Origin of the sequence: Chitinophaga eiseniae, assembly GCF_012641265.1 — a bacterium.
Taxonomy (GTDB): Bacteria; Bacteroidota; Bacteroidia; order Chitinophagales; family Chitinophagaceae; genus Chitinophaga; species Chitinophaga eiseniae_A.
Map to the genome: position 1 here is coordinate 57,672 of NZ_JABAHZ010000003.1, position 230,686 is coordinate 288,357.

General features: G+C 47.4%; 185 protein-coding genes, 1 other RNA gene and 2 pseudogenes (2 of these 188 only partly in view). 93 read left to right on the forward strand and 95 right to left on the reverse strand.

All coding sequences use genetic code 11. The annotated features are described in order from the left end of the window. The 8 genes from HGH91_RS14065 to HGH91_RS14100 all read left to right on the forward strand — a co-directional run. Nucleotides 1-35 carry the 3' end of a 3'-5' exonuclease gene (locus tag HGH91_RS14065; protein ID WP_168739145.1) on the forward strand. The gene continues 739 nt to the left of window position 1, outside the view, so only the last 35 of its 774 coding nucleotides appear in the window; its start codon lies beyond the left edge, outside the window; it ends in the stop codon at nucleotides 33-35. Between the two features lie 72 nt (nucleotides 36-107). Then, nucleotides 108-848, forward strand: a complete 741-nt coding sequence (locus HGH91_RS14070; RefSeq protein WP_145671248.1) for a polyprenol monophosphomannose synthase — start codon at nucleotides 108-110, stop codon at nucleotides 846-848. Nucleotides 849-941: 93 nt separating this feature from the next. Beyond that, nucleotides 942-1,832 (forward strand): DMT family transporter, encoded by an 891-nt coding sequence (locus HGH91_RS14075; protein ID WP_168739147.1) that lies wholly within the window; start codon nucleotides 942-944, stop codon nucleotides 1,830-1,832. 53 nt (nucleotides 1,833-1,885) lie between these two features. Then, complete coding sequence (locus HGH91_RS14080) at nucleotides 1,886-4,723, forward strand: alpha/beta hydrolase family protein (RefSeq protein ID WP_168739148.1); 2,838 nt, start codon at nucleotides 1,886-1,888, stop codon at nucleotides 4,721-4,723. A 176-nt stretch (nucleotides 4,724-4,899) separates the two neighbouring features. Continuing rightward, complete coding sequence (locus tag HGH91_RS14085; RefSeq protein WP_168739150.1) at nucleotides 4,900-5,733, forward strand: DUF6597 domain-containing transcriptional factor; 834 nt, start codon at nucleotides 4,900-4,902, stop codon at nucleotides 5,731-5,733. Nucleotides 5,734-5,789: 56 nt separating this feature from the next. Beyond that, a complete protein-coding gene (locus HGH91_RS14090; RefSeq protein WP_168739152.1) occupies nucleotides 5,790-6,242 on the forward strand; it encodes a GNAT family N-acetyltransferase in 453 nt (150 codons plus the stop codon). Between the two features lie 38 nt (nucleotides 6,243-6,280). Then, complete coding sequence (locus tag HGH91_RS14095; protein WP_168739154.1) at nucleotides 6,281-6,784, forward strand: cupin domain-containing protein; 504 nt, start codon at nucleotides 6,281-6,283, stop codon at nucleotides 6,782-6,784. A 50-nt stretch (nucleotides 6,785-6,834) separates the two neighbouring features. Next, nucleotides 6,835-7,452: a DUF4230 domain-containing protein gene (locus tag HGH91_RS14100; RefSeq protein WP_168739156.1), complete on the forward strand. Its 618-nt coding sequence runs from the start codon at nucleotides 6,835-6,837 to the stop codon at nucleotides 7,450-7,452. Here the strand turns inward: HGH91_RS14100 and HGH91_RS14105 are convergent. Then, on the reverse strand, nucleotides 7,449-8,168 hold the full coding sequence (locus HGH91_RS14105; protein ID WP_168739158.1) for a hypothetical protein: 720 nt from the start codon (nucleotides 8,166-8,168) through the stop codon (nucleotides 7,449-7,451). The two genes, HGH91_RS14100 and HGH91_RS14105, sit on opposite strands and share 4 nt — an antisense overlap. A gap of 254 nt (nucleotides 8,169-8,422) precedes the next feature. Between HGH91_RS14105 and HGH91_RS14110 the strand changes: the two genes are divergently transcribed. Beyond that, nucleotides 8,423-8,740 (forward strand): RNA recognition motif domain-containing protein, encoded by a 318-nt coding sequence (locus HGH91_RS14110; RefSeq protein ID WP_168739159.1) that lies wholly within the window; start codon nucleotides 8,423-8,425, stop codon nucleotides 8,738-8,740. Nucleotides 8,741-8,939: 199 nt separating this feature from the next. Here the strand turns inward: HGH91_RS14110 and HGH91_RS14115 are convergent, their stop codons facing one another. The 4 genes from HGH91_RS14115 to HGH91_RS14130 form a co-directional block, all read right to left on the reverse strand. Beyond that, nucleotides 8,940-10,271, reverse strand: coding sequence for a dihydrolipoamide acetyltransferase family protein (locus tag HGH91_RS14115; protein ID WP_168739161.1), 1,332 nt, complete (start codon nucleotides 10,269-10,271; stop codon nucleotides 8,940-8,942). Between the two features lie 64 nt (nucleotides 10,272-10,335). Then, entirely contained in the window at nucleotides 10,336-11,592 is a 1,257-nt protein-coding gene (locus tag HGH91_RS14120; protein ID WP_168739163.1) for a CinA family nicotinamide mononucleotide deamidase-related protein, read from the reverse strand. A gap of 4 nt (nucleotides 11,593-11,596) precedes the next feature. Continuing rightward, nucleotides 11,597-12,019, reverse strand: coding sequence for an acyl-CoA thioesterase (locus tag HGH91_RS14125; protein WP_168739165.1), 423 nt, complete (start codon nucleotides 12,017-12,019; stop codon nucleotides 11,597-11,599). Nucleotides 12,020-12,060: 41 nt separating this feature from the next. Further along, the gene (locus tag HGH91_RS14130; RefSeq protein WP_145671302.1) at nucleotides 12,061-12,468 is read right to left on the reverse strand and encodes a DoxX family protein; all 408 of its coding nucleotides are present in this window, start codon (nucleotides 12,466-12,468) and stop codon (nucleotides 12,061-12,063) included. 307 nt (nucleotides 12,469-12,775) lie between these two features. Between HGH91_RS14130 and HGH91_RS14135 the strand changes: the two genes are divergently transcribed. The 3 genes from HGH91_RS14135 (at nucleotide 12,776) to HGH91_RS14145 (ending at nucleotide 18,628) form a co-directional block, all read left to right on the forward strand. Beyond that, nucleotides 12,776-15,853, forward strand: coding sequence for a tetratricopeptide repeat protein (locus HGH91_RS14135; protein ID WP_168739166.1), 3,078 nt, complete (start codon nucleotides 12,776-12,778; stop codon nucleotides 15,851-15,853). Between the two features lie 19 nt (nucleotides 15,854-15,872). Beyond that, nucleotides 15,873-17,522 carry a TonB-dependent receptor gene (locus HGH91_RS14140; protein ID WP_168739167.1) on the forward strand — a complete coding sequence of 550 codons (1,650 nt, stop codon included), beginning with the start codon at nucleotides 15,873-15,875 and terminating at the stop codon, nucleotides 17,520-17,522. A 161-nt stretch (nucleotides 17,523-17,683) separates the two neighbouring features. After that, nucleotides 17,684-18,628 (forward strand): hypothetical protein, encoded by a 945-nt coding sequence (locus tag HGH91_RS14145; protein ID WP_168739168.1) that lies wholly within the window; start codon nucleotides 17,684-17,686, stop codon nucleotides 18,626-18,628. Here HGH91_RS14145 and HGH91_RS14150 read toward each other — a convergent pair whose 3' ends face one another. Beyond that, entirely contained in the window at nucleotides 18,629-19,528 is a 900-nt protein-coding gene (locus tag HGH91_RS14150) for an SDR family oxidoreductase (protein WP_168739169.1), read from the reverse strand. Nucleotides 19,529-19,659: 131 nt separating this feature from the next. Beyond that, nucleotides 19,660-21,753, reverse strand: coding sequence for a prolyl oligopeptidase family serine peptidase (locus tag HGH91_RS14155; protein WP_247651746.1), 2,094 nt, complete (start codon nucleotides 21,751-21,753; stop codon nucleotides 19,660-19,662). Nucleotides 21,754-21,924: 171 nt separating this feature from the next. Here HGH91_RS14155 and pfkA point away from each other — a divergent pair, with 171 nt between their 5' ends. From pfkA to HGH91_RS14175, 4 genes are all read left to right on the forward strand, one after another. Further along, complete coding sequence (gene pfkA, locus HGH91_RS14160) at nucleotides 21,925-22,905, forward strand: 6-phosphofructokinase (RefSeq protein ID WP_168739170.1); 981 nt, start codon at nucleotides 21,925-21,927, stop codon at nucleotides 22,903-22,905. 12 nt (nucleotides 22,906-22,917) lie between these two features. Beyond that, entirely contained in the window at nucleotides 22,918-24,405 is a 1,488-nt protein-coding gene (pyk, locus tag HGH91_RS14165) for a pyruvate kinase (protein WP_168739171.1), read from the forward strand. A gap of 162 nt (nucleotides 24,406-24,567) precedes the next feature. Further along, nucleotides 24,568-25,134, forward strand: a complete 567-nt coding sequence (locus HGH91_RS14170) for a TetR/AcrR family transcriptional regulator (protein WP_168739172.1) — start codon at nucleotides 24,568-24,570, stop codon at nucleotides 25,132-25,134. Between the two features lie 35 nt (nucleotides 25,135-25,169). Next, the gene (locus HGH91_RS14175) at nucleotides 25,170-26,576 is read left to right on the forward strand and encodes an MFS transporter (RefSeq protein WP_168739174.1); all 1,407 of its coding nucleotides are present in this window, start codon (nucleotides 25,170-25,172) and stop codon (nucleotides 26,574-26,576) included. Here HGH91_RS14175 and HGH91_RS14180 read toward each other — a convergent pair. Next, nucleotides 26,566-27,741, reverse strand: a complete 1,176-nt coding sequence (locus HGH91_RS14180; RefSeq protein ID WP_168739175.1) for an MFS transporter — start codon at nucleotides 27,739-27,741, stop codon at nucleotides 26,566-26,568. The genes HGH91_RS14175 and HGH91_RS14180 overlap by 11 nt on opposite strands. 114 nt (nucleotides 27,742-27,855) lie before the next feature. Between HGH91_RS14180 and HGH91_RS14185 the strand changes: the two genes are divergently transcribed. The 4 genes from HGH91_RS14185 to HGH91_RS14200 all read left to right on the forward strand — a co-directional run bounded on the left by HGH91_RS14185 (nucleotide 27,856) and on the right by HGH91_RS14200 (nucleotide 31,323). Next, on the forward strand, nucleotides 27,856-29,211 hold the full coding sequence (locus HGH91_RS14185; protein ID WP_168739177.1) for an NAD-dependent succinate-semialdehyde dehydrogenase: 1,356 nt from the start codon (nucleotides 27,856-27,858) through the stop codon (nucleotides 29,209-29,211). A gap of 50 nt (nucleotides 29,212-29,261) precedes the next feature. Further along, nucleotides 29,262-30,218, forward strand: coding sequence for a type I pantothenate kinase (gene coaA / locus HGH91_RS14190; RefSeq protein ID WP_168739179.1), 957 nt, complete (start codon nucleotides 29,262-29,264; stop codon nucleotides 30,216-30,218). Between the two features lie 3 nt (nucleotides 30,219-30,221). Beyond that, nucleotides 30,222-30,806 (forward strand): Crp/Fnr family transcriptional regulator, encoded by a 585-nt coding sequence (locus HGH91_RS14195; RefSeq protein ID WP_168739181.1) that lies wholly within the window; start codon nucleotides 30,222-30,224, stop codon nucleotides 30,804-30,806. Nucleotides 30,807-30,876: 70 nt separating this feature from the next. Continuing rightward, on the forward strand, nucleotides 30,877-31,323 hold the full coding sequence (locus tag HGH91_RS14200) for a DoxX family protein (RefSeq protein WP_168739183.1): 447 nt from the start codon (nucleotides 30,877-30,879) through the stop codon (nucleotides 31,321-31,323). Between the two features lie 91 nt (nucleotides 31,324-31,414). Here HGH91_RS14200 and tssD read toward each other — a convergent pair whose 3' ends face one another. The 5 genes from tssD to HGH91_RS14225 all read right to left on the reverse strand — a co-directional run bounded on the left by tssD (nucleotide 31,415) and on the right by HGH91_RS14225 (nucleotide 35,653). Further along, entirely contained in the window at nucleotides 31,415-31,801 is a 387-nt protein-coding gene (tssD, locus tag HGH91_RS14205) for a type VI secretion system tube protein TssD (protein ID WP_168739185.1), read from the reverse strand. Between the two features lie 153 nt (nucleotides 31,802-31,954). Further along, nucleotides 31,955-32,479: a type VI secretion system TssO gene (tssO, locus tag HGH91_RS14210; RefSeq protein WP_168739187.1), complete on the reverse strand. Its 525-nt coding sequence runs from the start codon at nucleotides 32,477-32,479 to the stop codon at nucleotides 31,955-31,957. A 61-nt stretch (nucleotides 32,480-32,540) separates the two neighbouring features. Next, the gene (locus HGH91_RS14215; protein ID WP_168739189.1) at nucleotides 32,541-33,716 is read right to left on the reverse strand and encodes a hypothetical protein; all 1,176 of its coding nucleotides are present in this window, start codon (nucleotides 33,714-33,716) and stop codon (nucleotides 32,541-32,543) included. Between the two features lie 10 nt (nucleotides 33,717-33,726). After that, a complete protein-coding gene (locus tag HGH91_RS14220) occupies nucleotides 33,727-34,581 on the reverse strand; it encodes a TssN family type VI secretion system protein (RefSeq protein WP_168739191.1) in 855 nt (284 codons plus the stop codon). Between the two features lie 109 nt (nucleotides 34,582-34,690). Further along, nucleotides 34,691-35,653 carry a hypothetical protein gene (locus HGH91_RS14225; protein ID WP_168739193.1) on the reverse strand — a complete coding sequence of 321 codons (963 nt, stop codon included), beginning with the start codon at nucleotides 35,651-35,653 and terminating at the stop codon, nucleotides 34,691-34,693. Nucleotides 35,654-35,893: 240 nt separating this feature from the next. Between HGH91_RS14225 and HGH91_RS14230 the strand changes: the two genes are divergently transcribed. The 3 genes from HGH91_RS14230 to HGH91_RS14240 are packed head-to-tail and all read left to right on the forward strand — an operon-like array spanning nucleotide 35,894 to nucleotide 39,240. Next, entirely contained in the window at nucleotides 35,894-36,946 is a 1,053-nt protein-coding gene (locus HGH91_RS14230; RefSeq protein ID WP_168739195.1) for a PKD domain-containing protein, read from the forward strand. Between the two features lie 8 nt (nucleotides 36,947-36,954). Further along, nucleotides 36,955-37,386, forward strand: coding sequence for a GPW/gp25 family protein (locus tag HGH91_RS14235; RefSeq protein ID WP_168739196.1), 432 nt, complete (start codon nucleotides 36,955-36,957; stop codon nucleotides 37,384-37,386). A gap of 24 nt (nucleotides 37,387-37,410) precedes the next feature. Beyond that, nucleotides 37,411-39,240 (forward strand): type VI secretion system baseplate subunit TssF, encoded by a 1,830-nt coding sequence (locus HGH91_RS14240; RefSeq protein WP_168739198.1) that lies wholly within the window; start codon nucleotides 37,411-37,413, stop codon nucleotides 39,238-39,240. Between the two features lie 27 nt (nucleotides 39,241-39,267). Here the strand turns inward: HGH91_RS14240 and HGH91_RS14245 are convergent, their stop codons facing one another. The 8 genes from HGH91_RS14245 to HGH91_RS14280 form a co-directional block, all read right to left on the reverse strand. Next, nucleotides 39,268-40,365 (reverse strand): transglycosylase SLT domain-containing protein, encoded by a 1,098-nt coding sequence (locus HGH91_RS14245; RefSeq protein ID WP_168739200.1) that lies wholly within the window; start codon nucleotides 40,363-40,365, stop codon nucleotides 39,268-39,270. Further along, complete coding sequence (locus HGH91_RS14250) at nucleotides 40,362-41,261, reverse strand: hypothetical protein (protein ID WP_168739202.1); 900 nt, start codon at nucleotides 41,259-41,261, stop codon at nucleotides 40,362-40,364. Before HGH91_RS14250 ends, HGH91_RS14245 begins: the two co-directional genes overlap by 4 nt. Nucleotides 41,262-41,388: 127 nt before the next feature. Further along, nucleotides 41,389-42,759 (reverse strand): DUF5458 family protein, encoded by a 1,371-nt coding sequence (locus HGH91_RS14255; RefSeq protein WP_168739204.1) that lies wholly within the window; start codon nucleotides 42,757-42,759, stop codon nucleotides 41,389-41,391. Nucleotides 42,760-42,797: 38 nt separating this feature from the next. Further along, nucleotides 42,798-43,244, reverse strand: coding sequence for a hypothetical protein (locus tag HGH91_RS14260; protein WP_168739206.1), 447 nt, complete (start codon nucleotides 43,242-43,244; stop codon nucleotides 42,798-42,800). A 37-nt stretch (nucleotides 43,245-43,281) separates the two neighbouring features. After that, nucleotides 43,282-45,726 (reverse strand): ATP-dependent Clp protease ATP-binding subunit, encoded by a 2,445-nt coding sequence (locus tag HGH91_RS14265; protein ID WP_168739207.1) that lies wholly within the window; start codon nucleotides 45,724-45,726, stop codon nucleotides 43,282-43,284. Nucleotides 45,727-46,129: 403 nt separating this feature from the next. Then, on the reverse strand, nucleotides 46,130-47,185 hold the full coding sequence (locus HGH91_RS14270) for a DUF3137 domain-containing protein (protein ID WP_168739209.1): 1,056 nt from the start codon (nucleotides 47,183-47,185) through the stop codon (nucleotides 46,130-46,132). Between the two features lie 16 nt (nucleotides 47,186-47,201). Beyond that, nucleotides 47,202-47,726 (reverse strand): hypothetical protein, encoded by a 525-nt coding sequence (locus tag HGH91_RS14275; protein WP_168739211.1) that lies wholly within the window; start codon nucleotides 47,724-47,726, stop codon nucleotides 47,202-47,204. Between the two features lie 233 nt (nucleotides 47,727-47,959). Beyond that, nucleotides 47,960-49,174, reverse strand: coding sequence for a PmoA family protein (locus HGH91_RS14280; RefSeq protein WP_168739212.1), 1,215 nt, complete (start codon nucleotides 49,172-49,174; stop codon nucleotides 47,960-47,962). 143 nt (nucleotides 49,175-49,317) lie between these two features. On the opposite strand from HGH91_RS14280, the gene HGH91_RS14285 reads away from it, so the two are divergent. The 3 genes from HGH91_RS14285 (at nucleotide 49,318) to HGH91_RS14295 (ending at nucleotide 51,822) form a co-directional block, all read left to right on the forward strand. Then, entirely contained in the window at nucleotides 49,318-50,871 is a 1,554-nt protein-coding gene (locus HGH91_RS14285; protein WP_168739214.1) for a C25 family cysteine peptidase, read from the forward strand. After that, a complete protein-coding gene (locus HGH91_RS14290) occupies nucleotides 50,858-51,130 on the forward strand; it encodes a hypothetical protein (RefSeq protein ID WP_168739216.1) in 273 nt (90 codons plus the stop codon). Before HGH91_RS14285 ends, HGH91_RS14290 begins: the two co-directional genes overlap by 14 nt. Nucleotides 51,131-51,204: 74 nt before the next feature. Next, nucleotides 51,205-51,822 (forward strand): hypothetical protein, encoded by a 618-nt coding sequence (locus tag HGH91_RS14295; RefSeq protein WP_168739217.1) that lies wholly within the window; start codon nucleotides 51,205-51,207, stop codon nucleotides 51,820-51,822. Nucleotides 51,823-51,832: 10 nt separating this feature from the next. On the opposite strand, the gene HGH91_RS14300 is transcribed toward HGH91_RS14295, so the two are convergent. The 3 genes from HGH91_RS14300 to dnaK form a co-directional block, all read right to left on the reverse strand. Beyond that, on the reverse strand, nucleotides 51,833-52,846 hold the full coding sequence (locus HGH91_RS14300) for a dipeptide epimerase (protein ID WP_168739219.1): 1,014 nt from the start codon (nucleotides 52,844-52,846) through the stop codon (nucleotides 51,833-51,835). Nucleotides 52,847-52,913: 67 nt separating this feature from the next. After that, on the reverse strand, nucleotides 52,914-55,526 hold the full coding sequence (locus HGH91_RS14305) for a 4-alpha-glucanotransferase (RefSeq protein WP_168739221.1): 2,613 nt from the start codon (nucleotides 55,524-55,526) through the stop codon (nucleotides 52,914-52,916). A 115-nt stretch (nucleotides 55,527-55,641) separates the two neighbouring features. Continuing rightward, the gene (gene dnaK, locus HGH91_RS14310) at nucleotides 55,642-57,546 is read right to left on the reverse strand and encodes a molecular chaperone DnaK (RefSeq protein WP_168739223.1); all 1,905 of its coding nucleotides are present in this window, start codon (nucleotides 57,544-57,546) and stop codon (nucleotides 55,642-55,644) included. A gap of 329 nt (nucleotides 57,547-57,875) precedes the next feature. Between dnaK and HGH91_RS14315 the strand changes: the two genes are divergently transcribed. From HGH91_RS14315 to argS, 4 genes are all read left to right on the forward strand, one after another. Then, entirely contained in the window at nucleotides 57,876-59,180 is a 1,305-nt protein-coding gene (locus tag HGH91_RS14315; protein ID WP_247651747.1) for an OmpA family protein, read from the forward strand. A gap of 68 nt (nucleotides 59,181-59,248) precedes the next feature. Then, on the forward strand, nucleotides 59,249-59,734 hold the full coding sequence (locus HGH91_RS14320) for a GNAT family N-acetyltransferase (protein ID WP_168739227.1): 486 nt from the start codon (nucleotides 59,249-59,251) through the stop codon (nucleotides 59,732-59,734). Between the two features lie 80 nt (nucleotides 59,735-59,814). Next, nucleotides 59,815-60,396 (forward strand): porin family protein, encoded by a 582-nt coding sequence (locus tag HGH91_RS14325; protein ID WP_168739229.1) that lies wholly within the window; start codon nucleotides 59,815-59,817, stop codon nucleotides 60,394-60,396. 158 nt (nucleotides 60,397-60,554) lie between these two features. Then, nucleotides 60,555-62,483: an arginine--tRNA ligase gene (gene argS, locus HGH91_RS14330; RefSeq protein ID WP_168739231.1), complete on the forward strand. Its 1,929-nt coding sequence runs from the start codon at nucleotides 60,555-60,557 to the stop codon at nucleotides 62,481-62,483. A 222-nt stretch (nucleotides 62,484-62,705) separates the two neighbouring features. Here the strand turns inward: argS and HGH91_RS14335 are convergent, their stop codons facing one another. From HGH91_RS14335 to HGH91_RS14355, 5 genes are all read right to left on the reverse strand, one after another. Then, entirely contained in the window at nucleotides 62,706-63,101 is a 396-nt protein-coding gene (locus HGH91_RS14335; protein WP_168739233.1) for a tetratricopeptide repeat protein, read from the reverse strand. 89 nt (nucleotides 63,102-63,190) lie between these two features. Next, nucleotides 63,191-63,676, reverse strand: a complete 486-nt coding sequence (locus tag HGH91_RS14340) for a cytidine deaminase (protein WP_168739235.1) — start codon at nucleotides 63,674-63,676, stop codon at nucleotides 63,191-63,193. A 121-nt stretch (nucleotides 63,677-63,797) separates the two neighbouring features. Next, nucleotides 63,798-64,994, reverse strand: coding sequence for a signal peptidase I (lepB, locus tag HGH91_RS14345; RefSeq protein WP_168739237.1), 1,197 nt, complete (start codon nucleotides 64,992-64,994; stop codon nucleotides 63,798-63,800). Nucleotides 64,995-65,166: 172 nt separating this feature from the next. Then, nucleotides 65,167-65,814, reverse strand: coding sequence for an alpha/beta fold hydrolase (locus HGH91_RS14350; RefSeq protein WP_168739239.1), 648 nt, complete (start codon nucleotides 65,812-65,814; stop codon nucleotides 65,167-65,169). A gap of 7 nt (nucleotides 65,815-65,821) precedes the next feature. Continuing rightward, on the reverse strand, nucleotides 65,822-67,006 hold the full coding sequence (locus HGH91_RS14355) for a sigma-54-dependent transcriptional regulator (protein ID WP_168739241.1): 1,185 nt from the start codon (nucleotides 67,004-67,006) through the stop codon (nucleotides 65,822-65,824). Nucleotides 67,007-67,110: 104 nt separating this feature from the next. Between HGH91_RS14355 and HGH91_RS14360 the strand changes: the two genes are divergently transcribed. From HGH91_RS14360 to cysM, 3 genes are all read left to right on the forward strand, one after another. Then, entirely contained in the window at nucleotides 67,111-67,659 is a 549-nt protein-coding gene (locus HGH91_RS14360; RefSeq protein ID WP_168739243.1) for a GrpB family protein, read from the forward strand. Between the two features lie 111 nt (nucleotides 67,660-67,770). Next, nucleotides 67,771-68,583 (forward strand): serine O-acetyltransferase, encoded by an 813-nt coding sequence (locus HGH91_RS14365; RefSeq protein WP_168739245.1) that lies wholly within the window; start codon nucleotides 67,771-67,773, stop codon nucleotides 68,581-68,583. After that, the gene (cysM, locus tag HGH91_RS14370; protein WP_410493796.1) at nucleotides 68,555-69,469 is read left to right on the forward strand and encodes a cysteine synthase CysM; all 915 of its coding nucleotides are present in this window, start codon (nucleotides 68,555-68,557) and stop codon (nucleotides 69,467-69,469) included. The genes HGH91_RS14365 and cysM overlap by 29 nt, the downstream gene beginning before the upstream one ends. A gap of 114 nt (nucleotides 69,470-69,583) precedes the next feature. Here the strand turns inward: cysM and HGH91_RS14375 are convergent, their stop codons facing one another. Further along, nucleotides 69,584-70,579 carry a pyruvate dehydrogenase complex E1 component subunit beta gene (locus HGH91_RS14375; protein WP_410493797.1) on the reverse strand — a complete coding sequence of 332 codons (996 nt, stop codon included), beginning with the start codon at nucleotides 70,577-70,579 and terminating at the stop codon, nucleotides 69,584-69,586. 185 nt (nucleotides 70,580-70,764) lie between these two features. Between HGH91_RS14375 and HGH91_RS14380 the strand changes: the two genes are divergently transcribed. Continuing rightward, a complete protein-coding gene (locus HGH91_RS14380; protein ID WP_168739250.1) occupies nucleotides 70,765-71,388 on the forward strand; it encodes a hypothetical protein in 624 nt (207 codons plus the stop codon). A 12-nt stretch (nucleotides 71,389-71,400) separates the two neighbouring features. Here HGH91_RS14380 and lpdA read toward each other — a convergent pair whose 3' ends face one another. Further along, nucleotides 71,401-72,795 carry a dihydrolipoyl dehydrogenase gene (gene lpdA, locus HGH91_RS14385; RefSeq protein WP_168739252.1) on the reverse strand — a complete coding sequence of 465 codons (1,395 nt, stop codon included), beginning with the start codon at nucleotides 72,793-72,795 and terminating at the stop codon, nucleotides 71,401-71,403. A 117-nt stretch (nucleotides 72,796-72,912) separates the two neighbouring features. After that, nucleotides 72,913-74,085: an acetyl-CoA C-acyltransferase gene (locus HGH91_RS14390; RefSeq protein ID WP_168739253.1), complete on the reverse strand. Its 1,173-nt coding sequence runs from the start codon at nucleotides 74,083-74,085 to the stop codon at nucleotides 72,913-72,915. A 93-nt stretch (nucleotides 74,086-74,178) separates the two neighbouring features. Here HGH91_RS14390 and dnaG point away from each other — a divergent pair, with 93 nt between their 5' ends. Beyond that, nucleotides 74,179-76,149: a DNA primase gene (dnaG, locus tag HGH91_RS14395; RefSeq protein ID WP_168739255.1), complete on the forward strand. Its 1,971-nt coding sequence runs from the start codon at nucleotides 74,179-74,181 to the stop codon at nucleotides 76,147-76,149. Nucleotides 76,150-76,167: 18 nt separating this feature from the next. On the opposite strand, the gene HGH91_RS14400 is transcribed toward dnaG, so the two are convergent. Both HGH91_RS14400 and HGH91_RS14405 read right to left on the reverse strand, forming a co-directional pair. Then, complete coding sequence (locus HGH91_RS14400) at nucleotides 76,168-76,659, reverse strand: dihydrofolate reductase (RefSeq protein WP_168739257.1); 492 nt, start codon at nucleotides 76,657-76,659, stop codon at nucleotides 76,168-76,170. 11 nt (nucleotides 76,660-76,670) lie between these two features. Next, nucleotides 76,671-77,492 (reverse strand): thymidylate synthase, encoded by an 822-nt coding sequence (locus HGH91_RS14405; protein ID WP_168739259.1) that lies wholly within the window; start codon nucleotides 77,490-77,492, stop codon nucleotides 76,671-76,673. Between the two features lie 328 nt (nucleotides 77,493-77,820). On the opposite strand from HGH91_RS14405, the gene HGH91_RS14410 reads away from it, so the two are divergent. Together HGH91_RS14410 and HGH91_RS14415 are read left to right on the forward strand one after the other, a co-directional pair. Beyond that, nucleotides 77,821-80,817, forward strand: a complete 2,997-nt coding sequence (locus tag HGH91_RS14410) for a SusC/RagA family TonB-linked outer membrane protein (RefSeq protein ID WP_168739261.1) — start codon at nucleotides 77,821-77,823, stop codon at nucleotides 80,815-80,817. Between the two features lie 29 nt (nucleotides 80,818-80,846). Then, a complete protein-coding gene (locus HGH91_RS14415; protein ID WP_168739262.1) occupies nucleotides 80,847-82,163 on the forward strand; it encodes a RagB/SusD family nutrient uptake outer membrane protein in 1,317 nt (438 codons plus the stop codon). 96 nt (nucleotides 82,164-82,259) lie between these two features. On the opposite strand, the gene HGH91_RS14420 is transcribed toward HGH91_RS14415, so the two are convergent. After that, a complete protein-coding gene (locus tag HGH91_RS14420; RefSeq protein ID WP_168739264.1) occupies nucleotides 82,260-83,441 on the reverse strand; it encodes a proline dehydrogenase family protein in 1,182 nt (393 codons plus the stop codon). 182 nt (nucleotides 83,442-83,623) lie between these two features. Between HGH91_RS14420 and HGH91_RS14425 the strand changes: the two genes are divergently transcribed. Beyond that, nucleotides 83,624-84,421: a FecR family protein gene (locus tag HGH91_RS14425; protein WP_168739266.1), complete on the forward strand. Its 798-nt coding sequence runs from the start codon at nucleotides 83,624-83,626 to the stop codon at nucleotides 84,419-84,421. 36 nt (nucleotides 84,422-84,457) lie between these two features. On the opposite strand, the gene HGH91_RS14430 is transcribed toward HGH91_RS14425, so the two are convergent. The 12 genes and pseudogenes from HGH91_RS14430 to HGH91_RS14475 form a co-directional block, all read right to left on the reverse strand. Continuing rightward, entirely contained in the window at nucleotides 84,458-85,489 is a 1,032-nt protein-coding gene (locus tag HGH91_RS14430) for a sugar phosphate isomerase/epimerase family protein (protein WP_168739268.1), read from the reverse strand. A gap of 84 nt (nucleotides 85,490-85,573) precedes the next feature. Further along, a complete protein-coding gene (locus HGH91_RS14435) occupies nucleotides 85,574-86,464 on the reverse strand; it encodes an SPL family radical SAM protein (protein WP_168739269.1) in 891 nt (296 codons plus the stop codon). A gap of 87 nt (nucleotides 86,465-86,551) precedes the next feature. Then, on the reverse strand, nucleotides 86,552-87,886 hold the full coding sequence (locus HGH91_RS14440; RefSeq protein WP_168739271.1) for a RagB/SusD family nutrient uptake outer membrane protein: 1,335 nt from the start codon (nucleotides 87,884-87,886) through the stop codon (nucleotides 86,552-86,554). A gap of 14 nt (nucleotides 87,887-87,900) precedes the next feature. Continuing rightward, nucleotides 87,901-91,272 (reverse strand): SusC/RagA family TonB-linked outer membrane protein, encoded by a 3,372-nt coding sequence (locus tag HGH91_RS14445; protein WP_168739273.1) that lies wholly within the window; start codon nucleotides 91,270-91,272, stop codon nucleotides 87,901-87,903. 16 nt (nucleotides 91,273-91,288) lie between these two features. Next, nucleotides 91,289-92,749, reverse strand: a complete 1,461-nt coding sequence (locus tag HGH91_RS31625; RefSeq protein ID WP_410493798.1) for a zinc-dependent metalloprotease — start codon at nucleotides 92,747-92,749, stop codon at nucleotides 91,289-91,291. Between the two features lie 29 nt (nucleotides 92,750-92,778). Next, nucleotides 92,779-92,853: an OapA N-terminal domain-containing protein gene (locus tag HGH91_RS31630; RefSeq protein WP_410493799.1), complete on the reverse strand. Its 75-nt coding sequence runs from the start codon at nucleotides 92,851-92,853 to the stop codon at nucleotides 92,779-92,781. 169 nt (nucleotides 92,854-93,022) lie between these two features. Continuing rightward, nucleotides 93,023-93,913, reverse strand: a pseudogene (locus tag HGH91_RS31635) (DUF5117 domain-containing protein); the annotation flags it as partial. Nucleotides 93,914-94,362: 449 nt separating this feature from the next. Then, nucleotides 94,363-95,235: an alpha/beta hydrolase gene (locus tag HGH91_RS14455; protein WP_168739276.1), complete on the reverse strand. Its 873-nt coding sequence runs from the start codon at nucleotides 95,233-95,235 to the stop codon at nucleotides 94,363-94,365. 38 nt (nucleotides 95,236-95,273) lie between these two features. Then, entirely contained in the window at nucleotides 95,274-95,864 is a 591-nt protein-coding gene (locus tag HGH91_RS14460; RefSeq protein WP_168739278.1) for a TetR/AcrR family transcriptional regulator, read from the reverse strand. A 45-nt stretch (nucleotides 95,865-95,909) separates the two neighbouring features. After that, nucleotides 95,910-96,614, reverse strand: coding sequence for a LytR/AlgR family response regulator transcription factor (locus HGH91_RS14465; RefSeq protein ID WP_211092303.1), 705 nt, complete (start codon nucleotides 96,612-96,614; stop codon nucleotides 95,910-95,912). Between the two features lie 289 nt (nucleotides 96,615-96,903). Next, nucleotides 96,904-97,854: pseudogene (locus tag HGH91_RS14470) on the reverse strand (DUF4407 domain-containing protein); the annotation flags it as partial. Beyond that, nucleotides 97,841-99,349 carry a sensor histidine kinase gene (locus HGH91_RS14475; protein ID WP_247651748.1) on the reverse strand — a complete coding sequence of 503 codons (1,509 nt, stop codon included), beginning with the start codon at nucleotides 99,347-99,349 and terminating at the stop codon, nucleotides 97,841-97,843. The pseudogene HGH91_RS14470 and the gene HGH91_RS14475, both read right to left, overlap by 14 nt. 187 nt (nucleotides 99,350-99,536) lie before the next feature. Here HGH91_RS14475 and HGH91_RS14480 point away from each other — a divergent pair, with 187 nt between their 5' ends. Genes HGH91_RS14480 through HGH91_RS14490 form a run of 3 tightly spaced genes read left to right on the forward strand, consistent with a single transcriptional unit; the run spans nucleotide 99,537 to nucleotide 102,394 of the window. Continuing rightward, nucleotides 99,537-99,947 carry a Dabb family protein gene (locus HGH91_RS14480; RefSeq protein ID WP_168739282.1) on the forward strand — a complete coding sequence of 137 codons (411 nt, stop codon included), beginning with the start codon at nucleotides 99,537-99,539 and terminating at the stop codon, nucleotides 99,945-99,947. 9 nt (nucleotides 99,948-99,956) lie between these two features. After that, the gene (locus HGH91_RS14485) at nucleotides 99,957-100,445 is read left to right on the forward strand and encodes a DinB family protein (protein ID WP_168739284.1); all 489 of its coding nucleotides are present in this window, start codon (nucleotides 99,957-99,959) and stop codon (nucleotides 100,443-100,445) included. A 17-nt stretch (nucleotides 100,446-100,462) separates the two neighbouring features. Then, on the forward strand, nucleotides 100,463-102,394 hold the full coding sequence (locus HGH91_RS14490) for a gamma-glutamyltransferase family protein (protein ID WP_168739287.1): 1,932 nt from the start codon (nucleotides 100,463-100,465) through the stop codon (nucleotides 102,392-102,394). Between the two features lie 86 nt (nucleotides 102,395-102,480). On the opposite strand, the gene HGH91_RS14495 is transcribed toward HGH91_RS14490, so the two are convergent. The 4 genes from HGH91_RS14495 to HGH91_RS14510 all read right to left on the reverse strand — a co-directional run bounded on the left by HGH91_RS14495 (nucleotide 102,481) and on the right by HGH91_RS14510 (nucleotide 104,872). Beyond that, nucleotides 102,481-103,185 carry a membrane or secreted protein gene (locus tag HGH91_RS14495; RefSeq protein WP_168739288.1) on the reverse strand — a complete coding sequence of 235 codons (705 nt, stop codon included), beginning with the start codon at nucleotides 103,183-103,185 and terminating at the stop codon, nucleotides 102,481-102,483. Nucleotides 103,186-103,241: 56 nt separating this feature from the next. Next, nucleotides 103,242-103,607: a winged helix-turn-helix transcriptional regulator gene (locus tag HGH91_RS14500; protein ID WP_168739290.1), complete on the reverse strand. Its 366-nt coding sequence runs from the start codon at nucleotides 103,605-103,607 to the stop codon at nucleotides 103,242-103,244. Nucleotides 103,608-103,850: 243 nt separating this feature from the next. Continuing rightward, entirely contained in the window at nucleotides 103,851-104,363 is a 513-nt protein-coding gene (locus HGH91_RS14505) for a hypothetical protein (protein WP_168739292.1), read from the reverse strand. A gap of 20 nt (nucleotides 104,364-104,383) precedes the next feature. Next, complete coding sequence (locus HGH91_RS14510; RefSeq protein WP_168739294.1) at nucleotides 104,384-104,872, reverse strand: DUF4240 domain-containing protein; 489 nt, start codon at nucleotides 104,870-104,872, stop codon at nucleotides 104,384-104,386. 275 nt (nucleotides 104,873-105,147) lie between these two features. Here HGH91_RS14510 and HGH91_RS14515 point away from each other — a divergent pair, with 275 nt between their 5' ends. From HGH91_RS14515 to HGH91_RS14535, 5 genes are all read left to right on the forward strand, one after another. Continuing rightward, entirely contained in the window at nucleotides 105,148-105,747 is a 600-nt protein-coding gene (locus HGH91_RS14515; protein ID WP_168739296.1) for an RNA polymerase sigma factor, read from the forward strand. 93 nt (nucleotides 105,748-105,840) lie between these two features. After that, nucleotides 105,841-107,010, forward strand: coding sequence for a FecR family protein (locus tag HGH91_RS14520; protein ID WP_168739298.1), 1,170 nt, complete (start codon nucleotides 105,841-105,843; stop codon nucleotides 107,008-107,010). Nucleotides 107,011-107,232: 222 nt separating this feature from the next. Continuing rightward, nucleotides 107,233-110,544, forward strand: a complete 3,312-nt coding sequence (locus tag HGH91_RS14525) for a SusC/RagA family TonB-linked outer membrane protein (RefSeq protein WP_247651749.1) — start codon at nucleotides 107,233-107,235, stop codon at nucleotides 110,542-110,544. Nucleotides 110,545-110,587: 43 nt separating this feature from the next. Beyond that, nucleotides 110,588-112,207 carry a RagB/SusD family nutrient uptake outer membrane protein gene (locus HGH91_RS14530; protein WP_168739299.1) on the forward strand — a complete coding sequence of 540 codons (1,620 nt, stop codon included), beginning with the start codon at nucleotides 110,588-110,590 and terminating at the stop codon, nucleotides 112,205-112,207. Between the two features lie 170 nt (nucleotides 112,208-112,377). Further along, nucleotides 112,378-113,325, forward strand: a complete 948-nt coding sequence (locus HGH91_RS14535) for an endo-beta-N-acetylglucosaminidase H (protein WP_211092304.1) — start codon at nucleotides 112,378-112,380, stop codon at nucleotides 113,323-113,325. 55 nt (nucleotides 113,326-113,380) lie between these two features. Here HGH91_RS14535 and zwf read toward each other — a convergent pair whose 3' ends face one another. Beyond that, nucleotides 113,381-114,886 (reverse strand): glucose-6-phosphate dehydrogenase, encoded by a 1,506-nt coding sequence (zwf, locus tag HGH91_RS14540; RefSeq protein WP_168739302.1) that lies wholly within the window; start codon nucleotides 114,884-114,886, stop codon nucleotides 113,381-113,383. Between the two features lie 136 nt (nucleotides 114,887-115,022). After that, nucleotides 115,023-116,771 (reverse strand): glycoside hydrolase family 9 protein, encoded by a 1,749-nt coding sequence (locus tag HGH91_RS14545; protein WP_168739303.1) that lies wholly within the window; start codon nucleotides 116,769-116,771, stop codon nucleotides 115,023-115,025. A 255-nt stretch (nucleotides 116,772-117,026) separates the two neighbouring features. Here HGH91_RS14545 and HGH91_RS14550 point away from each other — a divergent pair, with 255 nt between their 5' ends. Genes HGH91_RS14550 through HGH91_RS14560 form a run of 3 tightly spaced genes read left to right on the forward strand, consistent with a single transcriptional unit; the run spans nucleotide 117,027 to nucleotide 120,602 of the window. Further along, entirely contained in the window at nucleotides 117,027-119,027 is a 2,001-nt protein-coding gene (locus tag HGH91_RS14550) for a TonB-dependent receptor plug domain-containing protein (protein ID WP_168739304.1), read from the forward strand. Nucleotides 119,028-119,031: 4 nt separating this feature from the next. Beyond that, complete coding sequence (locus HGH91_RS14555; RefSeq protein WP_168739305.1) at nucleotides 119,032-120,105, forward strand: cytochrome-c peroxidase; 1,074 nt, start codon at nucleotides 119,032-119,034, stop codon at nucleotides 120,103-120,105. 8 nt (nucleotides 120,106-120,113) lie between these two features. Continuing rightward, nucleotides 120,114-120,602, forward strand: a complete 489-nt coding sequence (locus tag HGH91_RS14560) for a molybdopterin-dependent oxidoreductase (protein ID WP_247651750.1) — start codon at nucleotides 120,114-120,116, stop codon at nucleotides 120,600-120,602. A 2-nt stretch (nucleotides 120,603-120,604) separates the two neighbouring features. Here HGH91_RS14560 and HGH91_RS14565 read toward each other — a convergent pair whose 3' ends face one another. From HGH91_RS14565 to HGH91_RS14595, 7 genes are all read right to left on the reverse strand, one after another. Further along, nucleotides 120,605-120,946 (reverse strand): winged helix-turn-helix domain-containing protein, encoded by a 342-nt coding sequence (locus tag HGH91_RS14565; RefSeq protein ID WP_168739307.1) that lies wholly within the window; start codon nucleotides 120,944-120,946, stop codon nucleotides 120,605-120,607. Nucleotides 120,947-121,010: 64 nt separating this feature from the next. Beyond that, nucleotides 121,011-122,450 (reverse strand): DUF4832 domain-containing protein, encoded by a 1,440-nt coding sequence (locus HGH91_RS14570; protein WP_168739308.1) that lies wholly within the window; start codon nucleotides 122,448-122,450, stop codon nucleotides 121,011-121,013. Nucleotides 122,451-122,453: 3 nt separating this feature from the next. Further along, a complete protein-coding gene (locus HGH91_RS14575) occupies nucleotides 122,454-124,067 on the reverse strand; it encodes a fibronectin type III domain-containing protein (RefSeq protein WP_168739309.1) in 1,614 nt (537 codons plus the stop codon). Nucleotides 124,068-124,196: 129 nt separating this feature from the next. Further along, nucleotides 124,197-125,690: a RagB/SusD family nutrient uptake outer membrane protein gene (locus tag HGH91_RS14580; RefSeq protein ID WP_168739311.1), complete on the reverse strand. Its 1,494-nt coding sequence runs from the start codon at nucleotides 125,688-125,690 to the stop codon at nucleotides 124,197-124,199. Between the two features lie 27 nt (nucleotides 125,691-125,717). Then, entirely contained in the window at nucleotides 125,718-129,200 is a 3,483-nt protein-coding gene (locus tag HGH91_RS14585; protein ID WP_168739313.1) for a TonB-dependent receptor, read from the reverse strand. A 192-nt stretch (nucleotides 129,201-129,392) separates the two neighbouring features. After that, complete coding sequence (locus HGH91_RS14590; protein WP_168739314.1) at nucleotides 129,393-130,523, reverse strand: FecR family protein; 1,131 nt, start codon at nucleotides 130,521-130,523, stop codon at nucleotides 129,393-129,395. An 81-nt stretch (nucleotides 130,524-130,604) separates the two neighbouring features. Then, nucleotides 130,605-131,174, reverse strand: coding sequence for a sigma-70 family RNA polymerase sigma factor (locus tag HGH91_RS14595; RefSeq protein WP_168739317.1), 570 nt, complete (start codon nucleotides 131,172-131,174; stop codon nucleotides 130,605-130,607). A 214-nt stretch (nucleotides 131,175-131,388) separates the two neighbouring features. Here HGH91_RS14595 and eat point away from each other — a divergent pair, with 214 nt between their 5' ends. The 6 genes from eat to HGH91_RS14625 are packed head-to-tail and all read left to right on the forward strand — an operon-like array spanning nucleotide 131,389 to nucleotide 138,641. Continuing rightward, on the forward strand, nucleotides 131,389-132,705 hold the full coding sequence (gene eat, locus HGH91_RS14600) for an ethanolamine permease (RefSeq protein ID WP_168739319.1): 1,317 nt from the start codon (nucleotides 131,389-131,391) through the stop codon (nucleotides 132,703-132,705). After that, nucleotides 132,702-134,060 carry a glutamine synthetase family protein gene (locus tag HGH91_RS14605; RefSeq protein ID WP_168739321.1) on the forward strand — a complete coding sequence of 453 codons (1,359 nt, stop codon included), beginning with the start codon at nucleotides 132,702-132,704 and terminating at the stop codon, nucleotides 134,058-134,060. Before eat ends, HGH91_RS14605 begins: the two co-directional genes overlap by 4 nt. Nucleotides 134,061-134,070: 10 nt before the next feature. After that, nucleotides 134,071-135,207, forward strand: a complete 1,137-nt coding sequence (locus tag HGH91_RS14610; RefSeq protein WP_168739324.1) for an iron-containing alcohol dehydrogenase — start codon at nucleotides 134,071-134,073, stop codon at nucleotides 135,205-135,207. A 2-nt stretch (nucleotides 135,208-135,209) separates the two neighbouring features. Continuing rightward, on the forward strand, nucleotides 135,210-135,926 hold the full coding sequence (locus tag HGH91_RS14615) for a gamma-glutamyl-gamma-aminobutyrate hydrolase family protein (protein WP_168739326.1): 717 nt from the start codon (nucleotides 135,210-135,212) through the stop codon (nucleotides 135,924-135,926). Continuing rightward, complete coding sequence (locus HGH91_RS14620) at nucleotides 135,923-137,290, forward strand: aldehyde dehydrogenase family protein (protein WP_168739327.1); 1,368 nt, start codon at nucleotides 135,923-135,925, stop codon at nucleotides 137,288-137,290. Before HGH91_RS14615 ends, HGH91_RS14620 begins: the two co-directional genes overlap by 4 nt. A 49-nt stretch (nucleotides 137,291-137,339) precedes the next feature. Continuing rightward, nucleotides 137,340-138,641 (forward strand): hypothetical protein, encoded by a 1,302-nt coding sequence (locus tag HGH91_RS14625; protein WP_168739329.1) that lies wholly within the window; start codon nucleotides 137,340-137,342, stop codon nucleotides 138,639-138,641. Nucleotides 138,642-138,646: 5 nt separating this feature from the next. Here HGH91_RS14625 and HGH91_RS14630 read toward each other — a convergent pair whose 3' ends face one another. Both HGH91_RS14630 and asnA read right to left on the reverse strand, forming a co-directional pair. After that, on the reverse strand, nucleotides 138,647-139,084 hold the full coding sequence (locus HGH91_RS14630) for a DoxX family protein (RefSeq protein ID WP_168739331.1): 438 nt from the start codon (nucleotides 139,082-139,084) through the stop codon (nucleotides 138,647-138,649). Between the two features lie 147 nt (nucleotides 139,085-139,231). Next, nucleotides 139,232-140,218 (reverse strand): aspartate--ammonia ligase, encoded by a 987-nt coding sequence (gene asnA, locus HGH91_RS14635; RefSeq protein ID WP_247651751.1) that lies wholly within the window; start codon nucleotides 140,216-140,218, stop codon nucleotides 139,232-139,234. A 435-nt stretch (nucleotides 140,219-140,653) separates the two neighbouring features. Here asnA and HGH91_RS14640 point away from each other — a divergent pair, with 435 nt between their 5' ends. Further along, nucleotides 140,654-141,244, forward strand: a complete 591-nt coding sequence (locus HGH91_RS14640) for a hypothetical protein (protein WP_168739333.1) — start codon at nucleotides 140,654-140,656, stop codon at nucleotides 141,242-141,244. A 75-nt stretch (nucleotides 141,245-141,319) separates the two neighbouring features. Beyond that, nucleotides 141,320-141,661: a HopJ type III effector protein gene (locus tag HGH91_RS14645; RefSeq protein WP_168739335.1), complete on the forward strand. Its 342-nt coding sequence runs from the start codon at nucleotides 141,320-141,322 to the stop codon at nucleotides 141,659-141,661. Nucleotides 141,662-141,710: 49 nt separating this feature from the next. Here the strand turns inward: HGH91_RS14645 and HGH91_RS14650 are convergent, their stop codons facing one another. The 5 genes from HGH91_RS14650 to HGH91_RS14670 form a co-directional block, all read right to left on the reverse strand. Next, nucleotides 141,711-143,237 carry a TlpA disulfide reductase family protein gene (locus HGH91_RS14650; protein ID WP_168739337.1) on the reverse strand — a complete coding sequence of 509 codons (1,527 nt, stop codon included), beginning with the start codon at nucleotides 143,235-143,237 and terminating at the stop codon, nucleotides 141,711-141,713. Between the two features lie 11 nt (nucleotides 143,238-143,248). After that, entirely contained in the window at nucleotides 143,249-144,778 is a 1,530-nt protein-coding gene (locus HGH91_RS14655) for a RagB/SusD family nutrient uptake outer membrane protein (protein WP_168739338.1), read from the reverse strand. A 10-nt stretch (nucleotides 144,779-144,788) separates the two neighbouring features. Beyond that, on the reverse strand, nucleotides 144,789-148,340 hold the full coding sequence (locus HGH91_RS14660) for a SusC/RagA family TonB-linked outer membrane protein (RefSeq protein WP_168739340.1): 3,552 nt from the start codon (nucleotides 148,338-148,340) through the stop codon (nucleotides 144,789-144,791). Nucleotides 148,341-148,520: 180 nt separating this feature from the next. Continuing rightward, entirely contained in the window at nucleotides 148,521-149,687 is a 1,167-nt protein-coding gene (locus HGH91_RS14665) for a FecR family protein (RefSeq protein ID WP_168739342.1), read from the reverse strand. Between the two features lie 70 nt (nucleotides 149,688-149,757). After that, a complete protein-coding gene (locus HGH91_RS14670) occupies nucleotides 149,758-150,324 on the reverse strand; it encodes an RNA polymerase sigma factor (protein ID WP_168739344.1) in 567 nt (188 codons plus the stop codon). Nucleotides 150,325-150,582: 258 nt separating this feature from the next. On the opposite strand from HGH91_RS14670, the gene HGH91_RS14675 reads away from it, so the two are divergent. From HGH91_RS14675 to HGH91_RS14705, 7 genes are all read left to right on the forward strand, one after another. Then, complete coding sequence (locus HGH91_RS14675) at nucleotides 150,583-151,161, forward strand: RNA polymerase sigma factor (RefSeq protein ID WP_168739346.1); 579 nt, start codon at nucleotides 150,583-150,585, stop codon at nucleotides 151,159-151,161. Nucleotides 151,162-151,257: 96 nt separating this feature from the next. Beyond that, nucleotides 151,258-152,217: a FecR family protein gene (locus HGH91_RS14680; protein ID WP_168739347.1), complete on the forward strand. Its 960-nt coding sequence runs from the start codon at nucleotides 151,258-151,260 to the stop codon at nucleotides 152,215-152,217. A gap of 167 nt (nucleotides 152,218-152,384) precedes the next feature. Beyond that, on the forward strand, nucleotides 152,385-155,825 hold the full coding sequence (locus HGH91_RS14685) for a TonB-dependent receptor (RefSeq protein ID WP_211092305.1): 3,441 nt from the start codon (nucleotides 152,385-152,387) through the stop codon (nucleotides 155,823-155,825). Between the two features lie 29 nt (nucleotides 155,826-155,854). Continuing rightward, the gene (locus HGH91_RS14690) at nucleotides 155,855-156,643 is read left to right on the forward strand and encodes a hypothetical protein (RefSeq protein ID WP_168739349.1); all 789 of its coding nucleotides are present in this window, start codon (nucleotides 155,855-155,857) and stop codon (nucleotides 156,641-156,643) included. 11 nt (nucleotides 156,644-156,654) lie between these two features. Continuing rightward, complete coding sequence (locus HGH91_RS14695; RefSeq protein ID WP_168739351.1) at nucleotides 156,655-157,446, forward strand: hypothetical protein; 792 nt, start codon at nucleotides 156,655-156,657, stop codon at nucleotides 157,444-157,446. 382 nt (nucleotides 157,447-157,828) lie between these two features. Further along, nucleotides 157,829-158,242 carry a DUF6088 family protein gene (locus HGH91_RS14700; protein ID WP_168739353.1) on the forward strand — a complete coding sequence of 138 codons (414 nt, stop codon included), beginning with the start codon at nucleotides 157,829-157,831 and terminating at the stop codon, nucleotides 158,240-158,242. Further along, nucleotides 158,232-159,158, forward strand: coding sequence for a nucleotidyl transferase AbiEii/AbiGii toxin family protein (locus HGH91_RS14705; protein WP_168739354.1), 927 nt, complete (start codon nucleotides 158,232-158,234; stop codon nucleotides 159,156-159,158). Before HGH91_RS14700 ends, HGH91_RS14705 begins: the two co-directional genes overlap by 11 nt. A gap of 113 nt (nucleotides 159,159-159,271) precedes the next feature. On the opposite strand, the gene ssrA is transcribed toward HGH91_RS14705, so the two are convergent. From ssrA to HGH91_RS14725, 4 genes are all read right to left on the reverse strand, one after another. Beyond that, nucleotides 159,272-159,645, reverse strand: a transfer-messenger RNA (tmRNA) gene (gene ssrA, locus HGH91_RS14710). 75 nt (nucleotides 159,646-159,720) lie between these two features. After that, a complete protein-coding gene (rseP, locus tag HGH91_RS14715) occupies nucleotides 159,721-161,055 on the reverse strand; it encodes an RIP metalloprotease RseP (protein WP_168739356.1) in 1,335 nt (444 codons plus the stop codon). Nucleotides 161,056-161,140: 85 nt separating this feature from the next. Then, nucleotides 161,141-162,307 (reverse strand): 1-deoxy-D-xylulose-5-phosphate reductoisomerase, encoded by a 1,167-nt coding sequence (locus HGH91_RS14720; protein WP_168739358.1) that lies wholly within the window; start codon nucleotides 162,305-162,307, stop codon nucleotides 161,141-161,143. A gap of 91 nt (nucleotides 162,308-162,398) precedes the next feature. Beyond that, complete coding sequence (locus tag HGH91_RS14725) at nucleotides 162,399-163,898, reverse strand: GH3 auxin-responsive promoter family protein (protein ID WP_168739360.1); 1,500 nt, start codon at nucleotides 163,896-163,898, stop codon at nucleotides 162,399-162,401. Nucleotides 163,899-164,283: 385 nt separating this feature from the next. Between HGH91_RS14725 and rplU the strand changes: the two genes are divergently transcribed. The 7 genes from rplU to HGH91_RS14760 all read left to right on the forward strand — a co-directional run bounded on the left by rplU (nucleotide 164,284) and on the right by HGH91_RS14760 (nucleotide 169,203). Next, the gene (rplU, locus tag HGH91_RS14730; protein ID WP_247651752.1) at nucleotides 164,284-164,640 is read left to right on the forward strand and encodes a 50S ribosomal protein L21; all 357 of its coding nucleotides are present in this window, start codon (nucleotides 164,284-164,286) and stop codon (nucleotides 164,638-164,640) included. Nucleotides 164,641-164,690: 50 nt separating this feature from the next. Beyond that, entirely contained in the window at nucleotides 164,691-164,969 is a 279-nt protein-coding gene (gene rpmA / locus HGH91_RS14735; RefSeq protein WP_168739361.1) for a 50S ribosomal protein L27, read from the forward strand. Nucleotides 164,970-165,033: 64 nt separating this feature from the next. Further along, nucleotides 165,034-165,465 carry a histone H1-like repetitive region-containing protein gene (locus HGH91_RS14740; protein WP_168739363.1) on the forward strand — a complete coding sequence of 144 codons (432 nt, stop codon included), beginning with the start codon at nucleotides 165,034-165,036 and terminating at the stop codon, nucleotides 165,463-165,465. A 94-nt stretch (nucleotides 165,466-165,559) separates the two neighbouring features. Further along, nucleotides 165,560-167,248 (forward strand): DNA polymerase/3'-5' exonuclease PolX, encoded by a 1,689-nt coding sequence (locus HGH91_RS14745; protein WP_168739364.1) that lies wholly within the window; start codon nucleotides 165,560-165,562, stop codon nucleotides 167,246-167,248. Continuing rightward, complete coding sequence (locus HGH91_RS14750; RefSeq protein ID WP_168739366.1) at nucleotides 167,245-167,946, forward strand: PrsW family intramembrane metalloprotease; 702 nt, start codon at nucleotides 167,245-167,247, stop codon at nucleotides 167,944-167,946. The genes HGH91_RS14745 and HGH91_RS14750 overlap by 4 nt, the downstream gene beginning before the upstream one ends. Before the next feature lie 112 nt (nucleotides 167,947-168,058). Continuing rightward, nucleotides 168,059-168,694 (forward strand): DsbA family protein, encoded by a 636-nt coding sequence (locus tag HGH91_RS14755; protein WP_168739368.1) that lies wholly within the window; start codon nucleotides 168,059-168,061, stop codon nucleotides 168,692-168,694. Between the two features lie 11 nt (nucleotides 168,695-168,705). After that, the gene (locus HGH91_RS14760) at nucleotides 168,706-169,203 is read left to right on the forward strand and encodes a GNAT family N-acetyltransferase (RefSeq protein WP_168739371.1); all 498 of its coding nucleotides are present in this window, start codon (nucleotides 168,706-168,708) and stop codon (nucleotides 169,201-169,203) included. A 187-nt stretch (nucleotides 169,204-169,390) separates the two neighbouring features. On the opposite strand, the gene HGH91_RS14765 is transcribed toward HGH91_RS14760, so the two are convergent. The 8 genes from HGH91_RS14765 to HGH91_RS14800 all read right to left on the reverse strand — a co-directional run bounded on the left by HGH91_RS14765 (nucleotide 169,391) and on the right by HGH91_RS14800 (nucleotide 189,938). Further along, nucleotides 169,391-170,770: a di-heme oxidoredictase family protein gene (locus tag HGH91_RS14765; RefSeq protein WP_168739372.1), complete on the reverse strand. Its 1,380-nt coding sequence runs from the start codon at nucleotides 170,768-170,770 to the stop codon at nucleotides 169,391-169,393. A 7-nt stretch (nucleotides 170,771-170,777) separates the two neighbouring features. Next, nucleotides 170,778-171,866 (reverse strand): imelysin family protein, encoded by a 1,089-nt coding sequence (locus HGH91_RS14770; protein ID WP_168739374.1) that lies wholly within the window; start codon nucleotides 171,864-171,866, stop codon nucleotides 170,778-170,780. 12 nt (nucleotides 171,867-171,878) lie between these two features. After that, complete coding sequence (locus HGH91_RS14775; RefSeq protein ID WP_168739377.1) at nucleotides 171,879-172,313, reverse strand: ubiquinol-cytochrome c reductase iron-sulfur subunit; 435 nt, start codon at nucleotides 172,311-172,313, stop codon at nucleotides 171,879-171,881. An 18-nt stretch (nucleotides 172,314-172,331) separates the two neighbouring features. Next, a complete protein-coding gene (locus HGH91_RS14780) occupies nucleotides 172,332-173,582 on the reverse strand; it encodes a hypothetical protein (RefSeq protein WP_168739379.1) in 1,251 nt (416 codons plus the stop codon). A 270-nt stretch (nucleotides 173,583-173,852) separates the two neighbouring features. Beyond that, nucleotides 173,853-176,336 (reverse strand): Calx-beta domain-containing protein, encoded by a 2,484-nt coding sequence (locus HGH91_RS14785; RefSeq protein WP_168739381.1) that lies wholly within the window; start codon nucleotides 176,334-176,336, stop codon nucleotides 173,853-173,855. Between the two features lie 43 nt (nucleotides 176,337-176,379). After that, nucleotides 176,380-178,521 (reverse strand): OmpA family protein, encoded by a 2,142-nt coding sequence (locus tag HGH91_RS14790; protein WP_168739383.1) that lies wholly within the window; start codon nucleotides 178,519-178,521, stop codon nucleotides 176,380-176,382. 21 nt (nucleotides 178,522-178,542) lie between these two features. Further along, nucleotides 178,543-179,457 carry a type IX secretion system membrane protein PorP/SprF gene (locus HGH91_RS14795; protein ID WP_168739385.1) on the reverse strand — a complete coding sequence of 305 codons (915 nt, stop codon included), beginning with the start codon at nucleotides 179,455-179,457 and terminating at the stop codon, nucleotides 178,543-178,545. 59 nt (nucleotides 179,458-179,516) lie between these two features. Continuing rightward, nucleotides 179,517-189,938 (reverse strand): Calx-beta domain-containing protein, encoded by a 10,422-nt coding sequence (locus tag HGH91_RS14800; RefSeq protein WP_168739387.1) that lies wholly within the window; start codon nucleotides 189,936-189,938, stop codon nucleotides 179,517-179,519. Between the two features lie 488 nt (nucleotides 189,939-190,426). Here HGH91_RS14800 and ahcY point away from each other — a divergent pair, with 488 nt between their 5' ends. Continuing rightward, entirely contained in the window at nucleotides 190,427-191,755 is a 1,329-nt protein-coding gene (ahcY, locus tag HGH91_RS14805; RefSeq protein WP_168739389.1) for an adenosylhomocysteinase, read from the forward strand. A 160-nt stretch (nucleotides 191,756-191,915) separates the two neighbouring features. Beyond that, nucleotides 191,916-192,647, forward strand: coding sequence for a pyridoxine 5'-phosphate synthase (locus HGH91_RS14810; RefSeq protein WP_145671420.1), 732 nt, complete (start codon nucleotides 191,916-191,918; stop codon nucleotides 192,645-192,647). Between the two features lie 155 nt (nucleotides 192,648-192,802). On the opposite strand, the gene lon is transcribed toward HGH91_RS14810, so the two are convergent. From lon to HGH91_RS14830, 4 genes are all read right to left on the reverse strand, one after another. Continuing rightward, on the reverse strand, nucleotides 192,803-195,205 hold the full coding sequence (gene lon, locus HGH91_RS14815; RefSeq protein ID WP_168739391.1) for an endopeptidase La: 2,403 nt from the start codon (nucleotides 195,203-195,205) through the stop codon (nucleotides 192,803-192,805). A gap of 212 nt (nucleotides 195,206-195,417) precedes the next feature. Further along, a complete protein-coding gene (locus HGH91_RS14820) occupies nucleotides 195,418-196,029 on the reverse strand; it encodes a porin family protein (protein ID WP_168739393.1) in 612 nt (203 codons plus the stop codon). Between the two features lie 112 nt (nucleotides 196,030-196,141). After that, on the reverse strand, nucleotides 196,142-197,050 hold the full coding sequence (locus tag HGH91_RS14825; protein WP_168739394.1) for a hypothetical protein: 909 nt from the start codon (nucleotides 197,048-197,050) through the stop codon (nucleotides 196,142-196,144). Between the two features lie 112 nt (nucleotides 197,051-197,162). Then, nucleotides 197,163-198,389, reverse strand: a complete 1,227-nt coding sequence (locus tag HGH91_RS14830) for a metallophosphoesterase (protein ID WP_247651753.1) — start codon at nucleotides 198,387-198,389, stop codon at nucleotides 197,163-197,165. Between the two features lie 494 nt (nucleotides 198,390-198,883). On the opposite strand from HGH91_RS14830, the gene HGH91_RS14835 reads away from it, so the two are divergent. The 9 genes from HGH91_RS14835 (at nucleotide 198,884) to HGH91_RS14875 (ending at nucleotide 206,585) form a co-directional block, all read left to right on the forward strand. Continuing rightward, nucleotides 198,884-199,564 carry a metal-dependent hydrolase gene (locus HGH91_RS14835; RefSeq protein WP_168739398.1) on the forward strand — a complete coding sequence of 227 codons (681 nt, stop codon included), beginning with the start codon at nucleotides 198,884-198,886 and terminating at the stop codon, nucleotides 199,562-199,564. 67 nt (nucleotides 199,565-199,631) lie between these two features. Next, nucleotides 199,632-200,453: a ParA family protein gene (locus tag HGH91_RS14840; protein ID WP_145671426.1), complete on the forward strand. Its 822-nt coding sequence runs from the start codon at nucleotides 199,632-199,634 to the stop codon at nucleotides 200,451-200,453. After that, a complete protein-coding gene (locus HGH91_RS14845; RefSeq protein WP_168739400.1) occupies nucleotides 200,437-201,354 on the forward strand; it encodes a ParB/RepB/Spo0J family partition protein in 918 nt (305 codons plus the stop codon). Before HGH91_RS14840 ends, HGH91_RS14845 begins: the two co-directional genes overlap by 17 nt. Beyond that, the gene (locus tag HGH91_RS14850; RefSeq protein WP_168739401.1) at nucleotides 201,347-202,060 is read left to right on the forward strand and encodes a DUF5683 domain-containing protein; all 714 of its coding nucleotides are present in this window, start codon (nucleotides 201,347-201,349) and stop codon (nucleotides 202,058-202,060) included. Before HGH91_RS14845 ends, HGH91_RS14850 begins: the two co-directional genes overlap by 8 nt. Before the next feature lie 45 nt (nucleotides 202,061-202,105). Beyond that, a complete protein-coding gene (gene dapB, locus HGH91_RS14855) occupies nucleotides 202,106-202,816 on the forward strand; it encodes a 4-hydroxy-tetrahydrodipicolinate reductase (RefSeq protein ID WP_168739403.1) in 711 nt (236 codons plus the stop codon). A 121-nt stretch (nucleotides 202,817-202,937) separates the two neighbouring features. Then, nucleotides 202,938-203,354 (forward strand): RrF2 family transcriptional regulator, encoded by a 417-nt coding sequence (locus HGH91_RS14860; RefSeq protein WP_168739404.1) that lies wholly within the window; start codon nucleotides 202,938-202,940, stop codon nucleotides 203,352-203,354. A 266-nt stretch (nucleotides 203,355-203,620) separates the two neighbouring features. Continuing rightward, the gene (locus HGH91_RS14865; protein WP_168739406.1) at nucleotides 203,621-204,304 is read left to right on the forward strand and encodes a phosphoadenylyl-sulfate reductase; all 684 of its coding nucleotides are present in this window, start codon (nucleotides 203,621-203,623) and stop codon (nucleotides 204,302-204,304) included. Between the two features lie 48 nt (nucleotides 204,305-204,352). Continuing rightward, nucleotides 204,353-205,261 (forward strand): sulfate adenylyltransferase subunit CysD, encoded by a 909-nt coding sequence (cysD, locus tag HGH91_RS14870; RefSeq protein ID WP_168739408.1) that lies wholly within the window; start codon nucleotides 204,353-204,355, stop codon nucleotides 205,259-205,261. A 76-nt stretch (nucleotides 205,262-205,337) separates the two neighbouring features. Further along, nucleotides 205,338-206,585 (forward strand): sulfate adenylyltransferase subunit 1, encoded by a 1,248-nt coding sequence (locus HGH91_RS14875; RefSeq protein ID WP_168739409.1) that lies wholly within the window; start codon nucleotides 205,338-205,340, stop codon nucleotides 206,583-206,585. 70 nt (nucleotides 206,586-206,655) lie between these two features. Here the strand turns inward: HGH91_RS14875 and HGH91_RS14880 are convergent, their stop codons facing one another. Continuing rightward, complete coding sequence (locus tag HGH91_RS14880) at nucleotides 206,656-207,594, reverse strand: NAD-dependent epimerase/dehydratase family protein (RefSeq protein WP_168739410.1); 939 nt, start codon at nucleotides 207,592-207,594, stop codon at nucleotides 206,656-206,658. Nucleotides 207,595-207,841: 247 nt separating this feature from the next. Between HGH91_RS14880 and kdsA the strand changes: the two genes are divergently transcribed. Continuing rightward, a complete protein-coding gene (gene kdsA, locus HGH91_RS14885; RefSeq protein WP_186452541.1) occupies nucleotides 207,842-208,657 on the forward strand; it encodes a 3-deoxy-8-phosphooctulonate synthase in 816 nt (271 codons plus the stop codon). A gap of 62 nt (nucleotides 208,658-208,719) precedes the next feature. Continuing rightward, entirely contained in the window at nucleotides 208,720-209,121 is a 402-nt protein-coding gene (locus HGH91_RS14890; RefSeq protein ID WP_168739412.1) for a hypothetical protein, read from the forward strand. A gap of 170 nt (nucleotides 209,122-209,291) precedes the next feature. Here HGH91_RS14890 and HGH91_RS14895 read toward each other — a convergent pair whose 3' ends face one another. Continuing rightward, nucleotides 209,292-209,513, reverse strand: a complete 222-nt coding sequence (locus HGH91_RS14895; RefSeq protein WP_168739413.1) for a PspC domain-containing protein — start codon at nucleotides 209,511-209,513, stop codon at nucleotides 209,292-209,294. 332 nt (nucleotides 209,514-209,845) lie between these two features. Between HGH91_RS14895 and HGH91_RS14900 the strand changes: the two genes are divergently transcribed. The 3 genes from HGH91_RS14900 (at nucleotide 209,846) to HGH91_RS14910 (ending at nucleotide 213,449) form a co-directional block, all read left to right on the forward strand. Then, nucleotides 209,846-212,116 (forward strand): aconitate hydratase, encoded by a 2,271-nt coding sequence (locus tag HGH91_RS14900; RefSeq protein ID WP_168739415.1) that lies wholly within the window; start codon nucleotides 209,846-209,848, stop codon nucleotides 212,114-212,116. A gap of 109 nt (nucleotides 212,117-212,225) precedes the next feature. Continuing rightward, entirely contained in the window at nucleotides 212,226-212,858 is a 633-nt protein-coding gene (locus HGH91_RS14905; protein ID WP_168739417.1) for a hypothetical protein, read from the forward strand. 9 nt (nucleotides 212,859-212,867) lie between these two features. Continuing rightward, complete coding sequence (locus tag HGH91_RS14910) at nucleotides 212,868-213,449, forward strand: TIGR00730 family Rossman fold protein (protein ID WP_168739420.1); 582 nt, start codon at nucleotides 212,868-212,870, stop codon at nucleotides 213,447-213,449. Here the strand turns inward: HGH91_RS14910 and HGH91_RS14915 are convergent. Together HGH91_RS14915 and HGH91_RS14920 are read right to left on the reverse strand one after the other, a co-directional pair. Next, nucleotides 213,446-214,489, reverse strand: coding sequence for a DUF4421 domain-containing protein (locus tag HGH91_RS14915; RefSeq protein WP_168739422.1), 1,044 nt, complete (start codon nucleotides 214,487-214,489; stop codon nucleotides 213,446-213,448). The two genes, HGH91_RS14910 and HGH91_RS14915, sit on opposite strands and share 4 nt — an antisense overlap. Nucleotides 214,490-214,515: 26 nt before the next feature. Then, nucleotides 214,516-215,004: a metallophosphoesterase family protein gene (locus tag HGH91_RS14920; RefSeq protein WP_168739424.1), complete on the reverse strand. Its 489-nt coding sequence runs from the start codon at nucleotides 215,002-215,004 to the stop codon at nucleotides 214,516-214,518. A gap of 36 nt (nucleotides 215,005-215,040) precedes the next feature. Here HGH91_RS14920 and purU point away from each other — a divergent pair, with 36 nt between their 5' ends. Then, on the forward strand, nucleotides 215,041-215,907 hold the full coding sequence (gene purU / locus HGH91_RS14925) for a formyltetrahydrofolate deformylase (RefSeq protein ID WP_168739426.1): 867 nt from the start codon (nucleotides 215,041-215,043) through the stop codon (nucleotides 215,905-215,907). 37 nt (nucleotides 215,908-215,944) lie between these two features. Here the strand turns inward: purU and HGH91_RS14930 are convergent, their stop codons facing one another. Beyond that, entirely contained in the window at nucleotides 215,945-216,532 is a 588-nt protein-coding gene (locus HGH91_RS14930) for a hypothetical protein (RefSeq protein ID WP_168739428.1), read from the reverse strand. Nucleotides 216,533-216,604: 72 nt separating this feature from the next. Here HGH91_RS14930 and HGH91_RS14935 point away from each other — a divergent pair, with 72 nt between their 5' ends. After that, nucleotides 216,605-217,435, forward strand: a complete 831-nt coding sequence (locus HGH91_RS14935; RefSeq protein WP_168739430.1) for a CHAD domain-containing protein — start codon at nucleotides 216,605-216,607, stop codon at nucleotides 217,433-217,435. A gap of 3 nt (nucleotides 217,436-217,438) precedes the next feature. Here HGH91_RS14935 and hutG read toward each other — a convergent pair whose 3' ends face one another. From hutG to HGH91_RS14965, 6 genes are all read right to left on the reverse strand, one after another. Beyond that, nucleotides 217,439-218,443, reverse strand: a complete 1,005-nt coding sequence (gene hutG, locus HGH91_RS14940; protein WP_168739432.1) for a formimidoylglutamase — start codon at nucleotides 218,441-218,443, stop codon at nucleotides 217,439-217,441. Next, complete coding sequence (gene hutI, locus HGH91_RS14945) at nucleotides 218,440-219,672, reverse strand: imidazolonepropionase (RefSeq protein WP_168739434.1); 1,233 nt, start codon at nucleotides 219,670-219,672, stop codon at nucleotides 218,440-218,442. The genes hutG and hutI overlap by 4 nt, the downstream gene beginning before the upstream one ends. A gap of 103 nt (nucleotides 219,673-219,775) precedes the next feature. Beyond that, nucleotides 219,776-221,443 carry a urocanate hydratase gene (hutU, locus tag HGH91_RS14950; RefSeq protein WP_168739436.1) on the reverse strand — a complete coding sequence of 556 codons (1,668 nt, stop codon included), beginning with the start codon at nucleotides 221,441-221,443 and terminating at the stop codon, nucleotides 219,776-219,778. Then, complete coding sequence (gene hutH / locus HGH91_RS14955) at nucleotides 221,421-222,989, reverse strand: histidine ammonia-lyase (protein ID WP_168739438.1); 1,569 nt, start codon at nucleotides 222,987-222,989, stop codon at nucleotides 221,421-221,423. The genes hutU and hutH overlap by 23 nt, the downstream gene beginning before the upstream one ends. 29 nt (nucleotides 222,990-223,018) lie before the next feature. Beyond that, a complete protein-coding gene (locus HGH91_RS14960) occupies nucleotides 223,019-223,498 on the reverse strand; it encodes a MarR family winged helix-turn-helix transcriptional regulator (protein WP_145671450.1) in 480 nt (159 codons plus the stop codon). Nucleotides 223,499-223,612: 114 nt separating this feature from the next. Then, entirely contained in the window at nucleotides 223,613-224,014 is a 402-nt protein-coding gene (locus HGH91_RS14965) for an SET domain-containing protein (protein ID WP_168739440.1), read from the reverse strand. Nucleotides 224,015-224,140: 126 nt separating this feature from the next. On the opposite strand from HGH91_RS14965, the gene HGH91_RS14970 reads away from it, so the two are divergent. Both HGH91_RS14970 and mgtE read left to right on the forward strand, forming a co-directional pair. Beyond that, a complete protein-coding gene (locus tag HGH91_RS14970) occupies nucleotides 224,141-225,019 on the forward strand; it encodes a bestrophin family protein (protein ID WP_168739442.1) in 879 nt (292 codons plus the stop codon). Between the two features lie 58 nt (nucleotides 225,020-225,077). After that, on the forward strand, nucleotides 225,078-226,454 hold the full coding sequence (mgtE, locus tag HGH91_RS14975; protein ID WP_168739444.1) for a magnesium transporter: 1,377 nt from the start codon (nucleotides 225,078-225,080) through the stop codon (nucleotides 226,452-226,454). 43 nt (nucleotides 226,455-226,497) lie between these two features. Here mgtE and HGH91_RS14980 read toward each other — a convergent pair whose 3' ends face one another. After that, a complete protein-coding gene (locus tag HGH91_RS14980) occupies nucleotides 226,498-227,031 on the reverse strand; it encodes a histidine phosphatase family protein (protein WP_168739446.1) in 534 nt (177 codons plus the stop codon). A gap of 102 nt (nucleotides 227,032-227,133) precedes the next feature. Between HGH91_RS14980 and HGH91_RS14985 the strand changes: the two genes are divergently transcribed. Both HGH91_RS14985 and glmS read left to right on the forward strand, forming a co-directional pair. Continuing rightward, a complete protein-coding gene (locus tag HGH91_RS14985) occupies nucleotides 227,134-229,500 on the forward strand; it encodes a S9 family peptidase (RefSeq protein ID WP_168739448.1) in 2,367 nt (788 codons plus the stop codon). A 258-nt stretch (nucleotides 229,501-229,758) separates the two neighbouring features. Continuing rightward, nucleotides 229,759-230,686, forward strand: the 5' portion of a protein-coding gene (gene glmS, locus HGH91_RS14990) for a glutamine--fructose-6-phosphate transaminase (isomerizing) (protein ID WP_168739450.1). 908 nt of this gene lie beyond the right edge of the window; only the first 928 of its 1,836 coding nucleotides appear in the window; it begins with the start codon at nucleotides 229,759-229,761; its stop codon lies beyond the right edge, outside the window.

Genomic DNA, 230,686 nt, shown 5'->3' on the forward strand with positions numbered 1-230,686 from the left:
AGATCTTCCATAATATGATGTTAAAAAAAATGTAATGTTAACGCTGAAGATCATATCTTGCGGCGGAATTGAATTATTTTCGCAGTCCAAAAATATTATCTCAGGAATTGGAAAAGCTCGTTATCATTCCTACGTACAATGAAAAGGATAACATCCGGAACATCATTGACGCAGTATTTTCCTTACAGGAGAACTTTCATGTACTCATTGTGGATGACGGATCACCCGACGGTACCGGCGCTATTGTAAAATCTTTACAACAGCAACATCCCAATGAATTATTCCTGGAAGAAAGATCCGGCAAACAAGGTCTTGGTACAGCTTATATCCATGGCTTCAAATGGGCCCTGGCTAAAGGTTACCAGTATATCTTTGAAATGGATGCCGATTTCTCGCACAATCCCAAAGACCTGGTACGCCTGTACGACGCCTGCGCCAAAGAAGGGGCAGACGTAGCAGTAGGTTCCCGCTATGTAAAAGGCGGTAAAACCGAAAACTGGCCCTGGGACCGTGCTGTATTGTCTTATGGCGCCTCCATCTATGTGGGTATGATCACCTGGATGCCGGTGAAAGATCCCACCGCCGGATTCGTATGCTACCGCAATACCGTACTGGAAGCCATCAACCTCGACCAGATACAGTTTGTAGGCTACGCCTTCCAGATCGAAATGAAATTTACCGCCTGGAAACTGGGCTTCAAAATCAAGGAAGTGTCCATCACCTTCAAAGACAGGAAAGAGGGATACTCAAAAATGAGCAAAGGCATTGTGAAAGAAGGTATCCTGGGGGTCCTGAAAATACAATGGCAAAGCCTCTTCCGCAACTATAAACGACGGGTGCAGAACTAACTTAATCTAATAATTGCATAGCGTTTAGGGATTTGCTCCTTTTTATATCCAGGTATGAAAAGGAACAAATCCCTAAATACATTAAATGGGGTCATGAAAAAAGCATTTCTCCAGCTACATTTCTCTGTATTTTTAGCTGGATTTACCGGTATTTTGGGAAAATTAATCACCTTAAACGAGGGATTACTAGTGTGGTACCGGCTCTTACTTACATCGGTTACTTTATACGTATTATTCCGCCTCCAGGGCACCTTTAAAAAACTCCCCTGGAAAGATATTCTCCCCATAGGCGCCACCGGCGTGGTGGTTGCCCTGCACTGGCTATTCTTCTATGGCAGTATCAAGTACTCCAACGTATCTATCGGGGTAGTCTGCTTTTCACTCACCAGCCTCTTTACCGCCATCTTCGATCCGCTGATCAACCGGCGCCGCTTCGATGTAGCAGAAATGCTCCTTAGCCTGCTTACGCTGGCAGGTATCCTGCTCATCTTTCATTTCGATACCCAATACCGCTTCGGGATCATCCTGGGCATTATCTCCGCTATGTTTGCCGCCTTGTTCACGGTGTTCAATAAACGGCTCATCAAACGGTTCGATACCTCCACCATCACGTTCTATGAACTGTCTACCGGCTTCGTAGTGCTGACCATGGCCCTGCCCCTGTACCTGCACTTCTCGCCCGTAAATACCCTCCTGCCCTCCGGTATGGATTTTCTCTATCTCCTGGTACTGGCCTGGTTCTGCACCGTGCTCATGTACCTGCTGAGCATGAATGCACTGAAAAAAATATCGCCGTTCACCGTCAATCTGTGCTTCAACCTGGAACCGGTATACAGCATCGTAATGGCTTTTGTATTGTTCCATGAAAACAAGTTCCTCAACAATGCTTTCTATGCCGGGCTAGGCTGTATCATCCTTTCCGTTGGACTCCAAATGTTGCGCGTAGCAAAGGGGAAAACAGCCGCTGATAACGTTTCTCACTAGATAATCAGGCGTATTTTTGTACATTGAGCGTTGGATTAATTACTTTAGCGCTTATGAGAAAAGCTTTTTTGGGGTTGTCCCTTCTGGGAGCAACCCTCGTTACCTATGCACAACAACCTGCCAAAAAGCCGCTGGACCACAGCGTTTACGACAGCTGGCAAAGTATTGGGGCTAAACTGATCAGCAACAACGGGCAATGGGTGGTATATACAGTAATACCACAGGAGGGAGATGGCAACCTGTTTATCTATGACCGTAAGACCGGCCAGTCAACCATCATTCCAAGAGGCAGCAGTCCCGTTATCACAGAGGATGCCCGCTACCTGGTTTGCAGCATCAAACCTCCGTTTAAAGATACCCGCGAGGCCAAAATCAAAAAGAAGAAAGCGGCCGAAATGCCCAAAGATTCTATGGCCATCATCGCACTCGGTCAACCCGGTATCCTGAAAATATCTTCCGTAAAATCTTTTAAAACACCGGAAAAAGGCAGCGGCATACTCGCCTTCCTGCAAGATACACCCGCGGATACCAGCAAGGCCAAAGGCAATAAAAAAACCGCTGCCAGCGACAACGACAGGGCCGACGACGACAAAACCGGCAACGCCAGTACAGAAAGTGGTACCCTCGTGATCCGTCAGCTGCTCACCGGCTTGCAGGACAGCGTAAAACACGTGAAAGAATACGCCTTCAGTAAACCTGGTAACCAACTGCTGGTAGAAACCGGCGCCGACAAAAAAGATTCTCTCTCCCGCAACGCTGTACTGCTCTGGCATACCGCCACCAGGAAAGCGGATACACTCAGTCAGGGCAACACCGACTATAAGCAGTTTGCCTTCGACGAGAAAGGAGAACAAGCCACCTGGGTGGCTACTGCCGATGCCGAAAAAGCCCTGCAGCCTTTCTTTAAACTATACTACTTCAAACCCGGACAAGACAGCGCTGCGGTGATTGCCGATAAAAGCAGTCACGGTATCCCGGCCAACTGGACCATCAGTCCCAATGCCACGCTGGGCTTCAGCAAAGACGGCCAACACCTGTTTTTCGGCACCGCGCCCATACTGCCCGTGAAAGACACCAACCTGGTGGATTTTGAAGTAGCCAAAGTAGATATCTGGAACTATAAAGACGACTACCTGCAACCTATGCAGCTGAAAAATGCGGACAAGGAACTGAAGAGAAGCTATGCAGCCGTATACCACCTGGCCACCAAACAACTGGTACAGCTGGGCGGTAAAGACCTGGAAACCGTACTCTTTCCGGCAGAAGAAAACAGTACTAACGCGCTCGGCTATACGGATAGTGGCGAACGGATTCCCCTGCAATGGGTAGGCCGCACCCTGAAAACCGCGTACCTCCTGGATATCAGCAAGGGCACCCGCAAAAAGATTATAGAAAAACTGGATGGCCAGCTGGCTATTTCTCCCAACGGAAAATATATTATCTGGTACGACCTGGCTAACAAAAACTGGTTTAGCTACAACAATACTACCGGCGCTATAGTGAACATCAGCCAGGGAATTCCCACCAAAGTATACGATGAGGAAGACGATCACCCGGATGCGCCTGAAGCTTACGGTATCGCCGGATGGCTCGCCAACGACGCCGGTCTGCTGATATACGACCGGTACGATGTATGGAAAGTAGACCCTTCCGGAAAAGAAGCGCCTTCCAATTTCACACAGGGGCTGGGCCGCAAGGAAAAGATCCGTCTTCGTTACCTCCGGCTCAATGCCGACCTGAAATATATCCCCGGCAGCACACCGCTGGTATATTCCGCCTTCCAGGAAAACACGAAGTACAATGGCTTCTACGTACAGGATTATCCTAAGAGCCAAAAACTTAAAGCGCCTCAGCAAGTGGTGCTCGGCCCTTATGCCTATGCTGATCTGCAGCGGGCTAAAACCGCACCTGTATTCACTTTCGTAAAAAGCCGCTATGAAATGTCGCCCGATGTATATGCCGGCGAAGAGATAGCAAAAGCTACGCAGCTGAGTCATACCAACCCACAGCAACAAAGCTACAACTGGGGTACCGCTTCCCTCTACAAGTGGAGCACCTTTAGTGGCAAACCTGCAGAAGGTATTCTCTACAAACCGGAAAACTTCGATAGTACTAAAAAATACCCGGTGATCTTTTACTTCTATGAGAAGTTAACCGACGGACTGTACAGTTACCAGGCCCCTGCCCCAACGCCTTCCCGTCTGAATATCTCTTTCTTTGTGAGTCGCGGTTACCTCGTGTTTGCACCGGATATCAGCTATGAAGACGGATATCCCGGTAAAAGCGCCTACGATTACATTGTGAGCGCCGCGGAAAACCTGGCCAAACAACCCTGGGCCGATGGCAAAAACATGGGTATACAGGGGCAGAGCTGGGGTGGCTACCAGGTAGCTTACCTGGTTACACAAACCAACCTGTTTAAAGCCGCCTGGGCGGGCGCTCCGGTCGCCAACATGACCAGCGCCTATGGCGGCATCCGTTGGGAAAGCGGGATGAACAGGCAGTTTCAATATGAACATTCCCAGAGCCGTATCGGTGCTACCTTATGGGATAAAACAGCACTGTACCTGGAAAATTCCCCGCTGTTCAGCCTCCCGCGCGTTACCACGCCAATCGCTATTATGGCCAACGATGCCGATGGGGCCGTACCCTGGTATCAGGGCATTGAGCTGTTTACCGGCTTACGCCGTTTGGGCAAACCCGTTTGGCTGCTCAACTATAACAACGAAGCACATAACCTGGTACAACGCCAGAACCGTAAAGATATACAGCGCCGGGAGCAGCAGTTTTTCGACCACTTCCTCCAGGGAGCACCTGCCCCACAATGGCTGGAAAGCGGCGTACCTGCTACCGAAAAAGGAATTAACTGGGGCTGGGATCTGCAACAGTAACCATCACTGGTAATACTAAAAAGGGGAGAAAGCCGGCGCTTTCTCCCCTTTTTAGTTAAAAACATTTTTCTTAATATAAAATATTTAACATATATTTACAACAACATCGCCACTTTAGCGTATGGTGTGACTTGCAGCGATAGCGATATCCTTAAACACACTTCATTATTGTACCTATGAACTTCCATATCTGTCATCCCGCGGATGCACTTCGTCCTTTTGTAAAGCAGTATTATTTCTGGGAAGATGATACCCGTGGTATTATCCAGCTGCCACAGAATTTATTTGCCCTGGGCGATCAGTACATGGTATTTATCCTGGAGGGTAAAGCTGAAATCAAACCTACCAACCACAAGGCATTTACACTGCCTGCCAATGCGGTACTCGGGCACCTCACCTGCGCTTGTCAGCTACAGGTACAGGGACCGGTAAAAGTGGCCGTAGTGCAGTTAAATGCATATGGGTGTTACCGTTTACTGGGACTGGAAGTAGCTGGTTTCACCAACTATTACCGCAACCTGGCCATAACCGGGCAACCCGGCTGGCAGGAACTATCGGCTGCCTTAAAACAGGTAACGGATCCCAGGGAGATAGAATCCCTGCTGGACGAAGCCTGTATCAAAGCGCTGGCTATACGCGACTGCACCCTCCGGGAAGTAGATGATATGGTAGATTATATGCTGATTATGCAGGGCAATGTGAGCGTAGAAGAGCTGTCGGCCCGCTACGATCTCTCCCGTCCCACGCTGGAACGCATTTTCAGTACTATCGTAGGTATTCCTCCGCAATTATATGCCCGTATGATCCGGTATAAAACGGCCCTCAGCGCGCTGCGGCAGCTGAATTTGCCCGAATGGCAATCACCGGTGGCTACTACCGCCTACTACAACCAGGCGATGTTTATACAGGACTACCTGCAGTTTAATCACCAGGCACCATCTTACTTTGGAGCTGCCACCATTGCACACCTGCCGGTGGCTGGCCGTCACCAGGTAGCAGTTGCCAGTTAAGCCGTAACCAATAAAAAATATTCCCGTATTTTAGTGCATACAACATCCACTGAAGTATGGAAACCATTGAAATACACGAAGGCGAATATACCGTGTCTACCGACCGGTCCAGGCTGGATATCAACGCTATACACGATTATTTGTCACGCGAATCCTATTGGTCGCAAAACATACCATTTGATATTGTAAAGCAATCGGTGGAAAATTCGATACCATTTGGCGTATATCATGGTCAACAACAAATAGGTTTTGCCAGGGTCATTACCGATAACGCGTTATTTGGCTACCTGGCAGATGTATATATACTAACGCCGCACCGCGGCAAAGGATTGTCAAAACTACTGATGCGCATCATCATGAACCACCCCGTTATAAAGGGCCTGCGACGGCTGTTGCTGATTACTTCCGATGCCCACGGCCTATACCGGCAGTTTGGGTTTACCGAAATTCCCAATCCGGAAAAATACATGCAGGTACATATCGCAGACCTCTATACGAAAAAAGAGTAGCGCCCCTGCTTTTCGTTAATCGACCATAACAGGTATCCATGCAATATTCTGCCGCCCATTGGCGTGAACAACTGAAATTACAATCACATGTGGAAGGCGGCGCCTTCCGCGAAACCTATCGTTCTGATTGGGTATTGGATATGACTACCCTGCCTGCGGGCATGAGTGGCAACCGGAATGCCTCTACCTGTATCTATTTTCTGCTGGAAGCGGGTGAATTTTCCGCTTTTCACCGCATTGCCGCCGATGAAATCTGGCATTTTTACGATGGCCATACCCTCACCATCTACGAAATAGCCCCGGGAGGCCGGCTCCTGGTACATAAACTGGGACGCGATATTGCCAACGGCGAAAATTTACAGGTCATTATCACCGCCGGCAACTGGTTTGCTTCCCGGGTAGAAGTTCCCGGAGGATATGCCCTCACCGGGTGTACCGTAGCCCCGGGCTTCGACTTCGCCGACTTTGAACTGGCAGAGAAAGCACCCTTACAGGCAGCCTACCCCGCACATGCATCCCTGATCGACAGTTTGACCAGGTAACGGTAACGCACACACGCCATTACCTGTCCGCTTTTTACTAAATTGCAGTCATGAAAAAAATTATTTACCTCGTTGCTTTGGTACTCATTGTTGTGCTGGTCTTCTGGCTGGGCAAACGCTTTGGCAGCACAGATATGAGCCAGCAGGTAATTTCCAACAGCACCATTGTAAAAGAGATCGCAGAACTGGCCAGCCTCGATGTACAGGGCTCCGCCAGCATCAAAACAAGTAATATTGAAGGGAGTGGCGACTGGACCGATAACCTGAAAAAGGCCTTTCTGGAAAATACGGTATGGGTCACTATTCCCTATGAGGCAAAATATGGTATCAACATCGATGATAAATCCTTCAAAGTACAGCTCACAGAAAAGAAAATTACCATTCACCTGCCGGCTCCCCGCTTATTGAGCTACGAACTGAAAATGGATCGCATGGAAACCGCCAACCGCAAAGGCTGGCTGCTCACCCAAAATGATGAAACCTATACCGATGTACAGAAAAAGCTGTATCAAACTTCCCGCGGGCAACTGGAAAACAATGCCCTGTATATCCAGCAGTCGAAAGAGAAAATAAAGAAGATACTGGAACAGTATTATACACCGTTCCTGAAAGATCATACCCTGGAAATTGTGTATGATGGCGATACCAAAGCCCCTGCCCTGAACTAGGCGGCCTGCCCGGCTATGTACTTTACCAGGCTTCGTTTTGCAATAGGTAGCAAGGTTTCGTCTATGGGTACCACCAGTGGCGTTTCTATACAGTAAACAGCCGGGTTGGGCAGCGCATTCCGTTCCCTGATCAACATGGTTTTAATATGCCCGATGGTATTTACCAGGTCTTTCCGGTATTCCTGTACATACTGGGTATGAATACCCCGGAATTTTTCATCGTGGCGTTCAAAAATCGTTAGCCGGTAGGCATACACCAGCGTGTTATTACATTTCCCGTCGCATAGCAGCAGGTAGCCTTCCCCTGTATCGAGCGGGATCAGTCCTACCGGGAAAATATTGAGGTTTTCTTCTACATACTCGTAAATTTCTGTCCCTTCTTTAATCGTGTTATTGAGCTGTGGCAGAGAGTATTGGATAATATTCTCCAGTTCGGCCATTAACTCATCATCCGCAATCAGTTGTTCATACAGCAACTCCAGTTTCTGCAGATTTACGGCAGTAAGGCGCTTGGGAAACTGCTGCTGCAGAAACTGTTTGTTGTCCCGGAAAGCCACCAGGTTATTGTAATGAAAGATAATGTCTGACAGCTGGGGGTACAGCTTACTCTGGGTGAAGTAGTGGTTGATATCCTGCAGGTAAGCGAGCAAGGTATATTTCTTCAGCTCAAAATCGATATACCCGTCTGCAAACCAGGTTTCGCTTAACGCTCCCATATGAATTAAATTTAATGGATCTTATACTGAATTTACGAAAAAAAACCGGTAAAAAGGAGGGTTTTGCAGGGATAAACGGACATTTTAAATAATATTTCTATGTCGGTCAAACTGTTTACCACAGAGGATCTTATATCATACTACAGAGGTAAAAGCATAGATAACGCCAAAAATATTTTAATGCTAACTTTTTTATTAGACTAATTTTCATAACTTCAGGTATATTATTTTTCATTTTTTTAATTTCAGTTATCATGAACATTTACGTAGCCAACCTGCACTACAGGTTGACCGATGAGGATCTCCATCAGATTTTCAGTGATTTTGGAGAGGTTACCTCCGCTAAGGTTATCAAAGACCACGAAACTGGCCGCTCACGTGGATTCGGTTTTGTGGAAATGCCTAATCAGGAAGAAGGGGCAAAGGCTATGGATAGTTTGAACGGAAGCGAAATCGAAGGAAAACAATTGATGGTAAACGAAGCAAGACCTAAACAACCGAATAATAATTTCAAAGGTGGCGGTGGCAACCGCGGCGGCGGAGGATATGGTTCCCGCGACCGTCGTTATTAATAAATAATCTCCCTTTATTCGGCACAAAGGAACTGAAAAGGCGCCCTTTCAATGGGGCGCTCTTTTTATGCCATTTGATAAAGCGAAAAGCATAAAGCACAAAGCTATTATAGCGAATGATCTAAGCGGATAAATAAGTACTCGCCCTGGTCATTCGCTATAATAGCTTTGTGCTTTATGCTTTCAGCTTTTCGCTCTTCTACAACGCTCTCTTAGGATCAAAATTTTCCAGTTCCTGGGCAACAGCCGTGAGGAAAGTAGCTCCCAGGGAGCCGTCTACAATACGGTGATCGTAAGACATGGACAGGTACATCATATGGCGGATACCAATGGTATCTCCATCTTCTGTTTCTATTACCACCGGGCGTTTCTTGATAGCACCCACCGCCAGGATAGCTACCTGGGGCTGGTTGATAATAGGCGTTCCCATCAGGCTACCAAAAGTACCTACGTTGGTCAGCGTGAAAGTGCCGCTCTGGGTATCTTCCGGCTTCAGCTTATTCTGACGGGCCGCATTAGCCAGGGAATTTACCTGCTTGGTCAGCCCCACCAGGTTCAGCATATCTGAATTCTTGATCACTGGTACGATCAGGTTCCCGGAAGGCAAAGCAGTGGCCATCCCTATGTTAATATCTTTCTTGATAATGATCTTGTCTCCATCCAGGGAGCAGTTGATCAGCGGGAAACGCTTGATACACTTTACAATAGCTTCTATAAACAGCGGTGTAAAAGTGAGCTTCTCCCCTTCACGTTTCTCGAAATCACTTTTCACGCGTTCGCGCCATTTCACCAGGTTAGTAACATCTGCTTCTGCGAAGCTGGTCACATGGGGGCTTGTTTGCTTGCTCATCACCATGTGGTTGGCAATCAGCTTGCGCATGCGGTCCATTTCAATGATTTCCACGTTGCCGTTATAGGTCGGCGACGCTACGGTGGTATTGGTTACTACGGCAGCACGGGCAGCCACAGGAGCCGGAGTAGACACCGGTTCTGGCGTTACATCGGGGATCACCCTGCCTTCCCGGCGGTCTGCCACATATTGTAAAATATCTTTTTTGGTAACACGGCCGTCATTGCCGGAGCCAGGAATCCTTTCCAGGTCGGCAAAACTAACTCCTTCCTGCTGTGCGATAGTCAGTACTAAGGGAGAGTAAAATTTGGCGCCACCACCGGCAACAGGTGCAGGGGTAGTAGTAGCTGCTGCCACCGCAGGTACAGGCGCTGAAGTAAATTTCGGTTCCGCTGCCGGAGCTGCAGGTGCAACCGGGGCTGCCGCAGCCACTGCATCCGCATGGGTGTTGATCCGCGCAATGATAGTACCTACCGGCACTACATCGTTTTCAGCGAAAAGCACCTCTGTGATAGTGCCTTCTACAATGGAAGGAACTTCGCTATCCACTTTATCGGTGGCAATTTCAAGTACGGTTTCATCTACATTTACGTGATCGCCGACCTTTTTATGCCAACGGAGGATGGTGGCTTCCATGATGCTTTCACCCATTTTTGGCATTACCAATTCTATAATGGCCATAAGATTGATTTTTGCTTTAGTGCGCAACAAAAATAAGGGAATTGTACCAATTCAAACCAGGGCATTATCCCTTTTGCAGAATGAGTTTGCGCAACTCATTCATCGCGTAAACAGCCGTCATTTGGGTGTTCCGCTCCCGGTCGTATCTCAGCTGATGCTTTACTGTTGCCACCCGCCCATCGGCCGCCGCAACGGCTATCCAAACGGTGCCCACTGGCTTCTCCGGCGTGCCGCCATCGGGGCCCATAATACCGGATACGGCGATGGCATAATCCGTTTCCAGCAATGTTAACGCACCGGTCACCATTTCCTGCACCGTGGCTTCACTCACCGCTCCCTGCGCCTGTAAGGTGGCAGGTTTTACTCCCAACAGCTTCACTTTCATTTCGTTGGCATATACCACTGCACTGCCCTTAAAGTAAGCAGAGCTGCCCGGTACCGCTGTTATCCAATGGGCGATCAGTCCGCCGGTACAACTTTCCGCGGTACCCACCGACTGCCCCCTTTCTTTCAACAACTGCCCCAATACCTCGCCTATCGTAATATCCTGGTCAGCCACGGTAATGTCTGCCAGCAATGCTTTTAATTCATGGAATAAGGTGCTCACTTCCGCCGCCACAGATACTTTATCCAGGCCGAAAGCAGTTAATCGCAACTTCAACAGGCTGTAGCTGGGCAGGTAAGCCAGCTTCACATGTGGCGGCAACTTCGCTTCAAAAGCCACCAGCCGCTCCGCGATGAAAGATTCGCCCATCCCGGAAGTGATCAGCGTTTGATGTACCACTGCCGGCGTCTTAAAATGATCTCCCAGCATCGGCAATACATCATGCTCCATGATTCCCTGCATTTCATGCGGCACACCGGGCATCGACACATAGATCTTTCCCTCCTTCTCAAACCACATCCCCGGTGCGGTACCCCGCCTGTTCTGGATCACCGTGCACGATGCCGGCACCATGCTCTGGTCTAAATTACGCTGCAGCAGAGGCAATCCCCGGCTTTCAAAAATATGCAGCACATTTTCCAGCGCGCCTTTATCCTGTACCAGGTGCGTGTTGAAATACTCGCACAAAGTAGGCTTGGTAATATCATCGGCGGTAGGCCCCAGCCCACCGGTAATTAACACAATATCCGATACCGCCGCCTCGCGGGCCATCGCGTCCAGTATATCCTCCCGGATATCCCCAATGGCTACACGCCGGTGTACCCATATCCCTATGGCATTCAACTGCTGCGCTATCCAGGCCGAATTGGTATCAATTGTTTGTCCTATCAGCAACTCATCGCCAATGGTAATGATACTCGTGGTGATCTTATCCATGATACTAGTGACTGGTTTCTTTAAAGAATGGTGCTAATCGCTTCTTCAACTCCTCCGGTAAACCGGCCTTCTGCTTGGTTGTCACATCGATAAATACCAGGGTGGTAACACCGACATTCAACAACTCATTCCGCTCATTATACAACTCGCTGTGAAACTGTATCTTAGAACTCTTGGGCATTTCCCGGAGTGTAGTCTTCACCGTTATAAGGTCGTCATAAAACGCCGGACGCAGGTATTTTACATTCAACTCCGCTACGGGCATGATCACTCCCTGCTCCTCCAGTTCTCGATAGGTGAATCCCAGCTCCCGGATGGCTTCCGCCCTTCCCACCTCATAATACAGGCCATAGTTACCGTAATAAAGATATCCCATCTGGTCTGTTTCCCCATAACGTACCCTGATCGTTGTAATACTGCTAAACATGGTTCCTTACTATTTTATACCCAAACATTTACTTGAAAATTTTATTTACCAATGGCCCCATCCAGCGAAAACTTGCCGGGACCGGTAAACAGCAATGTTACGAAGGCTCCCAGAAAAATAATAGGCAATTCTTTTTCAGAGACGGAATCTTTGGCATGAATCATAAAAATAATCACACTCATACAGATGATCAGCGGTATGGTGGCCAGTCTGGTCAACAATCCCATGATCAGCAGCACCGCACAAAACACCTCTGCAAACACCGTCATGGCCAGCGAATATTTATGCCCAACCCCCAATGGATCCGGAAATGAATTCATTTTGGCAGTAAAATTGATCAGCTTGGGCCATCCATGTAATAAAATCAGTCCCCCGGAAAGCACCCGGAGCACCAGCATGGAAAAACTAACGGCGCCATTTGTGTAGCCGGTCGAGAGCAGTTTTCTCATAGTAGGTAAGGTTTTTGTGCCTGTAATTTATTTTTCGCAAGATAAATGAATACACTTTGCCCCGCTTCCGGAGTTATCCACATTGTTGGAAACCCGATGGGAAAAGAAAGGATATAACTTTTATATTTGGCTCGCAAAGGAGGTTGCTCGCAAAGGAGCAAAGGAGCAGAGACACAAAGATTATCTTATATTATTCTTAATAATGTCCTTTGCTGCTTAGCTGCTTTGTTACTTTGCGAGAACCGAAGGGAAATATTTTACCAGAAGAATCGTTTTAAACGCATATTCAAGACATAACAGCTATAGCATGCAATTTATAAGAAAAGTTTTTATTCCCGGACATCTGTACTTATCTATCCTGGCTTTTGCCGGTGCGGGTTTGGCGGGGATGCCTGCTGCACAGGCACAGCAAACACGCGTATATACAGATCCGGAAAAAGTATTCAAGGACGCACAGCAATATTTCCAACAAGAGAAATATGCCGTGTCCATGCAGCTTTTCAAGCAAACGATCGATAACATCGACTACTTTCACGAAACCAACCGTGACCTGGTTAAAACAGATGCCTTCTACTATTATACCATCTGCACCCTGAAACTACAACAGGACAACGCAGAAAAACAGGCACTGGAATTCCTGAAATTAGCCAACAACAACGCCCGTGAAGAACTGGTCAGCTACCAGCTGGCTAAATACTACTTCCGCCAAAATAAACTCAAAGAGGCCATTCCCCTCTACGAAAAAGCCAATATCGAAAATCTTTCCAACGCAGAAATAGCAGAAGCCAAATTCGAACTGGCCTATTGCTATTTCAACCTGAAAGATTTCAACAAAGCCCAGCCCCTGTTTGCCTCCATCAAAGAGGTACCGGGCAAATACAGCATTCCTGCCAATTACTACTACGGTTTCATCAGCTACTATAAACACCAGTACAGCGAAGCCCTCAGCAGCTTCCAGAAAGTAGTGAGTGAACCAAAATACAGCAACGTAGTACCTTACTATATCGCTGAAATCTACTACTTCCAGGGTAAAACAGACCAGCTCATTGCCTATACGGAACCGCTGCTGCAAAAAGGCGGGCAATACTACGAGGCTGAAATGAAACAGTTGCTGGGTAAAGCCTACTTCGAAAAAAAGGAGTACAAAAAAGCGCTCCCCTACCTGCAGGACTTCCAGGATAACGCAGACGAAGTAAGAAATGAAGACATCTACCAATTGTCTTATGCTTACTATCAAACCAATAACCTGGCAAAAGCAATCAGCGGCTTTAAACAACTGAGCAGCTCCAAAGACTCACTGGGACAGAACTCTATGTACCTGCTGGGCGATTGCTACCTCCGCACCGGTCAGAAAGCAAATGCCCGCAATGCCTTCGCCTTCTGCGCCAACAATAGCTCCAATGCCGCTCAACAGGAAATTTCCCGCTTTAACTACGGTAAATTATCCTACGAACTGGGGTATCCCGATGCAGCCCTTAATGAACTCACGCAGTTCGTTAAAACATACCCCCAATCCGCTTACAACAAGGAAGCCAGGGAAATACTCGTGAACCTGTTCATGAACAGCAACAACTACAAAGATGGTTTAGCTACCATTGAGATGATTCCCGATAAAAATCCTACGGTGCTGAAAGCCTATCAGAAAGTAGCCTATGGCCGCGCCACCCAGCTGATCAACGATCAGCAGCTGGCAGAAGCCGATCGCCTGCTGGACATCGCGATCAGCCAACCTTATGATCCGCAAATCAAACAGCTGGCGCACTTCTGGAAAGCAGAAATTGCCCTCCGCCAAAATAAAACAGCACCGGCCATCACTAACCTGAACGCCTATCTGAGCAATACGGCGCCCGTATCAGGCGAAGCCAATGCACAAACAGCCAGCTACAACCTCGGTTACAGCCTCCTGAAACAGGATAAATACACGGAAGCACTGCCTTACTTTGAATCAGCCCAGAAAAGCAGCGGCCCGAATGCAGCACGTATTGCTACCGACGCAGCCCTCCGCAGCGCCGATTGCTATTACATGCTCCGCCAATTCCCCAAAGCACTGTCGCTGTACGACCGGATCATCAGCAATAATGAACCAGGCGCCGACTATGCTACTTACCAGAAAGCAGTAATCCTGGGCCTGCAGGGCAAACAAAGTGAGAAACTGGCACTGCTGAAACAACTGGGCAACAAGTTCCCCAGCTCCGGCTTTAATAACGAAACAGATATAGAAATAGCCAATACCTATCTCTCCCAGGAAAAATATACAGAAGCAATTCCTTTCCTGGAAAACGTATTACAGAAACAACCCAACGGTCCCAACGCCCCCAGGGCACTGCTGAAGCTGGGATTGAGCTATTATAACAAAGACAACGACAGCAAAGCAATGTCCTACTACCGCCAGGTGGTAGAAAAATTCCCGGGATCGCCGGAAGCAAATGAAGCACTGCAAAGCATCAAATCTATCTATGTAAGCCAGGGCAAAACAGACGACTATGTAGCCTTCCTGAAAGCCAATGGCAGAACAGTTACCGCCTCCGCGGAAGATTCCATCTCCTACGCAGCAGCAGAAGCCAGGTTTACAGCCAACGACTGCGCAGGCGCTACAACAGGTTTCAACAGCTATATCCAGAAGTATCCTAACGGACAGTTTATTTTACCGGCTTACTTTTATAAAGCAGAATGTGCCTATAACAATAAAGACTATACGGCTGCACTGCCCGCCTACGAATTTGTATTATCACGCAACAACAGCCTGTATGCAGAAAGATCTGCACTCCAGGCCGCCAATATCAACTTCTACCAGGTTAAAAATTATGATAAGGCGCGGAACTACTACCTGCAACTACAGGACCTGGCTACCAGCAAGGAAAACAGTCTCGCCGCCACCAGGGGATTACTCCGCAGCAACTACCAGCTGAAACGCTGGGACGAAGTATCCAACTACGCTGAAATGTTGTTGGCTGCCGCCAATATCAGTACAGACGACCAGATCATTGCCCACTTCTATCGCGGTAAAGCGGTACAACAGGCAAAAGACTATGCTGCCGCTATCACCGAATTCAAAACGGTAGCCAACATGACCAAGTCCGAAACTGGCGCGGAAGCCCGCTATAGTATCGCCGATTGCTACCTGCAACAAAATGAACTGGATGCCGCTGAGAAAGCCGGTTTTGATGTGATTAAAAATACGCCCTCCTACGAATACTGGGTAGCTAAATCATATATACTGCTGGGTGATGTATATGCCCGTCAGCAAGACTTTTTCAACGCTAAAGCCACTTACCAGAGTATTGTTACCAACAGTACCATTCCTGAACTGAAACAGGAAGCAAAAGATAAGCTGGCTAAAGTAGAAGCAGAAGAAAAAGCAGCGGGTAAGAAACCGAAGAAATAACATTTAAGCGCAACAAAGCATGAACATTCCAACAACATATAGTAAACGTACTTTTATCATCACCACGCTGGGATTAGCCGGACTGTTGTCATCGCAGCAGGTCTTCGCCCAGGAACCGCTGAAGCAGGAAACGATCGATATCATTTCCACGAATCAGCCTAAACTGCGCGATGCCTATAAACTCAATCTCACGGCTTCTTTGCCAGGCATTGATACCAGCAGGCCTTCGCTGAAATACCAGATACCGGCACTGAACCTGAATTTCATGTACCAGGCCATGCCCCTGAAACCACTGGCACTGGGAAAAGATTCGCTCTCCTATCTTCAGAATAATTTTGTGAAACTGGGCTATGGCAACTATAAAACGCCTTATGTGCAGGCAGGATTTGGAAGCGGCAGGCAAAATCTCTACAACTACGGACTGTATGTAAACTATACCGGCTCCAAAGGTAAAGAGATTCCCGACCAGGATTACAGCAACCTCAACGTGCTGGCGGCCGGTACTTACCTGGCGCCCAAACTCCGCTTCGACGGAAGCATCGGGTACGACCGCAATACTGTACACTATTACGGATACGGACACGATACGGCCAACTATAAAAAGAAAGATATAGAGCAAACGTTCAACCAGGTAACCGCTTCCGTAGGCATGCAAAACAGGCCACAGAATGATTGGGCCTTTACCTTTCAACCTACGGTAAAGTTTATCCTGTTTAACGACTCCTATAAGCGCACCGAAAATACTTTCATGCTGAAAGTGCCCGTGAAAAAACAGGTGTTTGAAGATATCTATGTTGGCGTAGAAGGCGTATTCGACCTGTCGACCTACAAGGAAGATAACAACCGCGCTATCAACAACAACATTGCCGCCATACACCCTGCGGTAGACATCATCAAGCCTGGCTTTGTACTCCATGCCGGCGTAAATCCAACCTGGTCTGACAGCAAGTTTTACCTGTTGCCCGACATCGTGAATGAGTCGCACCTGATCCGCAAAAAGCTGATCCTGAGCAGTGGATGGATCTCCTACTTTGAAAAGAACTCCTACCGTAACCTGGCCAACAAAAATCCGTTCCTGGCCGGATTACCGGGCGAAATGCTGAATACCCGCGTAGAAGAAAAATATACCGGTATCAAAGGTACACTGGGAAGTCATTTCAACTATAACACCAAATTCGCTTCCGTTACCTGGTACAACCTGCCGCTGTTTGTAAACGATAGCGCCGATACCAAAAAATTCACTACCCGCAACGAAACGATGCTGCGTGCTTTCCAACTGCACGGCGAAATCGGGTACATCGAAGAAGAGAAATTCCAGGCAAGGGTGAGCTTTGACTGGTATAACTATAACAAGCAGGAAACTGAAGTGCAACCCTGGCACCTGCCTGCATTCCAGGGCGACCTGTATGTACAATACACCCTCGCTAAAAAATTACACCTGAATGCAGACCTGTTTGCGCTGAGTGGCAGCTATTACCAGCTTCCGAACAAAGATTTCGGTAAAACCAAGGGAGCCTGGGACCTCAATGCAGGCGCCTCTTATGATATCGGTAAAAACTTTGGCCTGTGGGTGAATGCCAATAATATCTTCAACTCGCATTATCAACGTTACTACCTCTATCCAACTTATGGTTTCAATATTGTGGGTGGGGTGCTAATAAAGTTTTAACTTAGCTATCAGCCGTTGGCTTTTAGCTAAACAAAAATGCAGCGGACATATACTTCGCTGCATTTTTGTTTAAGCGAATGGCCTGATACACCAATGATTCTTAACAGCCAAAGGCTGCCGGGCACACCGGTAGCTACCGGCCAAAAGCGAAGCACCATATAATGATCCTTCAGCAATACATACACGAAGTGCTGTTTAAACAACGGGTTTGCGTAGTACCTCACCTGGGTACCTTTTCCGTACAACATTTCCCGGCACATTATAATACCAATACACAAACATTAACACCTCCACGTGAACAGGTAATGTTTACGCAACAATGGCAAGATGACGGCTCCTGCCTGGAATGGATTGCCCTGAAGGAAAACCTGGTACCTGCTGTAGCCCAGCGTAAACTTGAAAAATACCTGGAAGAGCTGAAAGCCAGCCTGCAGTCAGGTACTCCCCTGGTACTGCCGGGGATAGGCCAGCTCCAGGGCGACTTTGCCGGCAATATTCATTTCCATGCGGAAGAATTACCAGTATCCCGTGATACGCTGGATATTGCACCATTGTCACGCCCGGATAGTAAACCAACTCCACCGCCAACACCCGCCCCTGCACCACCCGTATCTGTTACAGAACCTATCATGACCCCGGAAGTGGAGGAAACACTGGAAGCATTAACGGAAGAAAGTGGATTTAAATGGTGGTGGGCCGCAATTCCTGCAGCCGCTATCATCATAGGCATAGCAGTATGGTGGTATGTTACCGGCATATCTCCCGCTGTATCGTCGTCTGCTCCTTCTACCAATGCAGATACCGTTACCCTCAGGCAACCGGTAGCTCCTGCGGTAGATTCAGCACAACAGGCCATAGCAGATTCTGTGGCCAATGCCAGCAAGGAAATTACCTATTATGCAGTGATAGATAAATACAAGGATAGCACGACTGCTGTATCTAACCAGAAACGGCAGCGCGCCTGGAGAAAGCTGGAGTTGGTGATCTATAAAAAGGACGGCATGTTCAAACTGGCGTTGCCATTGCATTCTGTCGCAGCCGATACTACACAGCAACTCAATAAAGTAAAAGAAACGTTTAACAGGGCCTACCTGGAGTTCCCATAATCAGGGTTTTATTTCTCCGGCCACTATTTCCAGCCCCTCTGCGAAAGTACGGGGCTGGTATCCCAGCTCTTTTTCCGCCTTGTCGATGAGTAATCCCGTTTTTGTTGGACGGGCAGCCGGCTGGGCCAGGGTTTTGGCGCTGATCTTTTCCACGAGGGAGGTGTCCAGCTTAAAGAATTCGGCCGTTTTTATGGCCATATCATAAGGAGTCAAAATTTCATTTCCGGAGATGTTGAAGATACCGGTGGCTTTCTTATCTGCAATCAGCAAACAACCTTTCGCCAGGTCATGACATAACGTAGGCGTACGCCACTGGTCATCTACGACCTTCACTTTCTTGCCCTGTTGCAAATTATTTTTCACCCAGGTAATCATGTTATTACGATGCGGATCGGCTACCACGCCATATACCAGCACCGTACGTACAATCGCCCATTGCAGCTTGCTGTTTACCACCAAACGCTCTGCCGCTACTTTACTGGTGCCATAATAGTTAATCGGATTTACCGCGGCATCTTCCCCATAGGGACCTTGTAAACCATCGAACACAAAATCGGTAGATAAAAACAGGAAGAAGGCATTACAGTTCTCTGCCGCATGCACCAGGTAACGGGTAGCACCTACATTAGTATCCCAGCAGGCATCTTTGTTTTTTTCGCAGTCGTCTACCTGCGACATAGCGCCGCCATGAATGATGATATCCGGCTGATGCTTTTCTACCAGCTGCTTTACGCTGCCTGCATCCCGGAGATTCACCGCCTCATAGGTGTATTTATCCCGCAAAGGAAAACGATTCGGGCCCCTGCCGGTTGCTATCACGTCATATTTTCCATCTTGCAGAAAAAGTGGGATCAAATGCTGTCCCAATAATCCGTTACTTCCAGTTATAAGTACCTTCATGTTCGTTTAGGGTATTTTTAAAGATAAGGAAAAAAGCGGAAAAGGTTACACGCAAAGAAGCAAAGAAGCGAAGGCGCAAAGAGAATATATACTTTGCGCCTTCGCTTCTTTGCTTCTTTGCGTGCAATCTGCTACTTTGGTTGCATACCCAAATTAAACATCGTGAAGGCCCATATATCCGTGGCTTCATCGATCAATTTGGAAGTGGGTTTACCTGCCCCGTGTCCTGCCTGTGTTTCAATACGGATGAGTGTTGGGTTGGGCCCTGCATTGGCAGCCTGCAGGGTAGCCGCAAACTTAAAAGAGTGTGCAGGCACCACCCGGTCGTCATGATCTGCCGTGGTAACCAATGTAGCAGGATACGATGTTCCCGGCTTCAGGTTATGCAGCGGTGAATATTTCAACAGGTAAGGGAACTGGTCAGCATGGTCGCTGCTACCATATTCTACCGCCCAGGCCCAGCCAATGGTAAATTTCTGGAAACGCAGCATATCCATTACGCCTACTGCCGGCAAAGCCACTTTAAACAAATCCGGGCGCTGGGTCATACAGGCGCCTATCAGCAAACCACCGTTAGAACCGCCACGGATAGCGATCTTCGAGCTATTGGTATATTTAGCCTGCACCAGGTATTCAGCCGCCCCGATAAAGTCGTTGAACACATTTTGCTTCTTGTCGAGCATGCCCGCTTTATGCCAGGCTTCTCCATATTCGCTGCCGCCTCTCAGCGCTACTACCGCATAAATACCTCCCTGCTCCATGAAATAGAGGTTGGATACGCCAAAGGCAGGCGTCATCGGGATGTTAAAACCGCCATAACCATAAATCAGCACCGGGTTGTTGCCGTTGAGCTGTATACCTTTCTTATAAGACAGGAACATAGGCACGCTGGTACCGTCCGCACTTTTGAAAAATACCTGTTTGGTTTCGTAGTCAGCAGGCGTAAATTTCACATCCGGTTTACTATATAAAGTGGAGGCGCCACTGGCGATGTCATATTTATATACTGCCGGCGGCGTTACAAAGGAAGTATAGGTATAAAACAATTCCCTATCTTCCTTTTTGCCACCAAATCCACTGGCAGTACCGATGCCAGGCAGTTTTACCTCATGCTCATATTTTCCTTTATAGTCATATTGATACACCCTGGTAGAAGCGTCCTTCAGGTAAGACAGGAACATTTTGCCGTTGGCGGTGCCTACACCTTCCAGCGCTTCCTTCTTTTCCGGCACGATCACTTTCCAGTTGGCCTGTTCGGGATGCAGGGGATCAATCAGCACCACCTTGTAGTTGGGTGCATCATGGTTGGTACGTACCAGTAATTTGCTGCCATCATTGTCGATAACGTCGGGTTCATAATCAAATCCTTTTATCAACAGGGCAAAATCAGTTTGCGCCGGGTTCTGCAGATCGCGGTACCAGAGCTCCCTGCCAGAGGTGCCTTCGGAGGTAGACAGGATCAGGAAGCGTTCATCTTCCGTAACAGATACGCCGGCATTGCGCAGCGGATGCGCTTTATCAACATATATTAATGCATCCTTTTCCTGCGGGTCGCCCAGCTGGTGATAATATACCTTATGGAATTCATTCTTGCCTGAAAGTTTGCTGGTTTCATTGGGTGCATCATAGCGACTGTAATAGAAGCCATTACCCCGCCAGTCGAGGGAACTAAATTTTACCCAGTCCAGTTTATCCGACAGTAACTGTTTGGTTTCCACGTCCATCACAAAACCTTCCTGCCAATCGGAACCGGCTTTTGACAACAGGTAGGCCGCATACTTGCCATCTTTTGAAAAAGACATAGCGCCCAGGGCGGTGGTACCGGCGGCAGACAGCTTATTGGGGTCGAGAAATACTTCCGGGGTGCCTCCGGGGGTGGCGGAACGATAGAGTACTGCCTGGTTCTGTAATCCATCATTTTTATAATAGTAATAATATTTACCGTGTTTAACGGGGGCGCCGGTCTTCGGATAGTTCCAAAGTGCTTCCAGGCGTTTTTTAATATTATCCCTAAAAGGGATGTTGGAGAGATAGTCTTGCGTAACTTTGTTCTCTGCTGCTACCCATGCTTTGGTTTCTTCGCTATGGTCATTTTCCAGCCAGCGGTACGGATCGGCTATTTTTGTACCGTGATAATCATCTACCGTATCTACTTTTTTTGTTTCGGGGTAAATGACGGCTGGTTGTTGTGCCATTGCCTGTCCGGCTATTAAACTCACGCTCATAAAGATCCACCTCCTATTATTTTTTTTTGACATGCATAATATTTTTTAAAATTTTTAGCTACTTTGTTTGACGGAAATTAAAAATTTAGGTTATTTCATCAGATAACAGTTAGAAAACAATTGCAAAATGTTATTTTTGTGCGCCTTTAAGATATTTTTTTAGCAATTTATATGAAAAAACTCAACAACATTGCAGTCCTTACATCCGGGGGAGATGCTCCTGGCATGAACGCAGCAGTTCGTGCCGTTGTAAGAACGGGCATTTATCATCAGCTGAATGTGTACGGCATAATGTACGGCTATAGGGGAATGTTGAAGAACGAGATTTTCCCGATGGAATCGAAATCTGTTGCTAACATCATTCAGCGCGGGGGCACGATATTGAAGACCGCCCGCTGCAGAGAGTTCTATGAATATGAAGGGCGAAAAATGGCTTACGAAAATCTGAAGAAACACAACATTGACGGGCTGGTAGTAATAGGTGGTGACGGCTCGTTTAATGGTGCGCAAAAGTTCAGCCAGGAATTTGACATTCCGTGTATAGGCTTGCCTGGTACTATTGACAAGGACATTGCAGGGACTGACTCGACTATTGGATTTGATACCGCTGTAAATACGGCAGTAGAAGCAATAGACAAAATCAGGGACACCGCAGATGCGCATGACCGTTTGTTTGTAATTGAAGTAATGGGCCGTGATGCCGGTTACATTGCATTACACAGCGGTATATCCACTGGTGCGGAACACATATTGATGCCGGAACGCAAAACGGAAGTAAACGACATTATTGAAGAACTGCAGGCGAACGAACGTCGCAGAAAACTGGTTAACCTGATTGTGGTAGCCGAAGGTGATGAAACCGGCGGCGCACAGGAAGTTGGGCGCATCATTAAAGAGAGATGTCCTCAACTCGATACCCGGGTGAGTATCCTCGGGCATATTCAACGCGGCGGCGCTCCCACCTGCACAGATCGCATTCTGGCGAGCCGCCTGGGCTATGCAGCTGTAGATGCCCTGCTGGAAGGCATTCACAATGTAATGATTGGCGTAGTAAACGACAGAATTCATTACACTCCTCTTGATAAAGCTGTTAAAGCCAAACAGGAAATCGACCCTGAATGGTTTAAGATTGTTAAAATTCTTGCGAGTTAAAAAATCAGACTTATGAGTACAAAGGATCTTTCGAAATACTATCACAAGCAGATGGATAATGCTGCGGGTAGAGAGCACTCTTCGCACAAAACAAAAATTGTGGCCACTGTTGGCCCTGCGTGTGATACCTATGATGGACTACTGACTTTAGTAAAAGCCGGTGTTAACGTTTTCCGTCTCAACTTTTCACATGGCTCGCATGAAGATAAACTGCGGATTATTGAATACATCCGCCAGATCAATAAAACAGAACCTTATACCGTAGCCATCCTGGCCGACTTACAAGGTCCTAAACTGCGCGTGGGTGAAATCGAAAACAATGCCCTCCCGCTGAAAAAAGGAGATATCCTCACCTTTGTGAATGAGAAACTGGTGGGTAATATGGAAAAAATCTACGTTTCCTACCCCGACCTTTACAAAGATCTCAAGCAAGGCCAGAAAATCCTGCTGGATGATGGTAAAATTGAAACCATTGTAAAAGAAATCACTGCCAACGGAGAAATCAAAGCCGAAGTTTCCTTACCTGGTGTACTGTCTTCTAAAAAAGGCTTCAACCTCCCGGATACCAAAATTTCCCTCCCTGCACTGACTGAAAAAGATATTATTGACCTGGAATTCATTATCGACCAGGACTGCGACTGGGTAGCGCTGTCCTTCGTAAGAAGCGTAAAAGATCTCGCCGATCTGCGCAAACGCCTGGAAGCACGTAATTCTAAAATCAAGATCATTTCTAAAATTGAGAAGCCTGAAGCCATTCAGAACTTAAAAGAAATCATCTGGGAAAGTGATGGCGTAATGATTGCCCGTGGCGACCTTGGTGTGGAACTGCCAGTAGAGCAGATCCCAATGATCCAGAAAGATATTATCCGCAAATGTATTCACCGTGCAAAACCCGTTATTGTGGCTACACAAATGATGGAAAGCATGATGGACCGCACCCGTCCTAACCGTAGCGAAATCACCGACGTAGCTAACGCAGTACTGGAAGGCGCCGACGCAGTGATGCTCAGCGGCGAAACAGCTACCGGTATGTTCCCTGAACTGGTGATCCAAACGATGAATAAAATCATCCAGGAAGTGGAAAAAGAAGCGATCATCTACAACCGTAACCTGATCCCTCACCGCCACTCTCCTACCTTCCTCAGCGATGCACTGTGTTACAACGCCTGTAAAATTGCGGAAGACCTGGATGCAGATGCCCTCATCGGTATGACCCAGAGCGGCTACACTGGCTTTATGCTGAGCAGCTACCGCCCACGCAGCCCACTCTATATCTTCACCAAAGAAAGATCGCTCGTAAACCAGTTGAGCCTCAGCTGGGGTGTACGCGCCTTCTACTACGAAGAGGAAGAAAGTCTCGATGATATCGTTTTCGATCAGATCAACATCCTGAAAGAAAGAGGCTTCATCAAAGCAGGCGACGTGTGCGTAAATACCGGTAGTACGCCTGTTAAAGAACACTTGCCTACTAATATGCTGAAGATTACGAAAGTTGACTAATAAGCCCCGGTTACACCGTAGCTTAGGAACTTTCCCTAAATGCATTTAGCAAATACGATTTAAAAAAAGAGACCAGGCGATGCCTGGTCTCTTTTTTATTTACCAGGAGGAAAAAACATATACAGACTTGTCTGTTTATATCAAATACCCTACCTTTGGGCTATGAAAGAAGGCGCAAAAGAAAGAATTCTCCATACGGCGGCGGAGCTGTTTTACCAGCAAGGCTACCAGGCTACCGGCATTAACCAGATCATCGAAGAAGCCGGTATTGCCAAAGCCAGCCTGTACCAGCACTTCTCCTCCAAAGAAACGCTGCTCACCGCCTACCTGCAAAACACCCGGGTGTCTAACCATGATCAACGGATGAAATACCTGGAACAACTGGCGCCAGGCAAAGAAAGACTAATAGGCCTGTTCAAATATCGCCTGCAACACATGCAGGAAAACCAATTCAGGGGCTGCGCCTTTATACGTATCGCCTATGAACTGCCTCACTTAAATGAAGATGCCCAGCTGCAAATCAATACCCACAATCAAACTATCAAAGCGCTGATCTCCAGCCAGCTGCAGTTGATCAAAGATCCCTTCCCGGAAGCCTCACTGGCCGAATGGACCGATATGCTGCACAACCTCTATGAAGGCGCCGGCTTACAGGGCTATCTCCTGAAATCACCTAAACCGGTGGAAGACACCATCAACATCGTACAGAAACTACTGGCCACCTTATAACATCATTTTATTTACCACTACAAAATTTTACTTTCATGAAAACAGACCGGTCTGTATATATTAATAACTATAGCACCAGCCCCTGGCTGTCGCTGGCCATCATCCTGTTAGCTCCCCTGATCACGGTAGTCGACATCTTTATCGTCAATATCAGCGCACCAGCCATCAAAACATATTTTAATAGCTCCGATGCTGCGCTGGAACTGGTGGTAGCCTCTTACCTGCTGGGGTACGCCGTATTCCTGATTACAGGCAGTCGCACCGGCGATTACCTGGGCAAAAAGAAAGTATTTATCGCCGGACTGGCTGCTTTTACAATCACTTCCGCCCTCTGTGGTTTTGCGATATCTATGCCCATGCTCATTGTTTCCCGCTTCCTGCAGGGCGTAGCCGCTGCGTTTACAGTACCGCAAACTATTACCCTGATACAACTGAACTTCCAGTCGCCCACCGACAGGGACAAAGCCTATGGCATGTACGGCATGGCATTGGGCACCGGCGCCACACTGGGTCAGTTCCTGGGAGGCTATTTTATTTCCTCTCATCTCATTACCGACAGCTGGCGGCTTATCTTCCTCGTAAACCTGCCCGTAGGCGTGATTGCCATGGTATTGGCGTTTTACTTTGTACCGGAATCACAGCAAAACAAATCCACCCGTTTCGATATTCCTGGCATCTTTATCCTCACTGCTGCCTTATCTCTCCTGGTATATCCTATTATCCAGGGTACAGAGCTGGGCTGGCCACTCTGGACCAAAGCCATGCTGGTAGCGGCATTGCTGCTATTGCTATTTTTTGTGGGATATCAGCGGAAGCTGGGCCAACAACAAAAAGATCCGTTGGTGCCGCTGTCGCTTTTTAAGATCAGGAGCTTCAACATCGCGGTTCTTTGTGTATTATTTTTCTTCGGCGTGAATACCGCTTACATATTTGCCGTATCTATCTTTTTTCAAAGTGGGTTCAACATTCCTCCTTTTACTGCCGGCAATTATTTTGTGTTTCAAACGGGTGCATTCCTGCTGGCATCACTATGGTCTATTAAAAATGCCGCCAGGTACCGTGTCCGCCTGTTACAGGTAGCAGCAGGGCTGATGATCCTCTCCTTTATTTGTCAACTGGTATTATTCCAGGAGAAATTTATCACGCCCTGGGATATTCTTCCCTGCCTGATCATCTACGGCATTGGCTCTGGGCTGATGATGCCCTCTTTATTAAAGGTAGCCATGTGGGATATGCCAGCCGACAAAGCAGGAGCCGCCAGTGGCGTGTATTCTACCATACAGCAGGTTTCCTCCGCCCTCGGCATCAGTATACTGGGCGGTGTTTTCCTGTACCTGGCACGCACTTCGGGGAATTTCTATTTTGCTTATAAAATCGCCTTGTTTTGTATGATGGGCTACCTGTTGATCGTAGTGGTGCTGCTAAACCGCATTAAACGCTAACCACCCGGCCTGATTTTTTATAGGTAGCCAGGTAAATAATCAACGCAATGGAAATGAGGCCCGTACCAGCTATACATACGCCATTCCATTGTGCCACCGACCATACCCACAGCCCGATACCGGAACCCAGCGAGGTGCCAATAAAACTGGTGGTCATAAACACCGTGTTTAAACGGTTTCTCGCTTCCGGTAAAAGGGTGTAAATCCGGGTTTGATTAGATACGTGAATACCTTGTAAACCGAGGTCTATTGCCACAATGCCGATGATGATGCCAATAAGGTTGGCCTGAAATGTATAAAAGAGAAAATAACCGAGGAACAGGAAAATAATGCCATAGCCGATCGCAATACGCGGATTCTTTTTGTCGGCAATTCTACCTACCAACGGCGCGCCCAGGGCGCCCGCAGCGGCGGCCAGTCCCATTAAACCAATTTGTTCACTCGTATACTTAAATGGTGGCGCCGACAATAAAAATACCACCGTTGTCCAGAACATACCAAACATCGCAAAGCAACAGGCATTGATCGCTGATGCTTCCCTCAACATCGGTTGTTCTTTGATCAGGGTAAGTAATGATTTCATCAATTGCCCGTAAGTACCGGTAAAATTGGGCTTACTCGACGGAAAAGTGGTAATCATGATCACTGCCAGCAAAGCACTAATGCCTGCAGCAATCCAGAACATCGCTCTCCAACCGAAGTGGTGTCCTACCATACCACTGAGCGTACGCGATAATAAAATACCCACCAGCAAGCCGCTCATGATGGTACCAATTACTTTACCGCGACTCGCAGGGTCTGAGAGGTTGGCCGCCAGCGGCAAAATTAATTGAGGTACTACCGAAGTAAATCCTATCATCAGTCCGGTTACTTTCAACATGGTGATGTTAACCGATTTGGCAGCAGCCACCAACGCCACCACGGCCGCCAGCGTCATCACCACAATCTGCCATTTACGTTCCAGCTTATCGCCCAGGGGTACGCAAAACAACAATCCGAGGGCATATCCCAACTGGGTAAAGAAAGTTACTTGTCCGGCATTACTTTCCGTTACGCCAAACTCCTCACTCATCAGTACCAGTAAGGGCTGGCTGTAATAAATATTGGCTACGATCAGGCCAGTACAAAGGGCCATTATTAAAATATTCCATCTGCTAAGCGTCATAAAATTGTGCTGGGTTTAAACGCTGCAAAGATAGCATTTAGCTTTTAGCAGTTGGCTTTTAGTGGAAAACGGTAAATTTGCAGGACTATTCAATAACGGCTAAAAGCTAAAGCCATGTTTACAAGCATCAACCCGTTTACACAGGAAACCATTGCAGTATATACCGCGCATACGCAGGCAGAGATAGAAAATAAATTAGCGTCGGGACACCGGGCTTACCGCGAATTATTACAGGTGCCACTGGAACAACGCCGGCAGTGGATGATGGAAGTAGCCGCCTCCCTGAAAAATGATGTGGATATGCATGCGGCCCTGATCACACAGGAGATGGGCAAAACGCTGAAAGAGGCCAGGGCCGAAGTATTGAAATGTGCTGCATCAGCGGAATATTATGCAGAAAATATTGCCGGCATGTTAGCGCCCAAACCAATTCACGCCGACGCATATAAAAGCTATGTATCTTATGAACCCAAAGGAATTGTGCTGGCCATTATGCCCTGGAATTTTCCTTACTGGCAGGTATTCCGCTTTGCCATTCCTAATATATTGGCAGGGAATACCGGTTTATTAAAACACGCCAGCAACGTAAGCGGTTGTGCGCTGGCCATTGAAAAATTATTCACCACCAGTAATTTTCCGCAAGGTACTTTCCAATCGCTACTGGTATCTTCTAAAGATATAGAACCCATTATTGCAGATCCCCGCGTACAGGGTGTAACGCTTACCGGTAGCACACCGGCGGGCAAAAGTGTAGCGGCACTGGCAGGAAAGTATATCAAAAAAACAGTGCTGGAACTGGGTGGCAGCGATCCATTTATTGTGCTGAAAGACGCCGACCTGGAAGCCGCCGCTAAAACCGCTGTACAAGGCCGTATGCAGAATGCTGGTCAGTCATGTATAGCTGCCAAGCGGTGGATTGTGGAAGAAGAAATTGTGCCCGCCTTCACTGCCGAAGTAAAGCGTATTCTCCAGGATCTCCGCCAGGGCGATCCTACCCTCGATACCACGCAAATGGGGCCTATGGCCCGCCCCGACCTGGCCGATGAGCTGAACAAACAGCTGCAGGAAAGCATCCGGCAGGGCGCTCAACTGGAGTTGGGCGGCACGCATGAAGGCTGTAACTTTGCGCCTACCTTGCTAACGGGGGTGACCAACAACATGACCGTTTTTAAAGAAGAAACATTTGGTCCTGTGGCAGTGATCATACCGGCTGCCAACGAAACCGAAGCCATTGCGCTGGCCAATGAAACAGACTTTGGACTGGGTGCTGCCCTGTGGACCAGCGACCTGGACAAAGCCGCCCGCCTGGCTACCCAGATAGAAAGCGGTAACGTATTTATCAATGCCATGGTCAGATCCGATGCCCGCCTGCCTTTCGGCGGCGTTAAGCAATCGGGCTATGGCCGGGAGCTCTCACTGGAAGGCACACACGAATTTTTGAACGTTAAAACCGTTTATATACAACAATAGGGGCCCGCTGCTGACATTTCAACAACGGGTCGCTAAAAGCTAAACTTGTAATGACCACTTCTCTGAAACGCGACCGCTATACTCCCTATATCAGCTTCTCCCGTAAGGAATGGGCAGAAAGAAGCGGCGATGCTATGCTGCAATTACAGGACTACGACCTGGAAGCACTCCATGGCATGAACGAACCACTCACCCAGGAAGAAATTACACAGGTATATCTTCCGCTGGCGCACCTCCTGAATTTATATGTTACCGGATCTCAACAGCTGCATACCGCTACCAGCAACTTTCTCAGCAGCCAGGTACATAAAGTGCCCTATATCATTGGCATTGCAGGTAGCGTGGCCGTAGGAAAAAGTACTACCGCCAGGGTACTGCAAAAACTGCTGCAAGCCTGGCCCAATCACCCCCGGGTGGACCTGGTAACCACTGATGGATTCCTGTATCCCAACAAAATACTGGACGCCAATAATATCATGAACCGTAAAGGCTTTCCCGAAAGCTATGATATCAAGCGGCTGATTCACTTCCTGGCAGATGTAAAGTCCGGCAAGGAAAGGGTAGCAGCGCCGCTTTACTCCCACCTGGAGTATGATATATTACCCGGGCAATTGCAGTGGATAGAACAACCCGATATTGTGATTGTAGAAGGCGTAAATGTGTTACAGGTACGTCCACGTCAACAACAAAAAGATCCGGCTGTTTTCGTATCCGACTTCTTCGACTTCAGCATCTATGTAGATGCCGCAGAAAAAGATATCCGTAAGTGGTATATCGCGCGCTTCGAATCGCTCCGCAGGACCGCCTTTCAGAACCCGGAATCGTTTTTCCACCGCTATGCCCACCTCTCTGATACTGCCACCGTGGAACTGGCCACCCAGATATGGGAAGATATCAATAAACCTAACCTGGAACAGAATATTGCGCCTACCCGCTACCGGGCCAGCCTGATCCTGGAAAAAGGTCACCATCACTTTGTACAGTCCATACAACTCAGGAAGACTTAACAGATGACAGATCCCCTACAAATAAAACAACAGCTGCAGGCATTGCTCCAGGAGCCGCTCCAGGATTGGGATGCCTTTGAAGCCATCCTGCAGCCGGTGAGTTATAAAACAGGGGAACTACTTTCTGAAGCCGGTAAAACCTCCCAGGCTATTTATTTCATTGCTACGGGTATTATGAGGGTATACACCTTACACAACGGGAAAGAAATCAGCCTGGATTTCTTGTTTCCCGGATCGTTCTGCGCCTCTTATGCCTCTTTTATTACCCGGCAACCCGCTGCGGTAAATATACAGGCCATTATGCCTGTAACGGGGTATGCTTTTCATTACGCCGATCTGCACCAATTATATCACGCATCTCATCAGTCAGAGCGAATAGGCCGGCTTATAGCCGAACAACAATATCTCCGCAAGTACAACCGGGAGTTGTCCTTCCTGCAATATTCTGCCCAGGAAAGATATGCACAACTACTCCAGGAGCATCCGGAGGTCATACAACATATTCCCATCAAACAAATCGCTTCCTACCTGGGTATTGAGCCCGAGAGTCTTAGCCGTATCCGGAAAAATATAAGTGCCACGGAATAGCGGATTAACTAACATTTGTTAGCGTAATAACCAAACCAGGTACGGACCTTTGTTCTATAAATTTATACGCATGGCATTTTTCTCTGGTTTATGCAGTATTATGTTGTTGTTATGGGCGACAGGTCACCTGCTGGGCATTTCATCGCTACAGGCACTATCGACGGATGCACGGATATCGGCGGCAGTAATGTTTGTGCTGATTGGGGTAGCACACCTCGTAAGTCCCCGAAAACTGGTATATATGATTGAGGGTATGTTGCCCTTTCCTCTCTCCCTGGTAATATTCACTGGTATCCTGGAAATATTGCTGGGAGCAGGCTTGCTGATGCCTGCTTTCCAATATTACGCAGGTTGGGGCCTGATAATATTACTAATCGCGATGTTCCCGGCCAATATCCGGGTGGCTGTAAAAAAATTACCTGCTCCTGGTGGATTACCTGCTAAGCCCTGGTATACGTGGAGTCGCTTACTATTTCAGCCGCTGTACATTTGGTGGATCTGGTGGGTCATTCATTAACTCTGCGAATATATCGCAGTAATAACGGCCATTTTAAAAAAAGACCGTCTCTACTGATAGAGACGGCCCTTTTGCATAATGTAAGGAGTTATTATACCCACTCATTAACATGTTTTGCATTACCCATGCTAATTTCACGGGCAGAAATGGTAAAGGAGATTACCATTGGGTTTTTGTTTTCATAGTCAAAAGACTCTTCAAACTTAACCAGGTAACCCTCTTTAAAGTCCAGGGTTTTTAATTTGGAATCAGTATCTCTTTTGTAGAAAGTGATGGAACCATCTTTTCTTTCGAAGTTGTTCACCATCCATTCGAAGAGATCTGTTTTTCCGGTAGATTCTACTGTCAGCTTAATGCGTCCGCCACGGGTGATGGCTGAAGGGCGACCGGTAGCATCTGTTTCCTGTGTGAGGTCGTAGGCGACATGCTGTACGTTGTACTCTTGTCCGCCTGTTTCAAATTTTGCTTTGAAGGACATGTTGGGTTAATTTTTAAGGTTACAATAAAGAAAAATACCTAAGATTTATTTATGAATTTATAAGTCTCAAATATAGGATGAAATTTTCAATAATTAAGAGTCCTAACGAATAATTTTTACGCTCATATCTAAAAGATAATATAGTCTTTTCGGTTAGTGTGCGCGGCTATTCAGCAACATCATTTGGCGGCAGTTATCCAGGTCCCTGCTCTTGGTTTCCAGTTGCCTGTTGAGATCCGCCACCTGTTCTTTTAACCCTGCAATATTTTGTTGTGCATTCTGTAGCTCCCGCAGCTGTTGCTTGGTTTGCTGCAGTGACAGGCAGTTTTGTACAATATTATCATACAGGCCAAAATGCGTCACCGCTTCTTTTGGGATAGAGTTGCGCATATCGGCCAGGGAAGCGGCAATGATCTGGTCCATATACGTGGCATTCTGATTGGGCAGGTTAATAGAGTCGAGATTATGCTTCACCTTATCCAGTTTTTGCAGGAAGGTGGCCTGAAATGCCTGTTCTTCCCGGAAAGCGGTCAATTCCTTACGTAACGCAGCATTTTCCCTGGCCGGCACCTGGTAATTAAAAAATACGGCTAATACAAACAAGCCTACGGTGATGATAAAAAACAAAAGGAACCAAATAAAGGAAACATTTCTTTCCTGCCTGTTCAATACTTGCATATTTCAGAATTATTCTTTTACTAAATGATCATATAACTAAATGCGCATAAGGTTTGCATACTTAGTCGGTAAAAAACCAACGCTTGGCTTTATGTTTACGCAGGTACTCGGAATCCTCCTGTGACTCTTCTTTCACAAAAATATTGCTGTCCTGCTTGCGTCCGATATAATCCAGTCTGCTCAAGCTTTCAAAGAGTTTGTTCACTGCCCTAACGAAAGGAATCATGGGTTGCAGGCATTCGCGTACATCCAGGTGTTTATAACGGATATTGGCGCAGTTGATCATGAGGGTTTCCAGTTCTCCCTGTCTGAGTTCGCACCATTCAGATAAATAATTGAGCAGTTCTTCTTTGCCGGCGCCGGCACGTTGGTCGATAGCATTTTTCATAGTACGTGCCAGTCCTGCAATGATTTCCAACATTTGTGCGGGCGGCTGGTTCATGGCCAGCCACCTGAACTGGGTAATACGCGTGCCGAGGAACTGTACCATCTTCTCCGTAGTATAAAGTACTACCAGTGCCAAATCATTATTCTGGTTCCTGCCATAAATTTTTTGCACGATATGCACGCCATACAATTCCATTTGTCCAAGGAACTGATCCAGCTCGTGATACAGGTCGATCAGCGATGGGTGGGCGCTCACAATGCTGCATGGCGGAATATAATCATCGTCCATCAGCGGGCGGCCATCTACTACGTTGATACGTGCCAGCACCATCTGGTAGCTGCCTAACTGGCCGGAAGGCAACTGGGAGGCGGGCGCTACATATAGGCTATATTCCGGCGTAGCATACGGCAATCTTGGCGGATCTTCTTCCAGCAACGGTTCTCCGCTGGGCTGACGGTTAAACGGGTTCACCTGCATGAGTACGTAGTAGGCACTTTCTGTATGCTGCGGGTCCCAGGTATAAGTTGCTTCGGGGAAAGTGGTGGCGTACTTGAGGGAATGTACCGTATGCTCAGGTACTTCAATCCTGCCTCCACCGGGCGTTACCGCCCTGCATTCTGTCAATTTGATGCGCCACTGCTGTTGGTTGTCGCTCACAAACCAGCAACGCAGCGATTCTTTATTTTCACCTTTGGGAGGTAATAAGCCATAGTTGAGTGCATGAATGCCGCAGGCCAGCGCATCCCTGATCTGGTCCAGCAGCGCATTTTCCGTATCAATAAAATGCTGCTTCTTTATCTTCATGCCATCTACCCAGTTAACGGGAAAATGCTTTAACGGTTCTGCCATAATACTGCTTTTAGGATAACATTATTCTATTACAAATGATCACACTGTTTTCCTTGATGCCATTCATAAATACCGCCTTGTGAGGGTCGAGCGTTTTAGCGCCGCCAAACCAGCGTGGCTTCAGGTGAAACACCCATCCGTAGGGCTGCCCGTTGTTATCTACAAAATCAATGGGGGTATTGGGATAACGATCATTATAGTCATTAATAAAGTGATAAAATAAATCGCCCAGGTCCATTTTAATCGGTGTTCTTGCACGGAAATAAGTACGGGTGCCATCCTTAAGCCCTTTCTCCATTTCCAGCCCGATTACAATCAGGTCACGCATCTCATCCTCATTTACTTCCGGCACTTCCTTATACATCGGGTATTGCCACCATTTATGCACTTTTACCGGGATAGCCATCATCCGCTCAAAAGTTTTATATACAAATGTGGGAAGCACAAAAGAAAACATGCTGGTAAGCATCGGATAATACAGGAAGGTGTCCTTATCGAGGAAGCGGTTGACCAGTACAAACCCGGCGCCGCCAAACAACCAGATAGCCAGAATAAAGGCCAGTTCAGATATCAGCGTGGTTTCATTCGCCCAGAAACGGGTATACATAAAGTGACAGTGAACAACTCCCAGTCCCAGGAACCATACTTCATAAAAGAGATACTGATTCATCAGGTTCTGATGGGTAAACAGGAAAGGGATGGAACTGATAACGGCAAATACCAGCGTCATACACACTAAATACAACAGTGCTTTCTTTTTATAAAGGCTGAAATTTTTAATGTATCTGCTGAGCAAAGCCACTATGAAAGATCCTACGGCCATAACGCCGGCCAGCATAATGTAAAACTTAGCAGTGTATCTCATAGCTCTGATGATATGTCAAGGTTTTTCGGGTTTGGGTACTAACATGTTTTCGGTTTTTCAGATGCCGGGTAACAGCAAATATAATTCCATAATATAATGAATCAATCGCTCACAGAAAAAAATTATAACCCATTAATCCCTGATCAGGTTGCTTATCGGCCATGACCACCGTTTTTTCGCCAGCGGGCGGTAGTAATAAAGTTTTTACTTCCGCATCGGCGGGAAACAGGTATCCGTAACATACCTCCAGCAGCTTTCCATAAGGTCGCCAGGGCAGGTAATCGTATAACCGTTGGCGTTTAACCGGCCCGATGCTCACCGTAATAACAGGCATATCGATATAACAGGAAGTGCCTACCATCGCATCTATGCCGAGGGCACATTCTCCCAGGGGGACGCCATTCCCCGTTTCCACCAGTTGCGGATTCCGGTCAATCCTGATATCCACAGTTTCTTCAAATATCTGCTCCAGGCATAGCTTTATCAGCGACCTGTTGCCAGCAATACGATGCACATAGGGCAACAGTTTTACCAGCCTGTTAGCGCCCACATCCGGTAATCCTGCCGGCAGGTTCCAAAAGGCATGAAATAACTGGTCGGCATCTTTACCAAATACATCAAATAACAAATGCTTCTCCCGCTGTTCCAGGTATACCCGCTGCAGGAAAAATTCATTCTCCAGCGGCTGAAAAAAACGACGGGCCTGCTGCTGCTGCTGCTGTTGCCGCTTATAACGCGCCACCATCTCTCCCACCCCCATCTGCCGGGAAGAAGGCTCCTGCTTGAATTCATGAAAAATTCCCTGGGGCAGGCGGTCGTAGATACCATCGCGGGAAAGGGTTAAATTAATAAACGGCTGATAAGGCTGACTATCATCCAGTTTTACCTGTGTAATATCTGTGGTAAACGAACGGGTAAATACATTCTGCATCTGTACCACCACTTCTTCTTCCCGCACACAGTTATCCAGCAATTCCCCTACCACTACTTCTGCCCTCACATCGTAGGGCAAAGCATTGACATAGTCAATCACTTCCTCCAGCACGGCGGCTTTCTGTGCATTGTTTACCATAAGGTGTTGATTTAGGTTCTTCTTATCCTGCTATTAGCTGACGACTGTTAGCATAACTATCGTTCGTTCGACTATGGCTCCGGGCTAACAACTAGCAGCAAAAATAGGGGATTGCTTTTATTATTCTCCATAATTCCGGCTTAAATTTTAATGCCCTGAAAAAATTTTTCACCGGGTTAAGTTTAGCAATTTATCCAAAAAAACACTAAAATTGCAATATTGTAAAAACCTGAAAAACCGATGGCCCCCCGTAAACCCGAAAATGAACGTAAGGTTAACTCATTCAGACCTTTTGGAAAAATTGCCAGTCATGTCGACCCCATGGTACTGTGGACTTTCTTTGCCCTTTTCCTGATCAGTGGCGTGCTGCTGGCCTTTCAACTCGATACCAAAGAAGATTGCAGCAATACCGATATTATACTGAGTCATGTTCAAAATACCAACAGTAAAGCCTACCTGGTAGGCGAAGTCATTACTTTCAACGCAGCCAATCACGATAAAAAAACTAACAACTACACCTGGGAATTTGGCGATTCCAGCAATAAGGCCACCGGCCAACAGGTGTACCATTCCTTCAATAAAGCTGGCAGCTACATGGTTACCCTCAGTTCCGGCAAATGCAGCTGGACAAAAGAAGTGCTCGTAACCATGCCCGTGGAAAATACCGGTGGCAAGCCCGATATTTTCCCGGTTATTGAAGGGCCGTCTGAAGCCTTCGCCGGCAGGCCTGTTACCTTTACCAACAAAACTTCTTCCGCTACCCAATGGAGTTGGCGGCTCCTGCAGGACAACGCAGCAGTTCATGCAGGCGCTACCGTTACCTACACGTTCTCTTCTCCAGGAGAAAGGACTTTGTCGCTCATCATCAATGGCGACAGCGCCCACATGGTACTCAAACACATTACCGTATTCCCCGCCCGCCCTGCCGCGCCGGAGCATACCCCCGATGTACCATTCAACCCCGAACCGGTACAGCCTAAAGCACCGGAACCACCACCAGTAGCGGAAAAGCCTAAACCCTCTATCTCCGATGACGAATTTAAATACCTGCTCACCCAGGTAACCACCAAACAGAAAACAGCGGCAGACTTTGCGCAGTATCTCTGTAATAACCTCGGTACCAAAGTGGTACTGAACGGTAACGACCAGGATAATTTTGAACACTTCTGCTCCCGTATTTATGGTAAGAAAAAATTCAAGATAGAAAGGGTGAACCTGACCAAAGATGCCAACGGCTGCGTAAATGGCATCCTGATCATGTATGACCGTAAAAAATTACTGGGTATATTTTAATGCCATCCATGAAAGGAAAATATTATAAACTCCCGATAGACTTTTCTCAGCTGCTGCAGAAAAAAGATATGCCTGCCATCACGCTGGAAGAGTCTATCGAACAACATATACACCTGCTGATCACTACCGTATTGGGAGAAAATAAAGATGATCCCCAATATGGCTGCCAGTGGTGGGACAGCGACTTTGATATCAAAGCCTCCAACAACGAAGTGAAGGAACAGATAGAAAACGCGGTGAAAGCATCCATTGTACGATACGAAAAAAGAATCACACAGATAAGGGTGGTGGCCGCTGTAAACCAGGAAGAGTTATTCCTGCCGGCTACCCGCAAAATGAAAAAGAAGATACGCGTGACCGTTACCGGGAGCATCAGCAAAAACAATAACCCGTTCCAGTACAGCAGTTTCTTCTACATCAGCCCCTTATCCTACGATTGATCATTTGTTTATTAACCACCACTCATGAAAGAAAAGAAAGAACGAATAAAGGATAGAATGTTAAAAACCGCTGCCCGCCTGTGGGGATATCCCGATGCGGAAGTGGAAACCTCTTTTGATCCCGTTGTGCAACTGCTCCTGGAAACCTGCGCCAGCGAACTGGAAAAAATTTCCGGGGAAGTAGACGTATCACATGCACGGCTGGTGGAAAGACTGGCGCAAATCATGATGCCGGAACCCATTACCAGCGCCCAGCCCGCCTATGGCATCCTGCATGCCATGGCCACTGAAGCGGTGGCCGATATTCACGCTGATCACCAATTTTACCACCATACCAAAAACGGCAGCCACACCCGCGATATCTTCTTCTCCCCGGTTACTAATCATCGCCTCTTCCGCGGACAGGTACAATACCTGGTCATCGGCAACAAATTATTTGAAACCCGCGATCATTGGTTTAAGGAACAGGTACTACAGGGACATTTATCTCCCAACACCCCTCCCAACCACCTGTGGATAGGTCTGACCATGGAAGATGTACCCCATTCCTGGGAGGGCATGTCGCTCTTCTTTGATCTTCGCAATATCCACCAGCAGGAAATGTTCTATCACTACCTGCCCCTGGCCAGGATATTCGCCAATAACCGCGAGCTGGCGATCAAAAGCGGTTACGCCCATAGCCGTAATATGGCAGAAGAGGAGGTAGACAACATGGTGCAGGTAGCGGTCAATAACAACGCCAGGTACAGCCAGCACATTCTCCAACGGTTTCGCCGCCACTTTGTAACCATCACAGATACACAGGCGCCCATAGCCACCAGCCTGCCGGAACAACTCAACAGCATATACGGAGCCGACAGCCAACGCATACAAAAAGATATTTACTGGCTACGCATAGAATTCCCCGAGGCACTGCATCATACCCTGATGGAAGACCTTTACTGCAGTATCAACTGTTTCCCGGTGATTAACAAAAAAAATAACGAGCAGTCCATGAAACTGAATCGTTATCTCAATATCATCCCCCTGCAAACACCGGATATCTTCTTCGATATCAAAAGAGTATACGACCTGGAAGGCACCGATTATTACATACGTAATTTTTCTACTGCCGGCCAGATGCAGGAAGGAGAGCTGGTCATCCGCAGCAGCGGCATTGGGCGCTTCGATACCCGCGAAGCCAAAGAAGTGATCGCCTACCTGGTAGAAGTGATCCGGGATGAAAGCTCCCTGTTTGAAGAAGTGAAGAACGACTATGTAACCAACCGCATGCGGGAACTACACCAGCTGATTGCTTCCCTGGAAGAACAGTTGCAGCCCGGCGCCAACAAAGGGAATATCCCCTATGTGATGGTAAAACCTAAAGACAACGCCGAATACATTTTCCTGGAATTTTACTCCACTAACGGTACCGCCGCCAATAACATCCGAATGGGTACCCGCTTGCTCGAGTATGGAAATATTCACACCCGTCCCAATAGCATTACCTTACTGACCAATACACAGGGGGGAAAAGACCGGTTAAATATCGATGAAAAAATAAATCTTTACCGCTCTCACCTGCTGTCGCACAACCGCATTGTAACGCCGGAAGATATGAAAGCGCTGTGCCACACTATTTATGGCGAAGAAATGAAAACGGCCACCATCACGAAAGGCGTAGCACTACAGCCCGGCAACGGCGCGGGTTACAACCGTACCCTGGATATCCGCATTTCCCTGGCACAACCAACAGACAGGTACCCTGCTGCCAATCTTCAGTATATGAAGGAAGAGTTGCTGCTACAACTGGAGGAGAAATCCACTAATACTTTCCCGTACCGGGTTTTCATCAACGAAGTATTGATGCCGTAAACTTTTGCACTGCGCATACAGGTGATATCATCGCACTGCCAAGACAGCCGTTGCATGGCCACTCACCAGGCTAAAATTCCTATTATCATTCGCACTACGCAACTGTACACTACCGCCGGTTTTCAGCAAATCGGCGGGAACGCCTTTCTTTCCGTCTGCCGCACAAAGCACTACGGTATTACCGAATCCAAGATCTACATAAACCCGGTTGCTCACCAGCCAACCCTTGCCGGAGAGACTGGAATTTTTCCGTATGTATACGCCGTTGGCCTGCAAATCATCGAGCAACTGGATGCTGACCAGCTGTCCATCTTCAAAGGTGGTATAATGCTGCAAGCGGGCGGCATATACGGTTACTCCCTGTTTGGGAACAGCTGCTGACCGGCCAATAGCAATACGAATATTATTAAAATCCTTATCGGCTGTTTTACTAACCGGCGCAGGGGTAGCAAACACTGATCCGTTGTTGGTGGATTTGGCAAATACATTATAGCCAAAGCCCGGCATGTATAGCTCCGGACTTTCAAACAGCTGCTTGATCGCAATGATCTTGTAGATATACTGCGCCGTTTCGTTGTTGAGCACCAACTGGTAATAGTCGCTGCTTCCCTGCCGTTTTATGTTTTTGGAGATGTTGCCCGGGCCGGCATTATACGCTGCTGCAGCCAATGTCCAGGAGTTAAGTTGCTGGTGTAGCTGGCGTAACAGGCGGCAGGCAGCATGGGTGGCCTTGATCAGGTGATTGCGCTCGTCGTACCCCGGGCTGACAGTGAGTCCCAGTTCTGCTGCAGTGCCTGGCATGATCTGCCATACGCCCTGGGCGCCCACCGGGGAGGTAGCATTGCTTAGCCCACTTTCAACAATGGGCAGGTATTTAAAGTCCAGCGGTACGTTGTATTGCTGGAGAATAGGTTCTATAACCGGGAAATATAATTCTGCCTTCATGCGTAATGCAGGAAGATAGCCCTGGTAGCGCAGGTTACGCTTAATGATATCCATCAGCCGGAAAGAAACAAAGTCCCTTTCCATAGGCACCACCTCCCCACAGAAATCAACCTGCTGGGCAATGCCCGGTGCTGCTATACCCAGCAGCAACAATACCATCAGAACAAACCGCTGTATCATTGTTTGGCCAACATATATTTCGGAAGCACGGTTACAGGAATGTATAACACCAATTGCTGTTTACCTTCTGTGGTTTGCAAAACCACAATCACTTCATCGTCCTTTCTAAACTGTTTGGATGGCACCACGTACACTTCACTGACCTCTTCTTTAGGGGCAATAACGGAAGGGCCTCTCCGGTAAAGAATGGGCATGGTATGCAACAGGGAAGTATCTTTCTTTTCCTTATGGAGCAAGCTGGCCTTCACTATCTCAAAAGGTTCCCTTCCTTTATTGCGGATACGGAAACTGAAATAGTTCAGTTTATTCAGTGTCATGGCCTGGGCATAGCCTACGCTTACACCATCCACTTTTACTTCATACTGGTGATTTACTTTATGATCATGCCCGAAGTCGTCTGCGATTTTACCTACCGTTACCGTATCCACGCTGATGAGGCTTACGCCGCTTTCTTCCGGCAGGTTAGCCAGATCATCCGATAATCTTTCTCCTTTACCGGCACGTGGTTCCTGTGGGGCAGCTTCCGGTGTGGTAATGGCTCCCGTAGTTCTGACCTTGCCGGACAGGGTGTATTTCAGCCGGGCCAGGTCTACTTTATCGCGGAAGGCGATGATCATGTAATGTATGTTTTCTCCTTCCCTGACAATCAGGTTAGTTGGCCGGGGTGTAGCGGTAACAGGCCGCAGGAATACCATATTGCCATCTACAATGCGGTAGTCATAATCTGTATTCTTTCCGTCTCCGATCTGGAAAGTACTGATGGGAGCACCGGAGGTAATAAGTGTAACAGCGCCTTTGGTGGTCAGGATACTATCTGTACCCGTTTGGGCCATGACAGTGAAACCAATCCCGGTAATTAACAAACAAAGCAGTAAACTGCACAGCACTCTTTTCATCGTTTCGTCAGCATTTTAGCCTTAAGATATTAACTGAATTATGTCTAGGGATTTTCAGCGGTCAGCTTCCGGCGGTCAACAGGCACTCCTAAAATGCCGTTAAAGGCCTAAAGCTGACCGGTGACGACTATTTGCCATCCTGTTCGTAGGTAGTATCCCAATCTGTAGCTTCATCGCCTTTTTGACCCTCCATTTTGATCAGGAAGTTCTTGGCAGGGAAATAAGGCTTCAGATGGATATCCAGGTGGATACGGTCTTTCTGTACCGGATCCTGTTCAAAACGGCGGATATTGAAGTCTTCTATGAGTTTATCGGGACCTGTGATACCATCCAGGAAGCGGATAATCTGTTTCATCAGGTCTTTACGTGTATTGGCATTGAAGTTTTCAAAAGCGCGGCGGTTGAGGAAGTCCATCAGCACTTTAGTAACGAAGTCGAATACCCGTACTACGGAATAGGTTTGCAAGCCCAGGTTATCGCCGTTAAACAGCGTTTTGGCGCTGAAGGCCATTACTTTGCCATATTCCTTTACCATGGGCACCAGTCCCATTTTTTCGAGGCTGGCGATTTCGCTTTTCTTCAGCTCAAATTTCACCCCATCTACTTCGTTCATACCACCGAATTTCTTACCGGCGGTTACCTGCGACATGAGGGTTTTATAAATTTTCCCTGCGAGCGCGCCGGATGGCGGTACATAGAGGTGATCCTGCTCTCCTACTTCGTCGAACTTGCCGCGGCCTACCAGCCAGTTACAGGCCATGATTACGTTGGAGCGGTGGATTTCGCCACCAGTGAGGTTAGCCAGTTCAAACATTTCCATCACATCATCCGGAGCATCCAGGTGTGCGAAATCTGTTACCAGCATGGCTTTATTTTCATGGGCTATTTTCGCCCATTTTTCTATTACTTTATTGGAACCGAGGTATCCTGGTATTACCAGCAGGCTATAGTTGCTGCGCAGATCCAGGCGATCGTAGTTGTTGACCAACTCCGTGCTCACCGCATCGATAAACCGGGTATTGTCCAGGTCTTTCAGCTGTTCCAGCTCCACGTTGATAAACGATACGTTCTTCACCTTGTCGGACTCCGTATTCTTGAAGAAGAGCGCCACGTTGCGGTAAGACTGTTCCAGTTCACGGGTAGTATCTACGGCTTCGCCGAGATTGGTGGACAATACTTTCTCTGCTTCTTCCGCATGGGAAGTACAAAAGTCTACCATTTCGGGCAGCTCATTCGTTTCTGACAATACCTTTTCCCAGAGTGACAGTACTTTTTTGAGTTTATCTCTTTCTGTTTTCTTTCCGGCTTCGGTCAGAAAAATATTACGACGCGCTTTACGATCGGGGTTAAGGTTCTGTGCGCCTTCAATTGCAGCTTCCAACAGGTCGAAACCGCCGTATTTTGCCAGTTCTTCAATATTCTCTACGAGGTTAACTTCCTGTTTTTGTGAAGACAGGCTTTCGTTTTGCGGCTCCTGGTTTTTCTGTAATTCTGCCATAATCAGTGAGGTTATGTTCCTGGATAGGGAACTGTTAATTATTTGGTATTAAGGTCTTTCATCATGCCACGAATGGCTCCCAGTATCGCTTTGCGGGCATCGGGATCTGCCAGGGCAGATTTGAGGATCTTGTTTGTTTTCAGTTGCTTCATAATTTTCAGGTACTGCTCTTTTTCAGTAGCCAGGTCATTTAAGAAAGCACTTTGAGCGGTAATACCTTTTACTCCAAAATCCCCCAGGTGATGAAACTGCAGTTTTTCAGGCACGGTGCGGCCTTCTGCATCATGGAAGCTTACGTTCACGGCTGGTTTGAAATGTTCAAAAACAGCTTCTACAGAAGTAAGCCCTTCCACTATTTCAGGTTTAACAGGCGCCTGCTGGGTTAACTTTTCAGCAAACAAGGTACGGTTATGCGAAATTTCCGCGATGGCTTCGTTGGCGTCCAGCTTCACTTCTGTGCCGCCAATTCCGTAGTTGTCATTCATTTGAGATAAAATTTAAATTTTTGGAATCTGACAATCATCAATTTATGGTCCAGTCTAACTGATCATTTTTTATATCGAGGGTTACCGACATATCTTTCCGGAGACTACCATTAATAATCATGCGCGACAATGGTTTGCGCAATTGTCCCCGTATCACTTCCCGCAATGGGCGCGCGCCATACTGAGGTGAATAACCCATCAGTGCCAGGTGGCGCCGGGCCGCTTCGGTAACGGTTAAACTAATTTCCTGTTGTTGCAACGATTGTAATAAATGCTGTAAATGGATGTCGAATATCTTTTCCACGTTCGATTGCCGGATAGGGCCAAAGGGAACAATTTCCGTAAGCCTGCCCAGGAACTCGGGCCTGAAGTGTTTAGCCATCAGCTCCATCAGCTGCGCCGATCCGGGAATGATATTTTGCTGGAAAGATTTTGCAATGACTTCACTGCCGATGTTGGAGGTAAACAATACCAGCGCATTGGAGAAATCGCCGGTCTTCCCCAGCCTGTCGTGCAACTTTCCCTCATCCATGATCTGCAGGAAGATATCAAACACAGAGGGATGCGCTTTTTCGATCTCATCAAACAACACTACTGCATAGGGTTGCTGTCTTATCTTATTCACCAGCAATCCTCCTTCTTCATATCCTACATATCCCGGAGGAGCGCCATACAGCAGGGCTGCTGCATGTTCTTCCTTGAATTCAGACATGTCAAAGCGGATCATGCTACGTTCATCCTGGAAAAGAAAATCAGCCAGTGATTTGGCCAGTTCTGTTTTACCGGTGCCGGTGGGTCCGAGGAAAAAGAAAGAACCTATGGGCTGCCCGGGTCTGCTCAGGCCGGACCTTGACTCCAGGATGGCATCTGCAACTGCTTTGAGCGTATGATCCTGGCCCACTACCCGTTTACGCAGGTGTTCTTCCATACTCACCAGGCGCGCTCTTTCTTCTGATTGCACTTTCCCTAAAGGAATGCCGGTAATGGAAGCTATCATGGTAGCCAGGTCCACCGGGGTTACTTCTTCCTGCTGTGCAGCGGCGATGGTAGCCAGTTGTTCCAGCAATTGTTGCAGGGCGGCCTGCAATTCCGGTGTGGTGGTTAATTTGTGTATATCGGCCGATGCAGATAAACGGGCAGACAGTAACGCACCCAGGCGTTCTGTCATTTGCCGGTAGAACCATTGCAGGTCGGCTATTTGTAAGGGATCATTACCAGTTAGCGTGGTAAACTCTGCCTGTAAAGTTTGTAACAGCGTTGAACCGGTATCGTGCATAGCGCGTATAGCAGCCATGGTGCGGTCCAACAGGTTAATGGCACTATCCGGCAGGCATCTTTCTTTCAGGTAGCGGCGCGACAAGCGGATAGATTCGTGTATACTTTCGGGTGATACCTTCAGTTGATAGAAGTTTTCATACACAGGTATAACAGCCTGTATCATGCGGGTAGCCAGGGTTTCATCCGGCTCTGACAGGGCAATGGTTTCAAAACGGTGCCGCAGGATGGCGTCCGGCTCTATCAGCTTACGGAATCCTTCCGGCGTGGTAGCGCCTATCAGGATAATTTCACCTTTTCCCAAAGCTGCCTTCATCACGTTGGCTATTCCGCCACCAGATTGCTTGTCCAGCAAGCTATGCAGGTTGTCGATAAAAAGTATATGCCTGCCCGTTTGCTTCAGTTGCTGGATTACCTGCAACAGGCGATCTTCCAGTTCATTTTTATAGGCTGCCCCCGCTATAAATGCACCATAATCCAGCGCATATACATCGGAAGACTGCAAAGACAAAGGGACCTGTTTTTGTACGATAGCCCGCGCAAGGCCTTCTACCAGTGAGGTTTTACCTACACCTCCTTCTCCTATGATCAATACGCTGGCCCGGTCTTTTCGTGTAAGCACTTCCGTGATACTCCTGATTTCGCCATCACGGCCAATGACCGGGTGGAAAGTTTTCAGTAGCTGGGGGTCTGTAATGCGGTATACATATTTCAGTGCGCCCGGCTTAATGCTTTTACCATTGGCGGAGATAGCCGGGGTTCCTTCCTTTCCCTTCTTCCCGGCTGCTTTTAGCTGGTCGCGGGTAAAGGGAAATGTTTTTAGTTGCTCATAAGAAAAACCCACTCCAGGCGTACAGAGTGCGATCAGCAGGCTCCAGGCATCTGCCTCGGCCTGGTCGTTTTCCTGTGCTATATTGATGGCTTCCTGTAATACGGCAGTTGCCGCCTCATCCGGTTCCGGTTCATCGGGGATGCGCGAGGCCCTGGGCATTTCGTCCAAACGTACTTCTGCCCACTCTTCCAGGTAGTATACATCGATATCCATTTCATGTAAAGCAGCCGTTAATCCTGTTTCCCGGTGCAAACAGGCACGTAACAGATGCGCAGGCGTGTACTGCGGATGATGATACTCTTTTGCAATGGCTGTTGCTATCCTAATGGCAGATTGCAATGCAGGGCCGAATATGGTCAATGTTGACAGGGTCATTTGGATGATACCAGGTTTTTCTATTAATTAAGTTAACAATTACAAATTCTATATTGGGTGCCATCTCTTACGTGGCGTGGTAAAGATACAGCGAAAACCTATACAGCGAAATCAAACTTTAAAAAAACTCGCCTAAGAAGAAATAATTAACCCTTACTCATATATTATTCGTATGCGTTGTCGCCTATAATGCACTATAGCAAAGGTTTACAGCGGATATAAAAAAATACCATAACATATTATTTAAATTTTAAAAATGACAACTGCAACGCGCCCTGCTACTTTCTTTGACAGGAAAATATGGGGAGGATATCTACCTATTAACGGGTTATCGATTTACTGTCTCTCAAAAAACAAATAATATTCCTGCAGTTTTATCGCAGGAATAATGGCTGTAGGGTGGCTAGGATCTGGAGAAGGTGTGGTTAGTCCAGATAGTGGCATTGTGCTGAAGATCCTCTGCGAGCTGTAACATGGATACAAAATCCAGGTAGAAGTTCTTCAACATCTGCCGGTCTTCCAGTGATTTATGCAAAGTGGTTTCAAAATAATCCATTCCATGGCTGATGCCCACGTACACCCGGTTATTATAAAACGAGATGAACAGTTTAGCACCGGAGCGTTCCTGCAGTCCGGTCAATTTTTCCATTAATATAGGCGTGAGCAACTGCTGCGCTTCATTTTCATCCTTCGCATACACCATAAACAGTTTATTGAAAGTGCTGTCGGCGGGTAATACTTTTTTACCCAGGTTCCAGGTTTCAATAAATCCATTGTCGGCGGCGCCGGAGTTGAACCAGCTTTCCAGCGTGGTGCTGCGCGACAGGATATATACCGGGGTACTGAAATAGCGGGGATAGTGGCCGATAAAATAGCTGCCACAAAAAACAACGTCGGGGCCTTGTCCCCGTAAGGTCACCAACGGCATATGCGTTACCGTGAGATCGCAAAACTGGAAATTCATATCACCCAGTTTACCATACACCTGGTCATTGCCGGTAATCGTGTAATTTTTCCTGGCAAACAGGCCACTTTCGGTAAATTCATCGTAACTGGCGTAATTGAGTGGCTGGTAGGCATACGATGGGTTTAGAAAACCAATCACCGGCCTTACGATCTTTTCCTTAAAATCCTGTCCATAATCAACCGCAGCCGTAGCTCCTTTTTGTTTCATCATAAAATAACGCACACCGTATCCTCCAAGTGTGAACAAGGTTACCAGCGCTACCATCAGGATAACCTGGTTACCGGAACCGGCCTGGCCGGTAACCGCAGTTTCCGCTGCCGTATGCAGGCTATATCTCACCAGGAAAAAAACAAAAACGGCAAACGGCACCAGGATAGCTGCCCACATCCAGCGCATCCAGTTACGGCCGGCAATACGGCGTTTTTCCTGGGCCAGCAGCTCCTGTTGAAGCCGCTGGTCCAGGAAGGTATTAAATTCTTCCAGTGTCTTCATATCCTGTATGTCATTATCAGTTAGATGACCAGTTGGCAGAGCTGCCTCCGATGCTACTCACATTGTGAAGGGCAGGCTGACTGATCAGGGCTTTAAAAGGTTGTACGTTTTCGGCCGATAGCGGCAGCTTAAAGAAAGAGCGGCTCTGCCCTATTCTCACGTGGGCATATTCCATGGGAAACAAGCGGATCCTGATAATGCGCAGGGGCAATGTCAGTTTATAGTCCGTATAGGTGTCCACGTTATTTACAGATTCTCCTTTCTCCAGTCGGTTTACAAACTCCAGGATTTTCTCCGGGCGTTTCTTTGCCTGCATGAGCATCACAATATACGGGATCAGTACCCCTACTGGCAGGAACAGTAAAATGTAGAGAATGGCTTTGGGGGTTTCCGTACTGCTGCCGGAAAAAATGCTATAGCCTATCAGGCCAAAAACGAGTACAGCAAATACTTCAGCAGTAATAAGGGCGGTAATGGTTTGCTTTTTATCCCTTTCATGGATTTCCAGCAATGTTGTTTTCAGTTCAGCGAGGTTGTTCATCAGTATATGTATTTAGAATAAAGTGGTAAATGACTATTGGGGTTTTAGCCCACCACACTTCCCCTGAAAAGGCACATCGTTCTCATCTGGTGCTGGTTTCTCTCTGTATTTAAGTTCTTCATGAAGATGGCGGTTAAGGGTTATAAAAGGCTTCTCCGAGGTTAACCGAGTGAAAGCCCTGATCATTCACGGCGATAAAATAAATGAAAAAGCGACTAATCTCCAAATGCAAATTAGCGATAGCTCACCTGTGGCGGATGTGCATAATCCTGCCAGGCGGCCTCTGCTTCTTCTGCGGTAATATCTCCGCTAAACACCATGATGCGGTATTTCAGCTGGTAGCGGGACCCCGCATAGAGCTGCCATGGTTTCATGCGGGTGGGCGTATAGTTAAACATGAGTTCACCGCCTTCCGCATCTTCCGGCCATACCCGCAGTGGTTCCGGTGAATCGAAATTATCAGGATCACTCATGATTAACAATCCTGCCTTTCCTTTGGGTGTGGTGCCACTGATTTTTACCCAGCGGGCCCGGGTACTGTCGGCATTCCTGCGGGTATTGCCTTCCGAGGTAAGCACCTGGCTGGTGTTTGCGGTAAAGTCGGCCGTGGTTCGTAAGCCAAAGCCGCCGCCATAACGATATTGCAACAGGGTAATACCATTCGGGGAGGCAGGGGTAAACGTACTGGTAAAATCCCATTGACGGCGGGATCCCTTATCCGTAGCGGGATATGCCTTCACCAACCAGGTTTCTGTGATAGCTGTTTTTTCCGTACCATCTTTCCCGAAAGCGATATGATCCTGTTGGGCGCTGAAACCACACCAGGCATTGCCGGAAAAAGTTTCCAGGTGTCCGGCAAAACGCACCTTCCCTTCTTTCTTCTGCACATTCCAGAAATCCGTTTCCCTTCCTTCAAAAAGCGTGTGCGTCCATGGATTCCAGATCCCCATGTGGTGGAGATGCCCTGCATTGGGAAAAATGTTTGTCAGGATGACACCATTAGGCGCCCATAGCGGGTGAATAAACCCGCTGCGGTTATACACCGTATCTTTACCGGCAGGAGCTGCCACCGTTTCGTAATTATACTGAAGAATGGGGGATTGCTTTTCTTCCAGCAGCAGGTGCCCCGATTGTGTCACTGCTTTCAGGAGAGGAGCTCCCGGCGCATGACCTTTCTTTAGGTCATACACCCGCTCTGCACCGGCTTGAGTAGTGCCCGTCATCATCCAGCAGAGCTGACCGTTGTGCACACTAACGTTAACGGGAATACGCTTTCCGTTACCCACCTCTTCCATGGTTACTTCCCCGGCGCCCTCCGGCAGGGTCGCGTATACGATGCTGTTATACCGGGTAATATCTCCGGCCTTTACCGCCAGCCGGATCGTTTGCGCCTGGATAGGTGTATACATGAAAAGTAACAACGTAATGGATAACCGGAATTTTTTCATATGCCCGTGGATAGATTTACAGAAAAATACGGTTTACTTTTTCACTATGCAAATACCTTGCGTACAGCGCCGGTAATATTGTAATAACGGTGTGTAGCTTATTATCTTTTAATTCCTATTTTTGACTGATTAATCAGGATAAAATGGCATCCCCCAATACAAATATGCTGACTACCAAACTCATAATAACCAATAAATCAGCGCTGCAGGCCAAATATGGTGATGCACATCAACAGATACTGGATGACATTAACGCATTACTGGCCTTTGACGTCAGTCGCCACCTGGATGCGCATGTTATTTTCCTGGATGATGCGGCACAGATGCAATCCTGCCAGGCCACGGCGGTAACAGATGTCACTGATGATGCACAGCATAAGAAAGCCATCGATGACCTGTACCGTTTTTTCTCGCCGGGATATCTACTGCTGTTGGGCGCACAGGATATTATTCCACTACAGCGCCTGAAAAACCTGCTGCCGGGGGAAAACGATCCGGATGCCGTCATTCCCAGCGATCTGCCATATGCCTGTGATACACCCTATGACACAGATCCGGGTAAATTTATTGCACCTACCCGGGTGGTAGGACGCTTACCGGATGTACCGGCACAAGGCGATCCCGCGTACTTACATACACTGATCAACAATATTATTACGGCTGTTCCCTCCACCCGGAGCGAATACCTGCCCTACTTTTCGCTCAGTACCTTTGACTGGCAGGATTCAACGCAAAACAGCCTGCAAAGCATTTTCGGGAATCACAACAGCTTACAGCTGTTTCCCGGGGATCCAAGTTTTACGGGTACTAACTGGACAGCGGAGCAATTACAGCCTAAAACACATTTCCTCAACTGTCACGGCGCCATCAACAATCCCGCTTACTACGGGCAGAAAATTGCTGATTTCCCGATGGCATTGCGGTCGGATATACTCACCAACAAAATTGCATTTGGCACCATCGTAGCGGCCGAATGCTGCTATGGCGGGCAACTGTTCGATCCGAAGAAAAACAGCGCCCGGCGGATGAGTATGGCCAATAGCTACCTGCTTAATCATGCACTGGCCTTTGTAGGCGCCACCAATATCGCATATGGTCCGCCTACCGGGCAGGGACTATCAGACCTGCTCACCCAGTATTTTGTGATCAATGTGCTGAATGGCGCCTCCACCGGCAGGGCTTTGCTGGAAGCAAGACAGCGGTTCCTTCATGAAATGGGTCCTACCCTGGATCCTTATGAGCTGAAAACAACCGCACAGTTTTACCTGTTGGGCGATCCTTCCCTGCAACCGGTTATCAACGACAAAGATCCCAGCGCCACGAGTGCACAGGCTCCCTTTGTTAATGCCCTGCAGAACCGCCGTGATAACCTGGAAGCCCGCGGCAAAATGCTGGACGATTTTATTGCCGTACCACAGCCGTCTGATGACGGGCATGCCACAGACCCCGCACTGCACACTGCCCTACATCAATTACTCGATGAAAAAAGCTTTGCTAAAACACGCACACAGAAAATATATGTCAACAAAAAAAATAAAGACATGGGCAAAGAAGAAGCACATAGCTCCATGCCATCTGTAAAATTTCATGTATTTTCGGAATCAACTGCCAATGGGGACACACCTTTAACCAAGGTCCTGGTGGTAAAAGAAAAAAACAATCAAATACTGGGATATCGTGAATATGTCAGCAGATAAAACGAACCGGGATGATAAAGACCATCCCTTTGTGACGCTTACGGGGCGCCTGGTGTTGCGCACATTTGGCAGACATAGCAAAAGCGAGCACCTGGCGGTATACCTGGTTTCCGACCAGGGCGACTACCTCATACGCCCGGCAGGCGCCAACCCTTTTATGCCCGATGCCCTGATGCCGCTGGTAGGTAAAACCATCATCGCTACCGGATATATAGAGGATTACGTATTCCTTGCCCAAACCTGGAAAGAGGAAGAATAGCTATTTTTTGCTATTTTGTCGTTTCAACGTTATCCGCTGCCCGCGCATCGTGGCAAACGGCCAAATGCTAACCTATGAACTTATCAGCGTTTATTAACCACCTTGTACGCGAAGGACAAATAGCTGTAGTAGATGATCTTCCCCCCCTCTTGCCGGCTGCATCTGCCGATGCACTGGAGGTACTGACAGATTATTATCACCACGACAAACTGGAAATGCCCGCTACCGCACCGGAATTTGATCCCGATGCCGCCCTGTGGGCAGCCACCTACATCTACCAGGCAGTGCGGCTGATCATGCTCCGCAGCATACAGCCCAACAAGGTGTTGCCGGGGTTATCTCTTTATACGGGGCGTATCAATGCCGACAGCATTTACAGCGCCGATCTTTGCCTGAGGTATTTGCCCGACCTGCTCAGCTTAACCAGGAAACTGGATGCACAGGATGCATTGGTTATGCATATCAGGGAAACCGCCATGCAATGGCCCTTTTCATCTACGGGTATGCAACTGACGGCAAAAGGATCATTGGCGGGCATCATTTCATCGCCCGCGCTGCTGCAGGCGTATGCAGACAGAATTATTGTTACCAGGGATTATCCCCGTTGCGGGGTACCCGCCGTACGGGATGCGGTAAATGCGTCCCTGGGCGACTATGCCAGCGTGCTATGGCCCGGTTATCCTGTGTTATAAACAAACAGGATCAACGTAATAACGTGGCGCCCGTTCCTGTTCTGTTGGCATATATAATACGGCCGTGTTCCATTGTAATGCCATCGGCCGTATCTTCCGCCAACAACAACGGCCCATCCATATCCACGTAATCCAGGAATGGAAGCAAGTGCGCCACTGCCGAAGTACCAACCGTGCTTTCATTCATACTACCTGTCATCACTTTCATACCTGCCTGCTTAGCGGCTGTAATCATACGCAGCGCCGGGGTGATACCACCGCATTTGGTGAGTTTGATGTTGATGCCATGAAAATAGCCGATACATTCGGCTACATCCTGTTCTACGATACAACTTTCATCTGCTATTACCGGCAGTACCACGTTTTCGTATACCCGCTTCATGCCTGCTTTGTCGGCGGCGGCCATGGGTTGTTCTATAAATTCAACGCCCAGCTCCTTTAACGCGATGGCATTGTGCAAAGTTTCTTCTACGCCCCAGGCACAGTTGGCATCTACACGAAAAACAGCATCGGTATGCTTTCTCAGCTCTTTGATGATGGCTATATCTTCTTTGGTGCCCAGTTTTATTTTATAGATAGGCCAGGGAAATTCCTGCAGCTTACGCACCATGTTCTCCACCGTATCTATCCCAATCGTATAATCTGTCAGGGGATTATGGCGGGTATCCAATCCCCATACTTCATACAATTTCTTTTGTTGTTGTTTAGCGTAGAGGTCCCATGCCGCAATATCGAGGGCGCAAAGGGCAAACATATTGTCTTGCAGCAGTGGGTACATATCCTGCCAGAATGCTGCCGGAGTGGTGAGCTGATAGTTTTCAATAAACAGGCGATGCTCTTCGATGGCCTGCATTAACAGGGGCACCGTCATGTTATAATAAGCATTATCGGCGGTTTCTCCCAGGCCGCTGATACCGTTCTGCTCCAGCTTTACGACCAGCAGGGGTTGCACATCCTTTGATTTACGGGAGATCGTAAAAGTATAACGAAACTTTAGTTCATAAGGGTAAAGCGCCAGGTTCATAATAGGATGCTATTCCGTTTGATGAAATAACAAATTACGGATTAAGCTGCATACATTCTTAAAGAGATCAGTAGTCGTTGATAGGCTTGGCTATACGATACCGCCAATAGTGCGATGCTACCGCAGGGATATTAATTCTTTCTGCATCCGGGTGTACCTGTGCATGATGCCCGGCAGCTGCCAGCAGGTCCTGTAATTGAAAGATGCGCCACATGGCAGGCGCTTGTATATGCCGGGTAATAATTTGTTGCAATAGCGCCGGGGTGGCTGCTGCAGGGGCGGTACCAGCCTGGTATAATTGTTCCCGGTAGTATTCCCGGGAGCGAACAGGATCTTCTTCCCACCATCCCCTGAGGGTGCTCATATCGTGTGTATCGGGGGTCAGTACCGACAGGTAGGGCGCCTTGTTTAAATCAGTGAAGCTGTCTGTTGCCGACTTAGGCATGCGCTCTACTTCCAGGCTTAATATTCCCAGCGCCTGCATTACGCCGGGTACACAATCGGGCACCATGCCCAGGTCTTCCCCGCAGATCAACATATTAGTAGCGCGTTTGATCAGGGGGAGTTTATGCATGGCTTCCTTGCGCCAGCAGCTCTCCTGCCGTACATAGAAATAGTCGTGGTACAGCGCCAACAGGCTGTTCTGTTCTTTTTTGCCAAGCGCGGCAAAAGAGCGGGTAGCGGCCAGGTCATAACGGGGATGGTACAACGTTCTGTTCCGGTCGGTAACCCGGATAAACAATACATCTGCGATCAAATGACAGAGTATATGCTTTACTGCTTCCGGCAGGGCAGCAGCGGCCACTTTACGTTGGGTATTAAATTCTGGCAACAACTGATAACGTCCGTCTCCGAGGGGAATCATCAGTTTATCTTTCATGATGCCGGCATAGTTGCCGAAAGCCTCTTCCAGTATAGCCTGTGTGATATAGGGCTGGCAGTACCGGTTTTCGTCGAAGTCGATGCCCCGTTGCCTTATTTCCTCGCGGCTAACGGGTATGGCTGGATGAAAATATCCCAGCAGTCCCTGAATGGCATCAGCGGGTATTTGCCAGATACGGAAGAAACCGAGGATATGGTCGATACGGAAGGCGTCGAAATAAACGGACATATGCCGCAGGCGTTGCTGCCACCATTCGAGGCCGTTGGCGGCCATCTGTTTCCAGTTCCAGGTGGGGAATCCCCAGTTTTGCCCGGTGGCGGTAAACCCATCTGGCGGGGCGCCGGCCTGCATATCGAGGTGATAATATGCCGGATGCATCCAGGTATCTACGCTGTGCCGGGCTACCCCGATGGGAATGTCTCCCTTGAGGGCAACCCCATGCTGGTGAATAGCGGTAGTAGCAGCCACCAGCTGGCGATGCAGGTGATACTGTACAAAGAAATGGTAATGCGCCGCACTGGCCGCCGCTTCGCTGCCAGCCATCAGCCGGCTGATGGCTGTATAGTCGTATACGTTATATTCCGGCCATTGGCTGAAATCACTGGTGTTATATTGTTCCCTTAAATAGCAGAAGGCTGCATAAGGCAGGAGCCAGTATTCATTGGCGGCAAACCACTGCCAGTAATCCGGCGTCTGGAGCTGCGCGCTCATTTGTTCATATAAAGCGTGCAGGTAGGCCAGTTTAAAGGACATGACCGTTTCATAGTCGACCGTTTCTTTTTCATTGAGCCATTGCCGTAACCGCCCGAATTGCCGCTGTAACGGGTGCTGATCCGGCAGCACGCCTACATCCTGGAGGCGTATGTATTGCGGATGCAGGGCAAAGGAAGAGATAGCCGCATAGGGATATGAATCTTTCCAGGTATTAGTTTGGATGGTATCATTTACCGGGAGTACCTGTATAAGTTGCAGGTGATGGCGCTGTGCCCAGGCTGCCAGCTGTGGCAGGTCGGCAAACTCGCCTGTACCAAATCCCTCGGCGCTGCGCAGGCTGAATACGGGTATCGCTACACCGGTTCCTTTCCAGGGTGTATGTTGGATACGCAGGATACCATCGTGCAATATTACCTGGCGACCGGCGATGGCTGCCGTTTGCAGCTGCCTGTCTTCACCGTCCTCATAGTAGAGGAACCGTTTGGCTTCCAGGTCGTAGATCCCGTATTTATACAAAAGTGGTACCGGCACACCAGGGAGTTGAAGCGCCCCGGAAAACCAACCCTGGGCATCATACTGCAGCAGCAAAGGCTGAGCCGTATTCCAGTTGCCGGTTTGATGATTACTTCCCAACAGGCATACCGTTTTACCGGCATCCAGGAGGGGCGCCTGTACACGGAATATGTGAGTAGCTGTGGTAAAGCCTGGCGCCGGTGCCACCGGCCTTTTATAAAAAACACGGGAAAAGGGAGCTGTGAGCCAGGCATTTTCCGGGTGGCCGGCATCATTCCAGGTATCCGTAAAAACAATCTCCTGGTGGGCGCCAGGGGTAATCGTACAGGCTCTTACTTGTCCTTCATAACGCACATCTTCCAGTTCCCGGACCAGGTATTGGTATTGCAGGGTAAACGTTTCACCGGGGGGCAGCTGAATGTCGGTATACCACCAGTCTTCATTCAGCCAGCGCATGGCATGTGCGTGTTTAGGCACATCGTTGCCTAATGCGGGTAAGTTACCAAGCAGGTAAAGATTCTGCCCGTAATAGGTACGGTAACGGAGATAAAAACGTAATCTGTAGTTCATCAGGTTCCTGCAAAGTAAGAAAAAGCAGGCAAAGGAGGAAGCTAATAAGCCGAAGGCCAGTGCATGAATGCACCGGCCTTCGGCTTATTAGTTTTATATGCTTTTCAGCTTTCGCTTACTTCACTTCTTCAAATTCTGCGTCAGTTACGCCATCATTGCCAGCATTAGGTTGGCCTTGTGGCTCGCCACCGTTTGGCTGACCGCCTTCCGGCTGACCCTGAGAAGCTTTGTACAGCTCTTCAGAAGCAGCAGTCCAGGCAGCTTCCAGTTCAGCAGTAGCTGTATCCAGCTGTGCACTGTCCTGTGATTTGTGTGCCTCTCTCAGTTTGTCCAGCGCAGTTTCGATGGTCGCTTTTTTATCAGCAGGCAGTTTATCACCGTATTCTTTCACCTGTTTTTCAGTTTGGAAGATCAGGCTGTCTGCTTTATTGAGCTTTTCGATTTTTTCGCGTTGTTCTTTATCGGCGGATTCGTTGGCTTTCGCTTCGGCTTTCATCTTTTCGATTTCATCCTTGTTCAAACCACTACCTGCTTCGATCTTGATGTTCTGTGTTTTACCGGTGCCTTTATCTTTTGCAGTTACATGCAGGATACCGTTGGCATCGATATCGAAGATTACTTCGATCTGTGGAACACCACGTGGAGCCGGAGGAATATCACCTAAGATAAAGCGGCCCAGTGTTCTGTTCTGGTTAGCCATTGGTCTTTCCCCTTGCAATACATGGATTTCCACGCTAGGCTGGCTATCTGCTGCTGTAGAGAAGGTTTCAGACTTCTTGGTAGGAATAGTGGTATTGGATTCGATCAGTTTGGTCATTACACCGCCCATGGTTTCGATACCGAGTGACAGTGGCGTAACGTCGAGTAACAGTACATCTTTTACTTCACCGGTCAATACACCACCCTGGATAGCAGCACCCACCGCTACTACTTCATCGGGGTTTACACCTCTGTTAGGTTTTTTACCGAAGAATTTTTCTACTACTTCCTGGATTTTAGGAATACGGGTAGAACCACCTACCAGGATTACTTCATCAATTTCGGAAGTGTTCATGCCGGCATCTTTCAGCGCTTTACGGCAAGGCTCCAGTGTTCTTTCCACCAGGCTGTCGCTCAGTTGCTCAAATTTAGCACGGGTTAATTTTTTCACTAAGTGTTTAGGAACGCCATCTACAGCAGTGATGTAAGGCAGGTTGATTTCTGTTTCCTGGGAAGAAGACAGTTCAATCTTTGCTTTTTCAGCAGCTTCCTTCAAACGTTGCCATGACATGGGGTCTTTGTGTAAATCTACTGCTTCATCCTTCTTGAATTCATCTGCCAGCCAGTCCATGATCACTTTATCGAAGTCGTCACCACCGAGGTGAGTATCACCATTGGTAGATTTTACTTCAAATACGCCATCACCCAGTTCCAGGATGGAGATATCGAAGGTACCACCACCAAGGTCAAATACGGCGATTTTGCTGTCATGATGTTTTTTATCCAGGCCATAAGCCAGGGCAGCGGCAGTAGGTTCGTTGATAATACGGCGAACAGTTAAGCCGGCGATTTCACCTGCTTCTTTGGTAGCCTGACGCTGTGCATCGTTAAAGTAAGCAGGAACCGTAATTACCGCTTCGGTTACTTCCTGTCCCAGGTAGTCTTCCGCAGTTTTCTTCATTTTCTGAAGTACCATAGCGGAAATTTCCTGTGGAGTATATAATCTGCCTTCTATATCTATACGGGTAGTATTATTATCACCCTTTACCACTTTATATGTAACGTGTGTCAGTTCGTTGGTTACTTCATCAAAATGACGGCCCATGAAACGTTTTACTGACATGATGGTGTTTACGGGGTTGGTAATAGCCTGACGCTTTGCAGGGTCACCTACTTTCCTTTCTCCGTTCTTCAAAAAAGCCACTACAGATGGGGTTGTTCTCCTTCCCTCATCATTGGCAATCACTACCGGTTCGTTACCTTCCATTACGGCAACGCATGAATTGGTAGTTCCTAAGTCAATGCCTATTATTTTTCCCATAGTATTAAAGATTATCCTTTAGTTGTAAGTTGTTTTCTGTTTGTCGTTCGTTTGTCAATGATTATGCCAAGCAAAAAAATATGAAATTATGTCAGTCAGGTCCCCTATATTTGATGTAATATTTAGTGGCTCAACCAATTGGATACTGCAAGAACGTCCAATAACTAAATAAATTAAGCGACAAATTGTTCATAACCTCGCCTTCCTCTGCCCTATTTTATTCCCAGACCTACCCATTTTTATTCGTGCAAATTGTGTAACCTAATGTTAATCTTATGAACAAATCCATTCTATGGAGGTCAGCATGCTTGCTGTTAGCACTCCCCCCAATGATGAGCCAGGCTCAGCACCAACCTGCCGGCGCCACTCCTTCCGTTCGACTGTTCCAGGGCCCCAGCGACTATAAAACGTGGTCAATTGGAGTAAATGGTGGCATGTTGGCACCTGTGGCGGCGACTGGTGGCAGTAACGACTTCACCAAGTGGAAAGGTTCCTTCGGCTATGGCGCCTATGTGAAATACCAGTTACTTCATTTCCTGGCCCTGCGTGCCGATTATGTAGGTGGTAAATTACAGGCAGATAACAGCAAAAACCTGGGCAATGGCGCTCCCCTGGTAAGCCCTTACAAATCTTATGAAACCAAACTCCCCTGGTCTGCCACGCTGAACGCAGTATTTAATATCACCACGGTGAATTGGCTATTCCGCGAAAACTTTGTACAGCTCTATGCATCCGTGGGAGGAGGTTTGGCCGGATATAAGCCTACCCTGGAGCTAAACAACGGAACTAAAGTGGATTACAAGACCGATAACAAGGCTATCAAAGAACTGATTATACCCGTAGGCGCCGGACTGAAGTTTAAATTATCAGAAGTGGTGAACCTCGATTTGGGCTACACCATGTACTACACCGATGGAGATAACCTGGATGGGTATTACCATGGCCCTAATAAGGATAAGTATTCCTATGGCTATGCAGGGCTGGAGTTTGCCCTGGGCAAGAAAGGCAAAAAGCAGTTGCAGTGGCATAACCCCGCCAAGGCTATGTACGATGAGCTGGAAGCACAAAAGACTACCCTGGCGGCTTCCCTCGACGCTGCCAATCAAAACAATGCCAGGTTGACTGCTGACGTGGATAAACTGACAAAAGACAGCGACGGCGATGGCGTTTCCGACTTCTTCGATAAATGCCCCGGTACACCGGCCAACACCAAAGTGGATGGCTCCGGCTGCCCGCTGCCTGTGCCGGTTATTGAGAAAAAAGAAGAAAAAATAGTGATTACGGAAGAAGATAACCGTATCGTAAAAGAAGCCATCCAGAACCTTGAATTCGATTTTGCCAAAGCCAGTATCAAGCCACATTCTTACCCGGCATTAGACCGCGTGGCAGACCTGCTGATACGCAAAAACCTGAACCTCAAACTGAGTGGCCATACAGACAACGTAGGCAGCAAAGCGAGAAACCTCGCCCTGTCAAGAGAAAGAGCCGAATCCGTCAAAGCTTACCTGGTAGGCAAAGGCGTGAACGCGTCTAAAATCGAAGCTGTTGGCTATGGCATGACACAGCCGATTGCCAGCAATAAAACCGCTGCCGGCCGCCAGAAGAACCGTAGGGTTGAGTTTACGATATTTTAGCAATAGTTGTTAATAATAAAAGCAAATAGGGATTTTCGGTTTAAGACCGAAATCCCTATTTTTATTTAATGGAATCCATCTCTATCAGAACCATCATACCTGCAGACAACCCGATCATTGCCAACATCGTAAAAACTACCCTGACAGAATTCGGCATGAACAAGCAGGGCACCGCCTTTTCAGATCCGACTACAGACCACCTGTCGGTGTTGTTCGACATCCCACGCGCCATTTATTACATCGCTGAAATGGATGGCAGGATCATTGGCGGGGCAGGTATTCACCCGCTGGATGGCGGTCCCGACACGGTATGCGAGCTGCAAAAAATGTATCTGCTGCCGGAGGCCCGCGGAAAAGGCCTGGCCGGCAAGCTGATCACGATGTGTCTCTCCTATGCTAAACAGCACGGCTATACGCATTGCTACCTGGAAACCAGTCCCGAACTGGCCCGCGCCCGGAAAGTATATGAACAATTCGGTTTCAGGTACCTGACAGGTCCTATGGGCAACACCGGCCATTTTGGCTGTGACAGCTGGATGCTCAAGGATTTATAGCTTTTCCGGGGGCTAGCCTTTTTGGGTAGTGCTCAAACCGGCATGCTTCTTGCCAAATGCGCCTACATAAATTACATATCATGAAAAAATTTATTCTGTCTGGTGTATTAGCTATAGGAACGATGCTGGCTGTACAGGCACAAAACGTAAAATTTGGCGTAAAAGGAGGATTGAATATTTCTAAACTCACGAATACAGACGGGTCTAAAACCCTGGCTGGCTTTAATGCCGGCGGCCTGGTCAACTTTGAACTGGATAAAAACTGGGCGATCCAACCGGAGGTATTGTACTCCACCCAAGGCACTAAGTTCGAGCATAGCGCCTTTTGGGGATTGATCAGCAATTCCGGTACTACTAAATTAAACTATGTGAATATCCCGGTAATGGTACAATACTCCATCGTTCCTGAATTTTACCTGGAAGCCGGTCCCCAATTGGGTATCCTCACTGCTGCCAAAGTAAAATCCGGTAGCGTTACACTGGATGTAAAAGACCAGATGAAGTCTGTAGATTTCGGCCTGGGCTTTGGCTTTGGTTATAAATTCGATATGGGCCTGGGTATCAGCGGCCGTTATAACTTCGGGTTAACTAATGTATACGACTCCGATAAAATAGACAGCAAGAACTCTGTAGCGCAGATTGGCGTGTTTTATACGTTCTAGGAGCTAAGGAGCTTACAACATAAAGCGAAAAGCTATTATAGCGAATGACCATTGCGATTTTTATCTGCCAGGATCATTCACTATAATAGCTTTTCGCTTTCTGCTTTAAGCTTTCCGCTAATTGACTATCTTTGCCCCTCGCATTAATCATTTTCCGCATGAGTGTTGTACAATCTATCAGAACGGCCGCAGTGACCGCCATTAAATCGCTTTACGACCAGTCATTAACGGTAGCCGATATTTCGGTAAATACCACCAAACCTGAGTTCGAAGGCGAGTATACCATTGTAGTTTTCTCTTTCACAAAATTTAGCCGGCAAAAACCGGAAGAAACAGCACAGCGCATTGGGGAATACCTGGTAGCGCATCATCCTGAACTGATTACGCGATTCAATGTGGTAAAAGGGTTTCTTAACCTGAGCATCAATGATGCTTACTGGGCCCAATTCTTACAGCAAAACTACAGTAACGCCAACATCGGGATACAACCTGCCAATGGTAAAAAGATCATGGTGGAGTATTCTTCTCCCAATACCAACAAACCATTACACTTAGGGCATCTGCGTAATAATTTCCTGGGATACTCCATCGCAGAAATTATGAAAGCAAACGGTTTTGAAGTGATTAAAGCCAACCTGGTAAATGACCGTGGTATTCATATCTGCAAATCCATGCTGGCATGGCAATTATTTGCACATGGCGATACCCCGCAAACTACCGGTATTAAAGGAGATCACCTGGTGGGCGACTACTACGTGAAATTTGAATCGGTGGTGAAAGAACAGGCGGAATTGATCATTGACCGGGCATTGGAAAGAGACTTCCAGGACTTTGACGCCACCGAAGCAGAAAAACTGGAGAAACTGGTAACTGCCCTGCATAAGCCGGAAGTAAAGGACGACAAAGACAAAACCAGCAAAATTATGGACGACATCAAAGAGATGTCGCGTAATAAAACAGAGATCATGCAGCAGGCTAAAATCATGCTGCAGCAATGGGAAGCCGGCAACCATGAAGTACGGGAGCTCTGGGCCACCATGAATGGCTGGGTATATGAAGGATTCGATGAAACCTACAAACGCCTGGGCATCGATTTCGATAAGATGTATTATGAAAGTGAAACTTACCTGTTAGGTAAAAACATCGTGGCCGAAGGATTGGAGAAAGGGGTACTATTCAAAAAGGAAGATAATTCCGTTTGGATTGATCTTACCGCCGATGGTTTGGATGAAAAGCTGCTCCTGCGTGGTGACGGGACTTCCGTTTATATGACCCAGGACCTGGGTACGGCCTGCCTGAAATATGAAGATTACCATATGGATCAAAGCGTGTACGTAGTGGCAGATGAGCAAAACTATCACTTCAAGGTACTGCAACTGATCCTGCAAAAGCTGGGCGAGCCGGCGGCTCCGGGCATCCTGCACCTCAGTTATGGCATGGTGGAATTACCGCATGGTCGTATGAAAAGCCGGGAAGGTACGGTAGTAGATGCCGATGACATGATTACCGAAATGGTGGAAACAGCTGCCAAACAGACCAGCGAACTGGGCAAAAAACTGGACTCATTCTCAGAAGAGGAACTCCATACGTTATATGAAACAATAGGTTTGGGCGGATTGAAATTCTTCCTGTTGAGGGTTGATCCTAAGAAGAAAATGATCTTCAACCCGGAAGAATCTATCAGTTTAACCGGGTTTACCGCCACATTTGTACAGTATGCCTATGCGCGTATCAAATCTATTATCCGGGAAGTAGGCGCTGTAGCAGACTTACCGTCCTTTAACTATAGCGGTGAATTGCTGCCGCTGGAGAAAGAGCTGATTATACTGAATGAGCAGTTCCCCGTAGTACTGGCAGAAGCTTACCGGGAGTTGAGCCCCGCGGTAATTGCCAATTACGCCTTCCAACTGGCACAGGCATTTAACTCGTTCTATGGAGAGAAAGTAGAAGGCGTGCCTACCTACTCTATCTTGCGTGCCGTCACCGAAGAGAAGAAAAAATTACGGTTGCAGATTATCATGATTACTGCGCATACCATTGCGCAATGCATGAAATTAATGGGTATCCGGGTACCGGAAAGGATGTAATTCACGCAAAGTGACAAAGGAGCAAAGCCGCAAAGAAATGCTACAACAGCATTCATCTTTGCGGCTTTGCTCCTTTCACTCCTTTGCGTGAAAAAAAACGCTGCGAGCCTGACGGATCGCAGCGTTGACAACTTACCGCCACCGTGGCGAAAGTTGCCGAAGAAAATACCACAGCAAGCAGCGCAGCGAAAAAGGAGCTTGCCTATCCTTTATGCGCTGTTTTTAAAAACCATCTACACTGTGGCAAATATGTCTGTCGGCCGTTGAGGCCTCACTCAATATAATTGCTTCATCGCAAATCGCCGCTCCGCGCTCCTGCTCACCTGCACCCATATACGATTTTCCGAGCATAAACATAGCAAAAGCATTTGTAGGTTGCAAGTGCAATACCCGTTTCCATTGTACAATGGCTTTTTTAAAGCGCCGTCTTCCGTACAAGTCGTGTGCCAATTGTTGATAATGCCACACACTTTTTAGCGTATCCTTATCAACGTGTAGCCGTAAGGGATAGCAACAAGCTATTGCTTTTGTATCAAAGTAACGTATTACCGGTTCACACCTGGTTGCAGTAACCAGTAATAACAGGCTGCAGGTGGCTAAAAGCTGACAGGGTTTCATGTCCGGGCATTTAAGGATACCCGGCAAATGTATATAATAAATTAATTATAAATAATATTTTTTAATATGATTAAAGATTAAGTTGCTGCTCAACCCAGTTCTTCTCCGCTGAAAGATAATGGGAGCAGGTCATTGGCGCGGTTGATCAAATATACCTTACCGGTTAATCCACCGAGAACAAGCCTGATAGCGCCTTCCTGTTTCATTTCATATTCAGCCAGCGCCTGGCGGCACATACCACAGGGAGAAATGGGGTGCCCGCTATCACCTTTGAGATTATGATAGCTGATAGCAATGGTATCTATATCTACATTCGGATATACAGAGGCGGCAGAGGCCAGCGCCACCCGTTCTGCACAAAGACCAATAGGGAACGATGCATTTTCCTGGTTAGTACCTGCCACAATTTCTCCGTTGGCCAAGCGGATCACCGCGCCTACCTGGAAATGCGAATAAGGCGCATACGCATGCGCGGTTACTTCTCTCGCTTCTTTCAGCAGCCATGCATCCGCATCTTCCAAACCATTAATATCATTGTATACGATGTAATCGATATGCAGCTGTTGTTTTTCCATATGAGCAGTTGTAAAGGGTTGATGGCAGGTCTTTTCCTGACGGCAGGCCGGGGTAAAGACGACTACGGACCGGCAAAAGGCCGGTCCGTAATTTACTTTAAATTATATTCAGGACAATTACTTACTTGATATTTCTGAAGATGCGGCTCCAGCGGATACCACCTTCTCCATAGCTCATCCAGATCAACCAGGCTTTACCTACTACGTGATCTTCCGGAACAAAGCCCCAGAAGCGGGAATCCAACGAATTGTTGCGGTTATCCCCCATCATCCAGTAGTAGTTCATTTTAAACGTGTAAGCGTCAGCAGGCTGGCCATTAATGATGAACTTACCCTCTTTTCTTTCCAGCGTATTGCCTTCATACACGCGGATAATGCGATCGTACAAAGCAATATTGCTTTCATCCAGCTTCACAGTAGCCCCTTTCTTTGGAATGTACATAGGACCGAAGTTCTCATCTGTCCATTTGAAATGCGCAGAGTCATGCGGGAAGATATCATTATAGTTGAAATCTGAGAAAGCAGATGATTCATACGTCGTAATATTCTTCACGATGGGGAATTGTTTCAGAGCGGCCACATTGTCTGGTGTCAGGTTATAGAGAAACTTGTTGGCATCGATCTGGAAAAAATCAGGAGGAGTAGTAGCAATGCCCAATTCTTCGAGCCTGCTGGGATTCAGTTGATCACCGGTAGTTTCTACTACGTATTTGTGCTGACTGCCAGGAGGTACCGGTGCTGCCTGCCCATTGATATATACGGCGCCATGAACAATCCGGAGTGTGTCTCCCGCCTGTCCCATACAACGTTTGATATAGTTTTCGCGTTTATCTACCGGGCGTTGAATGATCTGGAAGGAATTATGAACAGCCTGCCAGCCATTCTGTCTTACCATGTTATAGTAACTTGGATCCGGCGAGTCTATCGCTACGGTATCTCCTTCAGGAAAATTAAATACCACTACATCATAGCGTTTAATATCAGAGAAACCTGGTAAACGCCTGTACTTCCATTTTACAGCTTCAGAATAAGCTTTGGCAGATTTCGTAAAGGGAAGGGTATGATGCACAAAAGGTACTGCCAGCGGTGTCATTGGAATACGGGGCCCGTAACTGATCTTGCTAACAAACAGGAAATCGTTTACCAGCAATGTTTTCTCCATAGATGGAGTAGGGATCGTATATGCCTCAAAAATGAAGGTGCGGATAAGCGTGGCTGCTATGATAGCGAAAATACCAGCGTCTAACCATTCTCTAGCCTGAGATTTCTTCTTCTTTGGCTGACTGTCTTTGTTTTTTTTCCAAAATGCCAGGTTCATTCAGTTTCGCTTATTAGATGCTTAAAAAGGCAAATATAATATTCTGCCGTTTGCCAGTAGCTATTCCGCTACAAAAGTTTTCTTAAAAATAGATTAAAAGACAATTTATTATATTTTTCGAATATGTAATATACCACACATCAAATAACCGGTATTTATTCGCTGGATAACTTTACAATACCGTTTCCAGGATCTGGTTAATGACATCGGCGCGGTTGAGCACCATGAAGTGGCCGGCATCGGGGATCAGGTGAGTAGGTGTCAGGTACCTGGCGGGGAAAGGATGGTCTTTGGCGCCGTGGATATGCACCAGGCCTTCGGGTACCTGTTCATTTTCCCAGTGCAGGATAGCATTTACTGCCCAGCGGGTATAGATATAATCTTTTTTAGCGAGATATTCATTTACCAGTGCCCTTTCTGCTTCGGTTTCGATATCGAGAAACTTTTTCACAATCACATTCCTGCGCTGGTAAAGGAGTTGGTCGGGGAGTTTATGAATGCCCAGGCGTTTCACCCAGTTGTAATAAGGCGGCTTTTCGGCGGTACGCTTGATGCTGGATACCAGGATGTTTTTGGCGATGGGTATGTGCCGGGCAATTTCCAGGCTCATAATGCCTCCAAAGGAAACGCCAAGCAGCGTTACCGGCCCATCGGCCCGGATGCCTTGCGCCATACGGGCGGCATACTGGCCGATGGGTTCATCTGGCAATGGCGTAATCCACTGCAGGTAATGTACCTCGTAGCCAGGCCCAAAGCGCAGATTGTTAAAAATGCGCTCATCGGCCCCCAGCCCACTGATCAGGTACAATTGCTTTTGCATATCTCTCTTAAGAACTTACTTTTTTCTTATCGCGATTCGGCACCACAAAATCGTCTACATCTTCTGCGGTAATTGTTTTGCCGGACAAGATGATCAATCTTTCCACTACGTTGCGCAGTTCCCGGATATTACCTGTCCAGTTATGATTTTGCAACGCTTTCATCGCATCTTTATCGATAGCTTTACGCGCAATACCGTATTCATTGCAAACGCTGTCGAGGAAGCTATCTACCAGCAAAGGTACGTCTTCCCGGCGATCGTTCAGGGAAGGTACATGGATAAGGATCACGCTCAGGCGGTGATACAAATCCAGGCGGAAGTTTTTGCTGTCCACTTCCTGCAGGAGGTCTTTATTGGTAGCTGCCACCACGCGTACATCCACACTGATTTCCTTGTCGCCGCCCACGCGGGTAATTTTACCTTCCTGTAAGGCGCGCAGTACTTTGGCCTGGGCGCTGAGGCTCATATCGCCTATTTCATCGAGGAAAAGGGTACCGCCACTGGCTTGTTCAAATTTACCGATGCGTTGCTTTACCGCAGAAGTAAAGGAACCTTTTTCATGGCCGAATAGTTCACTTTCTATGAGTTCGCTGGGGATAGCGGCACAGTTCACCTCTACGAGCGGCGCTGCTGCGCGATTGCTGCGCTCATGCAGCCAGCGCGCTACCAGTTCCTTTCCTACTCCGTTTTCACCGGTAATCAATACACGGGCGTCGGTAGGCGCTACTTTTTCAATGGTTTCCCTGATCTTCAGTAATGGAGAAGACTGACCGATCATTTCCGGCACCTTGTTCACCTTACGGCGCAGGGTTTTGGTTTCGGTGACCAGCGTGGTTTTATCCATCGCATTGCGCAGGGTGATCAGCAGGCGGTTCAGATCTGGCGGCTTGGAAATATAATCATAGGCGCCTTTTTTCACGGCATCAACGGCAGTATCGATATTACCATGCCCCGATACCATGATGATAGGAATATCCGCATTCACTTCCCGGGCTTTTTCCAGGAATTCCAGTCCATCCATTTTAGGCATTTTGATGTCGCATAATACGGCATCGTAAGACTTTGCCTGGAACATTTTAAATCCTTCCATTCCATCTGCTGCCTCATCTACTTTATACCCCTCGTAACTTAAAATTTCCGTGAGTGTTTTACGAATACTTTTTTCGTCGTCTATTATTAAAATATTAGCCATAATCAGGTTTAATTTTGTACGACCGGCAAATACCTGCCATTTATACAACGGGCAAAAATAAAGATTAATCAGTTAAAATTGCAGGATATATCATATCATTTAACATGTCGGATACAATTGAGATGACACCGTACAGCTCCCGCTGGCCGGAAGAATTTAAGGAGATAGCCGCCCGCCTGGAGGCGGTATTAGGTAATTATGCCCTGGCTGTTGACCATATCGGCTCTACCAGTGTACCGGGAATGCCTGCCAAAGACGTCATAGACGTGCAGGTAACAGTGCCCTCCCTGGAACAGCCCATACAACCCTTACTGGAACAACTCGGGTATGAGCGGAAATATCACCTGGCCGATCACCGGCCGCCGGGGAGAACAGACCTGGCGGACCCGGAGCTGGAAAAACACTTTTATTTCAAACAGCAACGACGGATCAATCTCCATGTACGGGTAGCAGGGCGGTTTAACCAGCGCTGTGCCCTGTTGTGCCGCGATTACCTGCATTCCCATCCGCATGCCGCACAGGCGTATGGGGTGATCAAACAGGAGTTGGCCAGGTATTTTCCCAACAATGCAGATGCCTATTATGATATCAAAGATCCTGTGTTTGACCTGATTATGGAAGGCGCTTATGAGTGGAGCGGAACAAGGCTGTAATAGTATCCGGCTACTGACTTGACATTTCTCCACTTGTCTACTACCTTTACAGGATTTATGCGTAATTTCAATATATATATAAAGTGCCCATCCCTGTAATTACATCCGCATATGAATGAGTTTCTTGAAGAGTTGAAACGGCGGCATCAGCTGGCAGCAGCTAATGCCTATCCCGCGACCGGTGCAGTAGATGATTTTGTCAGTAACCTGGTGAACTGGTTATTTCCGGAACATAAGGGGCAGGTAATTGCTGATCCGCAGTTATTAGAGCAATATAGTATTCAGCTGGCAACACAGTTGCAGCAACTATTGCATTCCATGGCCAACCAATTGCCCACCGATGCCTCCTCCCTGAGCCAGGCCTTTATGGGCAAGGTGCCGGTTATTTATGACGAATTAACCAAAGATGCCAGCGCCATGTACCAGGGCGACCCGGCCGCCTCCTGTATGTATGAGGTGATCCGTGCTTATCCTGGTTTTTATGCGATTGCCTTTTACCGTATTGCGCATGCCCTGTATAACCTGAAGATACCGGTATTACCCCGTATGATTACGGAGCTGGCCCATTCCCGCACGGGCATAGACATACATCCGGGGGCTGTGATTGCGCCCTGGTGTTGTATAGACCATGGCACGGGTATTGTCATCGGGGAAACCAGCATCATCGGGCCTCATGTAAAAATATACCAGGGAGTTACCCTGGGAGCATTGAGCGTGGAAAAAGGAATGGCGCGCAGCAAACGGCATCCTACCATTGAAGAGCATGTAGTGATTTATGCCGGGGCCACTATCCTGGGGGGCGACACCGTAATAGGCCACCACAGCGTCATTGGAGGGAATGTGTGGTTGATTAAAAGCGTAGAACCGTTTTCCCGCATTTATTACAAAGCAGAACATAAATATTCAGATACAAACCAAGATTAATCACATGGCATCCATCATAGACTTGATCGGCAACACGCCGATGGTAGAATTAAAGCACATTTCGGAAAACCCGGAAGTGAAAATATTCGCCAAACTGGAAGGCAATAATCCCGCAGGTAGTGTAAAAGACCGGGCCGCCTATGGCATGATCAAGGGAGCGCTGGACAGAGGGGATATTAAGCCGGGCATGAAGCTGATTGAAGCCACCAGCGGCAATACAGGTATTGCGCTGGCCATGATATCCAGCCTGTTTGGACTGGAAATAGAACTGGTAATGCCGTCAGATGCCACGCGGGAGCGGGTGCTCACCATGGAAGTATATGGGGCCAAAGTAACGCTCACGCCCAAAGAATTGTCGATGGAAGGTTCTATCGATTATGCCAACGACAAAGTAGCGAAGGGTGGTTATTATATGTTGAACCAGTTTGCTAATCCCGATAACTACGGCATGCATTACAAAACCACGGGACCGGAAATCTGGCGGGATACGGCAGGGAAAGTAACGCACTTTGTTAGTGCGATGGGCACTACAGGCACCATTATGGGCGTATCGCGGTTCCTGAAGGAGCAAAACCCCGATGTACAGATTGTAGGTTGTCAGCCTACAGAAGGATCGAAGATTCCGGGTATCCGTAAATGGCCGGAGGCTTATCTCCCTAAAATATTTGAAAAATCGCGGGTAGACCGGATTATGGATATTGATGAGGCCGATGCCCGGGCGATGACCAAACGACTGGCCAAAGAAGAAGCTGTTTTCTGTGGAATGAGCAGTGGTGGCGCTGTATCAGCAGCAGCACGGTTATCACGCGAGTTACGTAGTGGCGTTATCGTTAGCATCATCTGCGATCGCGGCGACCGGTATTTATCGAGCGATTTGTTTTCCTGAGCAGAAAGCTTAAAGCATAAAGCAAAAAGCCATTGAGGCGAATGATCAAAGTGAGTAGTATCCGCTCATATCATTCGCCTCAATGGCTTTTTGCTTTATGCTTTAAGCTTTCTGCTATTTCTTCATGTACATTACTTCCTTCACCAGTTTCACGGTACGCTCAATATCCGGCAGGTATAATTTTACCAGGTTAGGCGCATAGTGCATAGGAGCATCCTGTGCAGTGATACGGCGGATAGGTGCATCCAGGTAGTCGAAACCTTCTTTCTGGATACGGTAAGCGATTTCGGAAGAAACGCTGGAGAATGGCCATTGTTCTTCTACGATTACCAGGCGGTTTGTTTTCTTTACAGATTCGAGGATGGTAAACCAGTCCAGCGGACGGATGGTACGCAAGTCAATTACTTCCGCTTCGATACCTTCTTTCGCCAGTTCTTCTGCAGCGCCCAAAGCTACTTTCATCATTTTGTTGAAAGAAACGATGGTTACGTCTTTACCGGCACGTTTGATATCAGCTTTACCGATAGGGATGATGTATTCTTCTTCAGGTACTTCGCCCATATCGCCGTACATTACCTCACTTTCCATGAAAACAACCGGATCGTCATCGCGGATAGCCGCTTTGAGCAAACCTTTTGCATCATATGGATTAGATACGGATACTACTTTCAGGCCGGGGATATTGGCATAATAACTTTCGAATGCGGTGGAGTGTTGTGCTCCCAGCTGTCCTGCAGAACCGTTTGGTCCGCGGAAAACGATCGGACATCCTACCTGTCCACCACTCATCGCCAACATTTTGGAGGCGGTATTGAGGATCTGATCCAAAGCCAGCACCGCAAAGTTCCAGGTCATGAACTCTACCACCGGACGCAGGCCGTTTTGAGCGGCACCTACTCCAATGGCGGCAAACCCAAGTTCTGCAATCGGCGTGTCAATTACACGCTTTGGACCAAATTCATCCAGCATTCCCTGGCTCACTTTATAAGCACCATTGTATTCGGCTACTTCCTCCCCCATCAGGAATACGCGTTCATCACGGCGAAATTCCTCCTGCAGGGCTTCTCTTAAGGCTTGTCTGAAAGCTATCTGACGCATGCTATTCTTAATTGAAAGTTTAAATGCCTTATTTAAAGGCAGGGCAAAAATATTGTTTGTTCACGAAAAAGCAAAGTAAACGCCCGATTAATAATTATTATGACAATGATATAGGGATGGTAGCTTATTAATTAATAAAAATACATATATTTATATTTTCTAACTTTATTGAAGCCCTTGCTAACTCGTTTATCGTCATGATCACGATTACTATCCTGACACTTTGCTTTTTAGCTGCCCTATCCTGTAAAATAAAAAAGGTAAAAGTGCCTGTCGTCCAGGTGCTCCTGTGGTACTTTCACCTGTTTTTGGGTAGTATCAGCCTGATATGCCTGTTCCTGATGCTTAACAACTATGGTTTTAAAGGCACCCAAACAGAGCGGGTATTCTTTACCCTGTATGCCGGCACCGGTATGTTGTTATATGGACTCGCCAAACCAGATAACGATGCCCGGTATGCTTACCTGTTGTGCTTTTTCGGGTTTCCGTTTGTGCTGTTACTGGGATTGCTGATTCCCCCACTGCGCACCATCACGCTGGTAGCGGCTATTACGCTGTTGTCTGACAGCGAATTTCAGCGTTACGATATCGACAATGACTTTGCCCTGCAAACCAAGAGCACCAGCATTTTATCGACCTACCCCGTTTACAGCCTGATAGCAGATAAATACTTGCTTTTTGAGAAGCTGACGCCGGATGTGATCCGGCCGGGAGCTGCGCCTGGTTTCCTGAAAATGGAAAAAAGGGGCAAAGACAGCGTCAGAATCCTGCTGAAAACAACGGGCAACAAAATAGACACCGTACTCTTACTGTCGGAATAAACAGGTGTTGCATCAGATATTGATAGCACTTTTTCCCGCCCCGAGCAGGAAAGCATCTTTCAGCGCCTCCGAATAGGTAGGATGGGCGTAACAGATCCTGTACATTTCCTCGGCGGTAGTTTCGTGCGCCATGCCCACGGCGGCCTGGCCAATCACATCAGCTGCTCTTGGGCCTATGATGTGTACGCCCAGCACCTCGTTGTAAGCTGCTGCTACCAGTACTTTCACGAAGCCCTCTGTATCCATGGAAGCCCTGGCGCGGGCACTGGCCATATAAGGGAATTTACTGGAGCGGTAGGCAACGCCACTGGCTTTTAATTGCTCTTCGGTGGCGCCTACCGACGCCACTTCCGGCCAGGTGTACACTACATTGGGAATGAGGTTATAATTGAGATGCGGCGTTAATCCACCTATTACTTCTGCCACCAGGGTACCCTCCTCTTCTGCTTTATGTGCCAACATGGGCCCTTCTATCACATCGCCGATGGCATATATATGTGGAGCAGATGTTTGTAAGGTTTTATTCACCGGTATCTTCCCGCTCTTCATTGTTTCAATACCTGCCGCTGCCAGGTTCAGGCCGGCAGTATAAGCACGGCGACCTACCGCCACCATACAATAATCGGCCGTCAGCTCCTGCTGCTGGCCGTCTTTGTCGAGATACCCTACCACTGCGGCATTACCGGTATTTACGGCCGATTGCACCTGGCAATTCAACCGGATATCTATCGACAATGTAGCCAGCGATTTCTGCAAGGCTTTCCCCAGTTCCTGGTCCATCGTAGGAATGAGGCTGCCGGCGTATTCCAGGATGGTCACCCTGGTGCCAATGCGGGCATACACCGAAGCCATTTCCACACCAATCACCCCACCACCGATGATGATCATAGATGCCGGTTGCGCAGGTAATGACAGCGCTTCTGTGGAGGAAATGACCCTTTTCTTATCAATGGTGATACCCGGCAAAGAAGCCGGCTTGGAGCCGGTGGCAATAACAAAGTACCGCCCCTGCAATACCTGGTCCCCCACCTTTAGCTGGTGTGTATTGACGAAACTGCCCAAACCGTGGTGCACCGCTATCTTATTCTTTTTCATCAGGTATACCAGCCCGGAAGTATTTTGCTTCACCACCTCCTGTTTCCGTTGAATAAATTGCTGAAAATTGAGATGCAATCCCTCCAGGTCGATACCATGGGTACCAAATTGTACCGCCGCCTTGTGATAATGCTCCGAGCTGTCCAATAAAGCTTTGGCGGGTATGCAGCCAACATTGGTACAGGTACCTCCAAGCACGTCGTATTTTTCTGCCAACGCTACTTTGAATCCCAGCTGCGCCGCCCGTATGGCACATACATAGCCGCCGGGGCCTGCACCGATTACCACCACATCGTAATTAACCGTTTCCATGATGAGTCGTTTTTTTGCAGGTATAAAGGTAATTAAAGTGCAGATAAAAAATACCGATCGGTATTTTTTATCTCAAAAAAAACCGCCTCTACTGAATAGAGACGGCTTTCCGTTATTTTATACTTTTTCGATGATAATAGCGCTGGCGCCACCACCGCCGTTACAGATACCGGCTACGCCATAGCGGGCATTCTGCTGATGCAGGATGGCATTGAGGGTTACCACGATACGGGCACCACTGCAACCAATAGGGTGCCCCATCGCTACGGCGCCACCCCATACATTCACCTTATCCATAGCGAGGCCCAGGTCTTTCGCATTGGCAATAGGGACACAGGAAAATGCTTCATTTACTTCGGCATAGTCCATATCGCTTACTTTCAACCCTGCTTTATGCAATGCATTGTTAATCGCTTTTACCGGCGTGGTAGTAAACCATTCCGGCGCCTGGGAGGCATCTGCAAAGCTGACAATCTTCGCCAGCGGCTTCAGGCCCAGTTCTTTTAATTTTTCGCCACTTACCAATACCACAGCGGCGGCGCCATCATTGATATTGGAGGCATTGGCGGCTGTGATGGTACCATCTTTCTGGAAACTTGGCTTCAGGGCAGGTACTTTTTCGAAAATCACCTTCTTGTAGTCCTCATCTTCTGCTACGGTTACTACCTGTTTACCAGGCACCTGCACAGGGACTACTTCTGCGTTATAGTATCCCTTTTCCCAGGCATTTGCTGCGCGTTTATAGCTTTCGATAGCATATGCATCCTGGTCTTCCCGGGTAATATGATATTCGGTAGCGCATAATTCCGCCGCATTGCCCATGTGGAAATCTTTATAAGGGTCCCACAGGCCGTCGCGGATAATACCATCTATTACGCTGCCATGCCCGAGTTTATAACCCGTACGGGCTTTATCCAGGTAATAGGGAGCAGCGCTCATATTTTCCATACCACCGGCTACCACCACGTCGTTATCGCCCAGCATGATACTTTGTGCGCCCAACATAATGGCTTTCATCCCGGAGGCACAAACTTTATTCACGGTAGTACAGGGAACCGTATTAGGGATCCCCGCCGCCAGGCTGGCCTGGTTGGCAGGCGCCTGTCCGAGGTTAGCACTGAGTACATTACCCATATATACTTCGTTTACCGCTGCTGCCGCTACTCCGGCTCTTTCGAGGGCTGCTTTGATAACGGTAGCACCTAACTGCGTTGCAGGAATACCCGCCAGCGCGCCATTGAGCGATCCAATGGGCGTACGGGCAGTAGCAACTATAAATACTTCTTTCATCTGATAAATAAGATTGATTTGGCTAGTTTATAATCTACCAAATATACGGAAAAGCCAGAATTTAGGTATGTTTGCAGTTGCATTGACTGAACCGTGATATCTCAAAACTCCATACAGCAGATCCTCAGCCGCATAGACATTGTGGATATAGTGGGTTCCTTCGTTAAATTAAAAAAACGGGGCGCCAACTACCTGGGTCTGTGCCCGTTTCACAATGAGAAGTCGCCCTCCTTCACCGTGTCTCCCGGTAAAGAAATCTATAAGTGTTTTGGCTGCGGCGCCAGCGGCAACTCGATCAGCTTTATCATGGAGCATGAAAAATACTCCTATGTAGAAGCCCTGCGCTGGCTGGCCCAACGTTACCAGATAGAGCTGGAAGAAACCGAGGTGAGTCCGGAGGTGAAGCAGTACCAGTTGATGGCGGATAGTTTGTTTATCATCAACAACTATGCGCGGGAGTATTTCACCGATACCTTATTCAACAAGGAAGAGGGACAAAATATCGGGTTGAGCTATTTTGAAGAAAGGGGATTTACGGAAGAAACGATCAAAAAGTTCCAGCTGGGATATTGCCTGAACACCTTCGACGCTTTCGCAAAGTCGGCACTGGATAAGGGTTACAACCTGGAATACCTGCAAAAAACCGGTTTGGTCACCATTCGCAATGACCAGCCCGCCGACAATTACCGGGGCCGTGTTATCTTCCCTATACATAACCAGTCCGGTAAGATCCTGGGCTTTGGCGCCCGTATTTTGGGAGCCAAATCAGACCGGGCGCCCAAGTATATCAACTCCCCCGAGAATGAGATTTATGTAAAAAGCCGGGTACTGTATGGTACTTACTTTGCGCGGCATGCGATAGATAAGCAGAACGAATGCTTACTGGTAGAAGGTTATACCGATGTAATATCATTGCACCAGGCCGGCGTGGAAAACGTGGTGGCCTCCAGCGGTACCTCCCTCACACAGGACCAGTTAAGGCTCATCAAGAAATATACGAACAACCTCACCATCCTGTATGATGGGGATAGCGCCGGTGTAAAGGCAGCACTCCGTGGCCTGGATATGGCTATAGAAGAAGGTCTGAATGTAAAGCTGGTACTGCTGCCAGATAAAGAAGACCCGGATAGTTACGTACAAAAAATAGGCGCCGCCGCTTTCCGGGAGTTTATCCGGGAGCATAAGCAGGACTTCGTGCTGTTTAAGCTGCAGCTGAGCATGCAGGAAGCCGGCAGCGACAGTACTAAAAAGTCGCAGCTGGTAAATGAAATTGCCGAAACTATTTCCAAGATTGATAAGGCGGAAGACTTTACGCGGCAGCAGGATTATATCCGCCAATGCAGCCAGTTGCTGCATATCGACGAACAGGGGTTGATCCAGCTGGTCAATAAATTTATCCGCGACCGGCTCGTTAAGCGCGAACAGGCCCATGCCCGCAACCAACCAGCTCCAGACGATGATGCCCTCAGCGAAGAGGCGATAGCTGCCATGGAAGCCGCAGAAACCGGCATCTCTGTAGAGTCGCTGCTCAACGGGCATGAACGGCAGGAAAAGGAGTTGGTAAAAATATTACTGCGCTTCGGGGATAAGCCCTTCAGTGAAGAAGAAAACAGTACTGTAGCAGATTATGTGTTTCATCTGCCGTACGACTTTGAAGCACTGGCAGAAAGTGAGCTGGTAAAAAGAATTTTGAGAGAATATAAAGCGCTGTATGATGCGGGAAATTTGCAGGATAAGCGCTGGTTCCTGTATCATGAAGATCAGACTTTGTCCAAACAAATTGCCAATATCCTGGAAGATAAAGAAGCAGATTTGAGCATTAACTGGAAAGACCGCTTTGAGATTGATACCGTATATGGCGATAATGCCTACCTGAGAGATACCATCTCTACCACCAATTACCTGATACTACGCAAGATCAAAAAGCTGATCCACGAAAACCAGGAAGAGGCGAAAAAGGCCACTGAAATGGAGCAGATCATTGCCTGCCTGGAAATGCAGAAGCATTTGAATGCCCTGGAAAAAGAACTGACCAACGGTATGGGCACCGTTATTTTCAAATAGCCGTCAACGTTAGCAGTCCTATATTCTTTCCCATACCTGGAAAGAGAAGGGGTATTGATTCTTCTCATCTTCCTCGTGGCGTTCATCACTTACCAGTTCAAATTCGCCACCATCGATTTGCGGGAAGAAAGCATCGCCAGGTACCACTGCATATACGCGGGTGAGGTAAATGCGATCTATTTTGGCCCAGGCTTGTTCGAAGATTTGTGAACCGCCGGTGATAAACAATTCGTCGCCTCCGAAAGAGCGGGCTTTTTCGATGCCCTCTTCAATAGAGCTAACGATATATGCTCCCTCCGGGTGATAATCAGCCTGCCGGGTAATGACAATATTAGGGCGGCCCGGGAGGGGCTTGCCGAGCGAGTCGAAAGTTTTGCGTCCCATTACAATGGGTTTGCCCAATGTAGTGGCCTTAAAATATTTAAGATCAGTAGGCAGGCGCCAGGGCAGCATGTTATTGATACCAATGACGTTATTTTCTGACGCTGCTACGATGATAGAAATGCGCATATATGCAAAGGTTATATAGCTACCGGAGCTTTAATAGCGGGGTGAAACTGGTAGTCCTGTAGTTCGAAATCTTCGAAGGTAAAAGAAAAGATGTCTTTTACTTCCGGGTTGATTTTCATGACCGGCAGTGGGAATGGCTGCCTGCTCAGCTGCAGTTGCGCCTGTTCCATATGGTTGCTATACAGGTGTACATCGCCAAAGGTGTGTATAAAGTCGCCGGCATCCAGGTCGCATACCTGCGCCATCATCATGGTCAGCAGCGCGTAGGAAGCAATATTGAATGGTACGCCCAGGAATACGTCGGCGCTGCGCTGATAAAGTTGGCAGCTTAGTTTTCCGCGGGTCTCCCCTTTTTCTTTATCTGCCGGGGTTACATAAAACTGGAACAGGCAATGGCAGGGGCTGAGTGCCATTTCAGACAGCTCTCCTACGTTCCAGGCGTTGACGATAATACGGCGGGAGTCGGGGTTGTTTTTGATAGTGTTGACCGCTTCTGTGATCTGGTCAATCACCTTCCCGCTGCGGGTTTCCCAGCTACGCCATTGTTTACCGTAAACAGGGCCCAGGTTGCCATTTTTATCAGCCCATTCGTCCCAGATACTTACGCCATGCTCTTTTAGCCAGGCAATATTGGTATCGCCTCTTAAAAACCAGAGCAGTTCGTATATAATTGATTTAAGATGTAATTTCTTGGTAGTTACTAATGGAAAGCCTTCCTGTAAATTGAAACGCATCTGGTAGCCAAAGCAACTCGTAGTGCCGGTTCCGGTACGGTCCGTTTTCACTGCGCCGTCACGGATAATATGTTGTAATAATGATAAATACTGATCCATAAGGCTGCAATTTACAAAGTTTACGGATGAAAAATATAATGTATTCCAGTCAAAGAAAAAAACGGTAGATACGTATAAATCACGTAAATTTTGTTCACTGCTTAGTATTCGACTTACCGAGACTGGCTTAATGAGAAGGCTTGCAGGAAGTATGTGCGGAAAACCTCAATGACCATGACCACTTCACTGCATAACCAAGGCAACAAAATCAGCTATAATTAGCAACCAAAATCAGGAATTACTATTTACTTCATTATTAAATCTGCTATCAGCTCTATGATAAGATAACCTATTTCATCACATCATCATTTTATAAACCAAACAAGCTATGCTTCTACCAAAATCAGGCTTGCTGGTACTGCTATGTCTTTGCAGTACCCTGGCATTATTTGCCCAACAAAATATCACCGGAAAAACAAGGGATGCCGTTAGTGGCAGACCTATTCCCGGTGTAACCGTGCGGGTACCCAATACTAATAAAGGCACCATTTCGGACGCCAGCGGTAATTATACGTTGGTGGTACCAGCCGGCACAACCAGCTTACTGGTCAGCTATACTGGCTATAAAAGCCAAACCATCCCGATCAAAGCTGATCAATCTGTAGTTAATATTTCCATGGAGGAAGACTTTGCACGTCTCGAAGAAATTGTAGTAACCGGTTTGGCTACCAATGTAAAGCGCGCCAACCTGGCGAATGCGGTAGCTACTATTTCCGGTAAAGAATTAACTGGCGTGGCGCCTGCACAAACCTTCGATGCTGCACTGAGTGGTAAAATACCCGGCGCATTGATCACCGCCAACTCGGGCGCTCCCGGTGGCGGTATCTCTGTAAAAATGCGTGGTATTACTTCCGTATTCGGTAATTCACAGCCACTGTATGTGGTAGACGGCGTTTTCTTCAGCAGCGCCAGTATTCCTGCGGGCCTCAACGATGTAACCGCTGCGGCCACCGCTGGTAATCCGAATAACCAGGATAACCCCTCCAGCCGTATCGCTGACCTCAACCCTGAAGATATCGAAAACATAGAGATCCTGAAAGGCGCCTCTGCTTCCGCCTTGTATGGCGCAAAAGCAGCTGCCGGCGTAGTTATCATCACTACAAAAAAGGGTAAGTCAGGGAAAACTAAAATCAGTATAAACCAGGAAACAGGTTTCGTGAAAGAACGGCATCTGCTGGGGGTACGCACCTTTACGCCCGAAACAGCTGCAGACCTGGCAGGTACTGCCGACAACCCAGATCCTGCTGTACAGGCCAAACGCGCGGCATTAAAAGCGCAGTTTAACGATGCAAAAAGCGCAGGAAAAATTTATGATTATGAAAGAGAAATGTACGGACAAACCGGACTTTTGCTGAACACGAATGTATCAGTGAGTGGCGGTGGAGATAAAACCACCTTTTACCTTTCCGGCAACCGCCGGCAGGAACAAGGCATTATCAAAGGCACCGGGTATTTCAACAATTCCCTGCGCCTGAATGTAGATCATAAGATAAACGATCGTATATCCCTCGGCGTTACCACCAATTATATTGGTTCTTCCTCCGACAGAGGGCTTACCAACAATGATAATAACGGTGTTACTTTTGGTGTGGCACTTTCTTCCACGCCAGATTTCATAGACCTGCACCCCAATGCGCTCGGTGAATATCCCCGTAACCCCTTTGCAGCTTCCAATCCGTTGGAAACAAGGGACAGGATCATCAACAACGAGCTGACCAATCGCTTTGTGGGTGGCGCCAATATTGAAATCAAATTCCAACAAAGTGCGCATTCCACTACCAAATTTGTGGGTCGTGGCGGTCTGGATTATTTCAATTTCAAAACCGCGGCCCTGTTTCCCCGTGATCTGCAATTTGAAGAAAATGGTTTGCTGGGACAATCTATACAGGGAAACACCAACAGCTCCAATACTAACTGGGGTGGATTTTTTGTGAATACATTTATTCCCAATGAAAACATCAGTTTAACCAGCAGTGCCGGTGCTACACTGGAAACCGGTTTCATGGATAATATTGTTACATCCGCCAGCAACCTGGTATCCGGACAAAGCAACCTGGACGCGAGTGGTAACACCACTACCCGGCAGTTCCGCCAGAAATACCGCGATAATGGTTTCTTTGTACAGGAAGAATTGACGTTGATTGATGCGTTTACCATTAGTGGGGGTGTGCGTTTCGACAGGTCTACCAACAATGGCGACTATAAGAAATACTACGTCTTCCCTAAAGGAGCGGTGTCATGGAATCTTACTAAAATGAAATTCTGGAAAGTAGATGCTATCGATAACCTGAAAGTGCGGGCTGCGTATGGTCAATCAGGTAACGTACCTCCTTACGGCAGTAAATTTACCGCCATGTTGGGAAGCAATATCGGCGGCCTTCCGGGCGTACTGGTAGATAACTTACAGGGAAATGCCCAGATCAAACCGGAAAGGCAGGCTGAATTTGAAACCGGTCTGGATATCAGTGTGCTGAAAGGTCGTATCAGCCTGGAAGCCACCTACTACGACAAAACCATTACTGATGTATTGCTGCGTCACAACCTTCCCGGTTCTACCGGTTTTGCCACCGAGTGGAAAAACAGTGGCGACCTGAAAAACCAGGGTATAGAACTGGGACTTACCGTGATACCGGTGAATACGCCTAATTTCAAGTGGACCAGTAACCTTAACTGGTGGCGTAACCGGTCGAAGGTAACACGACTGATTATACCTCCTTTTGCGATAGGTGCATTTGGTAACTCACTGGGTACTTTCTACCTGGAACAGGGCAAACCTGCCACGCAGATCAAAGGTAACGTAGGAGGTCAATTGAAACTGCTTGGCGACGCAGAGCCTAAATTCCAGGCGAGTTTCTTCAATGAGCTCACCATCTTTAAAAACTTCTCCCTGCGTTTCCTGATTCACTGGAAAAAAGGCGGAGATAATATTAATCTCACTGAGCTGCTGACCGACCTGGGCTCCACTACCGTTGACTACGACGATGTTATCAACGGTATGAAGGCAGGCCTTTACCGCCAGAATGCAGGCGACGCCTCCATTTATGTACAGGATGCTTCGTACGTGCGTATCCGTGAGATAGGCCTTTACTATAGTATTCCGCTAAAAAATACAGAGAAGATCAAATCGATTCGCGTAGGTATTTCCGCGAACAACTTCTTTACCTGGACGAGATACAAAGGATATGATCCCGAAGTATCCAATTTTGGAAGCAACACAATTACCACCTCTCAAAGCCGTGGTAGTAATGGGTTATCAACAGGTGTAGACGTAACGCCGTACCCTGCTTCCAAGAGAGCCAGCTTCCATGTTGGTATAGATTTCTGATCATTATCTGTCTGTTAAAATCATTGTATATGAAAAAACATATTTCCATTATTTCGATATTCTTTTTTCTGCTGGGCTTTGCGGCTTGTCAGAAGGGAGAGATCAACAGCTTAAATACACCGGTGGTAGCGGGAATTACGGCCGACCCTTCCAAAAGTGATTTGTTTAACCTGGTTACCGGAGCCGAATCCGGTATGCGTTTTAACATGGCTGTATACCTGGATGGGTTGGGTGTTATTGGCCGGGAAATCTATCGTTTCTCGGGTGCAGAACCGCGTTATACGACCGACTTGCTCGGTGCCGGAACAAAGGTGCTGGACAATAATACCTTTTATCTCACTAATCCCTGGAACTCCCGTTACCAGGTAATGCGGCAGTGCTTTATTCTGCTGGATGCCGTTAAGAATACCAGAAGTGCCGTGGCAACAGATGCCCAAAAGAAGGCCTTTACCGGTTTTGCCAAAACCATTATCGGCTATCAGCTTTTGTTGAATATTAACATGACGGACTCCAATGGCGCCCGCATACCGCAACCCAACGGCTCGCCGATAGGTCCGATTATCACCGATCCCGGAGCAGTGATGGATGCGGCGCTGAAATTCCTGGATGATGGTAAAGCAGATCTGACAGGCGCCGAAGTCATATTCCCCCTATCCGGTTTTGGTAACTACAGTAATGCTGCCGGGCTGTTAAAGTTCAACCGGGCCATCGCTGCAAGGATTTATACTTATCGCAAAAACTGGACGGCCGCACTGACAGCATTGAACGAATCCTTCCTCAACCTGAACGGCCCCTTAAATGACGGCGTATATCATACTTTTTCCACCAATGGAGGCGATATCGCCAATACATTGTTCCTGCCACCAAATGGTAACGGGGAAGTAAGAGTAGCTCATCCTGCCTTTGTTACCGATGCTTTACCAAACGATGACCGGTTATCCACCAAAACGGCGTTGCGTAATTCATCTGCCAGCCAGAGCGGATTAACCGGCAACCGCGATGTGATTATCTGGAGTTCCCTGAACGCTCCCGTTAGTATTATCCGTAACGAGGAGCTGATCTTAATTTATGCAGAAGCCAAGATCCAGACAGGCAGTTTCCCTGATGCCATTGTAGCGTTGAACAGGATACGGGTATCCCATAACCTGACTCCCTATGCAGGTGCAGTCACCTTCAATGCGTTGATTAATGAACTGCTGTACAACCGGCGTTACTCCCTTTTCATGGAAGGGCACCGTTGGATTGATATGAGAAGATATGGCCGGTTAAGCCAGCTTCCTATTGACCGTCCCGGCGATGACGTATGGGCCAGGTATCCGTTGCCACAGAATGAAAGTAACCAGTGATGAGATAGCTACACAGGAGTTATAAAATAACAAAGCCGCAAAGCTGGTATAGATACCACTTGCGGCTTTGTTGTTTTATAGTTCTACAGGCGCAGCTTAATTCAGTCCCCTCCGCTTCATTTCTTTCCTGATCAATCCCAGTTCACGGCCCATTTGTCCGGCGATGGAAGTGTTTTCCTGGGCCCTGCGGAGCAGGTAAGGCATTACCTCTTTTACCGGGCCATAGGGCAGGTATTTGCTGACGTTATAGCCGGCGTGCGCCAGGTTGAAAGTGATATTATCGCTCATCCCCAGCAGCTGTGAAAAGCTTACATGGGAATGATTATGAGATATTCCTTTCTGATCGAGCATACGTGCCGCCAGCATGCAGCTGTTTTCGTTGTGGGTACCGATGAATACGGCCAGTTTATCGATGTTATCGATACAAAATTTCACGGCAGCATCGTAGTCCTTATCAGTAGCAGCTTTGCTGGGTTGGATGGGGGTGGGATAATTGTTTTCCGCAGCCCGTTTATTTTCTTTTTCCATGTAGGCGCCCCGTACCAGTTTGGCGCCCAACAGGTAACCCTTTTCCTGGGCTTTTGCCAGCGATACCTGCAGGAAAGCATAGCGGTCGTGGCAATACATTTGGAAAGTATTGTATATAATTACTTTGTTCTTGTTAAATAAGGCCATCATTTCATCGGTAAGTTCATCTACCGGCCCCTGGATCCAGGACTCTTCTGCATCTATAAGGATGGCTACATTATGTTTGGCGCCGGCTTCTGCGATGGCGCGTACACGGCCGCGAACGCGGGCATATTCTTCCTGTTCTGCGGTGGTTAATGTTTCCTTGCGGTGTACTTTCTCCAACAGCTCAAACCTGGCAAAACCGGTTACTTTGATTGCGATAAAAGGAATATCCGGCCTGGTAGCAGCATATTGAATGGCACGGATAAATTCGGGTACGGCAGCATCATAACTATCTTCCCCCTCCATTGCTTCTACGCCGTAGTCCAGCACTACGCCAACGTGGTAGTTGCCCAGCTGCAGAGCTGTTGTGGCCGCTTCCTCGAGGCTTTCCCCTCCACAAAATTGTGAAAAGATGGTGTTTTTGATGATCCCTTGAATGGGTAACCTTAGTTTAAAGGCGATGGGAGTCATCACGGAGCCGAATTTTACCAACCAGGGTTTCCCGATATTACTAAAGAGAAAGTTGGCTTTTTTCAGTGCGTGGTCGGTCTTTGCCTCAAATGCAATAGCCGTATTATCAAAAGATAAAGATAGCTGCTTTTCCATGGGCCGCAAAGTTAGGGTGCGTATAGCTTCCAGCCAAAAATCATTATAATATCAGCATATCTTTTTAACAGCGTTATCAGATATTGTCTATTGCTTCTCAGAAATTGTTTAAGCATACCTTTTTGCCGCTGTTTATTTTATTAATTTTAGGCCTTTTCTCTTACATACAAAATTCCCGGAATATGCTATTTAAATCTGATACTATCTCCTGTACGCCGTCCTGGAAACCTATGCTTGTCGTGTTGCTCACGGGGGGAATAGCATTCAGCAGCTGTAAACCGGCCGAGCCGGCCCATAACAACGCTACCCTGCAAACACCGGGTATTAAATACACTACGCATAAGGGCGTTACCGGTCAGCGCACCGTTGTAACACTGCCCGACAGTTCGCAGGTGATCCTGAACGCCGCATCGGTACTGGATGTACCGGAAAACTACGGGCAGGGTAACCGGTCGGTGATACTGGATGGCGATGCTTTCTTTAACGTAACACCTTCCAGCGATACCTTTACCGTTACCAGTGATAAGTTGAGAGCTACCGTACTGGGCACCGCTTTTAAAATGCGCTCTTTTGCCAGTCAACATGGCGCTACCGTATACCTGCTTCATGGAAAAATAAGGGTAAGCAAATCTTACCACTCTCCTACCGACAATCAACCGGAAGTACTGGAGCGCGGACAAATGATCCTGGCCAATAACGAAATAGACCTGATGGAAAAGGAAACCTATCATCCGGAGGAACTGGAAACCTGGTTATCGGATACGCTGACCATCAGCAACGCCAATCCCATGGCTATTTCGAGGGTACTGGAAGATTGGTTTGGGGTAGAAGTGGAAATGAAGGGAGATGCCTCTAAAGCGCCGGTGATCACCGATGCCCGCTTTTTTCATGCTACGCTTGAAGAGGTGTTACGCAACCTGGGTGAACAACAGCACTTCAAATATAAGATCAGTAACAACAAGGCTACCATTACCTTCTAAAAGAAAGAGGCGCTGTTGGTAACAGCGCCGCTCTTTTTATATCGTTGCTCCTACTTTCAAGAGCAGCTCTTTCGTTTTCCGGATACCTTCTTCTTCTGTTAATTTCTCGCCTTCATACTCAATGCCTATAAAGCCGGTAAATCCTGCATTTTTCACAATAGGCAAGATGCGTTTATAGTCGATCGTCGTTTCGTTGCCTGCTGCATCGAAGTCGTAGGTTTTAGCGCTTACCCCTTTTGCAAAAGGAATCAGTTCCTGTACTCCCTGGTAACGGTCGTATTCTTCCAGGCAGGTGGTTTTAGCCCAGGCTTCGGGGGTATTGTTTTCAGGTTTACTTCTCTTGATACAGAAATTACCCAGATCGGGCAGCGTGCCGCAGTTGGGCATATTTACGGTTTTCATGATGCCGCTCAGCCATTTACCATTCGAAGAGTTACCGCCATGGTTTTCCACAATTACGTTGATATCGTGTTCTTTTCCGAAAGTGGCCAGTTTAGCGAGTGATTCCGCCGCTCTTTTGGCTACTTCCGCCGGATCGCCTTCCCCGGCTGCATTTACCCGGATAGCGTGGCAACCCAGGAATTTGGCGGCTTCCACCCATTTGTAGTGATTTTCCACGGCCTGTAATCTTTTCTTTACATCTTCATCGCCCATCTCTCCTTCTCCATCGCACATAATGAGCACACTGCGTACGCCGAGGTCGTCGGCTCGCTTTTTCATTTCGGTGAGGTAGGCCTGGTCTTTGGCTTTGTCTTTGAAAAATTGGTTTACATATTCAATGCCCTGGATACCGAATTCATTTTTTGCGCGGGAAGCAAAATCGAGGTGGTTCATCTTTCCGGCAAACAATGCTTTATGGAATGACCATTCTGCCAGGGAAATTTTGAAGAATAATTCTTTGGCGGCAGCGGTAGCATCATCGCCCCTGGCGGCGGTGCTGTCTTTATCTTTTTTGTCAGTGGATTTTCCTTCATTGCAGGCTGCCAGTACAGCGGGTAACATGCCCAGCCCCATGGTGTATAACCCCATTTGACGCAGGAATTCCCGACGGTTGTTTAGATTACGCATATACGTGGGTTTTAAAATTAACAGAACTAAAATATTGTTTTACGGGAGGGAAAACAAGTTTAAACAAATAAATTTTAAGGATCCCTACTTAAAAGGTATCCGGGCAGGAAGATCATAAGTGGCCGCCATGCTGGCAGCTGCGGCCTGTAAGGCCTCGTTATAGGCGGCGGGCACGGAGCTGTGCTGCGCAAACAACTGCTGGTACCAGGTTTTGTAGGAAGGATAGTACTGTGCAATAGCTTGAAGCATCAGCGGCTTGCTGTCGGCCTCCTTCTCTCCCCATAGGCTGAGGGAGGCAGGAAATACATACCGGGCGCCATGGTCTTTAAAGGCAGCGTACATGCGTGACAGTTGCTCGGGCCGGTCGGTAATAAACGGTAACAGCGGCATGAGGCTTACCCCCGTCATAAAACCGGTGTTGGCACATACCTGCAGGGCCTGTAGCCGTTCTTCCGGGGCGGGAGCTCCCGGCTCAAATTGTTTACCCATTACCGGGTCGATGGTACTGAAAGAGAAAGTAATGAACGCCTTATGAGCGTATGATTGCATTTCAGGGGGTAAAACGGCGTTTTCGTTGATGCGGTGGAGTAGGTCAAGGTCGCGTACTACGAGGGGCGATTTGGTGATGATATGTACCGGGAACCGGTATTCCAGCAGCAACTCCAGGATCTGCCTGGTCAGCATTTCTTTTTCCTCTATGGGCAGGTAAGGATCGGTAGCGGACGACAGTACTACAATGCCCTGTTGGTGTTTAGCTGCCCTGGCAGCCAGTTGCCGGCGAAGGATTGGGATCGCATTTTCCTTCACCGACAATTTTTCTGCCATGTTGATGCCGTATTTGCTACCGCGGATATAACAGTACAGGCAGTTGAAGGCACAACCGCTGTAGGGATTGATGGTATAATCATCCAGGAACCAGGGATCCCGTTTCTTTGTTTTGTTCAGTAGTGACGTTACAGTAATATACCTGGGCATATTGGCAGTTCTGTTACCTAAAGGTCGTAAAAAAGCAGGCCATCTTCACGTGTAAGATGGCCTGCTTTTTTATCTTTAAGCCCATTGCTACTCTTTCAGCAACGGATTATTCGCTAACGCCTCCAATGGAATCTGGATGGTATAGCGGGGATCACCTGCTTTCAGGGTATATATTTTCCCCTTTAGTTTGTGTACCAGCTCCGGCTGGGAAGTTCTGCGCAGGTCGAACCAGCGATGCCCCTCAAAAGCCAGTTCACGGGCCCTTTCATCGTATATTTCGTTGAGCAGGTCTTTGCCCGTTAAGGCAGCTATACGTGCTTGTTCTGTAGCGAAGAATGCCGGCGTGAGGCGATGTTGTTTCAATTGGTTCAGGTAAGTGCGGGCCACGTCTGGCTGATTTAGTTGGGCCGCTGCTTCTGCGGCAGTGAGATAGATTTCTCCTACGCGGAAAGACTGGCGATAGCTATTATTATCACTGATCTTCTTAATAATGTTATTTCCTTTACTATCTTTTCCATAGTATAGCTGCAGGCGCAAATCGCCGGTAGCATTGTACAGGGAAAACAGTTTATCAGAAACAATCATAGCCCGGGAGGTACCGGTATTATAAATCAGTTCCCGGGCCTGTATGGTTTCAATCGCATTATACAGGGTAGGCAACACCGTACTGGTATTAAAATCAATCAGGGTATTTTTCTGGCCCATCACCGCTTTAGCCGCTGTCAGTGCCTTCTCCCACTGGTGGGTATACAGGTACACACGGGCTGCCATAGCTTGTCCGACTACCTTGCTGAATTTATACGATTGCGCTGTGGGATAATTATCTACATTCATCAGCGACATCCCTTTGTCCAGATCAGCAAATACCTGGTTGTACACTTCTTTCACGGTATTCCTGCGGGATACCTTTTCCACATCTACTGCCGTCACCACCGGTACAGCTTTATCGGTAGCAGCCGTTGCTTCATTGTACGCATTCCCATAAAGGTTTACCAGGTTGAAATGTACGTAGGCCCGCATCAGGTAGGCTTCACCTATCAACTGGTCTTTTTCTTCATCTGTTCCACCAGTAGCGGCAGGAACGGCCGCTATGATATGATTGGCGTAGAAAATCTGCTGGTATTTTGATCTCCAATTGTAGGTATTGCCCGTTGAAGAACCGTTTTCATCCCAGGTGAAGCTATTAAAGACCTGGTTCACATCTCCACTGCTGGATTCATTTACCCGGATCTCATCTCCGCGATAAGCAGCCAGTCCTTTGTCCTGGTCTGACAGCGCATAACCGGCATCCAGTTCTTTACGGAAATCTTCTACGGTGGTAGGAATAACCTTTCCTACCGGCACAATATCCAGGTATTTTTTGCAGGAGGGTAATATGGCCATCGCTACTACTACCCCCGTGGTATATATGATTTTACGCATGTTGTTATCAAATTTTAGAAAGTGGCGTTAAGACCGATGGTGAATGTTTTAGGAACAGGCTGTGCATACATATTACCCATTGTTTCGGGGTCAAGATATCCATCATAGTTTTTAGCAAACACAAATGGATTGCGGGCCTCCGCTGTTATCTTTAAGCCTTTCATCCGGATCCTGTTTCCAATTTCATCCGGCAAACGGTAACCCAATGTAATGTTGCGCACTCTTACATAGCCGCCATCTCTTACCCACAATCCAAGGCTGTTATATTGATATGTCTTATCTGCCAACCAATTGCCAAGTAGCTTCAATTCTTCCGGTGTGGTGGCATCGTTGCCAAACAGGGCAGGATATTTACCATGAGGATTAGCCGGCGTCCAGCGATCCAGGATAGCCGTACTGGTATTGGTACCACGGTTATACACAAACGGACTATAAGGCGGCTGTATCTGCACTTTTTGTCCGAGGTTAAACATCAAACCAATAGACAGGTCAAATTGCTTATAGGTAAAGTTATTATTGAAACCACCTGTATACAGGGGATCGCTGGTTCCCATATTGGTGAACAGGTTACGTTGCTGTTCGTTGGTGAGGTTGCTATAGGGGAACAATCCTCCCAGGTCAGGATCACCCGCAAAATCGTCCTGCAGCTGCAGCAGCTCCGATAAGGATGTTGTCTTTCCCTGGTAATTCACCATGATCATACCATGCTCATTGATACCCGCATAAGGCAGCCCCCAGATCGTTCCAATGGCCGCGCCTTCCCGGGAAGGGAAGTAAGCGTTATCCGGCAGGGTTTCCCGCAGTACAGTATTTTTGTTATAGGAGAAGTTGAAATCAGTACTCCAACGGAAATCTTTGCGGGTAATGTTACGGGTACTGATACTTACTTCCACCCCTTTATTCTCAATTTCGGCCCAGTTTACATTCAGTGTCTGGAAACCGGTTTCCAGTGGTAAGGCTAAGGCATTGATCAGATCTTTACCATGACGCTGGTAGTAGTCGACCGTTACATTCACCCTGTTTTTCAACACGGCAAAATCAACTCCGATATTTTTATTGATCGTCTTTTCCCATCTGAGCTTGGCATTGGGAGGGGTACCTACTTTAATCGTCTGTATAGGATTACCCGGCAGGATGGCTACATTTTCATAAGTACCTATTACGAAAGGAGACGTGCTTTTGTCCACATTACCCTGTAAACCATAAGAAGCCCTTACATTCAACATATCCAGGAAGCGTACGTTTTTCATAAACGGCTCTTCCATTACCCGCCACAATCCGCTCACCGACCATAACGGCAGGTATTTGTATTTAGGATCTACCCCAAATAAATCAGAGCCATCAAAACGGATGCTGGCGCCCAGGGTGTAGCGGTTATTCAACGTATAGCTACCCGTACCAAAGAAAGAAACAAAGGCATTCTCGGTATAAGTGTTCCTGTCTTTATACAGCGAATGTATTTCATTATCATTCGCATACTTTGGTGGCTGTGTAGTTAATGTTTTTGGATCATATCCATAGCCCACTTTGGTAATGCCCTTGTCTTTAATTCTTCTCAGCTCGTTGCCTGCCATGAAATTGAAATCATGTTTTTTGTTCAGGTTAAAACTGTATTCAGCCAGTGTTTTCAGCGTATACTGCTGCATGTTCTGCTGACCGTTGCTGATCATACCTCCTTTAGGCAGGTAAGTTACTCTTTCATTGGTAACCGGATCGCGACGGGTTTTCTGATCTGCCAGCTGCCGGATATAGTAAGTATTTTCCAATGCAATCTGTTCTGAACTGGTATTCTCTGACTGTATACCCAATTGTGAGCTGATATGCAGGCGGGGAATGATTTCGTAATCCAGTTTAAAATTGGTGTTTACAGCTTGCGTTTTGATGCTATTGCTGGTATTTGCTCTTTCTTCCAACACATTGAAATCCAGTATGCCCACATCGCCTACCACGTTGCGGTCATATACATATTTCCCGTTTTCATCCTCCGCCCGTGTGTAAGGATTCGCTACCCTGGCATAACTCGTAGGATTGGTATTGCCGGAACTATTCGTCAGGTAGGAAGACTGGGTACGCTGATTGGCAAAAATACCCGCAGAAAACTTCAGTTTATCTGACAGGTCGTAGTCTGTTTTCAGGGTGATGTTATACCGTTGTGCACCGGTACCAATGGTAGCACCTTTTTCATCGTAATAACCACCACTGAAATAGTAGGCCGACTTATCACCGCCACCGGATACACTTACGCTGTGTTCCTGTGTAAACGCGCTGCGGAACAGCAGGTCATTCCAGTTGGTATTAATACCACGGAGGGCATTTATTTCATTCCGCGCATTTGCATCAATACCTTCGAACCCTTTAGCCGACAAGTCTTCCGGCGTAACGCCGTATTTGCTGAGGATGCGGGATACTTCTCCATTATCCGGCAGGTATTTAAAGTCGGAAGTAAAGAGATCCAGTTCCAGGTTTACCTTCTGATGGCTATTCATCAGGTTCAGACGGCCCAGGTCTGGTTTTTTGGTGACGGTGAAATTGTTGCGGTAGCTCACCGTCATGTGCTCACCTTTACGACCATTTTTGGTAGTGATTACGATCACGCCATTTGCGGCGCGGGCACCATAGATAGCGGTGGCCGCTGCATCTTTCAATACGGTAATACTTTCAATATCTGCAGGACTGTAGCCGGCTATGGACGAAGTATACAGCTGATCAATGGCTTTGGCGTCTTCCAGTTTGGGCAGGTTGGTACCTTCTACCGGAAGTCCATCTATTACCCACAACGGGTCTTGTGTACCCTGCAGGGAAGAAGTACCACGGATACGGATTTTGGCCGCCTGACCGGGAGCGCCCGAAAGCGTGGTATTGGCCACACCAGACAATTGTCCCTGGAGCATTTGTTCTACACTCATTACTCCACCCATTTCAATTTTATCCATGCTGACCTTATCTGTAGCACCGGTAGACTTGTTTTTACGGATGGTTTGATAACCGGTAAATACAAATTCACTCAGGTTTTTGGAGGAAGAACCCAGGGCAATTTGATAATGATTGCTGGCCGTGATAGTGACCAGTTTAGTTTCATATCCCATGTAATTGACCGTGAGTTGTTTCACTTTCAGTGAATCTGATAACTGCAGGGTAAACTCTCCTTTTTCGTTGGTGATAGCGCCGATACTGATATTTTCAATAATATTATCCGTACCGGTGGTAGTGCCGATTGTTTTGTTGCCGGCATAGATGGAAACGCCTGGCAACGCTTCTCCGCTCGTGGCATCCACCACTTTACCCTTAATGGTACGGGGGCTGTTCTGCGCCTGTATGCCCCGTGGGAAGAGGCAAACCGCCAGTAACAGGCAGCACACTTTTACTAAGATGTTTCTTTTTCTCATGTAAACAGATAATAGATTATTTATTATTTAAAGCCTGGTTGATCCGTATAATTAAGTCGTTGTAATGATCTGCGGTAGCTCTGTCTGCATTATGCTTTTTGCTATTCAGCAGTTGAAGTAAACGGGTCAGTTCTCCCCGTTTAGCACTTACGGCATCGGATACACGATTTACTGCGAAGTACATCATATTGCGGGAAGCGCGATCTTCCCCGGCAGGCGTTTGCAGGTTGAAAGAGCAGAATTGCTGTGCGATGGCGGGTGTTGGTGCTGGTTGTATCTTCTTCACATCGCTACGTACCACCGATTTATCAATGCTGATGATCAGCGCATCTACAAAGCCTTTCTGGCTGTTGCGCTCATAAATATCCAGTGATTGACTGCGCAGCGTTTTAGCAAAAATGCCCTGGTGCATATCGCTCATCAGGTCTGTTACGGTATAAGCAGCCTTTCCGTTGGCAGCTTCATTTTCCAGCATACGGGATAAGCGCTCATCACGGAGCAGGTCGTAGTACAGGTAAGATTGCAGGCTCTTAGCGTATACCAATGCGCCATATTCGATATTGCCGATAGGGCTTTCCTTAATAGGGTAGCTCTTGGTATAAATATCATTTTTAAACAGCCAGTCGGGGGTATTGAATACTTCCCCGATGAGGTAATGTACCGCTGCCTGTTGCTTTTTCTTTTCCACGTGCCGGTAGCTATCCTGTTTTTGCCCATATACAGTAGGTGTTATATAGATGCCACCCACATTGGCCAGCACGTGATAAGCGTATTGATTCCACTGGCCTATAGCGCTATTGAGCATTTTACCGGCTTCGTCGTAGTTGTCGCCTTCTTCTTTCGTCCAGGTTAATATTTGCGGTACGATGCGTTTGAGATTTTGCAAGCCGTATTGGCTGGCTTTTACGGCATCATTGCCGAGGTCTTCTATCTGGGAGCGGGGATCGATGGCATCGCGTACCTCCTGTTGCTCACCGAAGGCATACATGCGGTCATTTTCGTGTACCCGTAACTGTTTATTCAATTCCGGCAACTCTTCATGGGGCGTTTTGGCGCCAGTATAGCGGTATGCCCAGCCGATAGCGAATTTATCGTACACGCCTATTGCGGGCGTGATCTGTGTTACCTGGTCGCCAGGTTGCGCCACATAGTTAAAGCGGGCATAGTCCATGATGGAAGGTGCGGTACCGCCCATGCGGGAAGTAAAAGCCGGGGAGCGCAGGGAGTCTACATCAAATGCATAGGAGCTACCCATGTTATGCTGCAGGCCCAGGGTATGTCCTACTTCATGGCTGGATACAAAGCGGATGGCGTGTCCCATCAGCGAGTCGCTGAACTGGTTGCTGCGGGCGCGGGGATCGATGGCTCCCGTTTGGATGCGCACCCAGGAATGCAGGGTGCTCATCACATTGTGCCACCAGATGATATCGGCTTCCAGGATTTCACCAGAGCGGGGATCGAGTACAGAAGGTCCCATGGCATTCGCTTTGGCAGAAGCGGCGTAGGTTACGACGGAATAACGTACATCATCGCCATCAAAATCAGGATCATTTTCTGGTGCATCTTTGGCAATGATCGCATTCTTAAAGCCGGCGGCTTCGAAAGCCTGCTGCCAGTCTTCAATGCCTGCTTTAATGTAAGGACGCCATTTTGCAGGCGTACTGGGATCGATATAGTATACAATCGGTTTAGCCGGTACTACCAACTCTCCATTACGATAGCGCTGCAGATCTTCCGGTTTGGGCTCCAGGCGCCAGCGGGTAATCAGCTCCCGTTCTTCCAGCTTATGCTGTTCGTCGCTGAAATACCAGCGGGGTGTGGTAAACAGCCCTACCCTTCTGTCGGCGAAGCGCGGTGTCATTGGATGCTCGCTGAGCAATACCAGGTTGGTGGTGGTTTCTATGGAAACTTCCACACCAGTGATTTTAGCGGTCAGCTCTGATTTGGCTACAATATTTTCTTCAAACGCTTTGATGATACGAATACGGGAGAGGTCTTTTATGGGAGAGCTGCTCATGCCCAATTCATCAAATACGTTGTTGATACTGTTGTTGGAGCCATCAAATATTTTAGATACGTTGATCACCACTGCGGAAGTGTCACCGTTATATGCTTCTATTTTAAAATAATCGATGACGGAAGGGTTAAAGTTATCCGCCACAGATTGTGCAATAGCGTGATTGGCCGGTACTTCCAGGAAGGGGTGTTGTTTGCGCAGAAAGATTCTATTGAGCAAGGTATCTCTCTCAAAAGCAATCACCATGTTGGCATAGTTCATTCCTTTGTTGACACCGGCATCATTCAGTTGTTCAGGCACTTTAGACAGCTTATTGACCACGAGCAGTTGTCGTCCGAGCAATTTTAAAGGGATCTCAAAATAATAATCTGTCTTTACGCGATGGACTTTAAATAAGCCGTCTTTAGATACTGCGTCAGCAGTGATGACTTCTTTGTAAGGCTTCAAGCCTTTTGTGTCGGGCTTCTTTTTGGCAGTAGTGTCTGCTGTTACGGCAGGTGTTTTTTTTCCGAACAGCCAGCCACTTTTCTTCTTTTGTGCAGCAACATCTGTTGATAACAAACATTGCGCAGAGAGGGCTACACATGGGATTAACCATAACAGTTTCCTGTAACTTGCGTGCATAGATGGATTGTTATTTGATGTACATTAATTACATACCGGGCAAACAGCTACCAGTCCCATTGCTGGCATCAACTGTTCCCTGCAGCGGTGGGTATACGCATGGGAAGGTCAGGGGGCAATACCCCACAGTTAAGCCCAGCAAGGGCCGGGCTACAAAGGATGACGAATGATTGTGCTACGAAGAATGGGTGTAGTTACGCTGAAGTACAGACACAGGCCATCTTTTCAAAAGCAAAACAGGTTTCCGTGTTTAACATTTTTTTAACCACGAGGGTGCAAAGCTATTGAAAACTATTAAGAGAAAAATACGTAATAGTTTTTTTTTGTGATAAGTGAATAAGTAGTTATCTATAGAACTAACGCCCATCAAGACTTTACGTAAATAATAATTTTTAAAATCTGGATGAAAGGCAAAATAACGTGGCTTTAGCGCGATGTAGCATATCAGATCAGGGGGCCGACAGGAAAGTCATGATACCATTCAGCACCTTGGTATCGCGCATAATCCGGAAGTGTCCTTCACCGGTAATGCGGAGCGACTGGATAGCGGGGTATTGCTGCAGGTAGTCATCTATTTCCGTAGCCAGGGCCAGGGTATCGGTGGTATCGTAGCCCAGCCAGATCTTTTCTGCTTTGATGCCATTGATGTAGCGGTGCATATCCATATCGGAGAGGTCTTCCCGGAGGCGGGTACGAATCAGTTGCTGCAGTTTGGGCATCACCACCGGGTGAATGCGAAATAAGCGGAGCGCTTCATTGAAGAAAACCGGGGCGCTCAATGCCGTGCTTAGCAATACCAGGCGGGGTACGGCTACACTTTTACGGGACAGGGTCAGTGCTGCGTTGAGGGCGCCGAACGAATGGCCTATTACGGCGTAAAAAGGAGCTTCCTCCTGCATTACCTGTTCGAGCACATGCATCCATTGTACCAGGTTGGTGCGTTTTCCGCCGGAGAGCCCGTGTGCGGGCGCATCGTAGGATACTACCTGGTAGCCTTGCGCCAGCAAGGCAGTAATGAGCTGTTTGAAATGCAGCGGGCTACCTCCCCATCCGTGCAGTAATAAAATTTTAGGTCCTGTATTTCCCCAGCGATAAGTATTTACTTTCAGGGGGGTATTGTCGAAAGGATAGCTGCTTACCTGCAAGGACTGCATTACCGCCTGGTTGCGGAGCTCCACATGGGTGGGCCGTAGTTTGCCGGATGGCGGCGTGCAGTACAGCCGGTAAAATATCCGGGCAGTAGCGCCTGGAAAAGGGCGGCTCATGGCGGAAAGCACTTTTCCGGCCATGCGGAGCGACAAGGGTAAAACCTGGTGTTGCATTTTTAGACCGATTGGTTTATTTTTAGCAATAAAAAAAATCACAGCATGTGACGTTTCATTTCTTCCCGTAAAGCCTCTATTACCACCAGCATTTGTTTATTATGCCCCAACACCCCACTCACCAGTATAGCCCCTTCCAGCATGCTAAACATCCTGATGGCAAATTTCCTTTCGTCCCAGTCTTCGTTAAACTCGCCATGGTCCTTTCCATACTGCACCATCTTCGCGATGCGTGACTGGAAGTAAAGCACCAGCTCACTCACTTTCTTTTTCAGGCCGGGATTGGTATCATCGGCTTCCACGCCGAAATTGAGCATAGGGCAACCGCCCGATACGGTTTGTTCCATCGGAAAGCGTTCGTAGTGAGCAAACAGGGCTTCAAATTTCCCGGCAGAGGTGGTAGCTGTGGCGGTTACCTTTTTCAACCGCTGCTTCTCTTCTTCGACCATATAGTCAAATACCGCCATTACAATTTCCTCTTTGGAGGAAAAATTGCCATACACTCCCCCCTTGGCCAGTTTGGTGGCCTTCAGGATATCACTGATAGAAGTACCGGCAACCCCTTTCCTGTTGAAAATAGGCGCCGATTTTTCTATGATAAACTGCCTGGTGAGTTCCGCTTTTCCCATAGAGCAATAAAATTAGACCAATCGGTTTAATTTAACAAAAAAAATCTACAGGCTTAAGATACGCTCAATAGCCGGGGCATAAGCAGCCCCGATGGGAATGGGTACATTTTTGATATAGAGCGCGTTCCGGTCGGCCCGCTCTATTTTGTTGTTGGCTACAATATAAGAACGATGTACACGGGTAAAAGCATTGACGGGCAGCAGGTCTACGGCTTCCTGCATCGACAGGCGGGAAATCAGCTTACGGTCGCTGAGGATAAAATTGACGTAATTGCCGGCGCTTTCCAGGTAGAGGATGTCATCGAGGACAATACGGAATTGTTCATAACCGCTTTTCACGAAAATGTAATCCGGCTGCTCTTTTATTGCGGGCACCCCTGTTTGCTGTTTCAGCTGCAAGAGACTGTGTGCTTTATTGCAGGCTTTCATGAAACGTATCAGGGAAAAAGGTTTCAGCAGGTAGTCGATCGCATCCAGTTCAAAACTTTTTACCGCATGTTCGGAGTAGGCGGTGGTAAAAACGGTCATGGGCGGTGTGGGCAGGCTGGACAAAAAGTCCAGCCCTGAAATATCCGGCATCTTGATATCGAGAAACAGCAGGTCTATTTTTTCTTTACTCAAAAAGTCGATGGCATCAAATGCGTTGGTAAAAAAGCCTTTCATTTCCAGGAAAGGCACCATGGCAGCATGATTTTTAATAACAGCCAGCGCCACGGGTTCATCATCTATTGCAATAGCAGTCAGCTTCATATGGCTATTTTACGGGTAAGCAATATAGGGATTAACTGATCCGGCCCAGTAACAATTTTTTGGCTTGCTGCCAGAGTTGGTGATACTGGCGATTCTCGCGTTGCCGCCAGTCCCTCACCAGGGTTTCCGCTTCTTCTTTCCGGATGTCGCGGGTAGATTCGAAGAGATGATCCACCGTTTCTTTATCTGCCGCCAGGGCTGCTGCCTGGTAATGTTCCTGCAATGCTTTGCCGGTTTGCGTTTCCAGTTCGGCAGCGCTGACGCCATTGGCCGTAGCAGCTGCTATTTTTTCATCGTACTCTCCTTTTGGCATCAGTATTTTGCTGAGCAAAGGCATTACTTCTATCAGGGTAATAATGAATACAATGAGGCGATATCGTTGTTTTACCGGTGGATGTGTTTCTGTTAATTCCTGCAGCGCCTCTACCTGTGCCAGGAAACCATTGGTCAGGGTACCCAGGTACACCACTTCCTTGGTGCTGTCTACACTGTGCATGCGGGCTATCTGCGCCTGCAGCTGCTGTTGCTGTGGTTCCCAGGCGCGCTGCATGGTTTGCAGTTCTTCTTCTGATTTCAGGTACGCCGATTTTTTCACCCGGGCAATGTCCGACTCCCCTATCCTGCCGGAGCCGCCGGTGCCATCGGTTTCTTTGATATAACTATCCTTGTATATCTTCATTTCGGCTGCCTTCTGCGCCAGCTGCTGCTTTCCCTGGTCCAGCGATTGCTGCAGGGTGGCCATCTGACCGGCATTGAGCTTTACCAGTTGCGCCCGATAGGCGTCCAGCTTAGACTGTTTACTCAGTTCCAGCTGCGCATCAATGTCTTTCTTAAATAACATTAATACCACCGGTTGGGAAATGAACAAACCAATAGTAACGGCCAGGACTAAACGAAATATTACCGGCATCACTTTTATGTTGCCATTGGTACGCGACATGGCCGCAATCAGCGTACGATCGACCGACAAGATGGCGAAGCCAAAAAACAGGGCCAGTCCCACTACGATCATATCGTCGTTTACCACGGTGGAAAAGAAATATCCCCAGGCCAGGGTGGCAAACATCCAGGTAACGAGCACGGATATACCGATAATGCGGTACCGCTCTTTCTCTGTCCTGCAATCTTTTAATATTTCTGCATCAGCAGCGGCCAGCCACCATAAAAAACGGGTCATGCCATCGGGTGCTGCGGTCACTTCCTCTTCTCCTTTTTTCATCTCCTTATTATTTATTAACATCAATAGTCAGATGGACAAAAAATTCTGTAGCAGTGTGGCGGATACTCAACTCATGCCGGTGAGGATACAATAAGGCTAGTCTTTCTTTTACATTATTCAATCCTATGCCCATTCCTTCGCGTTCGGGATCATTTTCCGGCCGTGGATGCACACTGTTGTATACATCGAAAAATATTTGCTCTGCGGTGCAACTGAGAGAGATAACAATACGGGAGCGATGTCTTAAACTAATACCGTGTTTAAAGGCATTCTCGACGAACGGGATCAGTAGCATAGGCGCTATCTCATGCTGGCACTGACTTTCATCTATATTTACTTCGATCAGGATATCAGGAGAAGATAACACCCGCAGTCGCTGTAAAGCTATGTAATTCTGGAGATACGCCACCTCTTTATCCAGGGGTATTTTTTCCAAATGGTTATCATGTAGCATAAAACGCATCATATCGCCCAGTTTTTGTATGCCTTCGCTGGTACGGGCAGCCTCTTCCTGTAAAGCGGTGCCGTAGAGGGTGTTGAGCGCATTAAATAGAAAATGGGGGTTTATCTGGGAACGGAGGAAGTCGAGATTGGCGGCAGAATGCCCCAGCGCCTTCTTCAGCGTTACCACGGTAGCCACCTGCTGCTGCCGGGTTTTAAACAGCAACCAGCTGAGCGGCGCCACAATGGCAGTAGATACGAAAATACCGGTCCCCCCCAGGGCCACAAACCAACCGCCATTCCGGTGCCCGATAGCCCGGCAAATCAGCGCCATCAATACATTGCTGCCCAGGATGGTAAAAATGGCATCCCGCAGCATCAGCGCCCGGTTATTGGAGGCGGCATATTCAGGCAATACCTTATAACGCAGCACAAAAAACACCACGATAGACGTAGGACCGAAGAAGAATATCATTAACGCCGTGTCTCTCGAATCACTGAACGACAGGCAAAAAAGTACCACGATCAAACCACTGGCCCAGAGAATTTCTGTCATCATTTGCCGGAAAACAGGGTCTTTCACATAACGGGGGTAAAACAGGTCCAGCAACACTCTCCTCACATAATAATAAATCACATATAGCACGCCTGAAAAAATGGTGGTGATAAAAGCCGATTTGGCAAAGTGCGTATGCGCCCCCTGTACGGTATCATATACACCAAACAGGTATCCCCGGTAGTAGGAATCGGCCACCATCATCATCAGGAAATAAAATACTCCCAGCGGCAACAGCATCAACATGCCCTTTACCCATTTCTCCCGCTCAAAAAATTCCGGCACAATGATAAAATTCACCAGCAGAAACGCTGCGTATACCAGTACTACCCGCCCCATAGTGGGCAACAGGTAATGCAGGTAATAGTCAAATACCTGGTGATATTGCGCAAACTTATGCCCATAAATACTTTGCAGCTCAAATACGTTGTAAATGATACTGGGATACAACAGCGAAAACAGCAGTAACAGGAAGACCGCTGTTACGAAACCAAATTCGAATTTCTTAAATTGATTCATAAGGAGAAAGCATTATATCGCAATATTAGCCATTACACGGTAGCCGACGCCCTAAAATGGGATGAAAGTACCGGAATATGGGGTGAATGCGAAAAATTTGAAGGATAGGTGATAAGTGTCGCCCCAACAGTAATAGTTATAATAAATCGCCAATCTTTATTATTTTCATCGCCTCAACAGTATACATATGAATACCTCCAACAGGCGAAAATTTTTAGGAACCGCAGCCGCGCTGGCCGCCGGCACAGCCGCAGCTGCAGCAATCCCTTCTGCAAATATGGAAAAACGTTATCCGATTGTACATCATGTATTTTTCTGGCTGAAGAACCCGGACTCCAAAGAGGACCGCGATAAGCTGATTGCCGGTGTAAAAACATTATCAAAAATTGAAACCGTAAAGGAACTGCGTGTAGGCGTAGTAGCGAGTACGGAAAAGAGAGATGTGGTAGACAACAGCTGGGCAGTATCTGAGCTGATATTTTTCAGCGACCTGGCTGGCCAGGCAACCTACCAAACCCACCCCGTACACCTGGAGTTTGTGAAAAACTGCAGCCACCTGTGGGAAAAGGTGATTGTATATGATGCAGTAGAAGTATAATGCTACGCTATGGCAACAGAATACTGGATGAGTGGGCCGGTAGATAACATACCGGCATTACTCCAGCCTGTAGCACATGCATTGCTACAGGCCAACCTGGAAATTAATCGTCTTATGCAGGACTTCCCCGAAGAAAAATTGTGGGAAAAACCTGCCGGTCTTGCGGCTCCCGGCTTTCACCTGCAGCATGTAAGCGGTGTATTGGACCGCCTGTGTACCTACGCCCGGGCGGAAGCACTGAGCGAAGCACAACTGGCAGCGCTCAAAGCCGAGGGCACTCCCGGCGCCACCCTGCACAATTTGCTGGAACAATTTGATGCACAGGTACATAAAACGCTGCTGCAATTGTCGGCCACACCGGAAAATACCCTCACCGAATTCCGGGGCGTGGGCAGAAAGCAGCTTCCTTCCACCGTACTGGGCCTGCTGTTTCATGCGGCAGAACATACCATGCGGCATACCGGCCAGCTACTGGTGACGGTAAAAGTACTGTCGTAATCCTTTAAATTAGCGCCATGAAACGCTTACTCGTCCTTTCCCTGCTACTGGGTAGCTATACCGGTATGCAGGCACAGCAAACGCAGAAACCGCCGTTACATGGCAAAAACTGGATGGCCGTTACCGGGAAACCACTGGCCGCCACCGCCGGCGCCATGATCTTCCAACAACGCGGCAACGCAGTAGATGCCGCCTGCGCCATGCTGGCCGCTACCTGCACCATGTGGGATGTACTCAGCTGGGGCGGCGAAACCCAGGCATTGATCTACAATCCGAAAACAGGCAAAGTAATCGCTATCAACGCCCTGGGCGTAGCGCCTACCGGTGCCACCCCTGCTTTTTATAAAGGCAAAGGCTATGACTTTCCACCGGAATATGGCCCGCTGGCAGCCGTAACACCCGGCACCGTAGGTGGGCTCTGTTATATGCTGGCCGAATATGGCACCATGAGCCTGAAACAGGTACTGACGCCAGCCATGGAAATGGCCGCAGGCTATCCCATAGAGGCGCAAACAGCCAACAGCATAGAACGTGGCAAAAAATATATCAAAGAATGGCCTTATAGCAAAACCGTCTTCCTCACCCACCCCGGTGAAAAAAGAGAAGCTCCCGAAGCGGGAGAAATCTTTGTACAGAAAGATCTGCTGGCCACCCTCAATAAACTGGTAGCAGCCGAAGAAAATGCCCTTCGTCAGCATAAAAGCAGGAAAGAAGCCATCATGGCGGCGTATGACCGCTTCTATAAAGGAGATATCGCAGCAGAATTTGTAAGGGGCTGCCAGGAACAGGGTGGACTGATCACCCTGGAAGACCTGGCCAAATGGAGGCCTATAGAAGAAACGCCCCTGCACGTGAATTACAAGGGCATAGATGTGTATAAGCTGCAGGAATGGACCCAGGGACCTATGCTGTTGCAAAGTCTCAATATCCTCGAGAATTTCGATCTTAAAGCCATGGGATATAACAGCACCGAATATATCCACACGCTTTACCAGACCATGAACCTCGCCTTTGCCGATCGCGATTTTTATTATGGTGATCCGGCCTTCAATAAAAACCCTGCTATCCGGGGGTTGCTGAGTAAGGAGTACGCAAAAGCCAGGGCGCAACAGATTAACCGAACGCACAATGATGCCGGTACAGGTCCGGGCGATCCTTACCCTTACATCGGTAAAACCAATCCCTTCCTGCACTTCCTGCAGGAACGTACCCAACTCACTGATACCAGCAACGGGCGGCAACCGGGCGGTTTTGTGCCTAAACATGACGCCGCATGGCAACAAACTATCGCTGACCTGAGCCAGGTATACGCAGCCAACAAAGTAGACAGTGCCTATATGGACCGCCTGTGGCGCGGCACTACCAGCGTGGAGGCCGCCGATAAAGATGGATGGGTAGTATCTATTACGCCCAGCGGAGGATGGCTGCCCGCCTGCATTGCAGGGAAAACAGGCATTGGTATGAGTCAGCGTGCACAAAGCTTTGTGCTGGATTCCGCTGTATGTCCCTTTAATGTGATTGCCCCCGGCAAACGTCCACGGGTTACCCTTACCCCCTCACTGGCGTTGAAAGAAGGTAAGCCTTTCCTTTGTTTTGGTGTGCAGGGCGGCGATACGCAAGATCAAAACCTGTTACAGTTTTTCCTGAACGTAGTGGAATTTGGGATGACGGTGCAACAAGCCACCGAAGCGGCTAACTTCAATACCAACCAATTGTGGTTATCGCTGGGAGGCAGCACAATAAAAGACCGGGAGCCCCGCCCAGGAAGCATACTACTGAATAATAATACCAGCGAAAAAACGCGTAAGGCACTGGAACAGATGGGCTATCGCCTCAGCTTTGGAGAACGCACCAGTGGCCCTGTAAACGCTATTTACATAGATCGCGCGCATGGCAGCCTTTGGGGCGGCAGCAGTAACCATGGCGAAGATTATGGAATAGGATGGTGAAAGAGTTTCCCGCAAAGAAGCAAAGAAAAAAAGACGCAAAGCTTTATATCCTTTGCGTCTTTTTTTCTTTGCTTCTTTGCGAGACATTATTCCTGCGTTTTAGTCCACACTTCATGAATGGGATCCCCTTTGGAGCTCAGTCCACTGTGCTCCCATTCGTTGCCGTTTACTTTGCCTTTGAATGACAATGCTGCACCCACGCGGGTATTATCGCGGGAAAAGAAGGCGATCTTTTCTGTGTAAGTGCCGTTATCAAATGTATAAGTCCCTCCTCCTGTTCCAAAGAATTCGCCGGTAGATAAATTCACTGCCACCCATTGAAAGCGGGTACCGGTAAGGATTTTGAATGTTTGGCGCGGACCGTCGGGAATCGTATTCATTTTCCCGTTGTTTTCCCGTGCGGTAATTTTCCATTTACCGGCGAGTGGACCGCTGCCATCATCGAGGCGGATCCATCGCTGACTGCCCCCTCCGGCAGTATTGGTAACCAGTTGACCGTTTTCCATCGTTACCGGCACGCGGGCATTTTGCCCCACCTGGTTAGGATTGGCCGTATTAAACGAAATGGCGACAGTAGTTTCTCCATTACCAGCCTGTTGCCAGGCGCCACCATAGGTGCTTACAAAATCTGCAGCCCGGTAATCAGTCACTGTAAACCAGGAGGGAGTTATCAACAATACGCTGGTGATATCCCCGGAGGTGGCTGTCCACGCGCCTACCGGCGACTCCTGTGCTTTTACTGCACCCAGCGATACCAGCAATAAGGTTAAACATATGAATAGCTTTTTCATAACATAGCTTTTGATGATAAAAGATAACATATAGCTGGCAGAAAAGGAAGCGCAGATTATTTATACAGCTGCTGATCCTGTATATAATCGATGTCATGCGTTTTCAGGTAGGTAATTCCCCATTCGCTGGCAAACTCATAAAGCGGTGCCAGGGATTTACCCATGACCGACAGCTCATACATAACCCTGTACGGCTTTGCAGACAACACTGTTTTTTCTATCAGCCGGTCCCTTTCCAGTTCTTTCAACTGTTGACTTAACATCTTCTCAGACACTCCTGGCAGGTTATCGCGGATATCTGCATAACTTCTTTTTGTAAAATAGTGGAGATGAAAAAGGATCAGCAATTTCCATTTTCCACCAATAAATCCCAGGGTTACATCTACGGGACAGGTGTATGTTTTATCGTGGAGCGTAATCATAAACAACCGTATAAAAAGCACTACAAGATAACAACGTTTAGGCGTACTTCCATAGCAATGCACCTCGACGGCTTCCGCAAAAGCGCAGTCTTCCCCTTTCCTTCAGCTGGTGAAAGGTTTTTACAACTACATTGCAGTAATGAAACATTACCAGGTTACAGCAAACCAATGGCAGCGACAAAAGGATTAACAGGGGGATTTACAATACCGTGTCGCTGTGGATATGCTGTACTGGCTCGATGACTACGCTTCTTCCAGCGCGCGTTTCAGGATATTGAGGTAACCGATACGCTGCTCTGCATAGGACCAGCTTTCTGACAACAGGGCCCAACAAACCTGGCGTTCCAGTGCAATGGTAATCACTGGTTTATTTTCCTCATCAATAACACCTTCGAACACCAGTTGTCCGAAACCGGTGGCAATGATGGCCGTATCCAGGATGAATATACACTGGTGAGCATCAAATGCCGGGTCTTCCATTTGCTGCGTGATATAATCACGGTCCAGCAGGGTTTCATTGTAGTCTTCAAAGGGCATATCCCCAATGGATTCAATCGCCCATTTCAGGCATTCAATAGTAGGGGTGTGCGGATGGGTCTTCCGCCATTCGAGGAATTCAGTCAGGGCGTTTTCCCCTTCATCAGAGCCGAAAGGGGCCAGTTCATCTGAGCAATCCCAGAAAAACTCGTCCTGCATCAGTGCAATGGCTCGTGGATGCGCATGCACTTTAGCAATACCAAAAATTTCTTCACTCATAGGAATGTATTTACGGTTAATTATGCTTCCCATCCCCGGGAGTTGGAACAGGTTTCAATACAATGAATGGTGTTACGTTCAAATTCTTCGCCAAATAATTCCTGGTAAACCATATAGCCGATAAAACCTACGATTTCCGCCTCTGCATCAGCGGTAGCCATCGCCGGCTCCCGGTCGATCTTATCATAATAGGTTTGCCCCATGCCTACAATAAAACAACGGCAATACAGGAATCCATCATCTGAGCCATCCGTATATGCGTGAATATCCTTTCTGTCGATATGGTATAGTTTTCCTTCCATAAGATGGTTAAACCCGGTCAATGTCTCCTTATCAAGCCCTAATAAAACATCCCTGATATTGTTTGTAATAGCGCCATATACCACACTGGTAAGATCTTCTATCACTACTGCATCATTGGTTTTCAATGCAGTATTACGCATTTCCAGTAATGCCGGAGAAGCTTGCCATGCCTGTTCTATAATCTCCCAGAATCTGCTGTCATTCATAAGCGTAACAATTAAGTATGATGAATGCAATATAGACTTTGCAAACGCATTGGAATTGCGTAGCCACATCAGTTCTTTCGCATGAGTAAGGTTCCGCTGAACCACCCATTGGATATCAGTGTAACGTTGTGGCATATGGTGAAATTACGTAATAATTCTATCCAAACTATACGCACTTCTGTTGATCCCATCTACATAAATTATTTTATTATTAAATCGGGGTCCCCTAAATTTACTTTGTGTATTGATTTGTATGGGCACCAAAACCACCAAATTTGTCAAGCAACTCCTTACCAGATGAACGTGAACTGCTGCAACTGGTTGCCGAAGGCAACGGGGATGCCTACACCATTGTGTTCCGGCACTATAGCCGGCAGGTGTTTGACGTGGCTATGGTTTACCTGAAAGATGCCGGCATGGCCGGTGAAATCGTACAGGAAGTATTCCTGAAAGTCTGGTTGAAAAGAACGGAGATGGACCAGGTGAAAAGCTTTAAAGATTATCTCTTTATCCTCACCCGCAATCATATTTACGACAGCTTCAAAAAGCAGCTGGTACGGCTGAAAGCCTATGATATACACCTCCAACATCAGCCTGCCACCCGGAATGATACCGACCACCTTTTATTACAGCGGGAATACGACGCCATGCTCGACAAGGCAGTAGCCGGGCTTCCTCCCGAGCGAAAAAAAGTATACCTGGCCCGGAAAGAAGGCTGGAGCAATGAAGAAATCTCCCTGCAACTCAATATTTCCGTGCATACGGTAAAAAAACAAATGAGCCTGGCCATGCACGCCCTACGCGCCTTTGTAAAGGCCCGTCTCCATAACGATGTTATCCCTTTCCTCCTGTTACTGCTCACACTCCGGAAGTAGTCTTTCTCCTCCCCAAAAAAAATTTTACCCGGGGATACTCCTTTTTTATTTGTCGCGCGTCTTTACCCATATCACCCTTCCAAAATCTTGTATATGTCCATGACGGAAGTACAGTTATTGCTTGAAAAATATAAAAATGGCCAGATCAGTGAGGAAGAGCTATTGCGCCTGAAAGCGATGGTAGCAACCGATGATTATGAACCGGAGATAAAAGCAGATATTCTGTCGGCCCTGCACAGTGAAGTGCCGGACAACGGCTGGCCGGCAGAAGACAGCGAAAAAATATTGCAGTCTATCCTGCAAACGAAACCCCACAGCATTACACGGAAACTATGGTATGCCGCTGCTGCCTGCCTGCTGGGCGTTACCCTGCTGGCGGGCAGTTTATATATTGCCCATCAGCTGCAACACCCGGCGCCATTGGCCGCCAGCAAGCCATCGCCGCTGGATCCGGGCACCAATAAAGCCATGCTGGTACTGGCAGATGGTAAAACCATTCCGCTGGACAGCGCCAACATCGGCTCACTGGCCAAACAAGGCAATACCAGTATTGTAAATACCCACCAGGGGCTCTCTTACAAAGCAGATGGCAGCCCTGCCGCCCCGGTATACAACACCGTAGTAACACCCCGCGGCGGACAATACCAGCTCACCCTGGCTGATGGCAGTAAGGTTTGGCTGAATGCCGCCAGCAGCATACGTTTCCCTACCGCCTTCACCGGCAGCGAAAGAGTGGTGGAAATTTCCGGGGAAGGCTATTTCCAGGTAGCCACCAATGCGCAACAACCTTTCCGGGTAAAAGTGAAAGGCAACGCCGATATGGAAGTGAATGTACTGGGTACCAGCTTCAATATCATGGCCTATGCCGATGAACAAACTATTACTACTACACTGGAAGAAGGCGCCGTGCAACTGGTGCATCACGACACCAAAACCTTGCTGAAACCGGGTTTTGGCGGTAGCCTCGCTGCCGGTGAACACAATTTCCTCGTAGAAAAAGCAGATATGGAACAGACGCTGGCCTGGAAAGAAGGTAAATTCCGCTTCCGCAATACCAGCATACAAACTATTATGCGCCAGATAGCCCGATGGTATAATATAGAGGTAACCTACGAAGGCGACCTGTCTGATATACGCTTAACCGGGATCATTTCCCGTAGAGAGAATGCAGCATCCTTATTAAAAATTTTATCAACAACAAAACGCGTTCACTTTGACATCAATGACAACCGGGTCGTAGTAAGTCCGTACGATCCACAGTAACAACTATTTGTCCACTTATGAATTGAACTTTTAAAATTATTTGAGTTATGAAGACGTGAATAATTCCACCATCGGTTGTAAAAAAAACCGGAAGCACTGCAATGCTCCCGGCTATAGCTGGCAACCCAACTCCCTGAATCAAAGAAAATTGAATTATTAAGCCAACAACACAAAAGTATGGAACTACTTGGTACCTGCAAAGTCCCCTGTAAAGGAGGCCGTATGCAAAGAAAATTACTCCTGATTATGCGATTAACTGCAATACTGACACTGGTATTCACCCTTAATCTGAGCGCCAAATCATTCTCTCAGTCCGTTACCATCAAAGGGAAACATCTCCCCCTCTATGATGTATTCAATAGTATTAGCCGGCAAACAGGTTATGAATTTATCTATGATGAAAATTTACTCCGGAAAGCAGCCCCGGTAAACTTGAACATGACCCAGGCTCCCCTCACCGAAGTGCTGAACGCCTGCCTAAACAGCCAGCTGTTTAACTATAGCATTGTTGATAAAACAATCGTGATCAGCCCAAAGGCCCAAACCACCAACCTCACTACCGTAGCCATTCCGCCCATTACCCTGGAAGGAAAGGTAACAGATAGTAAAGGACAGCCACTGGTGGGGGTATCCATACAAATAAAAGGCACCAGCAAAGGCACCATTACCAACGTAAACGGAGGCTTTACCCTGGCCGCCAATACCGGCGATATCCTGATCGTGAGCTTCATTGGCTACGAAACCAAAACCATCACAGTAGGTACAGATACCAACCTTCAAATCACCCTCACCAGCCAGGATTCCCAGCTGGGCGCAGTGGTAGTAACCGCCCTGGGTATTAAAAGGTCAGAGAAATCCATCACCTATTCTACCCAGCAGCTCAACGGACTGGAACTCACCAAAGCGAAAGATGCGAACCTGGTAAATACCCTGAACGGTAAAGTGGCCGGTTTAACGATCTCCTCCAGCGCCTCCGGCGTAGGCGGTTCTGCAAAAGTAATCCTCCGTGGCAGCAAATCAGGATTGGGAAGCAACCAGGCGTTATATGTAATCGATGGGGTACCCATGAACAACACCGTTACCAATCAGCCTTCCAGCGTCTACGGTGGAAGCACCGCCTACGACGGGGGCGATCCTATTTCCAACCTGAACCCGGAAGATATCGAGAGTATTTCGGTATTAAAAGGCGCGTCGGCTGCTGCATTATATGGCAGCCAGGGAGCCAACGGCGTGATCATTGTGACCACTAAGGGCGGAAAAGCCGGTCACACCGCCATTAATATCTCCTCCGGCTTCAATATCACCCAGGCAGCCTACCAGCCTAAGTTCCAGAACAACTATGGCCAGTCGAAAGATGTAGCCAGCCAAAGCTGGGGCGATAAATTGAGCAGCCCTGCCGGCGATAACCTCTCTCCGTTCTTCCAGAATGGCCAGAACTTTACCAACGCCATCAGCATGTCCAGCGGCTCCGATAAGATGCAGACTTATTTCTCTTATGCCAATACTTCTGCCAGGGGCATCGAACCAGGCAATAAACTGGGCCGTCATAACCTCGACTTTAAAGAAACCGGCAAATTCCTGAACGATAAACTCACCGCGTCTGCTGATGTGAACTATATGACCCAGCAGATCGATAATACACCGTTGACCGGTTACTATTTCAACCCGCTGACCGGCTTATATCTCTTCCCCCGTGGTAAGGATATCCGGCCTTATAAAAACCAGTTCGAAATCCCGGATCCTTCGAGGAACTTCCTGCCGGTACAAAACTGGCCTTTCGATGAAGACCTGCAACAGAATCCATGGTGGATCATCAACCGCAATCCCAATTCACTTAAACGTAACAGGATACTGGCTAATGCCAGCCTGAAATATGATGTGAACTCGTGGTTGAATGTGCAGGCAAGAGGAAGCATAGACCGTATCAACGATCTCTATGAACAAAAAATATACGCCAGCTCACAGAAAGCACTGGCTACCAGGAATGGCGGTTATAACTACAACAACAATACGACCACACAACAGTATGGCGACCTGATTGCCAACTTCAACATCCCGGCAAAAGACTTCCGGTTTACAGGTCTTGTGGGAGGTAGTATCCGCGATGTAAAAACCACCGGCGATTTCCTCGTATCCGGACAAGATAGCCTGCATTTACCCAACATCTTCACTATCCAGAATATGTCGGCGCTCAATGCCCGTAACTCCGGTTCCTTGCAACAGAAACACAGCCAGTGGCAGTCCGTATTTGCGAGTGTTAACATTTCCTATAAAGAATGGTTGTATCTGGATCTGACAGCCCGTAACGACTGGGCTTCCAACCTGGCATTCACCAACCAGCTGTCTTATTTCTATCCTTCCGCAGGCTTGAATGTGATGTTAAGCCAGTTATTGCAAATGCCACGCGCTATTTCATTTGCCAAAGTACGCGGCTCCTATGCCATCGTAGGTAACTCTCCGCTGGCCTATCAGAGTAATGCACCTGAAAACCTGCTGGGAACCGATGGTAACCCGATTGTAAGAACAGCTGGGCCTTTCAATACGCTGAAACCAGAAAAAACCAAATCATTCGAGTTGGGTACCGAATGGCGTTTCTTTGGCGATCGCCTGGGAATAGACGTTACTTACTACAAAACGAATACGACCAACCAGACCCTGGAAATTGCCGCACCTAACGCCACGCTCTACAATACCTATTTCATTAACGCTGGTAATATCCAGAACCAGGGCGTGGAAGCGATGATCCGGTACGATGTGTTGAAAGAAACCAAGCTGAAATGGAATACCGGTATCAACTTCGCTACCAACGACAATAAAATCATCGCCCTTTCTCCTCAGGTAGATCGCTTTACGCTGAGCGGTGCTTCCGGCGCCAACTATGCGTCCCTGTTTAAAGTAGGTGGCTCTTTTGGAGATATTTACGGTACAGTGCTGGACCGCGACGATCAGGGCCGCGTGAAAATTACCAAAGGATCTCCCAGCAAAAAAGGCGGCGATATGCAATACCTGGGCAATGCCAACACCAAATGGCAACTGGGTTGGAATAACAATTTCGTGTTTAACAACTTTACGTTCTCTTTCCTGATCGATGGTAAATTCGGCGGCAAAGTAATGTCTGTTACCCAGGCTATCATGGATAGCTATGGTGTTTCCAAGGCCAGCGGCGATGCCCGTGATGCCGGCGGTGTGAAGATCAATGGCGTAGATGAAAATGGTAATGCCGTATCTTCCGTAGATGCCAAATCCTGGTATTCAATTGTAGGTGGTAAAGACGGCGTATCCGGCGAATATATGTACAGCGCCACTACAGTGAGATTGAGAGAAGCTGCCTTCGGCTATACCTTCCCGGTTAACCGCTCTGTGGTAAAATCACTGAAACTGTCGCTCACCGGCCGTAACCTGTTTTACATTTCAAAGAAAGCACCATTTGATCCTGAACAAACCATGTCTACCGCCAATGGACTGGGAGGTGTAGATGTATTTATGTTACCCGCTACCCGCAGCTATGGTCTTACATTAAATGCCGCTTTCTAAATCAATCACCGAAAAACTGAAAAAGATGAAACTTTATAATAAAATGAAAAGTCACAGATCAGGCCTGCTCATCGCAGTAGCTGCACTCGTGACCGGATTGAGTGCTTGTACCAAGAATTTTGAAAGCTACAATACAGATAATACCGGTGTTTCCAACGGTCAGTTTGGTCCCGATTATAACGCGCTCGGACTCTACCTGAAATCTGCCCAGATGGCGATCTATAACTTTTCCGGAGGGGGCGATCCCAACTCCTACCAGTTGCAGCAAAACCTGAATGCAGACTGTTACTCCGGGTATTTCATGACGCCCAATGCTTTCGGTAATGCCAATAACACCAACTACTCACTGGTAAGCGGCTGGAATGGCGAAACATACAAAGTAGGATACCTCAGCGTGATGTCTCCTATACTAAATCTAAAAGCTACCGGTATTGAACAAAAGACCCCGGCAGTTTGGGCAGTAGCGCAGATTGTACAGGTAACTGCGATGGCCCGCATAACAGATGTATACGGGCCTATCCCTTACAAACATGTAGGAGAAGGTTTGTCGACCGTTCCCTACGACAGCCAGCAGGATGTTTACAACCAGTTCTTTACGCAACTGGATGCCGCTACCCAGGCCCTGCGTACACAGATCAGCAGCGGCACCAAGCTACCTTTTGCCTTTGCTACCTTTGACCTCGTATACGATGGTGACTTTACGAAGTGGCTGCGCTTTGCCAATTCCCTGCGTTTACGCTTAGCCATGCATATCCGGAATGTAGACCAGGCTACCGCAAAAATACAGGCCGAAAAAGCACTGGACCCTGCTAACGGCGGCCTGATCACGGACAACAGCGGCAACATGGCAGTGAAGGTAACCGGCAACTTTACCAATCCGCTGGTATTCATTGCACAAAACTGGGCAGATATCCGCATCGGCGCCTCTATCCAATGCTATCTCACCGGTTATAAAGATCCGCGCATTGCCCGCTACATGGATAAAAGCACCGACGCCGATCCTGCGCTGGCCGGTAAATATAAAGGTATCCGCATAGGCAGCGTGGTAGATAAAGACAAATACAAAACATACTCTAACCTTAACCTCAACGATGGTACGCCGGCATTTAGCCTGAAAACAGCCCCCGTGTTGATGAACGCCGCAGAAGTATATTTCCTGCGCGCCGAAGCAGCACTACAGGGCTGGTCCAATGCAGGCGGTACTGCACAACAGTTATATGAGCAGGGTATCGCCACTTCCATGCAGCAATGGAACGTAGCTGCACCCGGATACATTAACGATGGTACCAGCACCCCGGATGCTTACACGGATCCTAAAAACTCCGCCAATGATGCGCCTAAGCCGTCTACCATTACCATCAAATGGGATGATGCCGCCTCACCAGCGGTAAAGCAGGAACGTATCAGCACACAGAAATGGATTGCTATGTTCCCCGAAGGACAGGAAGGCTGGACAGAATTCCGCCGCACCGGTTATCCTAAACTCTTCGAAGTAGTAGTCAATAAAGGTCTCCCGGCCATTTCATCCAGTCTGCAGATCAGAAGACTGCCCTTCCCGCAGAATGAATACAATACGAACCCGCAAACAGTAGCCGATGCAGTAAAGCTGCTGAACGGTGCCGACAACGGCGGTACGCCGCTCTGGTGGGATACCCGTAAATAAAGTATGATAATACCCGCCCCGGTGGCTGACACAGCATCAGCCACCGGGTTTATAAAAGATTCAACGTTAGCCTGAGCACTATCACAAAAGCACCCATCGTTTGTATCATTAGCAAGGAGACCCATTACCCAAACCCACATTTCTTCATTCATTTAAACAAGCAAGTTGGTATGAAACAACAATTCCACCCGCTGCGGCGTACTGCCGTGGGCATCACTGCTGCTATGGCCCTATTTCTCGCAGCTGCCTGTACAAAAGAAAATAACACCCCGCCACCCGCTAAAAACACCGGGGCAAAAACGGAAACCGTTACCAAAGCAGGAGGCATCTCTGTCTGCTATGTGGAAGTAAACAGCAACAGTTTACTCAATACCGGCAAATACACCCTTACTACCGGTGGGCAACAACTGTTTGATATTGCCATCATCTTTGCCGCCAATATCAACTACAATACCACCACCCATCAGGCGGTGTTGTACAACAACCCCAACGTATCTGCTGTATTGACTAACAAAGCCACACAGATAGTGCCCCTGCAAAACAAAGGCATGAAAGTATTGCTGTCTATACTGGGAAATCACCAGGGCGCCGGCATCAGCAATTTTACCAGCAGAACAGCTGCACACGCATTTGCCAAACAACTCAGCGATACAGTAGCCTACTACGGCCTGGATGGCATCGACTTCGATGATGAATATGCCGACTATGGCACCAATAACACCACTCAGCCCAACGATAGTTCTTTTGTAATGCTGGTAGATGAACTGCATCAGCTGATGCCCGGTAAGATCATTTCCTTCTATTACTATGGTCCTGCAGCTTCCCGCTTATCATGGGGAGGTAAACGGGTAGGCGATATGGTTAACTATAGCTGGAACGCTATTTATGGTAGTTACTCCGTTCCTAATGTGGCGGGTTTGCCTAAGAGCAACCTGGGCCCTGCCGCAGTAGATATCCAGGCTACGTCTCAAAGCACGGCCAATTCACTGGCTACGCAAACGAAAAACAATGGTTATGGCGTGTACCTCTGGTACAATCTTACCAGCACGGATAAGCATACCTATTTTTCAGGGGTATCTAATATCCTCTATGGAAGCACGGTTAAGTATACCCCCTGAGGCATACAACAAAGAGAAACGGGAGCGCTAAAGGCTCCCGTTTCTCTTTATGATTTTACTTGATGCTTTCTTCCCTGGCCGATAACCGGAACCAATCTTTGGCATAAGGCTTCAGCAAAGCGGTAGCCGCTGTGGGCCCCCAGGTACCGGCTTTATAGAGATGTAATTCTTTTGCAGGGTATTTCTTCCACGTATCCAGTATCGGCATCACTACTTTCCAGGCGGCTTCTACCTGGTCGGCCCTCATAAACAGGGTAGTATTACCATCCAGCACATCGAGCAACAATGCTTCATATGCCTCGGGAATAGTTTCTGTATATGACTCCTGGTAGGTGAAGTCCATTTCTACCGGTTTAAGTTTCATCTTCAATCCCGGTACTTTACTTTCAAACAATAAGCTTATTTCCAACTCCGGTTGTATGCTGATGATTAAGCGGTTGGGCGTAAGGTCATCTTTGAAAATTTTATGCGGAGAGTCTTTAAACTGTACCACTATCACGGAAGATTGCACCGGCATTGACTTCCCTGTGCGCAGGAAGAATGGTACGCCTTTCCAGCGCTCATTATCGATAAATAATTTAGCGGCTACAAATGTTTCTGTATTGGAGGTCGACAGTACATGCTCTTCTTTGCGGTAAGGTACCCGCGGTGTACCATGCACGTTGCCAGCGGTATATTGGCCACGGATCACGCTTTTCAGTACCTGTGCCGGCATAAATGGCCGGATGGATTTCAGCACTTTTACCTTGGCATCACGGATCAGTTCCGATTTATAAAATTTGGGAGGTTCCATGGCGATGATACACAACAGCTGCAGCAGGTGATTTTGTATCATGTCGCGCAGGGCGCCGCTGCCATCGTAGTAACCACCGCGTTTTCCTACGCCTACTTCTTCTGCTACGCTGATTTGTATATGATCGATGTATTGCTTGTTCCACAAGGGTTCGAATACATAGTTTGCAAAACGGAAAGCCATAATGTTCTGTACCGCTTCTTTTCCCAGGTAGTGATCTATGCGGTAGATCTGTTTCTCTGAAAAACGTTTTCCTAAAAAGCGGTTCAGTTTTTTGGCTGTATCCAGGTCGGTGCCAAAAGGTTTTTCCACTACAATGCGATCCAGCTCGTCGCGGTTGCAAACATTGTGTTTAGACAATGCTTCGGCGATGATTTCAATGAAGCGGGGCGCTACCGCAAAGTAAAAAATGCGGATAGCGTTCTGTTTCTGCTTCTTTTCAAACGCATCCAGCCTGGCTTTCAAACCGGTGTACGTTTCTGCCTTCACGAAATCGCCCTGCAGGTACACAATATTTTTGGCGAACTCATTCCATTCTTCGTCATTGGCCTTTCCGTTCCGGCTAAACTCATTCACACCGGCCAGGAGGTCCTGTTTAAAGGCTGCTTCGTCTTCTTCCAGGAAATCCACGCAATAGATGGTGAATACGGGAGGAAGATGTTTGTCGGTGTACAGGTTGTAAAGTGCCGGAATCAGTTTTCTTTTTGTCAGATCCCCTTTTGCGCCGAAGATGGTGATGGCGGCGGGGACTATTTTTCCAGGTTTCATCGAAGCATCGGTTTATATGCCATGTAATTTAAGCATCAATTCCCGGAAAATGCTAATACAATTTTGCGATTCCCTGTTATCATTTCTTCAACAGTCACATGGATAATAAATTACCTATATCTAAACCACGATATGTTTACAGGTAACCTACCTCCTCCTTCAAGGCATCGATACCGCTTACAAGATATACCAGTGGCGCGTTCCAGTTGATCGCAATTTCATTGCTGGCATAGGCTCCGGCTTTATCTGTGTAGGCTGTTTCCGGTTCTGTAAACTCGTAAGTGCTCTTGTCCTGCCGGCCCGGGTTAGGTCCTCCCACCAATAACCCCGGCACTGGCGCCGTAATACCATCGGCAATAGAAAGGCGATGATGCGGATGCAGGGGCGATTTGCTGCCTATACCTGTTACAAAGCAATAGGTGGTGGCATTGCGGCCCAGTAAATAATCCAGGTTACCCAATGCAGCATATGCGTATCGCCGGTCACGGGTAAGCCTATACGCATTCAGCAGTACTATGCCCTGGTTAGCGGCTACGGAACTACTGCCCCATATAAAATCCCCCGGCGATTGCCCCATCACCGTATGGAAAGCGCTCGTATTCGCCGCCATCACGTATTGGTTGGCCAACGCCAGTACCCGTTCCTTCATTTGTTGTATGACCGTGGCGGTACTGGCGGGCAAGTCTTTCGCCCGCAACAGTGAATAGTACCCCAGCATGCCCACATTTGCCCAGGAAGGCAAACTAACCGGGTCGCCTATATGTTTTTCCACTACGCTGAAAAACTGCGGGTCACGGGTGGTGATATACAGTTCCGATGCGGCCCATAGCCATTCATCGGCAAAGTACCGGTCGCCATACCCACCGGTGGTAATAGCAGGCTGGTACACTTTATTGAGACTATCCTGGTCATAACGCAGGGCCGGATGCTGTAATGCCCATTGCCAGGCTTTCCCGGCAGCCTCCCGGCATTGGGTCGCCAATGCGGGATTGAAAGGTTGCAATATGCGGGCCGCCTGGGCGGTAACAGCGGCAAAGTCCAGCGTGGCAGCGGTGCCTTTCTGTACTACATACCGCGGTGCTTTAGTTACTCCCGGCATTACCATCCCGTCGAAATCTGCGTTGGTGCATTTATTATACACCCCGCCATCTGCAGGGTCCTGCATAGTAAGCATCCATTGCAGGTTGTATACGGCTTCGTTTAAAATATCCGGTAGGGCATCCCCGCTCTCAGGAATGTTCGTATTTAACTGTTTGAAATAACCGGGAAAATCTTCATAGGCGGAGAGCAATGTACCCATGGTAATACCGGAATTAACGATGTATTTGTTGTAATCTCCGGCATCATACCAGCCGCCGGGCGTGGCAATCACCGTACCTGCCGGCCGGGTAGCACTGGCTGCCCCGGGATGTACCAGCACCGCCGTATCCGGGTGCCCGGCCGGCCGATGCCACTGCCCCGCAAAACGGGCTTCCAGCGGTATATTGGAACGCTGGTAATAATACCCTTTAAGCGCTGCCACCGCTACGGGATGATACACGCCGGCATTGACAGGGAAAACCGGCGACTGCCCCGCACCCGGCACCACGACTACAAAATCGCCCGGTGTGGTAAAAGCCGAAAAATCGGCGATACGGGTGGTAGTGGAAGAATGCACAGAGCGGGTGGCTTTTCCTAACCGGCCACGGAAAACAATTTGCTGCGAATGAGAAGGAGTAATGTAAAAGCTGTCGCCCTTTACAGGCTGTGTCACCACGGCTATTTTCGGCGCATGGGGATAAAAACCTGCCTGGTTCAGTGTAATGGAAAGGTCGGGTTGCTGTGCATGCAAACAGCCCCCCAATAGCAATGGGAGACCGGCAAAAACGGACTTGTTACCTAACATGGAATATCGCTTTAAAATGCCTGTCAAGATAGTCGTTTTAACCTTATCTCCGGGTTTATTTAAAAAATTTATAATCTGGTGATTGATTGACTTTTTAACAATTTCCCCCTATCATTGTACCCAGATTCAACCATACACCCTAACACTTCAGCTTTTTTTCAGCTTTCCATCCCGGTTATTGTGTCATTGTCATTGCAGCCTGGTAAGCATTTTCTAACCGTTATTCATAAAAATGAATAACGAAAATAAACGTACATGCACAAAGCGTTACTCAGCATTACCCTGACCATGGGATTAATGGCCCCCGCAGCAGCCCAGGTAAAACAAGACAGCAGCCGTGTATTTACCCTTGGAGAAGTAATATCCTACGGCCGGCACACCGACTCCGTCAGCACTATTACCCTGAACCAGGTACAATCCTTTCATCGCCTGAACGTGGCTACAGCGCTCAACTTGCTGCCCGGTATCAGCCAATCCAATGTAGGCCCCCGCAATGAATCCATGATTTATGTACGCGGGTTCGACCTGCGGCAAACACCGGTATTTATCGACGGAATACCGGTATATGTACCCTATGATGGTTATGTAGACCTGGCCAGGTTTACCACTTTCAACCTGTCGAAGATAGTAGTGGAAAAAGGCGGCGCTTCTGTATTATATGGCCCTAACACTATGGGCGGCGTTATTAACCTCATCTCGGCCAAACCTATACACACGCTGGAGGTAAACGCCTCCGCCGGATGGCTTACCGGCGGCCATGAAGAAGCGCTGAACATAGGCAGCCGCCTGAACAAGTTTTACCTGCAAGGCGACATTTCCCGGTACCAACGCGACTACTACAACCTGTCTAAAGACTTTCAACCCACCAAAACAGAAGATGGCGGCCGGAGAGACAACGCCTACAACAACGACTGGCGCTATGGTTTCAAACTGGGATTTACCCCCAACAGTCGTAATGAACTGGCTATCGGGTATTCCCACCAGGAAGGCACCAAAGGCACACCAGTGTATACGGGCACGGATACACTCAATTCACAGTATAAAAGTCCCCGCTACTGGCAATGGCCCAAATGGAATAAGGAAAGTGTGTATTTCCTGTCGAACAGTACACTGAACGATCATAGCCACCTCAAAACGCGCCTGTATTACGACCGGTTTATCAATGTGCTGAAAAGCTTCGACGATGCTACTTATACTTCGCAGAAAAAGCCCTATGCCTTCACCAGTTACTACAACGACTATACGCTGGGGGCTAATATCGAATACGGCTATACGCTGTCTGCCGCCAACCAGTTGAAAGCGGCGGTTCATTTCAAACAGGATGTGCACCGCGAACACAATGAAGGCGAACCGGAAAGAAAAGTAGCCGATAACACTTTTTCCGCGGGCGTTACCGACCAGCATACCTTCAATACCCAATGGACTTTGCAAGGAGGAGCTGCATTCAACTACCGTCAAAGCCTGGATGCACAGAACTATAACAGCCAGACCAAAACCATCACCGATTTTCCCGGTAACAACAGCCACGCTATAAATGCACAGGCCAAGGTGATATATACGCCAGTAGCGGGCCGGGACTTCCGGTTTTCGGCAGACCGTATGACGCGATTTGCCACCATTAAAGACCGTTATTCCTACAGGCTGGGTACCGCCATCCCCAACCCGGACCTAAAGCCTGAAAACACACTGAACTTTGCGCTGCAATACACCGACACGCGGATCAGGAAGGTGAACCTCGATGCCAGCATCTTCTACAGTCATATACAAGATGTCATTCAAAATGTGAATAATGTAGTGTATGACACCAGCAAACGTCAATGGCTGTCGCAAGCCCAGAACAAAGGACGGGCGGCTTACTACGGCGCAGAAATAGCGGCCACCTGGCATATTTGCACTGCCTTTACCAGCGGGTTAAATTATACGTTCATCAAACGTAAAAATCTCGATAACCCCAACATCCGCTTTACCGATGTACCTGAACATAAAGCCGTTGGTTGGCTGCAATACCATATTTCCTGCTTTAGCCTCCTGCTAAACGGTGAATACAATGCCGACCGCTATAGCACCAGCTATGGTACCCAGGCGCCGTCATTCTTTCTCCTGCATGCCAGCGCCATGGTGAAGCTCACCAACTGGCTGAAGCTGCAGGGAGGCGTGAATAACATTTTTGATAAAAATTATATGCTTACCGAAGGATACCCTGAGCAGGGCAGGAATTATTTTGCCAGGGTACTTTTCAATTATACTTATTTTTAGAGAGATGAATAAGCGCTGGCTCTTACGATGGTTTGGTATGGCCGCCCTGTTGTTTACGGGCAGCCGGTGGCTACCTGTACCCGAACCCTATGTGCCTGTATACCCCGCCAATTTTGGTAACCGGCTAAATATCCCGGCAGATAATCCATTAACCAAAGAAGGCGTGCTCCTGGGAAGAAGGTTGTTTTATGAACCGCTGCTTTCTGCCAACAACAAAGTATCCTGTGGCAGCTGTCACCAGCAGCAGCGGGCCTTTACCGATGGGAAGAAATTCAGCACCGGCATAGACAGCATTCCCACCGAACGTAACAGCATGTCGCTCGCCAACCTGTTATGGGTACGACATTTCTTCTGGGATGGCAGGGCCGAAAGCCTGGAGCAGCAAGCACTTACGCCGCTCACCGCATTGCATGAAATGGGGCAGCCCCTGGATATCAGTGCAGCAAAACTACGCCGCAGCCAACGCTACACGGCCCTTTTCAACGCTGCCTTTGGCAACAGCAATGTCACCAGTGATCAGATCTTAAAAGCCCTGGCACAATTTGAAAGAACCTTGATTTCTGCCAATGCACCGTACGACCGCTATCTTGCCGGCCAGTATCAGCTCTCTCCGGCAGCGGAGAGAGGCATGCAGCTGTTTATGAATGCGCCGGATCCGGGAAAAAAGATACGCGGCGCCAACTGTGCCCACTGTCATGGTAGTCCCAAATTGTACATGGAATTATTTCATAACAATGGCCTGGATAGCCTACCCCCGGACCGGGGCAGGGAAAAGCTCACCGGCCTTGCGACCGACAGGGGCAGGTTCCGCATTCCAACGCTCCGCAATATTGCGCTAACGGCGCCATATATGCACGATGGACGCTTTAACACCCTGGAGGAAGTGCTGGATCATTATAGCGAACATATCATCCAAAGCCCTTCCCTTAGCCCGGTGCTACGCAATACCTCCAACGATATTAACGGCACATCACTTAAACTCAGTAGCAGCGAGCAAAAAGATATCATCGCCTTTTTGCAGCTGCTAACCGATTCAACATTTATCAACAATCCACAATTCTCCAATCCTTTTAATTGATGCATCTCATGAAATATACTTTGCTCCTTTTTTTGGCCACTATTTTATTGCATAGCCGCCTGTCGGCGCAATCGGCCACCATCAGCGTAACGGGAGAAGTAACCCACCCGCTGCAACTCAGCGCCGCCGATATTGCTGCGATGAAAAAAGTAACCGTACAGGCCACGGATCGCGATGGAAAAGCACATAGCTATACAGGCGTGCCGGTAGCCGATATCCTGCAACAGGCAGGGGTTACCATGGGAGCACAGCTCCGTGGAGAAAACATGTCGAAATATTTGCTGATAAAATCAGGCGATGGGTATGAGGTGTTGTTTTCCTTGCCTGAACTCGACGCCGCTTTTACGGATCGTGTGGTGATACTGGCCAGCCAGGTAGATGGGCAGCCGCTGCCCGAAGGGAAAGGGCCATTCCGGATCGTAGTGCCCGGCGAGAAAAAGCCGGCCCGCTGGATCTGGGAGGTAACGGCTATGACTGTACGCTTTGCGAAGGAATAGTATCAGGGCCATTCTTCCATACGGGCAGCTGCGGTTACCAGGAATTGCTGAAAGGAAGTATTCAGCTCGTGAAATAGCCGGATGGCGGCTTCGCCTTTGGGCGTAAGCGAGGCGCCGCCGCCATTCTTCCCTCCCCGTTCCATGATGACCAGCGGATGGCCCGTCCGCTTATTCATCTGGTCTACAAAATCCCAGGCCTGCCGGTAAGATAGCTTCATGGCGGTAGCTGCCTTTTTCAAAGACCCTAACTCGCCAATCTTCTCCAGTAATTCAATTCTTCCATATCCCAGGAAAGGCCCTTCAATAGTTTCTATCCAGATGCGCCCATTGGCTATCAGTTTCATGTTATACAGTATCGGTGTGCCCTAAAGATAACAGGAAAATTGGCCGATGCTACTATCCCGGTCATTATTGTACGGTGATGCGGCCCAGCCGGTACCAGCCATCTGCTGTTCGGCCTTCAATAGCCAGGTTCACCCTTGGCTCATTCGTTTGCCGGTCTGTAATACCAATGTCCAGCTGGTAGTCTCCTGCCGGCATTTCAAAGGGAAGCTGGATCGCACTATCATATAAATTATCTCCCGGCAACCAGCTGCAAATATCAGCATCAGTTGTCCTCACCACCGTATGGCTGCCATTGGTCAAACGAATAGCCAGTGAAAAATCTTTCCGGTAAACAGGCGCCACACCTTTATTCTCCCACCAGGAAGTGAAGGTGAGATTGGCGCCCCTGCTGATTTCCCGGGGATAAGTAAACTTCCGTAATGCAAATCGATATCCCATACTGTTCAACCAACGGTTCACGGCCGGCCACCATTCTTTCGGCACCGCCGACGACTTGGCATTAAAGCTGGAGATATGCCACTTCAGCGACTGATCAATGATGTAATTAATGTCCCATCCCTCGTCTTTCCATTTTTGTATCACCCAGCAAACCTCCAGGCTTACCGGCCCTTTCTTCCATGCATCCCGCATACCGAAATTGATAATGCCTTCGGGGTAGTAATCGTACATGTGTGACCAATTTTTGTCGAATCCGCCCATATCGCCCAGGCAGTCGATCCGCCAGCCTATAGGGGCTTTAGACAACGCATACTCATTTGTTTTTTTATCGGTCAGCAAAGCAATCAGCGGCGTTTTCCTGAAATGGTCGGTATAAGCATCCACCAGCGCGGCTCTCGTTTTCTGTGACAACAGCGACGCGCCCCTGCCTTCTCCCCAAAAACCAACCACCGACAAGTCAACCGCTTCCACATCGGGGTGTCCATCATAATGCTGGCCCATGGCGGCAATCAGGCCGCCAAAATATTGCGCATACCGGCTGTCTTCCGGGTCTACCCGCCAACCGGTACCACCATCTTCTATCCATTCATTTCTCTTACCCACTAAAGTGCGGTACCAATCCGGTACATCATTTCCCTTACTGTCGCCTTCTCCATAGGGAGCTACCCGGATCATCAACGTTTGGCCGCGGTCATGCGCAGTTTTCAATGCCTGATCGATGAGCGCCCAGTTGTATTTTCCTTTCTCCGGCTCCAGGAAACGCCAGTACACCCGGAAATAAGCGATAGTGGTAGCCGGGTAATCTTTGTTTGCCAGGCTGCCATTGAACCGCTGATAGTCGATCGGCTTCCCTTCTGTCCACCCCAACCCGGTGTTCAGTGTATCACCATTAAATCGCTGAAAAGTAGTGAAGCCAATTCCCGGGTTATTTAACACACTGTCAATTTCTTTTGGTGTCACCCGTACAATTCCCTGTTTGGCGAAATCAATCATTTGTGCGAATGCAGTATTACCAGGCATTACCACCCACAACAATATCATTTTAACCAGGTGCGCAGATTTCATAACTTATTTTTTGATAGTGATATCATCCAATATTGCCGGGGTATTTCCTGTGTTCTCCAACACCACCCGGATCGTTTTCTTGTTATGGCCATATTCCAGGCCGCTTTTGAAATCAATCGCCTGCCGGGTAAAATTCTTTTTAGCGCTGGCTGCTGCAGTGGCTATGGGCGATAGTTCACCGGTTACCATGGCAACGTTGTCAACACCTGCTTTAATCGTACCCTCTCCCTGTAACCAATATTCCAACCGGTAACTGGTGTTATTATCTACGTACACATATTGTTCTATTTTCTGACCGGGATTTAATGTTATACCGTTGCTGCCATTTCTTCCTCTACCTGCTACCAGGCTACCATTGCCTTCCCAGGGCGCCAGGCTGCCACTGTCTTCAAATCCGGGGTTGGGCAACTCATTCCCCTCCTGTAAAGGCCACTGGTAGTAACGGATATAGTCCACCTCCATACTCACGGTGCCTCCCGAGCCATAGGCGCCCAGGAAAACATTCATGAAATGATTCGGCGAAAAAACCTGGTGTTTGTCGGTATATTCCTTTACCAGGTTACCGTTGATATAATGTTTGATGCTGGTGGGCGTCCAGAGAATACCATGTGTTACCCATTTTCCTACGTGATCATATCCTTCTGCGATATGAGTTGCCAGGTTGTGCTGGAATTTTCCGTTCTTATCCACATGGCCGTGCAGTACAAACTGTGCATTGAAATATTCAAACATATCAATTTCAAACACCTGCCCTTTAGGCCGGATACCCTTTATACCATTCACTTCGCCGCCCTCCTGCAGGTAATAGCGTATATCCGGCCCCGGGGCATCGAACCAAAAAGCGGTGTTGAAGCCTTTAGGTTTGCCGATGCTGTCCCGCTTTACCTTTACCTCGAAGTAGCCACCACGACTGTTATCCAACAACATTTCGTTGGACTGCCAGTCATAAGTTTGAATAGAAGATACTTTCTGGTTGCCACCTTTGGTAAACAATCGTACCGGCAGGGAATCATTCACAAAAAGATCTATCGTTTTTCCATTCAACCGGTACGCAGGCTGTGGTAGCTGACCTGCCAGCATTTCTTTACGGGAATCTTCATTCCCGTAGTTCAGCGAAGAAAAATAGTTAGTACTCCATTTATTCAGGTTCAGTAGGCTATCGTTGAACTCATCCTGCCAGTAGAGCATCATCCCTTTGGGGACAGCAGCAGAACTGGGATTAGTGGTCAACTCCTTCATTTCTATTGCATCCTGTGCCCATTCTTTCTGCGTGGTAGCTACTCCTTGCGCCCATTCGCCCTGACCGGCTTTCTTCACAGCCTCCAGCCATACCTGGTAACGGGTGGTGGGCTGTACCTGCTGTAGGTAATATTGCGTAGTAGTAGCCGGCATGATGGCATTGGGCGTAGCTGGCTTCTTACCGTCGGCCGACCAGTACAAACGATACTCCTTTGCCTGCGGATCGCTGTTCCAGTTTACCCTTACCCAACTCCGGGTGCCGAGTAACTGCAACGTTTGTACATGAGCGTTATCCTGGGCAGACGCTGCCTGTGAAAGTCCTGCTGTAGCTAATATTGTGGCCGACAAAATAGCCGGGAAAAGTTTTTGTAAATGCATGTATTAAAATATATTATCGTACAGTAACTTAACTGGTAGCAATAATACCTGGCTAAATAGCCAGGTATTATTGCTTTTGGGGTAACAAGTATATGCTGTAACGTTATTGATATATGCGGACGGACAATATTAGTTATAGCCTGGATTTTGCTTCACCACGCCTTTGGTTTCATCGATCACCTTACGAGGTATGGGCCATAATACAAACTCAGGTTTCACGAAGGTAGACCCTGCATCTTTAGCCCGTTGTATATAAGTACCCCAGCGAATGAGGTCTTCCCTTCTGCTACCACCTTCGCACCAAAATTCAAACAGGCGCTCATCCATCAGTTTTTTCCGGAAATCGTCTTTGCTTAAGCCATCGGGTAATCCACCCAGTCCGGCTCTGGCCCTCACCGTTTTTACCAGGTCGTATGCTTCAGTGGTTGGACCGGCTGTTTCATTGATGGCCTCTGCGAGCGACAACAACACATCGGCATAACGCCATACCACGATATTGGTACCATGCGTTTCACCGGTAGCATTGGGGTCTACACCGTATTTCATCGGTATAGCGCCAATTACATGGTTAGCACGGGCATCATAGATATCACCGGTGGAAGTACGCCATTTTACCAGCAAACGGGCCAGGCGTTTATCGCTTGGGTCGAACTTATCGTAGGTAGCCCAGGGCATTTTATAACCGCCCCACTGCGTCAGAGCTTTGCCGGTAGGATCCGCATAGTTACCTGGCAAGGCATGCGCCAGCCACAAATTACCATCCGATGCATCCATGCGGGTAGACACCGCCAACAGGATTTCCTGGCTGCTGCCATTATTGGCATAAGAGAAAATATCTGAGTAGTTGGTTTGTAAAGAGTGACCCATTTGCTGTAACTGGCGGCAATAAGTGATCACATCCTGCCATCTCTTCTCATGCATATAAAGTTTTACCAGGCCCATCATACAGGCATCTTTGGTAAATCTTCCATAATCGGCGGCAGATAAATCAGCCGCTTTAGGCAACGCATCCAGTGCTTCTTTATAATCCTTTTCGATCTGCGCTACCATCTCCTGCTGGGAAGGTCTTGGAATAGGCGCCGCATTGGGATTTGCAGCATCAGCAGGATTCAGTCTTACCGGTACTGGTCCGTAGTAATTGTACAGGATCTGGGAATAATGCGCCCGCAAGGCTTTCAGCTCACCTACATACTTTTGCTTCAGCGTCTCATCCGGCATATTCATGCCCTGGATTTTATCCATAGCAATGGTAGCATTGGTAATGGCCGGCATCAGCTGGTTATAAAACTGGAACAAGGCATCACCCGGGAACGTTTCGGACAAGTTCAACTTGTTAAACATCTCCCAGCCAGGCCAGCCCCAGGAGCAGATCAACTCATCGGTAGAAGCGCTGGACTGTGGCACCACACCAGGATATCCACAACCCCATATAGCATATCCATCAGGGTTCATCTTGCTATACACAGCGGTTACCGCGAGCTTCGCATCTTCCGGCGTTTTGTAAAAAGAAGTCTCTCCAAATTTATCATATGTCATTTCATCCAGCGATTTTTCACAGGCCGACAGTGAGGTGATCAATCCTATCGCAACAAAAAATTTTATATAGTTCAATTTTCGTTTCATGGTTGTATTGTTTTAGATCAACAAAATTTAGAAACCCACACTGGCGCCTAATGTAAAGGACCTGGTCATCGGGTAAGCATAGAAGTTCTGCAGCTCAGGATCTATGCCTTTATAACCGGTAACAATAAACGGATTCTGCACATTGGCGTATACTCTCAACGTTTTAATGATATCTTGCTTATGCAATAAATTGGCAGGTACACGGTATCCCAGGGTAATGTCGCGGCAACGCAGGAAGCTGGCATTTTCTACCCAGAAATCGGAACTGCTTGCATAGCTGCCATAAGCCGTGTTTAAGCCGGTAGGGAAAGAACCATTGGGATTGTCGAAAGCCCAACGGTCTTTGGATACTGACAATACGTTCCAGCCAAAAGCGGCCAGCTTGGCGTATACATCTGAAGTATTGGAATAGTCGCTGTTAAACTTCTTCTGGATCAATCCGTACATGTAAATAGACAGATCGAAATTTTTGTAGCTGAACTGGTTGCTGAAACCAAAGCTATAGTTAGGAACAGGCTGTCCGTTGCCGGTAGGATCGTTGTTGGTATGGATCTGTACCATGTCGGCAGTAGACAGTTTACCATCTGGTTTTCCGGTGAGATTACCACTGTCGTCGTAGCCATTTACATCCTTGATGATGATTTCACCTGGCAATATACCCGGCATCCAGGAGGGGGCTTTCATTTTTGACGGATCGTAGATACCTTCAGACTGGTAGCCATACCAGGCATTGAAGTTACCGGTAGGATCGATGTATTTCGCCAGCGATTTCAACGCTTCCGGTGAACGTTTTACCCAGGTATTTTTATAGTGGGAGAAATTAATCGTGGTACTCCAGTTAAGACCATTTGGATTTACCAGGTTCTTTGTTTGCAGGTTTACTTCCCAACCTACGCTGCGGGTGGTACCGGCGTTGGTAGCAAAGTTCGGCACCGGGAAATCTGTTGCCAGCGGCACTTTACTGAGCAGGTTGGTAAATCTCCTGGCAAACACATCGAAGGAGCCGCTGATCCGGTTTTGCAGGAAAGCATAATCCAACCCTACGTTGAATTCCGTTTGTGTTTCCCAGGTCAGGTTAGGATTGGCGATCTGGCTAAGCTTCACACCTGGCAGGTTTACACCGCCAATCACAAAAGGTGAATTATTGTCGAAGTAAGTGAACGCACTACTACCGATGTTGGCATTTCCCACTGCGCCATAGCCTACCCTGAGCTTCAGGAAGCTGATCGCTGAAATGGGTTTCAGGAAGTTTTCTTCTGAAATCACCCAGGCAGCAGAAGCGCCGGGGAATGCGCCCCATTTTTTATTGGCGGCGAAGTGAGAGGCGCCATCACGGCGAACAGAGGCAGACAGGATATATTTGCCATCATATTCATACACCACTCTTGCGAAGTAAGACTTCCAGATACGGGTAGAATTACGGTAGGAACCTACAGAGGGTCTTAATGCCGTACCAAAGCCCAGGTTATAGTACAGGAAGTTGTCTGTAGGGAAATGGTCGTTACCTGCGTTTAAACCATCTTTATCCGTGAGCTGATAGGAATGCCCTACCAGCGCATTGATACGGCTTTTTTTGCCAAGATCTTTTACATAGTTCAACGTATATTCTGCCAGCCTGGAAGTAGCGTTGGTTTCATAAATACCTGCTTGTCCTTCAGCCCTGGCGCCGTATAAAAACGTTCTGGGAAAATAGGAGCTTCTTTTTGCGGTGCTCTGGTCATAACTGATGCTACCTTTGGCGGTCAGGCCCGGGAGGATGTTCCACTCAGCATACCCGGAAGTAAGCAGGCGGCTGGACTTCGTATTATCGGTAATCGTCAGGAATGACAGGGGATTCGGGGTATTCTGGTAGTCGGGGTTAATGGGATAGTTACCATCCGCATCCTGGAAAGGCATGGTAGGAGGATAATAGAAAGCAGCGCCAATCATACCGGAGTTTTCGTATACGCCACCGCCAATGCTACCATTATTGGCTTTTGAGCCGGTAGCAATGATGTTAACGCCCACTTTTATTTTTTCGCCGATAGATTGATCCAGGTTGATCTTACCGGAATACCGGGTATAATCAGAGTGCTTCAGTACACCTTCCTGGTTCAGGTAATTACCAGACACGTAGTAACGTGTTTTGTTGGCGGTACCCGACATGGAGATATTATGCTGCTGGGTAAACCCATTCTGCATAATGGCATCTATCGCATTGGGATATGCCTTTTGATCCGCCATCTGCTGCGCAGTATACTTGGGTACAAAAGGCGTTACGGTAGAAGGATCTACGTTGCCATAAGGCGCAATTTTGTTATCGAGCATCCATTTCTCCTGTAATATTTTATTACGTTGCTCCATATAGTCATGTGTATCCAGGATATCGTAATACTTGAGCGACTTTTGGAACGAATGGCTTACATCGTACTGTATGCTGGGGATGCCGGCTTTACCTTTCTTGGTGGTGATCAATACCACGCCGCCTGCTGCCCTGGCGCCATAGATAGCGGTGGCGCTGGCATCTTTTAACACGTCGATGTTTTCGATATCATTGGGATTTAAAAAGTTCAGCGGGGAACGGTTAATCCCGGAGGTGCCATAACGGGTATTGGGTTCTGGTTCACCGGCATCATCGTTTACGATTACGCCGTCTACCACATATAGCGGTCCACCGGAAGCAAACGAGGCACTGCTGCGTATCTGAACAGATACGCCGGCGCCGGGTTGCCCGGTGGTTTGCACTACGTTAACCCCTGCGGCCCTTCCGGCCAGCGCCTGGGTAAAGTTGGTATTAGTAGATGTGTTCACATCTCCCATCTTTACAGAGGCTACGGAGCCGGTTACACTTTTACGTTTCTGGGTACCATATCCTACTACCACTACTTCGCTCAATGCGCTTTCAGTGGATTTTATCCGGATATCCAGTGCTGACTGGCCTGTAAACGCAATTTCCTGGGTTTCATATCCTACATAGCTTACTACCAGGATATCTCCTTTATTGACGTCGAGTTTAAAGTTTCCTTTTTCATCTGTTCTGGCGCCGGTAGTAGTCCCTTTCACCTGGATGGTTACTCCTGGCAGGGAAACGCCTGTTTCGTCCTTTACCTGGCCGGAAACAGGTTGTTTTTGTTGTGGTGCCAGGGTAACAGCAGCTGGTTTAGCTTCTTTCCGCTGGAGGATGATCACACTTTCCTTTATTTCATAGCTAACAGGCTGCCCGTTAGTCAATGCTTCCATGGCTTCTTTGATGTCGGCATTTACCAGGTTGAGCGATACCGGGTGCGTACCTTCCAGGTGCGATTGTACCAGCACCAGGTCGTAGCCGCTCTGGGCCTTGATAGCTTCAATGGCTTTTTTAAACGGACTATTTTTCAGGTGGAGTGTTATTTTTTGTCCAATGGCCGCCACGCTCAGTTGCAGGAGGCACAAGAGAAACAGTACCGGTGCCACCTTTTTTGAAGACGCACCAAAGCATAGGGTTCCTGAGGAACGTGTGGAGCGTTCCTTGGGTTGTTTAACTAAAATCATACTTTTGTTACAGTTAATCGGTTAGTAATAAATTAATCGCTGATTTACGCGCCGAACTACCCTAAAACGACCGGCGTGGGAGTGCGCCTAACACTTTCACGCTTGTTTTGGGGGCGATTCCGATGTTCATTCATGTTGGTCTTTTTGTTACATTCTCCATGTTAATTTGATTTGGTTGTTCACTGATTGTTTTCAATAACGGCTTACAGTTATAACTCGCCCATTCGTGGTAAATTTTACTAATTTGGTGCGCTGCAGAAAATCCAATACGTCCGCCATACTGCGTGACCTGGATATCGAAATTTCAAATTTATCTACGGGGAGGTCGTTGGCGTATACTACCTCCATATTATACCAGCGGCACAGCTTCGGCATAATGTCATAAATGCTTTCTCCATCAAAAGAAAAGTATCCGCTCTTCCAGGCAATCACGGATGCGGTGTTTACGGTTTTCTTGTCAATTTTCCCTGAGTGCTGTACCGTTGCCTGCTCTCCGGGTTGTAAATCCAGTTGGTTATTGATTCTTACGGCTCCTTCCAGTAAGGTGGTTTTTGAATCGGTATCTTCCTGGTAGTTGTCCACATTAAAATGTGTGCCCAGTACCGTTACTTTTTGCTGGTTGGTGATCACTACAAAAGGCTTGCTGGCATCGCGGGCTACTTCAAAATAAGCCTCACCATTCAGCGTTACCTGTCTTTGTGACTGGTGATTGAAGCTAACCGGGAACTTCAGCGAAGAGCCGGTATTCACCCATACCCTGGTACCATCAGGCAGTTGTACCTGGAACTGCTGTCCTTTCCCGGTGACGAGGCTATTATATTGTATTTCGTTGCTGCTGCCGCCGCTTTTTCCATTGAACACATATACCAGTGAGCTATCGGAACTTTTGGAAATATCGGCGCCGGATTGCTGGCCAATTTTACCTGTTTGCTGTGCGCCCAGCTCCACTTTGCTTCCATCGGCCAGTACCAGCACGGCGCCGTTCGGGTTGGTTACCTGGTGGACTGCAACAGCTTCCTTCAGTATATGATGAGTGGCAGCACGCTGATAATACCAGGCGGCCGACAAGCTGCAAACAAGTAAAATAGAAGCGGCTATGGACACCCATTTCACTACGCTTCCCCGCTTTACAGGATTGATCCGTTCGTGGATAACACGGAGCATCTCCAGCTGCTTTTCTTCAGCAGGAGATAGCGCCGGCGCCTGCTGTTCCGGCTGAACAGCATTACACCAATCGTTATAAATTTTCAAATCGTGGTCGGAAGCCGTACCATTGGCTATACGGTCTATTATTTCCAGCAATTCATCGTGGCTGATCATCATGCTTTAAAATGGTCTTTTTCCTGTTCACTTAATGTAAAGGGACATAAGTAGGAGAGATGTCCCAATCGGGATAAAAAAAATTTATAAAAAAACAGACCAACAGGACAGTCGCCCCAGGTAGCTCTTTAATTTTCTGAGGGTAATGGTCAGCTGGTTCCTGACTGTTTTCTCCGATAAGCCCAGCTGCTGGCCAATTTCCCGGTTGGTGAGATATTGCTCCCGGCTCATCTGGAAAATCTTTTTGGCCTGGGGCGGCAGGGTGGCAATAAAGTCGTGGATGGCAGCCTTCAGTTCTTTCAGCTCCATATTCTCTTCCGTTACCTCTTCGGCGGGCGACGGTACTTTCTTTAATATTTCTTCTCTTCTCCTGCTGGAGATGATGAGGCGGGTCAGCTTATACTTCACCGCGGCCAGCAAATAGCCCTTCAGGTGGGTAATATTGAGTTGCGACCTGTTTTCCCATAACCACACGAAGATATCCTGTACCGCATCTGTACATTCATCTTCGTCCATCAGGATGTTTAAGGAATAATCATATAGTGTTGCAGCATAACGGAAATAAATAGTGTTAAATGCCACCATATCGCTTTCCCTCAACTTCTCTACCAACGCTTTATCATCAACACCGTCGTAAAGGGGCAACACTTTCATTTTCTTACATTAAAAGTAAATACTCGTAAAGGCATAATTTTTCATTGTCGACTAACGTGTTATAACATACAACCAGCCAAATTAATAAAAAAACCAGAACTCGCTTACAAATTTGCCAGGACAACAATACTTAAAATTTTCTCACAAAAGAGGGAGTATAATAATATTTTATTTTACGTTATATTTAGAGATACACACAATCGAGATCTTTCTAATGACACAAAACGAGGGCTTAAAGAAAACACTTACTCCCTTTATGTTGTGGGGACTGGGAGTAGGATACGTAATTTCAGGAATGTACTTTGGCTGGAATCTGGGCCTTGAAAAAGGCGGTACCGGGGGAATGGCTATCGCCACTGTGGTGATCATGTTGATGTATGTTACTTTTACATTCAGCTATGCAGAACTGGCCTGCGCTATCCCAAAAGCGGGCGGTGTATTCGATTACGCAAACAGGGCCATGGGAAAAGATATTGGCTTCATTGCAGGTATCGCCCAGGTCATCGAATTTATCCTGGCTCCCCCGGCCATCGCGTTCGCCATTGGCGCCTATTTCAACGCTTTCTTTCCACAGGTGCCCATTCTCACCAGCGCCATTGCCATCTATTTCGTTTTTACCGCATTAAATGTATATGGCGTACAGGCAGCGGCTTCTTTTGAGATGATTGTTACCGTGCTCGCAGTGGGAGAATTATTGCTATTTTCCGGGCTTACCCTTCCGAAGTTTCAAACTGTACATCTTACGCACAATGCCCTGCCCAATGGCTGGGGAGGCGCCTTTGCCGCCATTCCCTTTGCTATCTGGTTTTTCCTGGGTATTGAAGGCATCGCCAATGTAGCGGAAGAAACTAAAAATCCGCAACGCGATATCAGTAAAGGATTTGGCTGGGCTATACTTACGCTCGCCATCTTATGTATCCTGGTATTTGTAGCCGCCACCGGCATTGCAGGCTGGGAAACCATCGTATATAAAAACGGGATCAGTGGCGATACCTCCGATTCTCCCCTACCGCTCGCCATGGCAAAAATTACAGGCGATAACCACCTCATGTATCACCTGCTCATCACCGTGGGATTATTCGGCCTCGTAGCTTCCTTTCATGGGTTGATCCTCGCCGCCGGCCGGTCTACCTACGAAATGGGAAGGGTGCATAACCTACCCTCCTTCCTGGGCAAAATATCTCCCCGCTTTCAAACGCCCGCCAATGCCCTGCTTGGTAATATGGTAATCGGTATCCTGGCCCTGTTGTCGGGTAAAACAGCCGAAATCATCGTGGTATCTGTTTTCGGCGCATTGACCTTGTATATCATTTCCATGGTGTCGATTATCGTGTTGAGAAAACGTGAACCGGATTTACCCCGCCCGTTTAAAGTGGCCTGGTACCCGGCGTTTCCCATCATCGCCCTGGTCATTGCCACCGTTTCCATTATTGCCATGTTCATCTTCAATGGTATATTAGGACTCATCTACTTCTCCGTATTAGCCATCACCTTTTTGCTATACAAAATCTTTAAACCCGCCAATACATGACAACTTCCGAAATATTAGCGTATGTAAAGCAACATCCATCCGGTAAGGTAAAAATAGCTGTTGCTGATATTGATGGCGTACTGAGAGGCAAATACATTGCGGCCGACAAGTTTGCCACTGTCATCGACAGCAAGCTGGGTTTCTGTGATGTCACCTTCGGTTGGGACATGAGCGATGTGGTATATGATAATGTGAAATTCACCGGCTGGCATACCGGCTACCCCGATGCATTGGTACGCCTGGATCTCAACACCTTTCGCAGGATTCCCTGGGAAAATGATCTTCCCTTTTTCCTGGGAGAATTTGTGCTGGAAGATCATTCACCAGTATATACCTGCCCACGGCAACTGCTGCGTAAAGTGATGGCAGATGCGGCGCAACTGGGATGTACACCTTATTTTTCACAGGAGTTTGAGTGGTTTAATTTTTCTGAGACGCCGGATACGGCCCACCAGAAACATTTCCACGATCTTACGCCCCTTACTCCCGGCATGTTTGGTTACTCCATTCTGCGTAGTGCATTGAAAAATGAATACATGAGTAACCTGTTTGAATGGTTGGTGAAATTTGATATACCGGTAGAAGGATTGCATACAGAAACCGGCCCCGGCGTATATGAAGCCGCTATCAAATACGGGGAAATACTAGCGTCGGCAGACAGGGCCCTGTTATTTAAAACAGCGGTAAAGGAAATTGCCTACAAACACGGTATCATGGCCACTTTCATGGCCAAAATAAATGAAAATCTCCCTGGCTGCAGCGGGCACGTACATCAAAGTCTCTGGGACAGCGACAGCAAACAAAACCTGTTTTATAACGATAAAGATCCGCACAAAATGAGCGCGGTGATGAAAAGTTATATCGCTGGTCAACTACATTGTCTTCCGCATATCCTGCCCATGATTGCGCCTACGGTCAACAGCTACAAACGGCTGGTAGAAGGCGCCTGGGCGCCTACCACGCTCACCTGGGGAATAGATAACCGAACAGTAGCGCTCAGGGCATTGCCCTGCAATGAAAAAGCCACCCGGCTGGAAACCAGGGTAGTGGGATCAGATACCAACCCCTACCTGGCGCTGGCGGCATGTCTCGCCGCAGGATTGTATGGCGTAAAAAATAATCTTCCGCTCAACAAAGAAGCTACGATTGGCAACGGGTACAAAGACACGTCCAATGGTGTATTACCACAAAATCTCCATGCCGCCACCCAGCAAATGAAACATTCCGACATCGCCAAAGAACTGTTTGGAGCCTCATTTGTTGAACATTTTACCCTCACCAGGGAATGGGAATGGAGACAATACGCAAAAGCAGTGACCGACTGGGAACTGAAAAGATATTTTGAAATCATTTAATAGCAGGTATATGGCAGCTCAGTTTAATTTTCCAACTACCATCCGCTTCGGAGCAGGCGTTATCAGTGAACTTCCCGCCTATCTTCAGAAAAACGGATTATCAAAGCCCTTGATTGTAACAGATCCTACCGTGGCAGGATTATCATTTTTTAAAGCGATTGTCAACGATCTGCAGGCACATCATCTTTCTGTAGAAGTATTCAGCGATATCCATAAAAACCCGGTAAAAAGTGATGTGTATAAAGGCACAGAAGTGTTTGATCATACACAACGCGACAGCATCATCGGTATAGGCGGAGGAGCCGCCCTGGATGTGGCCCGTGCCATTGTGCTGCGCGTGCATCACCGGGAGGACTTATTTAAATACGATGATCTTATTGGCGGTGATATTTATGTCACCAATGATGTACCTCATTTCGTTACCGTTCCTACGACCGCCGGCACCGGCAGCGAAGTAGGCAGAAGCGCAATCATTGCTGATGATGAAACGCATCAGAAAAAAATACTATTCTCCCCTAAACTAATGGCGAAAATTGTATTTGCCGATCCGATGCTCACCATGGAACTCCCGCCTTCCGTAACTGCCGCTACCGGCATGGATGCGCTGACCCATAACATGGAAGCATTCCTGGCCAAAAATCCACATCCCCTTTGCGATGGGATTGCGCTGGAAGGAATATGGCTCATCAAAAACTCCCTGGTAAGAGCCACCAATAATCCCGATATCGAAAGCAGGAGCAATATGCTGATGGCCTCCATGATGGGCGCCATCGCTTTTCAGAAAGGATTGGGTGTGGTACACTCGCTGGCACATCCCCTGTCGTCCCTGCTGGATACCCACCACGGCCTCGCCAATGCCGTGAATATTCCTTATGGTATGCGGTTCAATATTGCCGGGTTTGAAGATAAATTCCGCCGCATTGCCAGAACGCTCGAACTGAAAGAAGAAACCGGGGAAGCCGTGGTAAAATATTTATTCGACCTCAATACCATGGTAAATATACCACACCACCTCAGCGACATCGGCGTGAAGGAAAGTCATATTGATACGCTCGCCGACCTCGCCTTCGCCGACTTCGCACATCCTAACAATCCCAAGCCCGTAACCAGGGCCGATTTCAAACAGCTGTACCAAAATGCTTTATAATCATGAAGAAAAAAATTGGTATCAGTTATACGGAAGCCAACTTCGCTAATTACGAAAACTGGTTCCTGCCCGCAGAACTGGGAGATGATATAGAACTGGTCATCCTCTCCTTTATCAACAATAATGTGGACGATATCTTCGCCTGCGATGGATTTGTGTTAACCGGGGGCGTAGATGTTTTACCCGCTCTATATGGTGGCGCCGAACACTATCCCCATCAACCTAACCACTTCTTACCGGAAAGAGATGCCTTTGAAAAAAAGATCTATGAATATGCCCAGCAACAACGAATCCCGGTATTAGGCATCTGCCGGGGATTGCAGTATATCAATATCCTGGAAGGAGGGAAAGTATATGAAGACATTGGAGAACCGGCTAATAAAATCCATAAGAAAGAAACCGCCGATAAAATACACGGTGTCAATATCCGCGAAGACAGTCTCCTGTACGCCATTACCGGCGCTACTCACGGTCAGGTGAACAGTGCCCACCACCAGGGTATTCATCCCGCTCACCTGGGTAATAACCTCATGGTGAGTGCTACCTCCGATACCAATGATGGCATCATTGAAGGCATTGAATTCAAGGATAAAACAGGCAAAGCCTTTATGCTCTGCGTACAGTGGCATCCGGAAAGAATGCAGGAGAAAGAAGTAAATCCGCTTTCTCAAAAAATTAAAACACAATTTATCCAGGAAGTAAGAAACCATACAAAATGAAAGTCATTAATCCCGCCACTGGCGCCACCCTGAGAATACTGCGTGATGATACCCGCGACACCTTGCAGGACATGTATATGCGCTTGAAAGTAACCCAGCCCAAATGGGCCGCCACCAGCCTCGCAGCGCGAATGAAGATCATCGCCAGGTTCAGCCAGTTGCTGCAAACCCATACAGAAAGACTGGCTGGCATACTTACTTCAGAAACGGGTAAACCCCTGCAACAATCCAGGAATGAAATCAATGGCGCCCGCACCCGCATACAATGGATGCTGGACAATGCCGAAAAATTCCTGGCAGATGAATGGGTTACCAACTCAGATGCATTAAAAGAAAAAATTTCCTACGAGCCACTGGGAATCGTTTGTAATATCTCTGCCTGGAATTACCCTTACCTAGTAGGCGTGAATGTGTTTATACCCGCTCTGCTGGCCGGCAATGCTGTATTGTACAAACCATCGGAATACGCTACCCTCACCGGTATGGAAATAGAAAGCCTGCTGGTACAGGCCGGGCTCGATCCCAACCTTTTTGTCATGGCTACTGGCGGAAAAGAAACCGGCGAAGCACTGCTAACCATGAAATTAGATGGCTACTTCTTTACCGGGTCTTACAAAACCGGGAAATATATTTACGAAAAAGTGGCCGGAAAAATGGTTCCCTGTCAGCTGGAACTGGGAGGCAAAGACCCACTGTATGTAGCTGACGACGTCAACGACATTGCCGCTGTAGCCGCTGCTACGGCCGACGGCGCTTTTTATAACAATGGCCAGAGCTGCTGCGCCGTAGAACGTATATACGTTCACGAAAAAATATACGACGACTATGTGAACGCATTTGTAGCCTCCGTTCGCTCCTGGAAGTTAGGATTACCTACGGAAGAAGGGGTTTACTTCGGCGCTCTCACCCGCCCCGATCAGCTCAAAGTACTGGAAGACCAAATACTCGAAGCACGAGCCAAAGGCGCTACCCTGCTGCTGGGCGGAAAACGTATTGAACACGAGGGCAACTTTTTCGAGCCTACCATCCTGTCGGATGTAAATAACAAAATGAAAGTCATGCAGGAAGAAAGCTTTGGCCCCATTATCGGTATCATGAAAGTGAACAGCGATGCAGAAGCGGTGGAGCTGATGAATGATACAGACTATGGCCTCACCGCCGCGGTATACTCAGGCAGCCAGGACAGAGCCGCACAAATCCTGTCACAGGTCAACAGTGGTACCGGCTACTGGAACTGCTGCGATCGCGTAACAGCAGGCCTTCCCTGGGCCGGCAGAAAACATTCCGGCTTTGGTGCTACCCTCTCCCACCAGGGGTTACGGGCATTTACCAAAACAAAATCATGGCAGATGAAAAGTGAATAAAGTAGTGTTGAAGAAAAAGATGTAAGTTGCCGTCCATTGTAGTTAACTGATGAAGAACCGTATCTTTTACATAGTACTGTTGCTATTCCTGGGCCTGGCAGCCCATACTAACGCGCAGGCCGATAAATGGACCGGCACCTGGCGTATGGAATATAAACCCTGGCCGGGCCGCCCTCCGCTGGTAATAGAACTGCAGGTAGGATTACCCGGCCAGCAAACACTGTACCCCGCGTTACTAAAACTGGACTATGGCAACACCTTTCATGGCGTTTATGAATTGCTGCTGGCCACCAAAAGTGCTACCCAGCTGGGCATTGGCCGGTTTAAATATCCCGTTAGCGAAACGCCCTTCCGTCTCGGCTCCTGGATGCTTTATCTAAATGGCACCTTCAACTACGGCAAACCAACTAACGGTCCCGCCTATATGCAACTCAGCCGGATGTGGATCAAAGATTTCGGCCTTTTCATGAAAGGGCTGGATGACGACGATGAAATATACACCAGTACCAAGGTTACGCTCAGAGGCTTGCTATACCAGGACAGTATACGGCTGAAAAAGATCAACGCCCAACCCTGGACTGGTCCGCATACCAACAGGATCATTCATCCCGAAGAAGATAGCATTTACTTTGGCATTTATGACCAGGTGATTACTTCCGACAGCGTCGTTCAATTATCCATCAAAGACGACGACCAGCTCGATAAAGACACCGTTACCCTGGTACACAACGGCCGCGTACTACTACATCGTATGGAGATGAACGATCAAACCCGTGAGCAACGCATCCTTCTGGACACCGGCATGAACATCCTCACCTTTTTTGCCGACAACTACGGAGGCCTTCCTCCCAATACCGGCAATATGCGGATCACCACGGAAGGGAAAACACATGTTTTTGATTTTGCGCACCGGGCCAACTGGTATGCCACCTACCTGGTAGCACAATTTTATAGGAAGCCTGCTGCGCCCACAGCCCCTATCAAGGCGCCGCCGCCAACGACAACCCGGAAAAATGAATCACTCACCAGTTTTACCGTACATCAGGCAGATATTATACTGGAACTATGGGACGCCCAACAGGAAGATGGAGACAGTATTTCCTTACGGCTAAATGATAACTGGATAGCCACCGGGCTGCCGGTAAAGAAAGCGGTACAGCAAATAAAAATATCGCTGCAACCCGGCGAAAATACGCTGCTCTTTATGGCAGATAACCTCGGCAGCATTCCACCTAATACGGCGGCACTCCGCATCCGGTTTGGCACACAGGCCAAAACGCTGGAACTGAAAACAGATTTCCAACGCAATAACCTGGTGAAGATCATATATGATCCTCCCGCCCAACCATAAGCTTACTATTTGTTTCTCAGCGCATCCACACTCCATTTATACCCGGAAAGTGTGGATAACAAAAAGCTGGCGGCGCTGGCGGTAAATACGGAGTAATTCAACGGAGACTGTATCCCAAAAGCCACAGCCATAGACAATCCAAACAACAATAACAGGATGCCACTACCCAGAGCGGCCAAACGTGTCCATAATCCAATAACCAATAGCAATCCAAAGCCTATTTCTCCCGCAGTAGCTACCGCGGCAAAAAACTCGGCCACTTTGTACGGTAAAAAGGACATCAATTGATAGGCATAGGTCATGAAATGCTGCCAGTCGCCCCAGCTGATGCGGGCGCCTCCGGGAGGTCCCCAAACACCCAGGCGATCCAGTCCGGCACAGAGATAGCTGGCGCCCAGCGCCCATCTTAAATATAATTGCAGCAATGGCTGTTGATGTTTCATCGATCATTCATTTACCCGGTAAAAGTACGTTACACAAACGAAGTGGCAGTAGTCCAGTTCTCCGATAACTGGTAGTCCAACCGGCATAAAAAAACCGTTGCCGGCTGCTAATAGCAACCGGCAACGGTTATAATATGATATCATTCCTTATGCGTCGGGCCAGATGCCTGACTGTACTTCTGAAATTTTCTTTTTCTGCAGCAGGAACATGCACAGCCTGGATTGTCCGATTCCTCCGCCAATACTGAGTGGATACACGTTATTGAGCACGTTGCTGTGGAACTGTAAACCACTTCTGTGCCCGCAGCCCAGCAATGTCAGTTGACTGCCCAGCGATGCAGCATTTACACGTATTCCCATGGAAGATATTTCCAATGCCCTGTCCAGTGCCGGGTTCCACAAAATCAAATCACCGTTCAGGCCCTGATAGCCGTCTTCGTTATCAGATGACCAGTCATCATAATCCGGGGCACGATCGTCATGCACGGCATTGTTGGAAAGCTTTCCACCGATACCCATAATAAATACGGCGCCATGGAGTTTGGCAATCCGGTTTTCGCGCTCTTTGCAGTCCAGGTCGGGATACAGCTGTAGCAGCTCTTCGCTGTGTATAAAATAAACAGATTCAGGTAAGTCCAGCACCCGTACATGTTTTTCTTCCAGCATTTTATTGGTATCCAGGATGGCCTGGTAAATTTTCTTTACCGTTTCTTTCAGATAGGGAATGTTCCGGTGTTCATCCAGGATACATTTTTCCCAATCCCACTGGTCTACATAAAAACTATGTATATCCGACACCACTTCATCGGGCCGGATGGCTCTCATATCCGTAACAATGCCGGTTTCCGGCTCCATGTCCAGCTCATGCAGGCGCATTCTTTTCCACTTGGCGAGCGACTGTACAATTTCCACCTGGTAGGGAATATTTTTCAGGTTAAAGCGGATGGGTTGTTCCACTCCATTTAAATCGTCATTAAACCCGGTGCCGGATTTTACAAATAAAGGCGCGGATACTTTGGTTAAGGATAACTGTTTACATAACTGTGTGGAAAAATAATCCTTTATCAGGGAAACACCTTTCTCCCCGTAAAGCAATTCTTCTTTAGATACTTTAGCTGGCTTTGTCATCTGCATGATGCAATAACTTTTTAAATTTTGATAAAAATGAAGAATGATTGTTTTGGCGACCTATATAATCACTAAAATAGTTCTTTCACTGTATAAATCTCAACAAAAGAACGAAATTATTAAACACTTTCCATTCAAACCGAAAAATTTACAGAAAAATGGGATAAAAACCGATTTTTATTCGACAAATTGGCTAATAACTGTGTAAAATCATAAAAAACGGGGACGTCATTCCATTTTTATTCATTTCATTTGATAGTTTAAGATACTTATTATCATAAGAAGAAAGATGGCATTGGCGGTACAACTTCACCGGACCGTCGTTTGCGCCGGTCCATTCTTTTTGCTACCAACTCCAAAGCCGCTATATTTGATCCTTGAAAAATCATATTGCTAACCCCATCCGGCATTAACGCACCCACCGGTGGAAAACAATCATCCATGAACAACAAAATAAAAATACTCAGCCTCACACTAAGCCTCTGGGCTGCTACCACAGCCGCACAATCCAAAGTAAACGACTACCTTCACATTCCCGGCCCTATTCAGTTGAACAACACCAGCTACAACCTGGTATGGACTTCCCATCCCAACAACAACTACTACAAGCAAGAATACCTTACAGCAGGCGACAACCTCGAAAAATTTAAATCGCTTGTTACGGTTGACTTTCTCCAGGGCAACTTCCAGCCCCGGGATCTGGCCGGCCAGAAAGTGGAAGAATTGAAGAAATTGAAGGCCACCAACCCGATGATCAACTACAACGTTTATGAAAAGAACCAGGAATATATCCTCGACTTCCTTATCAGTCAAGCCTCCGCAGATGGGAAAGGTATTGCCATTATAGAAAGAAATGTATACCGCTATCATGCCGTTGACAACAACGGCGTTAAGGGCCTGTTACTCTTCGCTGCCAGCCAACGGGCATACGGCCCGGAAGTAACTGCCTTTCTGAAAAAATTATCAGTGGAGAAAAGTAAGTTGGTAGACGCTGTGGCCACGTATAAATTACCGGAAGTGAGTATTAAATAAACGCTTTGGAGAAAATTTTTATTTTTGCCCCCATTAAAAGGGGCACTGCCTCTTCCGTTAAATATTATATACTACATGAAAGAAGCACTGACTACTTTACTTAAGAATTTAAAAGACAACACCGCCACTTTCAAAGAGGTGATTGAATTTATAGAAACACATTACCAGCATCAACCCACCGCTTTTAAAAACGGCGACGCCTATAATGAAGCCACGCAAAACCAGGGCAGTGCCAAAGTTTTTGCTTTTGCCCGGTTGCAACAGCTAAGTAAAGAAGATACGCTTTATTTATTTGCAGAACATTATCAATCAGTGCTGCAGCATCCGGAGGGAACAGATCACCAGAATATCCGGCAGTTTATGACGCACGGCTGGGATGGGGTTGTGTTTGAAGGAACAGCGTTATTGGCAAAGTAAATTAAAAGACAAAAGGGCCGGCAAATTTATATCTGCCGGCCCTTTTTAATTATTTTCGTTTCAACACGGAACCAATCATCAATTCCAGCGTCCGTTCATTACTTCCATCTATCCGGAAATCTGTAAACACGAGCTGTCCATTTTGATCGATGAGGAAGTTGGTAGGTTCTCCCCGTACTTTATATACCCTGGCAGCCCAATCGCCGTCGGCGCGTAGCGGGGTGAAGGAATAACCCGTTCCTTTCATAAATGGTACTACATATTCGTCCTGGTCGGGAGATACATTAATTCCCACGTAGGCTACATCCTGTCCCTTAAATTTGTCCATTACATTTTGAAAATGTGGAAATTCGCCGCGGCAGGGACCACAACCAGGGAACCAGAAAGTCAGCAGCACTACTTTCCCCTTGTAATCTTCCAGGGAAGCAGTTCCGGAGGAAGTATACAGGCCGAGGTTAAAAGGAGGCGCAGGTTTAATGGCCTGTTGTCTTATCTGCCATACATCATTTTCTATCTGCTGATGATCTTTTCCCTGGGCCTTTCCATATACTTCCAGCCCTTTCCATAAATCGTCTGTTGGCTCCTTGGCGTAAATAGTAGCCAGCCCGTTATAGGCATCAGCGGTATTTCCCAAACCATGGGCAGCCTGGGCTTTCAACTGGGCGATAAAGGTAGTCAGTCTTGAATAGCGGGGCAGTTTTATGCCAGCCAGCATATCAGCGGCTTCTTTAAATTGCTGCTGTTGTATCAGGGTGTGGATCGTCACAATCTTTCCTGCCAGGGTATCTTTTGCCCCCCAGCCTTCCTGGCCCTTCAGGGCAGCTGCCAGCGCTACCGCCTTTGCGGGATTGGTTTTCAGGTAGATACTAAACAAGTCATCCATGCCTCCCGACGACCAGCTGAACTTTGCCGGCGGATAGGCAGCACGCATCTGCTCATACACCATAATTTTTTCTGCGGTATCCCGGCTCCGGGCGCCCAGCCAGTATAAGCCCTGTGCCCCACGCTCGCTTTGCGGAAATTTTTTGGCCAGGTCATACAACATGGTCCGCCATTTCTTCCCGTCGACATGCTCAAAATCCATGGCATAATAAAAAGCATAACCCGGATCTGAAGGATCGGCTGCAGATGCTTTGCCCATATATTCTCTTGCACCGTCCTGGTTTCCCCAGCGGTCAGCATCAATAGACAAATCCCTCCAGGCCGGGGCCAGCCGGGGATTCAATGCTACGGCTTTTAACAGGTACGGTCTGGCCTTTGGACTTTCTACATCCGCAAAGGCTTCGCCCAGCGCAAAGGGTACAACCGCTGATTTGGGAAATTGTTTTGCCCATTGCTCATACTGTCCCTTCAGCAGCGACACCACAGAATCGCCATTGCGGTAAGACGCATTGGGAATACTTTTACGAAATGCGGCTATAAACTCGTGATGCGCCCCCAGGCTATCGGGATACTTCCCTATCACCGCTTTTAACTCACTGACACTTGCTTTGCTTTCCTGCGCCAGCGCGGGCATTACCGGGAGCCCTGCCAACAGCAGGGCAATACCGGTATGGATGATTTTCTTACAAGTCATATGGATGGTTTTTAATATTTATTTTGTTCAATTAAACCGTTACTGGAAATAATTTCTGTACGGGGAAGCGGCGCTGCAAAACGCCGTCCATTCTTAGGCAGCGAATAAGTCTGCGTTGGCTCTCCCACCGATACCTTTGCATTATTATATGGATAAAATGTTCTGTTGAGTACTACATCATCATTTGGATCCTCGTTGTTATTCAACCGCCTGATGTCAAACCAGCGTTGTGTAAAAGGCATTTCCCGGCGGCGTTCTTCCAGGATCAGTTTTATCGCATCATCTTTACCAGCGGCCGTAAGATTGACCCAGGGACCAGGCTTCATGCGTTTTGCCCGTAGGGTATTTACCGCTGTCATTGCATCGCTGATATTGTTGGCACGCGCCTGGCACTCCGCCTTTATCAGCAGCATCTCCGCAACTGTAGGACCTGAAGGTATCCGGTCTTTAAAAAAGAAAATGTATCCCGGGTAACTATATGCCGGTTTGATCAAACCACGGTCGTAAGAATAATTTTCTACGATATGATATTCATAACGCAGATCGTGATCCCGGTCGTACAGATCCAGCAAAGCCTTGCTGGGTATGTACCACCAGGATTCATGGTACAGCATCCGGAAGTACAGGAACTCTTTCCAGCCTATCATATCTGTCATGTCGGACTGGTTGTTGTGCGTATACGGATATTTAATAGTCACTGTTTGTGCATTCGGTGTACCCGCATTAATCGTTACGTTCCCGTCATTCCCGTATTTCATCTCCGTATTATAATCTACCAGTTGGCTGTACTCTGCTAATGCTGCGTTGGCATACTTCAGCGCCTCCGTATAATTATTCCGGTTTAAATAATAACGTGCTGCAAAGCCGCTAACCCCTGCTTTGCTGGCCCGCCAGTGGCGGGGTGTTCCTCCCCCGGTCAGTGATACCGGTGTTTTCAGCGCTTCCACCAGGTCTGATTCGATCAGGTTATACACCTTTTCCAGTGGTTGGCGCACTACCGGCTCTTCAAACCCGGTGCCCTGCTTTAGCGGTAAACCGGCTTCCTGTTTATTGGCATCTGTAAAAGGTAAACAATAAGTGTTGGCCAATACCCAATAGCTGTAGGCCCTGATGAAATGTGCATCTGCCTTTATAACCGCTTTTTCATCGGCTGTACCAGTCACTTTATCTACATAGGACAGGGCCATATTGGCATTAAAGATCTTTCTATATTCTCCGCTCCAGAACGATTCACGGCCATCATCCGGGAGGTTGTTGATATCCCATAACGTAAACTCCACCAGTGCCATGGAAAAGGTAGAAGGACGGGCATTGTACAGGTCTAGCGGAAGATCTGCATCATCGGTACTGTAAATGGCGGTCCTGTTACCTTCCTGGTAAAAGGTGCTATAATTATTCAACAACGCATTTAGCTGTGCAGTAGTGGTTACTACCAGCGACGATGTTTTTGAAGGCGGTTCATTCAGGTATTTATCACATGAAGAGAGTAAAGTCAGCAGTGCCATACCCGGCAACAAGCGGTATATTTTATTGATCAGCATGATGGCAGATTTAAAGCGTTAATTTAAGTCCGAATGTAAATTTTGGCTGTGGCTTCATACCTCCCAGCGGATATTCCGGATCTTCTCCATAACTGTTGGCGAGGATGGTAAAAAGATCATTCCCCTGCGCATACAACTGCAGCCCGCCAATGTGCATAGCAGATGTCAGTCTCTTTTTCAGGCGGTAGGTAATATTCAGTTCCTGCATCCGGATATGCGATGCGTTTGCAGCCAGGTAACTCATGTAAGGATAAAACCGGTCCCAGAAATAAAACTTAGGCTCATCATCGTTCTGCGGCAAGGGCACTATCTTCATGGGATCGCCATTCATGACTTCACCCAGTTTCTTGTTGGGTAATACCCGGGATCCCCAGAGTACGGGATAGTTAAACGACATGCGGTTAAACACATGGCCAAATTTCCCGGTAATGATAAATGATACATCAAAGTCATATAGTTTGAAAGCATTCACCAATCCCAGCGTGTAAGGTGCTACCTGTGTTCCCATATCCAGCATATAATCCCTGCCATCGCCGGGTGTCCAGCCGGTAAAATTATACATGTCTTTTCCCGCGCCCTTTACATAAGGCTGTTTGTCGTATACGCCCGCATATTGAAAACTCCAGAGCGTATTCGCGTCCTTTCCTTCCACATAGGCGCCGCTGCCACCAGAAAACAACGTAGATGCCGCATAGTTGGCAACAAACAGTTTAGTGATCTTATTTTTATTGTAAGCAAAGTTTACATCTCCTCTCCATATGATATCATTTCCTTTGATGGGTATGTTAGTACCTATGGTAATCTCTATCCCGCGGTTGCTCATTTCTGCATTGTTCAATTTCTGGGACGTGGTACCATTTACCGCCGGAATAGACAATACTGCGATCAGGTCCCTGCCTTTCTTATTGTAAACATCTACCTTCCCATGCAGCCGGTCATTGAAAAGCGTATAGTCGACACCAAAATTCCAGGTGCCTGTTTTCTCCCAACGCAACGTAGGATTTCCGTAGCTGGAAACAGAGGCTTTAAAATCCTGTGTATAGAGGTCCGGTGTAGCCGTGGTGGCTATCAGTGGACGAAAGGCGGTAGACTTATCCACGTTACCATTAAATCCGTAGGTAAGCCGTACATTCAGCCAATCGATCCAGGAAATACCTGACATAAAACGTTCTTTCTGTAGCTGCCAGGCCAGGCCTGCCGACCAGAAAGGCGCATAGCGATATTGTGGATCATCTGTGATCAGGTTTGAGGCATCGGTACGATAACTGCCGGATACGGTGTATTTATTTTTGAAGGTATAAGCGCCGTTGGCATAGAAAGAAAAGTACCTTTCTGTTGCATAAGAGAAAGTATTGGTGTAGGAGAAAGTCTGGTTATTACCCAGCCAGTTTTTAATCGGTGAAAAAGTACCGCCCGGTCCATTTGGAAAGGTGCCCAGGGTAAGGGTTTGATCGTTATACCCATAAGCAGTAGGATTACCGAAGGTTTGTATAACCTGGCTGTTGATTTCTGAACCTGCAATCACATTTACTTCATGTTGTTTTCCGAACCTACGGCTGAAATTAACCTGGTTACGGAAATTATACGACTCTGCCTTGCTCCTGCTTTGTGTGAGCATGCCTCCTTTAGGCAGGTTCAGGGTAATGGCGCCGGTCGGCTGGTTCCAGCTGGCAGCAGTATTCACCCTGCTTCTCACGTAAAAAGTCTGATCGTTGTATAACCCACGGTTAAACGTGTTAAACAGCTCATACTGAATTTTGCTGTCGAACGACAACCCTTTCATTAACCGGAAGGTAAGTCCTGCCTGCATCCTGGCGTTTAACTGCTTAGCGGTGATATCCCGGTTATTCACTTCCTGGATGGGATTGTAAGTCCAGTCAGGATAAGGAAACTTATTCATGGGTACAGACCTCGTTAATATTGGCCAGTAGTACTGGCTGATATTGGTAAGAGAGCCATCGGGGTTCTTCAACATGTCGTAGGGAGATAATCCCTGGATATCACTCAGCGTTACGCCGTTGTTATGCGCATCATTGTATTGCAGCATCGCATTGGCATTAAAATCGAGCCATTTAAATATATTGGCATTGGCGCGATAGTTAAACATATAGTTGTTGGCATTCGTTCCTTTGAAGTTCGATTGTCTTTTTCCGAACAAGAGGGACAGTACGTTGCTCATCCGTTGGGAGCCCCCATAAAGGGTAAGATTATACTGCTGATCCAACGGATTCGCCAACAGGTTTTTTGATATCTGGGAACGGTTATCCTGTGTTTTCAGCTTCTCCAAAACGGCATCACGATCGGCGTTTGACAGGTAGCCGAGATAATTTTCACTCAGCGCCACCGTAGCCTGCGACCATTGCTTGCCATAGTTAGTAGTCAGGTCGCCGGAATTGACCTGTGCTCCCCATCTGTTAAAGGTCAGTTTCTCATAGTCCACTGTTTCTGCAGATGATGCCAGCGGATTTACATAACCCAGGTCAAATTTACTACCCACGCGGGTAAACGCAGAGAACTCCACCCGTAGTGGTACACCATGGGCAGACTTTTTTGTGGTAATAACAATGACGCCATTGGCAGATCTGGCGCCCCAGATAGATGCTGCTGCCGCATCTTTCAGGATGGTCACACTTTCTACGTCATTTGGATTGACAGCATTGAAATCGCCCTGGATAGGAAAACCATCCACTACAACAAGGGGGGTAGCACTGGCATATAAGCTGGTTTTCCCCCTGATTTCAAATGTAGGGTTCCCGTCAACGTCCAGCTTGGCCTGCATGCCGGCAGTGGTACCTATTAGCCGCTGGGCTATATTAACAGCCGGTTTGTCGAGCTGCGATTTGCTGATCACATCAAAGGAGCCGGTGGCGCGCTCCTTTGATATGGTTTGATAGCCAGTAGATACCACGGCTACCGCATCCAGCACATTGGTTTTTGTTTTTAATACAATGGTGAGAAAATTTTTGCCATCCATTTTCATTCTTTGGGTTTCATACCCCACACTACCGATAACTAAGGTGGCATTATCTGCCACGCCAGTCAGCGTAAACTCGCCGTTCTCATCGGTGATAGCCCCCATGGCTCTTCCCTCTACACGTATGCTCACACCGGCAAGCGCTTTGCCGCTTTCATCTGTAATACGACCACGAATAGTAGTGGCCACCAGCACCTGCAACGGAATCGATGGAAAAAGTCTGCTGGGTATGCGCCTCACAATAATAAGATGGTCTTCGATACTGTAAGCATAGGGTAGTCCCTTTAAACAGGCATCCAGCGCTTCTCTCATAGTAACGTTCTTTAACTGGAGATCCAGCAAGGTATTATTCTCCAGCAACGTATTATCGGCAATAAAGGAATAGCCGGACTGTTTTTTAATTTCGCTGAGCGCATGTCTTATGGTCAGGCTTTCCCTTTTGATGGTGATATACTGAGAGTATGTTTTAGCGCTCAGATGCAGTGCGATGATGAGTAATAATATAGTCAGCCGCATGATCTTCCAGATTAAAAGGGGCAATAGCTTTCCCCTGCCCGTAAGGGCATTCCCATTAACAATAAGTTTCATAAATTTGGTTTGTTCAGTGGTACTTTAAAACGAGGTCCTTAAGCAGATTTGGTTGACAAGGTATCCTGAATAACTGCCGGGGGTGAGTCCTAATCACTTCCGGCCTTTTTTTCAGGCATACCGGTGGCCTAACAACTATCCTGTTGTCATACAATTTTTTTTTGGTTGATGAATAAATTTTTATTTAGCGGAAACGATCAGTGTCCGGTTTTCCAGGCGTGCGTTAACGCCATAAACAGTTAGTGCTTTTATTACGTCAGATAAATATACGTTCCGGTCTATCATACCTATAAAGCCGGTTTCCGGTAATGTCCCCTCAATTTTTATCTCAATATTATACCATCGTGCTATTTTTCTCAGGAGTGCCTGCAGGTTGTTACTTTCCAGGGAAAGCTGGCCATTTATCCAGGCCATCGCATCGGCCGGGTTATCCACTTTATTGACGGTTACCTGCACCTGACCAACGCCCACTTGGGCCTGTTCTCCGGGCTTCATCAATGTTCCGTTTACCCGTATCAATCCTTCTACGAGGGTCGTTTTCATGACCGGTTCGTCGGCATAGGCATTGATGTTAAAGGCAGTACCGATATCCTCTATCACGTGTTTACCCACCCGCACTTTAAAAGGTTGTTTCTCGTTATGTACTACTTCAAAATAAACCTCGCCCGTAATATCCACGATTCGCTCTTTGCCGTTAAAGCTCAACGGGTAACGGATAGAACTCGCGGCATTCAGCCATACCCCGCTTCCATCCGGCAACACCATTCTCCACTGCCGGCCTTTATCCGTAGTCACTTCGTTATACACTTCTTCACTGGTTGTTCCCTGGTATTTTATCATCCCATTCTCTTTTACCACCTTCACTTTTCCCTGTACTGCTACCGTACCATTACCCGCACTGTCCAATACCAATGTACTACCGTCCGAGAGGTGCAGCACGGCGCCATTGCCGCCGGGTGCAATATCCGCCCTGGCTGCAAGCACCGGGGAACCTGCTCCCATAGCATGTTGCAGCCACCAATACATACCGGCACCTGCCAGCAGCAAAGCAATGGCCGCTGCAGCAGCCCACACCCGCATACGACGCCGGTAAGGTAATTGCATTGTTTTTGTAAACGGCTTTTCCGTTCTTTTGCCATCAGGCTGACGAATGCTTTTCAGCAACTCCGCCTTTATGTCGTCCTGCAACCCGCTGCTGTCCTCTATATTGTCTGACCCGTTGTCCAGGTCATCCAGGCTATCCATATAACTTTCAATAAAACGTACTTCAGCCGGGCTCGCCTGCCCTGCCTCATATTTTTTGAGTATGGATAGCAAATACTTCTGGTGCCAGTCAGAAAGCTGCATAAAACGCCTTTTTAGTATAGTCACAAAAAAGGACAGATATTCCCGGAAAAAAATATTTTTTTTCCTTTTATCAGATAAAAAAGTGTAGAATGGCCACCAGTGTGCCAAACCGGGTGCGCAGGTGACGAAGGGACAGACTTAAGTTATTCTGTATCGTTTTAGGCGAGAGGTTCATTTCAACCGCTATTTCCTTTACAGACAATTCTTTCAGGAAATACTGTATAAAAATCCGGCGCTGGGTCTCCGGTAATATATCCACCCACCCTTCCAGCAGCTTAATGAAATCCTTTTGTTTCAATACCTGGTCTGCCTCGTAAGGGGAAAAAAGCAGGGTTTCAAATAAATCAAAAAAAGCAGGGATCTTATTCCGGTTGATGTAGTTGATAAGCCTGAAGCGGACCGCCTGCTCCAGGTAGGCAGGAAGGTAACTGATGTTTAGCGCTTCCCGGCGTTTCCAGATATCCAGGAATACGTCATGCACAATTTCTTTAGCCTGCTCCTTATCCGCTTTCTTACGGCAGGCGGATTTGTAAAGCTGGTTCCAGTAACGATCATATATTTCAGTAAAAGCCGCTTCATCGCCGCATTTAAGCAGCGCAATCAGTTGCTCATCTGTATGTATATCGTACTGGGACATAAAAAATATAGACAATGGTTGGTCCCCTAAAGATAATCTGTTTTCATTCAGATGTTTAAAAGATTTTTTGGGTAAAATGTTGCCATATTTCCTTATCCATAGATTAATAGTAAGATAACATTCGGCCTGCCAGCTCCATCCATGGCCCAATACACGTCAAAGAAAGCGTTAAACAAGCCATTATCTTCCATTCCAAAATTTATTATTTGCCCGAAAGCCATATACTTTTGCCAGTAGTAACTGTACTTTCTGTACTCAATGGCATTTAACGAACTGACCGACTTAAATCTGTGGCTCCAGGTAAAACAAGATAAAGGTTTTGCTTTTAAAACACTTTTCGACAGGTACTGGGAAAAGCTGTATGTCTTTGCCTTTAACCGGCTAAAGTCGGAAGCCGACGCAAAGGACGTAGTGCAGGAAGTAATGATTAGTTTATGGTCGCGACGCGCTTCCCTGGATATCGAAACCACTTTGGCCGCTTACCTGCATGCTGCCGTACAGTATGAAGTGCTGAACCATTTTTCCAGGGCCGCTAAAATTGCTGGCCGGAGCGAGGAGTACGAACAAAATATCTTACCCGAATTAACTAGCTATATAGCCCCTTTGCATATAAAAGAGTTAGCGGCACTGGCCGAAGTTGAAATAACCAGGCTGCCTGAAAAAATGCAACAGGTTTACCGGCTACGCCAGGAAAAAAATCTCTCTGTGAAAGAAATCGCCCGCCTGTTAAATATCTCCGAACAAACGGTTCGTAATCAACTTAATTCAAGCTATCAAAAGCTTAAAAAGCATTTAAAAGAAGTGATGCTGGTCGCCATATTTCTACACGGCAACTAAGTCCTCCCATTTGGTAATAATTTGGTAACAATGCCCAGATAGTTAAAATCCTGTTTTTGGAGGCATATAGTCAGGAACATAAAAGCTCCGGGTTATATGGACATAGCAACAATCAGGGAAATGGTTGACAGGTACCTTCAAGGCAAGGCCACCGACCAGGAAAAACAATTCATAGAAAAATGGCTACAAGCCCGGCCCGAAGATGAGCAACCCTTACAGGATCCGGATAGGCAGACGATTCACACAGCGCTTTGGGAGTCATTTACACATCGTACCGACTGGTCATCTTTCGCCACACCCGGGGCAATTCGTAAATCAACCCTGTTCAACTATCGCCCGTGGATAGGATACGCCGCCGCCGCTTTTGTGCTACTCTGTGGTACCGTGTGGCTAACTACCACCTTATCCCAAAAACAATCTGCCACTACACAAACGATTATTGCGTTAAGGGGCGTCCACAAAACGGTGCAGCTGCCAGACAGTACTATAGCCCATCTCTTTCCCGGCGCCACATTGATGATCCCTGGTAATTTTAATAGTAAAGAGCGGCCCGTCACCCTTTCCGGGAAAGTCTTCTTCGAAGTAAAGCAGGATCCCGCCCGCCCCTTCTATGTGCAATCGGGCAAGTTACGTACCCTGGTATTAGGAACCTCCTTTGAAGTAACCGCGCAAGACAGCTTCCATACTGCTGTTGTTGTACGCACCGGTAAGGTGAGTATACAATATGATGGCCGGCAGCTGGCCAACCTGAGCCCCGGGAAACGGCTGCGATATGATGTACAACAAAACAATTTTGCGATCGACGAAGTAAATGCCGCCATGCTCTGCGAATGGTGGAATAATGGAATGGTTTTCAACCAGTCGCCTTTTGAGGAGGTGGTACAATCCATCTCCGACTGGTACGATATCCCAATTGAAATTACCGGTACAAAATGGAAACAGGAAAAAGTAACTATCCGTATCAAAGACCGGTCGCTTACCGAAGCCCTTTCCTTGCTATCAGCCACCCTGGGATTTCAGTATAAAAAGGAAAATAACAGGATTATTATTTATTAACAAACCTAAATACCTATTACGCGTATGATAAAATAAAAAATGAAAGCAATAAAAAACCGGTCTGCGTTTCCAGACCGGAGTATGCTACGCTGGTATCTCACCACCTGCGCAGCACTGTTAAACGCACAGTTCCAATAAGAAGTCTGTAACATTTAATCAATAAAGTTATGCAAAAAAGGATACGCTGTATCATTTGTTTTTTATTCAGTATGATGTTGCTTGTCGCCAACCCCGTTTCGGCGCAGGTGATATCAAAGTCGATCCAACTTCCCCAAAAAGATATAAAAGGGAAAGAGGTACTTGCATTAATAGAAAAAATTGAGCCTGTTCAATTCACCTATGGAAAAGAGGTGAGTGAGCGTTTGGAAAAAGTTCTGCATTTCAATCATTCCAACCCTTCTATTAAGGAGGTATTGGAAACGCTGTATAAAACCTCCGGTATTTCCTATAGTATCAGCAATGGTGCCATTATACTTAAGCCGGCAGCTGCGCCTGGCAACACATTAGATGAAGGCGCTACATTAACAGGAAACGGCCGCGTTGCCGGAAAAATTATTGATGATGAAACCGGGGATCCTTTACCGGCTGTAACAATTCGTATAGGCAGCCTGGGTACCACCAGTAAAACTGATGGCTCCTTCAGTATCCCTTTATCCAAAGGGAAATACCAGGTCCAAATAAGCTCTATCGGATATGTCTCCAAATTAGTGACAGATGTTGAAATAAAAGATGGGCAGGTATTTCAGCTGAATGTGACCATGAAACGGCAGAAAGGTACACTAACAGGTGTTGTGATCACCTCTTCTGCCAGCAGGGAATCTACGGCCTCGTTATACACCCGCCAAAAGAATGAAGCGGGTATTTCAAATGGGATCAGCAGGGAACAGATATCAGCGCTGCCTGACAAAAATATAGGCGAAACGTTGAAACGTATTTCAGGCGTTAGTACGGTCGATAATCGCCGGGTAGTGGTCCGCGGTATCGCCGAGCGCTATAACATTGCCATGATGGATGGCGCTGTTTTACCAAGTACCGATGTACAGGTACGCGATTTCGAATTCGACATTATTCCCAGTAACCTGATAGATAATGTGATCGTATCTAAAACCGCTACACCCGATATGAGCTTCGGTTTCGGCGGTGGCCTCATACAGGTGAATACATTTGCCATTCCCAACGAAAATTTTACGACCGTAAGCGCCGGTACAAAATATATTTCCGGGAGCACGGGTAAAGATTTCCTGGGTTATGGCCGTGGAAAAAAAGATTACCTGGGATTTGATGACGGAGGCAGGAACCATTTTCCCAAAGACCTGATGGCTTTTACCAATGACAATTACAGGCTGACTGACCCCAATGCAACTCCCTCTCCTGGCGTTACTCCAATTACCCCTGCTATGATAGCAGCGCAGAATCAAAGAATAGGTGGTTTCGAACGCCTTGGCACAAGAACCTACAAAGCAGCGCCCGGACAAAACTATCAATTCAGTCTTGGCCGTAATTATAATGTTAACAACAGCCGCTTCGGCTTTGTCGCTTCGCTTAGCTACCGAAATGAACAGGCCATCGACGATATCCCACGTTTTGAAAGAGGGAACTGGGAAAAAATCGGCAACGACCGGTACGACGCCATCACCGGAGAAGAGCTACTGCCAACCTTTTCCAACCAGTATAACTTCGTCACCTCCTGGGGAGCGCTCCTCAATGCCGGCTGGAGTTCAAAGCACCACAAAATCACCATGCGCAATTTCTACTCCCGTGTTTTTAACAACCAATTTTCCCGTATTGTAGGCTGGGGAAATGAAATTGGCGGAGAGCTGCCTGAAATCCGTGAATACGACCGTCCAAAGTTTATCGATATGCTGCAGAACCGCATCAATGGAGAACATACTTTTGGCGCCTTTAAGTTCGAATGGAACATAGCCCGTAACAGCGTTACCAATAATGAGCTGGATGCAGTAGAAGCCTGGCTGTACCCCTATAAAACCCTGAATGGAACCGTATATAACGTAGCCCCTACCGCACTGACTAACCCCGGCTATGGCACATTTAACAGGGCCCAATACTATTACCGCGAAACCAATAAGATAGCAGAAGGGGCATTAAGCTACCAGTTTAAACTGGCAGGACAAAAACAGGTGGTAAAAACCGGGTACCAGTTCATGGAACGTCATGGTTTATACGACTGGATTATTCTGCCCATTGGTAGCGTACAAACGGCTAACAGTGTTTACCCCTATGTGCCGGTACAGCAGTGGGGGCAATTCCTGGACTTTAAAAATCCCCTGAAAGACCTGCTCTATTATCCTGCCGCCTTTTCCAGGAATGGATACGAGGGTAAGAATAACAACCAGGCAATATACGCCATGTTCGACAACCGTTTTACCAAATCGCTCCGGCTGGTGTGGGGTGTTAGAGCAGAATACTATAAATATGAAAGATTTAAAAACAGCGCCAATGACCTGGCAATTGATAAGCTGATTGAACAAGGTGAAAAGACAAAGTATGTAGATCCGGAAACAGGGAAAATTGTAACCGCTACTGCTAACCCCGAAACAGAGGAAAAAACCTGGCGCTACCTGCCTTCTGCTAGTCTTACGGCCACCCCGTTCAGCAACTTCAACATCCGTGCAGCTTATTCACAGTCGGTTGTTCGCCCGGCTTTGATTGAAAATTCACTAATGATTCGTTACGATCCGTCAATCGCCGGCTACCGCCGCAATGAAGGCGTATTGTCTACCGTTATCAATCACTACGACTTTCGCCTGGAGTGGTACCCTAAAGCCGGCGAAGTGATCTCCTTCGGTTATTTCTATAAATATTTCGATCAACCGGTGGAGCTTTACCGTAACTGGACAGATGCCAGCATGCGCGTATATTTAACCACCAGCAACTCCGAATGGGCAAAGGTACATGGCTGGGAAGCAGACCTGCGCAAAAGCCTTGGTTTTATTTACCCGGGCTGGAAATTCCTGGATCAATTATATGCCAGTGCTAACCTCACCCTCCAAACCTCTGTAGTACAGGCAGCCGAATATGGAGGGAAATCAATGAGTGCTGACATATACGGTAACACCTACTCTTACCGTACAAAAAAACTGGTGAAAGAGAAACGTCCACTGTATGGCCAGGTACCGGTATTATACAATTTCGGGATGCAATATACCGGCAATCGCCTGGGCGCCAACGTTGCCTATAACCATATGGGCTATAAGACTTTTGCAACGGGTATGGAACCTAATATCGTAGAATACGAACGTCCGCGTAACCAACTGGATGCACAGATCAGCTATTCATTCCTGAAAAATAAAAAACTGAATGTAAGGTTCAATATGAGTAATCTGACAAATAGCCCATACCGCTTCTACATCAATAGCAACGACACCTATAAAATCCAGGACAAATGGGCCGGTCTGGGAGGATCTTATATCACCGCCACGGAATGGTCAGACATTTACGAATGGAAAGATGGCTTCTCACAGAAATATGAGGCGGGCTATTTAGAAATCTCTTCCGATGGAAAAACTAAAACAAGAGTAGGTGATAAAGAAACCTTTGTCAGGAAGGTAGGCGCTTCATTCAGCTTAACCGCTGCCTATACATTTTAATGTTTCTCCAGTTTCCTAAAAACAAAAAAATGAAAATCATTAATATCTTATTTGCTGTAGTGACAGGAACTTTACTGACAACAATGCTGGCCTGTAGTAAACAGCACCACGACTTCCTTTACGAAGATAATATGCTGGCGGTAACCGTGAAAGGTTACAACGCAAGCAACGAAACATTAGCCATCAAACTCGACACCTTCCCCATTACCGATGCTGCCCCCGGCAAGTTCGATGCCACGAGTGGCTGTATCATCCCTGCGGGTCAGTCTACCTTACAACTAAGTATCACAGAAACAGGCACTGGTAAAACGGTCATGAGTAAAGCGTTGAAAAAGGAAGACAGCCCCGCAAATATTGAATTCTTCTATTTCAACGGGCAGGTCAGCAAAATGCCCGAAATACCTGCATTCGAAAATGATAAAATCAAAATATCCTACCTATTCACGCCTACGGTTACCAAATATGCTGAACCTGTAGACATTGTTTTGGGTAAATACTACTTTACACCAAAAGTCTTCGAAGAAATTACCCGGATCAAAAATGTAAAGCCTAATGAATTTTCAGCACCAGTAACCATTTCAACGTTCTCTACTACCGGACAGGTATATAACGGACAGCCCACAGCGGTGCTATTCCTCGTTTATATTTATAAAGCAGGCACCAACGAATTTTATACGGCAGGATCTGAATATACCTGGCATACCACCGCTACTACTGCGCCTAAGCCCGCCGCTTCAACAGCAGCATCCAGGGTATATATATTCGAAGAAACGCCTGTTGGTAACAGCATGAGATTCACTAAAAAATTAGAACTCTAAACACAAACGAAATGAGGAAATTCATTAATTATAAAAAGGTAACGTTATGGCTGTTGTTATTATCAGCAACATTCGCAGCCTGCAATAAAGAAGAACAGAATGTCCGGAAAGCCATGCATGTGGTAGTGAATGGCTACAATGGATCAGCCAATACACTCCAGGTAACGATAGATACCACTGTATATGCAGGTGATAAAGTGCTTAAGCCAACAGCAAAATTTGAATTCAACGTTGCATATGCTTACACCGAAAAGCATCAGCAAAAAACAGTGGTGATAACCGATACAGTTACTAAACAAGTTGTTTTCACTAAACCTTTACCATCCGGCGATACCAGGGCCGCTGTCAATTTTCTGTACATCAACGGTAAAGTGATGGAGGTACAGTCACCCGCTGCAGATATATCTACCAATAAACTGGGCTTCTATATTCATTATACAGATAACGAAACACCACTGGATATATCCCTTTACCGGATGGATAATAACACCGGCAGGGAATACAGAACCTATTTAGCTAAAAATGTAAAACCTGGTAGCTGGATCTATGTAGATTATTTAGCGGGAGCAGACTTCAATACTAAAACCAATGTAGACGATGCTGCCAGTCTTTGGTTTACCAGGACCGGCACTACAGATCAATGGGCATTTGAGGGCGATGAAAACAAAAGCAAAATGTCTGTTTCCGGTATACAGTTGCCCCTTGCAGGGGAAAAGGGATTGGTACAACAGTATGTAATAACCCCGGGATCATATATGTTGGATTACGCAAGGATGTATTTTCATCCTGACAGGGTAAGATAAAAACTTCCTGTAAGCCATGCCTCAAAAAGCGGGTGCTTTTTGAGGCATGGTTACAGATACCCGTAAAAGGGCATAAAAAAACGGAATACCCAGTGGTTATACTGTTTATTCCGTTTCGTGGAATTGAAGGGGACTCAATCGAACATTCTGACAATTCGGAAGACTCAATTAACAGCTTTACCCCATACTACAATTCATAAATACCTAGGCAAGTCCCGGTTTCTCAAATACAAGCTCTCCAACAAGTCAAGTTATATATTAAAAAAACTCATTATGTTTCCCTGCTTCGGTTATGGAGGCTTCGGTTTCATTTAAGTCAAATAAAGGCTAATTTTTTAATAAAAAATGTCGTATCTTTGCTATCAAATTATATTGATAATCAATGAAAAAGAAAAGGACTTTGGAAAACAAAATGTCTGAGCGCATCCGTCGGACAAAGTCTACCGTATTGCTTAGACAAGACTTTGCGGATCTGGGCGATTATGACCAGGTCGGCCGCGGGCTTAAATCATTGACTGAAAAACAAAAGCTCGTCAAAATTAGCCAAGGGATATATGCCAAAACCAGGAAATCATTGGCCACTGGGAAGATTATCCCTGTAGAACCGTTGCCAGATCTGGCAAAAAAGGCTTTGAACAGGCTCGGTGTTAAGACAACGGATACAAAAGCGGAAATCGCTTATCGGCAAGGACGATCTACTCAAATACCGACAGGCCGTCAGATAGGTGTAAACAAGCGGGTAACTCGCAAAATTGGGCTCAACGAAGCATATATTAATTTTGAGTATGCCAGATAAACAATTAATCGAAGACGTTGCAATTGAACTGGGCATCAGCAAAGCTTTCGTTGAAAAGGACTGGCATGTGGTACAGGTGCTCAAAATAATTTCTTCTATCCAAGCAGAGGGTCTTCGGCTTACTTTTAGTGGAGGAACATCCTTATCAAAAGCACATAAAATTCTACAACGCTTCTCTGAAGACATAGACTTCACGGTAACAACGGATGAAGAACTAAGCAGGTCTCAACTACGAAAGAGACTGTCCAATTTAAAACACATAGTCACAGATGCCGTGGCTAAAGCTTATACAATAAAGCCAGGTAGCGAAAAATCGCTCAATGAAAACAAGTTCTTTACTTTTTTGGTAGCATATCCAACCTATTATAATGGGCAGGAAGGCATGAGGCCTGATATTAAAGTCGAAGTTTCTTATAACAAGTTAAATCTTCCTGTCGTTCAAAAACCTATTGCTTCCTTCATTAACGAAGTAACCCAGGCTGGCCCTGAAATTGAAGCTATTACCTGCACGGACCCAATAGAAAATGCAGCAGATAAGCTCAGCGCTACGGTTTGGCGAATCATTGATCGTGACCGAACTGCGGAAGAAGATGATCCTACTATTATACGCCACATACACGATCTCCATATGCTGAGTGGTAAGGCATTAAAGCATCCTTCATTTAAATCGCTTTGCATCGATACCATTGCCAGGGACGATTCCCGGTGTAAGAAGATAGCGGGATGGCCGATGCCTCAAAAATTTGCAGCGGTCATGGAGATTTTTAAATCCGATGGAGCATACACGGCCGAATATCAAACCTTTGTAGACGGCATGTCGTATACGCCTAACACAAACACCCCAACCTTTAACCAGGCTATCAATACCTTACAACAAGTGATGCAGTTTCTTGTCGCCGAAAATAATACCGAGTAGTTTTTTACGACTACAATTAATCGACATGTCTGGCTGAGCAAATCAGCGAAAACGCGCTACAGTTAAGGGCATAAAAAAACGGAATACCCAGTGGTCATACTGTTTATTCCGTTCTGTGGAGATGGCGGGAATCGAACCCGCGTCCAAACATATTCGCCGAAAGCTTTCTACATGCTTATTTATGCATTGTTTTGTCGGAACTCAGCAGGGGCATAACGAACCAACCTCGTTCTTATCCGTTTAGCTTCAGTACTCACTCACGGAAACCATGAGCACCTATCCCTATGGGTTTGATGATTCAGCGGCGGGAGTCGCATAAGGCGACAACTCCAGGCGGCTATAATGGGTGTCTAATCTCTGATTAGGCAGCCATGGCGTAGTTAGATTCGCCAATTAGAGTTTGGGTATTCAGATTATCGTGCTAATTATCCAACGCACGGCATGCTTACACTCTCAAAGATCTATGCTGTCAAAACCAGGCATCCCCGGTATTTTAGCTTACAAAGATAAGAAAAAAATGGAACATTTGATGAGATCATGTCATCAAATGTTCCATTTTTACTTAAAATAATTTACTCACCAGGTTTCTCCAAACGTCCAGCCCATTGGCAAACAATAGTAAGCCAAACAGGATAACCATTCCGAAAATCTGGGCATATTCCAGGAATTTCTCGCTGGGCTTACGGCCGGTAATGATCTCGTACAATAAGAAGAGCACGTGACCACCATCCAGGGCCGGAATAGGCAATATATTCATGAAAGCCAGGATAATGGATAAGAAAGCCGTCATTTCCCAGAACATACGCCAGTCCCATACTTCGGGAAACAGGTTACCGATGCTCATAAAACCACCCAGCGATTCCGTTACCCGCACTTCCTTGGAAACAAAGATCAGGCGCAGCTGCTGTACATACTTCACCAGTTTTTCTATGCTCTTGCTAAAACCTGCCGGAATCGCTTCCAGGAAAGTATAGGTCTTGGTTTTATATTCAAACGGGTCTTTGGGATATACGCCAAACTGACCTTTATCATTCAGTTTTGCAGCCAGGTTCAGCGTATCGTTGCCACGGATCACACTCACAATCACATCTTCATTCTTATGCTTCTTAACTTCCTTCGCAAAATCGCTGAAGTAAGGCAATGCTATACCGTTGAGGGCTATGAGCCGGTCGCCTCTCTTCACGCCTACCGCGGCAGCAGCGCTACCAGGCTGTGTACTATCGGCCACATAAGGGAAACGGGGCACCGCAAAAGGAGCCTTCTGCTTCAGCAATTGACGGATAAATCCATCTGGGATGGGCAGATCTATCGCTTTTCCATCGCGTTCTATTTGGATACTTTTAGCTTCGTGCAGGATCACGTCTCCCGGGATGGCATCAAATGCTTCAACGGTACGATGATCGATGGTCAGGATCTTATCCCCATCCTGCATACCGATGCTGCGGGCCAGCGAATCAGTTACTACGCCGTATTTGGCAGCAGCAGTAGGTAAATAGGTTTCACCCCAGTACCACAACATCATCGCATAGATGAAAAATGCCAGTACAATGTTAACCGTTACCCCTCCTATCATAATGATCAGACGCTGCCACGCCGGCTTGGCCCGGAACTCCCAGGGCTGCGCAGGTTTGGCCATCTGCTCCTTATCCATGCTTTCATCTATCATACCGGATATCTTCACATATCCTCCCAATGGTAGCCAACCTACACCATATTCTGTTTCCCCTTTTTTAATTTTAAAAAGAGAAAACCATGGATCAAAGAACAAATAGAATTTTTCCACCCTGGTTTTGAACAGTTTGGCCGGGATAAAATGGCCTAACTCATGCAATACTACCAAAATAGAGAGTGACAGTAATAACTGCCCGGCCTTCACCAATATTACCTCTGTAGTCATTTAGTTGTTTCTGCTTTAATCTGCCTAATATATCAGTTTTAATACATATTCAGGCAAAACTCTTTGTTAATTTTTTACCGGTAGTTTATATAACGATAGCATTGATAAGGGATGCGGCGTGTTCACGTGCAGCATTATCGCACTCGTAATAATCATGCAGGGAAGGTGTGGCTATAAACGGTATTTTAACCAGCGTTTCTTCAATTACTTCCGTCATTTGCAGGAAGCCTATCCTGTTTTTCAGGAAAGCATTGACCACTTCCTCATTCGCCGCATTCATCACGCAGGCAGCATTACCGCCCTTATGCATGGCATCTGTGGCAATAGCGAGGTTACGGAAAGTTTTGGTATCCGGCTGCTCAAAAGTGAGGGATGGATAATTTCTGAAGGAAAACCGGGGAAAATCATTGGCCAAACGGTCAGGATATCCCAGGGCATATTGTATAGGCAACTTCATATCCGGCAATCCCATCTGGGCTTTCAGAGATCCGTCTACAAACTGCACCATGGAGTGAATAATGGATTGGGCATGTATCACCACTTCAATATTTTCCGGCGCCAGTCCAAACAGCCAGCGGGCTTCAATCATTTCCAACCCCTTATTCATCAGGGTAGCGGAATCGATGGTGATTTTAGCGCCCATGCTCCAGTTGGGATGTTGCAGCGCATGGTCTTTCTTTACATTGATCAGGAAGTTCGGCTTCTTTCCCAGGAAAGGCCCGCCGGAAGCGGTGAGTATCACCTTTTCTACCTTGGTAAACGGCTCTCCCAGCAAACACTGGAAAATAGCCGAATGCTCAGAATCTACCGGGATAATGGGCACATTTTTCCTGCGGGCGGTAGCCATCACAATATCCCCGGCTACTACCAGGGTTTCTTTGTTGGCCAGCGCCACGGGCGTCCCCTGTTCAATTGCGGCTAAAGTGGGCGCCAGACCGGCAAATCCCATAATAGCAGCCAGCATCATGTCGATCGAACTCCAGGCAGCTACTTCTACCATCGCTTTCGGACCGGCAAATACTTTAATACCTTTATCAAATAAAATGTCTTTTACCTGTTTGTACTTTGCTTCGCTGCCTATAACAACCGCATTGGGCTTAAATTTCAGCGCCTGCTCTATGAGCAGGTCTGCATTCTGCTGAGCAGTCAGCACTTCTACACTAAACCTGTCGGGATGCGCAGCGATCACCTCCAGGGCCTGTATGCCGATAGAACCGGTGGATCCGAAAATGGCAATCTTTCGTTTATTCATTACGGTGATTTACTTTTTTACAGTTAACAAAAAATGAAGAATCAGCTGCCGGCATATGCCCAACAGCTGGTAATGCAGCTTGAATCGCCGGTTATTTTTGTAAATACGCTGTCAGTTCATCTGCCAGCTTCCTGTCGTTACTTAAACGAGGCACTTTGTTCTGACCTCCCAGTTTTCCAATTGCTTTCATATAGTCAATAAAGCCCTGTTTACGTACAGGCCTTATTTTCAGGGGTTGTAATATATTGCCGGTCAACAGATCATCATAATAGATATTCTTCTGACGCATGTTATCATCTACTTTCTTCGCAAATGCGGCCATGTTCTGCGGCATATTCTCAAACTCTACAAACCACTCGTGGTAAGGCAATTCACCATTGGTTTGCACCATAGGCGCTACGGTGAACTCCGTAATATGCACATTTTCTTCTGTGGCCGCCTTCATCAGGCTATGTTCCACTTCCTCTCCGATAACATGCTCGCCAAAGGCCGATATAAAGTGCTTGATACGCCCCGTTACCAACAAGCGGTATGGGTTGGTGGAAATAAACTTCACCGTATCGCCCAGGTTATATCCCCATAAGCCGGCGTTGTTGTTGATCACCATGGCGTAATTTACACCTGTTTGTACATCTTTGAGCGACAGTCGGGTAGGATGTTCATTAAAAATTTCGTTGGCAGGGATAAATTCATAGAAAATCCCGGAATTGGTGTTGAGCAACAGCCCTTCCTGCTCCTGCGAGTCCTGGAAAGCAAAAAAGCCTTCCGAGGCGGGGAAAGTTTCCACCGTATGGATGGGTGCGCCGATGGAGGCCATGAGCTTGGCCCGGTAAGGCTCGAAATTCACCCCTCCATATACCATTACATCAAAATTCTTGAAAATTTCCTTGATACGCTTGCCATTGCTACGCTCCATCAACCGGTCGAAATACATCTGTACCCATGGTGGAATCCCGCTGATCAGGGTCATATCCTGCTGCAGGGTTTCTTCCACTATCTTGTCCAGCTTGGTTTCCCAGTCGTCGATACAGTTGGTTTCGTAAGATGGCAGCTGATTGGTACGCAGGTACCGGGGAATATGATGGTTCACAATCCCGCTCAAACGGCCGGTAGGAATGCCTCCTACCCTTTCCAGTTCGGGCGAGCCGGATAAGAAAATCATCTTGCCGTCGGCAAAAGCGGTGTTACCCGTCTCTCCCATATAGTTCAACAGGGCATTACGGGCTGTATCTATATGATTATTAACCGATTCTTTGGAGATAGGGATATATTTAACACCACTGGTAGTGCCGGAGGTTTTGGCCAGGTAGATCGGCTGTCCTTTCCACAACACATTTTGCTTTCCCTCCTTGATCCTTTCTATATAAGGCTTAAACTGTTCGTAATCTCTTAAAGGTACAGCCTGCTTAAACTCTTCATGGCTCTGTACCGCATTAAACTTATGTTCAGTTCCGAATTCAGTCTTTCTGCCTGTCTTTATCAACTCCTGCAGGATAGCATCCTGATCTTCTACCGCCCTTAACATTTCCTTCTTTATCTTATTATGTACGATAGAAGCAAATGGTTTGGCCAGCAGTGATTTAAACTTCATGCCTGTTATTTTATGATTGAGAGACTAAAGATTGGAATATTTTTCTATTTAATCATGGCCGTCACCGGCTTTTCCCTGGGAAAAACCATCGGTTTATAATAAATGACGAAACAATGAAATAAAAAAATGCCCCGATCTTATCTGTTTTTTAATGCACGTAAACGACAAAAGTATATAAAATTGCGTTGGTTTGCACAGCAGATGGGCTGTTTTTGTAAGATCGCTGAATAGCAGGAAGATAGGGAAGTTACGGTTCCATAGGGGGCTCACACAATTTGTTAAAATAATTTAAAATTCAAGAAAGTATGTATCTTTGAAATGATTAAGCTTTAAACGGTTCTCTACACGTGTTTATACATTGTGAATTAAAAAAGACCGAAAAACTTTGTCTATTAGAAAACAAAAGGTTACTTTTGCGGAAATTATATTTTGGATAATTATGTTTGCAGTTGTAAAAATCGCAGGTCAGCAATTTAAAGTACAAAAAGACCAGGAAATTTTTGTACAGCAGTTACAAGGAAATATTGGAGACAAAGTGGAGTTTTCCGATGTACTGTTAACAGATAATGCTGGTAAGCTGTCCGTAGGCACTGATGTAAAATCAGTAGTAAAAGCAGAGATTCTGGCTCATGTTCAGGGTGATAAAGTTATCGCTTTCAAAATGAAGAGAAGAAAAGGCTTCAGAAAGAAAGTTGGTCACCGTACCCACTTTACAAGAATCAAAATCAATGAAATAGCTTAATTCGTTTTAAGCTAAATTTTTTTATTAGACAAAGTTAAAGTAACTATACAATGGCACATAAAAAAGGTGAAGGTAGTGTAAAGAACGGCCGTGACTCCCACAGCAAAAGGCTGGGAGTAAAAATCTTCGGTGGTCAACCTGCTATTTCTGGTAACATCATTGTTCGCCAGAGAGGTACAGTTTATCATCCCGGTCAAAACGTAGGCGTTGGTAAAGATTTTACCATTTTCGCAATGACAGACGGTGTGGTTGAATTCAGAAAAGGTCGCGAAAACAAGACTTACGTTTCTGTTAAAGCATTTGACACCACTGCTCAGGCAGAAGCCTAATCAGTGTTAGCCATAAAGTTTTTTTTAATACCCAATTTTTTTACTAACCCAAATTCAAAAAACAATGGCAACAATTAAAAAAGCAGCTGCTAAGAAAGCTGCACCAAAAAAAGCTGCTGCTAAGAAAGCCGCTCCTAAAAAAGCTGCTGCTAAGAAAGCCGCTCCTAAAAAAGCTGCTGCTAAGAAAGCTGCTCCTAAAAAAGCTGCTGCTAAGAAAGCCGCTCCTAAAAAAGCTGCTGCTAAGAAAGCCGCTCCTAAAAAAGCTGCTGCTAAGAAAGCCGCTCCTAAGAAAGCTGCTGCTAAGAAAGCCGCTCCTAAGAAGAAAGCTGCTCCTAAGAAAGCCGCTGCTAAGAAAGCTGCTCCTAAAAAAGCCGCTGCTAAGAAAGCTGCTCCTAAAAAGAAAGCTGCTGCTAAGAAACCTGCTGCTAAGAAGAAAGCTGCTCCTAAAAAAGCCGCTGTTACTCCTCCAGCTGCACCTTCAGCTCCGGCTAACTAAGATCGGAATTACAAAATGTAGTTATAAGGATCCTGGCTATATGGCCAGGATCTTTTTTGTTTAAGGCATACTCTTTTTGCCTTAAATTTACCTCATGGACAATTACTCAATTGCAGATAACTTCTCCCTGCTCTCCAAACTCATGGACATACACGGGGAAAATAGCTTTAAAGCCAAATCCTTCGCCAGCGCAGCATTTACCATAGAAAAACTGCCCTCCCAACTCAAAGACACCTCCCGCGAAGATATATTCCGGATCAAAGGCATCGGGGAATCTACCGGTAAAAGCATACTCGAAATGCTGGACACCCAGCAATTTCCCCTGCTCAATCAATACCTGGAAAAAACCCCCGCCGGCATCCTGGAAATCATGAAGATCAAAGGCCTGGGACCCAAAAAAATAGCCACCATCTGGAAAGAACTGGAAGTGGAATCGATGGGAGAACTACTCTATGCCTGTAACGAAAACCGCCTCATGCTCCTCAAAGGGTTCGGCGCCAAAACCCAGGAAAGCGTAAAACAAAACATTGAATTCTATCTGGCTAACCGCCACCGCTTCCTCTATGCAGAAGTTGCCACCATTGGCCACAACCTGGAAAAACAACTGCAGGAATTACTGGCGCCAGCCAACGTATCAGTTACAGGGGCCTTCCGCCGCCATAGTATCATCATCGATGAAATCGAATTTTTAATAGCTGCCCCCGCCGCCACCATCACGGCACAACTCAGCACCCTGCCCGGATTTTCCCTCCTTACCGATAATGGTCAACACCTGGTATGGCAACTCGATGGAAAACTGAAAATCATTACCCATAGCTGCAACACGGGCGACTTTTACGCCCAGCTCTTTGCTACTACCGGTAGTGCAGCCTTTATCGATAAGTTCAACGCCGCAGGAGGCGCCGCCTTCCTATCCGGCGCCAGCACAGAAGAAGCCATCTTTTCCGCAGCCGGCATGGATTATATTCCGCCCTTCTTACGGGAAGGCCACCAGGAATTATCCCTGGCCCGCGAACACCAGCTCCCCGAAGTCATTACCGCCGCCGATATCAAAGGCATTATACACTCCCACAGCAACTGGAGCGATGGTGAATCTTCCCTGGAAGAAATGGCCCTCGCCGCCAAAGCACAGGGATTCGAATACCTCGTGATCAGCGATCACTCCCGCTCCGCCTTCTACGCCAATGGCCTCTCCATTGAGAGAATAGCCGCCCAACATGCAGAGATTGAGGAACTGAACAAAAAACTGGCTCCCTTCCGCATTTTTAAGAGCATAGAAGCCGATATCCTCAACGACGGTACCCTCGATTACCCCGATGAAATTTTGGCAAAATTTGACCTCGTCATTGCTTCTGTGCATTCCAATCTCAAAATGACAGAAGAAAAAGCCATGGCGCGTTTGCTGAAGGCCATCGAAAATCCTTACACTACGATACTCGGACATATGACCGGTCGCCTGCTCCTCAGCAGAAGCGGGTACCCCGTTAATCATAAAGCCATCATCGATGCCTGCGCTGCACACCAGGTAGTCATTGAACTCAATGCACATCCGCGTCGCCTCGATATCGACTGGACCTGGTTACCTTATGCCCTCGAGAAAAAAGTACTCATCTCTATTGATCCCGATGCCCACAGCATCGGCGGATTTAAGGATATTCATTATGGCGCCCTGGCCGCCCAGAAAGGAGGCATCACCAAAGCAAACAATCTAAGCAGTTACACTGTTGACATGCTGGATAATTACCTGCAGCAACGCAGACAACAAAAAAATATGCTTCCATGATGCTACTGGCACTGGCCGTGGCTCCAGGTTTTGCCATCTGCCTGTTTATTTACCTGATAGATAAATATGACCGCGAACCTACCGGCCTGCTCATAAAAAGCTTCTTACTGGGAATGGGCTGCGTGGTTTTTCCACTCGTAATACAAGGGCTGGCAGCTGTCATGGGCTGGCGCGAAAACAATGGTACCATACTCGGCACCGCAGCTTTTGCCTATGGTATTGTGGGATTATCGGAAGAACTGGCCAAATTCATGGTCCTCCTCCTCTACGCCTACCCCAAAAAAGCATTCAATGAGCCACTCGATGGCATCGTATACGCCGTAATGATTGGAATGGGCTTCGCTACCCTCGAAAATATTGCCTACGTAGCGCAATATGGCTTGGGCACCGGGGTGGCACGTATGTTCCTCTCTGTACCCGCACACGCCACCTTCGCCATACTGATGGGCTATTACACCGGCCTGGCCAAATTTATACCACAGCGCAGCAGCAACCTGCTGTTCAGGGGGCTGTTAATTGCCATATTCTTCCATGGCAGCTTTGATTTCTTCCTGTTTCTCGGTAATAATATCTTCCTGATGGGCGCTTCCGTGATAACGCTCATCTTTGCCATACGGCTATCCATCAGGGCTATACGAAAGGATGCCCGCCTGTCGAAGGAAATACATGAACGCGGACAACAGCATATAGAAAGCTGACGGCCAGAGACGTCAATTGCGGAAAGCGAATGAGCGCTGCGGATACTATCTCCCAACAGCCCCATTCGCTTTCATCGTTTTACGCTTTCCCGTACCTTTGAAAAAAAACACCATGAGGCTCATATATATCTACGATCCACTGTGCGGTTGGTGCTACGGATTTACCCCCGTTATACAACAGTTACAGGAACGCAATAACGGAAACATGACCTTCGACATCCTCTCCGGGGGGATGATCATCGGTGACAACCGCCACCCGTTTTCCTCGATGGCCGCCTATATTCAACGGGAACATACCAATGTGGAAAACATGACCGGCGTGAAATTCGGAACAGCCTTCCTGGAAAAATTACTGCCTTCTGCCGAAATCATGGATTCGGAAAAACCGAGTATCGCATTAACCGTTTTCAAACAATACCAGCCGGAAAACGCCATCAGCTTTGCGCATGATATGCAGGTGGCATTGAATTATTCAGGGCTAAGCCTGAACCAGGACACCACCTACCGCACACTGATAAAAAAATTCAGCCTGCCGGAAGATGAATTCATTGATCGCCTGCACCAGGAACATTACCGCTACGAAACACACCAGGAATTCCAGCTGATCCAAAACTGGGGTATTACCGGCTTCCCCGCCGCTATCCTCGATACCGGTAAACAACTTTACCTCTGTGCCCGGGGATTTACCCCACTGGAACAACTCGAACAAACTATCGAAAACATACTGAAAGAAGACAGCACCTTATAACACCAGCTACTATGTACCAGATAACGTCAGCAACGGTAAATGATATTCCTGTTATACAGGACCTCACCAACAGGATATGGCGACCTACCTACCAGGCTATCCTCTCCCCGGAACAAATCGAGTATATGCTGGAGATGATGTACAGCACCGCCGCGCTCGAAAAACAAATCAATGCCCTGCAACACCAGTTTATCATCCTGCAGGACGACAATTACCCGATCGGTTTTGCTTCCTACAGTGCCACTGACACACCCGGTATTTTCAAATTGCATAAAATTTATCTCGACCTTAACTACCAGGGAAAAGGCGTAGGTAAAATGCTGCTGTCGACAGTAGCCGACCAGGTAAAGGCCCGCGGAGCCAACATCCTGGAGTTGGATGTGAACCGGTTCAATAAAGCAAAACGCTTCTATGAAAAGCAGGGATTCAGCGTATATAAAGAAAAAAATACAGACATCGGAAAGGGCTACCTGATGGAAGACTATGTGATGCGGAAACCATTACCATAAAAAAGCCCGGTAAGGATATACCAGGCTATTCCCAAGTTAACCATTAAAAGACACAACTCTTTTAAATCAAAATTACTTGTCTATGGTTATATACGGGTAGCGCTAAATCCCGGATTTCCCCGGTATAAAAAAAGCAGTATCTTTTATATTATAATATAAAAGATACTGCTTTTTAACTTATTAATCTTTAAAGGGATTTCAAAAAAGCCACCAGGTTATCCCGTTGAAACGCGGAGAGCTTCACATATTCATCCCGGCTGGCAGCAGCTTCCCCGTCATGCCACAGTATGGCCTCCGGTAAGCTTCTGGCACGGCCATCATGCAAATAGTAAGGAATCCCATTTGTTTTTTCAAACAAACCAATTCCCCACAAAGCCGGGGTTTTCCACTCGCTGCCACTGGCCAGGAAATCAGCGCGGTTATCTGCCAAACCAGCTCCCATATCGTGCAACAGCAAGTCGGTATAAGGGTGGATACGTTGATTACTCAGCGCTTTAAAGCGTACATCCGTTGCCGTTTGAATGGTAGGAATATGACAACTGGCGCATCCTGTCTGGGCAAATAATACCTCTCCCTGCTTCACGGCCGGGTCGGTGGTATTTCTACGGGCAGGCACACTCAGCGTTTTAATATAAAATACTGTTGCATCGAGGATGGTATCCGCCAGCAACGGGTCTGCTGCACGTCCTGCATTTTGGGCTTGCCCATCTGCACTTTCTTTCGGGAATACCCTGCTGGTAATGCCCATGTCTTGCTGATAAGCGGCCGCTACCTGTGTGAGCAAGGTTGCCGTATTCGCTTTCATGCCATAACGTCCCAACATCATTTTCTTTTCTACCGGGTCATACACATAGTTAGGCCGTCCGCTGATGCCCCTGTTGTCGCTGGCCTGCTGTGCAGCAAAACCCGTAATGGTCGATTCCGGAATCAGGTCCAGCAAGCCCAGGCCGAAGAATGGCGGCGCCATCCTGGCCGATAATAACACGCTCCCAGGCAAGGGCTGATAAGGATTTACCAGTTGATATGCCGGCTTATGTAATACGGTAATGGTGCCATCTGGATAAATGTAGTTGACATCCGTATAGGTAATACCCACTTTCGCCTCCGGTTGCCGGCCAAAAATAGCCAGATCCTGTATCTGTAACCCAAATCCAGGCACCGGCACCGGGCCTCCATGTTCATCACTACCGGGCACGCTTACACGTACCAGCATGGAAGAAGTATTTATCCCCGTAGTTGGATTTCCCTTTCCATCATTGTGATGACAACTCTTACAACTCACATTATTATAAATAGGCCCCAACCCACTGTTGAGTGGAGCCGGCGCAGCTACGAAAGTCTGGTCCGACTGTTCATCACCCAGGCTATGTATATATTGATCATATTCGGTAAGACCCGGGATAACATGACCAAATGCTTTGCTGGTAATATCAAAAAAAGTGGAAGCTCCCCCGCTCAACCGGGGATCGTAGCCACTTTCATCAAATGCATCCGCTTTCCTGCACATCATCAGCCATACCGGCATGGTCAGCGCTAACGCCACCACGTAAATTTTCTTCGCTTGCATTGCCCGTTTAATCAGTGATATTTTTAACTACAAAATCCCTCAGGTCAGTATCCAATACCGTTGCCAGCGCATTGATGGCATTCATGGTGTTCTGACATTGTACCCGCTGCCCGCCGGCATCGAGAATAGCCTTTTCGTAGGGTAAGGTAATAGCGTTGAAGGACGTGATAGCTGCCTGGAATTTCTCCTGGATCGTTTTGTTGAGCGCCGCATTTTTTGCATTGACCAGCTGGTCTAAGCCCACTCCTTTACTACCCAGGAAAGTACCGGTGTATACATTATATGCACCAACTATGTTATTCTTAAAATCGGTAACGGAATTACCGCTGAAAGGAGATTCCACTTTGGTCCCATCTTTTTCATCGAAGGGTGCTTTCATTTTGTTGCTGCCCACCTCATCACAAATACCTTTCATGGCATCCACAATAGCGATGACTACATCCTGTTTTTTCGTATACGGGTTACCGTTTGCTCCTACGGTGAGTAACTTGTTGCCATAGTTACCTCCTGCCGGCGTCCAGCTGGTAGCCAGCCGGTTACAGATATTTTTAAGATCGGCAGTAAGACTGGTAATATATTTCATTTCGCGGGCATTGACATCTTTCGCCTGGCGTTTACCATCTGCACCCCATAAAATGTATTCGATAGGATGATATCCTCTTAAGGCATCGGCCAGCTTTTCAACATCTTCCAGTTCCAATTGGTTATTACTGTTAAGCACGGCGTCCAGCTGAGTTTTATCCACTGGCCAGGTGTCCATGCTGGGATCGAGGTTGTCGTCTTCCACCGGGCCGAATAAATACCCTTCGCACTGCTCCCAGGTACTGCGCATATCACGCCATGCCTGCTTGGCAGCGGCCAGGTTATCTTCCGTAGGCGCTCCTTTTAAAATGGTCACCTTATCATTGAAAGTAGCTGATTTTGCGGCCAGATCAGCGTACCCTGGTATAGCAGTTTTACTAACAAAATCAGCAATAAAATTAGTCTTCAGGGTATTAAAATCTGTGCTAGTTCCTGTATCGGGTTTATCGCTTTTGGCGCAGGACATAAGACTTGTTAAGGCAAATCCTATCAGTGCGGTTTGTATATACTTCATATCAATAAGAGGTTATGACACATGAATAATGAGATTGCTTTGCCGGATTTCCGTTTTTAGCTGCAGCAGGTGCGTAGCAGCGGGGCCCTTTTTAACATGGCCCTCTTTATCAAACTGGCTGCCATGCACGGTGCACAGGTAGCCATTGCCGGTAGGCGTTAATGGATTGTGTTGATGCGTGCAACGGAGCAGCAACGCTTCATACGACTGATCCGGCAGTTTACGCACCGCTATTTCGTAAGCATAATTTTTAGGGCTTACCACCTGCAGCGGTGCGGCATCAAAAATATTCAGGGGTACTTCTACCTGGTTACCATTCATAGCCGCCCGATAGCTTTTAGTGGTGCTGCATGATTCCAGGAAATCGACCATAGAAAGACTTACAGCCCCTACCAGGCAAGCCTTGCAGGTATCTTTTAGAAAATTTCTTCTGTTCAGCGAACTCATATCATTAAGATTTGAACATTAAAAAGAATAACCGATACCTATATTGAGGAAAGAATTATTGGTTTTGTAGGGGATGCGGTTGGGACTGGGATTAATGACCAGGTCGGGGTTTTCATCTCCGGTATGCATCAGTCTTACATCGGCTTTGATCACTACGTTTGGAATAGGCAGGTAACTGAAACCGGCTATCAGGTGTTGTTGCTTTTCGGTACCATCGTAAATAGCATTTGCCGGGGTAGCGCTGTTGAGGTCAAACATTTCATAGCGGGCAAACACATTCAGCTGCTGCCCTTCCATACGGCGGCTTCTTTCAAACAGGTTGTAAGCTCCCTCAAGATAGGCGCCATACATGCCTTTACTGGTATTGCTGGCATATGCCTTATTAATGTCCGACGCTTTAGGGAAGGAGATAGATGTACCCAGGAGTTTAAAAGCAAAACCATTGCGCGCATATTGTATATCCGCTTCGCCAAGATACAATGGCAGTGCGGCCATCCCGTAACTCAGCGCCAGGCTATCCGATTTACGTTTATTCAGGCCGTTAGTGCCACCGGCATAACCCGATACCTGGAATTTAAAGTCCTTCCAGTAGTACTGCAATGCCGCAGTGATGGCCAGGTTGTTGGCAAAAGCCCCCTGTCCTTCTGCCCGTCCTTCTTTGATACCAGTGCCATGGTTAAATTTAGACGCATCCAGACCGTTTACCAACGCAACGCTATAGTTGACAGGCAAGTTGCGCAAACGCCCGTAAAAGCCTACTCCCAGCTCCCGCCAGGTAGCGGGAATAACCAGCTGCTCTACCAGTGGACGTTCTACGCCGTTAAAATTAACGGGCAGGTGATTTTCATTCAGTAACCCGATACGGGGAGTAAACAACCCTGCTACCAGGTACTGACGGGGATTCAGATTGAAGCGAAGATAAGCCTGTTCAAAAGCTATTTCTCCTGTAAATCCGTTGTTCTCCTGTCCTATTCCGGCTTTGGCGTTCTCCAGTTCCAACTCGCTGAAAAAGGCTATCCTGGCATTAAACTGATGTCCTACAAATAATACCGCCCGCTCCAGGGTGGCAAAAGACATTTGCTCATTAAAATTTCGCTGATAATAGGCGGATCCGTAACCAGAGATTACTGTTTTACTTTTGGCAACTCCCGCATTCAGGGAATCTTCACTGGTGGTAAATACTAATTTTTGTGCGGCTGTTATTTGTTGCGCGTTGGTTACAGATATCGCCAACAAGCAGCCCAATAGCGTAGAGATGACCGTTTTCATGCCACAAATGTTGAACAATAGCAGCGTTCATTTTGATCATACCCGGAAATTTTCTGCTGATAACCACTGATTTAGGCATTTCTTACAAACATCTATTAATTATCAATACGTTAACATATATCGTTCTCTTTTATAAGACAAAAAACTCATAGCATCTGCTCTAAAACGGAAATTCTGGACATGAATGCAAAAAAAATTCCCGCATAGTAAACTATGCGGGAATGTAGGTGTGCCTGAAGCGCGTATATCGGTTATTGATCCAAGCCGTTATTATTTGGCTGTCAGCACGGTGCCTTCGTCATTATCATCATCGTGGATAACGGCTATGGCTTTGTTGAGCTTCAGCTCAGGGGAAATTTTCAGCATCCCTGCATTGCTGGCTGCGGTAGCATCACGCAGCTTCACAACTACCTGTGCATCTGGTTCCTTTACACGGTCGTTTACCAGTGCTACCTGGATATCCGTTTCGCTGAACGCACAATCACCGGTAATTTTCACCATGTCGCCGTTCATGATAACATAATCTTTACCATAGGCAGCTGTGCTGGTAGAGTCAACACCGAAGAAGATGTTGATATCACTACCTGTACAGTTGGTTTGTACAGATTGGTCAGCAGCTTTTACCAGGATACATTTAAACATACTTACCGGGGCAGTGGCAGATTCGTTGGCATCTGTCAGCTTAACCAGGGTAATATAAGCTGGTTGATCCTGTATGTACTGGGAAGCAGAAATAGAGGTAACGTCTCCGTTGTAACCTACTACCGCTTCGTTTTCTGCCTTGATTTCGCTCAATACCAGTACCACGGTTTCAGCCAGTTCAAAACGGTTGTCGTCTTTCACTTTTACATTCAGGCTGGCAGTAGTGGCGCCGCTATCAATCGCGAAAGGCGCTTTAATACTGCTTACAAAGTCGGCGCCAGGCAAAGCGGTACCATTGCCAAACTTATAGGTCAGGCGAACGGGCTTAGAAGTGGCGTTGATCAATGGCGTATTATCTCTCTTAAATAAACCGGCAGAAAATACCACATCGGTACCAGGTTCTGCACCGTTGCTACCACCTATAAACTTCACCATGGCTGGCTGATCGAGGATGGTTACTTCGCCTTTGGCCTTGGTCAGGTAGAGGTCGGAAGCGTCTAGTATTTCTACATGAAAAGCTTCTTTACCTTCCAGCAGGTTATCACTTTTTATAGGTATCTGTATGCTTTTGGAGATAATAGCACCTGCTGCAAATTCGGAAGGCACAAAAGAGATGGTACCTTCTGTAACATCGAAATCGGCCGCACCAGCACTACCTTTGTGAGGTATGGTTTTATAGTGTACATTAACGGGAGTACGAACACCATTACTTCTCAAAAAGCCGGATAACGTAATGGTCAGCGTAGCATTGGATAAACCGTTCAGCGGCTCAGATACGGCGATATCGTTGATAGAAACGCCATGGCTGATCTTAATGATACGGTTGCCGTCTTCATCGCCACCACCGGCAGCAATGATTTCGCCAGAAGGGCTCATCAGCAGGGAAGCCAGCGATGTTTTTGCATCGTATTTACCCAGCTGTTTGTCGAACATCATTTCACCATCGGGACTTACTTTAATCATGCGGTAACCTTCCCGGGTTACTACGCAGATTTCATCGTCTTCTGTCAATAATAAATGTTGAAAAACGGAACCCATGTTTTTATCTACCACGGTAGTTCCATCGGGCAGTAATTTTACGATCTTACCGGTGTTGTTGGTGATGTTACCGCCTGCAGCTACTACCTTGCCATTTTTACCTACTTCCAGGGCGTATAATGCAGCGTCTGTTTCCTTGTTGAACAATTCTGTTCCATCAGGACGCAGCTTCACGATGCGGCCTTTATCTTTTTCTTCTGCACAGGCAAAAATCTGTCCCAGGTCATTTACTTTGATGGCGTTGAATTTACCATCTACGGTGCTGTATTCTTTGTCAAATACTACCTGTCCTTCTGCGTTTACTTTTGCAATACGGCTGGCATTGCCGGTACCATAGGCGCCACCGCCCATAGCCAGTATAGCGCCATCTTCCAGCAGCAGCATCTTTTCGAAAATAGCGCCTGGCTTACCGAAAGAAAGCTCAAATTGCTTTTCTCCCTTACCATTTACTTTTACCATGTAAGCTTTACCTTGTCCATCACCCACGTCGCCACCTACAGCAACAATGTTCTCATCTTCATCTATCAGCACATTAGTAAATACGTTATGGGCGCCAAATCCCTTATCGAATTCTACGCGGCCATCCGGCGTCATTTTGGTGATACGGGCCTGTGCAGGCTTGCTCCCATCTACCCCTACGGTAATGTAGTTACCATGACGGTCTACAATTACCCGGGTAAAATAGCCGCCCTGGCCATTCCCGATGCTTTTGTCGAATATTACTTCCCCGGTAGCCGACAACTTGGTGATGCGGGCATTACCATAGGCAATGGTACCGCCGCCCACGGCCACCAGCTCATTCTTGGGTAATAAAAGCATGTCCTGGTAAGCTACCAGCCCGCCTTTATTCAGTTTGGCATTGTAAATAAGGTTTCCTGTGGAAGATAATTTGGTGATACACCCATTATCTGTTCCCCCGCCGATAGCAACAATAGCGTTGTTGTCTGCAATAGCCAGTTTCTTATACTGGTTCTTGGGACCACTGAAGCTCTTGTTAAACACTACAGGCATTTCCTGTGCGAAGGCTTGTGAGCCAAGCGCCAGTAAAAGCATTAGTGAAGAGATCTTGTTCATTTGTGTTAGTTTGATATACGCTAAAAAATAACCGATAAAAAGTTTATAAAATCCGGATCTCGCAGCGCCTGTTCACTCCCTGTAACTGGATAAAAGCATCCCGGTTGCCCGCGAGGCTATAGTGAGTAGCTACCCACACCGGTTTGGTAGACCCGAAATAATTGATCCTGACTTTGTCCGGATACACCCCCCGGCTCAGCAGGCATTCCTGTATATACATCGCACGGTTCCTGGAAAGTGACAGGTTGTACTTTTCCGTTCCGATAATATCGGTATGCCCGTTCACCAGTATTATTCTGTGGGGATTGGCCTTCCAAACCTTGAAAATAGAATCGATCTTACGCCATTCCTGGTCCTGTGGTACATAGGAATTAAGATCATAGTAGATAACGCCTGGAATCCGCCATAACATTTCCAGCGCTTTTACAGTGCTGTCAGTGAGCAGCGTATACGCTTTTCCGTTATTAGCTGCCGGATAGCCGGCAGATCGCTGCCAGGAAACCATTTCGGGGCTGCTGTAAGCGGCCTCGCTGGTATAAACAGGCGCCGTTGCTGGCACGCTGCCCGTAGTCGAAGTAACGGTTTGGCTGGTAGCAGGACTGGTATTCTGCCAGGGAATCATTTCAGGAGAGCTGTCGGTAATGTTAGTATATTCAATCACCTTACGCTCCGGCTCCGCAGCCGCCATGGTGGCAGGCTTTACTACAGCAGGAGTCACCACCTGTTGTTCCACAGGTTGGTTATCATAGCGTTTATCACCTACTAAAGTCAGCTGTTGACGGCCGTCCGCCTGGTTCATGGTATAAGGCACTCTATCGTCTTCTTTTACTGGCTTGCCGGGATAAGGCAGGTCCAGCTGTTTCAAAGGATTTTTCTTCAGGTTTAACACATAAATATGATCATTATCATGTGCGCCTGAACGGTCTGATGTAAAATATAATAATAGCTTCTTTTCGTCCAGGACGGGATTCAGGTCATCAAACTGTGTATTTACCGGGTAAGGCAAATGCACGGTGCCTTCTTCCGGCTTTTTGATGTTGATCACGAAGATGTCCAGCCCACCAAAGCCACGAAGGCCATTGGAAGAAAAGAACAACTGCTCCCCGATGACGAAAGGATATAACTCATTTCCATTGGTGTTTACCTGGGGGCCCATATTCACAGGCGCTTTCCACCGCTTTTCCTCTTTATCCCAGTCAGCATAGTATATGTCTGTTCCGCCGAAGCCACCAGGCATATCGGATGCAAAGTACAAACGTTTACCGTTCGGTGCAACTGATGGATGCAGGAAAGAGTAAGATGCTGAATTTTTTCCCAGCTTTACAGGTACCGGTTTGCTCCAAACATCGTGTTCCGGCTGGTAAACCGCCGATAATAGCTGGGTACCGTTATTATAGTTGATGTAAGAATTTTTATCATTCTTTACATCGGTAAACCGGTTGGAGGTATAAATCACCTTCCTGCCATTATCAAAAAAAGAGGCCGGACCTACCTGTAACACGCCTCTCAGGCTATTATTAAACGGTTCTATACCGTCTTCTGAAATCTGGTACAGCCTGGAGTTGGTGTAGAAGGTTTGCTGGTCCTTTTTCTTAAAATCGTTGGAGAGAAAAACGATATTATCCTGGTATAAGGCCAGCCCATATTGGTAACCAGGTAAGTTTAACCGCAAACTGTCTACCCGGATATTGGCCATAGAATCGCGGTTAAAGAACTGGTAGTAGTCTACCAGCGAAGCCTGCAGGTTGGTAAACCGGGCATTGTCTTTATAGCTTTGGGCATACACATCGCTGAGCTGTTGCGCCTTGGCTACCCTCCCGGTACGTTTCAGCAGGTCGATGTAATTGGTTACATCGGTCACCAGGATATCTTTCTCCGGCTTATAGAGCAGTTCGTCGTATAAGCTGATTGTTTTTTCAAACTGTCTTGTTTCAAAATACACCCTGGCTAAGGTAAATTTAGCCCGGCGTGATACTTCTTCAGAAGCCCCGTTATTGATCACACTATTACACAGTGAGATGGCCCCGGCATATTCCTGTCTCTTATACAGGCGTTCTGCACGCTTTGCTTTAGCCATACTCCCCAAGCCCCCCAATTGCACATGATCCTTTACGAAACTACAGGAAACAAACAGGGAAACAATGCTCAGAAAAAGTATGAGGGAATAGAAATTAAACTTTCGCATACTATTCTTGATTTAATTAAATTAGAAATATCGCGGCGCTACCACTTTCCACTTCGACCAGGAGAAACGATAATTCACCATCAACTCATGGGATACCGTTTGCGCGCCCTTCAGGTTCGACTGCATTGGCGTATCATAAGAGTAGCCAATCTGCAGGTTCTTGGTAGCCTGAACTTGTATCAGGCCGGTCATTGTTTTCTCCGAACGCCAGGACGCACCCAGCCACACAATGTTCTTTAGCAGGATATTGGCATTCAGGTCGTACTGTAACCCCGCCCCCTTTACCTGCCTTAATAAAACATTGGGCTTTAACTTTACCGCATCATTAATGTCGATCAGGTAACCTGTCTGGAGATAATAATGCGAAGCCACTACTACTTTATTCACACTATTGCCTAAGTCGAAACTTTTGAAAGTGGGTGAAGATATACCAATAAAGAACCGGTCAGTAAACACCATAAAACCAAACCCCACATCACTTTTCATATAACTCTGGTTATGGGCAAACGTGGGATCCGAAGTGGATAAGGAAGAGTTGTCTTCCCGGTATTGGGATATTCCGCCTTTCAGTCCCAGCGCCAGGTAAATTTTCTCATTCAGCTTTACCCGTTGAGATACGTTGAAGTTAACCTGGGTCTGGGAGTTAACGGTAATCTTTTCATTCATCAGCGACACGCCAAAGCTGGTATTGGTAGCCTTAATAGGCGTGTAAAACGAAGCCGTGGCAGTTTTTGGCGCGCCATCTACTCCCACCCATTGATTACGACCCACTGCTGTAAGGCTCGATGATTCGTCCATAGATGGATAAGCAGGGTTAATAACCATACCATTGAACATATACTGCGAGTACAACGGTTCCTGTTGGGCTATCGCCTGCAAGCTGCAGCACCAGCATAAGATCGCAATCCCTAAAGCTTTCATAAGACGCTTATTCATAGGTATCAGCTTAAATATTTTGTCAAACACATCTTATTGATTGTTGTTTCGTAGGTCCATTACCGTTTTATGACTATAAACCCGGTATAGCGTTCCTTTTTGCCTTCCGGCGTAGTGATTTCAATATTGTAGAAATAAGAACCGTCCGGCACATCATTTCCTACATTACCACCCGCGTTGGCTTTTCCTCTAAAATTATTGGACTTGTTGTCATAGTTCTTTAGCTTGAACACCGTACCACCCCAGCGATTAAATATCACTACCTCGTTATTCGGATATTTCTCAATATTCTCGATATACATCGCATCGTTACCCTGTCCATCGTTGTTTGGCGAAACAGCAGGATGTACGCGGATCTTACCATCTTTACCATCCAGGTAGTCAATATTCCTGTTCTGGTCGAGGTTGTACTTACTTACCGAATCAGGTACGCCATCGCCGTCAGAATCCAGGTCCAGGAAGTTCGGAATACCATCTCCATCGGTGTCATCATCAAACGGATCACCATTTTTGTTGATATCCTCCTGTTCATCTGTGAGGCCATCTCCATCTGTATCACAGGTTTTACACATGGCATCATCATTGAGAATAACGCCGGTGGCTTTATCTGGACTGGCAATCGTTGGCGTATGCTGACCAGAAGGCACAGTCACCGTTTTCATTCTCACAATAAATGTTTCGTTCTGCTCAAAGGTGGTATCCCCGATAATGTTTACCGCTATCTGCCCGATGGTCTGCATCGGCGCTATCACCGTTTGTTTGATCGTATTATCGAAATCCTTTCCTGGTGTAGCCCTGAAGTCCATGAATGGGAAGGAAACGCCATCGGTAGATTCCTCAAAGTCATAGTTGATGGTAATAGGACGGGAACTTCTTCGACTCAGTTGTACATTGAAGTAGAGTGGTGTATTTTCTCCCATATTACCTTCTTTCACACTGAACTTATCGGCAGCAAATACCAGTGTTAATGGATCGTTGTCCGTTACTTCCACCCTGGCGGTATCTTTTACGCCTGGTTTGTATATCAGCGAGCTGGAAGCCGGCAAATATGGCAGGATGCTGGCTTTCAGATACCCATCGTCGTCATTGATATCATTATCGCTGGTAGTGATGGTGAACGTATGTTGCTTAGTCAGCGCCGGCATGTTAATGGTAACGATATTGCCATTCACCGTGCCCTCACCGGCTGTAAACGTACGGGCGGCATCCTGGGCTATCTGTATCCGGATCGGAACGTCATGTGCCGCAGTGGAAGGTGATTGCAGGGTGAATTGTATAGCCGCGCCCTCGGCAACAGTTGTTTGAGCGGTAGATATTTCTACCATCAGGGTATCGTTATCGTGAATCACCACGTCGGCCGTTGTGTTGGCAGATAATGGCCAGGTTACGCCCTGTATCGTGCTGGTAACTGTGGCCAGTTGCACCTGCACGTTTTCATCTCCCTCCACAATATTATTGTCAATCGGATCTACCTTAATATCAGCGCCATGTTGACCAGCCGGAATTAATACGGTTCCGCTCAATTTCTGGTAACGGCTGTCGGCTACCGCTGTACCGCCAATGGTATAATATACATTCACATCTTTGGCGGCCGATAACTGCGTATCTGTAAACTGTACCCGGAAATATCCCGGTGTAGCAGGTTCAGATGCATCGGCTGTTTTGGTAATGGCCATCTGGCGACCAGCGGAATTACTTTCGTCATCGTGAACGGTTAAGGTCACGGTATCTTTATCATCCACATCCAGCGCTATATTTTTGCCAAATCGCTTCATCTGGGCCAGCATCAGCGATATACGCACCTGTTCATCTCCCTCAATAACTTTATTATCTATCACATTTACGGGCACGGATATACTGTTTTGCCCAGCCGGTATAACAGCAGATGTTTGTATCGGTGCAATATTGGTGGTACCCAGGATGCTGCTTACATAGAACACTACTTTTACATCGGAAGCAGCGGTCAGGTTACCTGGCAACTTCAGTGTATAAGCGCCATTGGTAGCTGGTTCTGCGGCGTCGGCAGTTTTCTGCAGCAACACCCGCATATCGCCGGTTTCAGGAATTAACACCATGCCTGGTTGTACGGCCGTATATCCTGCGGTACCCAGCTGAACAGCAAATTGCAGCTGCTCATCTCCTTCCAGTACCTGGTCATCTGTTATCTTCAGTTGATAAGCTTCATTGTGCGTACCCGCCTTTAATATTACCTGCGCCGGGATACCGCTATAGTCAGCATTGTCGGCAGTAGAAGTGATATCCTTATTGATATTGATCACCACATCTTCCGAAGAGGTAATCTGGCTGGCAGCAAACCCGATAGTAACTGCACTGCCACTGCCTTCATGAACAATGGAAGAGTCAATACGCATGGTTACTTTCAGGTTCTCCGGATCCAGCCTGGTCGCGTCATCAATTGTCACAGCCATAGAATCACCTTTCATACCCACAAAATGTTGTGGTTCGGCTACTATCCACAATGCTTCCGGTTGTTCGAGTATAAAATCTGTCTTAGCGGTGAACGAGAAATCTACTCCCGGATCACCTGCTTTAATTACTACAGTTGCCGGCAGGTTATCGAAATCAGCTACTGTGGCTACAGACTTACTACCAGTGTTCAGCATTACGGTGAGGTCTTTTCCACAGGTAACGCCAGGCGCCAGGCTCACATTCATCTTGTAGGTATTGCCTTCCAGTACATGTGTTCCCGGCGTAATGCCCGTCAGGTGGATAAAGCCGGTGGTTGGATCATCATGCGTTCTGTCTTTGATGGTAATGGTGGTATCTTTTACAACGCTGGCGCTGAAAACCGGATCTGTAATATTACCTGTAAACACCACGGTTTCATCATCTTCCAGTATCTTATCACTTAATGCCTGCAATACAAAGGCGTTAGTACCTATGTTACTTCCTTTTTTGATAGTAATATCATAAGGAGATGGCAACGCATTATGGTCGCTATTCACCGCTGTACTCAGCGTATTGTCCTTATTAATATGTACTACGATATCTTTACCGGCCTGCAGGTTATTGGGCAACTGCACGCTCAGCGAAGCCCCGGTACCTCCTTCATCAATAGTTGCCAAAGTGCTGTTGATAACAACAGGCGCCGGCAACGGGTACTGATGCGGATCATCCTGTATGGTAAGCGTAGGTACCGCGATGGTGTAGCTGCTGATACCGTCCGATGCCGCTGGCGACAGCGTAATGGTTTCAGGCCCTTCTGTGAAATTGTCGTTTTTAATTTTCAGGCTGGTCACCACACTGTTGCCATTGCTCAGGGTAACGCTGGCAGGCAGTACATAATCCAGTCCTGCTTCTGCGGTACCTCCTGTTTGAGGTAACTGTATATTGATAGGCACAACGGTAGTAATGCCGGTTGGCAGGCTGATTGTCACGGCGCCACTGTCGCCTTCTACCAATGGTGATTTGAAGAAGGTTACATTTAACTGAAGATTGGCGGCATTCGCTCTTGTCAGGTCTTTAATTTTCAATGGCAGGTTATTTACCGTGTAACCATTTACGGTAGCATTTACGGTTACCGTTTCATCTGTTTCCAGTACCTGGTCGGTTTTGGTTTGCAGCAGTTCAAAAGTAGCCGTGGTTTGGCCATGCGGCAGTACAAAGGAAGTAGCAGACAGCGTATAGTCCGCTGGGTTGCCGGCGGTAGTCTGACTGTTGTCAACTGCCAGCTGAATAGTCACATCTTTCGTAGAGGCGTAAGGGGTAGATACTGTTACCATTACCTTATTACCTTCCGGTACCAGGGTAGCATCCGGTGTGAGCATAATCTTCCGGGCGCCTGGTTGCAATTGCGTGATATCTTTTACATAAATAGCGGTAGTAGTTGCCGGCATTTGGGCATTTCCTTTATTACCATCCACCACGATTATTCCTTCGTCGTCCAACAGCGGGCTAACGGTAGTAGCAATGGCGCCGCTATTGCCAGATGACTGGTTATTCAAGATCGTAATCGTAGCTGGCAATCCGGACAGGCGCGCTGTGGGGAAAGTTGAGGCTGGATCGTTTTTCTGTAAACTGATCTGCCAGTTCTTTCCTGCTTTCCATCCATGCGGGAAGGTAGCAGTGATAACAGCGCTACCGCCTTCGTTGATGCTGTCTGGTACGCTGGTCAGCAGTACGGAATCGCCGGCAGGGAAAGGATATTGCGCATCATTAATATTCAGGTCAAATAAAGCAGGCGTAAAGGTATAGGTAGCTGTACCGTAGTCGTCGCTTGCGGCTGGTGTGATGCTGATCTTTTCCACATCTTCCACCAGGTTGTCGGCTTTCACATCCAGGGTAGCTGAACCGGTGCCGCCACTGCTAAACGTGAAGCTAGCGGGCAGGATATAATCTGTTCCGCGGGTAGCCGTTTCCGTAGCCACATTGGAAGGTAAAGATATCTTAATCGGTATTTCCGTAGTTACACCAGCTGGTAAATTAAAGTTGATCGCAGGTGTGGTGCCTTCATTTACACCAGTAGCATGCAATGTATACGTAATCGCAGTATTGGCAGCCGTTCTGCGGGTCACGTCGTCAATGATTAACGCTGTATCGGCTACGGTATAACCAGTGGCGGTTGTGCCAGTAATGGCCAGGCGTTCATCTTTCTCAATAATCTTATCCTTAGCGGCATAAACAACAGCATACTGGGTGGTAAACGGAGAAGCCGCACCAGCAGGCAGTTTAATGCTGGTTTGTAAACGGGTATAATCAGTTACTGCTGCTTCGGTGCTCGCTCCTACGCCCAGGTTGATCACTACATCTTTAGCGGACGTGTAACCAGCTGGTAAGGCAATGGTGAAGCGGGTGCTGTCGTCTTCATTGAGGTGATAGCTTACCGATGCTACTACCAGTTTTTTCTGCGCCGGGTTGGTATTATCCTTAATGTATACGTTGGCAGACTTAGCTGGCATGTTAGTATTGCCTGCATTGCCATTTACTATAAGGATGGCATCATCATCAAATACATTGTTGGTAGTGGTATTAAACGCCGTAGAAGTAGCCGTACCGGAGTTAGATGCTTTAGTGATGGTGATGCTCGCAGGCACTGCACCATGGCGACTATCAGCCGCAGTTGATTTCACCGCATCTTTCGCCAGGGTGATCATCCAGTCTTTACCGGCTATCCAGCCATGCGGGAAGGTAGCCGTGATCTGTACATTATTTCCTTCCAGCACGGTGTCCGGTACGCTGGTCAGCAGTATGGAATCGCCGGCAGGGAAAGGATATTGTGCATCATTAATATTCAGGTCAAATAAAGCAGGCGTAAAGGTATAGGTAGCCGTACCATAGTCGTCGCTCGCGGCTGGTGTGATGCTGATCTTTTCCACATCTTCCACCAGGTTGTCGGCTTTCACATCCAGGGTAGCTGAACCGGTGCCGCCACTGCTAAACGTGAAGCTGGCGGGCAGGACATAATCTGTTCCGCGGGTAGCCGTTTCCGTGGCTACATTGGATGGCAGGGATATCTTAATCGGTATTTCTGTAGTTACGCCGGATGGTAAATTAAAGTTGATCGCAGGCGTCGTGTTTTCATTTACACCACCGGCAGGTAAGGTGTAAGTGATAGCCGTATTAGCCGCTGTTCTGCGGGTCACGTCATCGATGATCATCGCCGTATCAGCTACGGTATAACCAGCAGCAGCCACGGTAATGGCCAGGCGCTCATCTTTTTCTATGATCTTATCTTTCGTGGTAGCAATGACCGCATACTGGGTGGTAAACGGTGAAGCTGCGCCAGCAGGCAGTTTAATGCTGGTTTGTAAACGGGTATAATCAGTTGCTGCCGCTTCCGTGCCAGCGCCTACGCCCAGGTTGATCACTACATCTTTGGCGGAAGTGTAACCGGCGGGTAAGGCAATGGTGAAGCGGGTACTGTCGTCTTCATTGAGGTGATAGCTTACCGGTGCTACTACCAGTTTCTTCTGCGCCGGGTTGGTATTATCTTTAATGTACACGTTGGCAGCCTTAGCTGGCATGTTAGTATTGCCTGCATTGCCATTTACTATAAGGGTGGCATCATCATCAAATACATTGTTGGTAGTGGTATTAAACGCCGTAGAAGTAGCCGTACCGGAGTTAGATGCTTTAGTGATGGTGATGCTCGCGGGTACTGCACCATGGCGACTATCAGCCGCAGTTGATTTCACAGCATCTTTCGCCAGGATGATCGTCCAGTCTTTACCAGCTATCCAGCCATGCGGGAAGGTAGCCGTGATCTGTACATTATTTCCTTCCAGCACGGTGTCCGGTACGCTGGTCAGCAGTATGGAATCGCCTGCAGGGAAAGGATATTGTGCATCATTAATATTCAGGTCAAATAAAGCAGGCGTAAAGGTATAGGTAGCCGTACCATAGTCGTCGCTTGCGGCTGGTGTGATGCTGATCTTTTCCACATCTTCCACCAGGTTGTCGGCTTTCACATCCAGGGTAGCTGAACCGGTGCCGCCACTGCTAAACGTGAAGCTGGCGGGCAGGATATAGTCCGTGCCGCGGGTAGCCGTTTCCGTAGCCACATTGGATGGTAAAGATATCTTAATCGGTATTTCCGTAGTTACGCCGGCTGGTAAATTAAAGTTGATCGCAGGCGTTGTGTTTTCATTTACACCACCGGCAGGTAAGGTGTAAGTGATCGCCGTATTAGCCGCCGTTCTGCGGGTCACGTCATCGATGATCATCGCCGTATCAGCCACCGTATAACCAGCAGCAGCCACCGTAATGGCCAGGCGCTCATCTTTCTCAATAATCTTATCTTTCGTGGTAGCAATGACCGCATACTGGGTGGTAAACGGAGAGGCCGCACCAGCAGGCAGTTTAATGTTGGTTTGTAAACGGGTATAATCAGTCGCTGCTGCTTCGGTGCCAGCGCCTACACCCAGGTTGATCACTACATCTTTGGCGGAAGTATAACCGGCTGGTAAGGCAATGGTGAAACGGGTGCTGTCGTCTTCATTGAGGTGATAGCTCACCGGTGCTACGATCAGTTTCTTTTGCGCCGGGTTGGTATTGTCCTTAATGTATACGCTGGCAGCCTTAGCTGGCATGTTGGTATTGCCTGCATTGCCATTTACTATAAGGGTGGCATCATCATCAAATACATTGTTGGTAGTGGTATTAAACGCCGTAGAAGTAGCCGTACCGGAGTTAGATGCTTTAGTGATGGTGATGCTCGCGGGTACTGCACCATGGCGACTATCAGCCGCAGTTGATTTCACCGCATCTTTCGCCAGGGTGATCATCCAGTCTTTGCCGGCTATCCAGCCATGCGGGAAGGTCGCCGTGATCTGTACATTATTTCCTTCCAATACGGTGTCCGGTACGCTGGTCAGCAGTACGGAATCGCCGGCAGGGAAAGGATATTGCGCGTCATTAATATTCAGGTCAAATAAAGCAGGCGTAAAAGTATAGGTAGCCGTACCGTAGTCGTCGCTCGCGGCTGGCGTGATGCTGATCTTTTCCACATCTTCCACCAGGTTGTCGGCTTTCACATCCAGGGTAGCTGAACCGGTGCCGCCACTGCTAAATGTGAAGCTGGCGGGCAGGACATAATCTGTGCCACGGGTAGCCGTTTCCGTGGCTACATTAGATGGCAGGGATATCTTAATCGGTATCTCTGTAGTAACACCACTTGGCAAATTAAAGTTGATCGCAGGCGTCGTGTTTTCATTTACACCACCGGCAGGTAAGGTGTAAGTGATAGCCGTATTAGCCGCCGTTCTGCGGGTAACGTCATCGATGATCATCGCCGTATCAGCTACCGTATAACCAGCAGCAGCCACCGTAATGGCCAGGCGCTCATCTTTCTCTATGATCTTATCTTTCGTGGTAGCAATGACCGCATACTGGGTGGTAAACGGAGAAGCCGTACCAGCAGGCAGTTTAATACTGGTTTGTAAACGGGTATAATCAGTCGCTGCTGCTTCCGTTCCAGCGCCTATACCCAGGTTGATCACTACATCTTTAGCGGAAGTGTAACCGGCGGGTAAGGCAATGGTGAAGCGGGTGCTGTCGTCTTCATTAAGGTGATAGCTCATCGGCGCTACTACCAGTTTCTTTTGCGTAGCATCGGTGGCATCGGTAATGGTCAGCTTCAGGCTGTCTTTTACCAGGATACCGTTATCGGGCGTCCAGCCTACCAATACCAGGTCGCGGGTATCATCAAATACCAGGTTGGTGGTGGTGTTGATATTGATTTTATTAGAAATGGTAGTCCCGGCGGGAATAGTCACCGAATCTACCGGAAAGTCATAAGTACTGGTGGCAGCGGTAGAAGATCCTCCACGGGCAAATTTCACTTTAACCGGGATTTGGGTGGACAGGCTTGCTGGCAGTTCTGCCCACACATTAGCAGATGTTCCTTCATTAATAGCGGTGGCAGAAAGATGCAATACGATCGGTGCGGTCATCGGCAACTGCGCATCCAGTATTTGAGTGGTATCTGGCGCGGCAGTATAAGTAGTTCCGGCTATATGATCAGTGGCGGTAATGGCTAAAATAAGTGACTCCGTACCTTCTATTTTACTGTCATCTACGATAGTAAATGGAATGGGAACATTATGTCCACCTGCTGGAATCTGTGCCGTACCGGGTAATGTATAGTCATCTACGGTAGCGATGGAGGCATTATCCCGGGTAAGTGTAATATCGATGGGGATATCGGTAGTAACGTTAAATGGCAGCGTAGCTACCACCTGTCCATTGTATGGTTCCTTTAACAGGGCTGGTGCGTCTTTTGTCAGGGAGATGGTGGTAAGGGTAGCATCCAACCGCGTAGCATCCTGTATCAGCAAGGATTTGGTAGCTGTTTGCACCTGCCCCATTACAGTTGCCGTCGCCTTGAAGTTTATGAGTTCGTCATTTTCCAGTACGCTATCCTTTACTGCCACAATCGGAATATTTACACCGTTAGAGTCTTTGGCAATAGTAACCTGGTGAGGAAACGTAAAATCTTTTAACTCAGTGGCTACCGTGCCTGCGTCTAATGTCAGGTCCACCGTGGCTGGTTCTGAAGCAAATACGCCGGGAGGGAGGGTTACCCGCATATTGTTACCGGTACCTTCCAGGATTTTTGCAGGTGCGCTCAGGGTGATATTTCTTGGCTCATCGTCTACGATGGTGTAGGTACAGGTAGTTTTCCCTGAAATCTTTACCAGCTGGTTACAGGGCATGGGTACCAGGCGGAAGGTCATATGCCGGTTATATTCCAGCACATCATTTCCGATAATGCGGATATTCTGCAGCGGAATCAGCTGATTCGCAGCATAAGTACCTGCCGGAATCATGTAAGCGCCGGTAAAAAGGTAGTCTGTTCCCTGTTGCGCCACATGCTGTTCGCCGGCAGCTGGTGGCGCCACTTCCATTTTAATATATAATGGAGCTTTAATAACCGTGGCTGCTCCTACTTTTACATTGATAGCCGCGGTGGAAATATTTCCGCTGTTGTTTTCAGCCCCACTGACTGAATCCTTTTCGAAAGACAGGGTAATAGGCTGAGTACCAGTACTGAGCGGGTCTCCCCCGGTGAGGATGATCTGTGTGGGAGCTTTATTATCTTCGTAATCAATGGCTACCCTGGTTCCGATAGCGGCATTGTCAGGTTTTTGCCCCATATACACTTCAGCACCCAGCCCTTTGTTGGACGGATTATTTCCACCTCCATCAAAATTATTCAACAGGTTAAACCCGTTGGTGGCCTCTCTATCCCATGATGATACGGCGGAAAAAGAGTTGAAAGTATTGTAAGCATGATAAGTATGAGACAGTGGTCCGGGAGTGCCGGCGGGATCCATGTTATTGTCGCCGCTGGCACTTCTATAAAAACCTATTACACTGGGAGTGGCGGAAGCTACAGGCAAACGATAGCTCACCGCCCAGGTATTATTGGCATTTATGGGGCCTGACGGAGGCAGGGGGTCCTGCATCGCCAGGTATTCGCTCAGGAAGAGATGTACCTCCTGTCCGATCAGGTTATTGTAAAAAGTATAGTCAAGGAGAAAATAGGTCTTGGAACGATCGTAGCTGATGGTCATTAATACAGTAGCATCGTTAATCACGGTGCTACCATCGGCATAGGATACTTTTCCTACAAGGCAAACTTTATACGGGTCAGCTGTGGTACCGGTCCCCATAATGTCAGAAGCTTCACAAAACGTCACGGGCAACGGATTTTCCGTGCGATTATGGGTATAATAGTTCTCTATCTTAAAAGCTGTTTTTATTCCCAGGGTAGTGGAGTCACCGGAATCTTCAAATCCCGTTTCCGTGTTCCCCTTCCGGAATACCTGGTAAGTGCCATTGGCATTGATCTGTATTTTCAGTTCACTGTTGGCAGATGTTCCCCCGGTAGGGTTAATAGTTATCGGGAATTGCTGTGCATATACTCCAACACTGATGAGGGAAAAAATGATCGCCAGGTACCATACCTTCTTCATAAACAGGCAGATACGAAGGGGCATACCTTGCTTCGTCGATTTCATAGGATGGGAAAGGAGTAACATATAAGTTCGTAAATTTCTATTTATACATATAGATTTTTAGTCAAAAAATGTGGAAACAGTCCTTAGTAAAACCCTATATGCGAATCTCTAATTGGCTCTTCCGGCAGCGCTAATACTATTCTACTCCTCTTATAACTGAAAAACCAGCCGCCGGCAATTTTCTATATATCTCAAATCTTTGGGTAGAGGGATGTTCAAGCGCACTTAGGGCGCTTATTATGATTTCTATAATTGTTTTATACCCTTCCACCTGTGGCACATTACCAAACAATTAGATATAAAATCATATATTTTAATTAGCAAATTTATAATATTATTTATATTAAATCAAATTAAATTATCAGAGAGGGTTAGCGAAAAATAGGCGCAGTGGTTAACAAAAATTTAAGTTTCCCGTGACAGGAGCCAGGGTCATATCATTATGTTAAAAGTTAAAATAACCCTAGATTTGCAAAAAAGAATTCAGAATGTCAACAATAGCAAAATCAAACATTGACTTTAGCCTCGAATACAAGGTAAAAGATATGTCTCTGGCGGCCTGGGGTCGTAAAGAGATTGAACTGGCAGAAGCAGAAATGCCCGGCCTGATGTCTTTAAGACAGGAATACGGTAGCAGCAAGCCATTACAGGGAGCCCGCATCGCCGGCTGTCTGCATATGACTATTCAAACAGCTGTTTTAATTGAAACCCTGGCTCACCTCGGTGCTGAGGTGCGTTGGAGTTCCTGCAACATATTCTCTACACAGGACCATGCCGCTGCTGCTATCGCCGCTGCCGGTATCCCTGTATTTGCCTGGAAAGGCCTGAATGAAGCAGAATTTGACTGGTGCATTGAACAAACCCTGTTCTTTGGCAGCCCTGACCGTCCGCTGAATATGATCCTCGACGATGGTGGCGATCTCACCAACATGGTATTCGACAAGTATCCTGAACTTATCCAGCATATCAAAGGATTGAGTGAAGAAACCACTACCGGCGTTCACCGCTTGTACGAGCGCATGAAAGCAGGTACTTTACCAATGCCCGCTATCAACATTAACGACTCTGTTACCAAATCTAAATTTGATAACAAATACGGTTGCCGCGAATCCTGCGTAGATGCGATCCGTCGCGCTACCGATGTGATGATTGCCGGTAAAGTAGCTGTTGTAGCTGGCTTCGGAGATGTGGGTAAAGGTTCTGCTGAATCCCTGAGAGGTGCAGGTGCCCGCGTTATCGTTACTGAAATTGACCCTATCTGCGCATTACAAGCCGCTATGGAAGGTTATGAAGTAAAGAAAATGAACGACGCCGTAAAAGAAGCAGATATCATCGTTACCACTACCGGTTGCCGCGATATCATCACAGGCGAACACTTCAAACTGATGAAAGATAAATGCATCGTTTCCAATATCGGTCACTTCGATATCGAAATTGATGTAGCCTGGTTAAATAAAAACTACGGTAATACCAAGGTAGAAATCAAACCACAGGTAGATAAATATACCATCGATGGTAAAGACATTATCCTCCTGGCTGAAGGCCGCCTGGTAAACCTCGGTTGCGCTACCGGTCACCCATCTTTCGTAATGAGTAACTCCTTCACTAACCAGGTACTGGCTCAACTGGAACTGTGGCTGCACTCAGAAAACTATAAAAACGAAGTGTATGTGCTGCCTAAACACCTGGATGAAAAAGTAGCCCGCTTACATCTCAAGAAAATCGGCGTAGAACTGGATGTTCTCACCTCTGCTCAATCTGAATACCTCGGTATTCCTGTAGCAGGTCCGTTCAAACCTGATTATTACAGATACTAAGAGCCGCAAAGCTTAAAGCATAAAGCGAAAAGCTATTGAAGTGAATAACCTAAGCGAGTAATTATACGCGCTGATCATTCACTTCAATAGCTTTTCGCTTTATGCTTTAAGCGCTATGCTTTTTACAGGTTGCTTACTGCTTTTTCAGTATTTTTGCAGCATGACAAAGCTGAGCGTAAACATCAACAAGTTTGCTACCCTGCGCAATGCCCGCGGTGGCAATCTTCCGGATATATTAAAAGTGGCACAGGACTGCGAACGCTTCGGTGCCGATGGCATTACCGTTCACCCCAGGCCCGATGAACGCCATATTCGATACCAGGATGTGAGAGACCTGAAACCATTGGTCACTACAGAATTCAATATCGAGGGCTATCCTTCGAAAGACTTTATGGACCTGGTATTGGCCGTGAAACCACACCAGTGCACCCTGGTACCAGATCCACCAGATGCCATCACCTCTAACACCGGCTGGGACACCATTGCACATCAATCACAATTAAGAGAAGTAATCGGTACATTGAAAAAAGCCGGCATCCGCGTATCCATTTTCCTCAACCCGGATGTTAGTAAAGTGGAAGGCGCTAAAAGCGCAGGAGCCGACCGCATCGAATTATACACCGGCCCTTACGCGGAAGAGTATACGAACGCACGTACACAACCACAAAACCTGCAGCTCTTCAACGATTATAAAAATACTGCTAAAGAAGCCACCGCTATTGGTTTAGACCTTAATGCAGGACATGACCTCAATCTCGATAACCTCCGCTTCTTCAAGCTCCACATTCCCCAGCTGAAAGAAGTATCTATCGGGCATGCCCTCGTTGCAGACGCCCTGTACTTCGGACTGGAAAATACCATCCAACTCTACAAGCGACAATTAACTGATTAAGTTTAAGGCATAAAAAAAACAAAACCATTCCGGTCCCCCGGAATGGTTTTGTCAACCCTTAAAACAATCAACATGAGTTCATAGCGGGGTCACAACAAAACCGATATGAACTATATATAATTTGCCGCCATGACTGACGGCAATGTTACGCCCCTTTACTTCTTTAATAACGCTATTTCCAGCACTTGGTTCATTTGTTTTACATAATGAAACTTCATGCCCTTGATATAAGAAGGATTAATGTCTTTAATATCCTTCTCATTTTGCCAGCAGAGAATGATTTCCCGGATACCTGCCCTTTTGGCGGCCAGAATTTTCTCTTTGAGCCCACCTACCGGTAATACCTGTCCACGCAACGTAATTTCCCCACTCATAGCCAGGTACGATTTCACCTTACGGCCGGAAAATACCGACGCTAACGCTGTTAGCATCGTGATACCCGCGCTCGGTCCATCTTTGGGCACTGCTCCTTCCGGTATGTGTATATGCACACTCTTGCTGGAAAACAGCTTCGGATCCAGTTTCAGCTCCACTGCATGGGACTGCAGGTAAGTAAGTGCCGTCACAGCAGATTCTTTCATCACATTCCCCAGGTTCCCTGTCAGCTTCAAATCACCCTTTCCTTCGCTTAAGCTGCTTTCGATAAACAGGATCTCCCCTCCTACATACGTCCAGGCCAGGCCTACAGCTACTCCTGGAGGATTGCCCACTTTATAGATTTCATTGGAATAACGGGGCTTACCCAATATCCGCTGTAAATCGGCCTCTGTCAGGTTATCCGGTAACGCTTTATCCATGGCCACCTGCTTGGCCAGGTTACGCATGATGGCGGCAAACTGCCGGTCCAACTCACGTACCCCACTCTCCCGGGTATAATCCGAAATCAGCTGCTCTATCACCGGGTTGCCGATTTTTACTTTAATATCCTTCAGGCCATGGGCATCTTTCTGCTTGGGCAACAGGTGCCGTTTGGCTATCTCTACTTTCTCTTCTATAGAATACCCGCTCAGATCAATAATTTCCAGCCTGTCGCGCAGCGCAGGGTGAATAGAATTGATATTATTGGCAGTGGCAATAAACAACACCTTGCTCAGGTCGTACTCCAGTTCCAGGTAGTTATCGTAGAAAGTGCCGTTCTGTTCAGGATCCAATACTTCCAGCAGGGCAGAACTAGGATCGCCCCGCATATCGTTTCCTATTTTATCAATCTCATCCAGGATCATTACCGGGTTAGATGATTTAATCTTACGGATCGACTGTACCACGCGCCCCGGCATGGCGCCGATATAGGTTTTCCGGTGACCGCGGATTTCGCTTTCATCATGCAATCCTCCTAAACTCAAACGCACATACTTGCGTCCTACCGCATTGGCAATAGAACGGCCCAGGGAGGTTTTACCAATACCCGGAGGGCCTACAAAGCACAGGATAGGCGATTTCATATCGCCTTTCAGCTTCAGTACAGCCAGGTATTCCAGTATACGCTCTTTGATTTTTTCCATGCCATAATGGTCATGGTCCAGTATTTTCTTGGCCTTTTTCAGGTCATAACTATCCGTGGTGTATTCGTTCCATGGCAAGTCCAGCATGAGATCCAGGTGATTGTATACCACGCTGTAATCAGGGGTGCTGGGATGCATGCGCTCCAGTTTCTCAATACCTTTGGCAAAAGCTTCCGCTGCGGCAGCAGGCCACTTCTTTTCTTCAGCCTTGCGCTTCATTTCCTTCAGCTCCCGGTCATTGGCATCTCCACCCAATTCTTCCTTGATCGACTTCATCTGCTGCTGCAGGAAGTAATCCCGCTGCTGCTTGTCCAGGTCTGCCTTGGTTTTATTGGTAATTTTATTCTTCAGCTCTGCCAGCTGCAATTCTGTTTGCAGCAATTTCATCAGTAATTCGGCCCTGGTACGCAGGTTATTGATTTCTAATAACTGCTGCTTTTCCTTCAGATCGGAATTAAGATTGGAAGAAACAAAGTGCACCAGGAAAGAAGGATTCTCTATATTCTTCAGTATAATGCTGGCTTCAGATGGCAGGTTGGGAGATAATTGGATAATCTGCCCTGCCAGGTCTTTGATGGAAGAAATATAGGCATCAAATTCGGAATCATCTTCCGCTGCCTCATCGTGCAGTATATTGATTTTGGCTTTGAAGTAAGGATCTTCCGACACAATTTCATCTATCTTAAAGCGCTTGCGGCCCTGGATGATAATGGTGGTACCTCCATCGGGCATTTTGATCAGCTTCACAATACGCGCTACCGTACCCACATCACTCAGATCTGTCACCGACGGATCTTCTATCGTACTGTCCTTTTGCGCTACTACACCGATCGCTTTGTCGGTTTTGTACGCATCATTTACTGCCTTTATCGATTTATCCCGGCCTACCGTAATTGGCAGCACAACACCCGGAAATAATACTGTATTTCGTAATGGTAATAATGCCAGTTCATCGGGAATCTTCTCTTCCTCCTGTCCCTCCCCATCTTCATTCAAAGGGATAATAGGCATGAACTCCATTTCATCTTCCGAATTTCCTAAATAAAATTTGTTCATCTGTGATATTTAAAAAGACATTCTGTCAGACACTTCCACAAAAGTCTTCATTTTTTTAGATACTCCTACATTGTCAAGTTTGATGCCAAGTGACGCTCTGGCAGACCGCTATCAGGCCGCTTAACCAGCTATTAGCAAAAAAGCAGCGAAGACAAATGTGATACACATTTGTCTTCGCTGCTTTTTATGGAAAGCTATACTTTGCGGGATTCTTAGAAGCTTACCCCTACACCCAGCTGAATGCTCTGGTTTTTCCAGTTGCTGGTGTTGGTAACGCTTTCTGCATTCTTCACATCATTGAAGCCGATGATGTAGCGGGCACTCACGTTTACGATAGGCAGTTGTAACCATAAACCGGCAACACCGGAAATTTCACCACCTTTGAAAGCCTCATTGGCAGCACCAAATACTTTCCTGTCGCTTACCATAGCACCAAACTGAGGTCCTACCTGCAGTTTCAGGCGCGGGGTACCTAAATCAATGTTAGCTAATAAAGGAATGCTCAGGTAGTTGAGGTTTACTTTTTTGCGGTTATCGGAAGTACTTACATTCTTGTAGATGTCGCTAAAGTTGTCGGTAGTTTCTGTTTTGGTAGAAGAGAAAATCACCTCTCCCTGTACTCCGAATCCTTTTACCAGGTTCAATTGAGCGAAACCTCCCAGGTGGTAGCCTAATTTAAATCCATCCTGAAAACCAGTTCCGTCAAGCTTTCCAAGGTTAGCACCGCCCTTGATACCGAAGCGCAGAAACTTCGTGGTTTGGGCATTTACGGCGGTTACGGCGGTCATCGTCAGCAACGCTGCGGCGAAAAACAGTTTTTTCATAAATCTTGAATTGTTAGTAATGGTTAAAATATAGACGTCCCAGGGAAACGTTACCCCTATTTTGTAATTACGATTTCCGTAATTACAAATTCCGTGCTATTTGTTAAAAAAATCAAAAACTGTAGGCCATACGGGCAGTGAAGTAACTCATAATCCCCTGATCCACACCGGTGAAAGGCTTGAAAACAGTGAAGGCGGGAGCCAGGTTAAAGCGACCAATAAAATACGATAAATTGAGGGTAAGATCCAGGGCGCGGGGTGCAAATTCGGTGTGATCTTCAAAATTCAGCTCTTTTCCCGGGTGCTTTACCAGCTTACTCAGCTTGGGAGAGCGGGTAATATATTGAAATGCTTTGAGATTGCTGTAGTAGTTGGCGGTGCCCATCGTGAAGTTAACGGAAGGGGTGAGCATCAATACATCCATACGGCCTAATACACCCGTGAACATGAACGGATGCCTTACCGATACGATGGTATTGAAATCGTTGCCCCGCAGGGTTTCTCTTTTGTGCATACCTTCAGACACGTCCTTTCCCCAGCCATAATCCAGGCTCACACCAGGTTGCAGCCACCAGCGGCGATAATAGAAATAAGTAAATACTTCATTCCGGATAGGCGTAGCAGGCACATCTGTCGAATCGGCAAACAGGTAGCGGGTATAGGAAATACCAGTGAGGAAATCTTTGTTTTTCGTATAGTCATAACCGGCAGTCAGATCCCATTCAAACCACGGCTGATGATCTGAATTGAAAAGATAATAAGCGCTAACGCTTGCATATACACCGCTTTTATGATAATAACTCAGAGAGGGAGCTACAAATGTTTTTAAAACAATTGGCAACTCAAAGTTGGTGACTTTACTACCGTAAGCAGGATTATTACCATACCCAACGCCCACCACCACTTCGCTCTTTTGCTGCTTCTGCAGCAATGAGTCCAGCTGTTTCTCCAGCTCTGCTAAAGTCTGTCCGGTTGCAACACGGCTACATAGCAACAGGAACGTTAAGAAGTATAGGCGCATGTTTCAAAAGTACTGGCTGCAAGATAAGAGTAATTCAGTATTTAACACCCCCTATCCCGTGAATAAGGGGAATAGGGGGTTAAACAGCGCTTTTCTGTCGGCCGGCCAGAAATCAGGTCAGATCTATCACTGTAATCTCCGGCAATATGCCTACCCGCCCCGGGTACCCGAGGAAACCGAATCCACGGTTAACGTACAGGAACTGGTCGCCTTTCTTATATAATCCGGCCCATTGTTTATAAAAGTACTGTGCCGGGCTCCATTTTAAGCCAGGGATTTCCACGCCAAACTGCATACCGTGGGTATGACCGGCGAGGGTCAGGGAAATGTCGGGATATTCCGGGCGCACCTGTGCATCCCAATGGGTGGGGTCGTGCGACATCAATATTTTAAACGGAATGTCTGCCACGCCTTCGTAGGCCCGTTTCAGGTCACCATAGCGGGGAAAACGCTTAATGGAACTCCAGTTTTCTACCCCGATCAGGGCTATTTTTTCACCACCGCGCTCCAGTACTACGTTTTCGTTCATCATCAGTTTCCATCCCAGCTCTCCGTGTAATGCCTTCACCTGGTCCAGGTTAGCATGCTGCATAGCGCTATAGCCGTTGGGCGTTTTGTCGGGCCAGGGGTAATAATCGCCATAGTCGTGGTTGCCCAGGGTAGAATACACGCCCATAGGCGCTTTTACTTCCCTGAATACATCCATCCAATCGGTCATTTCCACGGCCCGGTCGTTGACCAGGTCGCCGGTAAACAGCACCAGGTCGGGCTTTTGATCGTTGATCATCTTAATACCCTTGAGTACGGCCTCCCGGTTGGCGAAGCTGCCGGAATGGATATCGGATATCTGCACAATGCGCATGCCCCTGAAAGTGTTGGGCAGGTGCTTGAAACCCATTTTAATCCGGTGGATGCGGTAATTGTATTTATTGGAAAACCCATATACCAGCGACGCAAAGAGGGTACCTCCTGCAATGAGGCCCAGGCGATTGAGGAACTGGGAGCGGGTGAGTCCGCTCACTACCCCGCTGCCATCCGGTACGGCTGGTGTGCTACCGGAAAAACGGCGAATGATCCATACCACCCCTCTCCGGAGGTCGTCGATCAATAAAAACACGGATACCAGGAGTTTGGCTACCACCAGGCCCATAAAAATGGCCATGAGGTAGGATTTTAACACGGGCGGCCAGCTATGCCAGTTGATATAGGGCAACAGGGCCACCATCAGGAGGCAGCTGATTGAAATAAACCAGTAAATGGTATAGGTAATGTTCCGGACCCGTGGAGCCGACATATAGACCATGGCTCTGATGGCCTGGAAAACGTAAATATCTAACAACAGCAGAAAAAAAATCAGAATAATAGAGTTTAACCCGGGTCGCATTATGAATTTTTAATATAGTTTATAACCAGATGGCAATTTAGCGCAAGTAAACTGGTCGAAAAAGTTAAAACAGGTCTTGCAAGTATATAGACGAATAACAAGGAGAAGAATTGTATGTTTTATTTTTTTTGTTAAGTTAGGGGAAACAGTACATTTGCTGGCTGACCGGTTAGCGAAGATAACTTTAATATTTTAATAATATATTAGTCATGCGGAGGCCGAAACCGGCTAAAAATTAACCCGTTAACAGAGGACGGGAGCCTGTTCTGCGAACAGTTTGTGTATAAATAAATATACTGCAGCACCCGATTTTTATGTAATCGTTGTATTTTTGTCCGATTGAGCTACTTTTAATCGTTACTTTTAAATATAAGGCGTAGATTAATTACCAGCTACGGGACGATTTATCGTCCGCCATTGGTGGGTGGTTTTATTCAAATGAATTGATTATGAAGTATACTTGTTACGGACATTCTTGTTTTGCAGTGGAAATAAAGGGAAAAAACATTCTTTTTGATCCTTTCATTACGCATAACGAGCTGGCAAAAAAAGTAGACATTCATGCCATAAAGGCGGATTATATTTTTGTGTCGCATGGGCATGAAGACCATACCGCCGACCTGATTGACCTGGCGAAGCGTACGGGGGCTACCGTGGTATCCAATTATGAAATTGTTACCTGGGCAGGTAAACAGGGGTTGACAAAGCTGCATCCCATGAATACCGGTGGTAAATGGGCTTTTGAGTTTGGCACCGTAAAATGTGTGGTTGCGCAGCATTCCAGCAGTTTACCGGATGGCACTTACGGCGGCAACCCGATGGGCTTTATATTTATGACGGAAGAAGGAAATTTTTATTATTCCGGCGATACGGCGCTCACCCTGGATATGGAGCTGGTGCCGTCTGTTGCTACCCTGGATTTTGCCGTACTGCCGATTGGTGATAATTTCACGATGGGTATTACGGATGCCATTGCAGCAGCCGAATTAATAGAATGCGACAGGATAGTGGGTGTTCATTACAATACTTTTGGCTACGTAAAAATTGATCCCGTTGAAGCAATCGGGCAATTCGGAGATGCTGGTCTGGATCTGATACTTCCTGAAATAGGAAGTACTATAGAGGTTTGAGGAGGAAGTGATCATAGCTGATTTATCCTTTATCCTATAAATAACCTTAGAATTTTTAAACAACACAATGGCTAGAATAATCGCAATCGCTAACCAGAAAGGTGGCGTAGGAAAAACTACAAGTGCAATAAACCTGGCAAGCAGCCTGGCTGTGCTGGAATTTAAAACACTGTTGGTAGATGCCGACCCGCAGGCCAACAGCACTACGGGGCTGGGTTTCGACCTGCGCAATGTGCAGCAGAGTTTGTACGACTGTATGGTGAACGATGTGCAGGCCAAAGATGTAGTACTGGAATCAGATACTCCCAACCTGAAAGTGCTGCCTTCCCATATCGACCTGGTAGGAGCAGAACTGGAGCTCATCAACCATCCCAACCGGGAACGGGTGATGAAACAGGTGATTGATAGCGTGGCATCGGACTATGATTTTGTGATTGTAGACTGCTCTCCTTCCCTGGGCCTGATCACGGTAAATGCCCTGGTGGCTTCCAACTCCGTGATTATCCCGGTACAATGCGAATTCTTTGCCCTGGAAGGTTTGGGTAAATTGCTGAACACGATAAAAATTGTACAAAGCCGCTTAAATACAGCGCTGGAAATAGAAGGCATCCTGATGACCATGTATGATGGTCGTTTGCGCCTGAGTAACCAGGTAGTGGATGAAGTAAAACAACATTTTGAAGAAAGTGTGTTTAACACCATCATTCACCGCAACACCAAACTGGGAGAGGCTCCCAGCTTTGGTAAATCTGTAATTATGTATGATGCCGCCAGCACAGGAGCTATCAACTACCTGAACCTGGCCAAGGAAATCCTGCAAAAACATAACTACACCAAAATTAAATCCAAAGACAAAATCCTAGCTATTAACGATGACCAATCCAAGTAAGAAAGAGGCGTTGGGTAAGGGCATCCGCTCTCTGCTTCAAAACATTGATACAGACCTGAAGCATACTGCCAGTACCCTGGGTGATAAGGTAGTAGCTGCTGCTACCGGTATTGAACGCATATCGCTGGATCTGATTGTAACCAATCCGAAACAGCCGCGTCGCGACTTTGATGAAGTTTCTTTACAGGAGTTGAGCCAGTCTATCAAACTGCACGACATTATTCAGCCTATTACGGTATCAAAAGTCAACAGTAAGAAATACCAGCTGATAGCCGGTGAAAGGCGTTTAAGAGCCAGCAAGCTGGCCGGTTTGAAAGATATCCCCGCCTATGTTCGCCAGGTGAACGACCAGGAACTGCTGGAACTGGCGCTGCTGGAAAACCTCCAACGCGAAAACCTCAACGCTATTGAGGTAGGATTGAGCTACAAACGGTTAATGGAAGAATGTACCCTTACACAGGAACAGGTGGCCGACCGTATGGGCAAGGAAAGAAGTACCGTTACCAACTATATACGCCTGCTTAAACTGCCTCCTGATATCCAGGTGGCCGTACGCAATGGCCAGTTAAGCATGGGACATGCCCGTGTTTTGACCGGCGTGGAAAATGTGGAAAACCAACTTTTCCTGTACAACGAAATTCTGAAAGCCGGTTTGTCGGTACGACAAACAGAAGACCTGGCCCGCAGAATTAATCAAACCGACAAAAATCGTCAGCAGCCATCTGCTAAATTAAAGTTACCTCCTGCATTTCAGAAGATCCAGGATAAGCTTTCCTCTCATTTCTCTACCAAAGTAAAACTGGACAGGGGTAAGAGCGGCAAAGGCAGTATTTTGATTGAATTCTATTCGGACGAAGAACTGGATAGCATCCTGGAAAAAATAGATATATACGGTGGCTAACACGGCTCAACAAATACTTCATTTATCACAACGTTTTTGCTTATTGCTTTTGTTTGCCATGGTGGCGGCTTTGCCGCTTCGGGCACAACAGGATACCCTGCGCCCTATTGCCAAAACCATGGACACCCTTATCCGGCCCGTTCCTGCACCAGGTACAGACACGGTAAAAAAGGCGAATAAAGCATTGCTGACCGATTCCTCTTACGTTCCGGATTCCAGGTTGCCTCATAGTCCGCGTAAAGCAGCCCTCTACTCGGCCGTACTGCCAGGCCTTGGACAGGTTTACAACAAAGAATACTGGAAAGTACCACTGGTATATGCTGCCATCGGTACCTGTACCTATTTCTTTATAGACAACATGAAGACCTACAAGCTGTTTCGCGATGCTTACCGGTTGCGGGTAGATGGAAACCCCGATACCAATGATACCGGGGAAACCGTGAAATTCGATACCGAGTCGCTGAAACTCAACCGGGATCAGTTCCGGCAGTATGTAGATTATTCCGTATTATTTTTTGTACTGGCTTATGGCTTAAACATCGTGGACGCCACGGTGTTTGCGCATCTGCGTAATTTCGATATGTCTGATGACCTCAGTATGCGGATATCTCCTACACTGATTAACAACCGTACCCTGGGCATCGGTATTCATCTTTCCATTGGTAATAAAAAGTCCAAAGGAAGCCGGTATTTTGCCGGCCGCTGATCACACATGTATCAATCCATCATCTAACATACAACTATAAGGGTCATGAAAATAGCGCTCATCGGATATGGGAAAATGGGAAAGGCTATAGACGCCATTGCTACTGCGAAAGGGCATGAAATAGTACTCCGTACCAGCAGCCAGCAGCCGCTGACAAAGGAACAACTGGCAGGGGTAGATGTAGCCATTGAATTTACAGTTCCGGAAACCGCCTACCAGAATATTATCACCTGCTTTGAAGCCAATGTACCTGTAGTAAGCGGGACTACCGGCTGGCTCGATAAATTGCCGGCCATAAAAGCGCTGTGTGAAGAAAAGAAACAGGCTTTTTTACATACCACCAACTTCAGCATAGGCGTCAATATCTTCTTTGAAGTCAATAAAAAGCTGGCTGAGCTGATGGCACATCAGCCGCAGTATAATGTGTGGATGGAAGAAATTCATCATACTCAAAAGAAAGATGCCCCCAGCGGCACCGCGCTTTCCCTGGCTGAACAGGTAATGTCGTCGGTAACGCGCAAAACCAAGTGGGTAAATGAAGAAAGCAATCAACCCGACACCCTGTCTATCATCTCTAAAAGGATAGATCCGGCACCGGGTACCCATATAATCAGCTACACTTCTGCCATCGATGATATTACCATTACGCATACGGCGCATTCCCGGGAAGGATTTGCTGCCGGCGCAGTAGTAGCGGCGGAATGGCTGAAGGGCAAAACCGGTGTGTTTACTATGCGGGAGGTGTTGGGCCTGTAACACCCGGACCTCTGCTTTTAGCCCCACTGGCTGCTAGCGAAAAACTGCTTATCTTTACAGGAATAATAAAAAGTGCCCGCTGCACTATTCGTTCATCCGGGAGGGATGCAAATCAGTCAGTATGTTATCAAAAAAAACACAATACGCTTTTCACGCTTTAGTACACCTGGCAGAGAATGTAGATAAGGGCCCTATCCTTATTTCTGAAATAGCCCAGGAGAAAAATATCTCTATCAAATTCCTGGAAAATATCCTGTTGGAATTGAAGAATGCCGGGATTCTCGGCAGTAAAAAAGGGAAAGGAGGTGGCTACTACCTGATGCGGCCTCCCAAAGAGATTGCATTGGCCAAGATTATCCGTTTGCTGGATGGTCCTATTGCCCTGCTTCCCTGCGTGAGCCTCAATTACTACGAACGTTGCGAAAATTGCCGTGATGAAGCCGTTTGCGGCCTGAATGAAGTGATGGGAAAAGTAAGGGATTCCGCCCTGAAAATATTGGAAAACAAGACGTTGAAAGATATCCTGACACGAGGCTAAGCCTAAGCTGAAAGCATAAAGCCGAAAGCTATTAAAGCAAATGATATAAGCGAATATTTTAATATTCTGCAGACATCATTTGCTTTAATAGCTTTTTGCTTTCGGTCCTGTCGTCAATGCCCCTCTCCCATGGCCTGTTTATAAGAAAGAAATAATTTTTTACCCTATTAGTCTATCTTTTTTATAGGTTTTATGTATTTTTGTTACGGGAGTGACCGTAATTGCTCCGCTGGCACTACACACATCAATTTATAAGGAAGAGCTACATGACAGACATTACCACCGCACTGGCCAACAAATCGGTGGAGGAGTCGATACAGTACCTGGTAGAGCAATACCCCGGGGCTGTGGCTTTCTCAACCTCCTTTGGTCAGGAAGACCAGGTAATAGCAGATATTATCTGGCGTAACCATTTGCCGGTTAGAGTTTTTACCCTCGACACAGGGCGCCTGTTCCAGGAAACATACGATGTAATGGACCTGACTATGGCCCGCTACAAACAGCCTGTAGAAGTATTTTATCCTGAAACAGCTGCCGTAGAAAAACTGGTGGCCGCCAAAGGCCCCAACAGCTTTTACGAATCGGTGGAAAACCGCAAGGAATGTTGTGGTATCCGTAAAATAGTGCCGCTCAACCGGGCACTGGAAGGCGTAAAAGTGTGGATCACCGGACTCCGGGCAGAGCAGTCTGATAACCGCCAGGGCATGGAAACCCTTGAATGGGACGCACAACGCCACCTTTATAAGTACAATCCGCTGATTCATTGGGGTTACGACGAAGTACTGGCCCACCTGGACAAGTACAACGTTCCCTACAATAAGCTGCATGATAAAGGCTTCATCAGCATTGGCTGCGCACCCTGTACACGCGCCATCGAGCCGGGAGAACATCCGCGCGCCGGCCGTTGGTGGTGGGAACAGTCGCACAAAGAATGCGGCCTGCACGGATAAAGTGATCAAGTACAGCTTTTAGAATTCAGCATAAATCATTTATAGTCTATGACTAATCAAATCAATTGGGAATTTCCACAAGCACTGGAAGATGAAGCCATTTATATACTCCGCGAAACCGTAGCACAGTTCGAAAAACCAGTGCTCCTGTTTTCCGGCGGAAAGGATTCTATCACCCTCGTAAGACTGGCCCAAAAGGCATTTTATCCCGGTAAAATTCCTTTCTCCCTGCTACACGTAGATACCGGCCACAACTTCCCTGAAACCATCGCTTTCCGCGACTGGCTGGTAAATACACTGGGACTGGATATCATTGTAAGAAATGTACAGGACAGTATTGACCAGGGAAAAGTGCAGGAAGAAACCGGCAAATATGCCAGCAGAAACGCCCTGCAAACCGTTACCCTGCTGGATGCCATCGAAGAGGGCAAGTTTGATGCCTGCATCGGGGGCGCCCGCCGCGATGAAGAAAAAGCACGCGCTAAAGAAAGAATATTTTCTGTGAGAGATGAATTCGGTCAGTGGAACGCTAAAATGCAACGCCCTGAACTGTTCGACATCCTCAACGGAAAAATCAATATAGGCGAAAACGTAAGGGTATTCCCGATCTCCAACTGGACAGAGCTGGATGTATGGAACTACATTGTACGTGAAAAGCTGGAAATACCATCTATCTACTTCTCTCATGAAAGAGAAATCATTGAACGCGATGGACTTTACTGGCCTTATTCCTCCTTCCTTAATACGACTGCCGATGAGGTGCCTTTCCGCCAGAAAGTACGCTTTCGTACCGTGGGCGATATGACCTGTACGGCAGCAGTGCTTTCCGAAGCAGACAAACTGGAAGATATTATTGCCGAAATCATGGAGGCTAAAATCTCTGAACGGGGTGCGCGTATCGACGATAAACGCTCAGAAGCCGCCATGGAAAAGAGAAAGCAGGCGGGATATTTTTAATCAGTACCCGGGTATTTTCATTTAACTGAACACATTTTTTGAGCGGCAAGCCGCTGCATCTTAAAGCTAAAATATTATGGAGGTTTTACGTATAGCCACTTCCGGTAGTGTAGATGATGGTAAAAGTACTTTAATAGGCCGTTTATTATACGATACCAATTCTATCCCCCAGGATAAAATGGAGGCGCTCCACGCCGCCAGCAAAAGAAAAGGACTTGATTTTACAGATCTGTCGCTGCTGACCGATGGATTGGTAGCCGAGCGTGAGCAAGGTATCACCATCGATGTGGCGCATATCTATTTTTCCACGCCTACCCGCAAATACATCATTGCAGATACCCCCGGGCATATTGAATATACCCGCAACATGGTAACAGGTGCTTCCAATGCACAGGTATCACTGATATTGATCGACGCCCGCAAGGGAATTGTGGAACAAACCCACCGTCACTTCTTTATCGCCAACCTGTTGCGCATCCCTTACCTGGTAGTATGTGTAAATAAAATGGACCTGGTAGATTACAGCGAAGCACGCTTTAACCAGATCGTGGAAGATTTCCAGGTAATGCTGGACAATGCCTCCTTCAAAGGCCAGGAAGTAAAATTCATCCCCATTTCATCCCTGTATGGCGAAAACGTAGCCAGCCGCAACGGCACCATCAGCTGGTACCAGGGCGATACCTTACTGGAATACCTGGAGCAGGTATCGTTTGACCATGAAGATAACCAGCATCCCGCCCGCTTCCCGATTCAAAGCGTGATCCGCCCCAGAACCACCGAATACCACGATTTCCGCGGCTTCGCCGGGAAGGTAGTCAGCGGTCATTTTAATGTAGGCGATGAGGTAGTATCGTTGCCATCGGGACAAAAAAGCAAGATCAAAACGATTGAGCAATTTGAAAAGCAACTAACGGTAGCGCATGCACGTGAAAGTGTAGTGATTACCCTGGAAGATGAAATAGACAGCAGCCGCGGTAACATGCTGGTGAAAACTACTGAGGTACCACAGCAACTGAAAGAAGTAAGCGCCAACATCTGCTGGATGGATCAGCAAAAACTGACCAATGGCAAAACGTACTTACTGCAGCATGGCGTTAACCGGGTGAAAGCGAAAGTACAGCAGATCCAATATATTACAGACGTTACCAACCACCTGCAGAAAGCAGATAAAACTGAGATGGGCCTGAATGATATCGGTAAAGTTTCCATAAAGACGGCCGCCCCGATATTTGCAGACGCCTATCAAAACAACCCGGCCAATGGTGCATTCATCCTGATCGATGAATTTAACAACACCACGGTAGCAGTAGGATTTATTGACTAATCATATCCACATAAAAAAAGAAGCAGCTAAGATGGGATAACTTAGCTGCTTCTTCTATTTTACAGATATACTAAATGTTCTTCAGCATATCTTCCGTCATGCGGGCCAGATCATACTCTGGTTTCCAGCCCCAATCCTGACGGGCCTGTGTATCATCAATACTGTTTGGCCATCCGTCTGCAATTTCCTGGCGATAATCCGGCGCATAAGCCATCGTAAACCCGGGAATATGCTTTTTAATTTCTTCACCTATTTCTTTTGGTGAGAAGCTCATTGCCGAAAGGTTATAGGCAGAGCGTACATTGATTTTAGCCGCATCCGCTTCCATCAGTTCAATCGTAGCCCTGATCGCATCCGGCATGTACATCATAGGGAGGTACGTGTTTTCGGAGAGGAAGCTGGTATATTGCTGATGTTCTTTGGCTTCATGGAAGATCTCGATCGCGTAATCGGTAGTACCGCCGCCGGGTGCTGATTTGTAGCTGATCAGGCCGGGGTAGCGCAGACTCCTTACATCCACACCGAAACGGTGGTTATAGTATTCGCACCAGCGCTCACCGGCAAATTTGCTGATACCATAAATGGTAGTAGGCTCAATGATCGTGTGCTGTGGTGTATCCTGCGCCGGAGAATTAGGTCCGAATACTGCGATGGAACTAGGCCAATATACTTTGTCGAGATTTTCTTCTTTCGCAATATCCAGTACGTTCAGCAGGCTTTGCATATTGATATGCCAGGCCAGCAACGGATTTTTTTCACCGGTAGCCGACAGGATCGCCGCCAGCAGGTAAACCTGGGTAATATTATGGCGGATCACCAACACATGCAGCATTTCCTTGTTCATCACATCCAGCGACACATAAGGGCCTGTTCCTTTCAGCAAATCGTGCTCTTCCCGCAGATCTGAAGCCACCACATTGGTATCTCCATACATCTTTCTTAAGGCCAGTGTCAACTCCACGCCAATTTGTCCACAGGCGCCAATGACCAGAATCTTATCTTTCTTCATACAAAAATATAATTGTAAGCTACTTTTTAAATCGGACCGTAATATTAAAGGGTTCGTCGCTATTTCCACTCACGGCACCTCAGCGGATGACAATGTGATAACAATAAAAATACAAATGAGCAGCGCACATGGTTTCGAATTACAATACCATGACAATCATAGTAAATGTACTCCTTACGACCTAATGCCTTTGCCGGATAATGCCTATCTTTGCCCCTTCAATTAAATGACCCAATTTTTTCAAGATATGAAGCACTTAAAAGCATTATTTAAAGAGCAATACAACCCGGAGAACTTTTTCCTGATTGCCGGTCCCTGTGTAATCGAAGAAGAAGAGATATTGATGACGGTAGCGGAGAAAGTAACGAAGATTTGTAAACGTTTACAGATTCCCTATATCTTCAAAGCTTCTTACCGCAAGGCCAACCGTACCAGTGTACATTCCTTTACCGGTATTGGCGATGTAGAAGGACTGGAGCTGTTGCAAAAAGTGGGAAAAACATTTAACGTTCCTGTTACCTCCGATATTCACTCTGCAGCAGAAGCAGCTATGGCAGCAGCTTATGTAGATGTATTACAGATCCCGGCTTTCCTGTGCCGTCAAACCGACATCCTGCTGGCAGCAGCAGAAACTGGTAAGGTGGTGAATGTAAAGAAAGGGCAATTCCTCAGCGGCGAGTCCATGAAATTTGCCGTAGAAAAAATCAAAGGCGCCGGTAATGATCATATCATCCTGACCGAGCGTGGTACCACTTTCGGTTACCAGGACCTGGTAGTAGACTACCGCAATATTCCGATTATGAAGCACCTGGGCGAGCCGGTAGTAATGGATTGTACCCACTCCCTGCAGCAGCCTAACCAAACCAGCGGTGTAACCGGCGGTAATCCGCAAATGATCAGCACCATCGCCAAAGCAGCTATTGCTACCGGCGCTGATGGCCTGTTTATAGAAACTCATCCCGACCCTTCCAAAGCAAAATCTGACGGCGCCAACATGTTGCGCCTCGATCTGCTGGAAGAACTGCTGGAAAAACTGGTAGAAATCCGTAAGGTAGTGCGTTAAATAGCGCATTATGCTTTCAGCTTTTTTTCCGTAAATTCATAGCACATAAAACTCTGTTCACTATGATTAGCATTCATGAATTAAAATCAGGTGATACCGTTATCACAAACTTTGGAGGCACGGAAAAAGAGGGAAAAATTTTGCAGGTAGACCATGAGGATAAGAAAGTGTTGGTAGCTACGGATGAAAACGAGTATTGGTATGACCTGGACAGCTTGTTACCAGTTCATTTGACAGAAGCTACTTTGCTGAAACTACAGTTTCACAAAGATGAAACTGCTTCGTCGCCCGCAGGAGGCACTTTGTATGTAAGAGGGCCTTTCTCGGTCAGGATGTTTGAAGATGGGCATAAACCCTTGCTTCAGCTGCACTACCGGGATGAAAGCAGGAATCTGAATGCACCGATCACGCTGAACGAGCTTCAGAATCACTATCATGGTATGACAAATTTTCACCTGGAATAAAAATAACAACACACCGGCCCCGCAGTATGTGGGGCCGGTGCTTTTTATTAATACACTGGCGCCTCATTGTTCAAGCAATGTGGCCATATAGCGCTACCCTTACCCCACATTTCTTCATGGGGCATTTAATGCTTGTCCACAAGCATTCTTAATAACTTATAGCTTATTTATCAGAGATAACGAAGAGGATTCCTTCTGGCATTCTGGATATAATTTTTCATATTTACCCAGAACGCGAGGATCATGTAAACAATGACGGGGGAACCCATTGTAAGGAAAGTGGCATAGATGAAAAAGAAGCGTATGCGGGATGTGGCAACTCCCAGTTTATCACCAATAGCGGTGCAAACCCCGAACGCTTTCCATTCCAAAAAGTCTTTAATCCGGTTCATAGTCCAAATTTATCAAATTCCGGCTGGAAAAACAAACAGAAAAGGATCCTTCTCCTCCCCGGTTTAGCATCCTGAATATCAGCAATTTGCCGCCAGGAGGGGGTTTGATATACCTGGTTGTTGCCTGGTAAGCTGGGCGTATAAATTTAATATAACACTTTTTAATAATTCTTCAACACCCGTTTCCCATGTGTAGCGGGAGTTTGGCGACCCCATACCGGTACGGAATGTTTATACACAGTGGGTATCTCTTAAGTATTTAATTTAAAAACTTGTTGTTTTTAGTGTAATTTTGCAACCAATTTTTAACCGCTCTTAAATTTTTTTTTATCATGGTGTTTGATATTGACATGATTAAAGGAGTGTATGCGGCATTACCGGGTAAAGTGGAAGCGACCCGGAAAATGTTAGGTCGTCCGCTCACCCTGGCCGAAAAGATTTTATACGCACACTTATCCGCACCTACTTCTACACCTTTTGAAAGAGGCAAATCCTATGTAGATTTTGCTCCAGACCGTGTAGCGATGCAAGATGCGACGGCCCAGATGGCGTTGCTCCAGTTCATGACCGCAGGTCGTGACAAAGTTGCGGTTCCGTCAACAGTACACTGTGATCACCTGATACAAGCTAAAGTAGGCGCTGTTCAAGATCTGGCGACTGCTAACGATACAAACAAAGAAGTTTACGCATTCCTTTCTTCTATCTCTGACAAATACGGTATTGGTTTCTGGAAACCAGGTGCTGGTATCATCCACCAGGTGGTACTGGAAAACTATGCATTCCCCGGCGGTATGATGATTGGTACCGACTCCCACACCCCTAACGCAGGTGGTTTGGGTATGGTGGCTATTGGCGTGGGCGGTGCCGACGCGGTAGACGTGATGGCTGGTTTGCCCTGGGAGCTGAAAATGCCAAAGCTGATCGGTGTGAAACTGACCGGCAAAATGAGTGGTTGGACTTCTGCAAAAGATATTATCCTGAAAGTAGCAGGTATCCTGACTGTAAAAGGCGGTACCGGTGCTATCGTTGAATACTTCGGTGAAGGTGCTGATTCCTTCAGCGCAACCGGTAAAGCTACCATTTGTAACATGGGTGCTGAAATTGGTGCAACCTGCTCCCTGTTCGCTTACGACCAGAAAATGGCAGACTACCTGAAACTGACCAGCAGAGCGGAAGTAGCTGCAGCAGCTGATGCGGTAAAAGAACACCTGCGTCCGGATGCTGAAGTGTACACTGATCCTGCTAAATACTACGACCAGGTAATCGAAATCAACCTGGATGAACTGGAACCTTATGTAAATGGTCCTTTCACCCCGGATCTGGCATGGCCTATTTCCAAGTTTGCACAGGCAGTGAAAGAAAACAACTGGCCTGAGAAACTGGAAGTAGCCCTGATCGGTTCCTGCACCAACTCTTCTTACGAAGATATCTCCCGTTCTGCATCCCTGGCTCAACAGGCCATCGACAAAGGACTGGATATGAAATCTGAATATACTATCACACCAGGTTCTGAGCTGGTTCGTTTTACCATCGAAAGAGACGGCCTGCTGAATACTTTTTCACAAGTAGGCGGTGTGGTACTGGCTAACGCCTGCGGCCCCTGCATCGGTCAATGGGCTCGTCACATCGATGATCCAAACCGTAAGAACTCTATTATCACTTCTTTCAACCGTAACTTCGCGAAAAGAAATGATGGTCTCGCTTCTACCCACGCATTCGTTGCTTCTCCTGAAATCGTAACTGCGCTGGCTATCGCTGGTGACCTGACTTTCAACCCGCTGACTGATACCCTGACCAACAAGAAAGGCGAACAGGTAAAGCTGGATGAACCCAAAGGTTTTGAACTGCCGGTGAAAGGTTTTGCAGTAGAAGATGCCGGTTACCAGGCTCCTGCTGAAGATGGTAGCGGCGTTCAGGTAATTGTTTCTACTACTTCCGATCGTTTGCAGCTGCTGGCTCCATTCGCAGCCTGGGAAGGAACTGATCTGAAAGGTCTGAAACTGCTGATCAAAGCAAAAGGTAAATGTACTACCGACCATATCTCTATGGCGGGTCCATGGTTGAAATACCGCGGTCACCTGGATAACATCTCCAACAACATGCTGATTGGTGCGGTAAACGCATTCAACGACAAAACTGATACCGTTAAGAATGAGCTGACTGGCGAATACGGTGCGGTTCCAGCTACCATGCGTGCTTACAAAGCAGCTGGTCTGGGTGCTGTTGTAGTGGGTGATGAAAACTATGGTGAAGGTTCCAGCCGCGAACACGCTGCGATGGAGCCACGTCACCTCGGTGTTCGTGCTATCCTGGTAAAATCTTTTGCCCGTATCCACGAAACCAACCTGAAAAAGCAAGGTATGCTGGGTCTGACTTTCGCTAACAAAGAAGACTACGATAAAATCCAGGAAGATGATACCATCGATATCCTGGGTCTGACTACCTTTGCTCCTGGTAAGCAACTGACTGTTGAGCTTCATCATAAAGACGGCAGCACAGAACAATTCCCGGTAAACCACACTTACAATGAACAACAGATTGAGTGGTTTAAAGCAGGTGGCGCCCTGAACGTGATCCGTGCACAGGCAGCTAAGAAAGCATAATTAACGCTTTATCATACCATGGCGAGGCTGTATCAGTAACATGATACAGCCTCGCTTATTTTTTACGGCATTTTTTCCTTTAAATTGTGCCTCCAAAACACACCTGACTATGCTTACCGATAACGATTTAAAGACCCATTGGACCCAATTGCACCTGCCCCTGACCACAGACACCTCGCTGGTGGATTATAAATTTGAATACCTGACCGGGATGTATGACAGCTCCCAGCGGACGTATCACAATCTTACCCATCTTCGTCAGCTAATATCTTTGCTGGAAACGCACAAAACGGCCATCAGCGATCCGGAAGCCGTATTATTTGCCATCTTCTTTCATGATATGGAATATAATATCCTGTTTAAAGATAACGAAGAACAAAGTGCGGGGGCAGCAGAACGATACCTCCAACAACTACATTACCCGGCAGAAAAAATCAGGATGGTCAGCGAGTTTATCCTGGCTACCAAAACACATATCAATACCCTGAACAACACCGACCTGGACTATTTCCTGGATTTCGACCTGGCTATACTGGGTACAGCTCCTGAGGTGTACCAGGAATATGCCAGGCAAATCAGAACCGAATACCTCATCTATCCTGACCTGGCGTATAAACCCGGCCGGAAAAAATTATTACGGCGTTTCCTGGAGGCGCCGGCTATTTATCATACACCTGCCTTTAGGGGATTATATGAAACACGCGCCCGGCAAAATATCCAGGCGGAACTAGACACTTTATAATTGAATGATATGAAAAGTATTGTAGTTTTTTGTGGCTCCAGTAGCGGAAACGACCCGGCCTACCTGCAACAGGCCACCCTATTGGGTGCTGCCCTGGCGCAACGCCAGCTCACCCTGGTATATGGCGGCGCAAAGGTAGGACTGATGGGAGCTGTAGCAGATGGCGCCCTGCAGGCGGGCGGAAAAGTGATAGGCGTGTTACCTCATTTTCTGCAACAAAAAGAACTGGCACATGCAGGTCTCACCAAATTAATACTGGTAGATACCATGCATGAGCGCAAAACGAAGATGAACGAATTATGCGACGGGGTGATTGCATTGCCTGGCGGATTTGGTACGATGGAAGAATTATTTGAAGTACTGACCTGGGGACAACTGGGTCTGCATAAAAAGCCAATCGGCCTGCTCAATGTCAACGGCTTTTATGATAGCCTGATTGCCTTATCCCATCACATGAGCCAACAGGGTTTCCTCAGCGTTGCTAACCGGGATATGTTGCTATGCAGCAGCAACATCGATGAGCTGTTATCAAAGCTGGAACAATACCAGCCGCCGGCAGGTACCAAGTGGATTACACCGGCACAGAGCTAATTCCAGACCGGCTTCTTCAGGGCAAAGCGGCGTACCAGGCTTACCCTGAAATTGCCGGTACCAAAAGTTTGATAAGTGTGGGGAATAGACATACCACTACGTATAGACATGCCCACATAATGTATCCCGGCAAAATACCGGTTGGAATTATAACCAATAGACGCACGCACGGTATTACTGAATTGAATGCCACCCTTACGGCTTACCTCCCCGTTTTCCAGGTATAAGGTGGTGATATTGCCTCCCAGGCCCGCTGTGAGCGACATAGATAAAAAGAAATGCTGTTTCAGCACAAAAGTATAGGCATACCCCGCATTGGCCGCCAAGGATGAAATACCGGTTTTGTAGTAATGTTCATCCCGCAAAAACAGGGTATCTACCATATTGGAGGGTATCAGGGAGGAATCGCCTTTTACCCTGCCCACGAAGAATTCACCTCCCAGCAGGAAAGAGCCGGCGCTCTTTTTCTGATATTCGTTTTGCAAGTTGGAAGCCCGGTAGGAAAAGCGTTTATCGTTGAAGATATACTGGGCATTCAGCCCTAAACCGAGGTTCTTAATATCGGGGCGTTGGGGATAAGGATGCTGCTGGGCATACTCTTTACCAAACACTCCCTGGGCATTGGCAATATAATAGCCCTTATAAGATTGGCCGTAAAAATCTATTACCAGTTTCCGCAGGTAAATATGCGATTGCAGATCGATATATTTTGTTTCTCCGAACTTATCATTATGCCGGTTGATAAATGGCAGATTAAATCCGAGGTTGATGCCGATAAAACGGTAGTTGGCGCCAAAACCAATGTTGAAGGGGGTATTGGGCCGGTACAGGATATGTTTGTTTTGCTTCCGGTCGGCAATATCGTACTTGGTAAATTTACGGGAACCATATAAGCGGAAGGTGATGTCTTCTGTATGTTCATCGATATACGAAGAGTCATTGTCTGTTTTCAGCCAACGGAGAAACCTGCCCTGGGCCTGTGTTGCCACGGTCCCCGTACAAAGAGTTATCATCAGGCATAACAAAATACGATGCGTCATAAAGTTGCAGGTTAAGAGAACGATGATCAGGGCAATTCAATCACTTCCAGTTGTTGAATATTGCCGCTGTCCAGCTGAAAGCGCAATAATGTTTTCACTTTGTGCCAGCCCTGCTGGCCGCAGGCGCCCGGGTTCATGTGTAACAAATGCAGGGCCGGATCGGGCATTACTTTCAAAATATGTGAATGCCCGCAGATAAAGAGTTTCGGCGGATGCTTCTTCAATATTTCTCTTACGCCGGGGGCATATTTTCCCGGGTAGCCGCCAATATGTGTCATCATCACCTCTACTTCTTCCAGGTTAAAACGTAATATTTCCGGATAACGTATACGGATATCCGCACCGTCGATATTGCCGAAAACGGCCCTAAATGGTTTAAAGGCTTCCAGTTTATCTGCCAGCTCTACATTACCAATGTCTCCGGCATGCCAGATTTCATCTACTTCTTCAAAGTATTTGAATACCTGTGGGTGCAGGTAACTATGGGTATCTGACATGAGTCCTATCTTTTTCAAGGGAGATTGTATTAATATTATTATTTTGGTAACTATATGTCAAAACACACTACACCTATCACCGCCTGCCTGTTGATCTGTTGTCCCGACAGGCCCGGTATTGTTGCCGGGGTATCCCGGTTTCTTTACCAATCCGGTGCAAATATACTTGATGCGAGCCAACACAGCACAGATCCAAGGGAGGGTTTATTTTTCATGCGTATGGAATTCCAGTTGGACGAGCTGGACAAAGCCAGGCTGGAAGCCACTTTCCAGGAAGAAGTAGCTACGCCGCTGCATATGGAATGGAAGATAGATTATAGCGATCAGCGCAAACGCATGGCTATCCTTGTATCTGCCTATGATCACTGTTTGCTGGAATTATTATGGAGATGGAAAAGTGGGGAGTTGCCTGTAGAAATTCCGTTGGTGATCTCCAATCACACTAAACTGGAAAATGATTGCAGCGCGATGGGGATTCCGTTTCACTATCTCCCGGTAAATCCTGATAATAAAGCAGCACAGGAACAAGCGGCCATTCGTTTACTGGAAGAGCATGCGATCGATTTTACAGTACTGGCCAGGTACATGCAGATATTATCCCCGGAATTTGTAGGCAGGTATCCGCAACGGATTATCAACATCCATCACTCTTTTTTGCCTGCATTTGCCGGCGCGCGGCCTTACCTCAACGCCTATACGAGAGGTGTTAAACTGATTGGCGCTACTGCGCACTATGTAACCAATGAACTGGACGAAGGGCCTATTATAGAGCAGGATGTAGCCAGGGTAAGCCATAAACATACCGTGGAAGACCTGGTAATGCTGGGACGCGATATTGAACGCCAGGTGCTGACCCGGGCGGTAAAGGCACATGTGGAAAACCGGGTATTGCTACACGGCAATAAAACAATTGTATTCTAAAAGAGATACGCCACGCCGGCGTGGCGTGGCGTATTGATTATTTACCCAGGAACTTAGCCAGTTTCTTTCCGGCTACCGCATACGACTCTGTGATACGCATACCGGTATCGAAATCGAATCCCATCATACGGCCAGGGGCATTGTCTACCGATATTTTTGCCAGGGTTTTACCCTTGTTGGTTGTTTCCACGATAAGCACTTCCGCATCAATGTAGGAGTTTTTGCGGGCCACGCCTACATTAAATCCCGGCTCTATGAAAGTGGTGTGAAAGATCAGGGTATACTTCGCATTGGGGAAGCTGCCGGCCTTGATGTCTCCGTTGTCATTAAACAACTCATCAAACTTAGGCTCATAGCGGGAAGCGCGGTCGGCTACCCATGCTTTGGCCCAGGTATCGCCTTTACCTGGCTCCTTCTTATTGTACTCAGCTGTTTTCTTCTGCACATAATCTTCCTCGCTGTCTTTACCAACAGACAGGTGATCATACGTAAATTCGACATTGAGTTCTTTCTGGTCTTTTAATACGGACGGATCACCGTCTACCAGCTTAATTTTCTGTGCTGCCGCGGGAAGGCACAATACAGATAACAGCAATGCTGCTGCCACTTTGGGGATTAGTTGCATAACATAACAATTTTGGGCAAAAATATTGAATTTCCCGGGATCGCGGCGGATTTTATGTTAACTTTAGTAAGCATGTTACTTACCGCATTATATCAGTATTTGCGTAAAGCGTGCGATACGGTGATATCGGCGTATGACACCCTGCAACAAACACCAGGAGATGCAGATGCCGTACACCAGCTCCGGGTGGGCGTAAAAAAGCTCCGGGCATTTTTTGCGCTTGCCAAACAATTGCCGGACTATTCTTTCGGTGCAGGGAAACACCTGCATGCCGCAAGGCTGATCCAGGCTGTGGGCGGGGCTTCCAGGGATGCACATCTACAGGAAAAGCACCTACGCCTCTACGAGAAGAAAGTAGCCTGGCGCTTTTCGTTTGCACATTTATTGTTACAAAAGAAACATACCACTGCTATTGACCTGCTACAGGCCACTATCCAGCATACTTCATTGAAAAAGCTGGAAACCCTGCCTGAACGCTTCAGCAAGGCTATTGAAGAAATGGATAAAACTGCCGCTACCGAGGCGCTGCGGCAATATCTCTACCGGCAGCATCAGGAGATTATTTTACCCGCAGGCAGCGTACATCATGCAGCATGGCATGAGGTAAGAAAGCAGGTAAAATCGCTGTATTACCAGCTGACCATACTGGCTGAAGTACTACCTAGCACGTACACCGACACATTGACCAAACATGCCGGTAAGGCGGGTGAATTGCTGGGGCAATGGCACGACACCAGCGAATTGTCGTTGTTTGTAGGCCATACCATTACCCAACTAAGGAAAGAAAAAATAGCATTGCCCGAACCGGTACGGCAACTACAGTTACGACTAAAGGCAGATACCAAAGCCCAGCTGCTGCAGTGTTCCAAACAAATAAAAACGTTGATGGAAATCAGCTACTAGCGGCTAAAAACTAAACTCTTCACAATAGGCCATCACGGTTTCAAAAATGAGGGCAGCCCCCAATTTGGCCGTGCGGTTGTCGATATCCAGTGAAGGATTCAGTTCCGCAATATCGACCCCTGCCACCTTTCCACTCTGTAATATTTTGCGATAGCATTGGAGGAACAGTCCTCCCGGCATAATGCCGTTATAGGCGGTAGCGCTCACGCCTGGTGCAAAAGGAGCGGCAAATACGTCCAAACAGGTAGTGAGGTACACTTTATCTACCTGGCTGAGAAAATGTTGAATGGCTGCAAACAGGGTGTCTTTATCATTCAGGTGGAAAGCATCTGCGCTCACATAGGTGGCTTCCTCTTCCCCGGCGATATTGAACAGCTGCCGGGTATTGCCCAGTTTCTGTATACCGAGAGCCAGGTAATGAAAAGGCGTTCCGGCCTGTTTGCAATCCTGTGCCAGCTGCCAGAATCCGGTGCCAGAGCTGGCGCCCTGTTCATCAGGAATACGGATATCGAAATGTGCGTCGAAGTTGATGAATCCTACCTGTTGCGGTGCTATAAACTGGCGTATACCACTGGCATGACCATACGTAATTTCATGTCCGCCACCCAGCAGTACCGGGAGGTAGCCGGCAAGAAGTATCGTTTGAACGGCTTCGCGGAGTACGGTTTGTGCATTTTCCAGCTCTCCGTTTACACATACGATATCTCCTGCATCCAGCAATATCGTTTGTGCGTTGAAGTGAACCGGGAAACCGGCGATGGCTTTGCGTAATGCCGCAGGTCCTTCTGCGGCTCCTACTCTGCCTTTGTTACGGCGAACGCCTTCATCACAGGCAAACCCCAGCAAGGCAATGCCTTTCTGTCCGGGTAATAATGCGGGCAATGGTTCCTGCAGCAGGTCAGTTACTTTTATTACCTGGTGCCAGCGCAGCAAATCCGGTTCGGTACCGTCGGTGCGGCCTGTCCAGGTATTTGCTGCGATAGGCTGATAGCTTTCCTTTGTTATCATATTGATACTAGTTCTCCTTTTTTCCACACCATAGCAGGTTTCATCTTACCCTGATAATAGAGGATATCCCTGTAATCAGCGGTTGGATAAGCCTGTAAGTCGGCCATAAAGCCGGGTATCAGTTGACCGGCATTACGTAACTGCAGGGCCGGGGCGGCTCTCAGGGTCAATGCGGCCAGTACTTCTGCTGTGGACAATTTCTCTGCGGCGCTCATCACGGCGGCTTGCACCAGCAAGTCGCCCATCGGCGCTGATCCGGGGTTCCAGTCGCTAGCAATAGCAACACAGGCGCCGGCGTTCAGCAACTTACGGGCCGGCGCATAGGGCATGCCCAGTCCCAGCGAAGCACCCGGCAAAACTACTGCAACCGTATCAGAATTTGCCAGTAAAGCGATTTCTTTTTCTGTGCTGGCTTCAAGATGATCGGCAGATAAAGCACCGGCGTTGACGGCTGCTGCGGCGCCGCCTGCGCTGAACTGATCGGCATGCACGGTGGCCGCAAAGCCTTGCTGCATAGCCTTCTTCAAAAAGGAGGCAGCAGCAGTGGCAGAAAAAGCCGTTTCTTCAATAAAAATATCCACCCGTTGGGTCAGTTGTTCCTGTTTCAGTATGGGCAATAGCTCCTGTAAGATCCATTGCAGGTAAGCTTCTTCCGAGTCGTTGTAATCACGGGGCTTCATATGCGCGGCCAGGCAGGTAGGCACCAGCGTAGCTTTTGTATACAGCGATGCCTGCTGGATGGCCCGCAGCATTTTTAGCTCACTCTCTTCATTGAGGCCGTAGCCGCTTTTCACTTCAATGGTGGTAACGCCTTCTTTTAAATGACGATTGGCCCGGGCCACCGTATTTTCGGTGAGGGTAACGAGGTCGGCTACACGCGTTTTGGTCACCGAATCCCAGATACCGCCACCAGCGCGGGCAATGTCCAGGTAACTTTTCCCGGCAATGCGCATGGCATAATCGCGGCTGCGGGTGCCGTCATAACAGATATGGGTATGGCAATCGATAAACCCGGGGAGTAATACCATGGGCGTATCTATAAAAGCAATTTCACTGTCGGGATATCGTTGCAGGAGCGACTTATAATCTGCTACCGCAACAATGTCACCGTTTTCCACCACCACGCCTCCTTTTTCTATCACCTTGAGCTGCTCATCCTGTAGGGTGCCCTTCAGCGACAGATCTGTCATGGGCAATATTTGGGCGAAAGGACCGAGTAATGTTTTCATGGTTTATTTTTTGAGCATAAAGCATAAAGCCATTGGTGCGAATGATTAATGCGAATATCGCGCCATCGGCTTTATGCTTTCTGCTTTCAGCTTTTTTGCTTTTTTAATAAATTTCAAACTTTCTTCCCCATTCCTGTGCTTTTTCATAACCGGCATCTGCGTGGCGGTAAATCCCCAGGGCTGGATCATTGAACAGTACGCGGCTCAGGCAGGCGGCAGCGCGATCTGTACCATCGGCCAGTACTACCATCCCGGCGTGCTGAGAATACCCCATGCCCACGCCGCCGCCGTGGTGGAAAGATACCCAGGTAGCGCCTCCGCCGGTATTGGCCATGAGGTTGAGTAATGTCCAGTCGCTCACAGCATCGGAGCCGTCAAGCATAGCTTCTGTTTCCCGGTTGGGGGATGCTACGGAGCCACAGTCGAGGTGATCGCGACCAATAACAATGGGCGCTTTCACTTTTCCTGTTCTTACCAGCTCATTAAAAATAAGGCCGGCCTTTTCGCGTTCACCCAGGCCCAGCCAGCAAATGCGGGCGGGAAGGCCCTGGAAGGCCACCTTTTCCTGGGCTTGTTTCAGCCAGTTGATCAGGTGGGTATTTTCAGGGAATGCTTCCATGAGTGCGCGATCGGTGGTATAAATATCTTCCGGGTCGCCGGAGAGGGCTACCCAGCGGAAAGGTCCTTTTCCTTCACAGAATAACGGACGGATATAAGCGGGCGTGAAGCCGGGGAAATTAAAGGCATTAGGCTCTCCTCCCTCCCTGGCAAACTCGCGCAGGTTGTTGCCATAGTCGAAAGTAATGGCGCCTTTCTGTTGTAATTGCAGCATAAAGCCAACGTGACGGGCCATGCTTTTCAGCGATAATTCGCGGTACCTGGCCGGGTCTTGTTTACGGAGTTCCAATGCAGCCGCCAATGTCATGCCATTGGGTATATAACCATTCAGCGGGTCATGGGCGGAAGTTTGGTCGGTAAGGATATCGGGGATGATATTGTCTTTCAGCATTCTTTCCAGCATATCACCAGCATCGCTTACCAGGCCGATGGAGAGCGCCTGTCCTTTGGCCTGGGCCTCTTTGGCCCATTGGATGGCTTCTTCATAGGAATACGTCATGCGATCAATATAGCGGGTATCCAGTCTTTTCTGGATACGGGTAGGATCGATGTCGGCACCGATGAACACCGCGCCCGCCATGGTAGCGGCGAGGGGCTGTGCGCCACCCATACCGCCAATGCCGGCAGTAACCAGTAGTTTACCGGACAGGCTGCCGTTGAAATGCTGACGGCCGCATTCCATAAAGGTCTCATAGGTACCTTGTAAGATGCCCTGGGTGCCAATATAGATCCAGCTACCCGCAGTCATTTGCCCATACATCATCAGGCCTTTGGCTCTTAACTCGTTGAAATGCTCCCAGGTAGCCCATTTGGGAACCAGGTTGCTGTTGGCCAGCATTACACGTGGGGCCTGCGGGTGGGTGCGTACAATACCTACTGGCTTCCCGGACTGCACCAACAGGGAGTGATTGTCGTCCAGTACCAGCAGGGATTCAATAATTTTCTGCAGGGCTTCGCGGTTGCGGGCTGCCTGGCCTATACCGCCGTATACCACCAGTTCATCGGGGTTTTCGGCAACTTCAGCATCCAGGTTATTGAGCAACATGCGCAAGGGCGCTTCTGTTTGCCAGGATCTGGCGTGCAGCTGCGTACCGCGGGGCGCCTTGTAATGCGGGTGGGCTGCGTAGGTCTTAATAAAGTCCAAACTGGTCATTGTAAACTCCGTTTAAGTTAAGTTGATGACTGGCGGCGGCTTCATTGGCTACGCGTACCAGCGATTGATTGGTGATGATATGATGGAGGGCGGCAATATCGTTAGCGAAGACGCGGTCCTTTGTGGCAAACGTTACCTGTTCGCGGGTATAGCGATGTACGGCTTCCAGTACAGGGCCTGATTTCAGTGGCCGGCGGAAATCCACTGCCTGTGCGGCATACAGCAGTTCTATGGCCAGTATGTATTCCAGGTTATCGATCACCTGGTTGAGTTTTCGTCCACTGATAGACCCCATGGATACATGATCTTCCTGGCCCAGGGAGGTGGGTACGCTATCGGCGCTGGCAGGGAAACAGAGCGTTTTGTTTTCTGTTACCAGGGCAGCGGTGGTGTATTGAGGAATCATGAAACCAGAGTTAAGTCCCGCGTCCTGGATCAGGAGTTTAGGCAGGCCATACCTTCCTTCGATCATCATATAACAGCGCCTGTCGGAGATATTGCCCAGTTCTGCAGCCGCCACGGTAGCGTAATCCAGGGGAAGGGCCATGGGTTGTCCGTGGAAGTTACCGCCGCTGATGGTATCTTCAGCGCTGAAGATAATCGGGTTATCGGTAACGGCATTGAGCTCTATGGTAGTAAGTTCCAGCAGATGCAGCCAGGCAGTGCGGGAGGCGCCATGTACCTGTGGCATACAACGCAGGGAGTAAGGGTCTTGTACGCGGCCACAATCTATATGCGATGACATAATTTCAGAATGGTCGAGTAATGTTTTTAAACGGTGTGCTACCAGCTGGTTACCGGGAAAGGGACGGATGGCATGTAAGCGGGAATCGAAAGGTTTGGCGGTGCCCATGAGTCCTTCGAGGGATAGGGCGCCAATGATATCGGCTGCTTCCAGCGCGTTGTGCAGGCGTTGTACCGCTTTTACTGCAAACGACAAGATGAACTGTGTGCCATTGATCAGTGCCAGTCCTTCTTTTGGGCCCAGTACAATGGGTTGTATGCCTTCCTGCTGCATCATGGCGGCGGTATCGGTTTTCTGTCCCTTGTACCATACGAGGCCAAGGCCGATCAGTGGAAGGAAGAGGTGCGATAATGGCGCCAGGTCACCGGAGGCGCCCACAGAGCCTTTTTCAGGCACCAGGGGTGTTACCTGGTGGTCGATATGCCAGATGATCCGTTCCAGGGTAGACAATGCCACACCTGAAAAGCCTTGTGCCAGTGCATGCACTTTGGTGATCAGCATGAGGCGGGCCACTTCTTCCGGGATAGGACTTCCTACGCCTACGCTATGGCTTTGCAGGATGTTGTACTGGAGGGCGCGGGTATCTTCTTCGGATATTTTGGTATCACAGAGCGGGCCGAAGCCGGTGTTGATACCGTATACCGTGGTATGTTGGGCCACGATGGTTTGTACATACCCGGAGCTGGTTTGTACACGGTTGATGACTTCCGGTATCAGTATCCCTTTCACTTTGCCGGCCGCAATGTCGATGGCGGTGGCAACGGTGAGCTGGTCAATACCATACTTAAAAATGTCACTCATATTAGGAAGATTTTCTGGTGTATGATGTATTAAAGTTGTTGTTTGATCCTTTCCGACAACGGTTTTTGCTGCACGGCCTGTTCAATTTGTGCAATAGCGGCCAATACCTGCTGGCTTTGTTTATTTTCCATGGCCAGTTCATTCATGGCGCTGGTAATGGCTTCCCAGATGGGTTGTATCTGGTGCAGCAGTTCTTCTCCTTTTTTAGAGAAGGCCACCAGTTGCCGGCGCCCATCCTCTTTGCAGGGAGTGGTTTTCAGCAGTCCTTTCTTTTTCAGGTTAGTCACCATCTGGCTGACGGCGGAATGGGATATTTCCAGCTGTTCGGAGATGTCGATCATGGGGATGGACTGTTGCTTCGACAACAGGTAGAATACCGGGAACCAGCTGGCGTCGAAGGCAATGCCTGCCTGTTCATATACTTTGTTTACTTCCATGAGGAAGTATTCGCTCAACCGGCGAAGCCGGCTGCCAAAGACGAGATAGCCTAGTGATGGATAGAATGACATATCTTACTATTTACATAAGCGCTTATATTATTCAATTTATATAAGCACTTATACAATATTACAAAAGAAATACGAAAAAAAGCCGCAGGCGGGTATTTTTTCGCATTTCTTTAATTACTTAGCCTTTTGTTTCTTTTTTACGTCGAACCAAAGCGGGGAGGTATCGGTGACATCGCCGTTATAGTTAATAAAAAGTTCTTCTCCTTTTTTGATTTCACGAAGGGTGATGATGCTCATGGTTTCTTCAGAAAAATCCATTTCATACTCACAGTTAGGGTGGTAGTCGTGGTTATAGATGGAGCAAAAGCCCAGTGCCACGCAGGATTTGGTTTCTTTGGGTCCCCAGAGAAAGATATAATTATGGAGCCTGGTCTGGTCCACAATGTCGGTATCGCTGTTAGAGAGAACAAGTACGGGGGATGTTTCTATTCTTGTTCCAGCCGGAATATTTTCGGTAGTATATACTCCTCTGCCTCTGCCCTTCGATTTATCAATGTACAAGTACGGCTTTATCATAGCGCTATTTCAGATAATAAGAAGACGTAAAGTAAAGTTAAACGAAGAAGTTATCAAAATCATGTTGAAAAAATTTAGGTTTGCGGCCCGGAAAATATTTTTTTTGTCTTTCATGAACCTGTATATATGATCAATTATAACCCAAAGGAGTGGTTTACGTTTATTTTCCGTATTCACAAAGCGGATACGGTGAGAAAGCTGTTTCCGATGTTTATAGCCCTGGCTGTTTATGCCACCATCATTGCCTGGTTGGAGTTGTCGGTATGGAAATTATCGGCCAACAGCGAGTTGAAGAACATATCCCTCATGCACGGTTTGCTGGGTTTTGTGATTTCGCTGCTGCTGGTATTCCGCACCAATACGGCATATGACCGTTGGTGGGAAGGTAGGCGGCAATGGGGCGCGCTGGTCAATTCCAGCCGTAACCTGGCGATGAAGCTACAGGCCATATTGCCGGCCGGCAATACCGAAGCCCGGCAGTTTTATAAAGTAATGATCCCCAATTTTGCCTACGGCCTCAAAAACCATTTGCGCAAAAGCTATGTAGCCGCCGAAATGGAAGCCCTGCCCGGCCAGGCAGCCTTCCTGGCGAATACAGACAAACATGTACCTAATCAACTGGCTTTACAGATCACCAGCAAAACCATGGAGTTATACCGTAGTGGCGACATCAGCGGCGATCAGCTGATTGTGATCAACAGTGAGTTACAGAACTTCACAGATGTATGCGGCGCCTGTGAGCGGATCAGGAATACCCCGATCCCCTTCTCCTACAGTGCATTTATTAAAAAATTTATATTCTTCTACGTGATGTCCATGCCATTTGGATATGTATTCAGCCTGGGCTACCTGATTGTGCCCATGATTGTATTCGTATTCTTTGTATTGGCCAGCCTGGAGCTGATCGCAGAAGAAATTGAGGACCCGTTTGGCTGGGATGCCAACGACCTGCCCCTGGATTCCATTTGCGGCAATATCCGGCTGCATGTATCAGAATTATTATAACGACTGTCCCGGCAGCGTGCTATTTTAACTTATTTTCGCAAATAGAGGCAATTTGTACATGGAAAATGAAGCTTTACTGGAAAAATTCCAGACACTGACAGATGAAAAGAATTACCGCGAGCTGTCAGTATACCTGGATGATCAGCTGATAACGGATATAGCCGAACTGATTCACGAAGATCCGGATGAAGCCGATGTGATTATCAATAACCTGTCGATCACCCGAGCGGCAGCGGCTTTCCGTATCCTGGATTTTCCCTTGCAGGAAGACGTGATCCGCACTTTATCGGCCGCTAAGATCGCAGAGCTGATGAATGAATTGCCGGCAGATGACCGCACCGCTTTCCTGGAAGAATTGCCTAGCGAGGCGGTAAAAGAACTGATTAAACTACTCGATCCCGAAGAAAGACGCATTACCCTGTCGCTGCTGGGCTACAAGGAAAACAGTGTGGGCCGTATTATGACGCCCGACTACATTGCCGTCAGGGAAGAGTGGACGGTAAAGCGCGTACTGGATTATATCCGGGAATATGGAAAAGACAGTGAAACGATCGATGTAATATATGTGATCGATGAAAAAGGTCATCTGCTGGATGACTTCCGGATCCGGGAATTCCTGCTGGTATCTACAGATACGGTAGTGCATACCCTGATGGACGACCGCTTTGTATCCCTGCATGCCAACGATGACCAGGAAGAAGCCATCCAGGTGTTCCGGATGGAAAACCGGGTAGCCTTGCCCGTAGCAGACGACCAGGGCATCCTGCTGGGCATTGTGACCATCGATGACATGCTGTGGATCGCCAACGAAGAACATACAGAAGATATCCAAAAGATTGGTGGTACCGAGGCCCTGGATGAGCCTTATCTCGATATGCCTTTGCTGAAACTGGTAAAAAAGCGTGTAGGCTGGCTGGTAGTATTATTTATCGGGGAGATGCTGACCGCTACCGCCATGGGATTTTTTGAAGACGAAATAGCCAAAGCGGTAGTGCTGGCACTGTTTGTACCCCTCATTATTTCCAGTGGAGGTAACAGCGGTTCCCAGGCTTCTACCCTGATTATACAGGCCATGGCCCTGGGTGAAATTACCGTAACCGACTGGTGGCGGGTGATGCGCAGGGAAATTCTCTCCGGCTTGTTACTGGGCGGTGTATTAGGCTGTATCGGCTTTATACGTATCCTGCTCTGGAATACCCTGTTCCATACTTATGGCGCTCATACAGTGCTAATTGGCGCTACGGTGGGCATTTCGCTGGTAGGCGTGGTATTATGGGGTACCCTTTCCGGATCGATGCTACCGCTCGTACTTAAAAAATGCGGGGCCGATCCGGCTACTTCCTCTGCCCCCTTTGTAGCTACGCTGGTAGACGTAACGGGATTATTGATTTACTTCTCTGTGGCTTATACCCTTATGAAGGGAATATTATTGTAAGCTTAAAGCCGAAAGCTTAAAGCTTAAAGCTTTCGGCTCTTTATCAAAAGCTGATCTCCTTCAGTGTTGTTTCCGCCTTACTCTTTCTGACGATAAATAATTTATCGTACTCCGTATCCCGGATAGAATCCCTGGCAGGACTTACTTTCAGGCTCCGCAGCAGGGGGATGATCGTGTGGGCATGTCCTACCACCAGGATACGTTTACCCCAGTCTTCATGCCGGGTTACCTGGTAAATAAAAGATTCCCCGCTTGTATCGGCCTGGTAAAAGCAGGTGTCGAGCTGCAGCCGTATACGCAGGCTGTCGGCCGTAGCCACCGCTCTTCTATAGGGCGTGGTATAAATTTTATTCAGCCCTGAATCCTTTAGCAGCCTGTACAAAGCACCTGCCCGGGCGTTGCCGGCAGCCGTGAGTACAGAGTCCGGCCCCGGGCATTCTTCTGCATGCCGTACAATATAAAAAGTGCCGGTTAAAAATGTGGTGTCTTCCGCTACCGGTATGGGTTGCCGCACCGGTTGTTTGGGCTGGCAGGCTATCAACAGCAAGAGGGAAAGCAATATTGGCATTATGCGCATAAAGCGGATTTAAAACAGATGACCGCAGTACGTCCATCCAAAACTTATGTCAATTTATGATTAAACTGTTACATTTATTCCCCAACAAATTAATGAACCACTATGAGATATTGGGTAATACCCGCCATTATTTTTTTATCAGCCAACAGCACCTTTGCCCAACAAGCCGGGCCGCTTACGGTAGAAAAGATTATGCGAGATCCGAAATGGATAGGAACTTCTCCTGATCATGTTTTCTGGGGTACCGACAACCAAACTGTGTACTTCGACTGGAACCCGGATAAACAGTTGAGCGACTCCCTGTACTATGCCAGCACAAAGAACAACACGCCCCGTAAAACCGGTGCCACCGAAAGAGCCCTCATCAAGGCCAGGGCCGCCGGCGCCTATAACACGGATAAAACTTTACTGGCCTATAGCTACCAGGGAGATATTTATTTACTGGAGATAAAAACCGGGAAGGTGACCCGTATTACCAGTACTGCCGCCACGGAAACCAGCCCTGTGTTCAGTTTTGGTGGTAAGCAGGTAGTATTCCAGCAAAACAACGACCTGTTTGCGTGGGACCGTACCGGCGGGTTGATCAGCCAGCTGACCAGCTTTGATAACGGCAATAAGCCTGTTGACCGCGACGAGCGCAAAGCGGGTAATGTGGAAGAACAAACGCTGAAAGCCCAGCAACTGGAGCTGATGCAGGTTGTACGCGACCGCAAGGCTAAGAAAGACGCTGCCATGGCCTTCAATAAAGCTTACGAGCCGGCAACGTTGCGCCGCCTGTACCTGCAAAACAAATCTCTTTATAATATCGGTATCAGTCCCGACGGGCGATTCATTACCTATACCTTGTATACAGCGCCTACCGGTGTACACAATACCATCGTTCCCGAATTCGTGACGGCCAGCGGCTATACCACCGATATCCCCACCCGCGATAAAGTGGGATCGCCCCAGGGCAGCTATGAAAGCTATGTATACGACCGGCAACGCGATACCGTGCTTCCGGTTAAAACTGATGACCTGCCGGGGATAAAAGATCAACCGGATTACGTAAAAGACTATACGAAAAAGGATACGCCCGCAGTCAGGGACGTACAGGTGAACGGTCCCTGGTGGTCCGACCAGGGCACCCATGCCATCGCAGAAGTGCGCTCCCAGGACAATAAAGATCGCTGGATGGTATTGCTGGATGCGGCCACCGGTACCCTGAAAACATTGAACCGGCAGCGGGATGAGGCCTGGATTGGTGGTCCTGGTATCGACTGGGGCAATGGCAACATTGGCTGGATAGACGAAAACACCGCCTGGTTCCAGTCGGAAACCACCGGCTATTCCCACCTGTACACCGTAAACGTGAACAACGGTGACGTGAAGCAACTGACCAGCGGACAATATGAGATACAGGACGCGCAGCTATCGCCCGATAAAAAGTATTTCTATCTCACCACCAACGAAGTACACCCGGGGGAAAAACAGTTTTACCGCATGCCCATTCAAGGCGGAAGGGCAGAAAGAATTACCACCTTGCCCGGCGCCAACGAGGTGCAGGTATCTCCGGATGGCAAGTGGTTAGCATTCCGGTATTCTTATTCCAACAAGCCCTGGGAGCTATACCTGCAGCCCAATAGCCCGGGTAGTCAACCTGTACAGGTAACCCGCCTGGGGCAATCGGACGAGTTCAAATCCTATCCCTGGCGCGATCCGCAGGTGATCACTTTTATGGCCCGCGATCAGCAACCGGTATATGCCCGCCTGTATACGCCCGATCCTGCCAAAAACAATGGAGCCGCGGTAATATTTGTACATGGCGCCGGCTACCTGCAAAATGCGCACAAATGGTGGAGCAACTATTTCCGGGAATATATGTTTCACAACCTGCTCACTGATAAAGGATACACCGTGCTGGACATGGACTACCGTGGCAGCGCGGGTTACGGCCGTAACTGGCGCACCGGTATTTACCGGCATATGGGCGGCAAAGACCTGGACGATGAAGTAGATGGTGCTAAATATCTGGCAGAAAAATTGCAGGTCGATGCGCGGCGTATCGGGATTTATGGAGGCAGCTATGGTGGCTTTATGACGCTCATGGCCATGTTTACCCAACCCGGCACCTTTGCAGCTGGTGCGGCATTGCGTTCTGTTACCGACTGGGCGCATTATAACCACGGTTATACCAGCAATATATTGAATGAACCATTTACAGACAGTATTGCGTATCGCCGTTCCTCTCCTATTTATTTCGCAGAGGGGTTGCAGGGTAAACTGCTGATGTGTCATGGTATGATAGATACTAATGTACATTTCCAGGATATCGTGCGCTTATCGCAACGATTGATAGAATTAGGTAAGAATAACTGGGAGCTGGCGGTATATCCGGTAGAAGATCACGGATTTATTACTCCCAGCAGCTGGACAGATGAATATAAAAGAATACTTTTGTTGTTTGAGAGTACGCTCTTAAAACCGTAGAGGCATTTTAATTTTTTTTATTTAGTTGTCTCTGTAAAAAATTAGCAAGGGAATACAGTGAATGATATGGCGAATGTTAAGGAATCTTAATTTTCTCCGGTACGTTCACCGTACTCCCTTTTTCATTTTACTTTAGGACTATCGTAGAATGCACGCAGACCATATCTTTAACTTAAACAATATTCACATTTCCTGATGTGATCTTAACAATTAATGCGATATTGCAATGATAAACCTTAGCACAAATCCAAAAACCTTATGTGTGGAATAGTAGCTTATATCGGGCAGCGAGAAGCCTATCCGGTAGTATTAAAAGGCCTCAAAAGACTGGAATACCGCGGCTATGACAGCGCGGGGGTAGCCCTCATTAATGGCAGCCTGCAGGTATACAAAAGAAAAGATAAAGTGGCCGCCCTGGAAGAATTCGTGGCGGGCAAAGATATGCACAGCCATATCGCTATCGGGCATACCCGTTGGGCCACCCATGGAGAGCCCTGCGACCGGAATGCCCACCCACATTTATCCGGTGATGGTAAACTGGCCATGATCCACAATGGCATCATCGAAAACTATGTGCAGTTAAAACAGGAACTGATCAAACAGGGACATACGTTTCTCAGCGATACCGACACAGAAGTTTTGCTCCACTTCATTGAAGAGATTAAAAAACAAAACCAGTGTTCACTCGAAGAAGCCCTGCGCATTGCTTTGAAAAGAGTGGTAGGCGCTTACGTGATCGTATTGATCGATGAAGATAATCCGGATACCCTGATTGCCGCCCGTAAAGGAAGCCCGCTGGTTATTGGCGTGGGAAAAGGAGAACATTTCCTGGCATCAGATGCTTCTCCCATTATCGAGTATACGAAAGAAGTAGTATATGTGAATGACTATGAAATAGCGATCATCAAAGCCGATGAGCTGATCCTGAAAAATATTTCCAATGAACGGCAAACACCTTACATACAGCAACTGGACATAGAGCTGGCCGCTATTGAAAAAGGCGGTTATGATCATTTCATGCTGAAAGAAATATTTGAACAGCCGCAAACAATCTTCGATAGTTTACGCGGACGTCTCGATGCCAAAAACGGTACACTCACCATGGGAGGTATGCGCGAGTATGCCGATGTGCTCAGCAATGCCAAACGCATTATCATCGTGGCCTGTGGTACCTCCTGGCACGCCG

Coding starts and splice junctions, on each gene's coding strand:
- HGH91_RS14075 (WP_168739147.1), top strand. CDS start 942: ATGAAAAAAGCATTTCTCCAGCTACATTTCTCTGTATTTTTAGCTGGA.
- HGH91_RS14080 (WP_168739148.1), top strand. CDS start 1,886: ATGAGAAAAGCTTTTTTGGGGTTGTCCCTTCTGGGAGCAACCCTCGTT.
- HGH91_RS14085 (WP_168739150.1), top strand. CDS start 4,900: ATGAACTTCCATATCTGTCATCCCGCGGATGCACTTCGTCCTTTTGTA.
- HGH91_RS14090 (WP_168739152.1), top strand. CDS start 5,790: ATGGAAACCATTGAAATACACGAAGGCGAATATACCGTGTCTACCGAC.
- HGH91_RS14095 (WP_168739154.1), top strand. CDS start 6,281: ATGCAATATTCTGCCGCCCATTGGCGTGAACAACTGAAATTACAATCA.
- HGH91_RS14100 (WP_168739156.1), top strand. CDS start 6,835: ATGAAAAAAATTATTTACCTCGTTGCTTTGGTACTCATTGTTGTGCTG.
- HGH91_RS14105 (WP_168739158.1), bottom strand. CDS start 8,168: ATGGGAGCGTTAAGCGAAACCTGGTTTGCAGACGGGTATATCGATTTT.
- HGH91_RS14110 (WP_168739159.1), top strand. CDS start 8,423: ATGAACATTTACGTAGCCAACCTGCACTACAGGTTGACCGATGAGGAT.
- HGH91_RS14115 (WP_168739161.1), bottom strand. CDS start 10,271: ATGGCCATTATAGAATTGGTAATGCCAAAAATGGGTGAAAGCATCATG.
- HGH91_RS14120 (WP_168739163.1), bottom strand. CDS start 11,592: ATGGATAAGATCACCACGAGTATCATTACCATTGGCGATGAGTTGCTG.
- HGH91_RS14125 (WP_168739165.1), bottom strand. CDS start 12,019: ATGTTTAGCAGTATTACAACGATCAGGGTACGTTATGGGGAAACAGAC.
- HGH91_RS14130 (WP_145671302.1), bottom strand. CDS start 12,468: ATGAGAAAACTGCTCTCGACCGGCTACACAAATGGCGCCGTTAGTTTT.
- HGH91_RS14135 (WP_168739166.1), top strand. CDS start 12,776: ATGCAATTTATAAGAAAAGTTTTTATTCCCGGACATCTGTACTTATCT.
- HGH91_RS14140 (WP_168739167.1), top strand. CDS start 15,873: ATGAACATTCCAACAACATATAGTAAACGTACTTTTATCATCACCACG.
- HGH91_RS14145 (WP_168739168.1), top strand. CDS start 17,684: ATGATCCTTCAGCAATACATACACGAAGTGCTGTTTAAACAACGGGTT.
- HGH91_RS14150 (WP_168739169.1), bottom strand. CDS start 19,528: ATGAAGGTACTTATAACTGGAAGTAACGGATTATTGGGACAGCATTTG.
- HGH91_RS14155 (WP_247651746.1), bottom strand. CDS start 21,753: ATGAGCGTGAGTTTAATAGCCGGACAGGCAATGGCACAACAACCAGCC.
- pfkA (WP_168739170.1), top strand. CDS start 21,925: ATGAAAAAACTCAACAACATTGCAGTCCTTACATCCGGGGGAGATGCT.
- pyk (WP_168739171.1), top strand. CDS start 22,918: ATGAGTACAAAGGATCTTTCGAAATACTATCACAAGCAGATGGATAAT.
- HGH91_RS14170 (WP_168739172.1), top strand. CDS start 24,568: ATGAAAGAAGGCGCAAAAGAAAGAATTCTCCATACGGCGGCGGAGCTG.
- HGH91_RS14175 (WP_168739174.1), top strand. CDS start 25,170: ATGAAAACAGACCGGTCTGTATATATTAATAACTATAGCACCAGCCCC.
- HGH91_RS14180 (WP_168739175.1), bottom strand. CDS start 27,741: ATGACGCTTAGCAGATGGAATATTTTAATAATGGCCCTTTGTACTGGC.
- HGH91_RS14185 (WP_168739177.1), top strand. CDS start 27,856: ATGTTTACAAGCATCAACCCGTTTACACAGGAAACCATTGCAGTATAT.
- coaA (WP_168739179.1), top strand. CDS start 29,262: ATGACCACTTCTCTGAAACGCGACCGCTATACTCCCTATATCAGCTTC.
- HGH91_RS14195 (WP_168739181.1), top strand. CDS start 30,222: ATGACAGATCCCCTACAAATAAAACAACAGCTGCAGGCATTGCTCCAG.
- HGH91_RS14200 (WP_168739183.1), top strand. CDS start 30,877: ATGGCATTTTTCTCTGGTTTATGCAGTATTATGTTGTTGTTATGGGCG.
- tssD (WP_168739185.1), bottom strand. CDS start 31,801: ATGTCCTTCAAAGCAAAATTTGAAACAGGCGGACAAGAGTACAACGTA.
- tssO (WP_168739187.1), bottom strand. CDS start 32,479: ATGCAAGTATTGAACAGGCAGGAAAGAAATGTTTCCTTTATTTGGTTC.
- HGH91_RS14215 (WP_168739189.1), bottom strand. CDS start 33,716: ATGGCAGAACCGTTAAAGCATTTTCCCGTTAACTGGGTAGATGGCATG.
- HGH91_RS14220 (WP_168739191.1), bottom strand. CDS start 34,581: ATGAGATACACTGCTAAGTTTTACATTATGCTGGCCGGCGTTATGGCC.
- HGH91_RS14225 (WP_168739193.1), bottom strand. CDS start 35,653: ATGGTAAACAATGCACAGAAAGCCGCCGTGCTGGAGGAAGTGATTGAC.
- HGH91_RS14230 (WP_168739195.1), top strand. CDS start 35,894: ATGGCCCCCCGTAAACCCGAAAATGAACGTAAGGTTAACTCATTCAGA.
- HGH91_RS14235 (WP_168739196.1), top strand. CDS start 36,955: ATGAAAGGAAAATATTATAAACTCCCGATAGACTTTTCTCAGCTGCTG.
- HGH91_RS14240 (WP_168739198.1), top strand. CDS start 37,411: ATGAAAGAAAAGAAAGAACGAATAAAGGATAGAATGTTAAAAACCGCT.
- HGH91_RS14245 (WP_168739200.1), bottom strand. CDS start 40,365: ATGATACAGCGGTTTGTTCTGATGGTATTGTTGCTGCTGGGTATAGCA.
- HGH91_RS14250 (WP_168739202.1), bottom strand. CDS start 41,261: ATGAAAAGAGTGCTGTGCAGTTTACTGCTTTGTTTGTTAATTACCGGG.
- HGH91_RS14255 (WP_168739204.1), bottom strand. CDS start 42,759: ATGGCAGAATTACAGAAAAACCAGGAGCCGCAAAACGAAAGCCTGTCT.
- HGH91_RS14260 (WP_168739206.1), bottom strand. CDS start 43,244: ATGAATGACAACTACGGAATTGGCGGCACAGAAGTGAAGCTGGACGCC.
- HGH91_RS14265 (WP_168739207.1), bottom strand. CDS start 45,726: ATGACCCTGTCAACATTGACCATATTCGGCCCTGCATTGCAATCTGCC.
- HGH91_RS14270 (WP_168739209.1), bottom strand. CDS start 47,185: ATGAAGACACTGGAAGAATTTAATACCTTCCTGGACCAGCGGCTTCAA.
- HGH91_RS14275 (WP_168739211.1), bottom strand. CDS start 47,726: ATGAACAACCTCGCTGAACTGAAAACAACATTGCTGGAAATCCATGAA.
- HGH91_RS14280 (WP_168739212.1), bottom strand. CDS start 49,174: ATGAAAAAATTCCGGTTATCCATTACGTTGTTACTTTTCATGTATACA.
- HGH91_RS14285 (WP_168739214.1), top strand. CDS start 49,318: ATGGCATCCCCCAATACAAATATGCTGACTACCAAACTCATAATAACC.
- HGH91_RS14290 (WP_168739216.1), top strand. CDS start 50,858: ATGTCAGCAGATAAAACGAACCGGGATGATAAAGACCATCCCTTTGTG.
- HGH91_RS14295 (WP_168739217.1), top strand. CDS start 51,205: ATGAACTTATCAGCGTTTATTAACCACCTTGTACGCGAAGGACAAATA.
- HGH91_RS14300 (WP_168739219.1), bottom strand. CDS start 52,846: ATGAACCTGGCGCTTTACCCTTATGAACTAAAGTTTCGTTATACTTTT.
- HGH91_RS14305 (WP_168739221.1), bottom strand. CDS start 55,526: ATGAACTACAGATTACGTTTTTATCTCCGTTACCGTACCTATTACGGG.
- dnaK (WP_168739223.1), bottom strand. CDS start 57,546: ATGGGAAAAATAATAGGCATTGACTTAGGAACTACCAATTCATGCGTT.
- HGH91_RS14315 (WP_247651747.1), top strand. CDS start 57,876: ATGATGAGCCAGGCTCAGCACCAACCTGCCGGCGCCACTCCTTCCGTT.
- HGH91_RS14320 (WP_168739227.1), top strand. CDS start 59,249: ATGGAATCCATCTCTATCAGAACCATCATACCTGCAGACAACCCGATC.
- HGH91_RS14325 (WP_168739229.1), top strand. CDS start 59,815: ATGAAAAAATTTATTCTGTCTGGTGTATTAGCTATAGGAACGATGCTG.
- argS (WP_168739231.1), top strand. CDS start 60,555: ATGAGTGTTGTACAATCTATCAGAACGGCCGCAGTGACCGCCATTAAA.
- HGH91_RS14335 (WP_168739233.1), bottom strand. CDS start 63,101: ATGAAACCCTGTCAGCTTTTAGCCACCTGCAGCCTGTTATTACTGGTT.
- HGH91_RS14340 (WP_168739235.1), bottom strand. CDS start 63,676: ATGGAAAAACAACAGCTGCATATCGATTACATCGTATACAATGATATT.
- lepB (WP_168739237.1), bottom strand. CDS start 64,994: ATGAACCTGGCATTTTGGAAAAAAAACAAAGACAGTCAGCCAAAGAAG.
- HGH91_RS14350 (WP_168739239.1), bottom strand. CDS start 65,814: ATGCAAAAGCAATTGTACCTGATCAGTGGGCTGGGGGCCGATGAGCGC.
- HGH91_RS14355 (WP_168739241.1), bottom strand. CDS start 67,006: ATGGCTAATATTTTAATAATAGACGACGAAAAAAGTATTCGTAAAACA.
- HGH91_RS14360 (WP_168739243.1), top strand. CDS start 67,111: ATGTCGGATACAATTGAGATGACACCGTACAGCTCCCGCTGGCCGGAA.
- HGH91_RS14365 (WP_168739245.1), top strand. CDS start 67,771: ATGAATGAGTTTCTTGAAGAGTTGAAACGGCGGCATCAGCTGGCAGCA.
- HGH91_RS14380 (WP_168739250.1), top strand. CDS start 70,765: ATGATCACGATTACTATCCTGACACTTTGCTTTTTAGCTGCCCTATCC.
- lpdA (WP_168739252.1), bottom strand. CDS start 72,795: ATGGAAACGGTTAATTACGATGTGGTGGTAATCGGTGCAGGCCCCGGC.
- HGH91_RS14390 (WP_168739253.1), bottom strand. CDS start 74,085: ATGAAAGAAGTATTTATAGTTGCTACTGCCCGTACGCCCATTGGATCG.
- HGH91_RS14400 (WP_168739257.1), bottom strand. CDS start 76,659: ATGCGCATTTCTATCATCGTAGCAGCGTCAGAAAATAACGTCATTGGT.
- HGH91_RS14405 (WP_168739259.1), bottom strand. CDS start 77,492: ATGGATCAGTATTTATCATTATTACAACATATTATCCGTGACGGCGCA.
- HGH91_RS14410 (WP_168739261.1), top strand. CDS start 77,821: ATGCTTCTACCAAAATCAGGCTTGCTGGTACTGCTATGTCTTTGCAGT.
- HGH91_RS14415 (WP_168739262.1), top strand. CDS start 80,847: ATGAAAAAACATATTTCCATTATTTCGATATTCTTTTTTCTGCTGGGC.
- HGH91_RS14420 (WP_168739264.1), bottom strand. CDS start 83,441: ATGGAAAAGCAGCTATCTTTATCTTTTGATAATACGGCTATTGCATTT.
- HGH91_RS14425 (WP_168739266.1), top strand. CDS start 83,624: ATGCTATTTAAATCTGATACTATCTCCTGTACGCCGTCCTGGAAACCT.
- HGH91_RS14430 (WP_168739268.1), bottom strand. CDS start 85,489: ATGCGTAATCTAAACAACCGTCGGGAATTCCTGCGTCAAATGGGGTTA.
- HGH91_RS14435 (WP_168739269.1), bottom strand. CDS start 86,464: ATGCCCAGGTATATTACTGTAACGTCACTACTGAACAAAACAAAGAAA.
- HGH91_RS14440 (WP_168739271.1), bottom strand. CDS start 87,886: ATGCGTAAAATCATATATACCACGGGGGTAGTAGTAGCGATGGCCATA.
- HGH91_RS14445 (WP_168739273.1), bottom strand. CDS start 91,272: ATGAGAAAAAGAAACATCTTAGTAAAAGTGTGCTGCCTGTTACTGGCG.
- HGH91_RS31625 (WP_410493798.1), bottom strand. CDS start 92,749: ATGGGACCTTCTGTACTCGATCCCCGCTCTGGTGAAATCCTGGAAGCC.
- HGH91_RS14455 (WP_168739276.1), bottom strand. CDS start 95,235: ATGCAACACCAGGTTTTACCCTTGTCGCTCCGCATGGCCGGAAAAGTG.
- HGH91_RS14460 (WP_168739278.1), bottom strand. CDS start 95,864: ATGGGAAAAGCGGAACTCACCAGGCAGTTTATCATAGAAAAATCGGCG.
- HGH91_RS14465 (WP_211092303.1), bottom strand. CDS start 96,614: ATGAAGCTGACTGCTATTGCAATAGATGATGAACCCGTGGCGCTGGCT.
- HGH91_RS14475 (WP_247651748.1), bottom strand. CDS start 99,349: ATGAATCAATTTAAGAAATTCGAATTTGGTTTCGTAACAGCGGTCTTC.
- HGH91_RS14480 (WP_168739282.1), top strand. CDS start 99,537: ATGAATACCTCCAACAGGCGAAAATTTTTAGGAACCGCAGCCGCGCTG.
- HGH91_RS14485 (WP_168739284.1), top strand. CDS start 99,957: ATGGCAACAGAATACTGGATGAGTGGGCCGGTAGATAACATACCGGCA.
- HGH91_RS14490 (WP_168739287.1), top strand. CDS start 100,463: ATGAAACGCTTACTCGTCCTTTCCCTGCTACTGGGTAGCTATACCGGT.
- HGH91_RS14495 (WP_168739288.1), bottom strand. CDS start 103,185: ATGAAAAAGCTATTCATATGTTTAACCTTATTGCTGGTATCGCTGGGT.
- HGH91_RS14500 (WP_168739290.1), bottom strand. CDS start 103,607: ATGATTACGCTCCACGATAAAACATACACCTGTCCCGTAGATGTAACC.
- HGH91_RS14505 (WP_168739292.1), bottom strand. CDS start 104,363: ATGAGTGAAGAAATTTTTGGTATTGCTAAAGTGCATGCGCATCCACGA.
- HGH91_RS14510 (WP_168739294.1), bottom strand. CDS start 104,872: ATGAATGACAGCAGATTCTGGGAGATTATAGAACAGGCATGGCAAGCT.
- HGH91_RS14520 (WP_168739298.1), top strand. CDS start 105,841: ATGTCCATGACGGAAGTACAGTTATTGCTTGAAAAATATAAAAATGGC.
- HGH91_RS14525 (WP_247651749.1), top strand. CDS start 107,233: ATGCAAAGAAAATTACTCCTGATTATGCGATTAACTGCAATACTGACA.
- HGH91_RS14530 (WP_168739299.1), top strand. CDS start 110,588: ATGAAAAGTCACAGATCAGGCCTGCTCATCGCAGTAGCTGCACTCGTG.
- HGH91_RS14535 (WP_211092304.1), top strand. CDS start 112,378: ATGAAACAACAATTCCACCCGCTGCGGCGTACTGCCGTGGGCATCACT.
- zwf (WP_168739302.1), bottom strand. CDS start 114,886: ATGAAACCTGGAAAAATAGTCCCCGCCGCCATCACCATCTTCGGCGCA.
- HGH91_RS14545 (WP_168739303.1), bottom strand. CDS start 116,771: ATGTTAGGTAACAAGTCCGTTTTTGCCGGTCTCCCATTGCTATTGGGG.
- HGH91_RS14550 (WP_168739304.1), top strand. CDS start 117,027: ATGCACAAAGCGTTACTCAGCATTACCCTGACCATGGGATTAATGGCC.
- HGH91_RS14555 (WP_168739305.1), top strand. CDS start 119,032: ATGAATAAGCGCTGGCTCTTACGATGGTTTGGTATGGCCGCCCTGTTG.
- HGH91_RS14560 (WP_247651750.1), top strand. CDS start 120,114: ATGAAATATACTTTGCTCCTTTTTTTGGCCACTATTTTATTGCATAGC.
- HGH91_RS14565 (WP_168739307.1), bottom strand. CDS start 120,946: ATGAAACTGATAGCCAATGGGCGCATCTGGATAGAAACTATTGAAGGG.
- HGH91_RS14570 (WP_168739308.1), bottom strand. CDS start 122,450: ATGAAATCTGCGCACCTGGTTAAAATGATATTGTTGTGGGTGGTAATG.
- HGH91_RS14575 (WP_168739309.1), bottom strand. CDS start 124,067: ATGCATTTACAAAAACTTTTCCCGGCTATTTTGTCGGCCACAATATTA.
- HGH91_RS14580 (WP_168739311.1), bottom strand. CDS start 125,690: ATGAAACGAAAATTGAACTATATAAAATTTTTTGTTGCGATAGGATTG.
- HGH91_RS14585 (WP_168739313.1), bottom strand. CDS start 129,200: ATGATTTTAGTTAAACAACCCAAGGAACGCTCCACACGTTCCTCAGGA.
- HGH91_RS14590 (WP_168739314.1), bottom strand. CDS start 130,523: ATGATGATCAGCCACGATGAATTGCTGGAAATAATAGACCGTATAGCC.
- HGH91_RS14595 (WP_168739317.1), bottom strand. CDS start 131,174: ATGAAAGTGTTGCCCCTTTACGACGGTGTTGATGATAAAGCGTTGGTA.
- eat (WP_168739319.1), top strand. CDS start 131,389: ATGACACAAAACGAGGGCTTAAAGAAAACACTTACTCCCTTTATGTTG.
- HGH91_RS14605 (WP_168739321.1), top strand. CDS start 132,702: ATGACAACTTCCGAAATATTAGCGTATGTAAAGCAACATCCATCCGGT.
- HGH91_RS14610 (WP_168739324.1), top strand. CDS start 134,071: ATGGCAGCTCAGTTTAATTTTCCAACTACCATCCGCTTCGGAGCAGGC.
- HGH91_RS14615 (WP_168739326.1), top strand. CDS start 135,210: ATGAAGAAAAAAATTGGTATCAGTTATACGGAAGCCAACTTCGCTAAT.
- HGH91_RS14620 (WP_168739327.1), top strand. CDS start 135,923: ATGAAAGTCATTAATCCCGCCACTGGCGCCACCCTGAGAATACTGCGT.
- HGH91_RS14625 (WP_168739329.1), top strand. CDS start 137,340: ATGAAGAACCGTATCTTTTACATAGTACTGTTGCTATTCCTGGGCCTG.
- HGH91_RS14630 (WP_168739331.1), bottom strand. CDS start 139,084: ATGAAACATCAACAGCCATTGCTGCAATTATATTTAAGATGGGCGCTG.
- asnA (WP_247651751.1), bottom strand. CDS start 140,218: ATGCAGATGACAAAGCCAGCTAAAGTATCTAAAGAAGAATTGCTTTAC.
- HGH91_RS14640 (WP_168739333.1), top strand. CDS start 140,654: ATGAACAACAAAATAAAAATACTCAGCCTCACACTAAGCCTCTGGGCT.
- HGH91_RS14645 (WP_168739335.1), top strand. CDS start 141,320: ATGAAAGAAGCACTGACTACTTTACTTAAGAATTTAAAAGACAACACC.
- HGH91_RS14650 (WP_168739337.1), bottom strand. CDS start 143,237: ATGACTTGTAAGAAAATCATCCATACCGGTATTGCCCTGCTGTTGGCA.
- HGH91_RS14655 (WP_168739338.1), bottom strand. CDS start 144,778: ATGCTGATCAATAAAATATACCGCTTGTTGCCGGGTATGGCACTGCTG.
- HGH91_RS14660 (WP_168739340.1), bottom strand. CDS start 148,340: ATGAAACTTATTGTTAATGGGAATGCCCTTACGGGCAGGGGAAAGCTA.
- HGH91_RS14665 (WP_168739342.1), bottom strand. CDS start 149,687: ATGCAGCTTTCTGACTGGCACCAGAAGTATTTGCTATCCATACTCAAA.
- HGH91_RS14670 (WP_168739344.1), bottom strand. CDS start 150,324: ATGTCCCAGTACGATATACATACAGATGAGCAACTGATTGCGCTGCTT.
- HGH91_RS14675 (WP_168739346.1), top strand. CDS start 150,583: ATGGCATTTAACGAACTGACCGACTTAAATCTGTGGCTCCAGGTAAAA.
- HGH91_RS14680 (WP_168739347.1), top strand. CDS start 151,258: ATGGACATAGCAACAATCAGGGAAATGGTTGACAGGTACCTTCAAGGC.
- HGH91_RS14685 (WP_211092305.1), top strand. CDS start 152,385: ATGCAAAAAAGGATACGCTGTATCATTTGTTTTTTATTCAGTATGATG.
- HGH91_RS14690 (WP_168739349.1), top strand. CDS start 155,855: ATGAAAATCATTAATATCTTATTTGCTGTAGTGACAGGAACTTTACTG.
- HGH91_RS14695 (WP_168739351.1), top strand. CDS start 156,655: ATGAGGAAATTCATTAATTATAAAAAGGTAACGTTATGGCTGTTGTTA.
- HGH91_RS14700 (WP_168739353.1), top strand. CDS start 157,829: ATGAAAAAGAAAAGGACTTTGGAAAACAAAATGTCTGAGCGCATCCGT.
- HGH91_RS14705 (WP_168739354.1), top strand. CDS start 158,232: ATGCCAGATAAACAATTAATCGAAGACGTTGCAATTGAACTGGGCATC.
- rseP (WP_168739356.1), bottom strand. CDS start 161,055: ATGACTACAGAGGTAATATTGGTGAAGGCCGGGCAGTTATTACTGTCA.
- HGH91_RS14720 (WP_168739358.1), bottom strand. CDS start 162,307: ATGAATAAACGAAAGATTGCCATTTTCGGATCCACCGGTTCTATCGGC.
- HGH91_RS14725 (WP_168739360.1), bottom strand. CDS start 163,898: ATGAAGTTTAAATCACTGCTGGCCAAACCATTTGCTTCTATCGTACAT.
- rpmA (WP_168739361.1), top strand. CDS start 164,691: ATGGCACATAAAAAAGGTGAAGGTAGTGTAAAGAACGGCCGTGACTCC.
- HGH91_RS14740 (WP_168739363.1), top strand. CDS start 165,034: ATGGCAACAATTAAAAAAGCAGCTGCTAAGAAAGCTGCACCAAAAAAA.
- HGH91_RS14745 (WP_168739364.1), top strand. CDS start 165,560: ATGGACAATTACTCAATTGCAGATAACTTCTCCCTGCTCTCCAAACTC.
- HGH91_RS14750 (WP_168739366.1), top strand. CDS start 167,245: ATGATGCTACTGGCACTGGCCGTGGCTCCAGGTTTTGCCATCTGCCTG.
- HGH91_RS14755 (WP_168739368.1), top strand. CDS start 168,059: ATGAGGCTCATATATATCTACGATCCACTGTGCGGTTGGTGCTACGGA.
- HGH91_RS14760 (WP_168739371.1), top strand. CDS start 168,706: ATGTACCAGATAACGTCAGCAACGGTAAATGATATTCCTGTTATACAG.
- HGH91_RS14765 (WP_168739372.1), bottom strand. CDS start 170,770: ATGCAAGCGAAGAAAATTTACGTGGTGGCGTTAGCGCTGACCATGCCG.
- HGH91_RS14770 (WP_168739374.1), bottom strand. CDS start 171,866: ATGAAGTATATACAAACCGCACTGATAGGATTTGCCTTAACAAGTCTT.
- HGH91_RS14775 (WP_168739377.1), bottom strand. CDS start 172,313: ATGAGTTCGCTGAACAGAAGAAATTTTCTAAAAGATACCTGCAAGGCT.
- HGH91_RS14780 (WP_168739379.1), bottom strand. CDS start 173,582: ATGAAAACGGTCATCTCTACGCTATTGGGCTGCTTGTTGGCGATATCT.
- HGH91_RS14785 (WP_168739381.1), bottom strand. CDS start 176,336: ATGAACAAGATCTCTTCACTAATGCTTTTACTGGCGCTTGGCTCACAA.
- HGH91_RS14790 (WP_168739383.1), bottom strand. CDS start 178,521: ATGCGAAAGTTTAATTTCTATTCCCTCATACTTTTTCTGAGCATTGTT.
- HGH91_RS14795 (WP_168739385.1), bottom strand. CDS start 179,457: ATGAATAAGCGTCTTATGAAAGCTTTAGGGATTGCGATCTTATGCTGG.
- HGH91_RS14800 (WP_168739387.1), bottom strand. CDS start 189,938: ATGAAATCGACGAAGCAAGGTATGCCCCTTCGTATCTGCCTGTTTATG.
- ahcY (WP_168739389.1), top strand. CDS start 190,427: ATGTCAACAATAGCAAAATCAAACATTGACTTTAGCCTCGAATACAAG.
- HGH91_RS14810 (WP_145671420.1), top strand. CDS start 191,916: ATGACAAAGCTGAGCGTAAACATCAACAAGTTTGCTACCCTGCGCAAT.
- lon (WP_168739391.1), bottom strand. CDS start 195,205: ATGAACAAATTTTATTTAGGAAATTCGGAAGATGAAATGGAGTTCATG.
- HGH91_RS14820 (WP_168739393.1), bottom strand. CDS start 196,029: ATGAAAAAACTGTTTTTCGCCGCAGCGTTGCTGACGATGACCGCCGTA.
- HGH91_RS14825 (WP_168739394.1), bottom strand. CDS start 197,050: ATGCGCCTATACTTCTTAACGTTCCTGTTGCTATGTAGCCGTGTTGCA.
- HGH91_RS14835 (WP_168739398.1), top strand. CDS start 198,884: ATGAAGTATACTTGTTACGGACATTCTTGTTTTGCAGTGGAAATAAAG.
- HGH91_RS14840 (WP_145671426.1), top strand. CDS start 199,632: ATGGCTAGAATAATCGCAATCGCTAACCAGAAAGGTGGCGTAGGAAAA.
- HGH91_RS14845 (WP_168739400.1), top strand. CDS start 200,437: ATGACCAATCCAAGTAAGAAAGAGGCGTTGGGTAAGGGCATCCGCTCT.
- dapB (WP_168739403.1), top strand. CDS start 202,106: ATGAAAATAGCGCTCATCGGATATGGGAAAATGGGAAAGGCTATAGAC.
- HGH91_RS14860 (WP_168739404.1), top strand. CDS start 202,938: ATGTTATCAAAAAAAACACAATACGCTTTTCACGCTTTAGTACACCTG.
- HGH91_RS14865 (WP_168739406.1), top strand. CDS start 203,621: ATGACAGACATTACCACCGCACTGGCCAACAAATCGGTGGAGGAGTCG.
- cysD (WP_168739408.1), top strand. CDS start 204,353: ATGACTAATCAAATCAATTGGGAATTTCCACAAGCACTGGAAGATGAA.
- HGH91_RS14875 (WP_168739409.1), top strand. CDS start 205,338: ATGGAGGTTTTACGTATAGCCACTTCCGGTAGTGTAGATGATGGTAAA.
- HGH91_RS14880 (WP_168739410.1), bottom strand. CDS start 207,594: ATGAAGAAAGATAAGATTCTGGTCATTGGCGCCTGTGGACAAATTGGC.
- kdsA (WP_186452541.1), top strand. CDS start 207,842: ATGAAGCACTTAAAAGCATTATTTAAAGAGCAATACAACCCGGAGAAC.
- HGH91_RS14890 (WP_168739412.1), top strand. CDS start 208,720: ATGATTAGCATTCATGAATTAAAATCAGGTGATACCGTTATCACAAAC.
- HGH91_RS14895 (WP_168739413.1), bottom strand. CDS start 209,513: ATGAACCGGATTAAAGACTTTTTGGAATGGAAAGCGTTCGGGGTTTGC.
- HGH91_RS14900 (WP_168739415.1), top strand. CDS start 209,846: ATGGTGTTTGATATTGACATGATTAAAGGAGTGTATGCGGCATTACCG.
- HGH91_RS14905 (WP_168739417.1), top strand. CDS start 212,226: ATGCTTACCGATAACGATTTAAAGACCCATTGGACCCAATTGCACCTG.
- HGH91_RS14910 (WP_168739420.1), top strand. CDS start 212,868: ATGAAAAGTATTGTAGTTTTTTGTGGCTCCAGTAGCGGAAACGACCCG.
- HGH91_RS14915 (WP_168739422.1), bottom strand. CDS start 214,489: ATGACGCATCGTATTTTGTTATGCCTGATGATAACTCTTTGTACGGGG.
- purU (WP_168739426.1), top strand. CDS start 215,041: ATGTCAAAACACACTACACCTATCACCGCCTGCCTGTTGATCTGTTGT.
- HGH91_RS14930 (WP_168739428.1), bottom strand. CDS start 216,532: ATGCAACTAATCCCCAAAGTGGCAGCAGCATTGCTGTTATCTGTATTG.
- HGH91_RS14935 (WP_168739430.1), top strand. CDS start 216,605: ATGTTACTTACCGCATTATATCAGTATTTGCGTAAAGCGTGCGATACG.
- hutG (WP_168739432.1), bottom strand. CDS start 218,443: ATGATAACAAAGGAAAGCTATCAGCCTATCGCAGCAAATACCTGGACA.
- hutI (WP_168739434.1), bottom strand. CDS start 219,672: ATGAAAACATTACTCGGTCCTTTCGCCCAAATATTGCCCATGACAGAT.
- hutU (WP_168739436.1), bottom strand. CDS start 221,443: ATGACCAGTTTGGACTTTATTAAGACCTACGCAGCCCACCCGCATTAC.
- hutH (WP_168739438.1), bottom strand. CDS start 222,989: ATGAGTGACATTTTTAAGTATGGTATTGACCAGCTCACCGTTGCCACC.
- HGH91_RS14960 (WP_145671450.1), bottom strand. CDS start 223,498: ATGTCATTCTATCCATCACTAGGCTATCTCGTCTTTGGCAGCCGGCTT.
- HGH91_RS14965 (WP_168739440.1), bottom strand. CDS start 224,014: ATGATAAAGCCGTACTTGTACATTGATAAATCGAAGGGCAGAGGCAGA.
- HGH91_RS14970 (WP_168739442.1), top strand. CDS start 224,141: ATGATCAATTATAACCCAAAGGAGTGGTTTACGTTTATTTTCCGTATT.
- mgtE (WP_168739444.1), top strand. CDS start 225,078: ATGGAAAATGAAGCTTTACTGGAAAAATTCCAGACACTGACAGATGAA.
- HGH91_RS14980 (WP_168739446.1), bottom strand. CDS start 227,031: ATGCGCATAATGCCAATATTGCTTTCCCTCTTGCTGTTGATAGCCTGC.
- HGH91_RS14985 (WP_168739448.1), top strand. CDS start 227,134: ATGAGATATTGGGTAATACCCGCCATTATTTTTTTATCAGCCAACAGC.